Raw genomic sequence first — 229,438 nt, forward strand, 5'->3', positions numbered from 1 at the left:
CTGGAATCAAATCAACACGGACACCTGGACGTTCACCATCCCCTCGAACGCCGCCCCCGGCACCTACCTGGTGACGGCCAAGGGCCGCCGCGTGTACCTGGGGGAGGACCTGCCCGGCTCCACGACGATGGAAATCCAGGTGGGCACGAAGCAGCGCACCCAGGCCACCCTCCCCACCGGCCCGTGCAACACCTGCCACAGCCAGGGTGGCGAGCTGAGCCAGGTGCTGCACGCCAATGACAACCGCGCCGCCTGCTCCGGCTGCCACGCCCCCCTGGAGTTCGAGCTGGAGGGCCCCATCTTCGTGCGGACCCACTTCATCCACTCGCGCTCCAACCGCTTCGACGCCCCCCTGGAGAAGTGCTCCTCGTGCCACCTGACGAAGGCGAGCATCCAGCGCACCAGCAAGGCCGCCTGCCTGTCCTGCCACAAGTCCTACCCGGAAACCCACGTGGCGCAGTTCGGACCCATCGAGAGCATGTATGTAGGTGGCGGGCAGGAGTCGTTCCAGCAGTGCACCGGGGCCTGTCATACTCAGCACCCGGGCAGCGGCCTCTAGCCGCCACCCGTAACAACCCGGAGGTCCCCCATGGCTCAAGTCAAGATGCACACGGCCCGCACCACGTTGAAAGAGCCGGGTGCCGCCGCGGAGGACCTCCTCAGCCAGCTGGGGGGCACGCACCCCCGGCTGGTGACGATGTTCGCCTCGCGCGAGCGCGACCAGCAGGCCCTCAACCGCGCGGTGAGAGAGCGGCTGCCGAAGGGCACGCGCCTCGTCGGCGCCACCACCGCGGGCGAGCTGGACAACACCGGCATCCACGAGGGCAGCGTGGTGTTGTCCGCGCTGTCCGGTGACTTCGAGGTGGGCCTGGGCCTGGGCAGCGGCCTGTCCGTGGACGCCATCGGCGCGGGCGCGGCCGCCATCAAACGCGCCTGTGACGACCTGGGCGTGCGCCAGCAGGACCTGGACCCGCGCAGGTACGTCGGCCTCGTCATCGACGATGGCTTCCGCTACAAGAAGGAAGAGCTGCTGCTGGGCATCCTGGAGAAGAGCCAGACGCTGGTGCTCGTCGGCGGCGGCGCCAGCGACGACAACCGCGACCCGGCGAAGCAGTCCGCCCTCATCCACGTGGATGGCGAGGTGGCCGGCGACGCGGTGCTGGTGGCCCTCTTCAAGACGAATGCTCCCTGGGCCGCGCTGCGCTCGCACTGGTACGTGCCCACCGGCGAGAAGCTCACGATTACCAAGGTGGACGAGAGCCACACCCGCGCGCTCGAAATCGACGGCCAGCCGGCCGCGAAGCGCTACGCGGAGCTGCTCGGCGTGGAGGACATCCGCCAGCTCGAGTTCGGCACCCCGCAGGGCTTCGCGGTGCGCCCCACCGCCCTGCGCGTGGGCCGCGAGTACTTCATCCGCAGCGCCTGGAAGCCCCTGGACGACGGCTCCATCCTCTTCGCCAACCTCCTGGAGGAGGGCACCGAGCTGGAGCTGATGAAGATGGGCGACATGGCCGGCATGACGCGCGCCTTCTTCACCGAGGAGCTGCCCCGCCGGGTACAGAACCCCCAGGCCGCTCTCCTGTTCCACTGTGGTGGGCGCATGTGGTACGCGAGCGCCACCAACAGCGTGTCTCAGCTCGCCGAGACTCTCCGAGCCGCACCCACCGCCGCTGGGATGAACGTGCACTTCGAGATCTACTCGGGCTTCCACATCAACACCACGCTGACCACGCTGGTGTTTGGGGCGAACTAGAGCCATGCAGAACTCCGACACTTCGGACAACGCCTCCGTCCTGCTGGTGGCGAGCGAGCGCGAGTGCCAGCAGGTGGAGGCGGCGCTCGCCAGTGCGGGCGTGTCCGTGAAGACCGAGCGAGCGACCACCGCGGCCGGGGTGGAGGCTGCGCTGTCGAAGACCTGGTCGCTCGCCCTCTGTGGCTCCGAGCTGCCGGGCCTGGGCTTCGCCGAGGTGCAGGCGCTCTGGCGCAAGTACGGCAAGGAGCTGCCCTTCGTGGTGCTCTCGCGCGACTGGAGCGAGGACACGCTGGAGGCGAGCGTGCGCGCCGGCGCGCTCGACTACGTCACCGAGGACCGCTTCAGCCGGCTGGCCCCGGTGGTGCGCCGCGAGCTGCGGATGACGGCGGACCGCCTCCGTCACAGCAAGACGGCGGAGGACCTGCAGCGCACCAACTACCTGATGGAAAACATCATCGACTCGCTCCCCTTCGTCCTCTTCGTGAAGGACGCGGAGACGCGCCGGTTGGTGGTGGCCAATAAAACCTTCGCGGACATCTTCCGCGTCACCAAGCAGTGGCTGCTCGGGAAGCTGGACCACGACTACTTCCCGAAGGAGCAGGCGGACTCCTTCGTCGCCATCGACACCGAAATCCTCACCACCAAGCAGATGAAGTCCTTCGAGGAGGTGGCCCGGGCCGACGGCGTGGACCGCATCTTCGGCACGCGCAAGATTCCGCTGATGGACGAGCACGGCGAGGCCCGCTTCGTGCTCGGCGTCACCGAGGACATCTCCGAGCGCAAGCAGCGCGAGGAGATGCTGCGCGCGTCGCAGGCGGAGCTGCTGGCCGCCAACAAGCAGCTCGCCGCCAGCCTGGAGGAAATCAAGCGCACGCGCGCCGTGTCCGCGCGCTCGCTGGCGTCCTACCAGCAGCGCGCGCTGCAGATGGAAATCATCCGCCAGCAGAACGAGGACCTGGACCGGCTGGCCCAGGAGCTGGCCATCGCCAAGCGCAACGAGGAGGAGCGCGCCCGCGAGGCCGAGGCCGCCGCCCGCCTCAAGAGCGAGTTCCTGGCCAACTTCAGCCACGAAATCCGCACGCCCCTCAACGGCATCATCGGCTACTGCGACCTCCTGATGCGCGAGGAGGGCAGCCGCCTCACCGCCCACGGCCGCAGGGACCTCAACGTCGTCAAGACGAACGCCAAGACGCTGCTGGCGCTCATCAACGACATCCTGGACCTGTCCAAGATTGAAGCCGGCCGCGTGGAAGTCGTGACCGAGCAGGTGGACGTGCAGGAGCTGGCCGACGAGTGCATGGCCACGGTGAAGGAGTACCTCAAGGGCAAGGACGTCACCCTCTCCACGAACATCGACCCCGAGGCGCGCCTGCTCCGCTCGGACGCGCTGAAGCTGCGGCAGATCATGCTCAACCTCCTGAGCAACGCCGCCAAGTTCACCGACTCGGGTGAGGTGGCCCTCAACCTGGTGCCCGCCGGCGACGAGGTGGTGATGACGGTGGAGGACACCGGCGTCGGCATCCCCGCCGACCAGCTCCCCTTCATCTTCGAGAAGTTCCGCCAGGTGGACGGCTCCACCACGCGCAAGGTGGGCGGCACCGGCCTGGGCCTGGCGATTGTGCGGGAGCTGTCGCGCGTGCTGGGCGGCACCGTGTCCGTGACGTCCACCCTGGGCCGCGGCTCCACCTTCACCGTGCGCCTGCCCAACCAGTTGGAGGCGCCGGCCGGCATCGCCTCGGCGACCCACCCGTCCGAGCGCGCGGTGCCCGTGTACGAGGTGGCCCAGCACCTGGGCGCCATGGCCCAGCCGGGCAGCACCGTGCTGGTGGTGGACGACGACCCGCTGATGCAGCAACTGGTGGCGGGGCAGTTGGAGCCTGCGGGCTTCAAGGTGGTGGGCGCCGAGGACGGCATCGCCGCCCTCAAGCGTGCCCGCGAGCTCAAGCCGCAGGCCATCCTCCTGGACATCCACCTGCCCAAGCTGGACGGCTGGTCCGTGCTCAGCCAGCTCAAGGGCGAGCCCTCGCTGTCCGGCATCCCCGTCATCCTCATCTCCGTGGAGGAGCAGCGGGCGCGCGGCTTCTCGCTGGGCGCGTGCGAGTACCTCGTCAAGCCGGTGGAGCCCGAGCGGCTGGTGGAGGTGGTGCAGCGCAGCCTTGGCCAGACGGCGGGCTCCTCCGCCCACGCGGGCGAGGTGCTGGTGGTGGACGACGACTCCGCCACCCGCGAGCTGGTCAGCCGCAACCTGCGCCGCGCCGGCTTCTCCACCGCCGAGGCCCGCAGCGGCGAGGACGCCCTGCTCAAGGCGCGCGTCTCGCCGCCAGCCCTCGTCGTGCTCGACTTGATGATGCCCAACCTGGACGGCTTCGAGGTGCTGCGCCGGCTGCGCGCGGAGAAGCTCCAGGTGCCCGTCGTCGTCCTCACCGGCAAGACGCTGTCCTCCGAGGAGGAAGCGCTGCTGCGCGACGGCTTCGCCGGCTTCGTGAAGAAGGGCGGCCACGCGCTGGAGGACGTCATCGCCCAGGCCAAGGGCCTCCTGCTGTCCCAGCGCGCCGCCACCGCCGGCAAGCTGCCGCGCATCCTCTACGTGGAGGACAGCGCGCAGAACCGGGACATCGTCCGGCGCTACCTCGGCGGCTTGTTCGAGGTCATCGAGGCCGAGGACGGCGAGCACGGCCTGGAGCGGGCCACCCGCGACAGCCCGGACCTCATCCTGATGGACCTCTCCCTGCCGCGACTGGACGGCTGGGAAGTCACGCGCCGCCTGCGCGCGCTACCGTCCGCGGCCAACGTCCCCGTCATCGCCGTCACGGCGCACGCGGGACGCGAGTACCAGGACAAGGCACACGCGGCCGGCTGCACCGCGTACCTCACGAAACCCCTCGATCGTGACCAGTTGCTCGAGATGATTCGCAAGCATCTAGGGAGAAACAATGGCTGAAGAAAAAGCACGCGTCCTGGTGGTGGACGATGACCCGGACCTGCTCGACCTCGTACAGCGCTCGCTGAGCTCCTACGGGTTCGAGGTGCTGACGCACACCTCGGCGCTGGGCGTCTCCAACCTCGTGCGCTCCGTGGAGCCGGACTTCGTCCTCATCGACGTGAACTTCCCCGCGCTCAAGGGCGACAAGGTCGTCAACCTGGCCCGCCAGTACGCGTCCGCGAAGACGAAGTTCATCCTCTACTCGGCCTCGGACGAGTCCAAGCTCCGCTCGCTCGCGCTCGCCTCGGGTGCCGACGGCTACATCTCCAAGAGCGTCCAGGGCGAGGAGCTTGCCCAGCGCCTCCGCGCCTTCCGCCTCAAGCCCCGGCCCCCCACCCCCAACCCGGCCCCGGTCACCTGAGACTTCAGTTCAGCCGTAGACATTCCGAGTCCCCTACCGGCTCGGAGGTATAAGCAGCACCTTCCGAAGTCCCCCTCCGGAGGGCCCATGAACACGGCCTCTGATTACAGTCCTGCTGAAAAGTTGCGCCTTGAACTCTCGGAGCCTCTCTTCAACCCCCTGCTGAAGAAATGGGTGGGGCGGGGCGAGCTGGACTACGAGGTGTACCTCAAGACTCCGGTGTTGCTGTCCCTGCAGGCGGGGGAGGGAGAGCGCGTCACGCACGACGAGCTGCTGTTCCAGGTGGTGCACCAGGCACAGGAGCTGTGGCTGAAGCTGGCCTCGCGCGAGGCGGTGGAGGTGGTGGCGGAGCTGGACGCGGGGAAGCTGTGGGCGGCCTCGGCGCGGCTGGAGCGCATCCAGCGCGTGCTGCGCTCGATGGTTTCCGAGATGGCCGTGCTGGAGACGATGACGCCGGACACGTACCAGGTCATCCGGCGCAGCCTGGGCAACGGCAGCGGCCAGGAGTCTCCTGGCTACAACATGCTCCGGCATGCGGCGGGTGGGCTGGAGGCGGCGCTGGAGCGACTGCTGGCGCTGCGCGGGGTGGCGCTGAAGGCCGTCTACACGGCCGGTGGGCCGGACGACCTCAAGCGGCTGTGCGAACAGCTGATGGATGTGGACGAGGCGTTCCAGAACTGGCTGTACGCGCACTTCCAGCTGGTGCGCCGCACCATTGGCGTGGACCGCTCGGTGAAGGCGCTGGACGGGCTGCCCTCGCAGGTGCTCGCGGGGCGGATGACGCTGCCGCTGTTCCGCCAGCTGTGGGACGTGCGAGTGGAGCTGACGTCCTCGTGGAAGCGCGAGGGCGGCATCGCCCCGGGCGCGCTCCGCGACGGCTGCATGCACGCGGGGCCCGGGGCCTACGCGGCGGCGGCCCGTGCCGCGGGGTGCCCGGCGCACGCCGGGGCCTCGTTCCCTCCCGCGGAGCGGTGAAGACGCCGCGCATGCGGGAAGCGCCGTGCAGGAGGACGGCGCCTCGCATGAAAACCGCGCCGTGCATGCGAACGACACCTCGCATGTAAGCGGCGCCTCGCATGCGAACGGCACCTCGCATGCGAACGGCACCTCGCATGCGAACGGCATCTCGCATGCGAACGACATCTCGCATGTGAACGGCGCTTCGCATGTGAACGGCACCTCGCGTGATGGAGAAGCCATGACCGCGGACAGTCCGCCCCCGTCTCCCGCCCCGCCCTCCCCGCGCGCGCTGCTGCACCTGCTCTTCAACGGCGTGCGCGCCGTGGACGTGGTGGAGACCTCCCTCCAGCTCGGCCTGCTGGACGCGCTGGAGCCGGGCCCCGTCACCCTCGGCGAGCTGGCCTCCCGCCACCACCTCATCCCGGGGCGCCTCTACAAGCTGCTCGACTGCCTGGAGAGCCTCGGGCTCGTGAAGCGCGAGCAGCCCTCGGACGCGCTGGAGTCCGCCACGTACCGCGCGGTGCCGGGCCTGCGCGCGGCCGCGGACGCCGTGCTGGGCCCGCGCTCGCTGGAGAGAGACCGCGAGAAGTACGCCTGGAGCGAGCTGCGCGGGAAGCTCCCCCAGGTGCTGCGCGGCGAGCACGCCATGCCCGCCGCCGCCTTCGACTGGCCCCCGCGCACGCCCGAGCAGGTGGAGGGCTTCGAGGCCAGCATGGCCGCGGGCCTGCCCCCCATCCTCGAGACGTTCCGCACCCACGGCCCGCGCCTGTGGAAGCACGGCGCGCGCCTGCTCGACGTGGGCGGCGGCGACGGCACGCTGGCGGCGCACCTCGTCCGCGAGCACCCCGGCCTCGCCGTGGACGTCTACAACCTCCCCGCCACCGCCCCACTCGTGGCGCGCACGCGCGAGCACCACGGCCTGCCACCGGAGCGCCTGGGCTTCGTCGGCGGCGACTTCCTGAAGGAGCCGCTGCCCCGCGGCTACGACGCGCTGTCCTTCGTCCGCGTGCTGCACGACTGGCCCGCGGACACCGCCCGCGCGCTGCTGGAGGCCGCGTGGGAAGCGCTGCCCTCCGGAGGCCGCGTCCTCATCTGCGAGGAGTTCCGCACCCCGGAGCGGCTGGCCGCGCAGTTCTTCTGGTCCTACTTCCTCATCGGCGTGGACTCCTGCGTCAGCCGGCTGCGCGAGGTGGAGCACTACCTGCGCGTGCTGCGTGAGACGGGCTTCACCGGGGCCGAGGTGCTCCCCGGCCCCTTCGAGCTGGTCGTCGCCACGAAGCCCTGACGGCGGCATGTCAGGCCCGCGTCGTACGAAGGGGTGATTACCCGCTCCTGCAACGGAGCCCACGCTGGTCGGAAGACCGAGGTGCGGATGCTCTCCAAGAACCAGCTGGACCTGTTGCGTGAGCTCATCTTCCTGGACGCGGACGCGGCGGCCTCCCATGCCGCCGCCCTCCAGCGCGTCGAGCTGCCCTCGCTGCGCCCCCACCTGGAGGCCTTCCGCGACGAGCACCTCCAGCACCTCGCGGCCCTCAACGCCTTCCTCGTGCGCCAGGGCGAGCCGCCGCTGGTGCCGTCCCTGGAGGTACGCCACGGGCCGCTGGTGGGCCCTCCTTCCCCCGTAAAAACGAAAGCCCCCATCCGAATCGAGGCGGCCCTCACGGCCGTGACGGGCTGCGAGCATCTGGTGGACCACAGCTACGCACTCGTACTCCGGGAGGAGTGGCCCCCGGAAGTCGCCGCCCTGCTACGCTGTCACCATGAGGAGGAACGCCAGCACTCGCTCTGGCTTCACCGCACCCTGGGCAGACGCCCCTGGGAGCCGGCCCGCCTCGCCCTTCCCTGAGGCCGCCCGCCTGCCCTCCCGCCCCCCGACGGGATGGCACGGGCCCTGCAGTCCCACTCACTCGTGGAGTGGGCAACTTCGAGGCTGACGCAGTCCGACAAAAGGAAGGACTCCGCATGAAGAAGCAGGGTTCACGCAGGTCGGATGAGGGTGCTGGGAAGGCGGTTCGAGGACTCGTGACTTCGGTGGGGAGCCCGGGGACGTGGACGCCGCCCGCGAACAACGGCGAGGTACGGGTGCCGGTGGACGAGGGCGTGGAGCTGCGCGGCATCCTCCAGGTTCCGCCGGCCGCCTCGGGCGTCGTGGTGCTGGCGCGAGGCCATGGCAGCAGCCGGCGCGGCGCCCGTGACTTGACGGTGGCCCGCCTCCTCCAGGCGGAAGGGCTGGCCACGCTGGCGGTGGACCTGCTGACGGCGGCGGAGGAGGAGGCCTGGCGCGAGCGGGACCTACGCTTCAACGTGGGCCTCTTCGCCGGGCGCATCGCGAGCGTGGCGCGCTGGCTGCGGCGCGCGCCCCGCACCAGCGGCCTGCGGGTGGGCTACCTCGGCAGCTACACCGGCGCGGGCGCGGCGCTCGCCGCCGCGGCGCTGCGCCCCGAGTCCGTGGACGCCGTGGTGTGCCGCGGCGGGCGGCTGGCGATGTCCGGCACGGTGCTGTCGCGCGTGCGCGCGCCCACGCTGCTCATCGTCGGCGGGGACGACACGTCCGCGCTGGAGCCGCACCGCCGGGCCTTCGCCGCGCTGAAGTCGGAGAAGCGACTGGAAGTCATCCCCGGCGCCACGCACCGCTTCGAGGAGCCCGGCACCCAGACGCAGATGGTGGAGCTGGCCGGGCTGTGGTTCCTCCAGCACCTGGGCGCGCCCCGCTGGGAGACGCAGCCCGAGTCACGGGCCCTGGGCGTGTAGCGAAGGAACGCGGGACCGGGGCAGCCCATCGGGTCTGCCCCGGCCCACCTGGGGACATCCAACGAGCCCACGGTTCCCGCCGCCGGGGGGAGACTCACGGCGGGCTCCGAGGCTGGGTCCACGATGCGCTCCTCGCGAGCGCGCGGATACTGGCCCGGAGTCGAATGCCCTGGAGGACTCGTACGCCAGGGTGATGGGGCTCCCGCGACACCCGGCCCCGGAAGCGAGGCCTCCCGTCACGCGGTGGGCGCCGCTAGACGCTGGCCGGGCGCTGCACGCCGAGCTGACACGCGAGGACGGCCAGCTGCGTGCGGTTCTCCGGCCCCAGCTTCTTGTAGATGCTGGTGATGTGCGCCTTCACCGTGCGCTCGGTGATGCCCAGGCACGCGGCAATCTTCAGGTTGTCCGCGCCCGCGGCGATGTAGCCCAGCACCTCGCGCTCGCGCAGCGTCAGCTTGCCCAGCTCTCCTCCGGTGGACACCGGCTCCTGCTGCGGCTGGAAGCCCTGGAAGGGAGAGGTCCACGCGAGCCCCAGCGGCATCAGCCGTTCGCCGCGCGCCACCCGCTGGATGGCCTCCACCACCTCGCTGAGGCCCACGCCCTGCTTCCAGAGGTAGCCCGCCGCGCCCACGCTCAGGCACTGCTCCACCACCGCCGAGTCCCGGTCCCCCGACATCACCAGCGTCTTCACGCCGGGGTAGAAGTCGTGCAGGCACTGCAGCGCCGTCAGTCCGCCGGCCTTCTCGTCGCGCCCCGCGACGTCCAGCCGCAAGTCCAGCATCGCCACGTCGGGCACCGACTCCCGCACCCGCGCCAGGAAGGGGGCCGTCTGGGAGCAGCTCGCCACGACCTCCATGCCGACGCCTTCCAGCACCGCCCCCAGACACTCCCGGAAGACCTGCTGGTCATCCAGGATGGCCACCCGGATTCGCGCCCCATTCATGGATGTCATCCTCTAGGAATCCCCGCCCTCGACGTGCTCCGTGGCACCGCACGAGCACCCGAGATGTATCCCTCCAGGGTGAGGGCGCACGAGTCCCCCGCCCGGCGGGCCCGCGCCCGCTGTTCAGGAAAGGATGTTCAGGAGACGTCCAAGGTTGTCTGGACAGGACAGCGAGGCCCGGTTCCAACGCGCCACGTGTGCCGGGCAGCCGGGCGAGCCCCCGCACATGGGCGGGCCGAAGACTTCCTGGACGCTCATGTTTTGCGTGATTTATTCCCAGGGCGGTGTCTCCCGACCCGGGGCAGTCCCCGGGGGGTGGCGACAGGAGACCACGGGTGCGGGATACTTCGAGCACGCAGCCCATCCGCACGCTCAAGGGGGAGGAGCCATGCCGGAGACGAAGATTCGCGTCCTCATCGTAGACGACGACCAGGATCAGCTCGCGCTGGCCGAGCGCACGCTGTCCGCATACGGCTTCGAGGTCCGCACCCACCGCTCCTCGCTGGGCGTGTCCAACCTCGTGCGTACCTCGGCACCGGACCTGGTGCTGCTGGACGTGAACATCCCCGCGCTCACCGGTGACAAGGTGCTGGCGCTGGCGCGCTCCCAGGCTCCAGCGGGGACGAAGTTCATCCTCTACTCCGCCTCGGACGAGTCCAAGCTGCGCGCGCTGGCGCGCGAGTCCGGCGCGGACGGCTACATCACCAAGAGCGTGCAGGGCGAGGAGCTGGCCCAGCGGCTGTCGGCGCTCCACCAGAAGGCCCGCGCCGCCGCCGAGGCCACCCCGGCCGCGCGGTAGCGCGCGCCCGCTCGGGCCCTTCAGCCCAGCAGCGCCGCCACCTCCAGGAAGACGCCGCGGAAATCCCCCCGCGCGCCCAGCAGCCGCAGGTTCTGCACCAGTCCTCCGGTGGAGCGGAAGAACATCACCGCCTCCGCGGGCGGCTTGATTTTGAGGAAGCGCGGCGCATTGCGCGCGAAGTGGTTGCGCAAATCCCTGCTGATTTCACACGTCGCGTAGTCGTACGGCGTGGTGCGCATGGGGCGCCCGGCGATGTGGAGGATTTCCCGGATGAGCGCCTCGGCCTCCGCGTCCGGCAGCTCCGTGGTGAAGCCCACGTCGCGGGACAGGCCCAGCACGTCCATGGACTCCATCCGCGTGGCGTGACGGAACATGCGCTGGTTGGCGTCCACGAAGCGCGGGCTGAAGCGCTTGATGCTGCCGAAGTCGAGCAGGCCCAGCCGCCCGTCCGGCATCACCATGAAGTTGCCCGGGTGCGGGTCCGCGTGGATTTCGCCGGTGCCGAAGAAGGGGCCGTAGGTGGCGCGGATGAGCTGGCCCGACACGCGGAAGCGCTCCTCGTTGGACGGGCCGGTGGGCACCCAGTCCTTGAGGGTGAGCCCCTCCAGCAGCTCCAGCGTCAGCACGCGGCCGGCGCTGTGGCTGGAGAAGACCTCCGGCACATACACGTCCTTCAGCGGCGCCACGGCGCGCGCGAAGCCCTTCGCCAGCTCGGCCTCGCGGCGGTAGTCCAGCTCCAGCAGCAGCTCGTCGCGGAACTCCTGGAAGTAGGCGGAGCCGTCCATGAGCTTCGACGCCATGGACACCGTCTTCACCACCATGCCCACGTTCTGGAGGTCCTGCGCCATGGACTCGGCGATGCCGGGGTACTGCACCTTCACCGCCACGGGGCGGCCGTCGGGCAGCACGGCGCGGTGCACCTGGCCCAGCGACGCGGCGGCCAGCGGCTCGCGGCTGAAGTCGCGGAAGGCCTCTTCCGGCGGCGCGCCCAGCTCCTCGCGCACCACGCGGGCCACCTGCTCGTACGACATGGCGGGGGCCTGGTTCTGGAGGCGGGCGAGCACCTGGCGCACCTCGGGGGTGAGCAGGTCCGGGTCCATGGAGATGGCCTGGCCCAGCTTCATCGCCGCGCCCTTCAGCTCCCCCAGCGTGGACACCAGCTTCTCCGCGGCGCCCCTGCTCAGCAGCTCCGGCGTGCCTCCGGCCAGCCGCTTCGCACTGCTCTTGAGCACCTCCGAGCCCACCTGCATGGAGAGGCCCGCCAGCTTGCGCATTCGGGTGAACCGCCCCCGAGGGGGCAGCGTGTCGTCGGAGTCGGAGGGCATGGGGATGGCCGACGATTAACGCGGTGCCGCCGCCGGGACGCAAGGCACGACGTGTTTCGCCCGTGCCCGGCCGCCCTCCGTGGAGGCGGGCTCGGCGGCGCGTGCCTGCTACCGGGGAACCGGCGTGTTGCGCAGCCGCGCACGCAGCGAGCGCCAGCGCTTGAGCCCTTCCAGGTCGAGCGGGTCCAGGCGCACGGCGGACTCGTAGGCGGCGAACGCCTCCTGGAGCCGCCCCACGGACGCGAGCGCGTCGCCGGACAGCCGGTGCACGGCGGCGCGGCCGTCACGGCCGGGGTTGGACGTGAGGAAGCGGCGGCGGCAGCCCTCCAGCAGGGTGACGGTGAGGCCGGCGGCGAGGCAGCGCTCCACGCCCTCCACGTTGCCCAGCGCCGCGTCGTACTCCGCGCGCCGCTCCACGTGGCCCAGCACGTGGAAGGCCGCCTGCATGCGCTCCTCGGCCCGCTCCAGCTGGGCGCGCTGGGCCATGGAGAGGGTGCGCGTCTTCAGCGGCTCCAGCGCCGCGCGCGCCTTCTGGACGGAGGCGCGCACCGCCTCGGAGGAGGCGTCGCGCGGCAGCTCCAGCGCCGTGTAGTGGTCCCCGGACAGCCGCGAGCGGAAGCCCTGGAGGGCGCGCTCCGCCATCGCGTCCTCCTTCCCGGAGACGGGCACCGGCGTGGGCGGCTCCAGCCGCGCGCCGGACTTCATGCGCACCAGGGCCTCCTGGAACTCGGGGGACGTGTCACGCAACTGCACGCCGAAGCCGGGCACCATGCGCCAGGCGCGAGCCTGCTCCGCGGTGACGTGGCGCACCACCTGGCCTGTACAGGCCAGCTCCCCGCCGGGCAGCCGCAGGAGCAGCCCCACGTCGGACAGGAGCGGTGGAGGCGCGCCCTCCAGGTGGAGGAAGAGGCCCGCGCGGCCCATCCACTCGCAGCGCAGCTCCTGCGAGTGGGGCGCGCCGGCCAGCCGCACCCGGGCGCGGAAGGTGGCGGGCGCGGCGGACTCCGGCGCGGAGGTGAGCGACGCGACGAGGGCGGCGCGCAGCTCGGCGGCGTTGGCGTAGCGGTCCGCGGGGCGCTTGGCCAGCGCGCGCAGCAGCACGCGCGAAAGCGCCGGAGGCACCGCCGGGTTCACCTGGTGCGGCGGCACCGGCGTCTTCTGCAGGTGGCCGATGAGCACCTCCGCCGCCGTGCGGCCCGCGAAGGGCACCTGCCCGGTGACGAGGAAGTAGCCCAGCACGCCTGCCGCGTAGATGTCCGTGCGCGCGTCCACCGGCGCGTCGCCGCACTGCTCCGGCGCCATGAACTCCGGGGTGCCCAGCAACATGCCCGCTTCGGTGGTGAGCTGGCCCGCCGGCCGCGACAGCAGCTTGGCGATGCCGAAGTCCAGCAGCTTCACCCGCTGGCGGCCGTTGGGCAGCGGCACGAGGAAGACGTTGGCGGGCTTGAGGTCGCGATGGACGATGCCGTGCACGTGCGCGGCGCCCAGCGCGTCACACACCTGGGTGAGCAGCTCCACCGCGATGGCGGGGGCCAGCGCCCCCTTCGCGAAGGACGCGAGGCTCTGCCCCTCCAGGTACTCCATGACGAGGTAGGGGCGCCCGTCGCGCGTGTCCAAATCGTAGAGCGTGACGACATTCTCGTGCTGGACGAGCGTCAGCGTGCGCGCCTCGGACAGGAAGCGCGCGACGAGGTCCGGGTCCTGTGCGAGGTGCGCGTGGAGCACCTTGATGGCCACGCGCTTCTGGATGAGGGCGTGCTCCGCGAGCAGCACCGTGCCCATGCCGCCCCGGCCCAGCTCCTTCAGCAGCCGGAAGTGGCCGAGCTGCTTGCCCACGAGCTGGAAGGGCGCGGGCACCGGCGTGTGGGCCGCCACGACGCCGGCCGGCGTGCCCCCGGCGAACAGCATCGTCCCCCCGTCCACGGGCGTGTCTCGATGCGCGCGCACCCAGGTGGGGCACTCACTGAGGTCGGCGTGCGATGGCACGCAGGAGCAGTTGGCGATGGCGGATTGAGCGAACACAGGCGGGGGTGGAGACTGCCGGGTGGAGCGTGGCGGCGGGGACCAGTGCGAGACACGTGCCAGGGGTGATTCAAATCGCTCTGCGCGGAGGGTCCACAGCAAGGCGTTGATCTGGTTCGGATTTCGGACAGTGTCGCCAGCAACTCATCTCGCTGAGTCTCATGGGCCCCCGCTCCCGGGTTGCAGAAACTACAGCCACCCGGTTGAAAACATTACCGCCACCTTCGCCCTCGCGCGAAAACCATCCCACCCTCCCTAAACGCACCCGGCGCACATTGTTGTGCGGAACACGCCACCTCCCCGCATGGACGCGGGGCTTCCAAACCTTTCCGACCTCGTGGGGGATGGAGCGGTGGCGCGGTGGACGCGCGGGCGCCGTGTGCTGGCTGCGTCCGCGCGGGACGCGGCGCGGGGATTCCAGGGTCCGAGCCGAGGACACGGGCGGACTTCGCCCACGCGTCCTGCAAGGCTTCTGACGCGTCAGAAACGCGCCCGGGTGGGCGCCGGAAGGGCCGGCGTCCGGGGTCTACGCGCACGCGTCGTGAGTGGACGCGTGCGGTGGGGCCTCCCTGTTCAAGACGTAACAGGGAGGCTCCGGGCGATGCGTGGGACTCAGCCGATGATGGGCTCGCAGGAGCCCTCGGAGCCACACGTCAGCCCTTCGCAGCAGACCACGCCGCCGCCGCAGGCGGAGCCCACGGGCGCGCACTCGGGAGTGCCCGCGTCCGTCTCACCGCCGGTGCCCGCGTCCGTCTCACCACCGGTGCCCGCGTCCGTCTCACCACCGGTGCCCGCGTCCGTCCCACCGCCGGTGCCGCCGCAGGCCCCCAGCGTGTCGCCGTGTTTCGTGTGCGCCTTCAGCGCGGGCAGGCCCACGGTGATGGTGTGCGCGTTGGCCGGATTGCCAGGGGGGATGTGGCAGATGGTGATCTTCCCGGCGCTCGCCGGATTGCCCGGGGCGTCGGCGGCGTCACCCTGTCCGTCGGAAGAAGCAGGGTCCTCGGACGTCGGGGGCGCGCCCTCCAGCCCGCCGCTCTGGGGGTCGTCCGGGGTGGGCTCCCCGGTCTGCTGCGGCTGCCCACCGCACGCCAGCAGCGTGCACAGGGCCACCATCAGGGCAGACGAGGAAACGAGGTTGAGACGTCGCATTCGCGTTCTCCAGTGACAGGTGTTCGGGCGCTGCAACAGCGACGGGGACACCCCACCGTCAGGCGTTCCATCCGAGCGCGCACGTCCGGATGCCCCGAGGGGCAGCGGGTCGAGCGTCACGTCTGGAGCCGCCTGCGCGGTCCATCCAGGTGCCAGCCCCCCGCCGGTACAGCCACCACTGGCAAGAAAGACCCTCCGGCCCCGCCACCGGCCACGCGCGTCACCCTCCATGACGCGGACAGATGTGCTGGAAAAATGAACCCTTAGCTCACACTCTCGGCGCTGTAGCGGGCGATGAGGCCGGTGCGCACGGCGTAGCGGTGGACGCGTGAGAAGAAGGCGCTCGCGAGCACGATCTGCACGACGGCGAGCCCTCCGCCCCACACGAGCGCGGTGCCGGAGAAGGCGCCGCCGGAGACGAGCGTGCGCATGCCCTCGAACACGTACGAGGGCGGCAGGAACTTCGCCACGACCTGCATCCACGCGGGCAGCGTGGCCAGCGGGTAGAAGACGCCAGCGAACGGGGAGATGAGCGCGGGGATGGGCCAGACGAACCACTCCGAGGCCGGCCCCAGCCGCAGCACCACCGCGCAGCCGAAGATGCCGATGGCGATGCCGAACAGGAACAGCACGAGCAGGAACGGCACGAACATGACGCCGTACGCGGCGAAGGACAGGCCGAACACGGTGCTCGCGAGCAGGAGCATGACGGCGAGCCCCACCACGCTCGTGGCGATACTGGAGAGCACCAGCCCGCCGATGTACTCGGAGATGGAGAGCGGCGTGGCGAAGACGTTGAGGAAGTTGCGGGACCAGACGTCCTCGAAGAACACCATCGTCACGCCCTGCATGACGCGCGTGAAGAAGTCCCAGAGGAGCACGGCGCCCAGCAGCGTGTGGACGAAGTCGTGCCCGGGAGCGGCGGCGACGCTGTTGAGGTAGCGGCTCATGAAGCCCCACAGCACCATGTCGATGGCCACCCACGCGAAGAGCGGCAGGAAGCGGGCGACGCTGCCACGCAGCAGGTAGAAGTGGCGGAGCGCGATGGCGTAGGCGCGGGACGGGCGCATGGCTCAGGCCCTCCCCAGCGCGAGCGGCTCGCGCGCCACGGCGATGAAGAGCTCCTCGAGGGACGCCCTGCCGTGCTCGTGGGGCAGCGTCCTCGGGTCTCCTTCGAGGAGGACCCTGCCGCGCGACAGGAAGAGCACGCGGTGGCAGACCTCCTCTACCTCATACATGTTGTGGGACGTCCACAGCACGCCGCCGTGACCTTGCGTGGCGAAGTCGCGGATGCGGCCGCGGATGTCGCGTGCGGTGGACGGGTCCAGCGAGGCGGTGGGCTCGTCCAGCAACAGCAGGTGCGGGCGGTTGAGCATGGCCTTGGCCAGGGCCACGCGCGTCTGCTCGCCCGAGGAGAGCACGCCGCAGCGCGTGTCGCGGAAGCGCACCAGGTCGAACTGCTCCAGCAACTCGGAGATGCGCGCGGACAGGGACTTCACGCCGTAGATGAGGCCGAAGACGCGCAGGTTCTGGAACACGGTGAGGTTGCCCGGCAGCGGTGAGTACACGGCGGCGAAGTTGGTGCGCTCCAGGGCCTGGGAGCGCTGGCGCGCGAGGTCCACCTCCTCGATGCGGATGGAGCCGGAGGTGGGCTCCAGCACGCCGAGAAGCATGTTGATGGTGGTGGTCTTCCCCGCACCGTTGGGCCCGAGCAGCCCGACAATCTCGCCGTGGCCCACGTCGAAGGAGACGCCGTCCACGGCGACCGTGTCACCGTAGGACTTTCGCAGCGCGGAGACGGAGAGCACCTTCGACGCGGGAGGCACCCGCGAGGTGCCGGGTGTCGTCACTGGAGTTGTCATATGGGGGCGGCATTGTTCCCCAGCTCCGGTGTCCACGTTCCGTAAACCGGGGTCGCGGACCGAGTCCGGTGGCGGAACCGTGGAGTGGAGCACCCCTTGTGGACGCGGGTTGGGGGTTTCACGTCACTGCCGGTGGACCTGGAGTCAACGGTGGCGGGCCGGGGCGATGAGGTCCGGCCCCACGGCGGAGACCTCCGCCACTCCGGCGAGGGCGAGCGCATGGGCGGTGTCCACGCGCAACCCATCGAGCACGCCGCGCACGCCGTCCGCGCCACCAGTGGCGAGGCCCCACAACACGGGCCGGCCCACGAGCACCGCGCGGGCCCCCAGCGCGAGCGCGCGCAGCACGTCACGGCCGGTGCGCACGCCGCCGTCGACGAGGACGGGGACGCGGCCCCCGGCTGCCTCCACCACCTCGGGCAGGGCCTCCGCCGTGGACACCGCGCCGTCGAGCTGGCGCCCACCATGGTTGGAGACGATGAGGCCGGCGGCGCCGTGGTGCAGACACTCGCGCGCATCATCTGCGCGCAGCACGCCCTTCACGAGCACCGGCAGGCCGGACAGCTCGCGCAGCCAGTCGATGTCCGCGAAGGTGACATCGGGGGCCTGCTCGGCCAGGTCGCGACGGGTGAGCCCTTCCAGGTTGGCGAGGAAGTCCTCCTCGGGAAGGGCCAGGGCGGAGTCGCCCCTGTCGCGGCGCTTGCGGCCGACCACCGGCGTGTCACCCGTGAGCACCAGCGCGCGGGCGCCCGAGGCGACGGCACGCTGCACGAGTGCGCGGGTGAGGCCCCGGTCCTTGAAGACGTAGACCTGGAGCCACCACGGGCCGGCGAGGGCGGCCACGTCCTCCACGCGGCGCGAGGCGCGCGAGGAGAGCACCAGCAGCGAGCCGGCCTCACGGGTGCCCCGCGCGGTGGCCAGTTCTCCTTCCGGATGCGCGAGCGAGTGGAACGCGGTGGGCGCGACGAGCACGGGCGCGGCGAGCGGCGTGCCGAGCACCTCGGTGGCGGTGCGCACGGAGGACACGTCGCGCAGCACGCGCGGGCGAAGGCGCACGCGCGCCCAGGCGGCGGTGTTGTCCGCGAGCGTGGTCTCCTCGCCGGAGCCGCCGGCGTAGTAGTCGAACACCGCCTCGGGCAGCCGCGCGCGGGCCTCGGCCTCCAGCGCTTCGTACGGGAGCATGCGTGGCGGGCTACCACGGCACGGCGGGCGCTTGAAGCCACGGACGCGAGCGGGGGTGCGTTCGCACGAGGACCGGGCACGCGCGTCGGCGGTCCGGGAGCGTCCTGTTCGGAAATGTCGGGGGTTTTGCGCGGCGGTCTCAACCGGTGAACGCACCAGTCGGGATGCACGGCATAGCGGCGTGCATCCGGGGAGGTGTCCGGTGCAGAGGCGAGGCAAGCTCGGCAGGATGAGTGCAGAGGACTGGCTGGCGGTGCGGCGCTCGGTAGCGGCCGGGCAGACGCTGGAGGCGGCAGCGCGGGCGGCAGGGGTGAGTGAGCGCACGCTGCAGCGGCTGCGCCCTGGGGCGGGCAGCATGATGCAGAGGGCCCACGTGCGTTCCGCTTTGCGGCTGTCGGTGCAGGAGCGCGAGGAAATCTCGCGGGGCTGCGGGCGGGCGACTCGCTGCGTGCCATCGCGAGGCGCCTGGGCCGGGCGGCCTCCACGCTCAGCCGTGAAGTGGCCCGTACCGGTGGGCGCAAGCGCTACCGGGCGTGGCGCGGCGAGCGGGGCGCAACGCACCGGGCACGGCGTCCCAAGCACACGAAGCTGCAGGAGTACCCACGGCTGCGCCAGGAGGTGGAGCGGCGGCTGGAGGAGTGCTGGAGTCCTCAGCAGGTTGCCGCCAGTCTCAAGCGAGACTTCCCGCACTGCCCCGAGCTGCACGTGTCCCACGAAACCCTTTACCGCAGCCTCTACGTCCAGACGCGCGGCGCCCTGCGCAAGGAGCTCACCGCGTGTCTGCGCACGGGCCGCACCCAGCGCCGGCCCCAGGGGCGCACGGACCTACGCGGCCAGTTGCCGGACAAGCTGATGCTGAGCGCGCGTCCACCCGAAGTCGAAGACAGGGCCGTGCCGGGCCATTGGGAGGGTGACCTCATCCTCGGTAAGCAAGGCAAGTCCGCGGTGGGCACGCTGGTGGAGCGCCACAGCCGCTACGTCATGCTGCTGCACCTGCCCGAGGGCCGCACCGCGGGCCACGTGCGCCAGGCCCTCACCCACAAGATTGGCCAGCTGCCTGACGCCCTGCGCCGCAGCCTCACCTGGGACCAGGGCAAGGAGATGTCCGAGCACGTGCGCTTCACCCTCGACACCGCCGTGCAAGTCTACTTCTGCGACCCGCACAGCCCCTGGCAGCGCGGCAGCAACGAGAACACCAACGGCCTGCTGCGCCAGTACATGCCCAAGGGCATGGACTTGAGCCACCTCTGCGCGCAGCAACTCGATGCTATCGCCGCCCAACTCAACAGCCGCCCGCGCCAGACACTCGACTGGCACACCCCCGCCGAGGTATTCGCCCGAGCCGTTGCGATGACCGGTTGAGACCGCCCGCCGCGAAAAGTCCCGACATTTCCGAACAGGGAGCCTCATCACCATGCCCGGGAGCCTTCAGCGCCGAGCGGTGACGCTCCCCGATTGCGCATGCCGAAACCATGAGGGTTCCGTGACGATTGCCGCGCCCCCCTCCCGTACCGTCCCGGCGAACACTGACGAAGGGAGCACCCATGGCGGCATGGAGACTCAGCGTGGCACTGGTCGCGGTCCTGGCGGTGTTGCTTCCAGGAGCGGGGCATCCCTGTCCCATCATGCCCATGACAACCTGGGAGCTCACGCAACAGGCCGAGCACATCGTCCTGGGCCGGGTGGTACGAAGCTGGCGCGCGAAGCCCACCCCGTGGGACGTCGCTTCTCCCCTGGAGACGGAGGACGCCCGCATCTTGCGCGAGCGACTCCGGGACCTCGCGCCCCGGGACCGGGTGGAGCTCGAGGTGCGCGAAGCATGGAAGGGCGCCCCCGCCAGGACCTTCACCATCGTCTCGGATGAGAATTGGGATGACCTGCTCCACGCCCAGGAGCGTCATGGAAAGGACCACACGCTGCTCGTCTTCCTCAGCCCCGAGGATGATGGCTGGCACACGACGGGCTACGAGTCCGAGCGGGTGCTCGCGAACGAGGACGTGGCGGCCTGGAGGGAGCGGGTGAAGGAGGCGCTCGCGCTCCAGGCGCTCGCTTCCGTGCATGAGCAAGCTCTCGTGGACTGGAACGTGCTCGCGGTCTCGAACCTCGCCACCCGGCTGGATGGACTGACCTCCCTCTTTGACCAGTACCCCCTGTGGTACTCCGACCGCGACCATCCCCTGGAAATCCCGCACCCGCACCCGCTCCACTCCGCGGCGCAGCGACGCATCGCCGACAGCTTCATCGCGCACCCGGGCCCACCGTCGATGGTGTGGCTGATGCTCCTGGCGTTGGACGGGCAGGGGCATCCGGACGTGGACCGTGTCGCGGCCGGGCTCATCGACCAGCAGCTCGCGAATGGCGGCGACGATTTCCTCGAGCTCCAGGGGGCGCAAGACGCCATGGACCTGCTGAGCGCACGGCTCGGAGCGAGCAGCCCCGGGACGGACCGATGCAGGCATCACCAACTGGAGGCCATGCACCTGGCGACGCTCACGGCGTGTGTCCGGGCGCGCTGGGACCACCTCCGCGCGATGCTCCCGGAGCCGCGCCCCTGAGGCCCTCCTCCATGACACGACGCGGCTGACCACTTCCGAACGAGGGCCGGCCCTCGGGTGCCAGGGACGTGCGACTGCGGGACGCCCCATCCTCGCCAGTCCTCACCCACACCGCCGACGCGGGAGATTGCACATGTCGAAGGTCTATGAAGCTCCGGGGCAGCCGGGCAGCCTGGTGCGGTTCAAGAACCGGTATGGGAACTACATCGGCGGTGAGTTCGTCCCGCCCGTGCGAGGCCAGTACTTCGAGAACATCAGCCCCGTGAACGGCAAGCCGTTCTGCGAGGTGGCCCGCTCCACCCACGAGGACGTGGAGAAGGCACTGGACGCCGCGCACCGGGCGAAGGACGCGTGGGGTCGCACGTCCGTCGCCGAGCGTTCGGACATCCTCAACAAGCTCGCCGACCGCATCCAGCAGAACCTGGAGATGCTCGCGGTGGCCGAGTGCTGGGAGAACGGCAAGCCGGTGCGCGAGACGCTCGCCGCGGACCTGCCGCTGGCGGTGGACCACTACCGCTACTTCGCCGGAGCCATCCGCGCGCAGGAAGGCGCCCTCAGCCAGATTGACGACCACACCGTCGCGTACCACTTCCACGAGCCGCTCGGCGTGGTGGGGCAGATCATCCCGTGGAACTTCCCGCTGCTGATGGCGACGTGGAAGCTCGCCCCGGCGCTGGCCGCGGGCAACTGCGTGGTGCTCAAGCCGGCGGAACAGACGCCCTCCTCCATCCTGCTGCTGATGGAGTTGGTGGGCGACCTGCTGCCACCCGGTGTGGTGAACGTGGTGAACGGCTACGGCATCGAAGCGGGCAAGCCGCTCGCGAGCAGCAAGCGCGTGGCGAAGGTGGCCTTCACCGGCGAGACGACGACGGGCCGGCTCATCATGCAGTACGCGTCGGAGAACCTGATTCCAGTGACGCTCGAGCTGGGCGGCAAGTCGCCCAACATCTTCTTCGAGGACGTGCTCTCCAAGGACGACGACTTCGCGCGCAAGGCGGTGGAGGGCTTCACCATGTTCGCCCTCAACCAGGGCGAGGTGTGCACCTGCCCGTCGCGCGCGCTGGTGGCCGAGCGCATCTACGAGGAGTTCATGCACCACGCGCTGGAGCGCACGCGCAAGCTGGTGCAGGGCAACCCGCTGGACACGGCGACGCAGGTGGGCGCGCAGGCGTCCAACGACCAGTTGGAGAAGATTCTCTCGTACATCGACATCGGCAAGAAGGAGGGCGCGAAGGTGCTCACGGGCGGCGGCCGCAAGGCGCTGCCGGGCGCGCTGGCCGAGGGCTACTACGTGGAGCCCACGGTCTTCGAGGGCACCAACCGGATGCGCATCTTCCAGGAGGAAATCTTCGGCCCGGTGGTGTCGGTGACGAAGTTCCGGGACATGGAGGACGCGCTGGCGGTGGCGAACGACACGCTGTACGGGCTGGGCGCGGGCGTGTGGACGCGAGACCAGAACATGGCGTACCGCATGGGCCGGGCAGTGCAGGCGGGCCGCGTCTGGGTGAACTGCTACCACCTGTACCCGGCGCACGCGGCGTTCGGCGGGTACAAGCAGTCGGGCATCGGCCGTGAGAACCACAGCATGATGCTGTCGCACTACCAGCACACGAAGAACATGCTGGTGAGCTACGACCCGAAGCCCACCGGCCTCTTCTGATGCGCGTGGAACGAGTCACCGTGACACCGGCGGCCGAGGCCCTCCTGCGCAGGATGCAGGGGGTGCACGGGCCGCTGCTGTTCCACCAGTCCGGGGGCTGCTGTGACGGCAGCGCGCCCATGTGCTTCCCTCTCGGCGAGTTCCGCGTGGGGCAGCAGGACGTGTACCTGGGCACCGTGGTGGGCACGCCGTTCTACATCTCGGGGCCGCAGTTCGAGTACTGGCAGCACACGCACCTGACGGTGGACGTGGTGCCGGGACGCGGCAGCGGCTTCTCGGTGGAAGCACCCGAGGGCGTGCGGTTCCTCATCCGCTCGCGGGTGTTCGAGGACGCGGAGTACCACGCGTTGCAGGAGCAGGGGCCGCCACCACGAGGGCCCCAGCACGAGCAGCGCGGCTGACCAGGGGCTGCGTGGCCCGCACCGCGGACCCGCTTCGGGGGGCCCGGGAGCGGTGTCGGACCGCCCTGTTCGGAAATGTCGGGGGTTTTGCGTGGCGGCGAAATGTCCCGACATTTCCGAACAGGACGCCTCCAGCCTCAGCCTGGCCCGGCGTCCCGAGGCGCCGTCACTCGAGCTCCATGTCTTCGGTTCCGGGAAGCGGCCCGGCCCGGAGAGCGGCCCGGGAGGACTCGCGTTCCGCCTCCCTGGCAACCCGGGCCTGCTCGGCCCGAGCGAGGTCGGGGCCCCTGCGCGCCCGGATGACTTCCAGGTAGGGGGCCATCGACGTCCCGACGCGACAGATGCCCGCGAAGCGCAACAACTCCTCCTGTGAGCACCGGCCCGTCAGCAAGGCATCGCCCAGGGCGCGCACCGCAATCGGGTAGCCCAGCTTGCCGCGGTACTTGAAGAGGTCGGCCACCGTCTTGGCCACGCTGTAGACGGGCACCTGGACGCCGTGGATGGAGCGGTACTCGATGCCCTCGGACAGCGCGAGGCCGGAGAAGCGCACCACCTGGAGTGGCGGTTCCTCCCAGCGCGGCTTGCGTGCCTTCTCGTCGATGGCCATCCAGACCTTGTCGGGCTCCTCCCTCGAGAGTCCGTGAACCCAGAGCGCGGTCTTCAGGCACAGCACGCCTCGGGGAACACGCCTGGCGGCCACCGCCGCTGCCGGGAACTCGAACCGGTAGGGGCGCCAGAGGCCACGAGCCACCTTCGTCAGGGAGCCCATGCGCACCCGTAACTGGAGCTCCGAGCGGGGCATGCCGCGCGCTTCCAGGTCACGCCAGCGCAGCAGCCCCATTTCCTCGGCCAACGTCATCACCGCCGGCCGGTTCTTTCGTCCTGGCCGGAGTCTCGTTCTGCTCACCATCCCCCACCCCCAAAACCCCCGACATTTCCGAACAGCACGCCGCGAAACCTACCGGGGTGGGCTGACACGCCTACCTGACAGGCGAAGCTCGGGGTGCCCGTAGGAGTGCAGAGAACCGCCTCGCTGAGCAGTAAGGAGCCGCCCCGGCGATTACGCGCCGTGAGGGCCACCAGGGCGTCCGCGAGGAGGCGTGTCCCTCATCACCAGGTACGGCATGAGGTGCCTGCCTGCTTTCGTGGAACTTCCCGCGGGCCCACGGTGTCTGGGCCGGCCACCAGGAGGCAGATTTGGAACGCGTCAGTGGCCGGCGTGCGCCGGCGGGGTCGTGGTGCGCCGTCATGTTCGCGGTCGTTCTCGGCGCCGTCTCCGCGGAGGCAGCGGGAGGCGCTCCCTCCGCGACCCGCGCTCCCGCTGCCGACAGCAGGCCCGAGCCCGCGATGGAGAACGCCGCCGCCCTGGGCCGCGTCTGGGGCACGGTGAAGTACGCGCACCCCGCGCTCGCCTTCCGCGAGGTGGACTGGGATGCCGCCCTCATCGACGCGCTCCCCAGGGCCACCGCCGCGACGACGCCCGAGGCGCTCGCCGAGGCCGTCCAGTTCATGCTGCGCCGCCTCGACGACCCGCTCACCCGCGTGGAGCGCGACGCGCCGCCCGCTTCAGCCCAGGAGTCCACCAGGGCCCCGGGCCCCTTCTCCCGCGGGTCCGGTGACGTGCTCGTGGTGGACCTGGACCGCCGCTACTCCAACCTCAATGAACTCTTCCCCGCCATGGCGGCGCTCGCGCCCGAGCTGGCGAAGGCCCGCCGCGTCCTCGTCGACCTGCGCGCCAGCGGCCCCGACGAAGCCATCTGGATGGACATGGCGCTCGGCTTCCTGGAGCGCTCGCTTCCCTCGGAGAAGGTGACAGCGCCCGCCGAGCGCTTCCGCGTGTACTCCGGCTTCCCCGTGCAGCTCGGCCCCAGCTCGGGCGGCTACAGCGCCTCGGTGGAGACGCGGCTGGCCCGCACCTTCGCTCCCGCGCCCGGCACTCCGAAGCGCTCCGTCGCCTTCCTCGTCAACGGCCGCACGCCGCTGTCACCGCTGCTGCTGGCCCTGCGCGCCTCACCGCGCACCTTCCTCGTGTCCCAGGGCGCGCTCGACGAGTCCTCCGCCGTGCAGGTACGAAGGGTGCCGCTGCCGGGCGGCCACCACGCGGTGGTGCGCGCATCGGAGCTCGCCTTCCCTCCCGGCTCCCCCGGACTGCGCGCGGACGTCACCGTGCCCGCGGGTGCGGACGAGCAGGACTCCGGCCCCGCCTTCCAGGCCGCCCTGCGCCTGTTGCGCTCGGGCTCCGCTAAGCCTTCCACCCGTACCTCCACCCCGAGCACGACGCTGCCCACCGGCGGCCCGGACGACGCCTACGCGTCTTCCCCTCGCGCCTCCACCCCGAGCACGACGCTGCCCACCGGCGGCCCGGACGACGCCTACGAGGCCATGCCCTATCCGGCCGAGCCCTACCGCATGCTCGCCGTCATCCGCTTCTGGAACGTGATGCGCTTCTTCCATCCGGACCCGAAGGCGCTGCGCCACTGGGACCATGTGCTGCCCGCGTTCCTCGCCCGCGCCCGTGAGGCGGCCGACGCGCCCGCGTACACGCGCGTCCTCTACGCGCTGGCGGCTCGCGTGGATGACGGCCACATCTTCGTCGCGGAAGGCGGCGTGCCGCTGCGCTCGCTCGCGGAGGCCAGCGCGCCCCTCGGACTCCAGGCCGTGGAGGGCCGCTTCCTCGTCACGGAGCTGCCCGTGCCCGAAGCCGCCCGCGCCGCCGGCATCTCCATCGGCGACGAGGTGCTGTCCGTGGCCGGAGAGCCCGTGGCCACCCGCGCCGAGCGGCTCGGCGCGCTGCTCGGCGCGTCCCACGCCGCCGCCCGGCAGGCGCGCGTGGCGAGCCTCCTGCTCGCGGGCGCGGATGGCACTCCCGTGGTGATGATGCTCCAGGGCGCGGATGGCCGGATGAAGGAGTCGAAGCTGCTGCGCTCGCGAGACTTCCTCCCCTTCCTCCGCACGCCTCCGGAGAGCCCCACCCCGTGGAAGAAGCTGGAGGGCGGCGTGGGCTACGCGGACCTGCGGCTGCTGCGCGCGGAGGGCGTGGACGCCATGCTGGACGCGATGAAGGACACGCGCGGGCTCGTGCTGGACTTGCGTGGCTATCCACAGGGGAGTGCGTGGGCCCTGGCTCCGCGCCTCAACACGCGCGGCGCCACCACGTCCGCCCTCATCGCCCGGCCACTGCTGTCCGCGGGCGAGGTGCGCGAAGTGCGCCACCCGGAGGCCCTGCCCACCACCGACAAGCCGCTCTACCGGGGCCGCGTGGTGGTGCTCGCCGACGCGCGCACGCTGAGCCAGGGCGAATACACGGCGATGATGATTCAGGCCGCCTCGGGCGCGAAGCTGGTGGGCAGTCCCACCGCGGGCGCAGTGGGTGACACCACCAACGTGTGCCTGCCCGGCGCCGTCTGCGTCCTCTTCACCGGCCAGCGCTTCGAGACGCCCGACGGCCGCGCCGTGCAGGGCGTGGGCCTGCGCCCCGACGTGGAGGTGCAGCCCACCGTGAGCGGCCTGCGCGCCGGCCGCGACGAGGTGCTCGAGCGGGCGCTCACCCTGCTGCGCGAGGAGCTTCGCGCGGAGCGCTGAGCACGGGAGCGACCTGCCCCCGTGGGCCATACCTGCTGCGCGAGGAGCCTCGCGCGGTGCGCTGAGCACGAGAGCGACGTGCCCTCGTGGGCTCGACCTGGACCGGACCCGCGACACGACGCGCGGCCGCCGCTCACCGCCCCGCGTCGAGCCCGCGCGGCAGCCGCACCGTGAAGATGGAGCCCGAGCCCGGGCGACTCTCCACCTCGATGCGTCCGCCCATGGCGTCCACAATCTGCCGGCTGATGTAGAGCCCGAGCCCGAGCCCGCCATAGTGCCGCTCCGACACGGCGCGCTCGAAGCGCCCGAACACGCGCGCCAGGTCCTCCGCGGCGATGCCGATGCCCTCGTCACGCACCGACAGTCGTACTTCTCCGGCGCCCTCGGGAGCCGCCTCCACCACCACGGGCCGGCCCGCGCCGTACTTCGCCGCGTTGGTCAACAGATTCACCAGCACCTGGTCCAACCGCAGCGAGTCCCACCGTCCCGGCAGCGGGCCCGACACCTCCACGCGCACCGAGCACCCCGCCTGGGCGAACACCTCCTCCATCCGGTCCACCGCATCGCGCACCGCCTGGCCCAGGTCCACCTCCGCGGGCTCCAGCGCCAGCCGGCCCAGGGAGATGCGACTGACGTCCAGCAGGCTGTCCACCAGCGCGGTGAGCCGGTGCACCTGGCGCATTGCCGTGGACAGCCGCGGGCCCACCTTCTCGTGCGACTCGGCGCCCAGCGCGCGGCCGATGAGCCCGTGCTGCAGCTTGAGGCTGGTGAGCGGCGTCTTCAATTCGTGGCTGGCCACGGAGAGGAACTCGTCGCGCAGCCGCACCGCCGCCTGCGCGTCCCGGTACAGCGACGCGTTCTCCAGCGCCACCGCCACCCGCCGCGCCAGTTCCTCCGCCATGGTGACGTCCGAGGTGCCCAGCCGCCGCTGCGGGGGCGCGGTGCCCAGCGTAACCACGCCCAGCGTGCGCCCGCGCGTCCGCACCGGCGCCGAGAGCAGCGAGTGCGGGTCCAGCACCTCCAGCAGCGCCCGGTGCTCGGGCCCCTCGCACATGCGCTCGCGCAGGTCCTCGCCCACCTCCGGCAGGTAGCGCGTCTCCCCCACCCGGAAGCAGTCGCGCGCCAGGTGCAGCGTGCCGTCGCTCAGCGTGGGCGACAGCGTGGACAGCACGAAGGCGTCGCGCGTCGCGTCCCGGTGGGCGGCGGCCACGCACCGCAGGGCACCATCCGGCCCCGCCAGCTCCACCAGGCAGAAGGTGGCCACGCCTCGCGCCGCCGCGCGCGCCACGTGCTCCAGCGTCCACTCCACGTCGTCCAGGTGCTCCGCCAGCGCGCGGCTCGCGTCGAGCAGGAAGAACAGCCGCTCCTCGGCCTCCTTCCCCATCTCCAGCGCATGGTGCAGCCGCTCGCCGCGCTCGCGCAGTGTCTCGTACAGCGTCGCGCGCTCCAGCGCCTGCGCGCACTGGTACGCCAGCGCTTCGAGGAAGGCGCGCTCGGCGGGGACGAAGGCGCGCGGCGCATCCCAGGCCAGCACCAGGAAGCCGCGCGTGCCCCGCTCCACCAGCAGGGGCAGGAGGGCCCGCGCGCCCTCGCCCAGCGCCACCACGGTGTCCCTCGCGGGGTCCGACTCGGAGAACATCGGCTCCAGGTGGGTGAACCAGTGCGCCTCGCGCCGCTCCCGCGCCCGCCGCAGCAGGGTCTCCTCGGAGACCTTTCGCGACCGGAAGTATTCGATGAGCTCCGGCGTGTAGCCGAAGGAGCCCCGCACGGTGATGCCGTCGTCCTCCCGGACCTCGAGGACGGCGCCGCGCACCGCGCCGCTGGTGCCCAGCCCCTCGCGCATCACCACCTCGGCGACCTCTTCGCCGCTGACGGCGCGAGACAGGGCCGCGGTGACGGCCTGCAGTCGCTCGGTGCGCACCTGGGCCTCGCGCGCCTCGGCGTACAGCAGCGCGTTGTCCATCGACAGGCTGGCGCGGCGAGCCAGCTCCAGGGTCAGCTCCAGCTCCGCTTCCTGGAAGCTTCCGCCTTCGTCGCTGCGTATCAGCGCGACGGCGCCCAGCGTCCGGCCGCGCGCCCGCAGCGGGATGATGATGCCGGAGCGGATGCCCAACTGCTTCGCCACCTCGAGCTGCTCGGGGACGCGCATCATTCCCGGCAGCATCACGTCCGTCACCTCGGGCAGGAACACCGGCTCGCCCGTGCGCAGCACCTCGGAGACGGCGCCCGGGGTGGACAGGTCCGGGGGCCGCAGGCGCCACAGCTCATGCACCAGCGCCACCTGCTCCGGCTCCCGGTGCATCGCGGCCACGCGCTCCACCTGGCCGTCGTCGGTGAGGACGTCCACGACGCACCAGTCCGCCAGCACCGGCACCGCCAGCTCCGCCAGTCGCCGCAGCACCGTGCGCCACTCCAGCGACGAGGACAGCAGCTCCCCGGCGGTGGCGAGGAAGGCGATGCGCTCCTCCGCGTCGCCGCGTCCATCGAGGCGCACGGACGTCCCAGCGCCCTCGCGCGGGCGCACGGCCCCACCCCCGGTGGGAACGGAGGCTTCAGAGGTCTCGCGCGAGAGCACGCCTTCACCACCTCCGGAGACGAGCGCTTCGGAGCCCTCGCGCACGAGCACGTTTCCACTGCTGACGGGAACGGGCGCCCCGGAACCCTCGGGCGGAGGCACGCCTCCACCGTCGGCGGTGACGGGCGTGGGCGGCTCGGCCACGGACGCGGGCCGCGACGAGGACGGAGGGCGGCGCGACATGGCGGCCCCAGATAATGACGCACCCGCGAAGCGGCCACCGGCCCCCTCCCCGGAGTACGAGACGAGTGTCAGGTGGCGGACCCGCAAGCTCACGCTTCGCGCAGGCGGGCTCACCGCGAGTGCGGGACTCAGCCCACGCGACGAGCCCCGCCCGGCGGGTGACAGGCCCGGAAGGAACGTTCCTTCCACGGGTCCGCCATGAGGGCGCCTCGGCGGAGTGCCGCGTCCTCTGGTTGCTCGGCTCACCCCGCGCCGGGGGCCGCGGCGGGAGGGTCCCACCACACGGCGCCCTTGCCCTGGATGGCCTCGCGGGCGTGCTCGCGCACCCGCGCCAGCTCCTCGGTGGACAGGGGCTGGAAGGCGGCGGCCGCGCGCAGCGCCGCGTCCTGCTCGTTGGGGTGGCTCATGCCCATCAGCATGACGTCCGGATCCAACGTGAGCGTGTAGCGCACGCAGGCCTCCACCGTGAGGTGCGGCAGCAACGGTGCGTCCCGGTCCTCGCGCCCGCCGGAGCCCACCTTGCCGCGAGGCCGTGCCTCCAGCGGCCGGCCATAGCCCTCCGTGTCGCCCAGCAGCTTCCCCGCGCCGAACGTCTTGAAGGACACCACGCCCACGCCCAGCGAGCGCGCCAGCGGCAGCACGTCCTCCACGTAGCGCGCGTCCACGAAGGGCCCCAGGGGGAACATCACCACGTCGCACAGCCCCGAGCGCAGCGCCGCGCGCAACACGTCCGGGTGGTGACTGGAGATGCCACGGAAGCGCGCCTTGCCCTCGCGCACGCACCGGCCCAGTTGCTCCAGGCCACCACCGGGCGCGGCCAGCCGCTCCCACGCCGCGGGCTCCGACACCGCGTGGAAGACGAACAGGTCCACCGCGTCCAGGCCCAGCCGCCGCAGGCTGCCCTCCACCTGGGGCGCCACCGGCGCGTCCAGCACGTCCACCTTGTCGATGAGGAAGACGCCGTCGCGCCGCCCGCGCAGCGCCTCGCCCACGGTCTCCTCGCTCAAGCCCTCCTCGTAGTTGGGCGCGGTGTCGATGACGTTGAGCCCGGCGTCGAGCGCACGGCGCAGCGTGCGGACGAGCGCCTCGCGGGGCGTGGCGCGGTCGGCGATGTCACCGATGCCCACCGCCGTGGCAATGAAGCCGGTGCGCCCCAGGGCGCGGCGCGGCGTGAAGCGGGGAAGCGAAGAGGCGGCCATGAGCCACGAGTTGTCGCGGGAGCCCCCGCCACCGTCAAGCAGCTCCATGGCCCTCCGGGTGACACCGTGCGCCGCCGGCCACGGTGCCCCCTGCACAACGTCAGCGAGTCACCGGAAGCTTCGGCCCCGGCCTCACCGGAAGCTTCGGCCCCGGCCTCACCGGAAGCATCGACCCCGGCCTCACCGGAACGGGCCGCTCACCTCGAACGTCATGCCCCCATCGTCCATGCCGGTGACGCCCCGCTGCGAGCTGAAGTACAGCCGCCGCCCGTCCGGACTGAAGGCGGGGCCGGTGATTTCCGAGCTGTCGTGGCCCACCAGTCGGATGAAGGGCGCCACCACGCGATTGGGGCCCGGGGTGATGATGCAGATTTCCATGTTGCCGCCATCCTCCGCCACGTAGAGGTCGCCCGAGCGCGACACGGTGACGTTGTCCACGCCGGTGAGCGGCGAAGTAGAGGAGAGGTCGTCGTAGATGACCTCCAGCTTCCCGGTGGCCGGCGTGTGGGCCCACACGCGGTTGTCTCCCTTGGTGGTGAAGTACACGACGCCGCTGTCGTACCAGCAGCCCTCGCCGCCATCGAACACCGTCGTCTTCGACGCCACGGACGACTGCGAGGACGCCGGGCTGGCCGCGGAGCATTTCACCCAGCTCAGCGTGGCCGTGCCGGCGACCGGGTCTCCCGTCACCTTCGCCGCCTGCAACGTGCCCGCCGTCAGCGAGGGCCACGCGGACGGCGTGAAGCGGTAGAAGCGCCCGCTGCCGCTGTCCTCCGTGAGATACAGCCGCCGGCCCACCGGGTCCACCGCCACCGCCTCGTGCGGGAAGGTGCCCAGCGCCCCGCGCGCCACGCCCTGCGACGGCCGCGTCGGGTCGCACTCCCACACCTTGCCGTCGCTGTGCTCCTCGCACGACAGCCACGTGCCCCACGGCGTCGGGCCGCCCGCGCAGTTGACCTGCGTGTTGGCGAGGATTCGCCACGCGCCCACCACCGCGCCGCCGCCGTCGAAGCGCACCGCGCTCGCACCGCCCCCGTCGTACAGCTCGCTGTTGGACGCGTACACCCAGCCACCGGCGGGCAGCGGGAAGCACGCCCCGCCGTCCGGCGCGCCGTGCCACGTGTAGCCCGTGCCCGCCACCACCCGCCCCGAGCCGGCGATGAAGCGCGACGAGAAGCCCGCCGGCAGCCGAATGCCGTTGGCATCGGGCGAGCCGGACATGGCGCCATACGGGCTCGGCCCCGGCCGGGCCGGCGCGGCGTACGCCTCCTTCCAGAAGGCGGGTCCCAGGGCCAACGCTCCGCCACCCAGCGCGGAGAGACGAAGCAAGTCACGACGGTTCAGGCGCATCCATGCTCCTCCAGAAAGGTCTGAAGGATTAGTATTTCATGGATTCGCGGAACCAGGGTGACGTCGGTGCAATCCGTCGCTGACGGGCGCGTGTCGTGCCTACGCGCTGCTGCGCGCGGCGCGGTTCTTGTCCCAGATGGCGTAGAGGATGAGGAGGAAGGCGAAGAGGCGGACCACGTAGATGAAGTAGCGCCGCTCGTCGCCCACGTCGATGAGGGCGCCCGCCACCGCGTTGCCTCCGAGCAGCGCGAAGGCCAGCGCGAAGAAGCCGAAGAGCCTGTCGCGCGACTGCTTCCAGAAGCGCAGGAAGAACAGGGCGCACGCGAACCACGCCATCGCCGTCGCGCCGTTGAGCATGGGGTTGATCATGCGTCCACCTTCACGAGGCATCCCAGATGAGGCCGTAGAGCAGGATGGCCGCGCTGGCCATGCCGGTGACGAGCCGGGGCACGTACAGGTCCACCGACGTGGGCAGCAGCACCAGGTCCACGAAGAGCAGCATGTTGTTGACGACCAACCCGGCGAAGCACAGCCCGCTCCACAACAGCAGGCGCGACTGGGTGCGCTTGTAGGCGCGCAAGAGCAGCACCGCGCAGGCCACGCTGGTCAGTGCGCAGAGGATGTAGACGGCCTCAGCCATGGCCACCGTCCTTGTCCTTCTTCAACACGAAGGCCTCGGCGAAACCCCGGACCTTGTCCAGGGGCCGGGTGAAGATGAAGGTGATGACGCTCACCCGCTTCGCGCCATACACGGCCGCCAATTCCGTCACCGCCTGCACGTCCTCCGAGTCGGTGGGACTGAAGCGCCAGGCCGGCGGATTCGCCCCGTTGCCCACCAGCAACCCGCGCGCGGCCAGGTCCACCAGTCGCGCGGTCGCCGAGGATTCTGTGATTCGCAGCTCCAGGCTCACCTCTGACGCAGTCCACTCCCGGTCCGCTCGGGCACGAAGCAGGAGGAGCACCTCCAGCTTCTCGAGGGAGTCGATATGCGTCGTGATGAAGCGCTGGACCCGCGGTGGAAGTCCGGCATCGCTCACGCGCCCACCTTGCCCATGTTATTTTGTGCGTCAACCATTTCCCTCGCGAGGATGTTCAGCGCTGGGGGTACCGGGGTTGGACGCCTGGCCGGTGTCCACCGCTGGAGGGGAGCCGTCCGGTGGCGGCAGGTTGCGCAGGCCCTCGACGAGGCGGTCCGCATCGAGCGGGGCGTCGCGCGACAGCAGGGCCCGCCGCAGCTCGCGCTCGGTGGCGCGCAGCGCCGTCACGTCCAGCAGCGCCAGGAGCACCGTCTCCGGGCGGCCGTGCATCTGCGGCATCAGCGCGCTGAAGGCGAGCGCCGCGCCGTGCTGCCCGTTGAGCTCCCACTCCACCGTCACGCCCTGGAGGGCCTCGCCCCGGGCCGCGCGCATCAGCGGCATGGCCGCCTCCGGCAGCGGCTGCCCATCCGGGCCCCGGAAGATGGCGTCGGCGTAGAGGTCCTTCGCCTCGCGGTAGGCCAGACACCCGCCGGCCAGTCCCTGTGCCGCCCGGTTGGCCAGCAGCGTGCGGCCGCTGTCCGGCTCCACCAGCGCCAGCGGCGTGGGCAGCGCGGCCAGCACGGCCTCCAGCCAGCGGTACTGGCTGCGGCTCGTCTCCATCTCCCGCCGCAGCAACTCCTCGCGCACCCGGCCGCGCTCCACTTCCGCGCGCCGGTTCGCCTCCGCCAGCTCGCGCTCGTGCTCGTGCCGCTGGACTTCGCGCAGCGCCTCGGCCTGCCGCCGCACCAGCTCCGTCTTGCGGAACAGGTCCACGAAGACGCCCACCTTGGAGCGGAGGATTTCCGGCTCGTAGGGCTTGAGCAGGTAGTCCACCGCGCCCACCGCGTAGGCGCGCAGCTCCGGCAACTGTCCCTGCGACAGCGCGGTGAGGAAGAGGATGGGGGTGTCGCGGCTGCGCTCGCGCTCGCGGATGAGCTGCGCCGTCTCGAAGCCGTCCATCTCCGGCATGACGACGTCCAGGAGGATGACGGCGAAGTCGCGGGTGAGCAGGTGGCGCAGCGCCTCGCGGCCGCTGCGCGCGGTGACGAGCCGTTGCCCCAGCGGCGCCAGCGTCGCCTCCAGCGCCAGCAGCCCTTCCGCCTGGTCATCCACCAGGAGGACGGAAGCCGGCTCCAGCGTCACCGCTGGCAGGCGCTCTCGCGTGGGCGGGGTGCTCAAGACTGCACCTTGGCGCGCGGCACGTACGCCAGGCGCGCCAGCCAGGCGCCCACCGTGCCCAGCGACAGCCGCTCCAGCGGGCCGTCCTGTCCACCGCCGCCCTCCCCGTCCTCGCCCACCACGGCCACGCGGCCGCCGCGCGCCTGGAGCAGGGCCAGCCCCGCCGCGCCGTCCTCGTGCCCGGTGAAGAGCAGGCCGGCGGCCCGGGGGCCGTAGCTGTCCGCGGCGGACTCGAAGAGAGCGTCCAGACAGGGCCGCTGGCCGTGCTCGGGCGCCTCCACGGACAGGGCCACGCAGCCCCTGTCCACCAGCAGGTGGTAGCCCGCGGGCGCCAGGTACACGCGGCCGGGCGTCAAATCATCCTTGTCGTCCGGCTCCACCACCGGCAGCGCGCAGCGGCGCCCCAGCGGCGCGGCCAGCGCGTCATGGGGCCCCCGGTGCAGCGCCAGCACCACCGGCGCCGACAGCTCCCGGGGCAGCAGCGTCAGCAGCGTCTCCACGTCCGCCGCCGCGGCGCGCGGCGCTCCCACCACCAGCATGCCGATGGAGCTCATTCCACCCTCCGGAAGATGCGGCCCGAACCCTCCAGCTCCTCGTACGCCGCGGCATGCGGCGTGCGCGCCAGAGACTCCTTGCGACCCAGGCACAGGAAGCCGAAGCGGGCGAGGCTCTCGAAGAGGCGCCCATGCACGCGGTTGTGCAGCGTGCGGTTGAACGTGAGCAGCGTGTCCCGGCAGACGATGACGTGGAACTCGTTGAACGAGCCGTCCGTCGCCAGGTTGTGCTGGGTGAAGAAGATGCCGTCGCGCAGCTTCGGCTGGAGCAGCGCCCAGTTGCCGTCGCGCATGTAGTAGTCGGCGAGGGCGCCCTTGCCGCCGCCCTCCACGTACCGGCGCGCGTCGTCCTCGGTGGGCAGCGGCAGCACGCCGGTGCGCGCGTCCGCCAGCAGCCCCTCGCTGGAGTCGGACGCGTACAGCCGGCACTTCCCCCACAGCCCTTCTTCTTGAAGGAGGATGGCCAGGGCGTAGGTGTCCTCGCCCGTGCCGCAGCCCGCATGCCACACGCGCACCGACGGCCAGGTGCGCAGCACCGGCACCACGCGCGCGCGGAAGTCGCGGAAGAAGGCCGGGTCCGAGAACAGCGACGTCGGCGTGCAGGACAGCGTGCGCAACAGGCCGTCCATCGCCTCGCCGTCATGCAGCACGCGGGCCTGCAGCTCGGAGAAGGTGTCCAGCCGCTCCTCGCGCAGGTGCCGCCGCAGCCGCCGCAGGAGCAGCGGCCGGGCATGGCTGCGCAGGTCGAAGCCCCACTGCCGGGCCACGCCCTCGAGGAGCAGGTCCACCTCGATGGACTCCAGCTCCGCGCTGGGAGTGGCCGAGCTCAACTGGAGACCTCCGTGCGCGGGCCGCGAGGCTGCGCACCGCGCGGCGCGTGCAGCCAGACGCGCAGCAGGCTGAGCAGCTTCTCGATGTCCACCGGCTTGGTGATGTAGTCGGACGCGCCCGCCTCCAGGCACTTCTCGCGGTCTCCCTTCATCGCCTTGGCGGTGAGGGCGAGAATCGGCAGGTGGCTGAAGCGCTCCATGCGGCGGATGGCGCGCATGGCCTGATAGCCGTCCATCTCCGGCATCATCACGTCCATCAGCACCAGCTCGATGTCGGTGTCCTTGTCCAGCAGGCCGAGTCCCTCTCGCGCGCTCTCCGCGAAGGCCACGCGCATGCCGTAGCGCTCCAGCACCGTGTTGAGGGCGAAGATGTTGCGCACGTCGTCGTCCACCACCAGCACCTTGCGGCCGACGAGCAGCGGGTCCCTCTCGCGCGCCTTCTCCAGCATGCGGCGCTTGGGCTCGGTGAGCTGCGCGGGCGCGCGGTGGAGGAACAGGCTCGTCTCCTCCAGGAGCCGCTCGGGGCTCTGCGCGTCCTTGACGACAATCGCCTCCGCCACCCGCCGCAGCTCCGTCTCCTGGGAGCGCGTCAGCTCGCGGCCCGTGTACACGATGATGGGCGGCCCGCCGGCGCCGTGCAGCTCACGGATGCGGCGGATGAGCTCCGTGCCCGACATGTCCGGCAGGCCCAGGTCCAACACCATGCAGTCGAACCGGCGGTCGGCCAGGGAGGAGAGGGCGTCCGCCCCGGTGCCCACCGCCGTCGTGCGTACGTCCTCGCTGCCCAGCAATTCCAGCAGCGTCTGCCGGTGGACGTCGTCGTCCTCGACGATGAGCAGCGCGCGGCCCTTGCGCTCGACGAAGCTCTTCAGCGACGCCAGCGCCTGCGCGGCGATGTCCGGGTCAGCCGCCGCCCGGAGGTGGCCGATGGCGCCCAGGTTGAGCGCGCGCTCGCGGTGGTCGGCATCCGACACCGTGTACACCGGCAGGGCCCGCGTCGCGGCGTCGTGCTTCAGCCGGTCCAGCACCACCCAGCCCGCCATCTCCGGCAGGTCCAGGTCCACGGCCACCGCCACCGGCCGCGCGTTGCGCACGGCGTCCAGCGCTCCCTCCACCTCCGTGGAGACGAGCACCTTGAAGCCCGTGCCCTGCGCCGCGGCCCGCAGCCGCGCCGCGTGGTCCGCGGTGTGCGTCACCGCCAGCAGCACCCGGTCTCCCGGCTGGATGGAGCCGCGGTCGTCCTCGATGTCCAGCCGGACCACGGGGAAGGTGCCAGGAATGTCGAACGTCAGCGCGGGCTGCGCCGGGGCCGCATGGAGCGGCTCGCGGGCCCGGGTCTCCTGCGCGGGGCGCTGCTCCACCACGAAGTCCAGCGGCAGGTACAGGGTGAACATGCTGCCCTTGCCCACCTCGCTCTCCAGTCGGATTTCGCCGCCGAGCAGGCGCGCGATTTCGCGACTGATGGACAGGCCCAGGCCGGTGCCGCCGTACTTGCGCGCGGTGGAGCCGTCCGCCTGCTGGAACGCCTCGAAGATGATTTGATGCTTGTCCTTCGGGATGCCGATGCCCGTGTCCACCACGGAGAAGGACACCACCGACGGGGCCGTGGTCAGCACCGCGTGGTCCGTCGTCCAGCCGCTCTTCGCCATGCCGATGCGCAGCGCCACCGTGCCGGACTCGGTGAACTTGAAGGCGTTGGACAGCAGGTTCTTGAGCACCTGCTGCAGGCGCTTGGCGTCCGTCTCCAGCTCGCCGGGCAGCGCTTCCGCCAGCCCGATGGTGAACTCCAGCCCCTTCTTGTCCGCCACCTGCCGGAAGGTGCGGTCCACGAACTCGCGCAGGTCGCTGAAGCGCAGCGGCCCCACGTCCACGGCCATGGTGCCGGACTCAATCTTGGACAGGTCGAGGATGTCGTTGATGAGCTCCAGCAGGTCCGCGCCGGAGGCGTGAATCGTCTTCGCGAACTCCACCTGCCGCGTGCTGAGGTTGCCGTCGACGTTGTCGCTGAGCGTCTGGCTGAGGATGAGCAGCGAGTTGAGCGGCGTGCGCAGCTCGTGGCTCATGTTGGCGAGGAACTCGGACTTGTACTTGGAGGTGAGGCTGAGCTGCTCCGCCTTCTCTTCGAGGGCGCGCTTGGCCTGCTCCACCTCGCCATTCTTCCGCTCCACCTCCGTCTTCTGCTCGGAGAGCAGCTTCGCCTTCTCCTGCAGCTCCTCGTTGGTGCTGCGCAGCTCCTCCTGCTGCCGCTTGAGCAGCTCCTCGGACTGCTGGAGCGACGTGGCCTGCTGCTCCAGGCGCTTGTTCGTCTCCGTGAGCTCCTCCTGCTGCTTGCGGAGCTCGTCGGTGAGTGCCTGCGACTGCTTCAGCAGGGCCTCCGTGCGCATGTTGGCGGCAATCGTGTTGAGGACGATTCCGATGGACTCCGTGAGCTGCGCCAGGAAGCCCAGGTGCACCTCGCTGAAGCGATGGAAGGAGGCCAGCTCGATGACGGCCTTCACCTCACCCTCGAACAGCACCGGCAGCACGACGATGTTGCGCGGCACCTCCTCGCCCAGCCCGGAGGAGATGCGGATGTACGAGTCCGGCACGTCCGACAGGAGGATGGGCTCCTTCTCCAGCGCGCACTGCCCGACGAGCCCCTCGCCGTACTTGAAGGCGTTGGCCAGCCCCTTGCGCTCGCGGTACGCGTACGACGCCAGCAGCTTGAGGACATGCTCCCCGGCCTCGGCGCGCTCGGAGATGTAGAAGACGCCGTGCTGCGCGTCCACCAGCGGCGCCAGCTCCGACAGGATGACCTTGGACACCGTGAGGAGGTCGCGCTGCCCCTGGAGGACGCGGGTGAACTTGGCCAGGTTCGTCTTCAGCCAGTCCTGCTCCGTGTTCTTGCGCGTGGTGTCCTTCAGGTTGCGGATCATCTCGTTGATGTTGTCCTTGAGGGCGGCCACTTCGCCCTGCGCGGACACGGTGATGAACCGCGTGAGGTCACCCTTCGTCACGGCCGTTGCGACCTCGGCAATCGCGCGCACCTGTGTGGTGAGGTTGGCGGCGAGCTGATTCACGTTGTCCGTGAGGTCGCGCCAGATGCCGGCGGTGCCGGGCACGCGGGCCTGGCCACCCAGCTTTCCTTCGATACCCACCTCGCGGGCCACCGTGGTCACCTGGTCGGCGAACACCGCGAGCGTGTCAATCATGCCGTTGATGGTGTCCGCCAGCTCGGCGATTTCGCCCTTCGCGTCCACCACCAGCTTGCGCTTCAGGTCGCCGTTGGCCACCGCCGTCACCACCTTGGCGATGCCGCGCACCTGGGTGGTGAGGTTGGAGGCCATGCTGTTCACGTTGTCGGTGAGGTCCTTCCACGTACCGGCCACGCCCTTCACCTCGGCCTGACCGCCCAGCTTTCCTTCCGTGCCCACCTCGCGGGCGACGCGCGTCACCTCCGAGGCGAACGAGGAGAGCTGGTCCACCATCGTGTTGATGGTGTTCTTCAGCTCCAGGATTTCTCCCTGCACGTCGACGGTGATCTTCTTGGACAAATCACCGCGGGCCACGGCCGTCGTCACTTCCGCGATGTTGCGCACCTGCGACGTCAGGTTGGACGCCATGCTGTTCACGTTGTCGGTGAGGTCCTTCCACGTTCCGGCAACGCCCTTCACGACGGCCTGCCCGCCCAGCTTTCCTTCGGTGCCCACCTCACGGGCGACGCGAGTCACCTCCGAGGCGAACGAGTTGAGCTGGTCCACCATCGTGTTGATGGTGTTCTTCAGTTCGAGAATCTCTCCGCGCACGTCCACGGTGATCTTCTTGGAGAGGTCACCATTGGCGACGGCCGTCGTCACCTCCGCGATGTTGCGCACCTGCGCGGTGAGGTTGGACGCCATCGAGTTCACGTTGTCGGTGAGGTCCTTCCACGTTCCACCGACACCGCGCACGACGGCCTGTCCACCCAGCTTTCCTTCCGTGCCCACCTCGCGGGCCACGCGAGTCACCTCGGAAGCGAAGCTGTTCAGCTGGTCCACCATCGTGTTGATGGTGTTCTTCAGTTCGAGAATCTCTCCGCGCACGTCCACGGTGATCTTCTTCGACAGGTCGCCCCTCGCCACCGCCATCGTCACCTCGGCGATGTTGCGCACCTGCGACGTCAGGTTGGACGCCATGCTGTTCACGTTGTCGGTGAGGTCCTTCCACACGCCGGCAACACCCTTCACGTCGGCCTGACCACCGAGCTTCCCGTCGGTGCCCACTTCCTTGGCGACGCGCGTGACTTCGGAGGCGAAGGCGCGGAGCTGGTCCACCATCGTGTTGATGGTGTTCTTCAGCTCCAGCACCTCACCCTTCACGTCGACGGTGATCTTCTTCGACAGGTCACCGTTCGCGACGGCGGTCGTCACCTCGGCGATGTTGCGCACCTGCGACGTCAGGTTGGACGCCATGCTGTTCACGTTGTCGGTGAGGTCCTTCCACGTCCCACCGACACCGCGCACCACGGCCTGCCCACCCAGCTTTCCTTCCGTGCCCACCTCGCGGGCGACGCGAGTCACCTCGGAAGCGAACGAGTTGAGCTGGTCCACCATCGTGTTGATGGTGTTCTTCAGCTCGAGAATCTCACCGCGCACGTCCACGGTGATCTTCTTGGAGAGGTCACCGTTGGCGACGGCCGTCGTCACCTCGGCGATGTTGCGCACCTGCGACGTCAGGTTGGACGCCATGCTGTTCACGTTGTCGGTGAGGTCCTTCCACGTACCGGCAACGCCCTTCACCATGGCCTGACCGCCGAGCTTCCCCTCCGTGCCCACCTCGCGGGCCACGCGAGTCACCTCCGACGCGAAGCTGTTCAGCTGGTCCACCATCGTGTTGATGGTGTTCTTCAGCTCCAGCACCTCGCCCTTCGCATCCACCGTGATTTTCTTGGACAGGTCGCCGTTCGCGACGGCGGTCGTCACCTCGGCGATGTTGCGCACCTGCGCCGTGAGGTTGGAGGCCATGGAGTTCACGTTGTCCGTGAGGTCCTTCCACGTACCGCCCACGCCCTTCACGACGGCCTGGCCGCCCAGCTTGCCTTCCGTACCCACTTCACGCGCCACGCGCGTCACTTCCGAGGCGAACGAGGAGAGCTGATCCACCATCGTGTTGATGGTGTTCTTCAGCTCGAGAATCTCGCCGCGCACGTCGACCGTAATCTTCTTGGAGAGGTCGCCCCTGGCCACCGCCGTCGTCACCTCGGCGATGCTGCGCACCTGGGCGGTGAGGTTGGAGGCCATGGAGTTCACGTTGTCCGTGAGGTCCTTCCACGTGCCGGCCACGCCCTTCACCTTGGCCTGTCCACCGAGCTTTCCGTCGGTGCCCACCTCGCGGGCCACGCGCGTCACTTCCGAGGCGAACGCGCCGAGCTGCTCCACCATGCCGTTCACCAGCCGGGCGGTGCGGAGGAACTCGCCCTTCAGGGGCCGTCCGTCCACCTCCAGCGCCATCGTCTGGGACAGGTCGCCCTTGGCCACCGCGCCGATGACGCGGCCCATTTCCGTGGTGGGCTGCACCAGGTCCGCCACCAGCGTGTTGACGGACTCCACGCAGTCCGCCCAGGAACCCACCGCGCCCACCACGTTGCCACGGTGGGTGATGCGGCCCTCCTTGCCGACGACGGTGCCGATGCGCTCGAACTCGCGAGCCATGCGCTCGTTGAGCTCGATGATTTCATTCAGCGTGTCGGCCACCTTGCCGGCGCTGCCCACCTTGTCCATGGGCATGCGCTGCGAGAAGTCGCCCTTGCGGACGGCGGTGAGCACGCGCAGCAACTGGCGTGAGTCCAGGGAGTTGGCGTCGTCTTCCTCACGGGCCCGTGACGGCGGAGGAGGGGCCACCGCGGGGGGGCGGCGGGGAGAAACCTTCTTGGTGGTCATGTGAGCCCCTGGTCGGTCCGGGAACGGCGGAGCCTTCGACTGCCGTGGGACGGGAATCTCTTGGCGTGGCGGTGTTCTCCCGCACTGGCGCGGACTTGAGCCAGCCCCCCAGGCAGTGCTGCCTGGTCACCAGGCGACAGTGCAGGGTCCGTCTGTCCGGCAGCGGACAGCGATGCACTCCAGGGATGGGAGGGTCCTCAGGAACCCTTCGCGCGGAGTCGCTCGATGAGCGCGGGCAGCTCCTGGAGGAGCTCCGCGTCGGAGCGCTCCACGGTGGCCTTGATGTACGCGGGCGTGACGGGCTCGACGGCCGCCGCCATGGGGGGAGGCGTCCCCTTCAGCATCTGCCCCAGCATGCGCAGGCGCTGGCCGCGGTCCGCGAGCCGGCGCGTCAGCACCTCCAGGGCCTCCACCGCCTCCGCGTCGAGCTGCTGCGTGGCCAGCACCTCGCGCAGCAACTGGAGCTGGCGATTCAAGGCGCTGTCGTAGACCGACCGGGAAAGGGTCTCCATGTTGCCTCCAGGCGCCACCGGCCCCACGCGGCCCGCAAGCTAGGTCCTGCCTCATCGGGTTGGCTACCCGCCCCCCTCGCGTTATTCGTCCAACCGAGGACAGCGGCCCCGCCGGCTTGCATGACAGGGCAGCCCGGCTTCACAATGCCGCTGTCAGCGCATGTCATCGACCGAAGATTCACCGGGTGCCCGGCGCGACGAGTCCACGCCACCACCACTAGACGCTCCCACCGTGCACGCCACGCCACCACCGGCACGCACGCTGGGCGCGTACCTGCGTGGCTTCGGTCAGCTGTCGTCGCGCGAGGTGCTGGAGCTGGTCGAGCCGCTGAGCTGCTTCCTGGAGCAGGCGGGTGCGCCCTCGGGGAGCGCGCTGACGGCGGACCGGGTGGTGCTGGAGGACGGGCTGGCGCGGCTGTCCGCGTCGCTCGCGCCCGGTGTGGGGGCCGCGCCCGCGGAGCCCCGGGAGTGCGTCCGGCAGCTCGGGGCGCTCCTCTATGAAGCCGCGTCCGGCAGGCCGCCCGGCGCGCCGCTGCGGCCGCTGGAAGGCGAGGTGGCGTGCCTGAATGCGCCGCTCTTCCGCTGTCTGGACGCGGAGCCGGAGGCGCGGTTCGCGGACCTGGAGGAAGCGCGGCGGGCCCTTCGCGCCGCGCTGGACCTGGGCGGGCTGGAGGCGACGTGGTTCCGCACGCCTCCACCTCCGGCGACGCCTGTGCCCCCGCCGCCCACGGCCGGGACGAGCCCGGTGGCGAACCTCGGCGAGGTGCTCGGCACCTACCGGCTCGAGCGGATCATCGGCGAGGGGGCCATGGGCGTGGTGTTCGAGGCCCGGCACGTGCGGCTGGACAGGCCGGTGGCGGTGAAGATCCTGAAGCCCCAGCACGTGGTGGACCACTCGCTGGTGCAGCGCTTCTTCCAGGAAGCGCGGGCGGTCAACGCCATCAACCACGAGAACATCGTGGAGATTTTCGACTTCGTGGAGGAGCCCGCTCCCGCCCAGGCGCTTGCGCGCATCTACTGCGTGCTCGAGCTGCTCCAGGGCGCCAGCCTGCGGGAATTGCTCCAGCGCGAGACGCTCGCCGTGCGTCGGTCGGTGCGCATCGTCGAGCAGCTCTGCGCGGCGCTCGGAGCGGCGCACCGCACGGGCGTCGTCCACCGCGACATCAAGCCGGACAACGTCTTCGTGACGACGCGGGGCAGCGAGCCGGACTTCGTGAAGGTGCTCGACTTCGGCGTGGCGAAGCTCACTACGGGGCGGCTCGCGCAGAACCCGGACACCTTCGCGGGCGCGGTGATTGGCACCCCGGGCTACATGGCGCCGGAGCAGGCGTCGGGCCTGGAGGTGGATGGGCGCGCGGACCTCTACGCGGTGGGCACGGTGCTGTACGAATTGCTCGCCGGGCGGCGCCCCTTCGAGCCGACGAACCTGGGCACGTGGGCGGTGGACCTCATCGTCCGGCCCCCGCCGCCGCTGCCCGAGGTGACTCCGGCGGGTGAGCCGATTCCGCCCGGGCTCGCGGCCGTGGTGCTGCGCTGCCTGGCGAAGGCGCCGGAGGACCGCTTCGCTTCGATGGACGCGCTCGCGCAGGCGCTGCGGCTCTTCGCGCATGAGCCCATTCCGCTCGTGATTCCCGCCGTGCCGGTACCGGTGCGCGGAGAGCCCCCCGCCCCCATGCTGGTGCGGGTGACGGGGCCCGCGGCCCGCAAGCGCCAGCGCTGGCCCTGGGTTGCGGCGGCGGGCGTGGCGCTGCTCGCCATTCCGGGCGCTGTCGTGTGGTCGCGCGCGGAAGCACCGGGCGCCCCGATGCCGCCGGGCGTCTCCGTGCAGGGCACGGCGGTGGAGCCGGGAGCAGCGGCCCCGCGAGGCGCGGCGGGCCCCCAGGGTGCCCTCGCCGCGCAAGGCCCGGCGACCCCGGCCGTGCCTCCATCCGCCGTGGCTGAAGTCGTGCTCCAGGTCCGCACGACACCGGCCGGCGCGCGGGTGATTCAGGACGACACGGGCGAGACGCTCGGCGTCACCCCGCTCCAGCTCCCCGTGACGGAGCCGCGCACCCTGCGCTTCGAGCTTCGGGGTTATCAGCCGGCGCAGGCGGTGGCGAAACCCGAGGAAGGCGCCCACGTCGAGGTGACATTGGCTCCCAATAAAGCCGCGACGGGCGGCAAGGCACCGGCGGGGCCCAGGCGAGGCGCTAGACTCCAGTCCACCGATGGCCTCCTCAATCCGTTCCGCAAGTAGCTGGCTGCTGGTCGCCCTGCCCCTCTTCGTCGCCGCCGCGTCCGCCGCGCCGCCGAAGCCGGGGGCCGCCGGCAAGGAGGACCCCAAGGCCGCCGCCCGCGTCCTCTTCGACTACGCGCAGCGCGAGTACGACCTCGGGAATTTCAACGACGCGCTGAGCGGCTACTCGGAGGCCTACCGGCTGGTGCCGGAGCCCGCGCTCCTCTTCAACATCGGCCAGTGCCACCGGCAGCTCGGCCAGTACGAGCGTGCCGCGTTCTTCTACCGCCGCTACCTCGCGCTGGACCCGGAGTCGCCGGACGCGCCGCTCGTCAATGAGCTCATCCAGACGATGGAGGCGAAGCAGGCCGAGCTGGAGCAGCAGAAGTCCAGGCAGGGCCCGCCGCTCGCCGTGCCCCTGACACCCGAGGCGCAGCCCGCGGAGCGTCCTTCCTCCGTCCCCGCCTTCCTGCGCAGCAAGTGGTTCTGGGCGGGCGTGGGGGTCGTCGCCGTCGGGGCCACCACCACGGCGCTGCTCACGCGCTCGAATGAGCCGCGCGCCAACCTGGGCACGGTGACGGTTCCATGAGCCGCGCCTCCCGGGCACTCCTCGCGCTGCTGCTGACCGCCGCCGTGTCGTGCGGCGATGACAGCACGTCCCTCTTCCTGCGCGTCGAGGGCGCGGATGGGGCCACCCAACTGGAGCTGCGCGGCCTGCGCGACGGCGAGCCCTGGTTCGGCCCCGAGCGCCGTCCCGAGCAGGAGGGAGCGCCCTTCTCCGGAGAGCAGACGCTGCGACTGCGCTTCAACACGCCGCCCGGCGTTCCCTTCGAGCTCCAGGTGGACGCGCTCACCAATGGCGTGCCCTTCGCCCGCACGCGCGTGGAGGCCACGCCGCGCAAGGGCGAGGAGCTGGAGCTCCGGCTGACGCTGTCGCCCATTCCCGACGAGCCCGGTCCCCAGCCGGATGGAGGCACGCCGGACGGAGGCACGCCGGACGGAGGCACGCCGGACGCCGGAGAGCCCGACGGGGGAACCACGGACGGAGGCAACCCGGACGCCGGGGAGCCGGACGCCGGAACGCCGGACGCCGGAACGCCGGACGCGGGCCTGCCAGACGCGGGCGGCAGCGTCTGCACCACCTGCGTCCAGCCTGGCGGCGCGTGCGTGCCCACCACCTCGGCGAGGGCCTGCGGTGGCAGCGGCCTGGAGTGTGTCGACTGCGTCGCCGACGGACGCGCGAACCAGTGCACCGCGAGCGGGGCCTGCTCGTGCGGCACCCGGGGCACGCCCTGCGGCGAGGGCGAGCGCTGCGAGGGGGATACCTGCGTCTGCGACCCGGACACCTGCGCCGGCTGCTGCCAGGGCAATGTCTGCCGGAACGGCACCACGAACGACGCCTGCGGCCGCAACGGCGCCACCTGCGCTGCCTGCGGCATCCTCACGTGTCGCAACAGTCAGTGCTCGCTGTGAGCAGCGCCCGGTGACTCAGTGCCGGACGCGCGGGGCGGGGGCGCGCACGCGCACCTCCATCTGCGCTTCCCCCGCCACCACGGTGCTGAGCACCTCCTGCTGGGCGGGAGACAGCCGAGCCACGGCGCGCAGGGCGGCCACCAGCAGCACCGCCTCCGTCGGGTTGGGCACGCTGATGCCGTCCGGCCCCGTCTTCAGCGGCATGGGCAGGCGGGGCACGCGGCCCGCGGAGGAGAGCGCCTCCACCGCGTACGCGGGGGACGTGTCCAACGTGACGGCGATGGCGGGCAACTGCGTGGCCGCCTCACCCTGGCCGCGCGCCTGCATCTCCATCAGCATCTGCAGCGCACCGGGCTTGTAGTACAGCGCCAGCCCCGCGCGGCCGTCCCCGGTGTGGAACACGCAGCCCTCGAAGGTGTGCGTCAGCGGCCCGGAGACCGCCACCTCGAAGGGCTGGCTGTCGTCCCAGTGCGTCCACGGCTTCGCATCCCAGTACTCCGTGGACGCCTGCACGAAGAGGAGGGCCTTGTCCGAGCCGAGCCCGGACAACCCCCGCTGGCCCCACGCGAGGAAGGTGGCGATGGCCGCGCGCGACGAGAGCGCCGCCTGGGGCGGCTCCTCCACCTGCACGCCGAGCGTTGCCCCCGCCTCGGCCAGGTCCGGCTCGCAGCGCACGTCCGCGACGTCCACTCCGTCCAGCAGCGCCCGCATTCCCGCCTCGTCTTCCGCCTCGAAGACGGGAGCGGACGGCTCCCCCGTGTCGGAGATGCGCAGGTAGACCTGGGTGGTGCCCTGGCTGAGGGGCACGGGGCCAAGCTTGAGCAGGTAGAGCATGGGGCCTTTCAGAGCCGCCGCGAGTCCAGGGCCTTTCGGACCTGACGCATGAGCGCGGTGATGTCGAAGGGTTTCTGGAGGAAGGGCACGTCCGGGTACAGGCGGCGCAGGGACGACACGTCCACCGCGCTCATGCCCAGCAGCGCCACGCCCTGGAAGGCCGGCTCGGCGCGGATGCGCCCGATGAGGGCCGGGCCGTCCAGCACCGGCATCATCCAGTCGGTGAGGACGAGGTCGGGACGAAGCTCCGCCATCCGCTCCAGCGCTTCGCGGCCATGGGAGGCCGTCACGACGCGGTAGCCCTCCTCTCGGAGAAGGTCCGCCAGGGCCTCCAGGATGCCCTGCTCGTCATCCACCACCAGGACCGTCTCCATACGGGCGGCGCTACTCCTCGAGGTTTGTTCAGGAATGGCCACCACCCGGGTGCCGGGCAAGGCCCGTCAGCAGGGTGTCCACGGTGACGCTGAAGGGGGGCATCACTTCGATGCCCTGACGGGAGATGACGAACTCTCGAAGGGTCGGGTCGTAGTCGGTGTCTCGGAGCTTGAAGATGGACAGCAGCCTGCGCAGCCGGCCTTCGAGCTCGACGTGTCGCAGGAAGAAGAGGTTCTCCGCCACAGCAGAGGGCCCCGTCTCCAGCGGCACGTCCAGCACCGGACCGAAGAGCCGGGGCGTCTCCAGGCCGAAGAGGGTGGTGGTGCCCTCGCAGCGCAACTCCTGGGTGAGCGCGGCGAAGAACGACGCCATCCGCGACGACTCCGGCGTGGACTGGCTCATCGCGCTCAGCCCGTCCACGAAGACGCGCTTCACCTTGCGCTTGCGCACGTCCGACAGCAGTTGGTCCGCCAGCACGTCGAGGATGCACTCCGCGGGCGGCTGCCAGATGAGGTTCAGCCGCCCATCCTCCACCGCCCCCTTGAGGTCGATGCCCGCGGACGCCACCTTGGCGAGCAGGCGGTTGGGCGGCTCGTAGAAGCCCATGTAGAGACACGGCTCGCCCTGCCTCAGTCCCTCGGCGAGCAGGCTGCTGCCCATCATCGTCTTGCCGACCCCCGGGGGGCCGAGCACGAGCGTGGTGGAGCCCGCCGCCAGCCCCTCCGGGAAGAGCGCGTCCAGCGAGTGGATGCCGAAGTGCACGCGGTGCGCGCCCGGGTCCGGCGGCGGCGCGCGGCGCACGCGCGCCTCCAGGCGCGGGAAGACTTCCAGGCCCGCGCTGGTGACGCGGAAGTTGTGGACGCCGGACAGCGTGGCGCTGCCGCGGAACTTGCGCACCTGGAGCTCACGCCAGGAGCGCACCCCCGCGGTGCGCTCGCGCAGCTCCAGGATGCCGTCCACCATGGTGTACTCGGGGTGGAGGGTGGGGCCGTCGCTGGTGAGCATCAGCGAGGTGAAGCGCGCCAGGCTCGCGGCGACCTGCAGCTCGTGGATGAACTTCTTGAAGTCGCGGTTGCTGCCGGCCGCCTCCTGCGCCTGCACCAGCCCGTCCAGCACGAGGATGCTGGCGTTGTGGTTGCGCACCTCGCGCCGCAACAGCTCCAGGAGCCCCGGCAGCCCCTGCTCCTCCAGCGTGCGAAAGCCGCTGACGTAGTAGACGCCCTCGGGCAGCAGCGCGGGGTCGAAGAAGGCCATGTCGCGCATGTTCGCGAGCATGCGCGCGTGGGACTCGGCCAGCAGCGTGACGTAGAGGCAGCGGGCGCCCCCTCGCGCCTGGTGGTAGCAGAGCTGGTTGGCGAGGAGTGTCTTCCCCGCGCCGGGCTCGCCCACGACGATGTAGACGCCGGATGGAACCAGGCCGCCGCCCAGCACGGAGTCGAGCCCTGGCACACCCGTGGACACACGCGCATCCGCTCTCGCGGGCTGCTCGGAAGAGGACATGATGGCCGCTCATACCGTAAACGCCCACGACGCGCCCCTCTATTGAAACCGAAACGTCGCACACCGGTGGGCACGTGTTCGCCACGCGCCCCACTGGCCGCCTGGGGCCCGGGGCGGCGCCCGTGAAACGCGGCCATGCGGCGCCCCCCTCACCGACGGAATGTTGGTGCATGGAGGACGCGAGCCATGGCGGACATCCAGCCAGCCCCGGCGGGCCCCCCTGCGTCAGGTCCCCCGGACGGCCACGAGACGGCGCGGGAGCTGTCCCAGGTCTGGCGCGAGCACGAGGAGCTCATCGACAGCATCGACGGCATCGTCTGGGAGGCCGACCCGTCCTTCCGCTTCACGCTCGTGAGCAAGCAGGCGGAGCGGCTGCTCGGGTACCCGGTGCGGCGCTGGTACGAGGAGCCGGACTTCTGGGTGGAGCACCTGCACCCGGATGACCGCGAGTGGGCGGCGTCCTACTGCCGTGAAGCGGCGGAGCAGTGCCTGCCCCACGAGTTCGAGTACCGGATGCTGGCGGCCGACGGGCAGGTCGTCTGGCTTCGAGACCTCGTCACCGTGATGACCGACCCGGACGGGCGGCCCGCGCGGCTGCGCGGCATCATGGTGGACGTCACCGCGCAGCGCGGGACGCAGGAGCACCTGGAGCGCACGGTGGCGCTGCTGGAGGCCACGCTCGAGTCGACGGCGGACGGGCTGCTGGTGGTGGGGCTCGACGGCCGCATCCGGGCCTGCAACCGCCGCTTCCATCAAATCTGGGAGCTCGACATGACACAGGTGGGCACGCGGGACGCGCCGCTGCTCCGGGAGGTGAGAGGCAAGCTGAAGGACCCGGAGGGCTTCATGGCGCGCGTGCAGGCGCTCTATGACACCCCGTGGGAGGAGAGCTTCGACACCGTCGAGCTGCGCGACGGGCGGACCGTGGAGCGCTACTCGCTGCCCCAGCGGCAGCGCGGCGTCATCACCGGCCGCGTCTGGAGCTTCCGGGACGTCTCCGCGCGCGTGCAGGCGGAGCGCGAGCGCGAGCAACTCCTTCGCGACGCGAACGAGGCCATCCAGGTGCGCGACGACTTCCTCTCCATCGCCTCGCACGAGCTGAAGACGCCGCTGACGCCGCTGCGGCTGAACCTCCAGTTGCTGAAGCAGGCGCTGGAGTCGGACCAGCCCGTCACGCCCGGGCGCGTGGACAAGGCGCTGGGACAGGTGCGCCGGCTGTCGGCGCTGGTGAACGACCTGCTGGACGCGTCCTGCGTGGGCGAGGGGCGGATGGAGCTGCAGCGCATGCCCATGTCGCTGCCGGAGCTGGTGCGCGAGGTGTTCTCCGACTTCCGCGCGGTCAGCGACGCGCAGCACCCGCTCACGTACGAGGGCCCCGAGGAGGACGTGCTCATCCAGGGGGACCGTGGCCGGCTGTCGCAGGTGCTGACGAACCTGCTGGAGAACGCGCTGAAGTACAGCCCGCTGGGCGGGGCGGTGCGCGTGTCGCTCACGCACTCCGGAGGGGATGCCGTCGTGACGGTGGCGGACTCGGGCATCGGCATTCCGAAGGAGGAGCTGGCGCATCTCTTCGAGCGCTTCTTCCGTGCGCGCAACGCGCCGGTGTCGGGCTTCGGAGGGCTGGGGCTGGGGCTCTACATCTGCCGCGACATCATCGACCGGCACGGCGGGCACATCTGGGTGGAGAGCGAGCTGGGGCGCGGCTCCGCGTTCCACGTCTCCCTGCCGGTGCTGGCCACGCGCATGCAGCAGGAGGAACGCGTCTGAAGCAGGCCGCCCGGAGAGCGCCTGACGCGCCCGGGCCCTGTGTGCACGCGTGGAGACACGGGAGCGGGCCTGCGGGCGCCCGGTGTCCACGGGCGGGGAGACCGCGAGGTGGTGTCCGGCGACCGGCACATGCCTACCGTGAGGACAGGGCACACGGCATGGGAGGAAGACATGGTCCAAGCGGGTGGGCATCGGGTCCTCGCGGGACTGCTGGGCGCGGTCCTGCTGGGGCTGGGGGGCTGTAGCTCGGAGCGGGCCAGCACGAAGGTGGACGAGGCGTGGCTGGCACGCGTGCCTCCGGCGCAGATGGAGCCGGTACACAAGGCGCGAATCACCCAGAGCAAGGCGGTGGACGAGACGACGCGCGCCCGGGTGTCGCTGGAGGACGGGAAGCGCGAGCTGGAGGTGGCGAAGACCAACGAGAAGGCCGCGAAGGCGAGCCGGGAAGCGGAAGAAGGCGCGCTGAAGGCGGCGCGGGAAACGGGCCAGGCCAACGACAGCGCCCGGGCACAGCAGGGGCTGAAGGATGCGGACCTGGAGTTCCAGGCGGCCCAGGCCGAGGTCGAGTTCCGCGAGCAGGTGGTGGCGACGCGCGAGGCGATGGAGAAGATGCGGGCACGCGAGCTGGCGGTGGCGGACGCGGAGCTGGCGCAGACGGAGTACCAGGCGCTCCTCCACAGCGGCGACGTCCGGGCCCAGGAGCTCGACGGCAAGACCTTCGCGGACAACCTCGCGAAGGCGCGGAGCGAGGCGTGGGAGACGCAGCGCGAGGTGGATGCACTGCTCCAGACCCAGCGGCAGTCCCAGGCAAGGTGGCAGCAACTGGACTCGCAGGTGAAGGCCTACGGCGGTAGCGGGCGCTGAGCGGCGGGCGGACGCGGGCGCCTCACGCAGCGCCCGCCGAATCCCCACCCACGGTGAACGGCGCGGAGTGTAGAACTGCCCTCCCCTGCCTGGTCCCGGCCAGGCACCGCCAGGAGCGCCCGCCGCGTGGAGACCCTCGTCCGCATCGCAGAAGGACTCGGCCGCTTCTCCGCGCGCTTCGTGCCCAGCGCCTTCGCCATCGCCGTCCTGCTCAGCCTGCTCACCATGGGCCTCGCCATGGGCTGGGCGGGCGCGGCGCCCCCTGCGGTCCTCGACGCGTGGGGCGGCGGCTTCTGGGAGTTGCTCACCTTCTCCATGCAGATGGCGCTGGTGATGTTCACCGGCTACCTGCTGGCCCTCACCCGCCCGGTGCGCACGCTGCTGGAGCGCGTGGCGGGGCTCGCGCACACGCCCCGCGGCACGGTGGCGCTGATGGCCTTCGTCTCCATGGCGCTGGCGTACATCAACTGGGGCCTGTCCCTGGTGGCCAGCGCCATGCTGGTGCGCTTCATGGCGCGCCGCCGGCCGGACGTGGATTACCGCCTGCTCGTCGCGTGCGCCTACTTCGGCCTCGGCGCCACGTGGCATGCGGGCCTGTCCGCCTCCGCGCCGCTGCTCGTCGCCACGCCCGGCCACTTCCTGGAGAAGAGCATCGGCGTGCTGCCCATCGACAGGACGCTGTTCTCGCCGTTCAACGTGGGCCTCACCGTCGTCGTCGTGGCCGGGCTGACGCTCCTCGCATGGGCGCTCCATCCGAAGCCGGAGAACGTGGTGCGGGTGGACCCCGCGGTGCTGGAGAAGCTCGGAGACTTCGTCCCGCCCGAGCGTCCGAAAGAGACGAGCCCCGCCCTCTGGATGGACCACTCGCGGCTGCTCAACCTCATCTTCGGCGGCCTCGGCCTGTTGTGGCTGGGGCGCCACCTGTGGATGAACGGCGGCTGGCGCGCGCTCAACCTCAACGTGGTGAACTTCACCTTCCTCGTCCTGGCGGTGCTGCTGCACGGCACGCCCGCGCGGCTGTTGAAGGCCAGCGAGGAGGCCGCCGGCGTGCTGCACGGCATCGTCCTCCAGTTCCCGCTGTACGCCGGCATCTACGGCATCTTCAAGGCCACCGGCCTGACGGACCAGATTGGCGAGCTGTTCGTGTCGCTCTCCACCCGCGAGACGTTCCCCGCCATCGTCTACCTCTACAGCGGCGTGGTGAACTACTTCGTCCCGTCCGGCGGCTCCAAGTGGGCGATTGAAGCACCCTACCTCCTCGACGCGGCGAAGACGCTGGGCGTGGCGCCGGAGAAGGTGGTGCTGGCATACGCCTGGGGCGACATGGCCACCGACCTCATCCAGCCCTTCTGGGCGCTGCCGCTGCTGGGCGTGGCGCGGTTGGAGTTCAAGGACATCCTCGGCTTCCTCCTGGTGGCCTTCCTGGCCTACCTGCCGTTGGTGACGCTGGCCTTCTTCCTCTTCGGGTGAGGCACGGGCACACACGGGCTGTTCCGTGGTAGACAGCGGGCAGACAGGCAGGCCCGGGAGGCAGGCCCGTCACCAACACAAACGAGGGGACCCCGAGACATGAAGAAGATGCTGACCCGGAGCGTGGTGTGCGCGGTGCTGGGAATGTCGTCGCTGGCCATGGCGCAGGACGCCGCCGAGGCGCCCGCCAAGGAGCCCGCGAAGGTGCCGAGCGCGGACGCGATTCGCGACACCTGGAACTACTTCTACAAGGGCCAGAGCCAGGGGCCCGTGCTGGTGGAGGCCAAGCTCTGCACCGAGGTGGCCAAGGAAGGTGCCAACAAGTTCGAGTGCACCGCCGAGGTAGGCGCCGACGGCATCAAGGCCGGCACCAACGTCATGCTGTGGCAGGCCTACCTGGTGCCGCAGGGTGACTCCGTCGAAGACATCATGGTGCAGACGAAGCAGGGCAACGTCGTGCGCGAGACGAAGGACGTGAAGGTCAAGGGCGACGGCTGGCGCGCGCGTCAGTGGACCGGCGTGCGGCTGAACAAGCCGGGCAACTGGACGGTGGTGGTGATGCGCGGCGACCAGGTCCTCAAGGAAGTCCAGGTCAAGGTCAACTGAAGCACGCAGCACCCTGACGTCCACGACGCCCGCCCGCGAGCCCGAGAAGGCCCGGGCGGGCGTCGGTGTTTCAGCTCACTGGAACACGTCGAACGGCGCCACGCCGGACCAGCTGTTCTCCCGGACGTTGAAGCCGAGGAACAGCAGGAAGCCCGTGTCCCAATCGCCCAGCAGCACGACGAAGTGGGGCCGCTCCATGGCGTTGCCCGCCGCGCTCAGCGCGGTGTCGCTCCCGGGGGCCCGCAGGCCGTAGTAGCTCAGGGACGTCCCCGTGGTGACGGGCGCGGGGAAGACGACTCCATTCTCGGGCCCGGTGAGGTCGCCGTACTTCACGCCGGTGAACATGGGCGTGAAGGTGTTCCCCTTGTCCGTGCCGTTGGCGATGTCGAAGTAGCCGAAGTCCGCGCCCTGCGCCGGGGTGTTGGGGATGGCGTTGAGCAGCCGCAGCCGCGCATCCGTCGCGCCTTCGGCGAAGCGGTCCTGGACGACGAGGAGCCGGGATGCCAGCGCGCCCGTCTGGCCCGCGCGTCCCGTCACCACCGCGAGGTAGCGCCCGCCCGCCTGGAGGGGCCCTGTGTCCGCGCTCGCGAGCACGGTGGCGTCGACGTCGTCGTTCCGGGCAAACCGCAGCGTGTGGCCCGTCTGGGTGACGGGCAGGTCGCCAATGGCCGGCGAGTAGTTGAACTCCATGCCCACCGCCACCTTCGCCGTGCCCTGGAGCGCCTGGAGGACGAACGGGTCATTGTCGGGCGTCGTCGGCAGCAGCGCGTTGAAGAAGTAGACCAGCGGATCTCTCTTCAGGCGGAGCACCTGGGCCTGCCCGGCACGCACCAGCAGCATCGCGGGCTGGCCCTCGTCCGCGAGCGGGCGCCGGTCATCACCGGTGAGGATGGCGAACCACGCACTGCCATCCGCCAGGGTACTGGCCGGCACGGTGAAGAAGAGGCGCTTGCTGACGGACGGCGCGAAGCCCGTGTCACCCGAGGAGGAGATGACCAGCCGCTGGGTGGTGATGGGAATGGCGACGCCCCCGGCCGCGTCCGCCGCGTAGGGATTGACGGTGGAGACGGGCGAGGCCGCCGCGGTCTCCAGCCCCAGCCGGCGTGTGCGCCCCTGCTCCGGGATGAGCGTCACCCGGTCCGCCGCGACGAAGCGCACCCGGGCCCGCCCGGAAGCCGGAGCATCGAAGGCTTCCCTCAGCGCCAGCAGCCGGGCCCGCTCCACGCGGTCCGGCTCCACGCGGTCGGAGAAGCCCAGGGCCACCAGGGTGAGCCGCTCGCCCGTCTCGAGGGTGACGGAGCCCGAGGTGGCGAGCACCGCCGCCGACGCGCCGCCCCCGGCGTTGCGCAGGGTGAACTCGAGGGCCGTGCCGGCGGGCACCTCCTTGTACTCCGTCACCGCCGCGTCCCCCGGCTCCACCGCGTCGAACAGCTCCGTGCCGCCCTGGTGGACGTCCAGCGCGTACGGTCTCCACGGCGCGCTGTCGCTGTCGCTGGGGTTCTCCTTCAGCCCCAGGGACGCATTCACGAAGCGGACATAGGCCACGCTGCCCGCATCCGGGCCGGCGTCCGTCCCGGCGTCGGTGCCGGCATCCGTCCCCGCGTCGACTCCGGCATCCGTCCCCGCGTCGGTGCCCGCGTCGACTCCAGCATCCGTACCGGCATCCCGCCCGGCGTCGGTGCCCGCGTCCGTCCCGGCGTCGGCGACGACTCCCGCGTCCTCCTTCGGGTCGTCATCGCCGCAGCCGGTGCCGCCGACGGCGAGGCACAGCCCCAACGCCAACAGCAACCCTCTCAAGTCATGTCTCATCGCACGTACTCCCGCTCCAGGAAGAAAAGTGGGCGCTCCAGGCCTGGGGCTCACGGAGGAGTCACCGTGGCGGCCTGACGCTTGTGGCACTCACTGCGCAGCAGGGCCGGGGGCTTGCCCTGGGAGAGGTGGTCCTTCAGGTAGAAGTAGGCCATGACGCCCGCGTTGAACTCCGCGCGCCGCAGCCACGTCTCGTAGGCCGGCGAGGCGCCGCTGCGAACCGCGTCGGTGAGCGGGTTGTCGACGGTGCAGATGTCCTTCCACATGGTGGCGCCGCCGAGGGCGCGCGGGTTGCCGCTCTTGGGCTCGGAGGAGGTGCCGGTGCCGAACCGGCCCACGCGGACCAGGTCGCACGCGCCACGCGCCGCGCCGAGCATGTTGGCCCCCCACCGGGCCCAGTCGACGGCGTCGCCCGAGAAGTCGATGTCCACCTCGCCGTACTTCACCCAGGCCTGCATGAAGGCATCCCGGAACTCCACCTTCGTGCCGCCCGTGCCCATGAACACGAGGTACTTCGCGCCGCCGTGGGGGCCGAGCGCGTCCTCGAAGGGGCGCAGGTGGCTCTCACCGCCAGCGCCCCGGCCGGAGAAGCCGGCAACCAGGTTGGCCACGCGCGCGCCGCTGGTGGCCATCAGCGCCTTGGCCGCGCCGCTCTGGCCGTTGCCCGTCCGCCCGTGGCAGTTGGAGCAGATGCCCTGGAAGACCGTCGCGCCGGGCGTGGAGAAGTAGAGCTCCCCCCAGGGCTGCCGGGGATTGCCCAGGTCGTCCACCATCCACGGCTCCACCGGCGCTGGCGGCGGCGCGTCCTCGAAGACGCACTCGGGCCGGGCGACCCAGAAGCTGGTGGGGAAGAGCTTCGTGGCGAGCTGCACGTGGCGCTCGCTGATTGCGTAGTCCAGCAGGTGCCGGTGCGAGCCCTCCTGGATGGACAGCCGCCAGTCCAGGTTGCGTGGCTCATAGGGAACCCGGTCGGTGAAGTCCTCGGAAATCCACCGCACGTCCTTCGGGTCCTTGCAGGTCTCCCAGACGACGTCCTCGGCCAGCTTCACGCGGGCCTTCCGGGCCGCCTCGCGCTCCGCGGACGACAGCGCGGCGTCACCGGGACGCTCCAGCGAGCCGAGCCACTTCGCCACCAGCAACACCAGCCGGCAGTCCCGGCCCGGCACGTTGGCCGGCATGTGGAGGTAGACTTCGTGGGCCTCCTGGGTGACGCGCTGGTACAGCGTGCTGTTGGGCGAGCCGGCGCGCAAATCGCGCTCGAAGTCCACGCCGGCGCGCATGTCCGCGTAGTACTTCTGCTTGTTGCTCTCCATGCGGTTCGTGTCGAAACCGGGCAGCACGCCGCCGGCGGAGAAGTCCAGGTCCGCGATGGAGGGGTTGCTCTGCACCGCGAAGCCATTGGGGTTGTGGCACTGCGCGCAGTTGCCGACGAAGTAGCCCTGCAGCGCCAGCTCGTGCGCGTTGCGGTACTCCCTGCCCCTGGGCTTCAGGTCCTCCAGCTTCGGCAGCTCCGCCGCCGAGCGCAGGCCGGTGAGGACGCCGTAGCGGATGAGCCGGTCCACCTGGGACAGCTCGTCCTCCAGCACGTCCACGCTCGCATCCTGCCCGCCCTCGCCCTTCGCCCGGCGGTTGAGCTGGAGCGGGGTGAAGCCGAGGACGAAGTCCTGCCCCTCGGCGCCGGTGTGGCAGTTGACGCAGCGGTGACGGCCGGGGATGGCGTAGTTGCGCGTATCCTCCCGCCCCTCGTGCGAGGTGTAGACGAGGACGCGGTCGGAGAAGGGCGAACCGTCGCGGTAGCGCAGGTCATGCAGCTCGGCGGACGTCCCCGCGTCATTCCAGATGTATGTCCCGAAGAGGGCGTCCTGCCAGCGCTCCCGGGTGACGATGAGCCGCGTCTCGATGCGCCGGTACTCGACGCCGCCGTTGCGGTCCGTCACCGCCTTGAAGAACGTCTTGTAGAAGCGGGTGTTGGGGGGAATCTTGAAGCGCTTCGTCGCGGCGTCGTACGCGATGGACTTCCCCGCCGGCACGTGGACGAGCCGCAGCTTCTTCGCGTGGTCGGAGAAGAGGGGGTAGGTGGGCGCGAAGGCGAAGGTGCCGTGGCGGGCCAGCTTCAGCGCGTTGAAGGTGGTGATGTCGGTGTCCGTCTCGGACAGCGAGCGCGGCAGCTCGGTGAGCCCCGCGAAGTACGCGTCCTTCTCCGCATCGCCGCCCAGGCGCGCCATGTCGGGGATGCAGTGCCCCAGGTCGGTCATCCCCAGCGCCACCGGGAACGCAAGCCGGGCGCCGCCCGTGCTCCCCTCCTGCCCGCACTTCACCTCGAAGGGCTCCGTCTCCGGGCTGCCCTGCGCGGCCCAGGCCTCGAGCGCGCAGCCCAGGGCCGCGGCGTCTCGCGCCTGGTCCGCCGTGGCCAGCGGCGGCATGGCGCCTTGCGAGGCCAACGACGCCATGCGCGGGGCCGCCACCTTCAAGCCCTCGGAGTCTGAAACGTACTGGAAGCCGCCCCGCGTCTCCGGAGCCCGGTGGCAGGAGCCGCACTGCGCGTCCACGCGCGCCTTCAGGGTGCCGAAGACCTCCTTGGGCGCGGCGCTGGCCGGCGTGGTGATTCGCACCGGGAAGTGCTCGCTGGAGCGCGCGGGCGCGTCACAGAGCGCATCCGCATCCACCACCACCGGCACCTCCGGGCCCTTCCCTTCCCCGGACGAGCAACCCACGGCCACGGACAGCGCGAGCAGGCCCCCCCAGAGCGCCCGACAGCGGGCGTGCCAATTCCTCTCAAACAACATGAGCTGTCCCTCCTTGGGAATCCCGATGTCAGGCATTCCGCGAGCGCGGCGCTCTGTACCGCGTTTGCTTCTTGGAAGGCGAGGGCGCAGGCCCCTCGAAAAGGGGCCTGCTGTCTGTTTTCACCGAGCCGTGACAGCCAATTCCTGTCAGGACAGCGACGTGAAGCCAGACTGTGTCACGGTTTCATTGTCACGGTTTCACGGGACCGTGACGGCGCGGATGCGGCCCAGCTTGTTGCCGGCGCGCTCGGTGAACCACAGGTGCGCGTCCATGCAGAGGAAACCCGGCGGGGCGAAGACGATGCCCGCCGGCTGGCTGCCGGCCGTGGGGATGGCGTGCTCGGTGATGCCGCCGTTCAGGGCGATGCGGCCCACCTTGTTGCCGCGAAGCTCCACGAACCAGAGCGCGCCGTCCGGCCCGGGGATGATGTCCACCGGGGCGCTGCTGGCGTCCGGGAGGGCATACTCGGTGAGGGTGCCGTCCGCGGTGATGCGGCCAATCTTCCCCGCGAACTGCTCCGTGAACCACATGGCCCCGTCCCAACCGAGGGTGATGCCCGAAGGCCCCGCGTTGGCGGTGGGGAGCGGGTACTCGGTGAGGACACCGTCGGTGGTGATGGCTCCCACCTTGTTGCCGCGCAGCTCGGTGAACCACAGCTTGCCTCCGGCGCCGAGGGCAATCGCGGTGGGCTGGGCCTCCGAGGTGGGCAGGGCGAACTGGGTGACGACGCCGGCGGGGGTGATGCGGCCGATGCGGTTGCCGGCCACCTGGGTGAACCAGAGGTTGCCATCCAGGCCCGCGGCGATGCCGTACGGCGCGGAGCCCGGGTTGGGCAGGGGGAACTCCGTCACCACGCCCTGCGGGGTGATGCGGCCCACCTGGTCCACGCCGAGCTGGGTGAACCAGAGGTTGCCGTCGAAGCCGAGGGTGATTTTCTGCGGAATGGAAAACTCGGTGGGCAGAGGGAATTCCGTCACCGCGCCGTCACGGGTGACGCGGCCGATGGTGCCCGAGCCCGTCTGGGTGAACCAGAGGTTGAGGTCCGGACCGACGGTGATGCTCGTGGGGCCGGCCTCCTCGGTGGGCAGCGGGAACTCGGTGAAGGTGCCGGCGACGCCGGACGGACGGCGGCACACGAAGGGGTTGTTGAGGGTGGCGCCAACCTCCTGGGCGAGGACGGGCGTGCCCAGCAGCAGGGTGGAGGCGGCGAGCAGCGACTTCTTCAGGAAGGAACGGGCAAGGACAGACATGAGGTGTTTCTCCAAGGTGGACGGCGAACGACAATGACAACAAGGGACGAACACGCCGGAGACCTCCCGGCGTGTCCGTCCCGACTTCAGGATTCAGGGAATGGCGAACTTCAGTTCAGGCTCAGTTGCCCTTGCAGAGGCCCGCGCCGCGGCCGTCGTTGGCCGCGCCACCGCAGCGCAGCGCGCCGGTGGTGCTGCAGGCGATGAAGCCCTGACCCGTGAGGATGTTCTGGAAGGAGCTCTTGTTGCTGTAGACCCAGTCGTACAGCGTCTGCTCCTTGGGGTCCTTCGTGAAGTTGACGTTCTCGTTGAGGAAGAGCGGGCGGGACAGGGGGTAGGCGCTGGCCGGGTTGGTGAGGAGCAGGCGCACGTTGGCGGCGGTGGGCGCGATGCCGTCCACGCTGAGCTTGAGGTTCGCGACCGCGGTCGGAGTGGTGGCCGGCGGCACCACCAGGGAGCCCGAGAACGACGCGGGGTCACCGGAATAACCGATGGCGGTCGGGTAGGAGGCCGTCAGCTTGCCGATGCAGACGGTGGCGCTGTCGGAGGCGGTGCAGGGCAGCGGGTTGGTGGCGGCACCGTCGGTGATGACGATGACGTCGGAGCAGAAGGTGGCGCTGGAGCCGCCGCCGACCTTCTCCTTGAAGACCTCCGTGGTGCCGGACAGGTCGTCACGGCGGTACTTCACGATGGTGCCCGTGCGGGTGCTGCCCGGCACCTGGCTCCAGTCCGTCCAGCAGGCGCCGTTGTTGGAGAAGTAGATGTTCGCCAGGTTGGCCTTGGTGATGTTGGTGAGGCCGTTGTCGGACTTCACGTACGCATTCACCGAGTCCAGCCCGATGATGTTGCTCTTCTCACCGGGGCAGCAGGCCGCGTCGCGCCCCGTGCCGCCAGACGCGGTGCCGCCGGCACAGGCCGTGGCCGTCGACTTGAACTCGCGCGACATGGGGGCCAGCGTCTGCTGGCGGCCGCTGCAGAAGGTGCCGGAGCCGGTGCGCACACAGCCCTCGCCCACGCTCGAGCCCTTGCCCTCGATGGACAGGCCGGCGAGGGAAGACGCGTTGGCGCTGATCAACGCGCCCTTGAGCGTGTCGGAACCGAAGAACTTGTTGCCGTCGGTCAGCTCGGCCTGGATGGAAGCCGGGACGACCTCGTCGGCGGACTGGCCACCGCAACCCACAACCGAAACCGCCATCACCGCGGCGGACATCACCATCTTCATCATCTTCATGGACGACTCCTCTGGTGTTGCACTGGGTTGACACGCCACTCGCCGCCCGTGACGCATTGGCAGAACGGTGCCTCCCCGCGCTGCGGGACCGGACTGGAAGGAATTGCCTGGGGGAGGACCATCGGACCCGGCTCATCCCGGATTCGACGGGACGCAAGGTGCCTCAATGGCCAGACATGCGGTGACTCAGTTGCGTCAAATCTCTGCCAGCACCGGGTCACACCGCTCCGCGCGAATCTTCCCGCGCGCGACCGTCACGTTCCTGCAAGTCATTGCATGACGGCGACCGTGACAATCCATGCAAGGACTTGCACGGGCGTGACGTTTCACATCCGTGATTTCCGGCCGGGGGGGTGACGCCACTCCGCTCGCGGCGCGCTCCTGCCCGCCGTGACGGAAGGTGAGCCGGGTGCCCGCCCAGGCGCACCCACGCGCCTGGCCGCGAGGCCCGCCAGAGCCAGAACAACCCTGTAGCAATCGCAACGCGGCCACATCAGCCACCGCCGTCGCACACGGGAGGACCTCTGTGTCAGCGCCCGGACACGTGGGGCGTGGAGGCCACGCCCGCTCGGCGGCGCGCTCTCGCCTGCCCTGCTGGCGGAGGAGTCCGTCGCTTTTTCTCCGGCGTTCTCCGGAGGACAGGGAGTTTTTTCAGCACTCCGGACAGCTGTCTCGTCCCCGGGGGCCGGAAGCCCGGGCCGCGTCAGAGGGGAAGGCGCGCCGCGGCGCATCCTGGCAATGCCCTTGCACTAGAGCTTCCGCGGTTGAGGGGCAGGGGGCTGTCGGGCAGGGGTGGGGGAGAGGCCGGGGCGGTGATGGGGTGGCGGGGGTGGACATTCGCGGTGTGCGCAACAGGACTTCTCCTCGTGGGGTGCGGGGAGAAGGCACATGCGTCACCGCGTGCTCCGGGCTTGGAGGTGGCGGGGTCGGTTGGCGGTGAGGGCGAGGGGGCCATGGCGTGGTCGCGGTCGCTGGTGCTCGGGGACAGCGAGGCGCCGCACACCGTGGTGGCCCCCGACGGGGACGTCCTCGTCGCGGCGACGTACCGGGAGCCTCTGGATGTCGGGGGAGGCCCCCTGCCCTTCAACCATGTTTCAAAGACGCCTCACCTGCTGGTGGCGCGCTTCTCTCCGGACGGGGCCCTGCGCTGGGCGCATGGCTGGGTGCCCCGGGAGGGAGCGGCGCGCGCGCGGGTGGGCGGGCTCGCGGTGGACCGTGACGGCAACGCGTGGCTGGGAGGCACCTCGGCGGGCTTCGAGCTGGGCTCGGAGCGGCTGCCGGAGGGCCCCTTCGTCGCGCGGCTGTCACCTCGAGGCGCCGTGGAGCGGATGCGAGGCTTTGCCGGAGACGGCGCGCTCAGCGTGCAGGCCGTGGCGGCGGACGGCGCTGGCGGCGTGGTGCTGGTGGGGGACTTCACCGGGCGCCGGGACTTCGGAGATGCAACGCGCGAGGCGGGCCCGGGCGGCCGCGCCGCCTTCGCCGTGCGCCTGGACGCAGACGGCGTCACGCGCTGGAGCCGGGGCTGGGCCGCGGGGCCGCAAGGGCTGGTGACGGCGCGCGCGGTGGCGGTGGACCTCTTCGGCGGCATCCACGTCGCGGGCGGCTACGCGGGCGCCGTGAGCTTCGGCGGCTCCACCTTCGTCACCGTGCGCCAGCGCACGCCCTTCGTCCTCAAGCTGTCGCCCGAAGGTGCCCACGCATGGAGCCGCGACTTGCGCGGCGCGGAGGGCATGGCGAACGCCGTGGCCGTGGGGCCGGACCGCGTCTTCGTGGGCGGCAACTTCTCCGGGCGCTTCTACTTCCATGGGCAGGCCCACGCCGCGGGCGGCTACCAGGGCTTCCTGGCCGCCTTCAGCGCCGGGGGCCAGCAGCGCTGGGCCCGCTCCTTCGCCGCCACCGCCAGCGCGCTGGCCACGGACGAGTCCGGCCAGCTCACCCTGGCCGGCACCCATGACGGCGGCCTGGAGTTGGGTTCCGGCCGGGGCCGCACGCCCGCCGGTCTCTACGTCGCCCGGCTGCTCCCCGAGGACGGGGCTTCACTCTGGGTCCGCGGCTTCACCCACCCCGGCGCCGCCCTGGCGCGGGCGGTATCCGTGGACCCGGGCGGCCACACGCTGGTGGCCGGCGCCCTGACGCGCGCCCTCCCCGAGGAAACCCCGTACCCGCGCCCGCAGGACGGCTTCCTCTTCCGGCTGAGACCCTGAGTCCGGCCCGGAGCCGACTTCAGGGGTGGATACAAACCCGTATTCCCTGAGAAGTCGGGCGTAGTAGGAGCGCCAACACCCCTGGAAATTCGACTTTACAGTCGCGTCCATGCTATTCGCGGGCCCGCCTTCAGGGCGTGCGACTCTGCGCCGTGAAGGGCGAGGCTGAGCTGAAGCGCAGGCGCGCGGTGTCCCCGTTCGCAGGCGGCCAACCCCTCGACACCACTCCCTGTTTCCCATGGCACGCGGAGCACCCAATCCGCGCGCCTGGACTTGAGTCTCTGTGAGGAGTTGCACCCCCATGACATCCACCGTTTCACCGATGGACGCTCTCCGGAAGAGCGTCACCGGCGCGGCCGCTCGAGCCCTGGGGCTCCTGACGGTCCTCGCCGCCAGCGCCGCCCACGCCAGCGAGGCGGACCTCGTCCTCCCCAACTTCGCCGAAGTCACCTTCTTCGGTGGCCTCAACGGCTATCAGCTGCTGCTGTCCGGCATCGCCGTGTGCGTCATCGGCCTGGTGTTCGGCTTCCTCCAGTACGCCAGCCTGCAGAAGATGCCCGTCCACAAGGCGATGCTCGACATCTCCGAGCTCATCTACGAGACGTGCAAGACGTACCTCGCCACGCAGATGAAGTTCATCGGCATCCTGTGGGCCCTCATCGCGGTGGTGATGGTGGGCTACTTCGGGTTCCTGCGGCACATGGATGTGGGCCGGGTGGCCATCATCCTGGTCGCCAGCCTCGTCGGCATCGCCGGCTCGTGCGGCGTCGCCTGGTTCGGAATCCGCGTCAACACGTTCGCCAACAGCCGCACCGCCTTCGCGTCGCTGCGCGGCAAGCCCTACCCCACCTACGCCATTCCGCTCCAGGCCGGTATGTCCATCGGCATGGTGCTCATCAGCACCGAGCTCCTGCTGATGCTGGCCATCCTCCTCTTCATCCCGGCGGACTTCGCGGGCCCCTGCTTCATCGGCTTCGCCATCGGTGAGTCGCTCGGCGCGTCCGCGCTGCGCATCGCCGGCGGCATCTTCACCAAGATTGCCGACATCGGCTCCGACCTGATGAAGATCGTCTTCAAGATCAAGGAAGACGACGCGCGCAACCCGGGCGTCATCGCCGACTGCACCGGCGACAACGCGGGCGACAGCGTCGGTCCCTCCGCGGACGGCTTCGAGACCTACGGCGTGACGGGCGTGGCGCTCATCACCTTCATCCTGCTGGCCGTCGAGGTGCCCTACCGCATCGAGCTGCTGGTCTGGATCTTCATGATGCGCATCGTGATGGTGCTCGCGTCCCTGGCGGCCTACGGCCTGAACAACGTGTACCAGGGTGGCAAGTACAAGAACGCGGACCACATGAACTTCGAGCACCCGCTCACCGCGCTGGTGTGGGTGACGTCCATCATCTCCGTGGCCCTGACGTTCCTGGTCAGCTACCTGCTCATCCCGAACCTGGGCGGCGACAACACCCTGTGGTGGAAGCTGTCGGCCATCATCACCTGCGGCACCCTGGCCGGCGCCATCATCCCGGAGGCCATCAAGGCCTTCACCTCCACCGAGAGCCGCCACGTGCGCGAGGTCGTCACGGCCAGCCGCGAGGGTGGTGCGTCGCTCAACGTCATCTCCGGCCTGGTGGCGGGTAACTTCTCCGCTTACTGGATGGGCCTCATCATCGCCGCCCTGATGGGCCTGGCGTTCTGGTTCAGCGGCGCGGGCGTCGAGGGCCAGGGCGTGGGCCAGCTGATGCTCGCCGCGCCGGTGTTCGCCTTCGGCCTCGTGGCCTTCGGCTTCCTCGGCATGGGCCCTGTCACCATCGCCGTCGACTCCTACGGCCCGGTGACGGACAACGCGCAGAGCGTGTACGAGCTGTCCCTCATCGAGAACGTCCCCAACGTGAAGGAAGAGGTGAAGCGCGACTTCGGCTTCGACCTGGACTTCGAGAAGGGCAAGCAGTTCCTCGAGGAGAACGACGGCGCGGGCAACACCTTCAAGGCCACTGCCAAGCCGGTGCTCATCGGCACCGCCGTGGTGGGCGCCACGACGATGATCTTCTCCATCATCGTGCTGCTGGTGGGCATCACCACCAACGCCGCGGGCGAGCAGATGCTCAACGCGGACAAGGCGCAGTTCCTGTCCCTGCTCCACGCCCCGTTCCTCCTGGGCCTCATCACCGGCGGCGCCATCATCTACTGGTTCTCCGGCGCGTCCATGCAGGCCGTGTCCACCGGCGCCTACCGCGCGGTGGAGTTCATCAAGGCCAACATCAAGCTGGAGGGCGTGGAGAAGGCCAGCGTGACGGACTCCAAGAAGGTCGTGGAGATCTGCACCCAGTACGCGCAGAAGGGCATGATCAACATCTTCCTCGCGGTGTTCTTCAGCACCCTCGCCTTCGCCTGCCTCGAGCCGTACTTCTTCGTCGGCTACCTCATCTCCATCGCCATCTTCGGCCTGTACCAGGCCGTGTTCATGGCGAACGCGGGCGGCGCCTGGGACAACGCGAAGAAGCTGGTGGAGACGGAGCTGAAGGCCAAGGGCACGGAGCTGCACGCGGCCTGCGTCGTCGGCGACACCGTCGGCGACCCGTTCAAGGACACGTCCTCCGTGGCGCTCAACCCGGTCATCAAGTTCACCACCCTCTTCGGCCTGCTGGCCGTGGAGCTGGCGGTGGAGCTGAACACCACGGCCTCGGGCAAGCAGCTCACCACCATCCTCGCGGCGGTGTTCTTCGTGGCCTCGACGGTGTTCGTGTACCGCAGCTTCTACGGCATGCGCATCCAGAGCCCGGGCGGCACCTCGGACGTGAAGTCCGACGCCGCGGTGAAGACGGCCTGAGCGCCGCCCTTCACGCCTCGCTGAAGTGACATGAGCGGCAGGGTGCCCCCGGGTGCCCTGCCGCTTTGCTTTTCAGGTCAGCCGGTGACGCGGAAGGCGGGCGGGTCGATGCGCGTCGAGCGGCACTGGGGGCAGGCCCCCGGCCGGGTGAAGCGCTTGCGGTCCTTGAAGGCGAAGCCGCACTGGATGCAGCTGGCGGGCACCACCTCCAGCCGCAGCCCCTGCGCCTTGAGGGACTTCTCCAGATGGACCAGGTGGTCGGCGACGTCCTTCTCGGAGATGCCGACCAGGCTGGAGAGGTCCTTCGCGGTGAGGCCGTGCTCGGGCGCCGAGGACAGCGCCGCCTCCAGCGCGCTGCGCACCGTGCTGCCGCGCGCGGGAGGGACGGGGGCGCTCACGCGCCAATCCCCTCCGGGTCCGTCATCAACTCGCCACCCAGGTGCATGCCCGTCTGGCACCGGTAGTCCGTCACCAGCGAGGCCAGAATCGTGGACAGGCCCACGATGACGTGGAGGGCCGCGGCCACGGGGCTGCGCCGCGCGTAGCCCAGCACGAAGGGCGCGAGGATGGCGGCCGCGCCGTAGGCGTAGTCCGCGATTTCGTGCGCTTCGATGGGGATGAGTTTGGTGAGACTCATGCGGTAGTCGGTGAGCAGCGACACGCCGATGACGGAGGAGCCCAGCGCCAGCCCCGCCGCCTTCGCCACCGGGTCATCCGACAGCAGGCCCGCGAGCGCCATGGCGGTGCCGCCCTTGTAGTCCATGAGCGAGTGCACGTCCTGCGGTATCCACCGGCGCAGGGGCAGCCGGTCGAACAGCGGGCGCGAGAGGATTCCCGCCGCGGCGCTCTTGTCCAACGCGCGGTGCACCACGCGGCGCAGGCCGGTGTCCGGCCCCAGGGCCGGCGGGGTGAGGGAGGTGGGGAGGTGGGGAATCTGTGGCTCGGCCATGGCGGCGCTCCTTCCGGACATCCGTTCGTGAAGCTGCCGCCAAGGTAGGCACGCGGCCCCCGACGCAGGGCGCCAGAACCCTCGCCTGCCCGGACTCCGGGGGCGGGAAACCCTCCACCCCCAGCCTTCCCGCCCGGTCAGCGAGCAGGGGGGCTTCCACTCGGCCGCCCGCCCCGGGCAGACTAGGGGCCGCAGTAGGGGCCTTCGGTTTCTCAGAGGGCGAAACGCCGCGGCGCGAGCCGCCTGAAACGAGAGAACGCGATTCATGGCAACTGGTACCGTCAAGTGGTTCAACGATGCGAAGGGCTTTGGTTTCATCGTGCAGGACGGCGGCGGTGAGGACGTGTTCGTCCACCACTCCGCCATCAACATGGACGGCTTCCGCACCCTGGCCGAAGGCCAGAAGGTGGAGTTCGAGGTCGGCCGCGGCCCCAAGGGCCTGCAGGCGCAGAACGTTCGCGCCGCCTGAGCTGAGCCGTCTGTAGACGTCACGGAAGCCCGGTCTCGTCGCACGCGAGGTCGGGCTTTCTCTTTGCGGGCGACGGGTGCCTCTTGAGAGGCTTACGGCCCATGCGCCTGCCCCGCCTTCCCCGAGTCATCGGCTTCGACGATGGGCCCTTCTCGCGCCGCCCCGGCGTCGCCGTGCCGCTGGCAGGCGTGGTGTGCGGCGGCACGCGCTTCGAGGGGCTCGTCTGGGGGCGCGTGCGGCGCGACGGCTGGAATGCCACGCGCGAGGTGTGCCGGCTGCTGGAGGGCGGCAAGTTCCTGCCCCAGCTCCACCTGGTGCTGCTGGACGGCATCGCCTTCGGCGGCTTCAACGTGGTGGACCTGCCGGAATTGGCGGCGCGGCTGAAGAAGCCCTGCGTGGCGGTGATGCGGCGGCCGCCGGACCTGGACGCGGTGGAGCGCGCGCTGCGGCGCCTGCCCCGCGCGGACGAGCGCTGGGCGAAGCTGAAGCGCGCGGGCCCCATCCACCAATTGGGAGGCTTCACCTTCCAGGTCCAGGGCGCACAACCCGCCGAGGTGGCCGAGGCCCTCACCCGCGTGACGGACCGGGGCCGCGTGCCCGAGGCGCTGCGGCTGGCGCACCTCATCGGCTCGGCTGTCGTGACGGGTGAGAGCGGGCAGCGGGCGTAGGAGCCGGGCCTACCCCCCGCATCGGGTGCCACGCGAGGATTGCACCCGCGCGGGACGCGACTGCGCAATCCATTCCCACAATTCCAGCCGGGCCAGAGCGTCCGGGGGTGGCGTGCGTTTCAATGTCTATCTTTGTTAATCTTTGCCCTCGTGGGGAGGGCGCACGCATGTTCGAAGTCACCAATGACGCGAATCGCCGTACCGTCACCGTCCGCTTGAGCGGGTTCGTCCGGCCGAACGAGATGAAGGACTTCGCCGCGGCCTACAAGACCGCGACGGACACCTACGGAGGAGGCAGGCACCTGGTGCTGGCGGACATGCGCGGACTGCGAACGCTGGAGCCGGAGTCGGCGGCCCTCTTCGGCGAGGTGGTGGCGTATGGCCGGCAGAAGGGCTGCCTGATGTGCGCGCACGTGTCGGACTCCACCATCTCCCGTCTGCAGACGGCCCGGGTGGCGTCCGAGGCCGCGCCCGGCGACGACATCACCATCGACTGCGTGTCGCTGGACGAGGCGCACACGCAACTGGCGAAGGCGCGCGCGAAGCACTTCCTCGGCGCGGAGCCGGTGCCGATGGCGCGGGCGGCCGGACGCTGAGGGCGGCCGGGCCCCAAGGGCCCACTCCCGCCGGACCTGAGGCACGGCGCCAGCAGTGCGGGCGCCGCGCGTGGTGCTTCAGCCCCGGCGGCGCTTCGCGTCTTCCAGGTAGGCGCGCACGAGCGCCGAGAGGTTCAACCGCAGGGCCGTGTCCAGGTCGATGAACGCGGCCCACGTCACCTCGCGGCGGTCGATGGTGACTGTCGGCTCTGCGTCCACGTCCACCTCGACGAAGGTGACGTGGTCGTCCTTGTTCTCCTCCGAGCCCACCGTCTCGAAGACGGTGCGCAGGACGGAGGGCGCCATGGCCACGCCCACCTCCTCGCGCAACTCACGCGCGCCGCACTCGGGGGCGGACTCGCCCGGGTGGTAGCCGCCGCCCGGCATGCTGAGGCGGTGCTTGTAGGAGTTCTGCAGCAGCAGCACGCGCCCCGCGTGCCACACGCCCACGAAGACGCCGCGCGTCCGGGGGCGGCGCACGAACCAGTACACACACGCCAGCGCATACGCGCCCCGGTACGCCGTGCGGGCGAGCGGGTCCACCCACCGGTTCAGCCCCTCGCCACGGGGCACGTCGGTCTCATGCACGGGGCGCTGCTCGGGCGACTGGGCCATGTCTCGCATCATGGAGGACAGCCGGCCCCGTGTCCCGCGAGGTACGGGCACGGCGTGGGCAGGTGTTCGCTTCAGCCCGGCGCCTCAGGACCCACGCCAGTTGAGCCGGTAGGTGACGTGGTCGTCGTTGAAGTCGCGCACCCGCACCTCCGGCTGCCGGGCGCCCACCGCGCGCAGGCCGGCCAGCAGCGCGCCCCGGGTGAAGTAGCGGATGGTCCCCGCCTCGTTCATCCAGAGGTCCACCTCCGTGGGGGACACGTCCTCCAGCCGCACCTCGGTGTAGTTGTTCCCCGAGCGGAACATCTGCCGTGCCCGGCTCACGCCACGCCGAGGCCCCAGCAACTGGATGACGCCAAAGGCCGCGCGCCCCAGCACCGTCTCGCGGTAGCCGTCCACCATCCGCTCGCCGAGCAGGCCGTAGCCCACGTCGTCCGGCACGTCCGGGTGCAGCTCACGCGCGGCCACCCGCACCGCGGAGCACCAGGTGTCGAAGCCGTAGGCGGGCTGGAGCTTTCGCTCCAGGTCCACGCCCACCTCCTTCAAGCGCTCCCGGAGGGTGGGGGTGACGCGCCCCACCAGACCTCTCACGAAGAGGCCCTCCAAGGTGTGCTCGAAGACCAGCTTCTCCGGCATGCTCCAAGTCTACCCCGGTCCAGTTAGGATTGTGTGGGGAGGGGGAACGAATCCCATGGGACTGCAAAGACAACTGGCCATCATGGCCATGAACGCCACGCCGCTGCCGGGGAAGACGAACTTCCTGGAGGAGGTGGGCCTCGGCACGCCGGTGCCAGCCATTCCGGGCTCGATTGGCGCGGTGGCGCACGAGCCCTTCCTGGCGTTCGACACGAAGCGGCTGATGGATGTGCTGGTGGCCTTCACCATCGGCGACTTCCCGTCGGGCGTGGGGTGCTCGGAGTACTTCAACCCGAACAGCCCCTGGTACAACGTCTTCTACGGCGCCTACGGCGTGCGCTCGTACAAGCGCAACGGGAGCCCGTGGGGCTTCAAGCGCGACGGCCGCCCGGACGTGGACGAGATGCTGGAGGTGCCGCAGCTCGACTACAACTTCCTCACGGCGGGGGAACTGGGGTGTCCCGCCTCGAGGATGTGCTTCGAGGTGCTGGAGGTGGCGCCGGGCCGCGAGGGCCCGTGGCACACGGCGGACGTGGCCTGCCTCATCCCCAGCGGACTGCACCGGGTGGAGGACGCCGAGGCGCCGGACCTGACGTACTACGCAGTGTTCGGCGTGCCGGAGGAGGACTACCTCGCCGGAGGGCGCGAGAGCTACGAGCCGGTGCGCATGCGCGGGCGCATGTACTGGCGCCCCGTGGCCGAGCGCCTCACGCTCGTCTGGGGAGGGCTGTGCCCGGACACGCCCGACGGCCAGCGCCTCATGCACACCATCATCGACGCGATGACGCCGCTGTACGCGGTGAAGTGAGGCGCCTCCCATCGTGGGATTGGAGATGTCCATGAAGCATGTGGTTCCGCTCCTGCTTCTCACCGGAGGGTGTGCGGCCCTGCCTCCGCCCAACACCACTGCGCAGGACGCAACCATTACAAAGGGGCCATGGTCAGAGGTTCCCGCTGTCGAAATGACCGTGGGAGACAGCTCCATTCCCATCGCGCTGCTGCGTGACGTGGCGGACGCGCTTCTCAAGCGCCCTGGCGCCAGGGTGTGTGACCCACTGACGCAGCGGCCCATCGCAGGGCTTTCCACGGAGTATTGCTCGACTGTCTACGTCGCGGGAGACCACGGCTCACTGTCCTGGCGGGTGAGCGAACCCGTCAGCAGCGACCACAGTTCATGCACCCCGTTCTTCGAGGTGAAGGATGAGGACCATCCCACTTCGAAGGTATGGGTGGTGGGGTACGTCCACAACCATCCGTGTGGCGCGCCACCGTCATCGAACGACCTCGCGGCCTGGCCGACGGACGTTTTCAAACCCTATGTCGCCATGGCCTCGGTTCGACTGATACCTGGCAACCCGGCGCCAGCCCTTTACGGCAACACGGCCATTGAAATGGCCTCGGCCATCGTCGCGGAGCGGCAGGACGGCACCCGCCTCTTCCTGCGCTACTTTCCAACGGGCGAGGTGCAACAGTGGAGCAATGCCAGGGACAGGTGGGTCACTCTCGGGACCTGCGCCCCTCGCAGTAACAGCCGGAGTCGAACGCCGCGCTGCAGTACCGAACCTCTACCGTTGTTGAGGGAGTAGGCAACTGACATGCGGCGACAGAAAGCGCTGGCGCTCCTCATCACCGGAACGCTCACGGGATGCCACCTGCACTCCTCGAGCCGAAGGCAGATTGAGTGGCCCGACGAGACTTCGACGCAGCTCGTTGCCCCATCCATGGAGGCGGGGGCCGCGCTCGCGGCAGCAGCCGCCATCCGCGAGCTACTCAAGACCAACAAAGACCCACGCCTCTTCAGGGGCTGTTCCAGTCCCGAGCAGGGCTTGAATGCCGTCGTCTTCAAGCACCCGGCATCAGGCCTGTACTTCGTCGTCCTCGAGCAACGCTTCGACCGATGCGGCGGCTCGAGCGGACGGGTACTCGACTGGTGGTACGAGTACGCGGTCACGCCTCAAGGTGAAGTGGTCGCGGAGGCGCCAGCGGGAGAAGGAGAGGCTCCAGCGCCATCAAGCCCTCCGAGCCCAACACCTCCCGAGCAGGCACCATCTCAGCCCCCGGGAACCGAAAGCGAGACGCCGGCACCCGCACAGGAACCAGCGCCTCTTCCCGCCCCTGCGCCTCAGCCCCAGAGCTCCGAACCAGCCCCCTGAGCGGACCGTCACGCGGAGCACCGGGCCCGTGGCGGACGCCACGGGCCCGAGGCTTCGTCAGGCCGCCCTGCCCGGGCCCTGCTCCACCGCGGGCACGGAGGGCACGGCCGGCGTCTGCGTGACACGGCGGCGGAACCCAATCCGCTCCATGCCCGCGAACACCACCGGCACCACCAGCAGCGTCAGGAACGTGGACGTAATCACGCCGCCAATCACGGCAATCGCCATGGGCGCGCGGAACTCCGAGCCCACGCCCTTGCCCACCGCCGTGGGCACCATGCCAATCGCCATGGCCGCGCTCGTCATCAGGATGGGCCGCAGCCGGCGCGGGCCCGCCTTCAACAGCGCCTGGTCCACCGTGTCGCCCTCGCGCAGGTGCTGCAGCGCACCGTCGATGAGGAGGATGGCGTTCTTCGTCACCAGGCCCATCAACAGGATGATGCCAATCATCGCGCCCATCGACAGGTTGTAGCCCGTCACCACCAGCGCCAGCAGCGCACCCACCAGCGCCAGCGGCAGCGACACCATGATGGTGAACGGGTGCTTGAAGGACTCGAACTGGCTGGCCAGCACCATGTAGATGAAGACGAAGGCCAGGCCGAACGCCAGGCCGAACGCGTCGTTCTGCTCGTCCAGGTTCTTCATCTGCCCGTCGTAGCGGATGGCGTACCCCGGCGGCAGCGGCTGCGCCGCCACGCGCGCCTTCAGCGCCTTCGCGATGTCACCCAGCACCGCGCCCTTGCCCAGCTGCGCGTAGACGGCAATCTGCCGCTCGCGGTTGTCGTGCTCGATGACGCTCGGCCCGTCCCGCAGCGCCACGTCCGCCAGGTCCGACACCGGCCGCAGGCCCTGCGGCGTGTACACCTCCAGCTCGCGCACGCGCTCGGGCGTGGCGCGGTCCTTCTCCGCCAGGCGCACGCGGATGTCCGTCTCTGTCGTGCCCTCGCGCAGCTTCGCCACCACGTCACCGCTGATGGCCAGCCGCAGCTGCGTGGCCAGCCCCGCCGCATTCACGTCCGCGTCGCTCGCCCGCGCGCGGTCGATGCGCACCTGCATCTCCGGCTTCGGCGGGTTGGCCTCCACCCGCACGTCCGCCGTGCCGGGCAGCTCGCGGAGGATGCCGGCGATGCGCTCGGCCTCCTGGGTGACGCGCGGAATGTCCGGGCCCGTAATGCGCACCATGATGGGGTAGTAGTCGCCCAGGCCCTCCAGCATCGGCGGGTCGCTCAGGTTGACCCGCGTGGCCACCAGCGCCGGGGCCAGCCGCGCGCGGGCCTCCTCCTTGAGCGTCTGGATGCCCCGCTCACGCGCGTCCTTGCCCACCGTGAGCACCCGCAGGCGCGACTTGTTCACGTCGCCGTTGATGCCGACGATGGCGTAGATGTCCACCACCTCGGGGATGCCCTTGAGCAGCGCCTCCGCCTCCGCGGTGCGCGCCTGCGTCTCCATCAGGTTGGCCGAGTCCGACAGCGTCAGGTCCACGATGAACTGCGAGCGGTCCTCCGGGGACATGAATTCCGCGCCCAGCCGGCTCGCCGCGCCAAACGACAGCACCAGCGCCAGCAGCGTGAGCCCCGCCGTGGACCACTTGTGCGCGAGCACCCAGCGCAGGATGCCCTCGTAGACGCGCTCGGTGCCCTCCAGGAAGCGGCGCAGCGCCGCGGCCACCGCGTTGTCGCGGTGCACCTCGCCCGGCACGCGCGCCTTGGCCAGCCGCGCGGACAGCATCGGGTCCAGCGTGAAGGAGATGAACAGCGAGACGAGCACCGCCACGGAAATGGTGATTCCGAACTGCTTGAAGAACTGGCCGACGATGCCGGGCATGAAGGCCACCGGGACGAACACCGCCACCAGCGACATGGTGGTGGCGAGCACCGCCAGGCCCACGTCCCGCGTGCCCTTGGACGCGGCGCTCACCGGGTCCTCGCCCTGCTCCAGCCGGTGCGTAATCGCCTCGCGCACCACCACCGCGTCGTCGATGAGCAGACCGATGGCCAGCGACAGCGCCAGCAGCGTCATCTGGTTGAGCGTGTAGTTCAGCGCGTACATCACGAAGAACGTGCCGATGACGGAGGTGGGCAGCGCCAGCGAGGAGATGAAGGTGCCGCGCGCGTCCAGCAGGAACATCAGGATGATGAGCACCGCCATGGCGCCGCCGAAGACGAGGGCAATCCACACCTCGTGGGCGTTGGCGTTGATGAGCACCGACTGGTCGATGAGCAGCGTGGCCGCGAAGCCGTTGCCCACCGCCGGCGCCATGCCCGCCATCACCTTCTTCACCGCGGCGCTGACCGCCAGGGTGTTGGAGCCCGGCTGCTTCACGATTTCGAGGATGACCGCGTCCTGGCCATTGAGGCGCGCCAGCGTGCGCCGCTCCGCCACGCCGTCCGTCACGGTGGCGATTTCCTCCAGGCGCACCTGCGCGCCCGTCTTGCTGCGCGCCACCGGCAGCGCGCGAATCTCCTCCACGTCCTTGAACTGCCCCAGCGAGCGCACCGTCAGCTCATTGGCGCCAAGCTGGAGCCGGCCCGCCGGCAGGTCCAGGTTCTCCGCGCCCACGCGCTGGGCAATGGCCAGCGGGGACACGCCCGCCGCGCGCGCCTTGTCCAGGTCGATGTCGATTTGAATCTCGCGCGTGTCGCCGCCGGTGACGCGCACCTCCGCGGCGCCCTCCAACTGCGCGAGCGCGGGGGTGATGCGGTCGTCGATGAGCCGGCGCAACTCCTGCGAGGGCAGGTTGGCGGACACCGCGTAGGTGAGGATGGGCGTGGCGGACAGGTCCACGCGGCCGATGACGGGCGCGTCCGCGTCCTGGGGCAGCTTGTTGGCGATGCCCGCCACCTTGTCGCGCACGTCCTGCACCGCCCGGTCCAACGGCGCGGTCAGCTTGAACTGGACCACCACCGTGCCCAGGTTCTCCCGGCTGAAGGAGTGGATCTTGTCCACGCCGCTGATGCCGGCGACGGCATCTTCAATCGGCTTGATGACCTGCGTTTCGAGCTCACCCGGGCCCGCGCCCTTGTAGACGGTGTTGATGATGACCACCGGGAAGGACACGTCCGGGTACAGGTCCGTGCCCACGCGCCCCAGGCCCATCAGGCCCAGGACGATGAGACAGAGCGACAGCATGGCCGTGAAGACGGGCCGGCGGATGGAGACGTCGCTGAGAAGCATGGGGAGGCTCCAGGTGGGCCTTGCGAAAAGGGGCGGCTACTTCACGGAGACGCGGGTGCCCTGCGAGAGGCCCGGCGTCGGGTAGTCGATGACGGACTCCAGCGGCGACGAGGCCAGCACCACCACCTCGCGCTCACGCCGCTCCAGCACCTGCACGTCCACCCGGCGCACCTCGCCGCCCGTCACCACCCAGACGTGGTCGCCGTTGCTGGAGGACAGCGCGGTGCCCGGCACCACCTGGGCCGCCTGCGACTCGCCCATGGGCAGCACGGCGCGCGCCAGCGTGTGCGCCACGAAGCGGCCGTCCGCGTTGGGGACGGCCAGGTCCACCGGCACGCGGCGGGTGGCGCCGTCCGCGGACGGGAGGATGGTGCGCACCACGGCCTCTTCCGTGGACGCGCGCGCGCCGATGGACTCCACGCGCACCTTCACGCCGGGCTTGAGCCGCGAGCGCATGGACTCGGCCACCGTCGTCTTCAGCAGGAGCGTGTCCAGGTGCTCCAGCGTGAAGAGCGGCGTGCCCGGGGCCACCGTGGCGCCCGTCTGCTCCGGCGCGTCGATGATGGTGCCGGCGAAGGGCGCGCGCAGCTCGTGCCGGCGCCGCGCGGCGCGGGCCTGGGCGAGCTGCGCCTTGGCGGCCAGCACCTGCGCCTGGGCCTGGGCGGCGGTGGCGGTGGAGGAGCGGTTCTGCAAGTCACTCACCCCGCCCTCCTGCTGGAGCTTCACGTTGCGCGCGGCCACGTCCGCGGCCATGCCGGCGGCGGCCTCGGCGGCGGCCACCGCGGCCTCGGCGCCGGCCACCTGCGCGTCGGAGATTTCCGAGTCCAGCTGCGCGAGCACGTCGCCCTTCTTCACCACCTGGCCCTTCGTCACCTTCACGGCGGCGAGCCGGCCCCCCACTTCGAAGCCCACCTGCAGGCCCTGCGCGGGGAAGAGCGTGCCCGTCACCTGCTCGCTGGGCGCCGCCTGGACGGTGCGCGCGGCGACGACCTTCACGGCGGTCGTGGCCTCGGGCGTGGCGACGGGCACCGTCGGCGCCGACGAGGCATCCGCCTTCTGGCAGGCGGACAGCGACAGCGCGGCGACGGCGAGGCCGCAGGCGGCGAGCGCGCGGACAGCGGACGGCTTCCGGGTGGAGTTCACTTGGGTTTCCTCGGGGTGCGGCGGGTCTTCGCGCGGGCGCGGGGCCGGCGCGTGGAAGGGGATGAGAGATGGGGGGCGCGGGCGGACAGGGCCCGCACCGGCGCGGGCGTCTCCTGGCGGGGCATGGTGCCCTCCTGGAACAGCTTCTGCAGCGTGCGCGCCCAGGCCCTCAAGTCGGGCTTGTGCTGCATGCGCGCCATCTGCTTCGACAGCAGCAGGTACGCGCCGACGATGACGGAGCCGAACAGCTGCGGGTCCATCTCCCGGTCCACCGCGCCGGCCCTCTGCAGGCGCTCGACGTTCCGGGCGATGCGCTCCACCTGCGCGTCCGTCACACGCCACAGGAGCGACTCGAACTCCGTGCCCTGGCTGCCGCTGAGCAGCACCAGCGAGACGTCACGGTGGGCCCATACCCACTCCATGGCCTCGAGGTCGCTCGCGGACTCCAGGTCGATGAGCTGGCGGAAGCGCTCGCTGTGCTCCTGTCTGTCTTTCGGGCCGGGCACGCCGTGCTCCTGGAAGAAGCACTCCACGGCCTCCATGCGCCGCGCGTTCAGCGCGTCCAGCCCGGCCTGGAAGGCGCCCACCACCTCACCGAAGAGGGCCTCCTTCGACGGGAAGTGCAGGTAGAAGGCGCCCTTGGACAGCCCACACGCGGCGGTGATGTCCTCAATCCGCGCGCCCCGCAGTCCCTTGCGGGCGAACTCCGCCCGGGCGGCGGCCACCAGGGCGCTGCGAGCATGAGGGTCCGCGGGACGGGGCATGACGGGCGGTTACTAACCCGCCGGTCAGAAACAACGCAAATGTCGCTGACCACCGGGTCACAAACCCACACGGCGCGGCTTATCTGCCTGTGAAGTCGCAGGGGGTGGACTGGCGCGCACGGGCATGTGCGCTCCCGGGAGTCCTGGACCCACAGGCCCAGGGGCGCCCGGGCACCGCCCCCGCGCTCACGCCCCGTCGGGGCGGGTCTTCACGGGCGCGACGAGGGCGGTGCAGAGGGGACAGGCGCTGGGGCCGTGGGGGACGTCGCGGCGGTGGAGGTCCAGCACGGCGCGGGAGATTTCGGCCAGCTCGCGGCGCACCTCGCGGCGGGCGCCCTTCACCCGGGCGATGCGCATGTCGTCGTAGGTGGTCGTCTGGTGGCGCATCCAGGCGATGACGGCGGCCTCGGCGCGCCGTTCAATGGGAATCCGCTCGGTGCGGGCCACGGTGCCGCTACCCACGGGGGTGGCATGGGCGGCCACGAGGACGGCCAGCCGCTTCGCGTGGGGGAGCCAGGCCGGGGAGAACGCGAGGAAGCGCAGCACGGAGTTGGCGAAGTCCACCTCGTACTGCTCCTGCTCGCGGGCGCGGCGCTCGCGGCCGGCGGCCAGCTTCTTCTCGTAGGCGGGGGTGGCGCGCTCTGCGTCGAGCACGGCGCGGGCCCGGACGATGTGGGCCTCCGGCGCCCACACGCCGCGCGAGAAGAGCTTGCGGCCCACCTTCTCCACCACCGTCCAGGTGGGGCCGGCGGCCTTCACGCGGCGGGTGAGTCCGGCATCTCCGGGAGGGAGCAGGGCCCAGCCGTCGGGCACGGTGAGGACGCGGCCGTCCTGGGTGCGCACGCGGCGGGGGTCTGCGGTGGGGCCTACAGTCAGGGAGTCAGACATGCGAGTGTCGGGGGGGCGGCCTCATAACACGCGGGCGCCCAACCCTGGTAAATGGCCGCCTCGCGCCCGCGGCCCTGGCGCACGGAGGTCCTCTCACGCGTGGGAAGCGCCGGCATGTCCCTCCTCAGGCTCACCTTCCTCGGCACCTCCGCCGCGCAGCCCACCCTGCACCGCAACCTGTCCGGGCTCGCGGTGAAGGCGGACGCGGACCTGCTCCTCTTCGACTGCGGCGAGGGCAGCCAGCGGCAGATGGTGCGCTTCGGCACCGGCTTCACCGTGGACGCGGTGTTCTTCACGCACTTCCACGCGGACCACTACCTGGGAATCATCGGCTTCCTGCGCACGCTGGGGATGATGGGGCGCGCCGAGCCCATGCGCCTGTACGGGCCGCCCCCGGCGAAGCGGCTGCTCCACCAGGCCGTGCACCTGGGGCTGGAGTCGCTGGCCTTCCCCATCGAAATCCACGAGGTGAAGGACGGGGACGTCGTGCAGCGCGGCGGCTACGCCATCCACGCGGTGGGCGTGGACCACCGCATCAACGCGCTGGCGTACGCGCTGGTGGAGGATGACCGGCCGGGGCGCTTCAACGTGGAGAAGGCGCGCGCGCTGGGCGTGCCGGAGGGGCCCAGCTTCGGGAAGCTGCAGAAGGGCGAGCCGGTGACGCTGCCGGACGGGCGCGAGGTGAAGCCGGAGGACGTGCTGGGCGCGGCGCGCTCCGGGCGCCGGCTGGTCATCTCCGGGGACACGCGCCCCTGCGCCTCGGTGGTGAAGGCGGCGAAGGACGCGGACCTGCTCATCCACGAGTCCACCTTCTCCGACGACGAGCAGGAGCGGGCGCTGGAGACGCGCCACTCCACGGCGCGCGAGGCGGCGCGCGTGGCGAAGGAGGCAGGGGTGCGGCGGCTGGTGCTCACCCACCTGTCCAGCCGCCACGACACCGACCCCGGCAAGCTCCTCGCGCAGGCACGCGAGGAGTACAAGGGGCCGGTGGAGGTGGCCTTCGACGGGCTCACCGTCGAGCTGCCGCTGCGCGACTGAAGGCTACTGAATCTTCTCCGCCTGGGCCTTCAGCGAGGTGGCGGACTCGACGTCCGCGCGCTGGATGAGCTCCCACTCCAGCTCCTCGTCGCGGTTGAAGTTGCCGGTGTCCGTGCGCGGGGCCGCCTCGTTGACCTCGTTCTGGCGGCCGGTGGTGTTGTCGGCGCCGCGCGACTCGGTGGAGATGCGCTTCCAGTACTCCAGCGAGCACTGGCCGGGCCCCTTCTGGACGCCGCGCACGAGGTAGGCCACGTAGGTGGTGCCCAGCGAGGACGGGGCGCCTTCCATCTTGAACTCGGTCTGCGCCTCGAAGCCCTCCTTGCCGGCGCGGAAGGAGAAGCCCTTCTCCTTCAGCAGGGCGACGGCCTGGGGCCACACCTCGCCAATGGGCTTGCGGTAGACGTGCTCACGGGACTTCTCGTGGAGGAAGGCCTCCTTGCGGTGGCCGGCGCAGCCAGCGGTGGTGAGGGAGACGGCGGCCAGCAGGAGCAGCGCCGTGGCGCCGCGACGGGTCAACGACAGGTTCATTCTCAAGACTCCGCGGGAGTGTGAGGTGGGCAACCATCCCTCACCCTCCGCCCGGCGCCAAGTGCCCGGACAGACAGTTGCCCAGGGCAACTATCCATCTCCCACGCGCAGTGTGTGGCCCCGGCCTCGGGCCGGGTGCTCCCCCGGCAGGACGCGCGGGGCGGCGGGTGGCGCCATGCGTCGTGCCCCGGGTGGCCACACAACCTCCGCCATTCCCGTGCCACCCGTGGGAAGCCGTGCTCAAGATGGGGGCCAGCGATGATTCCCATCAGCGACGACAACCCGACCCTGCGCACCCCCGTGGTGACGTACCTGCTGCTCGGCGCCATCTTCTTCACCTGGGTGGTCATCCAAGGTGCGGGGCTGGACTTCATCAAGCTGGCGGACAGCGTGTGCACCCTGGGCATGGTGCCCGCGAAGCTGACGGGGATGCTGTCCTCCTCCGGCCCCATCCTGAAGCTGGGCGACGGCCTGTCGTGCGGCGCCAACAGCCCGACGCTGGACAGGCTCACCCCGCTCACCTCCATGTTCCTGCATGGCGGGTGGCTGCACCTCATCGGCAACTGCCTCTTCTTCTGGGTCTTCGGCAACAACGTCGAGGACAGCATGGGGCGCCTGCGCTTCCTCGCCTTCTACCTGCTGTGCGGGTTGGCAGCCGCGGCGACGCACGTGCTGGTGGACCCGTCCTCGACGACGCCGACGGTGGGGGCCTCCGGCGCCATCTCCGGCATCATGGGCGCATACCTCGTGCTCTACCCGCGCGTGCGGGTGAACATGCTCTTCGTCATCCTCATCTTCATCCAGATCATCCCGGTGCCCGCCTGGGCGGTGCTGCTGTGGTGGTTCGTGGTGCAGGTCATCAGCGGCCTGCCGCAGTTGATGACCATGGAAGAGATGGTGTCCGGCGGCGTGGCCTTCTGGGCGCACGTGGGCGGCTTCGTGGCCGGCGTGGTGCTCATCAAGCTGTTCCAGAACCCGCGCTACACCACGCAGCGGACCTCGTGGCGGCACCGGCTGCACCCGGACCACCCGTGAAGCCCTGAGGTAAAGACAGACGCACCGCGCAATGCCTTGCATGCCAGGGCACGCCGCGCGGCAAGTCGCTGGCCCGCCAACTCCGACTGCGCCAGAGTGCTCCCCGCCGCCCGCCCCAGCCACGGGGCGGGCCTCCTACAGCGGGTGCGAGACACGATGCTGCGACGAATCGGCGGACTCTTCGGTGCGGTGCTCCTTCTGACGGGCGTGGCCGGCTGCGCGCGGCGCGGCCCCGACGCGGGGAAGGACGCCTCCCAGGCTTCGGGCACCACGGTGTACGTGGCGGCCCGCGTGCGGACGCTGGACGCGGACCGGCCGGTGGTGACGGCGCTCGCGGTGCGCGAGGGCAAGGTGCTGGCCACGGGCACGAAGGACGAGGTGCTGGCCGCCGCGGGTGAGGGCGCGCGCGTGGTGGACCTGGGCGACGCCACGGTGGTGCCGGGCCTCACCGACTCGCACGGCCACCTGGCGGGGCTGGGCGGCGGGCTGGTGACGGTGGACCTGGAGGGCACGGCCACGAAGCCGGAGGCGCTGGCGCGCGTCACCGGAGCGCCCCAGACGGCGTACCAGGGCGAGTGGCTCATCGGCAACGGGTGGGACCAGAACGACTGGCCGGAGAAGGCCTTCCCCTCGCGCCAGGATTTGGACGCGAAGTACCCGACGACGCCCGTGGCGCTGAGCCGCGTGGACGGGCACGCGCTGTGGGTCAACAGCGAGGCCCTGCGGCGCGCGAAGATTGGCCGCGACACGAAGGACCCCTCCGGCGGCCGCATCATGCGGGGCCCGGACGGCGAGCCCACCGGCGTCCTCGTGGACAACGCCATGGACCTGGTGTTCGCGGTGCTGCCGCCGCCCTCGGAGGCGCAGCACGAGGCGCGGCTGCGGGCGGCGCTGGAGCGCTGCGCCCGGGCGGGCCTCACCGGCGTGCACGACGCGGGCATGGACCTGCGCACCTTCCGCCTCCTCCAGCGGTGGGACGCGGAAGGAAAGCTGCCCCTGCGCGTCTACGCCATGGCGGACGGACAGACGGCGGAGCGCGAGACGTACCTGAAGGACGGCCCCTACCAGGGGAAGATGCTCACCCTGCGCGCGGTGAAGCTCATGCTGGACGGCGCGCTGGGCAGCCGGGGCGCGGCGCTGCACCAGGACTACAGCGACGAGCCCGGCCACAAGGGCCTGCTGGTGCTGGCCCCGGAGGAGTACGAGCGGCGCGCGGCGGCCTTCATGGGCCGGGGCTTCCAGGTGTGCACGCACGCCATTGGAGACCGGGCCAACACGCTCGTCCTGGACGCACTCACCCGCGCGGCCGCGGCCACCGGCACGAAGGACGGCCGTCACCGCGTGGAGCACGCGCAGGTGATGCGCCTGGAGGACATCGACCGGCTGGGGAAGAACGGCTTCATCGCCAGCGTGCAGCCCACCCACGCCACCAGCGACATGCCGTGGGCGGAGGCGCGCGTGGGCCCGGAGCGCATCCGCGGCGCGTACGCGTGGCAGCGGCTGAAGGCGTCCGGCGCGGTGCTGGCGCTGGGCAGTGACTTCCCGGTGGAGCACCCGGACGTGCTCGCCGGGCTGTACGCGGCGCGCACCCGGCAGGACGTGCGGGGCCAGCCCGCGGCCGGGTGGTACGCCGACCAGCGGCTGAGCGGCCAGGAGGCGCTGGAGGGCTTCACCGTGGGCGCCGCCTACGCGTCCTTCGCGGAAGGCCAGCGCGGCCGCCTGAAGCCGGGCATGGACGCGGACTTCGTCGCGCTGTCCGTGGACCCGGTGGACGCTCCCCCCGCCGACCTGCCGGGCGCACGGGTGCGCCTCACGGTGGTGGCCGGCGCGGAGGTCTTCCGCGCCCCCGGCACCTGAACCACCCCTCAAGTCCGAGCCCGAGACGGGGAAGGATGTTTCACTCCCAGTCCTTTACCTGACATCCGACAGGGCTTTCATCAGCCCTGTCCATGTCTGTCTTTCCGGGAATACATCTCTAGAATTCCCAAACAGTCAGCAAAAAGGCAGCGACACTGTAGTGTTGCAGCCCGGTGGCCATGAACCCCGGAATACTCCGAGAGCAATGCGTGCCCTCGGAGTCTCTCCCAGAGAGCGGGCGCTGGATTGCGACGCGCTCGAGGGGTTCACGGCCAGCTATTTTCGCTGGCTTGCAGGGTGCTCTAGCATACAGATTCACCGCCTACTCCGGTCGGGCTACATCAGCCCCACCGGCTGGCGCGGGGGGCAGCGAGCCGTGACATCTTCACTGTCTGGGGTGCATTACAAAGGCTTCACCGTCCAGAACCTGCTCGCCTATGTGCATGAGCGGTTTGGGGAAGAGACGGCGCGCCAGGCCGTGGAGTCGCTGGCGCCGGAGCTGAGGAAGCACACCGACCCGCGCACGACGCTCGCGGTGGGCTGGGTGCCGGTGGAGACGTACTTCGGCATCGTCCAGCACGTGGTGGACCATCACTTCGAGGGCAAGGCCGCGGGCGCGCAGACGATTGGCTACGAAGTCACCCTTCGCGACATCCACTCCATCTTCAAGATGGTGCTGCGCTTCACGACGCCCAGCATGGTGCTCGGCATGGCGCGGCGCATGTGGCGCTCGTACTGCGACCAGGGCGAGCTGCTGCACTCGGATGAGAACGGCATGGGCGTGCTGACGCTGCGCCAGTTCTCGTACCAGACGCCGGTGTCCATCAACGAGCTGGCGGGGGGCTTCAAGGCGTACCTCGAGTGCTCGAGCGCGAAGAATCCCCGCGTGGAGGTCATCGCCCCCGGGGCCGACGGCGCCCTGCGCTGGCGCATCTCCTCCGGGTGACCCGGGGCCTTCCCGCGAAGGCGCTGTAGGCGCCGCCCGCACCCGGCGGAAGGTGACAGTCGGGTGGCAGACGCTTCACCTCCGCGCCAGGGGTGTGACGGCGGTGCCAACAGTGGTGGTTACCCGGCAGATGAAGCGTTGTGCCTTGAATGGGGGGCGCGGGGTGTGGCACACGCCGGCCACCCTTCCGGACCGACCGTCGTTCCGAGACCCACACCCCAGGAAGTGCGCAATGCTTCGCAAGCGGTTGCAGTCGTGGCTGGTGCTCCCCGCGCTGATGCTGTGGGGCTGTGGGCCCGCGCAGGAGTCGGAAGACGGCGCCCCCTACGGCGAGAGCGCGCAGCCCATGCTGTACGCACCGCCCGCGACGGCGAGCGGCAACGTCCTGGACAGTACGGCGTACATGGGCCGCGTGGAGCTGGGCGGCGCGGCGCAGACGCGCTTCACGGCGAACCCGCAGTACCTGTCCTTCGGCTTCAGCGTGCGCCCGGGCGCGCAGGTGAAGCTGGAGGTGACGCACCTGGGCAGCAGCATGTACCTGGACACGGGCCTGTTCGTGTACGGCCCGCGCCGGGCGGACGGCAGCTACGGCGGCGCGGCGCTCGCGCAGGACGACGACTCCGGCTACGGGCAGCTCAGCCGGGTGGACGCGCTCACGCTGGCGCAGGGCGGTGACTACCTCGTGGTAGTGAGCACCGGCACCGGCGCGGGCAAGCAGTTCCGCCTGCAACTGGACTGCGCCAACGGCGCGTGCGCGCCCGTGGTGGACCCGGCGCTGTACCGCCGGTGTGATTGGGAAGTGGCGCTGCCCATCAAGGAGTGCGTCGAGAGCACGGTGGACGAGTACGGCGTGTCCCTGGCGGAGGCGTACGACAGCTGCACCGGCCCGGACGACGCGCACGCCTTCTACCGGGAGGCGTGCCAGGCGGGCGGCACCGCCCCGGACTGGTGCCAGGGCGGCGAGGCACAGTTCACCTTGCGGATGTGGCCGGTGTGCCAGGACCACTTCCAGACCGATTACGGCCTCTGAAAAGGCCCCCTCACCCGCCGGCCCACGTGACGCCACGTGGGCCGCCGGGCCTTCCGGCTACAGCTCCGCCTGGTAGCTGATGGACTGGACGCGGCGGTTGAGCTCCTCCTGAGCCGCCTGCCGCTCCTTCATCAGCCGCTCCAGCTCGCGGCCGATGGCCTCCAGCCGGTCCTCCTGCTCGTTGAGCTTCCCCACGAAGCGCTCCGCCAGCTCGCGCTGGGACGCGCCGCTCTTGAGTGACTCGATGTTGGAGCGGATGCGCTCCTGGTCCTTGAAGAGCTGCTCGCGCTCGGCCGTCAGGCGCTGCTCGTCCCGCGCCAGCGCGGCCACCCTGTCGCGCAGGGCCACCACCTCGCGCAGCGCGTCCGCCACCTGCCGGTCGATGTAGTGCGCCGACACGAAGTACGTCACCTCGTCCAGGCCCACGTTGGAGATGAGGTACTGGCGCTGGCCGCGCGTGCGCTCGGCGACCACCAGCTCGTCGTGCGCGCTCGGGGCCAGCTCGCGCTTGAAGCGCCAGAAGCCGTCCGTCGTCTCCGCGGGCTCCGGCATGTCCTTCATCAGCTCCCAGCCGGTGCGCGGGTGCTCCACGAAGAGCACCTGCGGCCGGGGCGCCTTGTTGCGCACCAGGTACTTCGTCTGCCGCACGTGGAAGTACTCCACCACCAGCGTGCCCCGGTTCACCACCGCGCGGAACACCGGCCCGTCCTCCATCTTGTCTTCCACCGACACCACGCACCCCAGCTCCACCGCGTACGGCACGAAGCGCCTGTCGTTGGGCTTCATCGTGTCCAGCATCGCCTCGCCCACGTAGCGCTCGTCCTCGGACACCGTCACCGGGCCGCCCTCCAGCGTCAGCCCCGTGGTGTTCTTCAGCTCGATGCAGGCCATGGGGTTCTTCTCGCGCGTGGCCCGGTTGTAGAGGAGCACCCGCCGCCCCTCGAAGGGCTTGTGCAGAATCGGCACCAGCGCGCTCTGGTTGCGGTGCACCGTCACCGGCCGGTCCACGCCGTACTCGAAGAGGTCGCCCACCTCCTTCGTCAGAGTCGTCACCGCCGCGGCCTGCTGCTCCAGGACGTCGCGAATCCGTGGCCCGCCTCCGCCCGGCCCTCCGACGAGCGCCTTCTCCGCCCGGGCCCTCCGGGGTGCGCCCGGTGCGGCCATGGCCGGCGCGGGAGACGGCGGCCCCGCCACGGCCACGGCGCCCCCGCCCACCATCATGTCCATGCCGCCGAAGCTCTCCTCCGGAATCACTGGCGCGGCGGCCGCCTCCGTCCTCACCTCCACCACCGGCCGCTTCATGTAGCGGGGGTTGTAGAGGTCGTGCACGAAGGACACAGGCAGCCCGGCGATGAGCGACAGCTGGACGTCCACCCAGTCCTCGTCACCGGTGTTGTCCACCAGCGCCCAGCCCTGAAGCAGCGGTGCCTCGCCCTCGTCCAGGAGGATGCGGTAGCTCGTCTTCCACACCGGAGCCTCCACCACGTAGCTGACGAACAGCTCGCGCTCGCCCTGGCCCGCGGTGAGGATGGCCATCCGCTTGCTGTCCTTCTTGTACGAGGACAGCACCGTGGCCAGGTAGAACTCCAAATCCTTGCGCACCGCTTCGTCGAGGAACTCCAGCTCGGAGATTTCCAGCACGTCGAACGTCCGCAGCGAGCCACCCACCAGCAGCGACAGGAAGGGGCGCGCCACGCTCGTCTCCCCCGCCGCCACCTCCAGCGAGTCCAGGCCGATGATGGAGCCCTCCACCTGGCCGCCGCCCACGCGCGCCCGCACGCGCGCGCCCTTTATCTGGCCCAGCAACGCCACGAGGCTGCCGTCCGCGGGAATGCGGATGGTGGCCTCCGCCAGCAACTGCTCCAGCGGCTTGGTGGAGTCGTAGCTCACCGCCGACACCGAGCCGCCCGACAAGTCGAGCACCGTGAGGGACTTCAGCACGTCGTTCATGTCACGCGCCTTGAAGTCCAGGTTCAGCGTGTCGCTGCCGCTCACCTTTCCCCGGCGCTCGAAGTAGCCAACTCCATGCTTGTAGAGGACGACGCGGCGGATGGGCAGGTTCGTGGGCATGAGGCGCGCAACTCCAGAATTGTTGGGGACGTCCTGTCCCCCCGGTGTATCAAGCCCCGCCCGGGGTCGCGCAATGCCGGCCCGGATACGAGGTCTCCCGTATGAGAAAGAGTCCCGCCCCCTTCTTGTCGCGCTCCGTCCTGCTGTGCGCGGCGCTGGCCCTCGGCCCCGGCTGCAAGAGCATGGAACCGAAGCCCACCCCACCCTCCGACGGCACGCCCTCCCCGGGCCAGGACACCGGGGCGGTGTCCACGCCGGAGGCCGTCACACCGGAAACGCCCACGCCCGCGCAGGGCACGTCGCCCTGGCAGCGCGCCCGCGTGGGGGACCGCGTGACGTACGCCTTCTCCGCCAACCGCAGCCGGCCCGGCGCGCGCGGTGGAATGAACGTTCCTTCCGCGGCGGTGGCCGGCGTGGTGACGGTGGAGGTGGTGGCGGTGAAGGCGCCCTGGGTGTGGCTGGGTGTCTCCTTCACAGGCGACGGCGGGGCGCCGCTGCCGCAGCCGCGCCTGGCGCGCTCGCTGGTGTTGCCCATGCGCTCGGACGAGACGCGGAAGCTGGAGCCCGTCCGCAAGGGCGTGCAGAGCACCGAGCAGCTCACCGCCGTCGGCCGCACCTGGGACGCGAAGCGCTACCTCCATGACCAGCGCATGGTGGACGGCCCCCAGGAGAGCCGCCTCTATGCCATCGACCCCGGGCCGCTGTACCTCACCAACGGCCTGCTGGACGCGAGCACCACCCTGTCCGGCTTCGGCGTGGCCGGCGGCTCGCAGCTCACCCTGACGGAGGTGCGCCAGGGCAGCGCGGACGCCTCCGCCCCGCTGCCCACGCTGGCGCTGCCCATGGGCCCGGGCACCTGGTTCGACCTGCACATGGACTCGGGCGGCACGCCGTCCGTGATGCGCACCTGCATGGGCGCGGAGCGCGGCTTCGTGTTGCGTCAACAGTCCACCGAGCCCGCGAGCGGCGCGGAGGCGTGCCCGGACTTCTCGCAGGCGGAGCCGGTGCCGCTGGAGGAGGCCGTGCTCGCGCTCGCGTGGGAGGCGCTGGACCTCCAGCAGTGGCCGCCGCAGCCGGTGGGGACTGCTCCGGCGGTGCGCGGAACGCTGGAGCTGCAGGGGCACAAGGTGCCGGTGCTCCAGTTCGAGAAGCCCGAGGACGTGGGCGGCACACGGGGGGCTCGCGTCGTGACGTACGCCGCGGACCCGTGGGACGGCTCGCTGTCCGGGCTGGCGCTCGAGGCCCGCCTCCAGGCGCTGAGCGACACCCTCTTCCGCGCCCCCCAGCGTGGCAAGCGCGAGCCGGTGGACGGCACGCGGCTGGTGGACTGGGGCACCTGGGTGCCGGGGACGAAGCCATGACGCTCGCGCTCTACGTCGTCGTCATCGACGTGGACCCCGCCTCCGAGGAGGCGTGGAACCGGTGGCACGAGGACATCCACGTCCCCGAGGTGCTGCGCGAGCCGGGCTTCCGCTCCTGCCGCAAGTGGCGCGACACCGAGCCTGCCCCGGACGGCTGGGCACGCTACGTGTGCCATTACGAACTGACGGAGCTGGACGCGATGCGCCGCTACGCGAGCAGCGAGGCAGCGAAGCGCCTGAGGGAAGAGTCCCTGACTCGCTTCGGCACTGTCACGCGCTACTCACGCCAGGTACTCACCGAGGTGAAACGTTTCTGATTCTCGGGAAATGGGTTTCCCATGAAGCCACCGTGAATCGCCGCGGCCCGCTCAGGCGGAGAGGGCCGCGGACGGCGTGCGGGAGGCCGACCGGGCGCTGCCGGCCATGAGGAAGTGGCCCTTCGAGTCGGTGGGCAAATCCAATCGCAGACAGAGGTGACCTGGGGGCGGCCCGTCCACGGGCGAGCAGGAGGACTCGCGCGCGCGGAAGCCCATGGACTCCAGCACGCGGCGCGCGGTGTCGTTGCCGGTGCGGACGAAGGCTTCCACATGGCGCAGGCCGTCCAGTCGGACACCGCGGCGGATGGTCTCCGTCGCGGCCCAGTGGCCCGCGCCCGCGAGCCGATACGGCGCCGCCACCATGCAGCTCAGCCGTGCGTAGCGCGCTTCGCTGTCGATGTGGGAGAGCGCGGCGAGGCCGATGATGCCGCAGCCCTTCTCCGCCACCGCGAACAGCCGCGTGCCGCGCATGGGGCCGGCGAGCGGCGTGTCCGTCTCGGGCCGCAGCCACCAGAACACCTCGCCGATGTCCGGGTCCTCCAGCAGCAGGTCCACCGCGCCGGAGACGGCGCTGCCCGCGACTTCGATGGGAATCAGCTGGCGCTCACGCATGGGTTCGTCCCCCTACACACTGTCGACTTCAAGGGACGTGCCATTATTCAAAAAAACTGAAACATGACGGCATCTTGCACGTGAGTGCGGCACCGGTGTGCGAGCACGGCACACGGGCCCGGGATTTCAGTCCGGGCCCGTGCCAACTGCGTTACTCCGCGACAGCGAGCTTCACGTCGATGTTGCCGCGCGTGGCCTTGGAGTACGGGCACACCTCGTGGGCCGCGTGCATGAGCTTCTCGGCCTCGTCGCGGGGCATGCCGGGGAGGATGCCCGTCAGCACCACCGCGAGGCCGAAGCCGCCGTCCGGCGTCTTGCCGATGGTGACGGCGGCGGTGATGCCCACGCCCTCGCCCAGCGTCTTGCCCTGCATGCGCCCCACGAGGCGCAGCGCGCCCTCGAAGCAGGCGGAGTAGCCCGCGGCGAAGAGCGTCTCCGGGTTGGCCTTCGCGCCGCCCGGGCCACCCATCTCCTTGGGCAGGGCGAGCTGCAGGTCGATGACGCCGTCGGCGGACTTCACGTGGCCGCTGCGGCCGCCGTGGGTGGTGGCGGTGGTGGTGTACAGGGGGCTGACGGTAACGGGGGCCATGGAATGCTCCTATGGGATTACTTCGAGGGTTCAGACTGGGACTTCGACAGCGCTTCGAACAGCCGCTGGACGTCGCGGCGCATGCGTGAAAGCTCTTCGAGCGACAGGCCCATCTTGCAGACCATCGCCTCGGGAATGGACACGGCCCTGCGCTTCAGCGCGCGTCCTTGAGTCGTGAGGTGGACGTGCACCGAGCGCGCGTCCTCGGTGGACCGCTCCCGCTTCACCAGCCCCTGGGCCTCCAGCCGCTTCAACAGCGGCGTGAGTGTCCCCGAGTCCAGGAACAGCCGCTCCCCCATCCCCTTCACCGTCACCCCATCCGTCTCCCACAGGACCAACATCACCAGGTACTGCGGGTACGTCAGCCCCAGCTTCGACAGGAGCGGCGCGTAGGCCTGCGTGACAGCCCTGGCCGCCGCGTAGAGCGGGAAGCAGAGCTGCGCGTCCAGGCTGAGCGGGTCATCCACCGACATGGCCAATGAATAGGGCGCAATTAAATTGCGCGCAACCAATTCGAACACGAGGCCGGGGTACCCCGGGATGCCGCGACGGGCCATGGCGTGTTACAGGGCGGCGCGCGGCCGGCGTCAGGGCCGGGCGAGGACGGGAGCAAGGGATGTTGAGGACTGTCACAGCCACGCGCTACGTGACGCCCCTGCGGGAAGGCGGCTCGCTGCCCGCCATCATCGAGGCGGACGACGCGGGGCTGTATGTCGTGAAGTTCCGGGGCGCGGGCCAGGGCGCCAAGGCGCTCATCGCGGAGCTCATCTCCGGCGAACTGGCGCGCGCGGTGGGCCTTCGCGTCCCGGAGGTGGTGCTGGTGGACCTGGACCCGGCGCTGGGCCGCAACGAGCCGGACTCTGAAATCCGCGAGCTGCTCAAGGCGAGCGCGGGGCTCAACCTGGGGCTGGACTACCTGCCCGGCTCGGTGACGTTCGACCCGCTGGCCGGTCCCTTTCCGGAGGCCTCGGTGGCGTCGGCCATCGTCGGCTTCGACGCGTACGTCACCAACGTGGACCGCACGCCCAAGAATCCCAACATGCTGAGCTGGCACCGGGACTTGTGGCTCATCGACCACGGGGCGTCGCTCTACTTCCACCACTCGTGGGAGGACTGGGAGGAGCGCAGCCAGAGCCGCTTCGGCCCCATCAAGGACCACGTGCTGCTGCCGTGGGCCAGCGCGCTGCCCGCCGTGGAGGCCACGCTGCGCGCGGCCCTCACGCGCGAGGTGGTGGAGCGCACCATCGCCGCCATTCCCGAGGCGTGGCTGACGGGCACCGAGTCCCCCTTCCCCACCGCCGACGCGCACCGCGCGGCGTACGTCACCTGGCTGCTCAAGCGCGTGGACGCGATGCCGGCGTTCCTCGAGGAGGCGGCCCGTGCCCGCGCCCAGCTCGTTTGACTACGCCATCATCCGCGTCGTCCCCCGCGTGGAGCGCGAGGAGTTCATCAACGCGGGCGTCGTCCTCTTCTGCACCACCCAGCGCTACCTCGGCGCGCGCGTGGAGCTGGACGAGGCGCGGCTGAAGGCGCTCGCGCCGGACGTGGACCTGGACAGCGTCCGCAGTCACCTGGAGAGCTTCCGCCGCGTCTGCGAGGGCGGGAAGGACGCGGGCCCCATCGGCCGGCTGCCGCAGAAGGACCGGTGGCACTGGCTGGTGGCTCCGCGCAGCACCATCATCCAGACGGGCCCGGTGCACTCGGGCCTGTGCAAGGGTCCGAATCCGGAGCCCGGGCTGGCGCTGGAGCACCTGCTGGACACCGTGGTGCGCGTGAAGCGCTCCGCGTAGCGGGGGCTCCTCGCTCCCGGCCAGTGTCGTTGCCGGGCTTGCCGGGCTTGCCGGGCGGACAGGCGGGCATCCGCTCCCGGACTCGGGAGCGTGGGGTGTCGGGCGGAGCGCGTCCGGACGCGGAAGCGAGCAGGCAGGCAGATGTCCCGAAAGTGCACAAGCGGGCTCGGGGCCAGGGCCGCGCGGCTTCGCGGTTGGTAGTTTCACCGTACGGCCCGGGACGGGCCCCCACTCGCGTATGAACGACTCCGCATTGCGAATCGCCACGTACAACGTCCGCTACTTCGGCCACATGCTGCGCGGCCTGGCGAGCACGGTGGGCCCCAAGCGCCGGGTCGCCGCCGCACTGTCCTCGCTGGACCCGCTGCCGGACGTCGTCTGCCTGCAGGAGGTGGAGACCTCCTCGCTGCGCAGCACCATCGCCCACCGACCCAAGCAGCCAGGGGAGACGCAGCTGGCGGCCTTCATGGACCGCATGGTGGAGACGTTCGGCGCCCAGGCGCGGGACATGCCCTACGAGGCGTTCTACTTCCGCGCCCACAACTACAAGCTGGGCGAGGTGTCGCTCTACACCACGGGGCTCGCGATGCTCGTGAATACGCGCACCCTCCAGGTGGACACGCACAACGTGGCCGCGCCCCAGCACATCACCCACCACCACGTGCAGCGACTGAAGGACCGCAAGCAGAGCCGCATCTGCGCGCACATGCGCCTGGTGCGGCGCTCGGACGGGCGCGGCTTCCACATCTTCAACACCCACCTGAGCCTGCCCACGCCATTCGCCAAGGAGTTCTGGGCGACGAAGGACAAGATGGGCGGCGGCCCCAACCAACTGCACGAGGCGCGCAAGCTGGCGGAGTTCATGCGCGTGCACTCGGGCAACGAGCCGTACATCGTCTGCGGGGACTTCAACTCGCCGCCGGCGTCACCGGTGTTCCGCTACCTCACGGGCGAGGCGTGCCTCACCTGCGCCCAGGCCGCCGTGGGACAGATTGACCCGAACACGTCGCGCGGCTTCCCCACCGCGGGCTTCATGCACATGCGCATGCACCTGGACCACATGTTCTCCGGGGGCGGCGTGCGATGGCTGGACACGCAGGAGACCTGCCCGTTCGGAGACGCGCAGAGCCGCTTCCACGGACTGTCCGACCACATGCCCATCATCGCCCGCTTCGAGCTGGACGCCGCGCCCGGCGCGGCCGTGTCGTCCGCGGGCTGAGGGGCGCTCCGCTCACTGGAGCGTGGAGCCCTCGCCTTCCTTCCTCATCAGGAAGGTCACCTTCCCGTCCGGCTCGAGGTACGCCAGCCGGACCTCGCGAAGGGACTCGGTGCCGTGCTCGCGCAGGCGGCTGAGCAGCTCGTCGTGGGACATCAGGCTCCTACGCAGGTTGGCCTCGTTGACGCGGCCCTCACGCACCAGCTCCACCGGCTTGCCCGTCAGCACCTTCGCCGCCTTCTCGCTGCGCATCGAGAGCCACGAGAAGAAGCGGTCCCAGGCGCCCAGCGTGCCGAAGGCCACGAAGGCCGAGGTCAGGCTGTCGTCCTCGGCCACGATGCTCCTGCGCAGGCACACCGAGATGATGAGCAGCAGGACGATGTCGAAGGTGGAGGAGCGACCCAGTTCCTTGCGTCCCGCCAGCCGGAGCACGAGCTGCGCGAAGAGGTAGACGGCGGAGGCGCGGAAGACCACCTCGAAGGTGTTGAGGTCGGGCGTCCACATGCCCTGCCAGTCGAAGGGCGCCATGCCCTGAAGATGCGCACCGCGTGGTGGGCCCTGGCGCGCATGCCCGTGTGGCAGGCAGGGGTGCTCAGCTCCCGCCTTCGCCCTCGTCCGAGCCCCTGCCCGAGAGGGCGCGCTCCACCGTGTCCCACGCGTCCAGGATTTCGCGGGTGCGGCGCTCGGCCAGCTCGTGGAACTCGGGCGCGAGGTGGGAGACCTTGTCCGGGTGGTACTGCGTGATGAGCGCGCGGAAGGCCTTGCGCGCGTCGTCCAGCGAAGTGTCCCGGGGGATGCCCAACACCGTCCAGGCGTCCTTCACCGCGGCGGGCGGTCGCGGTGGAGGCACCCGTGTGCCTCGGGGCGGCGTGGCTTCGTCGTCCCAGGCCCGTGCGCCCGTGTCTCGTGTGCCGGTACTCCGCGTGCCGGTGCTCCGCGCGTCGGCGTCACGTGCGTCCGTGTCTCTTGCACCGGGGCTCCGCGCGCCGGGACGTCTTGCATCACCGTCCCAGGCGAACTCCTCCTCGCGCGCGCCCGAGCTCGCGGGACGCCGGGGCGAGCGGGGTGGAGGCTCCGGCCTCTTGTGGCCGGGGCGCTTCTCCGGGTCCGGCGCGGGCACGCGCGGGGTGAGGCGGCTGAGTGCTTCCTGGAGGAACCAGAGGTCCTCGACCGGCGTGCCGTGCTTGCGCACCACCGCGCGCGGGCGGCCGTCCTCCAGGAGGAGGTAGCCCGTGGATGCGGCGTAGGCGTCATCACGGCTGGCCGGGTAGAGCCGGTCGCCCAGGTCGCCCAGCGGGTCCCTCCACATGCCCTCCGTGGTGCCCTCGTCGGCCACGAGCACCTGGGAGAGCACGTCACCGTGGAGGCGCTCCAGCGTGGCGAAGGGCTCGCGCGCCTCCGGGGTCCGCATGGCCGGCCCGTGCCGCACCCCCGTCACGAGCAGCAGCCCGCGCGTCCCGTCCACGCGGGCGAAGAGCGCCTCACGCACCTGCCTGTCGGAGAAGAAGAGGACGGACTGCACGATGACGGGAGCCTACCCGTCTCAGCGCTGCATGGCGCGCAGGAGCTTCTCCGCGTCCTCCACGCTCACCTTCCCCTCGCTCACCAACTGCAACACCCGGCGCAGCTCCTCGTCGGGGATGCCCGCCGTCGTCGGACGGGGCTCCGGAGGACGGCCGTGCGCGGCCCATGATGGCGGGCCGCCCCAGCCCGGCGGACGGGGCTCCGGAGGACGGCCGTGCCCGTCCCAGCTCCGCGCCCAGCGCTCGGCGTGACGCTCCGCGCGACGCTGCCACCGCTCCGTCTGCCGCTGCCAGCGCCGGGCATCGTGCTCCCAGTCGTGCCGGTCCTCGCCGTCCGCCTCGCGCCCCGCCTTGTGGGACTCGCGCACGCGCACCGAGCCCAGGTCCGTCTCCAGCCGCAGCAGCGTGGGCGCGCCCGGACGCGACGGGTAGCCGTTGCGCACCGAGCCCAGCGACGTGCGCGCTTCAATCGACACGTCCAGCCCCGGCACCAGCCGCACGTCCACCGCGCCCATCTGCGACACGATGCGGTGCTCGCCCGGCGTGAGCGCGTCCACCTCCAGTTTCACCGAGCCGGCCGCCGCCTGGACGTCGAACGTGCCGCCCACCCGCTGGCCGAAGATGCTGCCGGCGCTGGTGCGCAGCGTCAGCTTGCCGTGCACGTCGCGCACGTCCGCCGTGCCCGCATCCGTCGTCACGTCCAGCTCGCAGTCCTTCAGCCCCGCCACGCGCACCATGCCCGCATCCAGCTTCAGCCGGGCCTTCGCGTTGGCGGGGAGGAACAGCTCCACCTGCGGCATGCTCCGCCACAGGAAGGCCCAGAAGCCGCCCTCGCGGATGTTCAGCTCCACCCGCGTGATGCTGCCGCGCTCGCGCACCTGGACGTCCACCGCCCCGTGCGCCACGAGGTAGGGCTTCTCGCCTTCGGGAAGGGGCGTCAGCGTGAGGGCCGCCGCGCTCGCGTGCAGCTCGAGCTCGGCCCGCTGGCCCCACGGAATCAGATGACGCTCCCCCGGACGCGGCGAGGCACCGGGCGGTGTATCCGACGTGGCTTCGGAGGACTGCGGGGAGGGCTCCGACTCGAACATGGCCTTCACTCCTGGGCCTTCTTCAGGCGCCGTGCGGCCTCGTCTGCATCGATGAGCCCGGCCGCGAGGTCATCGAGAATCTGGGCGCGGCGCTGACCGCCGCGCGGTGGATGCGAAGGGGGTGGGGGCGCGGCGGGCGGGACGTCCTCGCCCAGCGCGGCGACCACGGCGTCCAGCCGCGACACCACGGTGGGATAGGAGAGCCCCAGCACCTGCTCCACGTCCTTGATCTTCCCGCGGCAGCTCAGGAACACGCGCACGAAGGCGAGCTGCTCGGGCGACAGCGCCTGCACCCAGCCCGTGGTGAACCGCCCCTCCACCGCCGTGTCACACGCCCCACAGCGCACACGCTCCACATGCGTGCCCTCGCCACAGACGGGACACCGGGTGGGAAGGGGATGAATCGAGGTCCGAGGCGCCATAATAACCGTAAAATCAATATCGACCTTGAGAATATTGAGTTCCCAGGGTGTTTGCAAGCAATCCGGGCCGGACGGGGTGGAGCCGGGCCGGCGGGCTCCCGGAGGCCGCGGACGTTCCCTGGTCGACTTCGTTGATAGCCGACGCTGGGGTGCCCTTTGGTGCGCTCCCGCTCGACGGTGGAGCAGGCATGCGGAAGAGTCGTCAACGCTTATGCGCTGCTGCCACCGTCATGCGTCCGAGTCCGCCTCCAGCGACCTCCACCCGTTCTCCCTTCCTGGCGCCACCGAGCACTACGCCGCCGAGCGGCCCGTCCGCGCCGAGCATGTGCGCATCGAACTGGACCTCGACTTCGAGCAGCAGCGCCTCTCCGGCGTCTGCACCACGCGCGTCTCCGCGCTGCGCCCCGTGTCCACCGTCACCTTCGACGCGGCGGACTTCGACGTGGCGAAGGTGCTCGCGGACGGGCGCCCCGCACGCTTCTCCAACTCCGGCGCGCATGTCCGCGTCGAATTGCCCTCGCAACTGGACCCCGGCCACGCGTGCGAGGTGGCCATCCACTACACCTGCCGCCCGCGCCGCGGCCTCTACTTCTGGGGCCCCGACGCCGGCTACCCCGACCGTCCCCGCCAGGCGTGGACGCAGGGCCAGGACATCGACGCGCGCGCGTGGTTCCCCTGCCTCGACACGCCCGCGCAGAAGGCCACGTCCGAGGTCCTCGCCACCTTCCCCTCGGAGATGACGGCCCTGTCCAACGGCACGCTGGTGGGTGACAGCACCCACGGCGCGCGCCGCACGCAGCACTACCGGATGGAGCAGCCCGTCTCGCCCTACCTCGTCACGCTCGCGGTGGGCGAGTTCGAGGAGGCCACCGACACCGTGGGCACCGTGCCGCTGCGCTACCTCTTCCCGAAGGGCCGCCGCGAGGATGCGCTGCGCTGCGTGCGCCGTACGCCGGAGATGGTCCGCGTCTTCCAGGAGGCCACCGGCGAGCCCTTCCCGTGGAGCGGCTACGCGCAGGTCTTCCTCACCGAGTTCATCCTCGGCGGTATGGAGAACACCACCGCCACCAGCCTCACCGACGGCGTCCTCCACGACGCGCGCGCCCAGCCGGACTACAACGCCGAGCCGCTCGTCTCGCACGAGCTGGCGCACCAGTGGTTCGGTGACCTGCTCACCTGCCGCGACTGGCCGCATGGCTGGCTCAATGAGGGCTTCGCCACCTGGTGCGAGGTGCTCTGGAAGGAGCGCGCCGACGGGCAGGACGAGGCGGACCAGCACCGGAGCGCGCAGCTCGACGGCTACCTGGGCGAGGTGCGCGAGCGCTATGCCCGCCCCATCGTCGCGCGCCGCTTCCACGCGCCCATGGACGTGTTCGACCGGCATCTCTACGAGAAGGGCGGCCTCGTCCTCCACGAGTTGCGCCGCCGCCTGGGTGACGCGCTCTTCTTCCGCGCCCTGCGCCATTACGTCGCCCGCCACCGCCATGGCGCCGTGGAGACGGTGGACCTGTCCCGCGCCTTCGAGGAGTCCACCGGCCACAACCTGGACGGCTTCTTCGACCAGTACGTCTTCGCGCCCGGCCACCCGGAGCTGAAGGTGGAGGTCCGCTACGAGGCCGAGAACGCGCGCCTGCGCATCAAGGTCCGCCAGACGCAGCGCACCGACTCGGGCACGCCCGTGTTCCGCCTGCCGCTCGACGTGGTGATGACTTCCGACGGGCGCGACACGCTGCACCGGCTGGAGGTGACGGACGCGGAGCACTCCTTCCTGCTGCCCTGCCCCACCGCGCCCACGCAGGTGCGCGTGGACCCGCGGCGTGAGGTGCTCGGCACGGTGGACGTGGACAAGGGCGCGGGCCTCTGGCTGGAGGAATTGCGCGCCGCGCCGGAGATGCGCGCCCGCACCGAGGCCGCAGTCGCCTTGGGCAGGCACGGCGGGTTCCGCGCCGTGGAGGCGCTGGGTGAGGTGCTCGGGGACGCTCGCGTCTTCTGGGGCACTCGCGCCGCGTGCGCGAAGTCGCTGGGACGGCTGCGCACGCCCGAGTCCCGCGCCAGGCTGCTGGCCGCGCTGTCCACCGAGCATCCCCGCGTGCGCCGTGCCGTCGTCGCCGCGCTGGGTGAGTTCCGCCGCGACACGGAGGTGGCCGCCCGCCTGCGCGCACTGGTGGAGGGCGGGGACGCGAGCTACTTCGTGGAGGGCGAGGCCGCGCGCAGCTATGGCCGGGTGCGCGCGCCGGACGCGGTGGGTGTGCTGGAGGCCGTCTCCACCCGGCCCTCGTTCCAGGACGTCATCGCCGTGGGCGCGGTGGACGGGCTCGCCGAGTCGCAGGACCCGGCGGCGTTCCCCATCGTCGCGGCGCGCACGGCGTATGGGCAGCCTCGCGTCCTCCGCCGCGCGGCCACGCAGGCCGTGGCGAAGCTGGCGGAGGTCGCCGGCCGCAAGCGCGAGGCCGTGGACCTGCTGGCGGAGTTGCTGAGGGACCCGCTGTTCCGCGTGCAGATGGGCGTGTTCGAGGCGGGGCGCACGCTCGGCGACCGGCGGCTCATTCCCGCGCTGGAGGGCACGCCGCTCGAGGACCCGCGGGCGCGCCGTGCCGCTCGCGAGACGGTGCGCGCGCTGCGGGAGGGCGAGCCCCAGGCGCGCGAGGTGGCGTCGCTGCGCGAGGAACTGGACCGGCTGAAGGAGGAGACGCGCTCGATGCGCGAGCGGCTGGAGGCACTGGCGCTGAAGGGAGCGGAGGAGCCGGGCCCTCGCGGTGGCGGGGGTGGTGCGAAGGCCACCAGGCTGGACGGCGCGGGCCGCTCGCGCACCACGGCACGGAGCGCGGAGGCCACGAGCGGAGGTCGCGACGCGAAGTCCCCTCGCGGCCACGCGAGCGCGAAGCCCGCGGCGAGGAAGACGAAGCGAAGGTAGCGACGCGAACCGCAGCACCAGGGTGGCGCCCGCTCCGCCGCCTGCCTCACGAACGGACCCCGGTGGGGGGGCTTGATGTACGCCGGGAGGCGCGGGCCACGCCGCCGATGGCTACCTGTATGCAAAGGGGACGCGCCCCCCGCGTATCGCGATGCGGGCGCCAGGGCCCCCATGTCCCGGCTCGCCAGCCATTCATGGGCCGGGAGGGCCCAGGGGAGCAGATGGCCGGAGCCAACGATGAGCTCAGCGCCTGGCTGGACGCCGCCGTGGACCCGTTCGTGGCCTGCGACGCTGGCGAGCACGTGTGCTTCCTCAACAGCGCCGCCGAGCGACTGCTCGGCTGGAAGCGCGAGGAGCTCCAGGGCCAGCCCACCTCGCGCCTCTTCCCCCAGCGCCTGCACCAGTATGGTGGCAAGAGCCTGCTGCGCTACCTGCTGTCCCGCCGCAACGCGCTCGGCGGCCGTGCCATCCGCGTGCTCGCCCGCCGCAAGGACGGCGTGGAAGTCCTCGTGGAGCTGACCGTGGGCTCCAGCGGCCGGGGCGCCGCCGAGCGCATCGTCATCAACTTCCGCCGCCTGCACGAGGTCATCGACACCGTCAGCGAGCCCATGGAGCAGACCCTCCAGACGGACGCGGGCCCCCTCCCCGAGGGAGGCAACGGCGATGCCCTCTACCGCGTCGTGGTGGAGAACGCCCCGCTGGGCATCTTCCACTTCGACAAGACCCCGGTCATCACCGCCTGCAACGAGCGCTTCGTGCGCATCATCGGCTCACCCAAGCGCATCCTCGTGGGCCTCAACCTGCTCTCCATCCGCGACGAGCACATCATGCACTGCGTGCGCAAGACGCTCTCCGGACACGGCTCCGACTACGAAGGTATCTACCGCTCCGTCACCGCCAACAAGTCGACGCCCGTCCACATCCGCTTCGCCCCCTGCTTCGACGAGACGGGCCACGTCGAGGGCGGCGTGGGCATCGTCGAGGACATCAGCGAGCGGCGCCGCACCGAGAACGAGCGCGACGAGAGTCTCGCCCAGCTCGGAACCCTCTTCCGCACCGCGCCCATCGGCCTGGGCTTCCTGGACCTGGAACTGCGCTACGTGCGCGTCAACGACGTGCTCGCCGCCATCAACGGCGTCCCGCCCGAGGCCCACACGGGCCGCCGCCCCCGCGAGGTGCTCGGCCCCATCGGCCTCGAGGTGGAGAAGATGATGCGGAACGTGCTGGAGACGGGCGAGCCCATGGAGAAGCGGGAGACCACCACCATGGACCTCGGGGTGCCGGGCGAGGCCCGCTACCTGGAGGGGAGCTTCTACCCGGTGCGCGCCACGGACGGCCGCGTGCTGGGGCTGGGCATCATGATTGAGGACATCACCGACCGCAGGCTCGCCGACGAGGAGCGCGGCCGCCTGTACCGCGAGGCGCAGGAGGCCATCCGCGTGCGCGATGACTTCCTCTCCATCGCCTCGCACGAGCTGAAGACGCCCCTCACCCCGCTCAGCCTCCGGCTGGCCACGCTCGAGCGGAAGATGGAGCGCGGCGAGCATGTGGACCCGTCCACCCTGCGCCACGCCCGCCAGCACCTGTTGCGCATCACCGGCCTCATCAACGACCTGCTGGACGCGTCGCGAATCGAGGCGGGCCGGCTCGCGCTGCACCCGGAGGCCACGCGGCTGGATGCCCTGGTGGAGCACGTCCTCCAGGCCATGGAGGTCCACCGCGGCAGCCACTCCGTCCACTTCGAGCGGCCACCCGAGCCCGTGCTCGTGCGGGCGGACCCGTACCGGCTGGAGCAGGTCATCTCCAACCTGGTGGAGAACGCCTTCAAGTACAGCCCCGACGGCGGGGCCATCCGTGTGGACCTGCACACGCGCGGCGAACTGGCACTGCTGTCGGTAAAGGACCCGGGCATCGGCATTCCTCCGGACCAGCAGAAGCTGCTCTTCGACCGCTACTTCCGCGCGCGCAACGTCTCGTCCCGCTCGTACGGTGGGCTGGGGCTCGGGCTCTACATCAGCCGTGACATCGTCGAGCGCCACGGCGGCCGCATCTGGGTGGAGAGCGAGGTGGGCCAGGGCTCCACCTTCCACGTCGCCCTGCCCCGCCTGACGGGCACCAGCGCGCAGCCGCCCGTGGAGCAACCGGAGCGGCACGTCCACTGAAGCTCCGTCACCCCGGGGTTCGCAAAACTTACAGTCGGGGCTGTCTTCCATCGGCCAACAGGGCAGGGGAAGCGCCTGGATTCGCACGCTTCCGGCCCTGGCATGGCGGCTGCTCTACCCGGGGGCGGAGGATGCAACCAAGGATGGAGACCATGACGACGGACACGCCCGCACTGACCCGAGACAATGAAGGTTGGATCGTCCGCGTGAGGATGGGCGGTCGCATCCAGGAGGTCCGCTGCACCACCGAGAGTCAGGCACGCTACTTCGCGGCGGTGCTGGCGATGAACCCGCCCAAGCCGTCGAAGCTGCGCAACTAGATTGGAGGCATGGAACAGCCCCAGCTCCTCGGCCGCCTGCTGCTGAAGTTCGACCACGGTGACGCCGCGGTACCCGAAGACCTGTCCGCCGCCGCGCGCGCCCCGGATGGCAGCGTCTGGGTGGCGTCCGACGAGCACGGGGTGCTGCACCGGCTCAGCCCCGAGGAGCCTCGCGTCTTCTCCCACCAGCAACGCCATGACGTGGCGGGCCAGCTGGGCGTGAAGGGCAGCGAGGAGATGGACATCGAAGCGCTCGACCTGCAGGACGGCCACCTGTGGCTCGTCGGCTCGCACAGCTCGGTGCGCAAGAAGCCCAAGGGCAAGGGCGTGGCGAAGGACCTGGCCCGGCTGGCCACCGTGGAGCACCAGCCCGCGCGCTTCATGCTGGCGCGCCTGCCCCTGCCCACGAAGGGCAGGGGGAAGGCCCCCTCGAAGAGCGGGCGCGCGAAGAAGCAGGACGCGGTGGCGCTCGAGCCGTCCGAGGGCAGCCGGCTGGTGGAGCTGCTGCGGGAGGACGAGCACCTGGGGCCCTTCCTCGTTCCAGCGGGCGCGGGCGCGCCTCCCGGTGCGCTGGCCATTCCCAGCAAGGACAACGGCCTGGACATCGAGGGGCTCGCGGTACACGGCGACCGCGTCTTCCTCGGGCTGCGCGGCCCGGTGCTGCGCGGCTGGGCGGTGCTGCTGGAAATGGCGGTGGAGGCCACCGGCCACGGCGTCCTCGAGCCCCACCACAAGAAGAAGGGCGGCTGGTACCGCAAGCACTTCCTCGACCTGGACGGCCTGGGCATCCGCGAGCTGAGCCGGCACGGGAATGATTTGCTCATCCTCGCCGGGCCCACGCTGCCGCTGGACGGCACCATCCGCCTCTACCGGCTGCGCAACGGCCTGACTCTCACCCGGGACTCCATCCACCCGCAGGAGCCGGGTGGACTGGAGCCGCTCTTCGACGTGCCCCGCTCGGAGAAGACGGACCACGCCGAGGGCGTGGCCCTGTTCTCCTACTTCGAGCCGGATGACTCGGTGCTCATCGTCTACGACTCGCCCGCCAGGCAGCGCCGCTACGGACCGTGCGGCGTGCTGGCGGACGTGTTCCGGTTGTTCTGAAGATGTGAGGCGCCTACTGCATGAACTCGTGCACCTTGTAGGCGTTGGTCCACGCCACCTTCCACGCGTTGTCGTGGATGCCGGGCTGCGGGAGGATGGGGCCGCCCACCTGGCCGCTCATGCCCCACGAGAACTCGCTGTCGGTGCCGGTGTCCTGCTCCAGGTTTTCGATGTCCGTGATGAGCTTGCTGAGCAGCAGGCGCAGCTCGCGCGCGTTCTGCCCGGACACGTAGAACACCTGGCGGTAGCCCCTCACGTCGAAGCCGATGGCCAGCCAGCTTCCCGACGGGTTGGCCGGGTCCGTGAAGATGACGGTGTGCGCGCTGCGCAGGCCCGTGCCCGTCGGGTACAGCGCCGTCGTGGTGTAGGAGGTGATGGGCGTGGGAATGGAGGGCAGCGTGCCCGGCGGGACGATGATGGCGCTCGGGCAGTAGTTGGGAATGGTCGGCGGCGGCGTCGGCGGGCCGGAGATGATGATCATCTCCTGCGACTGGGAGTCGAGTGCGCCCGACTCCGCCTCGGCGAAGTCAGGGTCGACGTTGCAGGCGGCGGCGGACAGGGCGAAGGCGGCGAGCAGCGAGAAGCGGATGGTCTTCATGGTGTGGACCTCGGTGTGAAGTGACACGTACGGCGTTGCCGGCGCTGGGGCACCGGGGTGGACGAGGGAGACTGGACTGTGAGGGGAGGGGAACTACGGTCGGGCTACTCGAAGACGACCACTGTCTTCACCCAGCTGTCGGGGCGCGCGCCCAGGGCACGCATGCGCTCGTCCCGGAGTGCGCTGGCGGCGGGTGCGCCAGCGCGGATGCGCTCCATGACCCGCTCGAAGAAGGGCCCGGCCTCTGCGTCCGGGATGTCGATGGGCGAGGCGAGGACGGCGCGTGCGCCCGCCTCGGCGAAGGCGACGGGGAGGCTCCACGGCGCGTGGAGGTATGGCGCCGTCCGCGCGGCCTGGCAGGCGCCGAGCACCACCACCGGCGCGCCCTTCAGCTTCTGCCTGCGCACCTCACCGGCGGTGAGCGCGTAGCGGCCGTCCGCCTCCGGCGCCATCACCAGCAGCGACGCGTCCGACACGCCGAGGTTCACCAGGCCATGGGCGTGGATTTCCACCTCGGTGGCGTCCGCCAGCTCCGCCAGCAGCCGCGACGGCGTGGCCGCGGAGCCCGTCAATTCCACCCGGCGGGGTGAGGCCGTGCCCGACAGCTCCCAGCTGCGCAGCCGGGGAAGGTTCAGCGAGGCCGGCGCATCCACGTCGTGCACCACCAGGGGCCGCGCGGCCGTCACCGCCGGCGCCGTCCGCTTCGCGCCCGTGTGGTAGCTCCACGCCAGCTCCGGCGGCAGCAGGCCGGCCTGCCCGTGGACGGCGTAGCGGGCGAAGACGCGCACGTGCTCGCAGGGCTTCAGCGCCGCCACCACCGACTGCGGCACCAGCTTCGTCACGTCGAAGTCCGGCGAGCGGCGGCTCGAGTCGAAGTGGCCCAAGAGCTCCCCGCCCGGCCCCTTCGCCGCCACCAGGGTGCGCTCGTCGTGCACCTCCACGCCCAGCTCGCAGCGCTCCGGAGCACCGGCACCGGACTCCTCCGCGAAGAGGGCCAACGCCCCGGCCCAGTCCTGCGCCTTGCCCGCGTCCAGGATGAGCGACGAGTAGCTGTACGCCCGCGCCTTCCAGGCCACCGGGTCCTCGGAGCCCAGCCGGTTGCCCTCGGCAATGGCCTTGCGCAGCAGCGCGCGGCCCTCCTCGGGATTCTTCTCGATGACGGCGCGGCCCTCGACGTGGGTGGCCAGCGCGCGCTCACCGGGGCGCAGCAGGCCGGAGGACTCCAGCTTGCGCAGGCCGTCGCGCAGCGCCTCCACGTCGCCCGGGCGAGGGTCCAACCGGGAAAGGTCCGCCTGCACGAAGGCGCCGTTGATGAAGAAGGGCACGTCACACGCGGGGGCGTGCTCCAGCTCCTCGCGCGCCTGCTTCGGGTGCAGGGCGAAGACCTGCATCGCCGCCAGCCCCTCCTGCACCTGGCGCCGGGCGGCGCACCGGCCGTCGCGCGCGGCCTGCTCGCCCAGGTACGCCCGGGCCAGCGCGAAGGCGTTGCGGTAGCGCGCCACGTTGCCCAGCACCATCAGCAGGTCCGACTGCTGCGTCCACTCCTGCGCCTGCCGCGCCAGCTGGAGGCCCGCCACCGCATGCTCGCGCGCCTCCACCAGCCGGTGCTCCTCCGTGTAGATGTGGCCGAGCACGTACTCCATCTGCCCACAACGGTAGTCCGCCTTCGCCGCGCGGCACGCCGGCAGCGCGCGCAACAGCCGCGCCTCGGCGCCGGCCAGGTCGCCCCGCGCGAACTCCGCCCGGGCCGCCTCGCGCTCCACGTTGAGCGTGAACCACGGGTCCCCCAGCGCCTTCGCGGCCTTCTCGTACTCGGGCAACCGCGCCGGGAGCTGGCCCGTCAGCGGGAGCACGGCCAGCAGGAAGTCGGAGTTGCCGGAGGCCTCCAGCTCGCGCACGTACGCGTCCAGCCCCGAGGCGTCGAAGGTCCCCAGCACCACCTGACGGTAGCGCTCCGCCAGCGGGCCCCGGCGCTTGAAGTCCAGGCCGGCCACGTGGGAGACGCGGCGCTCCAGCGTGTCCCCGCCGTAGTGCGCGTCCAGCACGCGCGCCAGCGGCAGCAGCGCCTTCACGGCGTCCGCGGACGGCGCCGCCCACAGGGCCGAGTAGAGCGAATTGCGCGCCGAGCCCGGCACCGCGCGGGCCAGGCCCTCCGGGAAGGGCGTGCCGTCGGTGGCCAACGCCTTGCCGGCCTTCTGCGCCTCGTCCCACGTGCCGCGCTGGACCTCCAGTCGGCGGCGCAGCGCCGCCGCGCGCTCCTTCGCCTCCTCCGCCCAGCCCGGCTCGCGCAGGCCCGCCACCGCGTCGAACGCGTCGGCCGCCAGCGCGTCCAGGCCCAGCTCGCGCAGCACGAGCGCCCGGTTCCACAGCGCCTCCGGGTGCTGGGGGTGCTTCTCCAGCACGCCGTCCAGCAGGATGAGGGCCTCCTCCAGCTCCCCCTTCGTCAGCGCCACCACGGCCCTGTCGCTGTCCACGTCCGGCGAGGCCGGCGCGCGCTGGAGGTACTCCGCGGCCTGGTCCCGCTCACCGCGCAAGAGGTGCCCTGTCGCCAGCCCGTGGAGGTCCCCCGCCTCCTCGAGCTTCGCCAGTTGCTGCAGCGGCACCAGCTCCCTCGGGCGCTCGTCGCCGGAGCGCAGCACGCCGTAGGGCCGGTGCGCGCTGGCGCCGGACCAGCTCAGCCGCGCCTCCATGGAGCGCGTGGGCGCCAGCGCCATCACGTCGTGCCCTTCCTGGGGCACCCCGTCCGGCGAGCGCAGCACCACCACCGCGAGCACCGCGGCCAGCGAGCCCGCCAGGGCCAGCGCCGCCACCCGGTTGCCCCGGCGGCTCCACGCGGGACGGAAGGCCCGCGAGGGCGCGGCGTCCTGGTGCGGGTGCGTCAGCCGCACCGGCTGCGCTTCCATTTCGCCCAGCCGCCCCCCGAGGGCCTGGAGCTGGAGGATGTCGTTCAGGTCCTCCTGGCACTGCGCGCAGGTGCCCAGGTGGGCGCGGAACACGTCCGCCTCCTCCGGGGACAGCTCGCCGTCCGCGAAGGCGTGGACCTGGTCGTGGATGTCCATGGGCTCCGGCGCGCTCATGTGCCCTCCCCTCCACCCTCGGGCGTGGGCATCAACAGCTCCTTCAGCTTGCGGCGCGCGCGGATGAGGCGGGTGCCCACGGTGGCCTTCGGAATCCCGAGGCGCTCGGCGATTTCGATGTACGAGCGGTTCTCCAGCGCATGCATCCGGTACACCGTGCGGAACTCCTCCGGAATCTTCTCCAGCGCGTCGCGCAGTTGCTCCGGGCTGATGGCGGCCCAGGCGGGGGCGGCCTCCACCTCCGGCGCGGCGATGCGCTCCTCCACGTCCTCGGCGGACACGTCCGCGCGGCGCTCACGCGTGCGGGAGCGGCAACGGTCGATGAACAGGTGGTGGAGGATGGTGAGCAGCCACGCGCGCCCGTCGGTGCCGACCTTGTACCGGGCCAGGTTGCGCAGACCGCGTTCGAAGGTGTCCTGGACGAGGTCCCTGGCGTCGGTGGCGTTGCCACACAGGCGCAGGGCGGTGGCATGCAGCGCCGCCTCATGCTCCCGGGCGAATGCCGCGAACCACCGGCTGTCCAGGGTCGGCGATGAAGGAGGCCTGCTTTCCACTCGGGGTGCAGGCTGACCCGTCCGCTCCTGCCCCGTCAAGCTCGGCTTGAGCAGCAGGCGGGAGAACAACGAGGATGGTTGCAGGGCGAAAGCATCCATGGCGGTCGCTCTCTCAACGGCCCCCACCTCCCATCTTCCCGAAGCAGAATTTCGCCGGGAATTTTCCAGCCTCCTCCACAAGCCCCCGGACGGGCGGTTTCCCGCCTCCTTGCCGGTACTTACGGGCCCGCTGTCTCCTTGGGGGCCTACGCGTTGCGACGGACGATTTCGGCGTTCAGCACGTTGGCGAAGCCCACCCAGGCCAGGTAGGGCGCCACCATCCAGGCAGCCGGGCGGTCCACGTTGCGCGTGGTGGCCACATAGGCGCCGATGCTCCCCAGCAAGGCCAGGTTGTCCGCCAGCGCGCGGCGCGGCTGGTGCCTGCCGAAGAAGAGCCAGGACCAGGCGGCGTTGAGGCCCAACTGCACGCCCCACAGGGCCAGCGCCCTGGAGCGTCGAGCCCCCGCGGGCGCCGTCCACACGCGCCACCCGGAGAGGGCGATGAGGCCGTACAGCACCGTCCACACCGGGGCGAATACTTTTGGCGACGGCTGGAAGGCGGGCTTGCGCAGGCGCTTGTACCAGAGCGAATCCGCGGAGCTCTGCCGTCCGCCCAGCACCGCCGCGCCCACGGTGAGCGCGCCGAAGGTGCCCAGCGCCACCACCGACTCCGTGCGCAGCGTGGGGTTGAGGGCCGTGCGCTTCACCGGACCCGGCACCGTCCGCGTCGTCGGCTCCTGCGTCGTCGTCTCCATCCGAATCCTCCCGTGGCCGTGGCCCGTCAGGCCCCGCGACTGTCCGCTGGAAGGTGGTGCCGCCCCGTCCCCGCCGCCAGCCCGGGTGTTGGCGGTGTACAAAGAAGTGCCCTCACGGCCCATCCCAGAGGAGTGACATGGCGAGCGCGGAGGAAGTCCTCGGCTTCTGGTTCGGTCAACCACCGGACCCCATCCTCAACCCCGCCAGCGCCCGCCCCCGGGAGCGCTGGTTCTCAGGCGACGCGGCCTTCGACGAGGAGTGCCGCCGCCGCTTCCTGGCCGCCCACGAGGCCGCCGCCTCCGGAGCCCTGAGCGCCTGGTGCGATGAGCCGCGAGGCTGCCTCGCGCTGGTGCTGCTGCTGGACCAGTTCCCCCGCAACCTCTTCCGGGGCACACCCCGGGCCTTCGCCACGGACGCGCTCGCGCGCGAGGTGTCACGGCAGGCCCTGGCGCGCGGGCTGGACCTGGCGCTGCCGCCGGTGTGGCGGTGGTTCCTCTACCTTCCCTTCGAGCACAGCGAGGAGGGCCATGACCAGCGGCTGGCCGTGGCCCTCTTCGAGATGCTCGCCCTGTACCACCGGGACAGCCGCGAGCCGCTCGACTACGCCCGGCGACACCGGGAGGTCATCGAGCGCTTCGGCCGCTTCCCCCACCGCAACGTGGCGCTGGGGCGCCCGTCCACCCCGGAGGAAGAGCGCTTCCTCCAGGAGCCGGGCTCGTCCTTCTGAAGCACGTCTCCATCATCTGCGGGAGGAAGTGGCCCTGGGCGGTCGAGACGCCAGGGGCACGCCTGCCCGTCAGGTGGGTGGAGGAAGAGCGGCTTTTGAGGGTCTGGAGGGAGGAGTGCCGTACCGGGTGGGGACTGGGCTAGTGTGAGCTCCAGCACGCTTCGCAAGAGGGGGGCCGTGGCAGGCGAGCGCTGGAAGATTCTCCGGTTGCGGTGGCGCAACCACTGGAAGCGGATGGTGGGCGTGGCGGCGCTGGCCACCGCGCTGGCGGCCGCATGCGAGCTGCTGGGTGGCTCGCTGGGCGGCTGGCTGGAGGAGGCCGAGCGCGGCGCCTACGACAAGACGGTCACCACCTTCACCAGAATGCAGGGGAAGTCGCCCCACGTGGTGGTGCTGGCCATCGACCAGCCCAGCCTGGACGGCATCCGCGCCAACCCGCAGTACGCGCGCAACTACGGTAACTGGCCCTACAGCCGCAACCTGTGGGCAAGAATCGTGGAGCAACTGGAAGCCGAGGGCGCGCGCGCCATCGTCTTCGACGCGGTGATGGACGAGCGCTCCACGGACCCGGGCATGGACCTGGCCTTCGCGCAGGTGCTGCGCGACACGCGGGTGCCCTTCTTCCTTGGCGTGTCCACCAACGCGGAGGCGAAGCCCCTGCCCCGCGCGAGCTTCGACACCCCGCCCCCGGCCGCGCCCTCCGCCGCGCCGGTGGCCTCGGCCCTGGACGCGCTGCCTTCGGAGGCCCTGCCGTCGGCTCCGGACGACGCTCAGGCGCCGGCCGGGGAGGCCTTTCCCGACGAGGAGGCCTTTCAGGACGTGGAGGAGGAGCAGGCGCTCCCGCCCGTCACGCCCGAGGCCATGGCCCGCGCGCTGGCCTTCCCCATGCGCACGGAGCGCCACCCGCTGACGCCGCTGGTCCGCGTGTCCGCCGACGGCGAGCAGGTGCCGTACTACCCGGTGCAGCCCATTCCCGCGCTGGTGGGAGCGATGGATGGCTTCGGGCTGGTGGACCAGGAGACGGACCCGGACGGCTTCATGCGGCGCACGCGCTTCGCGTACACGGATGGCGCCAACGCGTACCCGACGCTGCCGGTACGGGTGGCGGCGGGCCTGCTGGGCGCGAGCGCGGTGGAGCTGTCAGGGCGCACGCTGCGGTTGGGCTCGCGCACGTACGCGGTGGATGCGGAGGGCGGCACGGGCATCGACTTCGGCGGCGAGCTCCACGAGCGCTTCGAGGTGCGGTCGCTCCTTCAAGTCCTGGACGCATGGGTGCTGCGCAGCCAGGGCCGACCCACGGGGCTTGCGCCGGACACCTTCCGGGGCAAGGTGGTGGTCATCGGCGGCAACGCGGTGGGGCTGAACGACGTGAAGGCCACGCCCTTCTCGCCCGCGGCACCCGGCGTGGTGAAACAGGCGGCGGTGCTGAACACCCTGCTGGGCGACGGCCGCTTCTTCACCGAGGCGCCGCTGTGGATGAGCCTGGTGCTCGTCTTCGTGGTGGCCTTCACGTCCGTGGTGCTGCTGATGACGACGCGGTGGACGCCGCTGGAAATCGCGTGGCCGATGGCGCTCTACCTGGGCATGCACTGCGTGACGGGCCCCATCCTCGCGAAGACAGGGACGTACCTGCTCACCGCCCTGCCCTCGCTGGCGGGCATGCTGGCCAGCGTGGCCGCGGTGGCCTTCAACCACCTGGTGGCCAACAAGGAGACGGAGTTCATCCGCCAGGCCTTCAGCCGCTTCATGGAGCCCAAGCTCGTGGAGCAGATGATTTACGAGAACGAGCTGCCCCGGCTGGACGGGGAGAATGTCGAAATCACCGCCTTCTTCAGCGACATCCGCGGCTTCTCCACCTTCAGCGAGCGCTTCAAGGAGAACCCGCGCGAGCTGGTCCGCATCCTCAACACGTACCTCACCCGGGTGAGCGGCGCGCTGCTGAAGGAGGGCGGGTGCCTGGACAAGTACATCGGCGACGCGGTGGTGTGCCTCTTCGGCGCGCCCATGCGCCAGCCGGACCACGCGGTGCGTGCCTGCCGGGGGGCGCTGGCGGCGAAGGCGGAGGTGGATCGGCTGCGCGAGGAGTTCCGCGCGAAGGGCCTGCCGGACATGTACACGCGCATCGGTCTCAACAGCGCGGTGAACTTCGTGGGCAACTTCGGCAGCGAGCAGCTCTTCAGCTACACGGCCATCGGCGACGGGATGAACCTGGCCGCGCGGCTGGAGGGCGCGAACAAGGCCTATGGCTCGGTCATCATGATTGGCCCGCGCACCTACGAACTGGCGAAGGAGCACATCGAGGTGCGCGAGCTGGACCGGGTGCGCGTGGCGGGCAAGACGGAGGCCGTCACGGTGTACGAGCTGCTGGCGCTCAAGGGCGGCCTGGACGTGCGCAAGCGGGTGACGGTGGAGCGCTACCACGCGGCGCTGGCGCTCTACCGCGAGAAGCGCTTCGCCGAGGCCGCAGCGGTGCTGGAGGCACGACGGTTGGAGGACCCGGAGGACGGGCCCACGCAGGCGCTGCTGGAGCGCTGCCACAAGTACGCCAAGGCGCCCCCGCCGGAGTTCGACGGGGTGGCGAGCCTGGACAAGTGAGTTGAAAGGAGTGCGGAACCCATGAGGACGAGGACGAGAGCGGCCGTCACCGCCGCCGTGCTGGCGCTGGGCCTTCCGGGCGTGGCGGCGGCCGTGAAGGTGAACGAGCAGCTGTACGTGAAGGCGAAGAACACGCGGGTGCAGCAGGGCCCGTCCTCCACCGTGGACACGGTGGTCATCCTTCAGCCGGGAGAGAAGGTGACCTGGAAGGGCGCGGACCCGAAGAACAAGCAGTGGCATCAGGTGGAGGTGGACGGGAAGAAGGGCTTCGTGTTCCAGACCAACCTGTCCACCACCCGGCCCAACATGGAGCTGGTGACGGACAAGGACGGCACGCAGCAGCTCGACCCGAAGAAGTTCGTCGCCAGCGGCGCCGCGGTGAAGGCGCTCAGCCCCGGAGCCGAGGCCTACGGCAAGGGAAAGAAGGGCGACTACGAGAAGGCCGTCGCGGACATCAAGGCGCTGGAGAAGCGGAACGAGCAGCTGACGCCCGAGCGAATCGCGGCGCACGCAGCCGAGGCCGGGCTCTTCCCGGTGGTGGGGCCCAGCGACAAGGTCGCGTCGAAGAAGAGCTCCGGGAAGAAGGGAGGCAACTGATGGGCTGGCGACTGAAAGTGCTCGCGGTGCTGGGCGTGGGCACCCTGGCGGTGTCCTGCCGCGGCGTCGACCTCAACACCTTCGTCAAGGGCGCAAACGTGGCCTCCCACGTGGGGACTGGCGCGGTGGAGGCGGCGGAGTGCAAGAAGCTGGATGTCGAACCCAGCGTGGCGGAGGAGTATGCCCTCGGTGGCGCGCTGACCGTCCATTTCGTACAGCGCGGCGGCGGGCTGATGTTCTCCACGGCGGAAGAGAAGAAGCTGCACGACTACGTCAACATCGTGGGCAAGAACCTGGCAGCCCAGTCGCTTCGGCCCACGCTGGACTGGACGTTCGGCGTGCTGAACGACACGGAGCAGTTCAACGCGCTGTCCGCGCCCGGCGGCTACGTCCTCGTCACGCGGCGCTTGCTGATGGAGGTGGACAACGAGGGCCAGCTCGCCGGCGCGCTGGCGCATGAAATCGCCCACGGCGTGCTCAAGCACGCCATCCGTCAGTACAACGAACAGAAGGTCGAGGCGTGCAAGACGGCCCGGTGGGCCGAGGCGGGCGGCAAGGTCCTCTTGTCCGTGGCGAACGCGAACACCCTGCTCGCCGCCCTGGAGACGGGTGGAACGCTGGACCTGGACAACGAGCCCGGACTGCTCGCCTACCTCACGGAGAAGACGCTGGCCGCCTTCGACGATGGCAACAAGCCGGAACTGGAGTTCGAGGCGGACCGGATGGCGGTCCAGCTCATGCTCTCCGCGGGGTACGACCCGGCGGCCTACCTCGGACTCATCTCCAAGATGACCGACGTCAAGAACCAGAAGAACCACCCGAAGAAGCAGGAGCGACAAAGCAAGCTCGTCGCCTACCTCGACACGCTGAAGGGCAAGGCGGGCGAGTTCCCGGAAGTTGCCAGCGAGGGACTGCGCTCGCCGAAGATGAAGCAGCCGGACTACGCCGTCATCCGCCCCGCCAGCGGCACCGGCGTGGCGAAAGACAGCGTGAAGTAACGAGACGGCCGGGGCGCGCGGCTACTTCGAGTCGCCGCCCCCGCCGGACCACTTCACCTTGAGCACCGGGTCCAGCTTGTAGGCGCACGTGGCGCCGTCGAGCTTCGTCGAGTCCTTTATCTTCAGATTCACCAGCGCGCGGTACCTGCCGCCGGCCTCGATCCGCATCGCCGGGAGGAGGCCGGAGAGCTTCAGGCCCGGCTCGATGACGCTCGCCGGCACGCTCAAGTCGCACGCCGTGCCGTCCTGCTCCAGCACGGCGCCGGGAAGGCTCGCGCGCTCGACGGCCGGCGCCACATAGGCCTTCAGCTTGAGGCGGACCTGCGTCAGCCTGCCCGTGGGCAACGGGAAGTCCCCGAGCTGCCACGCGGCGCCGCCGCGTACCGTCATCAAGTCGAAGGAGTGGTCCTCGGCTGTCAGCAGGTGCCAGCCGTCCGCGCTGGCCTCCACGTCCTCGGCCACCACCACGTCGGGGATGTCGTCACCCGAGACGTGGACCCAGACCTCGTCCACGGTGATGTTCAGCGCCCTCACGGTGGTGAGGTCCGCCGGCGCGGAGAGGGAGCGGGAGTTGTCTCCCAGGTCGTCGCTGGTGAGGGAGAGGCTGAGCTCTCCACCGCCACAGGCAGCGAGCAGCAGTGGAGCGACGAGGAGCGGGCGCTTCATGGGGGACCCCCGGTGCATCGCGTTGCGGCGACACCAGAGGAGACCCCGCGCCCGACATGCCGGCCACCCGCACCGGATGGCGCGGCGGCAGCGAGAGCAGACAGGCAGCTTCTTGAGGTGACTCGTGAAGCCGGGACGCCCGCACCGGGCAGCGCCGCTTCAGCGGGAAGCAGACGGCTCCGCGAGGTGACTCGCGAAGCCGGGGCGACGGTCAGCGCAGGGTGGCCTGGCTGAGCGCGCGGTGCACGGACTCGAGCGCCTTGCGGGCCTCCAGCAATTCGGCGCGCTCGGCGGTGAGCGAGGCCACCTGCTGGGCCAGCACGTCACGCTCGCCCTGGAGCGCTTCCACGGTGCGCCGCAGAGAGATGGACTCGTCCTTGGCGGACTCCAGCTCACCGGCGAGCCGCTCCTCCTCCGCGAGGCTGTCCACGAGCGACTGCTTGCCGCGGGCCACCTCGTCCTCCAGCTCCTGACGCTCCCGGGCCGCGGCCTGCAGCGCCTGCCGCGTCTCCTGGAGGGACAACAGCGCCTCGTCGCGCTCGCCCTCCAGTGCGGACAGCTCGCGCTCCAGGTCGGCCAGCAGCTTCACGCGGCCTTCCATCTCCGCGGACAGCCGGCGCGCCTCGTCCATGCGCAGCCGGGCCTCCTCGGTGGCCTTCTCCGCCTGGCGGCGCGACACCTCGAGGTCCTGCGTGAGGGAGAGGTTGAGCGCCTTCACCTTCACCAATTCGGCCTGGAGGTGGGTGATGCGCTCCACCGCGCGCTGGCCCGCCTCGGCCACGGTGGCCGGCAGCGGCTCCGGGCGCGGATTCTCACGCACGGCCTTGAGCCGCGCCTTCAGCCGCTCGCGCCGCCCGGCGGAGTCCTGCGTGTCGTCATGGGGCGGAGCGGGCGTCTGCACCTCGACTTCCGTGGGCGGCGCCTCCACGCGGGCCATCGGCTCGGCGACGGTAGCGGTGACGTGGGGCAGCGAGGCGTGGGCCGAGGCCTGCGTCATGGGGTGCGCCTCCGGCGGGTGTCCGGCCGCGAGGCCGTCCAGGTGCAGCGCCGTGGGCGGCGCGGCGAAGGTGACGGGCACGGCGGCAGGCGCTGAATCAACCAGGGCCTCCGGCGACGGAGCCGGCGACGCGTAGGTGACGGGCGCCGCGTACGGGGCCCCGGTCTCCGGCGCGCGCAGGGCGGCGTCCATCGCCTCGGCGGCGGTGGGGCGCGGGGCGCGGGCGCGCTCGATGCGGGCGCGGACCTCGGCGGACAAATCCGGGGCCTCGGCGGTGGGGGCCGGGGGGGCCTCGGCGGAGACGTCCGACTCCTCGGGGGCGGGCTCGGCCGCCGGGTCGATGAGGCCGGTCAGCGCACCCAGGCGGAGGCGGGGCTTGGCGCGGGACACGTTCTGTTCGAAGGCTTTCTTCATGGCGGTTCTCAGCCGGCCTGCTGGGTGCCCTTGTTCGGGGCGGCGGCTGCCGCGGCGACCAGACGCGGCAGGATGTTGTCAATCATGGCCTGGATGTCGGAGGCCCCCTTGGACGTGGGGTCCGCGACGAACACCGGGCGGCCCTCGCTGGAGGCCTGCGCGAACTTGGTGCACTGCCGGATGATGGTGGGCAGCAGGAACTCCGGGTAGTGCGTCTGCAGGGCCTCCAGCGCTTCCTTCGCCAGCTTGAAGGTGGCGTTGAAGGAGTTGACCACGATGAAGACGTGGTCGAGCACGTGGTTCAGGTCCTCCTCCAGGCTCTGCACCGTTTCGAACAGCAGCTTGAGGCCGTGGAAGGACAGGAAGTCCGCGAGCACGGGGACGAACAAGTCGTTCGCCGCCATCAGCGCGTTGAGGTTGAGCAGACCGAAGGACGGAGGCGCGTCGAAGACGATGACGTCGTACTGCGCCTCCACGTCCTTGAGGGCGTTGCGCAGCTTGAACTCGCGGCCGGACATGGGCATCAGCGCCAGGTCCATGGTGGACATGGTGAGGTTGGACGGGACGAAGTCCAGGTTGGGCAGGGTGGACTTCTGGATGACCTTGGCCAGCGGCGTCTTGCGGACGAGCACGTCCAGGAGCGTCTTCTCGAAGTCCTCACCTTCGTAGCCGAGGCACTTGGTCGCGTGGCCCTGACTGTCGAGGTCGATGAGGAGCACCGCGTAGCCCAGCTCCGCGAGGCGCCAGGCGTAGGAGGTGGACAGGGACGTCTTGCCGGTGCCGCCCTTGAAGTTGAGGAAGAGCTGGCGGCGGTGGCCCAGGCGCGCGGGGAAGGCGTTCAGCGTGGTGCGCAGCTCCCAGATGTCATCCGGGGTGTAGATGTCCTTCCGCGACTCCGGCGGAATCTGCTTCGCGGACACGCCGAGCATCTCGGCCACCTGCTTGGAGCTGTACGTCGGCGCTTCCATGGACGACCCTTCGCAAGACGTGCGGAACGGCTACCTTGCCTCAAGCGGCGAAGTATTTGTGCCCCCTTCGAACCACCGCTCCCCGTGCGGACAGGAGGGTGAGCGCCTCCTGGGCGAGCTCCGAGGGCGCCGACAGGCTGAGCGCCAGCTCGACGAGCGAGCGGCCACGCACCGCCGCGCGGACCTCCGCCAGCATCTTCGAGCAGAGCGCCTCGACGGGGGAGGCTGTGGGACGGCCCGGCGCGGCAGGAGGCTCCGCGGGGGCGCGCGACGCGGCGGCGGCCTGCCCGGGCACGGCGCCCATGGCGACGAGGGCTGCCTGCACGGGCGAGAGGCGTGAGGCCGGAGCCTGCGGGGCCGGCGGGTTGGCACGAGCCGGGGGCGGCGGAGAGCCGGGACGGGGATTCTGCACGGGCGCCACCGCGCCGACCTGCGGGGGCGGCGGCGGAGAACCGGGACGGGGATTCTGCACGGGCGCCACCGCGCCAACCTGCGCGTGCCCCACGGTGGCGACGGCGTAGACGGGCTGTCCGACGGCGCCCTGCCCGTTCATCGCCTGCACCGGCGCACCATTCGACGCGGCGGCCATGACCTGCACCGGCGCGCCGACGGCGGCGACCAGCGCCTGCGCCACGGCCAGCACCGGAGCCACCGTCACCGCCCGGGGCTGCTCCAGCCGCGCCCGCACGGGCTTGATGGGCAGCGTCGCCAGCCGGCGAATCTCCCGGCGCCGGTGCGTGTCGTCCAACGCCACCACCGCGGACACGTCGTGCCCGAGGATGCGCGACAGGCTCTGCGCGGCGGCCTTGCGCACGCGCGGCTCGCGGTCCGCCAGCGCCCCGAGCAGCAGCGTGCGCGCGTTCTCGCCACTCCCCGCCCCGAGCGCCAGCGCGGCCAGCGCGCGCGCCTCCGGGTCCTCGTCGTGGATGGCCTCTTCGCCCAGCCGGCGCGCCGTCTCGCCCTCCAGCCCCAGCGCCAGCAGCGACGCGCGCCGGCGCACCGAGCGGTCCGGGTCCTTCATCGCCTGTGCGAGGTGCGGTGCCGCGTCCATCGGCGCCAGCGTCAGGAGCGCCTTCAGCGCGGCGATGCGCACCTCCGGCACCGGCGAGGACAAGAGCGGCGACACCACGGACGCGCCCTGCTCACGGCACAGCGAGGCGAAGGCCTGCAGCAGCGCCACCTGCGCGGAGGAATCCGTCTCCGCGTGCAGCGCGGCGGCGAGCGCGGGCGCGGCGGCGGGCTGGGCCAGGGCCTTCAGCCGCTCGGCGGCGCGCACGCGTGCGGCGGCATCCTGCGCGGACAGCTCGCGCACGGAGAAGCCGAAGAGCGTCTCGTCGGTGGTGCTACCGAAGCCCGCGTGCGCGGACAGCTCCGCGTGCTGCGCCGCGCTCACGCCCAGCCGGCCCGCCTGGAAGAAGCGCTGCGCCTCGCGCGCCACCGGCGACAGTCCCTCGCGCCCCTTCTCCGACTCGCGCTCCGTGGCCGCGACGGGCGGCTCGCTGTCGGAGCCCGTCGGGGCGTGCGCGCGCAGCGGCACGGCCGGCCCGCGCACGGCAGGCACCACCACGCCGTGGGCCACCGGCCCCGCCTCGCCGCGCAGCAGCACCTCGCTGCGAAGCTGGGAGATGAACGAGGCCAGATCCAACCCGAGGTCGTCGTCCTCCTCGGCGCGCTCCTGCGCGGACGAGCGGATGCGGCTGGCGTCCAGCAGCTTGTCCATGAGCTGGTGCCGCTCACCGCGCAGCGCCTGGTTGAGCCGGGTGAGCTCCTCGCGCTCGGCCTGCATGCGGCTGATGCGGACCTCCAGCTCCGCCACCTCGCGCCGCAGCTCCAGCTCGCGCTGGCCCGTCTCCGCCAGCTCACGCCTCAGGTGCGCCATCTCCTCGCGCGTCGAGTCCAGCTCGCCATGGAGCTGCTCCGCACGAGCCTCGAAGTACACAATCTTTTCGAGTGCGCTCTTGAGCAGCGCGTCCGGACGCTCGTCGCTCACGACCTCAACATCCCTCCCCGCGAGGCGCGTTGCACCCCCGGCTCCGTGTCACCGGAGGCATGCACCGGTCTCCCAGTACCCACCGGGGCGCCCAACCTATGTCAGACCTCCCGCCTTCGTAAACCCCGGAAACACCAGGGCTTTTCCAGCCCGCACCTCGCGCATCATTGACAACGCCGCCCAGGCCGATTTTTCGGCCTCCGCCTCCATTCCCGACTCGCGCTCCGCGTGTCCTCACCGGGCGGAAAACGCTCCCGATTCCGGACGCTTCCACACGCCTTCCCGGATGCACCGGAATGTCAGACCCGACTCGTAGTCTGTGTTCCACGAGACAGCCAACAGCAGCTCCTTCTCCCCGGTGTCTCTCCGCTCGAAAGCGGGGGGTGAAGCCCTCTTTTCGACAGGTTTCCGCACGCCATGGAACAACGACTGGCAACCATCATTGGAAACGCGGTTCGCGCGGCGCGGCAGCGGCTGGAGCTGACCCAGGCCGACGTGGCCGAGCGCGTCGGCATCGCCACCGAAGTGTACGGCCGCCTCGAGCGCGGCCACATGCTCCCCAGCGTCCGCACGCTGAGGAAGCTGTGCCTGGTTCTCAACTGCTCGTCGGACGTGCTGCTCGGCATGGCCGGCGTCGAGGGCGCACCCGCGCTGGCGGAAGATCCGCCGGAGTATCGCGAGCGCCCCGAGGTGCGCCGCCTCCTGCGCACCGTGCGCAAGCTGGATGCGCCGCGCCTGCGACTGCTCGGGCAGGTGGCGCACGCGCTGGAGAACTGACGTCCCAGCTCTGGGACGCCGGACGTGCCCTCTCTTCCAACACACGCGGAAGAGAGGGAACCAGATTGGACTTCAGCCCGGGGCGGGGGGAACCCGGGTGAGTCATCCGAGGGGGGATGCGACAAGGCGGATTTCGCTTTGATGCAAGCGCTTGGCGCGTGGAGTGAAGCGGCGCGGCGCGGGCAGGCGTACTGAGAGTGTTCATGACTCGCGCCCCCCGCCCGCCGCCCCCCACCTTCGACTTGCCGCAGCTCGCGGTACACGCGCTGTGGTGGGTCTGGTTCCCGTCCTTCATCCTGAGCTGGGACGCGCTGGGCCTGGCGGGGCGGCTGGGGATGTGCGCGCTGGGCTGGGTGGTGCTGTTCTGGAACTACGCCGTCCTGCACAACCACATGCACCTGTCCACGGCCCGCCCGAAGCTGGCGAACTGGGTGGTGTCACGGACGCTGGGCATGGCGTGCGGCTTCCCCTACCGCGGCTACTACATCCACCACTTCAACCACCACAAGTACAACGACGGCCCGGGGGACTGGGGCCGGCGGCGCCCGGGCGAGGGGGCCCTGCGCTACTGCGTGCGCTCGGCGCTGACGCCCTGGTTCTGGCCCTTCGAGACGGTGGGCGAGGTGTGGCGCTGGGCGAAGAAGCGCAACCAGCGCCTGGAGCTGGTGCTGGACTTCATCGCCGTGGACGGCACCCTGCTGGCACTCGTCCTCTGGCGGCCGGCGCTGGGGCTGGCGTGGTGGGGCGTGCTGCTGGTGGGACAGGTGTGCATCCTCTGGCTGAACCTGGCGGCCCACTTCGAGACGGACGCCAGCCACCGTGACGCACTGGGCAATACTTCGACGTCGCGCCTGTACAACCTCTTCTTCTTCAACGCGGGCTACCACCAGGCCCACCACCTGAAGCCCCAGGCCCCCTGGTACGAGCTGCCGGAGACCACCCGGGAGCTTGCCGCCTCGGCCCTGGTCCGTCCGGCTCTCATCACCCCGCTTTCGCCCATTAATCCGTTCTGGGTGGCCCGAATCATTCGGCGCTATTCTTCCAGGCCGTGCGATCCGCAGACGGACTCGACGATTACCTCCGGGACCCCCTCGGCCGTTACGTAGTCGGGGAGGGCTTCCTGCACTGGTACGCCACGGCGGACCTGTGCGGCTTCATTCTCTGGGGGCGTCCGGGAGAGTCGCAGGTGCGGCGGCTCGTCCAGGTTCTGGACGTGGAATTGGCGCCCGCCAAGCCCCATGCCTCGCTGGTGGACGCGCGCCGGCTGGAGGCCGCGGACCCGTCCGCCTTCGCGGTGCTGGTGAAGTACATGCAGCCGCGGGAGAAGGCCTTCAGCACGTCCGTGCTGAAGCAGGCCCTGGTGCGTCCGGAGGGCGTCGTCGGCGCGGTGGTGGGCGGCTTCTACACGCTCCTGTCCGGGGCGTACCCCAGCCGCGCCTTCAGCGACCCGGCCCAGGCGCTGGAGTGGCTGGGCCACCCGGAGGCGCTCGCCGCGCCGCTGCTGGCGAAGCTGAACGACCTGGTGGCCGAGGCCACCGGCCAGTCGCCGCTGTTGCGCGAGTTGCACCAGGTGATGAGGGGCAAGCTCCCGGACGTGAACCTGGCGGACGTGGCCCGGGAGATGGGCATGTCCGAGCGGACGATGCAGCGGCGGCTGAAGGAGGCGGGCACGTCCTTCCAGGCGGAGCTCAACGCCGTGCAGGTGCGCATGGCGCAGTCGCTGCTGCTGGAGTCGGACATGAAGCTCACCGCGGTGGCGGTGGAGGTGGGCTGCGCCTCGCTCCAGCACTTCAGCAGCCTGTTCCGCAAGGTGGTGGGCGCGTCCCCCAGCTCGTGGCGGGACATGAAGCTGGGGAAGACGCCCGCGCTCGAGACGGCGGGGACTGTCCGGGCCGAGGAGGACGAGGCCCCGGAGCCTCCGTAGCCTGTCGTGTCAGCCCGGGCGGCGGCCCACGGCGCCGGGCAGGTTCAGGGTGAAGCGGGCACCGCCTTCCGGGCGGTTCTCCACCGCCAGCGTGCCTCCGGAGCGCGCCACGTACTCGCGGCACAGCGCCAGTCCCAGGCCGGTGCCCTTGCCCGGGGGCTTGGTGGTGAAGAAGGGCTCGAAGAGGCGTGGCAGCACGGACTCGGGAATGCCCGGGCCGTTGTCCTCCACCTCCAGTCTCACGCCGGCTTCCGCGGCCGAGGCGCTCACGACGACGCGCGCCGGGCGCCGGGGCGTTGCCGTGTCCATCGCGTCCGCGGCGTTGAGCAGCAGATTCACGAGCACCTGCACCAGGTGGCGCTGGCTGATGCGCACGAGGGGCAGGTCCGGGGCCACGTCCACCATCACCTCGCCCAGGCTGCGCAGCCGCACCGACGCCAGCCGCTGGGCCTCGTCCACCGCGTCGCCCACCGCGCAGCGCTCGTCGGTCTCCGCCGTGTCGCGCGAGAAGCGGCGCAGGTCCGCGACAATCTGCTGGATGCGCATCACCCCCTGCCGCGTCTCCTCCAGCACGCGCCGCAACTCCTCCACGTCCGGCGCGGGCTCGCCCAGCTCCTCCTCCAGGAAGCCCAGGTTGGACTTCACGAAGGCCAGCGGGTTGTTCACCTCGTGCGCCACGCCCGCGGCCAGCTTGCCCACCACCGCCAGCCGCTCCATCTCCGCGCGGTTGCGCTCGGACTGGGAGCGCAGCCGCTCGCTCTCCGACAGCCGCTGCAGCGCCTCCACGCGCTCCCGGTCCGCCTCGCGCTCCGCGTCGCGCAGGCGGCGGAACGTCCTCCCGCCGTACGCGGACACCCACGCGACGAAGGCGAAGGAGAAGACCTGCGCCAGCGTCTCCTGGGGCGTCGCGCCGGACCACCAGCACGTCACCAGCAGGGACACCAGCGTCAGCACGCACGCCACCAGCGTGGGCTGCCGGCGCCCCGGCGTGAAGACGGCGATGATGAGCGGCACCGCGTACAGGCCGGGGAAGAAGGGACTGGCGAGCCCCCCGGTGAAGCGGATGTCGAGCATCAGCGCGGCGAGGCTGACCAGCGCGGCGAGCGCGCCCGTCATCCGGGACGGCACCCACCCGGCGCCCACCGCCAGGCCCAGCACGACGAAGATGGCGCTCCACGCCGCGTGGACGACGAGGACCTCCGGAATCATCCGGCCGAGCGTCAACTGGTGCGAGGCGCCGGACAGCAGGAGCCCCCCGGCGCACAGCAGCAGGTTGCGGCGCCGCAGCCGCAGATAGGCGTCCGACTCGTAAGACGGCTTGGAAGGGGCGTCCTTGCGCAAGGAAGGGTTCCGGAGGACGGAAGGCGGCCGGGGCGCGGCCCTACTTCATCGCGCGCTGTGCGGCCGGACGGGCCATGTGCCGCTGCACGTAGGCCTGGAGGCCGGGGAAGTCCGCCAGCAGCCCGGAGCCCCGGGCCCAGCCGAGGATGGAGGCCAGCAGCACGTCCGCGGCGGTGAAGCCGTCACCCACGAGGAACTCCCGCCCGCGCAGCTTCTCCTCCAGCATGCGGGCCAGCTCCGCGAAGCGCTTGCGGCCCCGCTCCGCCTCCGACGGCACACGCTCGGCCTCCGGCAGGAAGTGCGTGTGCGAGGCCACCGTGGCGAGCGCCGGCTCCAGCGTGGCCATGCAGAACATCATCCACGCGTAGTACTCGCCGCGCGCTGGCGTGCCCACGGCCGGGGCCAGCCCCTTCTCCGGGAAGCGGTCCGCGAGGTGCTCGAGGATGGCGGCGGACTCGAAGACGGCCTGCCCGTCGTCCTCCAGCGCGGGCACGGAGCCCATGGGGTGGACGCGCAGATAGTCGGGACGCTTGTGCTCCCCCTTCGACAGGTCGACGGTGACGAGCTCGTAGGGAATGCCCAGCTCCTCCAGCATCCAGCGAGGGCGGGTGGAGCGCGTCTTCGGGGCGAAATAGAGCTTCATCATCAGCGGGTCTCCGAGGTGTGGCGCCTCAAGCGTCGCGCCTTGCCCAGCCGAGCGGCGCCCCGCTTTTGCTCCAACCTCCCGCCAGCCGGCAAGATTGGGTCAGGGCAGACCGCGCGCAGTCGACACGTGCGGCACTCGGCGCCGCTCCACACCGCCTCGTAGAGCGCCGTCACCCGGTCGATGACGTCGAAGTCCTCGGTGACGAAGCCCAATTCGAAATTGCGCACCGTGTCGCTCTTGGCCCCCAGCCCCGCGCCGGTGAGGTTGGCGCTGCCCAGGTACGCCCACGCCCCGTCCACCACCACCGCCTTGAAGTGCACCCGCGGGCACACCTTGAGCCCCAGGCCCCCCTCGACGAGCCGCGCCTTCTTGTCGAAGGCCGCGCGGAAGGGGCGACTCGGCAGCTCCGCGTGCAGGAGCCGCAGCGCCACGCCCCGCGCGGCGAGCTTGTCCAGCACCTCCACCAGCGGCACGAAGCGGCCCCCGTGCTCCACGAACATCGCCTTCACGTTGGCCGTGGCCATCCACACCGACTCGCGCGCGTGGAGCAGCTTCTCCAGCACCACCTCGCGGTACAGCGCGCTGCCGGCCAGGAGCTCCGCTTCAATCGGACGCATGGGACACAGCTTCGCACCTGCACCCACATCCAGCCAGTCAACGGCCGTTTCCGTCGGGCGCCAACAGATGACCGCGAGTCACTTGACGACTGACCAGGGGTCATCTGAAAATGACTCATGGTCAGCAACACGGCGGCGAAGGGGAAGCGGGCCGTGCCCCTGCGGGCGCGGAAGGACGAGGACAAGGAGGCGCGGCGGCGGCTCATCCTCGATGAGGCGCTGGCGCTGTACCAGTCCACGTCCTACGCGGACGTGAAGATGGCGGACGTGGCGGCGCGGGCGAAGCTCGCGAAGGGGACGGTGTTCCTCTACTTCCCCACGAAGGAGGCGCTGTTCCTGGCGCTGCTGGAAGATTTGCTCTTCTCGTGGTTCGCCCGGCTGGACGGGCTCCTGGAGCACGGCGAGGGCCGGTGGACGGGGACGCGGCTGGCGCGCACGGTGGCCGAGTCGCTGGAGGGCGAGGAGTCGCTGACGCGGCTGTTGGCGATGCTCCAGACGGTGCTGGAGCAGAACGTGACGGCGGAGCAGGTACTGCCGTTCAAGGAGCGGCTCCTGGGTGCGCTCCTGAGCACCGGAGCCCGGGTGGAGCAGCGGCTCTCCTTCCTGAAGGAGGGAGACGGTCCGCGCTTCCTCATCCACCTGCACGCGCTGGTGACGGGCCTGCGGCAGATGGCGGACGTGGCACCGGTGGCGCGCGAGCTGCTCGCGCAGCCGCACCTGGCCCCGCTGCGCGTGGACTTCACCGGCGAGCTGACCGCCGCCCTCACCACCCTGCTGCGCGGGCTGGAGTCCCGCTGAGCCCCTTTCCTCGTTTCCACACCCCTGAATCCGAACCGGAGCGCGCCCATGCTTGAAGCCGTCCCCTCCCCCATCGACATGAAGCCTTCAGCCGAGCTCAAGCGCCTGCGCTCGGTCTTCGAGGACCAGCGCGCGCACCGGTGGAACATGTCGCGCACCACCGCCGCCGAGCGCATCGCCCGCCTGAAGCGCCTGCGCGAGGCGATTGTCGCCCGGCGCGTGGAGCTGGCGGACGCCATCCACCGCGACTTCCGCAAGCCCGCCATGGAGGTGGAGCTGACGGAGGTGCACCCCACGCTGGAGGAGCTGAACCACACGGTGAAGCACCTCAAGTCGTGGATGAAGCCCACGCGCGTGGGCACGCCGCTGCTCCTGGCGGGCTCGTCCAGTCACGTGCGCTACGAAGCGCGCGGCGTGGTGCTCGTGTTGTCGCCGTGGAACTACCCCTTCCAGCTCCTGATGGCGCCACTGATTGCCGCCATCGCCGCGGGCAACACCGTCATCTGCAAGCCCAGCGAGAAGACGCCGCACACCTCGCGCTTCATGGCGCGGCTGGTGAAGGACGTCTTCCCGGAGAACGAGGTGGCCCTCTTCGAGGGTGGCGCGGACCTGGCGGAGGCGCTGCTGGAGCTGCCCTTCGACCACATCTTCTTCACCGGCAACCCGCGCATCGGGCGGAAGGTGATGGAGGCGGCGGCGAAGCACCTGGCCAGCGTGACGCTGGAGCTGGGCGGCAAGTCGCCCGTCATCATCGACGAGACGGCGGACCTCACCGCCGCGGCGGAGCGCATCTGTTGGGGCAAGTTCCTCAACGGCGGCCAGACGTGCGTGGCGCCGGACTACGCCTTCGTCCACGCCTCGCGCGAGCGCGCGTTCCTGGACGCGCTGAAGGCCGTCATCACCCGCTTCTACGGCGACACGGAGACGGAGCGGCAGGCGAGCCCGGACTTCGCGCGCATCATCGAACCCATGGCGTGGCGGCGGGTGAAGGACATGGTCGACCGCTCGGTGGCCGTGGGAGCGAAGGTGGAGGTCGGAGGCCTGGCGGACGGGCCCTCGCGCTACGTGGCCCCCACCGTGCTGTCGGGCGTGAAGGCGGACATGGCCATCATGGAGGGCGAAATCTTCGGCCCCGTGCTGCCGGTGATGACCTACGAGAAGCGTGAAGAGGTCTACGCCCACGTGCAGGCGGGCGGGAAGCCGCTGGCGCTCTACGTGTTCAGCCAGGACAAGCGGGCGATTGAAGACGTCTTCCGGAACACCACGTCCGGGGGCGCGGTGGTGAACAACGTCCTCATCCACGTGGCCAACCCCAACCTGCCGTTTGGCGGGGTGGGAATGAGCGGCCTGGGGCACTACCACGGCATCTACGGCTTCAAGACGTTCAGCCACGAGCGGGCCGTGACGGTGCAGTGGATGAAGTCGCTCGCTTCGGTGTTCTTCCCGCCGTATCGCGGAAAGGCGCAGGAAATGGCCTCCCGCGCCACCCGGCTGATGGAGTAGGCAAGATGGCCGGTTCGGGCGGTGTTCTCGAAAGGGACACCGCCGGAAGGAGAGCCGGTCCATGCACGTGGTGAAGCTGGCGGAAGAGCGGATGCCGGAGGGTGTGCGGGAGGCGTTCGACCGCCTCCAGGCGCGCCGCTGGGACGTGGCGAGGCGGGGGGCGAAGGAGCGGCTGGCCCGGCTGGACACGCTCAAGGCGCTCATCATCGCGCGGCGGGAGGCGCTGGCGGACGCCATCCACGCGGACTTCCGCAAGCCCCGCGCCGAGGTGGAGGCCACGGAGGTCATGCCCGTGCTCCAGGAACTGGCGCACGTGCAGAAGCACCTCAAGGGGTGGATGAAGCCGCGGAAGGTGACGACGCCGCTCCTGCTCACCGGCACCTCCAGCCACGTGCAATACGAGGCGCGGGGCGTGGTGCTCGTCATGGCCCCGTGGAACTACCCCTTCAACCTGCTGGTGGCTCCGCTGGTGGCGGCGGTGGCCGCGGGCAACACCGTGCTGTGCAAGCCGAGCGAGAAGACGCCGCACACCGCGCGCTTCATCTCGGAGCTGCTGCGCGACGCCTTCCCCCAGGACGAGGTGGCGGTGGTGGAGGGCGGCCCGGAGGTGGGCGACGCGCTGCTGCGGCTGCCGTTCGACCACTTCTTCTTCACCGGCGGGCCGCGCGTGGGCCGGCGGGTGATGGAGGCGGCGGCGAAGCACCTGGCGGGGGTGACGCTGGAGCTGGGTGGCAAGTCGCCGGTGGTGGTGGACGCGACGGCGGACGTGGAGACGACGGCCGAGCGCGTGGTGTGGGGGAAGTTCCTCAACGCGGGGCAGACGTGCATCGCCCCGGACCACGTGTGGGTGCACGCCTCGAAGGAGGAGGCGCTGCTGACGGCGATGAAGGCGGCGCTGGAGCGCTTCTACGGCAAGTCGGAAGAAGCGCGGCGCGCGTGCCAGGACTTCTGCCGGCTGGTGGATGACGGAGCCTTCAAGCGGGTGCGCGGGCTGATGGACCGCACGGTGCAGGCGGGGGCGCGGGTGGTGACGGGCGGCGGGGTGGACGCGGAGACGCGCTACATCGCGCCCACGGTGCTGGCGGACGTGACGCCGGACGCGCCCATCATGGAGGAGGAGATTTTCGGGCCAGTGCTGCCGGTGCTCCGGTACGAGTCCCTGGACGACGTCGTCGCGCAGGTGCGCGCGGGTGGCAAGCCACTGGCGCTCTATGTGTTCAGCCAGGACGAGGCGACGGTGGAGCGGCTCTTGCGCGAGACGAGCGCGGGCGGCACCTGCATCAACACGGTGGTGCTGCACAACGCGAACCCCAACCTGCCCTTCGGCGGAGTCGGGCAGAGCGGCCTGGGCGCGTACCACGGCGAGACGGGCTTCCGGACGTTCAGCCACGAGCGCGCGGTGCTGCGCCAGGGGCGCACGTCGCTGGCACACCTGTTCTTCCCGCCGTACTCGGGCAAGGCGCAGAAGCTGGCACGGCTGGCGAGCCGGCTGTTCGAATAGGGCCCGCCCGCTTTTGAAGCGGCCCGGCGTCGCTTAGACACCTTGCAATGAAGTCCCCCCAGGGCCGTAGTGTCTGGGCGGACCCCTTCGCGGGAGTTCTTCGGGTGGGCCGCACATGACCGATTCACATTCGTCCTCGCCGCCCTCGGAGTCGGCCTCCGCGGAGGTGGCGCTGCTGTCGCGGCTTCCCGCCGTGCTGCGCCCGCACCAGAACCTGCTCACGTACTACGTGCTCACCTCGTTCCTGGCGGGGCCGGGCTTTCCCATCCTCCTGCTGCTGCACTACTTCCGCTTCCAGACGCTGCGGTACGACTTGGACTCGGAGGGCATCACCGTCCGCTGGGGCATCCTCTTCCGGCGCGAGGTCTCCCTCACCTACGCCCGCATCCAGGACATCCACCTGTCCAGCAACCTCGTGGAGCGGTGGCTGGGGCTGGCGAAAATCCAGGTGCAGACGGCGAGCGGCAACGCCAAGGCGGAAATCACCATCGAGGGCCTCCAGGCCTTCGAGGCGATGCGGGACTTCCTCTACTCGAAGATGCAGGGTGCCAGAGACCGCACATTGCCCACGGCTCGCGACGCGGCGCAGGCGCTCCCGTCCAGCGCGGAGGACGCCCTCGCCGCCACGCTGCGCGAGGTCGCCGCCGAGGTGCGCGCGCTCCGGCAGGACCTGGGCACTCCGTCAGCGCCTCCGGAGAAGACGGATGGCTGAGCTTCCCCACGCATGGCTCCTGCGGCTGTTGAAGGTTCCTCCCGCGCCCGTGATTCCGTCGGGCGACGTGCGCGTCTTCCGCTCCGCTCCGGCCTATCGCAGCTACCGGGTGTTCCTCTGGGCGGTGCGGCAGGTGGGCCTGGTCGCGGGCCTCACGGTCGGCGCGATGTTCCTCAGCGCCGTCGTCCCGCACATCAACTTTCCCCTGTCGGAGAAGATTGCCTGGGGCCTGGAGGCGCTGGCCTGGCTGGGCTTCATCGTCCAGCTCCCGTTCGGCTTCCTCGTCGCGCGCATCGACTACGCGTTCCGCTGGTACGTCCTCTCCGACCGGAGCCTGCGGCTTCACGAGGGCATCGTCTCCTTCCAGGAGAAGACGATGACCTTCGCGAACATCCAGCAGGTCTCCATCCAGCAGAACCCGATTCAGCGCCTGCTCGGCATCTCCGACGTGAAGGTGGAGACGGCCGGCGGCGGTGGCTCCTCGGGCTCGAAGGACGGCGGCTCCGGCCACGGTGAGCACCTGCACGAGGCGCACTTCCGCGGCGTGAGCAACCCCGGGGAGATTCGCGACGTCATCCTCGCTCGCGTGCGCATGCACCGCGACGCGGGCCTGGGGGAGCACTCCATGCCGGAGCGGAATGAGCCCGCCAGCGCCTCCGCCGCCTCGCTCGAGGCCGCGAGGGAATTGCTCACGGAGATGCGGGCGCTCCGGCAGGCACTGCCCTCCCGCAGGCCGTAGTCGCCTGCGGGTACCGCACTCCAGCTAGCTCCGAAGGCCGGGAGCCTCGTGGCCGGTGCGCGCCACGTACTCGGTGTAGCCGCCGCCGTACTGGTGGATGCCCTCGGGCGTCAACTCCAGCACGCGGTTGGACAGCGCGGCCAGGAAGTGCCGGTCGTGCGAGACGAACAGCATGGTGCCCTCGTACCGCGACAGCGCGGTGATGAGCATCTCCTTCGTCGCCATGTCCAGGTGGTTGGTGGGCTCGTCGAGCACGAGGAAGTTCGGCGGGTCGAAGAGCATCTTCGCCATCACCAGTCGCGCCTTCTCACCGCCGGACAGCACGCGGCACTTCTTCTCCACCTCGTCCCCGGAGAAGCCGAAGCAGCCGGCCAGCGCCCGCAGCGAGCCCTGCCCCGCGCGGGGGAACGCGTCCTCCAGCGACTGGAACACCGTGCGCTCGCCGTCCAGCAGGTCCATGGCGTGCTGCGCGAAGTAGCCCATCTTCACGCTGCCACCCAGGGCCACCGTCCCGTCGTCCGGCTGCGTGGAGCCCGTCACCAGCTTCAGCAGCGTGGACTTGCCCGCGCCGTTGACGCCCATGACACACCAGCGCTCCGTGCGCCGCACGAGGAAGTCCAGCCCCTCGTAGATGCTCCGGTTGCCGTAGCCCTTGTGGACGTTCTTCAGGCTCACCACGTCCTCACCGGAGCGCGGCGCCGGCAGGAACTCGAACAGCACCGTGGTGCGGCGCTTGGGCGGCTCCACGCGCTCAATCTTCTCCAGCTTCTTCACGCGGCTCTGCACCTGCGCGGCGTGCGAGGCGCGTGCCTTGAAGCGCTCGATGAACTTGATTTCCTTCGCGAGCATCGCCTGCTGGCGATCGAACTGCGCCTGCTGCTGCTTCTCGTTCTGCGCCCGCTGCTGCTCGTAGAACTCGTAGTTGCCCGTGTACGTCGTCAGCGAGCCACCGTCGATTTCGATGACCTTGTTGACGATGCGGTTCATGAACTCGCGGTCGTGCGAGGTCATGAGGAGCGCGCCCTCGTAGCCCTTGAGGAACTCCTCCAGCCAGATGAGGCTCTCCAGGTCCAGGTGGTTGCTGGGCTCGTCGAGGAGCATGGCGTCCGGACGCATCAGGAGGATGCGGGCCAGGGCCACGCGCATCTTCCAACCGCCCGACAGCGCGCCCACGTCGCCGTCCATCATCTCCTGGGTGAAGCCCAGGCCCGCGAGGATTTCCCGCGCCCGGCCCTCCAGGGCGTAGCCGCCCAGCTCCTCGAAGCGCCCCTGCACCACGCCGTAGCGCTCGACGAGCTTCTCCATGTTGTCCGCCTGGTCCGGGTCACCCATGGCGGCCTCGAGCTGCTTGAGCTCGGCGGCCACGGTGCTCACCGGGCCCGCGCCGTCCATGACCTCGGAGGCGGCGCTGCGGCCCTGCATCTCACCCACGTCCTGGCTGAAGTAGCCGATGGAGACGCCCCGGTCGACGGCCACCTGGCCCTCGTCCGGGTGCTCCTGGTCCGTAATCATCCGGAACAGCGTCGTCTTGCCGGCGCCGTTGGGGCCGACGAGGCCCACCTTCTCGCCCTTGTGGAGGGCCGCGGAGGCCTCGATGAAGAGGATCTGCTGGCCATTCTGCTTGCCGATGTTGTCGAGACGGATCATGTGCGTGCGCGGGGGGCCCGGAAAGCGGGTGCGGCGCCCTTATCACGGAGGGCGCGCCGGGGAGAGTGTTCCGAACCCCGGGGATGTGGGTTCTCATTCCGGGGGCGGGCGGGCGGACGGGCTCCCACCCGGGCGCCAGGGGCACGACCTACATCCGGCTCACCGCGCGGTAGTAGGTCACCAGCTTGTCCTCGCAGCCGGCGGGCGCGTCCTTCAGCGCCTTGCACTGCCCCTGGGCGAGCTTCTTCAGCGTCGCATTCGTCTCCGCCAGCTTCTTCTCGAAGGCCTTCAACTCCTTCGGCTCCAGGCCGACGAGCGGGTTCTCGGCGTCGTCATCGGCGCCACCGGCCTTCGCCGCCGCGAGCATCTTCGCCGTCCCGGTGGCGCTCTCCTGCCCCTGCTCCCGCAGGGCGTCCACCACGGTCCAGAAGGGCTTGAGGTCTCCAGCCGCCAGCAGCTTCGCGAACCAGGCGCGGTGCGCCCCGACCTCTTCCGCGCACGACAGCTCCCCGAAGCCCGCCATGCTGCCAGCGTTCCCCGAGGCGCGCTCGTACAGCTCACAGACCGCTCGATTCCAGCGGTTGAAGTCCGCCTGGAGCGACATCCAGGTCTTGAAGGCCGCGCGGTCCTTCTCCTTCAGCGGCACCAGGAAGGCATCCAGCTCCCGGTCCATCACCTTCTTCAAGCAGTCGACCTGCGCGCCCGCGGCGTTGCGCATCCCCGCCGTCGTGGGCGTGCCGTCGTCCGTCGTCTCCGGCTCCTGCGCGGGACAGGTCTCCGAGACGTAGGCTTGGACCGGGGCGTCGGGCCTGGGGGCTCCGTGAAGGGTCAGCGACAGGGCGAGGAAGACAAGACTCATGGAATGTCATCTCCAGGTGAGAGGCGCCTTCTACTAGTCGACATGGCGGCCACCGTCATCCGCCGTGCGCGGCGACGGACGCTTCACCCGCGGTGACAGGGCGCGCCCCGGGCACCCCACGTGGCATAGAGTCCCCCGCCGTGCTGACCATCGACCCGCATCCGTCCCTGGACACGCTGGCCTTCACCACCACGTTCCCCGCGGCCCTGGGCTCGCTGCCCTCGCCGGAGTGGCTGGTGGCCCTGCTCAAGCCCGGCGCCTCCGCGCCCCTCTCCAGCGACGACACCGTGCGAGGCACCGTGCGCGACATGCTCCGCCACGGCGGCTACAAGCCCACCGGGCGCGGCAAGCCCGCCTCCGAGTACCTCGTACGGGCCTCCGGCGACGGCTCGCTCGGCTCCATCAACACCGCCGTGGACGCGTGCAACGCGGTGTCCCTGCACAGCGGCCTGCCCATCAGCGTCGTGGACCTGGACCGCGCCCGGGCGCCGTTCCGCATCGGCATTGCCCCCGCCGGCTCCCAGTACGTGTTCAATGCGTCCGGGCAGAGCATCGACCTGGAGGGGCTCTTGTGCCTCTTCGACGCGGAGGGGCCCTGCGCCAACGCGGTGAAGGACGCGCAGCGCACCAAGACGAACGCGGAGACGCGCCGCACCCTCACCGTGCTGTGGGGGTCGAAGGAACTGGGGGACCGCACGGCCCGGGCCTTCGCCTGGTACCGCGAATTGCTGGAGCGCGCGGGTGCCAACGTGGAGCGGCTCCCCTGAGCGCCCCGGACCTGGAACTGCTCCTCGCGGACGGTGCGCGTGCGCTCTCCGCCGCGTGGGGACGGCCCGTGCTGCTGTCCGGGCCCCAGGTCCTTCGCACCGAGTCCCGCTGCGACGTCGTGCGCGCCTCCGTGCGCGGTGGGGACATGGCCACCGTCGTCCTCAAGCACTTCCGCGACGACCCGGTGCTGGGCCTGGACGAGTGGACGGGGCTGGAATTGCTCGGCCGCCTCAACCTCACCACCGCGCCGGGCCTCATCGCCGGGGACGTGGCCACGCGGCTGTTCGTCCTGGAGGATCTGGGCTCCGGCCCCAGCCTGGAGGACCTGCTCAACGGCAATGACCCGCGCGCCGCCACCAGCGGGCTGCTCGCGGTGGCGCGCCTCACCGGGCAGATGCACGCGCGCACCCTGGGTGTGCAGGCGGACTTCGACCTCATCCGCCACACGCTGAGCCCCCGGCCCTCGCGGGCGCGCATCGACAACGCGCGCTACCTGCTGGACCACGAGGACCGGCTGCACCGCTGGGTGACGGCCACCAGCGCAGTGGAGGCGCCCGGCACCCATGAGGATTTGGAGGTGCTCGCGCGCGAGCTGGCCGACCCGGGCCCCTTCCTCGCGCTGACCCATGGGGACATGGCGCCGGGCAACACCATCTTCACGCCGAATGGCGCGCGCCTGCTCGACTTCGAGTACTGCGGCATGCGCCATGCGCTCTACGACTGCCTGATGTGGCTGCTCGTGGTGCCGCTGCCCGAGGAGCTCATCACCCGCGCGGAGTTGAGCTACCGCATCGCCTGCTCGCAGGCCTGCGACGCGGCGCAGGTGGACGCCTCGTGGATGCGGGCGCGCGCCGTCATCACCGCGGCGCGCACGGTGAACCTGTTCCAGTGGATTCCACCGAAGGCCCTGGAGAGAGACCGCGAGTGGGCCCCGGGCTTCTCCGAGCGCGCGGCGCTGCTGCGGCACCTCGCGCGCTGCCGGGCCGTGCTGGAGCCGCAGAATCCCGTGCCCGCGCTGGCTCGCACGCTGGCGTCGCTGGAGTCTCGGCTCAGGGAGCGGTGGTCGGAGACGCCCGCGTTCGTCTGGCCCGCGTTCCAGTAGCGCCCTGCTCCCGACGACAGCGGTCCGGTTGATTCCATGCCGGGCGGGAGACCGGGGGTCCGGCTGCCTCCCCGTGGAAGGAACGTTCATTCCACGGCCCGCCCATGCACGGGGGCCGCGGGGGCTTTATCGCCAGGGGCACCCACTTCCTGACGCAGCCCACGCATGCCGCTCCTCTTCCTCCTGCTGACGCTGGCCACGATGCTCGGGCTGGGCACCGCCGCACTCGCCGGCCGTCCCCAGACCGCGCTGAGCGAGCCCACTCCGGCCGAGGCGCCACTCGCCCCGGCCGCCCTGCGCACACCCATCCGCTACGCCGCGCTGGGCGCTTCCGACACCCTCGGCGTCGGAAGTGGCTCGCCCACGAGCGAGAACTGGACCGCGCGCCTCCGCGCCGCGCTGCCCGAGGGCACGGTGTATGACCGCTTCGCGCGCAGTGGCATCACGCTCGCGGAGGCGGAGGACGCAGAAGTGCCCCGCGCCATCGCCTTCCACCCGACGCTCGTGACGATGTGGCTGTCGGTGAACGACGCCCTCCGCCCCGTGCCGCTGGCCACCTACCAGAAGACCCTCCAGGCCACGCTCGAGCGGCTGATGCGCGAGACGGATGCCCGGGTGGTGCTGCTCAACGTCCCGGACCTCGCGGCGCTCGCCGGCTCGCATGCCACGTCCGAGATGCGCGCAAAGCTTCGCGAGCAGGTCAGCGCATGGAACGCGGCCATCAACGACACGGCCCGCACCTTCGGCCCGCGCGTCCTCGTCGTGGACCTGCTGCCCGCCTCGCGCGAATTGGCCGAGCACTACGAGTGGCTCTCCTCTGACGCCTTCCACCCGAGCCCCGCCGGCTACCAGAAGCTGGCCGACATCACGCTCCAGGCCATGCAGCGCGCCGGTTGGCTGCAGCACTGACCTCCCCGCGCCTCACCGCATCCAGCGCGCGCGAATCCGGCCGTTGACGACCTCGATGGACATCCAGTCGTCCGCGAAGGCGGCGGAGCAGTCACAGCGCACCACCGACAGGGACTCGCGTACCAGCTGGAGCTTGTAGCCACGGGGCGTCTTCAGGATGGCCACCATGCTGTCCTTCGACTGCCCGAGCCGCTGCTTCACGTCGAGCACCTTCCCCGTCGCCGTGTCGATAAGAACCACGCCCACAGAGTCGTAGCCGGGGCGGCCATCCTGCGTGAAGAACACCAGGGCTCGATGCTCATCCACCGCGAAGGCGGAGACCGCACTGTCGGGCCCCCGGGCTCCGGTGAGATGGCAGATGGACTCCCCATCCGCGAGGTTCGAGATGGAGCGGTACCAGGCCTTCTCCAGTGGAAGCTCGACCTTTCCTCCCGAGGTCTCCACGAAGGCCCGCATGTCGTCCTCGACGCACTCGCCCGACTCGGAGTCGAAGCCCACCGAGAACGCGTGGGCCCCGAGCTGGCACTCCAACTTGAAGTCACAGTTGTCAGCCGGAGCGGGAGCCGCGGGCTCGGAGGCGTGCGCCGTGAAGGCGCCAGCGGCCAGGGCTCCACTCCACAGCATCGCCACCACCCGCCAGCCGCGCGTCATCGGGGCCTCCACGCAGAGGCCCCGTGTGGGCCCCTCAGTGGCCAGCGTCGTAGACCGCGTCGCGGAGGGCAACGGGGAAGGCGCCCCACATGCCCTCGAACGTGGTGTTGGTGAGGGCAATCACCGTCAGGCCCTGCTTCGGGTCCACGAACCAGCTGTGGCCATACGCGCCCATCCAGTTGAACGTCCCCACCGACTGCGGGCTCTTCGCCTTCACCGGGTCCACGAGCACGCCCACGCCCAGGCCGAAGCCCCAGCCCGGCCCGTTGCTCGCCGCCTGCGGGCCCACCTGGTCCGTGGTCAGCCGCTCCACGGTGGCGGACTTCAGCACCGGTGCCCCGCCCGTCCGAACCGCCTCCAGGAACTTCAGATAGTCCGCCGCCGTGCCCACCATGCCCGCCCCTCCGGAGGCGAAGGAGCGCGAGTCGAAGACACGGCCCGGCACGAAGGTGACGCCACTGGCCCCGTTGGGCACGAAGAGCGACTCGCCGATGCGCACCGGCTCCGGCTTCCCATCCGCGTACGGCGTCGCCAGCCGCGCCACGTCCTTCACGCTGAAGGCCGTGTCCGCCATGCCGAGCGGGCGCGTGACGAACCGCTCCACCACCGCGGGCAGCGGCGCACCACCGGCACGCGCAATGACTTCCCCCAGCACATCGGTGGCCATCGAATACCCCCACCGCGTCCCCGGCGCATACGTCAGCGGCGCCGAGGCGAGGCGACGCAGGTTCTCCTTCATGGACAGGCCCGGCTGGTCGAGCCCGTTGGACACGCGGGCCTGGTGGTACGGCCCGTCCGGCGGCTCCATGAAGTCGTACGTCAGGCCCGCGGTGTGCGTCAGGAGGTGGCGCACGGTGATGACGGGCTCGGTGCCGTCCGCCAGCTTCGGCCGGAAGGTGGGAATCCACTTCGTCACCGGGTCTTCCAGCCCGAGCTTCCCCTGCTCGACGAGCTTCAGCGCGGCGACGGACACCATCGCCTTGGTCAGTGAGGCCAGGCGGAACAGGGCGTCCTCGCGCATGGGCTTCTTCGCCTCGCGGTCGGCGAAGCCGGCGGCGCGCTGGTAGACGACCTGGCCGTCCTTCGCGACGACGACGACGGTGCCAACGATGCGCTTCTCCGTGAGGGCGCGGTCGATGACGGAGTCCAACCGCGCCTGGAGGGCGGCGTCTTCAGGAGGTGCGGCGGGGGCAAGTGCGAGGCTGGCGGCCACCACGAGGGCGGCGAATGCGGAAGTCATGGGGTACTCCTGTGAGCGGTGACGACGACGCTCACGATGTACGTGGCGCCTCCGAGCCCGGCAGCCCATGATTCCGAAGGGTGCCTATACGAATCCGTATAGGGCGACAGGGAGCACCGTGGACTGGGACGATTTGAGAATCGCGCTCGCCGTGGCGAGACACGGCTCGCTGAGCGCCGCCGCTCGGGCCCTGGGGACGACGCAGCCCACGGTCAGCCGCCGGCTGGACGCCTTCGAGCGCCGCACCGGCGCGAAGCTGTTCGAGCGCGGAAAGCACGGGCTCTCGCCCACTCCGCTGTGCGCGGCCCTCATCGAGGGAATGGACCGCATGGAGGAAGGTGCGCTCACGGTGGAGCGCAGGCTCGCGGCGCGCGACACGGGACTCCAGGGCAGCATCACCGTGACGAGCCTGGACTGGCTCGGGGACCACGTGATTGCGCCCATCATGGCCCGGTTCGGCGGACGTCATCCCCGGGTGAGCCTGGCCCTCATCAACGACGGGCGACGCTTCAACCTGTCCCGCAGCGAGGCCGACATCGCCTTCCGCCCCGGGCTGTTCGACCAGGAGGACGTTGTCGAGCGCAAGGTCGCCGACGTCGCGTATGGCCTCTATGCCTCGCCCGCGTACCTGGAGCAGCACGGGCCTCCGGACTTCGCCTCGGGCTGCGCGGGTCAGTCCATCGTCACGCTGCACGAGACGCCGCCCCGGGCTCCCATGACGGAATGGATGCGGAACGTCGCGCCCCATGCGCGCGCCATCCTGCGCACCAACAGCATCTGGTCCCAGCTCGCGGCCGCCGAGGCAGGCGAGGCGCTCGCCGCCCTGCCCCGGGTGCTCGTGGACCGGAGGCTGACGCTCCGGCGCATCGAGACGCCGCGCCCGGGTCCGGTGCTCGCCGTCCGCATGGGCGTGCACTCGGACATGCGGAAGACGCCGCGCGTGCGGGCCTTCATGGACTTCGCCGTGCGCGAACTGGAGAAGCGCGCCGCCGAGCTGAACCCGCGCTGATTCAGGGCGCGGCTGGGGCCTGCAAGGAAGGCGTGGGCGTTTCCCACGTATGCCGGGGCGGGCACTGCACGAGGAAGCATGGGCAGCGATGGAGGAGACGTTCCGCTCGACGGAAGACCGGCGCCTGGCCGAGCGCTGCCAGGCGGTACTCACTGGCCGGATGAGCGGTCCGGACACTCCAAGCACCGTCCTGTTCGGAAATGTCGGGACATTTCACGCCGCTATGCCGTGCATCCCGACTGGTGCGTTCACCGGTTGAGACCGCCCGCCAAAACCCCCGACATTTCCGAACAGTACGCCCCACCCCCTGCCCGAGAGCCCCACCGCGGGGTTTGGGAAGGGGCTCCGCTCATGCAACTCGAAGCCGCGTCCTGATTGAGTACCCCGGCGCGGTACATTGCGCGCATGTTCGACCCCGCGCCCCTGCTGGCCCGGCTTCCTGATGTGCCCGACCGGGTCTGGGCGCGCGGCGCGCTGCTGGACGCGGGCGCCAGCGCCATCGAGTGGAGCGACGGCCGCTCCGCGCTGCTCAACGATGACGGTGAGGCCTGCATCGTGGGCCGGCCGCCCAGGCCCCAGCTCCTCGCGTTCCTGGAGCGACTGGCTCCCGGGACGGAGGTGGTGCTGTCACTGGAGGATGCGCGGGCGCTCGGGCCGGTGCCGGGCTGGGGCGAGGAGGTGGCGGTGGTCCACGTCCAGCACGACCCACCACCGACGCCGCCCGTCATCCGGGGCACGGCGCGAGTGCTCGAAGCGGACGAGCCGCTGAACCTGGGCCACCTACCGGATGACCTCGCCCGGGAGCTCACGCACGCGCGCGCTTCCTCGCCGCTCGGGGTCGCCTTCACGGAGGAGGGCCTGTCCGTCGCATTCAGCTACGCCGGCAGCACGACGGAGACGTGGTGGGACGTGTCCATCGACACGGTGGAGGCGTGGCGACGGCAGGGGTACGCGTCGGCGGCGGCGCACGTGCTCATCGAGTCCATGCGCGCCCGAGGCAAGCGCGCGGTGTGGGCCGCCTTCGAGTCCAACACCGCGTCGCTCCAGCTCGCCGCCCGGCTCGGGTTCACCCCCGTGGCCCGGGTGGTCTCCCTCTTCCGCGAGGGCAGCGAGCGATAGCCGCCGCTCACCCGATGAACGCGGTGAGCGCCTTCAGCCAGACGACCACCGCCGCCGCGCCGGCATCGGGCACGCCGAGCGCACGGTCGCCCAGGTAGCTCGCGCGCCCCAGGCGCGGCTGCATGCGCGTCGTCGCTTCCGCGCCCTGCTCGGCCTCGCGGACACAGACGGCCCAGGCGTCGGCGGCTGAGCGACCCGCCTTCACCTCCCGGGCAAACGCATCCGCCGCCGGCCTCAGCGCATCCAGCATGGTGCGGTCTCCGGGTCGAGCGCCGCCCAACTCCGACACCGCATCCACCGCGACACCGAACGCTTCAGCCCACGCGGTGGCGTCCGGCGTCCGGTCCACCAGGTGACGCGCGGCGCGCAGCAGCGCGGTGGCATAGAACGGCCCCGAACTGCCACCGATGCTGCGGCGCAACGCATGCCAATCGCATTCAGTGCCCGAGTGGGACTCGTCCACGCCGACTCCGGCAGCTCGCGAATCGCCGCCGCGCCGCGCGCGAGACTGAGCCCCAAATCTCCATCCCCCGCCGCGCTGTCCAGCGCCGTCAGCCGAGCCTCCGCCGCGTCGAACGCGTCCGCCACCGCCAGTGCCGCCTGCTGGAAGCGGTCCATCCCCGGCTGCCGCTCCCCGGCCTCCACCGGCGGCTCCCGCTCGGGTGACACGTGCCGGGGCTCACGCACCGGCGCCACGCTCCCCGCCCCCGGCCAGGCCGGCGCCGTCGTCGCACTGTCCAGCCACGCCAGCCGCGCGTCGTCCACCTTCAACAGCGACAGCGAGCACCCCGGCATCTCCAGCGCGGAGAGGAACGTCCCGCTCCACGCCCGCTCCACGCGCACGCCCGCCTGGCGCAGCACCGCCAGCGCCCGCCTCGCGACGATGGCCAACTCCATGGGCGGTGTGCCCCCCAGGCCATTCACCAGCAGCGCCACCCTGTCGCCCGAGGAGATGCGCCGGTCCTCCAGAATCGTGGTCAGCAGCGTGTCCACCAGCGCATCCGCCGACTGCATCGGCACGCGCCGCACGCCCTGCTCGCCGTGGATGCCCAGGCCCAATTCCAGCTCGTCCTCGCCCAGCGTGAAGCCGGGCCGCCCCGCAGCCGGCACCGTGCACGGCCCCAGCGCCACCCCCATGGTGCCCAGTTCCGCCGCCGCGGCCACGGCCTCTCGCGCCACCTCCGCCAGCGACGCGCCTGACGCCGCGGCCGCCCCCGCCACCTTGTGCACCAGCACCGTCCCCGCGATGCCCCGGCGCCGCGCGGGCTCCACCGTGTCGTGCAGGGCCACGTCGTCGGCCACCACCACCGTCTCCACGGGAATCCCCTCCGCGCGCGCCAACTCCGCGGCGAGCCCGAAGTTCAGCCGGTCTCCCGTGTAGTTCTTCACCACCAGGAGCGCGCCCGCCGGGCCGGACACCGCGCGGATGGCGGCCAGCACCGCGTCCGTGCTCGGCGAGGTGAACACGTCCCCCGCCACCGCCGCGTCCAGCATGCCCGCCCCCACGTAGCCCGCGTGCGCCGGCTCGTGCCCGCTACCGCCTCCGGAGATGACAGCCACCTTCCGCTGGTGCACGTCCGGCGGCGTGTCCGCGCGCACCACCACCGTCTCCCCCTCCAGCAGGGCCTGTCCCGGAGCGAGCGCGACCAGTCCTTCGAGCATCTCCCGCACCACGGCGCGGGGCGCGTTGACGAGCTTCTTCACGGCGGTGTTCTCCTCGGTGAAGGGGGACGCCCAAGGTGGACGCGCCGCGTGGGCCCGTCAAGCACGACGCGTACGGCCGGTCTCCAACACGGGCCCGAGCGTCACAATCCCATCCGCGAGTCCCGGTGATAGGGTCCGCGGCATGGCCAAGTCCCCGTGCCCCGTGACCCTGTCGCAGTTCCTCGAGAAGGCCGAGCCGTTGAAGGTCGTCATCAACGGCCAGGAGATGCTCGCCGAGGTGAAGTCGTTCTCCACCGGCTCGTTCGGCTGGTACATCAACGGCAAGACGCTCGTCACCGTCGATGGCAAGCCCGTCTCGGTCCAGATTGGAATGAACCTCACCGTCGTCGGCTCCAAGGAGGCCGACCGGGGGACGCCGAGCACCCCTCCATCCGCGACGTAACACCCGGAGTGCGCGGAGGAGCCCCACGCTCCCCGCGCACCACGCGGCGCTTGTAGGATGGCGCCGCCTCTTCTTCCTGGAAGTCATCGTCATGTCCCTGCTGGAGCGTCTCCGGTCCCTGTTCTCCGACTCCGCCGCCCCCGCGTCGTCCACCGACGCCGGGGCCGCGCCCGCGCAGTCCGGCATCCCGGGCGCGGCGGAGCCCCCGACGCCCGTGGTCACCCGCTTCCTCCAGAAGGGCGAGGTGGTGGTGAAGGAGGGCGACTCCGGGACGTCCATGTTCGTCGTCCTGGAGGGCCGCGTCGCCGTGGCCCGCGAGGCGGAAGGCCAGGAGCCCCGCGTCGTCGAGCAGCTCGGCGCCGGCGAGTTCTTCGGCGAGCTGGCGCTGCTCACCGGCACCCCGCGCACCGCGAGCGTGGTGGCCCTGGAGGATGCCGTCGTCCTCGAGCTGGCCCAGACGGGCGACCGCGCGGCCTGGGCGGACTATGGCGTGGAGGGCGACAAGGTGGAGCAGACCGCCCGCGAGCGCTTCATGGCGGAAGCCATCCGCGTCAACCCGCTGCTCGCCACACTGTCACCCGAGTTGCAGAAACAACTGGGCCACGCCTTCGTCCCCGTCACCGTACCAGCGGGCGAAACTTTGCTCACCAGAGGTAAACCTGGTGATGCGTTGTACCTGTTACTGCGTGGCCAGTGTGAAGTGTTCCACACCCACGACGACGGCACCCAGACGGCCTATCCCCGCCTGGAGGAGGGCGCCCTCTTCGGGGAGATTTCCCTGCTGCGCAGCCGCCTGGCCACCGCCACCGTGCGCACGCTCATCCCCTGCACGCTGCTGAAGCTGGAGCGCGAAGTCTTCGAGAAGACCATCATGACCCAGCCCAACCTGCGCGGCGCCCTGGTGCGGCTGGGGCTGCAGCGGCTGAAGCAGACGGTGCAGGTGATGGCCGAGCCGTCCCGTGCACCCGAAGACATGGAGCCCTGAGACGCCCGGTGGTTGGCAACCCGTTTGCTATAGCCCCCGCCGGGCAGCACGGGTTGGCGAGGTGGGCGATGGCGGCGCAGTCCGAAGTTCGCAGTGCGTTGGTGGCGAAGGCAGTGACTCTGTTCCCGAATGACACGGTGGTGCGGGCGCTCGCGGTGATGAAGCGCTACGGGCTGGAGCGGATTTCCGTCGTGGACGAGACGCGCGGGGAGCTGCTCGGCAATGTGACGACCGAGGACCTCCGGCAGGTGTGGGAGCACTCGCCGCTGGCCTGTATGTCGGAAATTCTTTCCCTGAAATCCTTGCAGGAGGGTGAGGACGGCTCCTCCTGGCGCCCACGGGTGACGCTCATCTCCCCCCTGGTGGACGTGTATCAGACCAGCAAGCGCTGGAAGCAGTAACGCCCGCTTCACCGGAGCTGCTTCAGCCTCGCGCCGACCTCGACGATGGCGCGGATGGCCGGGAGCAGCTCCGCGCCCAGCTCCGTCAGCGAGTACTCCACCGACGGCGGAGAGGTGGGCAGGGCCCGGCGGCGCACGACGCCTCGCTGCTCCAGCGTCTTCAGGCGGGCGCTGAGGACCTTGGCGGAGATGCGGGGCATGTCCGCCCGCAGCTCGCTGAAGCGTCGCGGACCGGCGCTCAGGTGCCAGAGGACGTTGGGCGTCCACGCCCCGCCGATGAGGGACATGCACTCCGTCAGCGCGCAGGGGGGCGGCGGAGCGGGAGCCCTGCTCTTTCGCCTGGGCAACGACATGGGCGTCCTCCAGTAACCGTCCGGTTACCACGAAGTGAAGTAACCCCTGCTTACGAGTGGCGCGCGCAAAAACCAGCGGCGCTTATCCTTGCCCCATGAGCGAGACATGGAGCGGCAAGGCAGGCAGCCAGACGGAGGCCGTGCGCCGGCTGGGCGTGAAGTACCCCATCGTCCAGGGACCGTTCGGCGGTGGACTGTCCACCACGCGACTCGCGGCGACGGTGTCCAACCTGGGAGGGCTCGGCTCCTTCGGCGCGTACGCCCTGCCGCCGGACGAGCTGGGCCGGCTGACGAAGGAGCTTCGGTCGCTGACGTCCCAGCCCTTCGCCGTGAATCTCTGGGTGTCGGACCATGATCCAGGCGGGCTGAGCCTGAGCCCGGAGGCGTTCGACCGCGCCTACGCGCTCTTCGAGCCCTTCTACCGGGAGCTGGGCGTGGACAAGCCCGAGCGGCCCGAGCGCTTCAGCCAGCGCTTCGAGGACCAGGTGGACGCGCTGCTGGAGGCCCGGCCGCCGGTGTTCAGCTTCGTGTTCGGCGTGCCCTCGGCCACCATCCTCGCGGAGTGCCGCAGGCGCGGCATCGTCACCGTCGGCGCGGCGACGTCGATTGCGGAGGCGCAGGCGCTCGACGGCGCGGGCGTGGACCTCATCGTGGCCACGGGCTTCGAGGCGGGCGGACACCGGCCGTCGTTCCTCGCGCGGGCGGAGGACTCGCTCATGGGGACGCTCGCCCTCACCCCGCTCGTCGCGGACCGGGTGAAGGCGCCCGTCATCGCCGCTGGTGGAATCAGTGACGCGCGCGGCCTGCGCGCGGTGATGGCGCTGGGCGCGCAGGCCGGACAGCTCGGCACCGTGTTCCTCGCGTGCGAGGAGTCCGGCGCCACGCCCGAGCACCGCGCCGCGCTGTTCAGCGACAAGTCCCAGGCCACGGTGCTGACGCGGGCCTTCTCCGGGCGGCTGGCGCGCGGCCTGCGCAACCGCTGGAGCGACGAGATGAACGCCCGCGCCGCGGAATTGCTCCCCTTCCCCGTCCAGGGCTGGTTCCTGTCGAAGCTGAGGCCCGCCGTCGTCAAGGCGGGGCGCACGGACCTCATCTCCCTCTGGAGCGGACAGGGCGCCCCCAACCTGAAGCACCACACCGCGCCGGAGCTGATGGAGTCACTGGTGCGCGGCCTGACGCAACCAGGCCCGTGACACCAGGGCGCTCCGGGTTTCAGTCCTCCCGGAGATGCCCTCCATCTGTCAACAATCCCACCACTGAGTTGCAATAGCCACGGCCCGACGGCGTTCCCCCTCTACCCGGAATCTCCCGGGGATTGCGGACAGGGACTCTCGAAGCCATGCAGAAGCTCATCCGACGTCCATTCATCGCACTGGGCTGCGCACTCGCGCTGGGACTTCAAGCCTGTGGAGGCGCCGCCGCCTTCCCCGAGGGAGAGGCTCCTCCCCCGGAAGCCGCGGCCGTCGCGCCCGTCGAGGCCCGTGCGGCACTCGACGGCGAGACGGACATCCTCGTCGCGCTCCGGTCCATCCCCGGCCTCACGGTGGTGAGCGAGGGCACCACGCCGCAGCCCGGCTGGCGCTTCTTCATCCTCTCCTATGACCAGCCGGTGGACCACCGGCACCCCGAGGGCGCGCGCTTCCAGCAGCGCCTGACGCTGCTGCACCGCTCGACGCAGAGGCCCATGGTGCTGGCCAGCACGGGCTACGGCATCAGCACGTTTCCGGGCCGGACGGAGCCCACCTGGCTGCTCGACGCGAACCAGCTCCTCGTCGAGCACCGCTTCTTCGGCCCCTCCACGCCGGTGCCCGCCACGTGGGAGCACCTCACGCTGGGTCAGGCCGCGGCGGACCACCACCGCATCGTCACCGCCTTCAAGACACTCTACACCGGCAAGTGGGTGGGCACCGGCGCCAGCAAGGGCGGCATGACGTCCATCTACCACCGCGCCCTCTACCCGAATGACGTGGACGCCACCGTCGCCTACGTGGCGCCCAACAGCTTCGGCCCGCAGGACCCGCGCTACATCCAATTCCTCAGCCGCGTGGGCGACGCGGCCTGCCGCGAGCGCATCCGCGACTTCCAGCGCGACGCGCTCACCCGGCGCGCCGAATTGGTGCCGCACATGGTGCTGGCCGCCGCCGCGCAGGGGCTGAGCTACGACTTCCTCGGCGCGGACAAGACGTTCGAGTTCTCCATCCTCGAGCTGCCCTTCGTCTTCTGGCAGTACAGCACCGCCGCGGAGTGCTCCCTCATCCCCACGCCCGGCGCACCGGCGGACGAGGTGATTGCGGCGCTGGACTCCTTCCTCGGCCTCTATTCCTTCAGCGACGGCAGCATCGACTACTACGCGCCCTACTACTTCCAGGCGGGCACGCAGCTCGGCAGCTACCGCTCCGACGAGCGGCACCTGCACGGGCTCCTGCACTACCCTCGGCAGTACGCGCCGGCCAGCCTCGTGCCCTTCTCGCTGGAGCCCTACCCGTTCGACCACCTGGCCATGCCGCTCATCGCCGCGTGGGTGAAGACGCGGGGCGAGCGCATCCTGCTCGTCTACGGAGAGAACGACCCGTGGTCCACGAATGCCTTCGACGTGCGCGAGCGCAATGACTCGTTCCGGTTCTTCATGCCCGGCGGCAACCACGGCTCCTTCATCTCCGGCCTCCCCGAGGCCGACTACGCCCTGGCATTGGAACGGCTCACCACGTGGGCCGGCGTCTCGGCTCCGGGCCTCGCCTCCCATGGGGCTCCCGCCCCGCTCTCCGCCGAGGAGCGCGCCGAGCTGCTCCGCGAGCGCCGCCGCGGGCCGCCCCGGGAGTAGGCCCAGGGCCGTGACGGGCGGGCGAGGTGGGTCCGCCCGTCATGGGACTTCCGGTAGCCGTGTTTCTTTTGCACTTCACATTGAATTTCGGACGCACTCCGCCGTCCGTCCCCTCCCTCGCACTGCCGGGCCGGCGGTATTTCGCGAGGTGAAGAGATGCACTACCGAAGTGTGAGAAGCAGATGTGTCACGGGGCTCGTGGCGTGGATGACGCTTGCCGCATGTGGTGAAGCGCCCCAGGCGTCGCAGGCTCCCGAGGCGGAGTCTCCAGAAGTCGCGGCGCAGGCCCTGGCCACCGGGCCGGACTTCGTCGTGACGTCGGTGACGGGGCCCACGAGCGTGTCGCCCTATCAGCCGCTGTCCCTCTCGGTGCGGGCCTGCAACCAGGGCACGCTGCCGGGCAGCGCCGTCGTGGAGCTGTACCTGTCGAGCGACAACGTCATCACCCCCAACACGCCGACCACTCCCTCCCCTGACTTCATGGCGGGGTACGTCTTCATGAACCTCGGCGTCGGCGAGTGCCGGACGGAGCAGGTGCGGGCCTCCTCCCCGATGGGCGCCGATGCGACGTACTACCTGGGCGCCGCCGCGGACCCGATGAACGCGCTGCCCGAGACCAAAGAAAACAACAACCTCCGGCTGGGGAGCCGCATCGGCGTGGGCTACCTGCCGGACCTGGTGGTGTCCTCCGTCACGGGCCCCACCAGCCTCCAGCCGTATCAGACGCTCTCCGCCTCCGTGGTGGTGTGCAACCAGGGCACCCTGCCCGGCCAAGGCGTGCTGGAGCTCTACCTGTCCCAGGACGCGGTCATCACCCCGCCCGTCCCGCCGAACCCGACCACCGACGTGCCCGTGGGGAGCGTGTACCTGCAGATGCTGCAACCGGGCCAGTGCCGGACGGAGCAGGTGGCGGGCTGGACCTCCGTACCCGCCGAGGCCGTCTGGTACCTGGGCGCCGCGGTGGACCCGGGCAACTCCACCGTCGAGTTCATCGAGGACAACAACACCCGCGCGGGCAACCGCATCGGCGTGGGCTACCGGCCGGACCTGGTCGTCACGGCCCTCACCGGGCCCACGAGCGCGCTGCCGGGCGAACTCGTCAGCCTCACCGCGACGGTGTGCAACCAGGGCACGCAGTCGGGCAGCGCGCCGGTGGAGTGGTACCTGTCCCAGGACACCGTCATCACCCCCAACGGCTCCACGGACTATTACATGGGAAGCTCCTCCTTCCTCTTCCCGCTCAACCCGGGACAGTGCGAGACGCGGACGTTCGCGACGACCGTGCCCTCCAACTTCCAGGGCACGTACTACGTGGGCGCCGTGGTGGACCCGGCCAACGGCCTCCAGGAGTTCTTCGAGGACAACAACACCCGCGTGAGCAGCCGCATCGGGTTCGGCAATGCGCCTGACTTCGTGGTGTCGTCCGTCTCGGGCACCACCACCGTGCAGCCCGGCGGTGGCATCAGCGCGACGGTCCGCGTGTGCAACCAGGGGACGGCGTGGGACTCCGCCGACGTGGAGCTGTACCTGTCGCAGGACTCCGTCATCACCCCGACGACGACGCCGGGCCCGGGCTCGGACCAGCCGGTGGGCGTGGGCCACGTCGACCTCGCGGCCGGAGCGTGCGGCACGGTGACGGTGACAGGGGGCGCGAACACGGAGGGCACCTTCTACCTGGGCGCCGTCGTGGACCCGCGCGGATGGAGGACCGAGCTCTTCGAGGACAACAACACCCGCGCGGGCAACCGCATCGGCGTGGGCTACCGGCCGGACTTCGTGGTGACGTCCGTCACCGGGCCCGCGAGCGCGGCGCCGGGCCAGTCCTTCAACGTCACGGCGACGGTGTGCAACCAGGGCACCGTGCCTGGGTACACCACCGTGGAAATCTACCTGTCGCAGGACTCGGTCATCACGCCGCACAACGGCCCCGGCTCGACCACCGACTACCACATCGGCCAGATATACACGGGCATGCTCGAACCGGGCGTGTGCCAGACGATGACCCTCCCCGCCTCCGGCGGGGGACCGATGGATGGCACGTACTACCTGGGCGCAGCCGCGGACCCGGGCGGCGTGGACACCGAGCTGTTCGAGGACAACAACACCCGCACGGGCAGCCGCATGGGGTTGGGCTACCGGCCGGACTTCGTGGTGACGTCCTTCACGGCGCCCGCGAGCTCGAGGCTCTCCCAGCCGTTCAACGTCACGGCGACGGTGTGCAACCAGGGCACTCAGGCGGAGTCCGCCGGGGAGGTGGAAATCTACCTGTCCAAGGACTCGGTCATCACCCCGAGCCAGTATGGCCCCGGGCCGGACTTCAACGTGGGCTACGCCCCCATCGACATGCTCGCCCCGGGCCAGTGCCAGACGGTGACGATCTCCACGTCCCAGAACGTCGAGGAAGGCGTCTGGTACCTGGGCGCCGTGGTGGACCCGCGAAACATGAGGATGGAGTTCCTGGAGGACAACAACACCCGCACGGGCGGCCGTATCGGCATCGGTGACCGGCCGGACTTCGTGGTGACGTCCGTCACCGGGCCCGCGAGCACGCAGCGGGGCCAGTACTTCACCGCCTCGGCGCGCGTGTGCAACCAGGGCACCCGGGACGGAAGCACCGACCTGGAGCTGTACCTGTCCGAGGACACCGTCATCACCCCGTACGGGCCGTCCACGCCCACGTCCGACCTCTCCGTGGGCCTCGTGTTCATCGGCAGTCTCGCGCCAGGCCAGTGCCAGACGGTGTCGGTCAATGCCTACGCGGGCTACAGCCTGTATGGCTCGCTCTACCTGGCCGCCCTCGTGGACTCGCACGGCCCCAGCGGCAACGAGCTGATTGAAGACAACAACACCCGCGTGGGTGGCCGCGTCAACGTCCTGCCCTGAGTCGCGCACGGTGGCTCGTGGAAGGAACGTTCCTTCCACGATGCCTCGGGCCGCTGGGCGGGTTGATGCGCGCGGTGGAAGGCCCTCCTCTCGCGGTGCGGGAGGGGAGGGCCGGGCGTCAGAGCCCCAGTCCCTCGCGGAGGTGCTGCACCACCACGTCGGGCGGCGGCGACACGTCCACCTCCAGCGCGTCCGCGGGTATCTCCAGCGTGGCCAGCTGCGAGTCCAGGAGCGACGGCGGCATGAAGTGGCCGTGGCGCTGGGCCAGCCGGCGCGCCAGCACCTCCCGCGGCGCATTCAGGTACACCCACCGCATCCGCGAGGGGTCCACCTCCAGCACCGTCCGGTAGGAGCGCTTGAGCGCCGAGCACGCCATCACCAGGTCCTCGCCGCGCGCCAGCGCATCCTCCATCACCCCGCGCAGCACCTGGAGCCACGGCCACCGGTCCTCGTCCGTCAGCGGCACGCCCGCCGCCATCTTCGCGATGCTGGCCTTCGGGTGCAGGTCGTCCGCGTCCACGAAGCGCCAGCCCAGCGCGGCCGCCAGCGCCCGGCCCACCGTGGTCTTCCCCGCGCCCGAAACCCCCATGACGATGACGACCATCTCGTGCGGCCTCCGGAGGCGGTGAAAAGCCCCGCCATCATTCGGCCATGGGCCCTCGCGCGCCACCCCATTTGACGCCGAATGCCCACCCCATCACGTCCTGGGAATGTCAGACCCCCCAGGTACTCTTCCTTTCGTCGCCGCGAGAGACGCGGCACGGAGGGGGAAGTCATGGCGGACATCGCGGACGGCGCGAAGCTCGAGCTCCAGGGTTCAGGTTCCAAGCCCTACATCCTCAAGAACACCGGCGGCGTGTACTCGTGCAGCTGCCCCGCGTGGCGCAACCAGTCGATTGCGATTGAGCGGCGCACCTGCAAGCACCTGCGCAAGGTGCGCGGGGACGCCGCCGAGGACGCGCGCACCGGCGCCGCCGCGTCCGGCACCGGCGCTGCTCCCGCCGCGAAGAGCGCGGGCAAGGCGAAGAAGGCCGGCGCATCTCCGGACGCCGCGGAGGCCAAGGAGGCCAAGGAGGCCAAGGACAAGGCCCCGCCGCTGCTGCTGGCGCACTCGTGGGAGACCGACGTCGACCTCACCGACTGGTGGATGAGCGAGAAGCTCGACGGCGTGCGCGCGTACTGGGACGGCCAGCGCTTCTGGTCCCGCCTGGGCAACGAGTTCTTCGCGCCCGCGTGGTTCACCGCCGGGCTACCGGACTTCCCGCTCGACGGCGAGCTGTTCGGCGGCCGCAAGCGCTTCCAGCGCACGGTGAGCATCGTCCGCCGGCAGGACCGCAGCGACGACTGGAAGGAATTGTTCTTCGTCGCCTTCGACGCGCCGTCCGTGGACGCGCCCTTCGAGAAGCGGCTGGAGCACTGCCGCAAGTGGATGGAGGACGCGAAGCCCGCGTACGCGAAGTGGCACACGCACGAGCGCTGCAAGGGCACGCCGCACCTGCGCGAGGAACTGGAGCGCGTGGAGGGGCTGGGCGGTGAGGGGCTCATGCTGCGCAAGCCGGGCTCGCGCTACGAGGCGGGCCGCTCGCACACGCTGCTCAAGGTGAAGAGCTTCAAGGATGACGAGGCGCGCGTCGTGGGCCACGTCGCGGGCGCGGGCCGGCACAAGGGCCGCCTGGGCGCGCTGGAGGTGGAGCTGCGCAATGGCAAGCGCTTCAGCGTGGGCACCGGCCTGTCCGACGCCGAGCGCGAGGCCCCGCCGGCCATCGGCACCGTCATCACCTTCCGCTACCAGGAGCTGTCCGACGACGGCGTGCCCCGCTTCCCCTCGTACGTGGGCGTGCGCATCGACGCGGCCCCGTTCGCCGCGGCGCCCAAGGCGAAGTCGAAGGCCCGCGCGTAGCGGCGCGACGCCTCCCGCGCCCCCGGGTACAGTCCCCGGTCCGGTGGTCGACGGTGCGGCCTCACAGTGCCCGCTGGCGAAAGGCAGGCGGGTTCAGCGAGCGGATGCGCGCACGAATGCGCTGGACGAAACGCGCGCGCGCCGTCTTCTTGGAATCCGGCACATACAGCAGACGACCTCCGGACGGGTGTGCGCTAGCGGTCATCGCAACAGCGCGAACCGGCGTCTCGTACCGGAGGCCATCGTCCCGGGACGGCGTGCGCGGTCTACAGACCAACGGTGCACATCCCCCGCGCGGACACGGGAGCCCGCATCCTGGTGTCTGCTTGAGCCGACCATGCACTGCGAGCTCTGTCTGTCTGACCATCCCGAGGACGTGCTGTGCGAGAACGTGCACTGGACGCAGGGGGCCCGAGCCACCCACGAGGTGGAGCCACCGTCCGTGGACCTCACCGGCCAGACGCTGGGCCACTACCGGCTGATGCGCCGGCTGGGCGCCGGCGGCATGGGCACGGTGTACCTGGCCGAGCAGACCCGCATCTGCGCGCGGGTGGCGGTGAAGGTGCTGCATCCGCACCTGGCCCATGACGAGAGCCTGCGCGCGCGCTTCTACGCGGAGGCCCGCACCGTCAACGTCGTGGGCCACCCGCACATCGTCCACATCTTCGACATCAACGAGGCGCCGGGCGGCATCCACTACTTCGTCATGGAGTACCTGGAGGGCGTGCCGCTGTCACACCTGCCCCGGCCGCTGGACGCGGGGCAGCTCGTGCTGCTGCTGGCCCAGGCGTGTGACGCGCTGGACGCCGCACACCGCTGCGGCGTGGTGCACCGCGACTTGAAGCCCGACAACCTCTTCGTGGTGCGGCACGCGACGGAGCCGCCGTCGCTGCGGGTGCTGGACTTCGGCGTGGCCAAGGCGCACCGCCCGGACAACGAAGACGTGACGGCGGCGGGCATCGTCCTCGGCACGCCCGCGTACATGGCGCCGGAGCAGTGGGCGGGGCAGCCGGTGGACGGGCGCGCGGACATCTACGCGCTGGCGGTGACGGCCTATTACATGGCCACCGGGCAGCTCCCCTTCGAGCGGGGACAGATGGCGGAGCTGGCGCTGTCCCTGGGGCCGGTGGGCCCGCTGCCGCCACACGTGCTGGTGCCCTCGGTGCCTCCGGCGCTGTCGGAGGTGCTGCTGCGCGCGCTGGAGCGCCGGTGCGATGACCGCTACGCCACCGCGCTGGAGTTCAAGGAGGCGCTGCTCGCCGCGGCCGCGCCCCCGCCGGCCCGGCAGCATGTGGACGTGCCTCCCATTGGAGACACGCCGGTGCCCGCGCCCGCGTTGGCGGTGCTGGACGCGGACGCTCCGGCGCGGGAGCCGAGCGACGTCACCCCTCCGCTCACCTGGCTGGCGCGGGTGCGCCGTCGCTCGGGGACGGACGTCGTGGAGGTGCGCTGCACGGAGCTGAGCAAGGGCGGCCTCTTCCTGTGCTGCGCGGAGCCCTTCCCGCGCCTGTTCCACCGGCTGGAGTTCACCCTGCTGCTGGCCGGCGAGGAGGTGGAATGCACGGGTGAGGTGGTGCGGCACGTGGACTCCGCCCAGGCGCGCGCGTGGAGCATGTCTCCCGGCGTGGGCGTGCAGTTCATCAACCCCTCCGCGCGGCTGCGCGAGCTCATCCACCGCGTGCAGCCCCACCGCCCGGGCACGCCCGCCCCGCCGGCTCCGCCCCCGGAAGCCCACCTCTAGGCCACAAGCAGGACGCGCGAGGGCCGCCCCCCGGTGAAGAGGGGCGGCCCCGGTGCGCGTCCGGTGCGCCCTACTGCTTCGGCTTGTCCATGTCCTTGTCCGTCTCCGGGTACTGGGGCTCGCCGGAGCCGCCGACGCCGGAGGCCGGCTGGTCACCCCAGCCCGCCTCGAAGAAGCCCTTCCACTTCCACGCGTCGCCCTCCTTCACCAGGAGCCCGGCGTTGCGGCCGGTGCGCTTCACCCCGCCCACCGTCATGGTGAACTCGTCGGTGAAGGTGGCGAGCGAGTCGGACAGCACGGTGATGGTGCGCTTGTGCTTCACGTCCTTGACCTCGGGCCCCTGCTCCATGGGGCCCTTCATCATCTCCGTGTACTTCTGCTGGTCGTACTCCTCGGCCTTCGGGACGCCCTTGCTGTCGTCGGTGGCCATGAAGATGGGGAACGAGCTCCGGGTGATGGTCGCCTGGAAGTCGCGCCGCTTCATGATGGCGTCCTCTTCATTGAGGAACGTCTCCACTTCCTTCTTCGTCTTGGACTCACTGGTCGGCTTGCGGGTCCACGGCCCCGACTTCGACAGGTCCATGGGCGCGCCCGAGCCGCCGGTGGCCGGGGGCGCTTCCTGCTCCTGGGCCCAGACGGGCGAGGTCAGCACGAGCGAGACGAGACACACTGCGATTCGACGCATCATGTGATTTCCTCCTCGCCCGAAGGTGGTGGCGGCCTGCGTCCCGGCAAGCCGGCCCACGACGGCCGCCCCGGACTGGAGGGCCTCCCGGGTGCGAGCTACCGCACGGAGAAGGCGCGCGACGCCCCCGAGTAGGGGCGCACGCGCCCATCCCACCCGGACTTCCAGTTCCCCTCGTGGACGAGCCGGTACGTGCCCGGCGCGGCGTCCGCGGGGACGTCCCACTCCACGGTGACGTAGGAGCAGGCCAGCGTGGGCACGCAGTTCTCCCGCCGCCACCGGTAGCGCGTCTCCCATGCGCTGTCGTCCGCCACGTCCCGCCAGGCGCCGTCCGGCTCCCGCCGCTGCACGCGCAGGTAGGTGCCCTCCAGGCGCAAGTCGTTCTTCGGGTGGCCGCCCCAGAAGGTGACGCTCACCGTGTCGCCCCGCGCGTAGGTGGCGCGTGCGTCGGTGACGATGTCACCGAAGTCCACCCACAAGAGCTTGTCGTCGAACACCACGCCCGGCTGGAGGCTCGTCTGCACGGAGCGTAGGTCCCGGGGCGTGGGGCCCGGCGGCACGGGCTGCCCGTCCCGCAGCGCCGCGGCGAGCCCGTCGAAGCCCTGCTGGAGCGCGGCCAGCGTCCACGGGCCGAAGTGCGTGGAGGCGCCCTCGTAGGCCTGGCGCGAGTACTCCTCGCGGGTGGCGACGTAGCCCGCGTAGTCGTTGGCGAGCCCGGCAATGACGACCTCCGTCACGCCCATGGGGGCCAGCCGTTCCTGCACGGTGCGCCGCAGGCGGCGCCCGGCCATGGTCGTCAGCTCGAAGGGCACCGCCACCAGCGCCAGGTTGCCCACGGTGACGAGCTGCAGGGGCAGCACCTCGGGCGTCCACGGGTAGGGGCGCAGGCTGCCCGTCTCCAGCACAATCGGCTTCTCCCCCTGACAGGGCGTGGTGGTGACGGCGCAGGTGAACTGGCTCCAGAGGTCATGGATGGCGGCGCACGAGGCGCCCTCCGCGCCGAAGCCCGGCCCGTCCTCCGCGCCCGCGAGCATGGACAGGCCAATGGCGGCGGTGCAGGTGCGGCGCGGCATGCCGTCCGTCCACCAGGGCGCAACGTCCACCGCGTCCAGCTTCACGTACGTGTGGCGGTACTCCACGCCACCGGTGACGCGGGCGTTGGCGGTGGCCCACAGCCGCGCGGCGAAGTCGTACTGCCGGCGGGCGGAAATCTCCGTGTCCTCGAAGTCATCCGCGCCGCCGCCATTCGTACCGCCGAGGACGTTGGGCGTGACGTCGCCCTCGTTGGAGTTGGCGAAGGCGGCGACGAAGGTGGAGCCGCCGCCGGTGGGGCGCTCGCCGCGCGCGCCCTCGAAGAGGTACGCGGCCAGGCCCTTGTTGTCGCCGCTGATGAGCGTGTTGTCGTTGCCCATGGACGTGGCGTGCACGGCGAACCAGTTGATGAGGCCCACCTCGGTGCCGTCCGCGCGGGTGAGGCGCAGCAGCGTCATGCGCGTGTCCACGTCGGAGGCGTAGCGGGCGCGCTCCGAGGGCGGGTTGAGGCGGTAGGCCTCCGGCGAGCGGTTGCGGCTGGCGCCGAGCAACTCACCGGAGGACAGCCGCAGGGTGCCCTCGGCGAGGCGGCCGTCGGCGCGGACGATGGAGGAGACGATGCCGGAGACGATGGCGTCGAAGTTCTGCGGCACGAAGCCGAACGACGTCAGGTTGTAGAAGGTGTAGTGCGAGAAGCCACCGGGCCCCGAGTGCGTGTGCGTGGCGCTCAAGAGGACGTTGTCGTCCGTGTAGCGGTCGCCGAAGCGCGCGCGCAGCTTCTCCAGCACCTGCTGCTTCACGCCCTGGAACACCATGCCCAGGTCGGCGATGACGAAGGCCACCCGCCGGCCGTTGCACGGCGAGGCGATGACGAAGGCGCGCGAGCGCAGCCGCTGATGGATGCCGGACGTCTGCTGTCCCACCTGGCCGTAGCCCATCATCCCCACCTCGGCGGCGGGGCCGGTGATGTCGCCGGTGCCGGCGCCGATGAGGAAGCGCTGCTGGCCCGCGCACGCGCCCGCCAGCCCGGCCCCCGCCCCCTCCTGAGGAGGCGGGGAGGCGGGGCTCGCGGCCCCGGACGCCGTGGCGAGGACGAAGGCGAGCGCCAACGAGAGCCGGACGTGTGGGGTGCGCATACGAGCCTCCGGGGCGCCTGGGGAGGACGCCACCACGGGACAAGGTGGTGACGGCTCCGGCGCGCGTGCAGGGCCCGCGAGGGCGCGCCGTCAGGCGGCCTACAGTGTCCGGACTTCCCAGCCCCGGCAAGGACTCCGGGCGTCCGCGCCTCTCGCAAGGGCGCGGGGCTTCAGCGCGCCGACAAGGGCGTCAGACTTCCGGGCCCTGCCGAGGGCCTCCGACTTCCGCGCTCTGCCGAGGGCTTCAGACTTCCGCGCTCTGCCGAGCGCTGGAGGGAGGCGCCGCTCACACGCCCGGCCGGCTCGCCGTTTCCTTCGGCGGGGCGACACTCAGGGCCACGCGGAAGGTGGTGCCCGCTCCCACGGACGACTCCACGGAGATGTGACCGCCCATCCCGTTGACGATGGTGTCGCAGATGGACAGCCCCAGGCCCGTGCCCACACCCGCGGCCTTGGTGGTGAAGAAGGGGTCGAAGATGCGGCGCAGGTGCTCGGGGGGAATGCCGTGGCCGGTGTCCCGCACCACCACCATGACGTGGCCCCCCTCGTCCAGGTACGTGGTGAGACGGATTTCATTCGTCTCGGACTGGCCCTCGTCGATGGCGTGCGCGGCGTTGATGACGAGGTTGAGGAACACCTGGAACAGCTTGCCCTCGTTGCCCTTCACCGTGGGCACCTCGCCGTATTCCTTTATCAACCGCGCGCGGGCGCGCACCGTGCTGGCCGCCATCTGCGTCACCGAGTCCAGCACCCGGTGCACGTCCACCGCCTCCTCCTTGCCGTCCTCCACGCGGGAGAAGACGCGCAGCTGGCGGACAATCTGCCGCATGCGCTCGGCGCCCTCGCGGGCGTCTTCCAGCACCTGGCGGCACTCCACCAGCTCGTCGTGCGTGAGCGGCCGTGAGCGGGGCCCCACCGTGCCGTGGAGGTAGTCCAGGTTGGACAGCACGTAGGCCAGCGGGTTGTTCAGCTCGTGGGCAATGCCCGCGGCCAGCAGGCCCATAGAGGCCATGCGGTCGGTGAGCATGAGCTGCGCCTGGGTGCGCTTGCGCTCGGTGAAGTCGCGCGCCACCGTCACCCGCGCGGGCGCCCCGTCGACGACGACGGCCAGCGTCACCAGGTCCGCCACCACGACCTCGCCGTCCTTGCGCATCAGCGGCATCTCCACCGCGCGCGCCGAGCGCTGGCCTTCCATCGCCTGCCCCAGGTGGAGCTGCGCCGCGCTCCGGTCCTCCGGCCGCACCAGCTCCAGCACGTGGCGACCCACCAGCTCCGAGGGCTCGCGGTAGCCCAGGTACTGCACCAGGGCCGGATTCACGGACAGCAGCACGCCGTCCCCCACGTGCACCATGACGGGGTCCGGAAAGGCTTCGATGAGCAGGTGGACGCCGGCCTCGGTGCGCCGCAGCGTCGTCTCCGTGCGCACGCGCAGCGCGTTGTCCGTGCGCTGCTCCAGCGCCAGCGACAGGGCGCCGGCCGCGCCGGACAGGAGGTTGACTTCAATGGGGCCCCACGGCCGCGCCTCGCGGCAGTTGTCGAAGCCGATGACGCCGAAGAGTTGCCCGTGCACGCGCAGCGGGATGAGCAGCACGGAGCGCACGCCCTGCGCCTCCACCACCGCGGCCAACATGGCGGGGAAGTCCCGGGGCATGCCCTGCACGGGGTCCCCGCGCAACAGCCGCGCCGCCTGGTGGGGGTGCAGCGCCTCCATCAGCGGGAGGCCGTGCATCTCCGGGTCCTCCAGGTTGGGGGTGATGCCGGGCGCGCACCACTCCGCGCGCTGCGAGCCCAGCAGCGTGCCGTCCGGGGCGCGGTGCATCTCGAAGACGTAGACGCGGCTGGCGGCGGACACGTGGCCCAGCGGCTCCACGACGGCGCCGTACAGGTCGAGTGGGAGCTGGTGCGGCATCATCCGCCGCTGCACGTCCACCATGGTCTCCAGGTAGCGCTCGCGCGTGGTGATGGCCTGCTCGGCCTGCCGGCGCGAGGTGACGTCCGCCAGCGTGCCCACCACCTCACCGGGCGAGTCCGGCAGGGCCCGGGCGGACAGCACCACCCAGCGGGTGCCCCGTCCCTCGGCCGCCTCCATGCGCAGCTCCTCGCGCGGCGCCAGGCTGCGCTGGGCGGCCGCGGACTCCAGCAGTGCGCGGGCGCGCTCCCGGTCCTCCGGGTGGAAGGCGTCCCACAGCGGGCGGCCCAGCCACCGGGACACCAGCATGCCCGTCAGGCGCTCCCAGGGCTTGGAGAGCCAGATGACGCAGCCCTGGGCATCGAGCTGGAAGGGCACCTCGCGCATCAGGTCGTCGAGCACGCGGATGTGCCGCTCGTCGAACGGAGCGCCGGACATGGTAGCGGGCCTCAGCGGCGCACGCGCTCCGCTCCCTCCGGGATGCGGCTCGGGAACCGGCCCTGCGGGGGCCTCATCAGGCCCCGTTTCCCGCTGCTCGTCCGCCAAATCCGGCCTCCTGCGCCCTCGGAGAGGGGCCGGCGTCCTGACAGCGCACACGGCTGCCGGGAGCGATACCAGACCCTGTCCCCTCCCGGTGGCGACCTCACCCCGAAGCATACGGCGACCGAATGTCTGGAAGTCAATGAAGGCGCAAGCAGTTCACGCTCCGTCGTCGGGCTCCCACCCACCGGGAGCACCCGAGCGAGGGCGCAGTCGGCGGTCTCCCATGACTCGGGCGGGCACGCCACCGACGATGGACCAGGGGGGCACGTCCCGGGTGACGACGGCCCCCATGGCCACCACGGCGTGGTCTCCCACGGTGACGCCGTCGGTGATTCCGGCGTTGGCGCCCACCCAGACATCCGCGCCGATGACGACGCCACGCGACGTCACGGGTTGCCCACGCACGGGCCGGTCCGGGGCGAGCCCGTGGTCGAAGGCGTACACGGTGACGCCGGTGGCGATGCGCGTGCCCTCACCGATGCGGATGCCGGCGGAGCCGCCGTCCAGGCTGGCCCGGGCGTTGATGCTGACATTGGGGCCCAGCACCACGGGCCCGTGGAGGAAGACCTCCGCGGCGATGCTGCAACCGGGGCCGATGGACACGGTGCGCCCGGGCTCGGCGAAGATGCGCGCCTCCGGGGCGATGAAGCACCCCTCCGCGATTTCGACGGTCTCCAGTTCGCGCAGCCATTGCTGCACCTCGCGCTGCCAGGCCTCCGCCCAGCCGCGGTGGCGGGGCTTGAGGACGAAGTAGAGCCAAGGCATCCAGGAGAGCCGGAGCTTGTGCTGCTCGCGGCGGCGCGCGTTCAGGTCCACGGCGCCTGACTACCACGCCCGTGGGGCTCGCGGGCCATGCCCGCTCGCCCGCTCCTGCTGCCGCCCGGGCCCCGGGCCTGCATGGCCACGCGGCCATCCCCATCCTTCCGTCCAGGAGGTCCAGGGACATGGCACCCGCACTGCCGAAACGAGCCTGGGGATGGGGGAAGGCCCACGTCTTCGCGGTGGGCCATTCCACGCGCACGGCGGATGAAATGGTGGCGCTGCTGGAGGCGCACGGCGTCCGGACGCTGGCGGACATCCGCACGGTGCCGCGCTCACGCACGAATCCGCAGTTCAACGTGGACACCTTCGCGCGGACGCTGGCGCGGGTGGACATCCACCACCAGCACCTGCCCCGACTGGGCGGGCTGCGGAGGCCCCGGCCGGACTCGCCCAACACGGCGTGGCGCAACCGCAGCTTCCAGGGGTACGCGGACTACATGCAGACGGAGGAGTTCGCGCGAGGGCTGGAGGAATTGCGCGTGCTGTCTCGCGAGGGGCCGGTGGCCATCATGTGCGCGGAGGCGCTGCGCTGGCGCTGCCACCGCTCGCTGGTCGCCGACGCGCTGTGGGCCCGTGGCGTGGAGGTGCGGCACCTCTCGAGCGCCACCCGCTCCGAGCCGCACCGGCTCACCGCCTTCGCCCGGGTGCATGGCACGCAGGTGCTGTACCCGGGCTCACCGGACGAGGCGCGACTGGTGCCGGAGCACGGCGCGCATGCCTAGCTCGCGCCATCCACCGTGAAGCGGCAGCGCTCGCGCTCGGCGGCGATGACCTCCACGTCCGCCGCCGCGGGCTCCAGGCGCGACACCATGTCGTCCGGCTCCCAGGAGTACGGCTGGCCGTTGAGGAGCACCCGGCCGTCCACCACCGCGCGCGTCATCTCCAGCATCGGGTGGCTCGACAAGTCCCGCACCATCGCCTCGAAGCGACCCTGCCGCAGCGGGTCCGCGAAGCGGAAGCGGAAGCGCGCCAGCGCGGCCAGGTGGAACCACATGGGACGGAAGGCCACGCCCGCCAGGCCAATCCGCTTCGCCATCAAGAGCAGCATCTCCGTGGCCTCGCGGGACAGCCCGAGCCCCGGCACGTCCTGCCCCGGCAGCTGCGGCCGCCGCTCGCTGAAGCGCGCGCGCGGGTGGCGCAGGCTCAGCCAGTTGACGAAGAGGAAGGGCTCGCCCGCCACCGGGCGCCGCTCCACCACGCAGTCCACCAGCAGGTGCTCCTGCCCGCCCGTGCGGCCCAGCACCTTGATGCGGTCCCCCGCTCCCGTGGAGCCCACCTCCACGCGCAGCCGGCTGTAGCCCAGCCGCTCCACGTGTGACAGCAGCCCGTAACGGAACAGCGTGTATTCCAGCGCCTGCGCCGTGTAGTAGCCGAGCACCCGCGGTTGCAGCGCACCGCCCAGCCCCAGCGAGCCCTCCAGGTCCTCCAGCGTCAGCGACTCCTCCAGCGGTGTCCCCTCCTGCGTCAGCAGCCGGGAGATGCGTTGGTAGCGCGCGCTCAGCGGGTCATACCGCGCGGTGATGCGCCGAGAGCCCTTCCCCGCCAGCACCAGCACCGAGCCCGCGAACACCTTCCACGACTCGGCGTGGTAGCCGCCGCCCGGCAGCCACACGCTCGGCACCCCGCGCAGCGCGTGCGCCAGGGCCATGTCGCGCCGCCGGGCCCCGTCCAGCGTCAGCCCCACGCGGCCGAAGCGGTCTCCCGCCAGCACATCCCCACCGGCAATCACGAAGGCCACGTCCGGCCGGGGCATGCGCGCCAGCAGTCCCTCCAGCAGCGCGAGGTAGTCGCTGTCACCGGTGCCCTCCGGCACGCGCGTCTCGTCCACCTCCAGCGGGAGCGCGCCCCAGTCGCTGCCGGACAGCGAGCCAATCCACGCGCGCTCCTGCCCCGCCAGACACTCCGCCGTGCCGTCCGGCGGGTGCGCGTCCAAATCCAGCACCACCGCCTGCCCGTCGAAGCCGTCCGCGTGGAGCGCCGCCAGCGCCACCGCGATGTCGTTGACGGCGCAGAAGCCGCCGCCCCGTCCCGGCGCCGCGTGGTGGAAGCCGCCCGCCATGTTCACCACCGGGCCCCGGCGCGCCAGCGCCAGCCGCGCCGCCCCGAGCGTCCCGCCGCACACCAGCCGCACGTTGGACAGCAGCGTGTCCACCGGTACCTCGGACGGGTCCGCGGCGAAGATGCGCGCCAGCGTCTCCGGGCGGCCAAGCGACTCCAGGTACTCGGCGTCATGCACCCGCGCCAATTCCGCGTAGCTCACCGGCAGCGGGCGGTGCACGTCCTGCGCGCGCACCACGCCCTTCTCCAGGAGGTACCAGGTGGTGAAGTCCACCCCGCGCGGTTCGATTCCCACCGTGGACTCGATGCCGCTGAGCGGCAGGCGGTAGCTCTCGTCGTAGAAGATGGGCACCGTCGGCTTGCTTCCCGGCACCCAGCGCCCGAGCCAATCCCAGACGCTCATGCGAGGCACCTCACGCGGAACCGGACGAAGGGCGACGGGGACGGTGGCGAGCGGAGGACGTGCACGGAGGCGGCAAGCTTCGCGCAGTGAACGGCGCCCCGGGGCGTTTTTCACACTCGCCCGGAGGTTGGCTTGCGTTTCACTTGAGGTGAAAGGTAGGCACGCGCCCCGGCGGGACCGCCCTGCTGGCGGCCTGCACACCCGGGGGTATTCCATGCAGCCGTTGCGTTCGCTGTGTCTGGCCGTCGTGGCGTTGTGTCTGGTCGCCCTGCCCGCTCGAGCCGCGGATACGTACACGAAGACGCGCTATCCCCTGGTGCTCGCGCACGGCATGGCGGGCTTCGACACGCTGTTCGGCGTGCTGGACTACTTCCACGGCATCCCGTCCACGCTCACCGCGGGCGGGGCGCGCGTGTACGTGACGCAGGTGCCCTCCTTCCAGTCCACGGAGGCGCGCGGCGAGGCACTGCTCGCACAGGTGGAGGACATCGTCGCGCGCACGGGCTGCGGCAAGGTGAACCTCATCGGCCACAGCCACGGCGGCCTCGACGTGCGCTACGTGGCGGCGGTGCGGCCGGACCTGGTGGCGTCGGTGACGACGGTGGGCTCGCCGCACAAGGGCGCGGACCTGGCGGACTACCTGCGCCGGAACCTGGCCCCGGGCGGCTTCACCGAGGGCGTGGTGTCGTACTTCGCCAACAGCCTGGGCACGGTGCTGGGGCTGCTCTCCGGCTACAGCCAGCCGCAGAACGCGGTGAAGGGCCTGGAGGCGCTCACCCGCACGGGGCTGACGCGCTACAACACCACGTTCCCCGCGGGCGTCCCCGCCACCTCGTGCGGCCAGGGCGCGGCCACGGGGCTGAACGGGCAGCGGTACTACTCGTGGTCGGGTACCGGCGTGCTCACGAACATCCTGGACGTGGGTGACGGCTCGCTCGGGCTGTCCTCCTTCTTCTACAGCGAGTCCAACGATGGCCTCGTGGGTCGGTGCAGCTCGCACTTCGGCACCGTGCTGCGTGACAACTACGGGATGAACCACCTGGACGAGGTGAACCAGGTGCTCGGCCTCACCAACCTGTTCGAGAGCGACCCGAAGTCCGTGTTCCGCACGCACGCCAACCGGCTGAAGAACGCGGGGCTGTGAGGCGCGGGGCTGTACGGCCGGGACCTGGGGGCACGCCGGCGCGTGCCGAGCACGGCCGGGGTCGAGCACACAAGCTCACGGGCCTGAACGTCAGGTGTGCAGGAGGGTCCGGACGCGTTCCGGGGGCGTGCTGTTCGGAAATGTCGGGACTTTTCGCGGCGGGCGGTCTCAACCGGTGAACGCACCAGTCGGGATGCACGGCATAGCGGCGTGCATCCGGGGAGGTGTCCGGTGCAGAGGCGAGGCAAGCTCGGCAGGATGAGTGCAGAGGACTGGCTGGCGGTGCGGCGCTCGGTAGCGGCCGGGCAGACGCTGGAGGCGGCAGCGCGGGCGGCAGGGGTGAGTGAGCGCACGCTGCAGCGGCTGCGCCCTGGGGCGGGCAGCATGATGCAGAGGGCCCACGTGCGTTCCGCTTTGCGGCTGTCGGTGCAGGAGCGCGAGGAAATCTCGCGGGGGCTGCGGGCGGGCGACTCGCTGCGTGCCATCGCGAGGCGCCTGGGCCGGGCGGCCTCCACGCTCAGCCGTGAAGTGGCCCGTACCGGTGGGCGCAAGCGCTACCGGGCGTGGCGCGGCGAGCGGGGCGCAACGCACCGGGCACGGCGTCCCAAGCACACGAAGCTGCAGGAGTACCCACGGCTGCGCCAGGAGGTGGAGCGGCGGCTGGAGGAGTGCTGGAGTCCTCAGCAGGTTGCCGCCAGTCTCAAGCGAGACTTCCCGCACTGCCCCGAGCTGCACGTGTCCCACGAAACCCTTTACCGCAGCCTCTACGTCCAGACGCGCGGCGCCCTGCGCAAGGAGCTCACCGCGTGTCTGCGCACGGGCCGCACCCAGCGCCGGCCCCAGGGGCGCACGGACCTACGCGGCCAGTTGCCGGACAAGCTGATGCTGAGCGCGCGTCCACCCGAAGTCGAAGACAGGGCCGTGCCAGGCCATTGGGAGGGTGACCTCATCCTCGGTAAGCAAGGCAAGTCCGCGGTGGGCACGCTGGTGGAGCGCCACAGCCGCTACGTCATGCTGCTGCACCTGCCCGAGGGCCGCACCGCGGGCCACGTGCGCCAGGCCCTCACCCACAAGATTGGCCAGCTGCCTGACGCCCTGCGCCGCAGCCTCACCTGGGACCAGGGCAAGGAGATGTCCGAGCACGTGCGCTTCACCCTCGACACCGCCGTGCAAGTCTACTTCTGCGACCCGCACAGCCCCTGGCAGCGCGGCAGCAACGAGAACACCAACGGCCTGCTGCGCCAGTACATGCCCAAGGGCATGGACTTGAGCCACCTCTGCGCGCAGCAACTCGATGCTATCGCCGCCCAACTCAACAGCCGCCCGCGCCAGACACTCGACTGGCACACCCCCGCCGAGGTATTCGCCCGAGCCGTTGCGATGACCGGTTGAGACCGCCCGCCAAAACCCCCGACATTTCCGAACAGGGACCCTCCCCCCCGCGCCCGGACCCCTGTCGAGAAGAGGGACATCGCCGTGAAGATTCGTCCTGTCGCTGTCGTGCTCGCGCTGGGTGCCGCCATCGGAGCCGGTGTGCTCGGGTGGCTCGCCTTACAAGGCGAGGTGCGCGACGAGATGCGAGCCGCCTCCAACGCCACGAGCCCCGTGCGGGATGCTGCGCGCCTGGCGTCTGGCGCGGCGGTGGCCCGGTCCGCGGCGGGCCTGCAGGGCGACGCGCGCCGGGGCGACGCAGCACTCCCGCCGACGCCCACGTCGCTTCAAGACACGCAGGAAGACGGTGCGCTGCGGGTGGATGCCGAAGGGCATCTCGTGCTGTCGGCCGACGTGCGCCTCCTCTTCGACTACTACCTCTCCGCGACGGGAGAAGAGCCGCCCGAGGTCATCCGCGCGCGCATCCTCGCGGCCCTCCGGGAGAAGCTGCCACCGCGGGCCGCGGAGGAAGCGGTGCGGCTCCTCGATGACTACCGCGCCTATCGCGAGGCGACGCGCGCGCTGCGGGTGCCTCCCGGCAGTGCACAGGACGACCTGGGCAGCCGGCTGGAGGCCCTGCGCCAACTGCGTCGTGAGCATCTGGGCGATGCCGCTGCGGATGCCTTCTTCAGCGCGGAGGAACAGGTGGACTCGGTATCGCTCGAGCGCATGAAGCTGGAGCGGGACACCTCACTGACACGGGAAGAGCGCGAGCGTCGCATCGCCGCACTGGAGGAGCAGCTCCCGCCCGCAATGAGGGCCCAGCGAGAAGAAGCCCTGCGCCCGCTGCGACAGCAGGCCGAGGAGCGCGAGTTGCTCGCCACCGGCGCCACGGCCGAGGACCTGCACCAGTACCGCCAGGCCACCGTGGGCACGGAGGCCACCGAGCAGCTGGAAGCGCTGGACCGCCAGCGGGCAGAGTGGAAACAGCGGCTGGAGGCGTTCCGCGCGAAGCGGGAGGCCCTGCGCCTCTCCGAGCCGGATGCGGCCGTCCGAGAGGCCGCGGTGCAGCGGCTGCTCGTCGATTCCTTCACGCCCGAGGAGCGCCCCCGCGTGCAGGCCGCGGATGCGCTCGACGCGGAGCGCGCGAGGCAGCAGGGCGGCACGAGCCCATAGTCGAAGCGCATGGAGGCGGCGGATGCGCTCGACGTTGCGCGGACGAGGCAGCAGGGCACCGTCGGTCGAGCCCGGCTCCGCCGCGTGGAGGCTTCGTCCGCTGGGAGGCTTCACTCCACCGGCTTGCGCGCCTCCGCGCGAAGGGCCGGGCTCCGCCGCCGCAGGGCGCGGGCCAGCACCACGGTGAGCAGCGCCCACGCGAGCCCCGCCACCCAGCCGCCGAGCACGTCCGTGGGGTAGTGCACGCCCAGATACACCCGCGTCAGCCCCACCAGGAACGGCAGCAGCAGCGACAGGCCCAGGATGTACGCCTTGAGCCGCCGCCGCTCCGCGAGCTGCGCCAGAATCCCTCCGAGCGTGAGGTACACGGTGGCCGACAGCATGGCGTGCCCGCTCGGGAAGCTCTGGGTCATCACCTCCGTCAGGTGCGGCACCACCGAGGGACGGGGCCGTGCGAAGAGCTGCTTGAGCAGCATGTTCAGCCCCGCCCCGCCCACCGTCGCCACCAGCACCAGCACCAGCGTCCGGTAGCGCCGCGCCAGCAGCAGGAAGCCGCACACCATCAGCGTGACGAGGGACAGCACCGTCACCCCGCCGAGCGACGTCACCTCCTCCGCCGCCACCGCCAGCCACCACGGCCCGCGAGGCACCGCCGGGTCCTCCGGGCTGCGCAGCGCGCGCAGCACCCGCTCGTCGATGTCCTGCGTCTCGCCCTCGGACACCTCGTCCGACAGCGCGATGAACCCCAGCAGGCACGCGGCCAGGAGCAGCAGCATCCCGAGCAGCCGCGTCACCGCCACGTCCAGCCCCGACATCCACTTCCACCATCTTCGCCACATGTCCGCGACACTATGCACCCGGGGCCCATGAGCGACTCCGGAGTGTTTGGACTGTCGGCTGCTGCCCACGGCCGCTACTCGGTGAGGACGCCCAGTTCCTCCGCGCCCGCGGCCTTCGCCCCGTCCAGGGCCGCCACCAGCCGGCCGTAGCCCGCGCGGTCCGCCATCTTGAAGAACACGTGCCGCTGGCCCCGGGGCCGCGCCTCCAGGATGCCCTTCAGGCGCGGCACATAGTCCGCGTCGTCCACGGGCTCGTCGTTCAGCGTGAGCTTGCCCTCGGGCGTGAGGCCCACCACCCAGAGCTTCTCGTCGGGCCGGGACGGTGGCGCAGGCGCCTCGGTCTGCTCCGGGAGCTGCACGGCCAGGTCCTTGTTCATCAGCGGCGTGAGGACCATGAAGATGATGAGCAGCACCAGCACCACGTCCACCAGCGGAGTGACGTTGATGTCCGAATTCACGTCGGCCTGGGGCCGCACGAAGCTTCGCTTCTGAGCACGCATGGGGTGACTCCTCACTTTGCCTCGAGCGATTCCACGCCGAACGACACCCGCTCCACTCCGGCGGCCCGCGCCAGGTGGATGACCTTGCGCACGTCCCCGCACGACAGGGACTGGTCGGCCTTGAGCAGGAAGCGGCGCTCGGGCTTGCGGAGCAGCTCCTCCCGGAGCCTCGCCTGGAAGGCGGCGTCATCCGGGTAGGCGTCCGCGTCGACGAACACCTTGCGGTCCGGCGTCATGGAGAGGACGAGCGCGTCCTTGCCGGCCTCGTGTTCCACCTGGGCCGCCTTCGGCAGGGCCACGGCCTTCCCCGACTGCATCATCGGGGTGACGACCATGAAGATGATGAGGAGGACCAGCACCACGTCGACGAGCGGGGTGACGTTGATGTCACTGCGGATGCCACCCTTGCGACCACCACCGGACATTCCCATGCGCGGCTGCTCCTTGCTGGAAGGGACAGCCTCATGGGAGCACGGACGCGGCGGCGCGATGGCGGGCGCCCGGCCAGCGTTCCGTCACGATTGCGTCATGGCGCCGGAGCCGGCGCCGGAGCGCTACCGGATGAGCCGGACGCGGTCCGACCCCGCGTCGCCGAACGCCGCGCCCGCCACGCAGAGGACGTGGAGGATGATGCCCGGCACGACGAGGAGGAAGTAGCCGATGCCCACGACGCAGAACCACACCAGCGCGCGGATGAGCTGCCCCTTGTAGAGCTGGCCCAGGCCCGGAATCAGCACGGACAGCACCCCTGCGACGAGGGGGTTGAAGCGGCGCTCACGGATGGCTTCGATGTTCATGGCGGTCTCCAGTCCTTGCCCCGCTGCTTATAAGGGAGGTGACAGCCGGGCGAAAATGAAGTGCGCGGCTGGACGCTCGGCCGACGAGCGGCGTTGTCTCCCCGCGCCCGGCTGCTATCACACGGCTCCAGGAGGGAAACCATGGCCATCGCCACCATCGACCCGACGACGGGCAAGACGCTGCGCACGTTCGCCTCGCACACCGCCGAGGAGCTGGAGGCGAAGCTCCAGCTCGCGGAGGACACGTTCCGCACCTACCGCCACACCTCGTTCACCGAGCGCGCCACGTGGATGCGCCGCGCCGCGGAGTTGCTGGAGGCGGAGGCCCCCCGCTACGGCCGCATCATGACGGAGGAGATGGGCAAGCCGCTGGAGGCGGCGAAGGCGGAGGCCCGCAAGTGCGCGAGCGCGTGCCGCTACTACGTCTCCAAGGCGGAGGGGCTGCTGAGGGACCAGCCGATTGAAGTGGGCGGGGACAGGGCCTTCGTGCGCTACCAGCCGCTGGGGCCGGTGCTGGCCATCATGCCGTGGAACTTCCCCTTCTGGCAGGTGGTGCGCTTCGCCGCCCCGGCGCTGATGGCGGGCAACGTGGGGCTGCTCAAGCACGCGCACAACGTGCCGCAGTGCGCGCTGGCGCTGGAGGAGCTGTTCGTCCAGGCGGGCTTCCCGCGCGGCGCGTTCCAGGCGCTGATGATTGAGACGTCGGACGTGAATCGCGTCATCGAGGACCCGCGGGTGAGGGCGGTGACGCTGACCGGCAGCGAGGGCGCGGGCCGGGCGGTGGGCGCGGCGGCGGGCAGGGCCATCAAGAAGGTGGTGCTGGAGCTGGGCGGAAGCGACCCGTTCATCGTCATGTCCAGCGCGGACCTGGACAAGGCGGTGGAGACGGCGGTGACGGCACGGCTCATCAACAACGGCCAGTCCTGCATCGCGGCCAAGCGCTTCATCGTCGCGGAACCCATCGCCGCGGACTTCGAGCGCCGCTTCGTGGAGCGCATGAAGCGCGTCACCGTGGGAGACCCCATGGACCCGAAGACGGACCTGGGGCCGCTGGCCACCGAGGGCATCCTCAAGGGGCTGCACGCGCAGGTGGAGGAGAGCGTGAAGGCCGGCACGCGGCTGCTGCTGGGAGGCACGCCGCTGGAGCGTCCGGGGAACTTCTACCCGGCCACCGTGCTGGCGGACCCGCCCCCGAAGGCCCCCGCCTTCCATGACGAGCTGTTCGGTCCGGTGGCCACGCTGCTGCGGGCACGGGACGTGGACCATGCCATCGAGCTCGCCAACGCGACGCCGTTCGGCCTGGGCGCCAGCGTGTGGACGCGCGACGAGGCGGAGCAGCGGCGGTTCATCGACGGCGTCGAGTCCGGCATGGTCTTCGTCAACGAGATGGTGGCGTCGGACCCGCGGCTGCCGTTCGGCGGCGTGAAGCACTCGGGCCACGGGCGCGAGCTGGCGGACGTGGGCATCCGCGAGTTCGTCAATGCGAAGACGGTGCGCATCGCGGTCAGCACGGGCGCGCAGCAGCCGCCCGCGCCTCGCCACTCGGTCAGCGAGTAGCGCCGCCTACCGCGTTCGCACCCGGCCGTCGGGCGGGCGGTGGACCTCTTCCAGCGCCTGCGTCACCGCGTCCACCTCCGAGCCGAGCTTCTCCACGCTCTGCCTCAAGCCCGCGCCGGCGAGGTCCTCGCCGGCCGTGTCCGCCGAGCGCACCCGCAGCACCTGCGCGTACAGCCCCTCCAGGTTGTAGTAGAGGCGCGTGTGCTCGGCCTCCAGCCGGTTGGCCGCGGTGACCAGCTCGGCGCGCTGGCGACGCTGCTCGTCCAGCGCGGTCAGCGCCCCGGCCAGCCGCTCGCGCACCACCGTGTCCTCCTCGGTGGACACGCGCGTGGCCAGCGCCTCGCGCTCGGACTCGAGCCGCCGGGACTCCTCGGGCGTCGACAGCGCCCGCAGCTCACGCTCGCGGCGCACCAGCTCGTGACACCCCTTGCGCAGCGCCTCCACCGTGCGCTCCGGCGCGTGCACCACCTCGCGCAGCACGGCGGGTCCCGCGCGCAGCTCCTCCATCAGCTTGCCGCACAGGGCATCCACCTTCGCCACGCGCGGGTCCACCGACGCATCCGCGCCGCGCCTGGCGTCCGCCTCTCGCGTGGAGGTCCGCTCACCGCTTCTCCCGGAGTCCCTCCGGACGGACTCCGCCTCGCGCGCGGACAGCTCCGCGCCCTCCCCTCGCCGAAGCTCCAGCTCCCGCGTGGAGCGCTCCGCACCCTCGCCCAGCCTTCGCGCCTGCGCCTCGGGCCCTTCCACCGCGTCCCGCAGCGCATCCCTCCGGGGCCGCCCCAGGTGCCTCGCGGCCGACATGAAGAACGACAGCGCCACGAAGACGAGCCACCACAGCCGCGCGGGCTGCGCCATCGCTATCAGCACGCACGCCACGGCCACCGCCGCGAAGATGCCCCCGCGCACCGGGTCGCGGGTGCGCTCCAGCCGCGCCTCCCGCTCGGCCCGCTGCGCCTCGCGCCGCGCGTCCCGCCGCCACTTCTTCTCCCACTTGCGGCGCACCTTCCGGGACGGCAGCTCGCCGGTGCGCCGCACCCACTCCTCCACCCAGGCCTCTTCCCTCGCGCGCCCCTCGGCGAGCGCCGCCTCCAGGCGGCGCAGGCGCTCATCCTGGATGCGCTGAGACGTAGGGAGAGGTGGCTGATCGGGTCCGCTGGGCACGAAGTGACGATAACGACTTCTCCGGTGTTGAGGGAGGCGAAGCGCTCCCCCCACCGCCCGCTCCACGGCCGGGCCCTTCCAGCAAGAGGCCGAGACTTAAGAATCGGAAATGCTCAATCGTTTGCTTTCGCCCTCGAAAAGCATGAAAGAGAAGGCGGCGGGCCGGGGGGATTAAAAGGGGATTAGTGTGGTGAGCTTGGAGGAGAAGGAGGAGCCCCGCGGTCTGGGCCCCGATGTCATCCGCGCGCTGCGCGGAGAGCAGAGCCGGGCCGCGTTCGCCCGCCTGCTGGGCGTCACTCCCCTCACCGTCTACCGCTGGGAGCTGCCGGACGAGGCCGCGCAGGCGCGCCGCCCGCGCGGCCGGGTGGCCCAGGCGCTCCGAAACCTTCTCGAAGGGGGCACCTCTCCCGCCGCCTCCACCTCCCAGCGCCAGGAGCTGCGGCCCGAGGAGTCCGCACGGCTGGCCCCCTGCCTCGCGCACTTGAAGCGGGCGGAGTGGCGCGCGGCGGAGGAGGGATTGCTCGCGCTGCTGGCCTCGGGCGTGCTGCGGACACCGGGCGCCCGGGCGATGGCGGCGGTGGGCCTCTCCTACCTCCAGCGCTGGGGACGCGGAGACCCGCGGAGCGCCTTCGCAACCCTGTTGCCCCATCTGGACGAGGCCTCCTCGGGCCTGCTGCCGGAGGACGTGGAGCTCCAGGTCCACGCCCTGGCGGCCCACCTCTACGCCTCACCGGACGGCAAGCTGCTCGACGTGGCCCGGTCCGCCGCGCACGTGGCGCGCGCCGAGGCGCTGCTGGCCGTGCGCGACGACCCGGAGGTGCGCTGCCACCTGCGCATCGCCGAGCTGGCCAGCGCCTTCTACCTGGGTGAGGCGGAGCGGGTGGCGCGCCACACCGGGCGGCTCGCGGCGCTGCTGCCCTCCGTGACGGACCCGGTGCTGCGCCTGCTGGCGGAGGACGCATGCGCGCACGAGGCCACCATGCGCGGCGAGTCCGCCCAGGCCACGCGCCGCTTCCGCGAGGTGGCCGAGGGCGCCGCGCGGCTGGGCTACCCCTACCTCGAGGCGCGCAACCTGGCCTTCCTGGCGCAGCGCCGCCTGGAGGAAGCGTGCGAGCCGGCGGAGGCGCTCCAGTTGGTGCGCCGCGCGCGCGACGCCGCGTATGGCGGGCGCATGGTGCGCGGCTTCTCCTTCATCTTCGCCGCGCGCGCGGAGGCCGAGGCCCTGCTGCGCCTGACGCGCTACGCGGAAGCCGAGGCCGTGCTGGACGAGGCGGACGCGGTGGTGGAGGAGCTGAGCTGGACGCCCATGCACCTCGTGGTGCCGCGGGTGATGGTGTGGCTCATCAGCGGCCGCCACGCGGAGCTGCGCCGGTACGCCGAGCGGCTGGCCGCCTATGACGGCCCCATCCAGCGCAACCTCACCGGCGCCTACGCCCTCTTCGCGGAGGCCATGGCGGACCTCGCGGACGGACAGCCCCGGCGCGCCGCGGACCGCCTGGCCGAGACGGGTGCGCGCGTGACGGAGCTGGGCGGCTGGCCCTTCCTGCGCCGCGAGTGCCTCGTCTACGAGACGGGCGCGCGCGCCTTCGCGGGCCAGCTCGCCGAGGGGCGCGTCATGCTGCGCCGCGCGCGCGTCTTCCTGGAGCGGATGCCGTCCGCCGGCCACTCGGCGATTCTCAACCGCTTCGAGGGCATGCTGCTGGCGCTGGAGGGCCGCCCGCGCGAGGCCCGCGAGCAGATGGAGGCGTCGCTGGGCACCTTCCGCCTCGCGGGCGACCTGTCCATGGCCCTCTTCACCCGCCACCTCCTGGCGCTGGTGGCGAAGCTGGAGGGAGACCCCGCCGCCGAGGAGATGCTCGCGGCCAGCGAGGCGGAGTTGCGCCGCGCGGGCATGGCGCCCCCCCAGGACTTCACCCGCGCCATGCCGCGCCCGCTGCACCCCGTCACCGCCGCGCCCGCGGGCCCGGCGCGGCTGGGCGCGGAGGCGCTGGTGGTGCCCTTCGAGCGGCTGTCCGTGCGCGGCATGGGCGCGTCGCTCCTGCAGCGCGAGCTGCTCGGCGTGGTGGAGGGACTCTTCCCCGGCTCGTCGCCCCGCCTGGAGGAGCTGGACTCGCAGGGCCGGGCCACACTGCTCGCCGGCCTCGCGGGAGTCCCGGCCACGGACGAGGTGGAGTTCGGAGACGGGTGCGGCCGGCGGCTGCGCCTGGGCGTGGTGGGCCCGCTGCCAGCGGACGGCCGCGCGCTGCTCACCGCGCTGTCCCGCCTGGGTGGCTTCGCGCTGGAGGTCGCGGCGCTGCGCGGCTTCGCGGAGGTGGACGGCCCCGTCGCCAACGTGGGTGACGTGGAGTCGGTGCGCGACTCGGAGCTGCCGGGCTTCATCGCCGCGTCACCTTCCATGAAGCGGCTGCGCACGGAGCTGGCGCGCCTGTCCTCCAGCCGCGCCACCGTCATCGTCACCGGCGAGTCCGGCTCCGGAAAGGAGCTGGTGGCCCGCGCGCTCCACACCCTGTCCACGCGCTCGCAGCGGCCATACGTGGCCTTCAACTGCGCCGCCGTGCCGAGGGACCTCTTCGAGGGCCAGCTCTTCGGCTACCGGCGCGGCGCCTACACCGGCGCGACGACGGACCACCCCGGCGTCATCCGCGCCGCGCACGGCGGCACCCTCTTCCTCGACGAGATTGGCGAGCTGCCCCTGGAAGTACAGCCCAAGTTGCTTCGCTTCCTGGAGAATGGGGAGGTCTTCCCCCTGGGGGAGATGCGGCCGGTGGAGGTGGACGTGCGGGTGGTGGCGGCCACGCACCGGGATTTGGGCCAATTGGTGCGCGAGGGCCGCTTCCGAGAGGACCTCTACTACCGGCTGCAGGTGGTGCCGGTGCGGGTGCCCCCGCTGCGCGAGCGGCGCGAGGACGTGGTGGCGCTGGCCCGGCACTTCGTCCGGATGCTCACGCCCGAGGGAGAGGAATCGCCGCAGCTGGGGCCGGACGCGCTGGCGGCGCTGGTGGCCCACCCGTGGCCCGGCAACGTGCGCGAGCTGCGCAACGTGATTGAGCGCTCCATGGCGTACGGACCGCTGCCCGCCGTGCTGGGAGCCGAGCAGATGCGCATCGCGGGCTGAGTACAGAGGAGAAGACCCCAACCCGCGATGCGCTCCGCCCTGTTTCCCCACACCCCTGTGGGAATCGGGTCAGAGGTCGCACTCCGGGCCGAGGAGGGGGGAAACCCCGACCCGGAGCGCCTTGCTGCCAGTGCCTCTGAAAGAACACACCCGCGGGACGAAGAGGGGGGAACTCCGGCCCGGGGTGCCGGGGCCACCGAAGCGGCCACCAACGAAAGCTTTGTTGCTGTTGGGTAAAGCACCTCGCGTGCCAGCGCGCGGAGGCCCTCGGGCCCAAACGGAAATCATCCTTCGAGGTAGGTGCAGGGAGCAGACATATCCAACCGGCCGGGTGGGATATCCGACCGACTCTTTCCGGATATGTCGGACGGTGGAGAAAGGGCGGGAAGCGAGCAACCGCGCTGATGGCCGGGGTGAGACTGGATGAGGGGGGCCGGGCAGCACCCGGGGGCGAAGTGGGTTAAGGGGAGCGCGATGACTCACGCTGCCTCGTCCCGCCGGTTCCAGGTCTTCAGCCTGGGGGTGCTCGCCTACACGCTGGGCGTGATTCTGTGGGGTGCCTTCGTCCGGGCCACCGGCTCGGGCGCGGGCTGTGGAGCGCACTGGCCGGTGTGCAACGGGGAGGTCGTCCCGCGCGCGCCGACGGTGGCCACCCTCATCGAGTACACGCACCGGCTGACGAGCGGCCTGGCCATGGTGCTCGCGGTGGCGATGTGCGTGTGGGGCGTACGGGCCCACATGAAGGGGCACCCGGCGCGGCGCGCGGCGGTGTGGGCGCTCGTGTTCATGGTGACCGAGGCGCTGGTGGGCGCGGGCATCGTCCTCCTCAAGTACGTGGCGGACGACGCGTCGGTGGGCCGCGCGCTGTGGATGGGCGTGCACCTGGTGAACACGTTCCTCCTGGTGGGCGCGCAGACTCTGGTGGTGTGGTTCTCGCGCGGGCGCGCGCCGCTGGCACTGCGCGGCCAGGGGCTGGTGGGGCTGCTGCTGGGCACGAGCGTGGCGGGGTTGCTGCTGCTGGGCGTGAGTGGCGCGGTGGCGGCGCTCGGCGACACGCTGTTCCCCGCGGAGAGCCTGGCGCACGGGCTGAGCCAGGACGTTTCCGAGACAGCGCACGGGCTCGTCCGGCTGCGCGTGCTGCACCCGGTGCTGGCGGTGGGCCTGGGCGCGCTGGTGATGCTGCTGTCGCGGTGGGTGGCGAGGCTGCGGCCCTCGGCGGAGGTGCGGCGGGCGTCCACGGCCATCGTCATCGTGTACGCGGCGCAGTTGTGCGCGGGCGTCGTCAACCTGGTGCTGCTGGCGCCGGTGTGGATGCAGTTGGTGCACCTGCTGCTCGCGGACCTGGTGTGGATGGCGCTGGTGCGGCTGTGCGCGGCGGGGCTGGCCTCGGATGCGCCAAGGGCCGTGCCCGTACCCCGGTCCGCTTCCCGCGCCGAGCCGGTGTAGGGCTCAGCGAGTCTCCGACTCCGCTCGCAGGCGCAGTCCCTCCGGCACCACCGCGCGCTCGATGATTTCGAACAGGCCGCTGGCGAGCAGCGCCAGCGCGGCGGCGGGCACGGCGCCTTCGAGGATGAGCCCCACGTCGTCGAGCCGGATACCGGTGAGGATGGGCTGGCCGTAGCCGCCCGCGCCAACGAGCGCGCCCAGCGTGGCGGTGCCCACGTTGATGACGGCGGCCGTCTGGATGCCGGCGAGGATGGACGGCGCGGCCATGGGCAGCTCGATTCGCCACAGCCTCGCGAGCGAAGGCAGGCCGAGCGCCTCCGCGGACTCGCGAACTTCGAGCGGAATGCCCGCGAGCCCGGCCGCCGTGTTCCGGACGATGGGCAGCAGGCTGTAGAGGAACAGCGCGGCGATGGCCGGCCGCGAGCCGATGCCCAGCAGCGGAATCATCACCACCAGCAGCGCCAGCGAGGGCACCGTCTGGATGATGCCGGCCAGTCCCAGCACGCCCTGCCCCAGCCGGGGCCTGCGAGCGGCCAGCACCCCCAGCGGCACCGCGAGCGCGATGGCCGCGAGCAGCGACACGCCCACGAGGAACAGGTGCTCGCGGGTGCGGCGCCAGACGCGCGTGGAGAGGCCCTCGCCGTGGACCTCGGAGCTGATGCCGAGCGCGCTCGCGAGGAAGTCGGAGGCCACCTGGGCCTCGGGCACGCGCTCCAGGCGGGCGCGGGCATTGAGCTTCACCATCTCCGACTCGGACAGGCGCCCCGACAGGCGGAGCATCGCGGCGAGCGCCTCCGGGGCGCGGGACTCCACGTCGGCGCGGTAGAGCAGCACGGCGTCGTACGCGGGGAAGTGGTGCAGGTCGTCCTCCAGCACGCGCAGCCCATACGCCGCGATTTCGGCGTCGGTGGAGTAGAGGTCGGTGACTTGAATGGCCCCGCTCTCCAGCCCGCGATACGCGAGGTCGTGGTCCAGCCCCCGCACGTCCTTCTGCGGAAGCTGATACCGGTCCCTCAGGGCGGGCCAACCGTCGGCGCGGTCCATGAACTCGTTGCTGAAGCCGAAGCGCAGCTCGGGGTGCGCGCGCAGGTCGGAGATGCGGCGAAGGCCCAGGCGCTCGGCCTCGGCCTCCTTCATGCCGAGGGCGTAGGTGTTGTTGAAGCCCAGGGGCGCGCTCAGGCGCAGGCCCTCCGCGTTGAGGGCCGTTCGCAGGGCGCCGTCGTCCTGCAGGTTGCGGTCGGACAGCAACTCCTGACGGAGCGTGCCGGTGTACTCGGGGTAGATGTCCAGCTCGCCCCGGCGCAGGGCCTCCCAGAGCACGGTGGTGCCGCCCAGCTCGCGCCGGTGCTCCGCTCGCGTGCCCGTGCTCCTCGCGAGCTGCGTCACCATCTCCCCGAGGATGACGGACTCGGTGAACTTCTTGGAGCCCACGCGCACGCGGGGCTCGTCGTCAGCGGAAGGCGATGGGGCCGCGCCGCATGCGGAGAGCAACAGCATCAGCACTGCAACAAAAGAAATCCTCACGCCGCCGCCCCTCCGCCAGGCAGGGGCCGCTGCGCCTGGATGAAGCGGGTGACGAACGGGTCCGCCGGCCGCGCCTCCAGGTCCGCGAGTCCGCCCTGCTGCACCACGCGTCCGTCGCGCATGAGGAGGATGTCGTCTCCGAGGAAGCCCGCCTCCGCCAGGTCATGCGTCACCAGCACCACCGTCTTGCGCAGGCGCGCGAAGATGGCGCGCAAATCGCCTTGCAGCTCGTGACGCACCAACGGGTCCAACGCGCCCAGCGGTTCATCCAGCAGCAACACATCCGGGTCCAGCATGAGCGCGCGCATCAGTGCCACGCGCTGCCGCTGTCCCCCGGAAAGCTGCGCGGGATACCGGGCCAGCGCATCCGCCGGGAAGCGCGTCAACTCCACCAGCGCCTCCAGTCGCTCGCGGGTGCGTGCCCCGGCCCAGCGCAGGTGCCGCGCCATGAGGGTGACGTTCTCCTCGCCCGTCAGGTGCGGGAAGAGCCCGCCGCCCTGGAGCGCGTACCCGACGCGGTGACGCACGGCCAGCAGAGCATCTCCCTCCAAGGGCAGCGGCTTCCCGTCGAACAGCACGCGGCCCGTGTCCGGATGCAGCAGGCCATTGAGCAGCCGCACCAGCGTGGACTTGCCGCAGCCGCTCGGGCCGAGCAGCACCGTGGTGCGTCCGGTGGGCAGGCGCAGGCTCAGTGGGTGCAGCGCCAGGGTGGAACCGAAGCGCTTGGAGACGTCCTGCAGTTCGTACACGAAGGACCCGGAGTCAGGGCAGCGAGAAGGCGCCGTTGCAGGCGGCGGGGAACGGGGCTTCGGAAGACGGGAAGATGCACGAGGCGAAGAGGGCGCGGTCCTCCCACTCCACCGCGGCGGCCCACACCACCAGCAGGCCGTGCTCGGTGGGGGCGGTGAAGCGCGCGCAGCGCGTGGGCTGGTTCTCCAGACGGCACGGCACCTCCTCCACGGGCCCGGCGCCCGGCAGCGCCTCCGCCAGCTCCGCCACGCCCTGGCTCCTCCAGCGCGCCGTCACATTCTTCCGCGCGGGCCGGTAGACGTTCCAGTCGAAGGACGCATCCCCGCAGCGGATGCGCCCCGCGCGGGTGGTGGACATGGTGAGCTGACAGCCCCGCGGCGTGGCCAGCGTGCGCCACGGCAGGCGCGGCGGGAGCACCAGCGCGTCCGGGTCCAGCACGTCGCCCTCGGGATTGCCATGGGACGCGACGGACTCGAGCAACTCCAGGCAGCGCGCCAGCAGGGGCCGCGCATTGCCCCGCGCGACGCACCCGAGCCCGCGCAGTCGCCCGCCCGTCGCGGTGACGGCCGTGGCGTAGCCCCCGGCGCGGCAGTCCCCCTCGACGTCGGTGCCTCCGTCCGCACGCGAGCACGCGGCGAAGCGACTGGAGGGCCATGAGCTTCCCGCGAGCGGCAACTCCCCCTTCACCTCCACCACGTCCTTCCCATAGCGCCCCGTGACGCGCTTCCGGGTCCGGGTGAACATATCGGCGAGGCTCCCGCTCTTCGCCTCGGCCATCCACACCGCCACGTCGCCACAGAGGTACGTGCGCGAGTCGGCGCTCTCGGGCATGGACGTGCAGCCCTCGAAGAGGGCCCGGGCCTCGGGAACGAAGGGGCCCACGGAGGTGGCGCCCTCGGAGGGAGTCACGGGAGGCACCTTCGGCGTGGGCGCCGTGCACGCGCACAGCACCCCCAACAGGTACGCCGGCAGCAGCCACGCAGCGGTCCGCATGCCCACGGGATTAGGCGCCACCGAGAGCCACGTCAACCCGCCCGGAAGCACGGCGACCAGCGCCGTACACACTCAGGCCGCCACGGCCTCGGTGATGCTGAGCGCGGCTGGCGTGTGGATGACGCGAGACAGCCGCAGCCCCGCCTGGGCGAACAGCTTCCCGAACTCCTCCTCCGTGCGCTCACGCCCCGGCAGCGACGCCATCATCATCACGTCCAGCACCTTGCCTCCGTGCGGCCCGTTGCCACGCGGAATCACGGTGTCCACCACCAGCACACGCCCGTTCGGAGCCATGGCCGCGCGGCAGTTGCGGAGGATGCGGACGCAGACCTCGTCGCTCCAGTCGTGGAGGATGCGCTTGAGCACGTACGCATCCGCGCCCGAGGGCACCGACTCGAAGAAGTCCCCTTCCGCCAGTTCGCACCGCTCCCCGAAGCCGGCCTGCGCGATGCGCGCCTCGGCGAGGACATGGCGGTGGTCGAACAGCACGCCGCGAACCCCGGGTGCGGCCTTGAGCACCTCGATGAGGAAGCCGCCGTGTCCACCGCCCACGTCCACCACACGCTGGAGCGGCGTGAAGTCGTAGGCCCCGGCGATGGCGCCGTTCTCCAGGTCGGAGAGACTGGACATGCCCCGGTGGAAGACGGCCCCCTGCGTGGCGTCGCTCGCGAGGTAGTCGAAGAAGGGCTTGCCGAAGATGCGGTCGAACGGGTTCTTCCCCGTGCGCACCGTCTCGGTGAGCTCGCCGGTGGGCGCCCAGAAGATGCGCTGGGTCAGCATCAGGACCGCGCTGCGCAGCGAGCCCGGCACATCCGAGCGCAGATACTCCGCGGCGGGCGTCAGCGCGAAGCGGCCGGTCTCATCCTCGGTGAACACGCCCGCGCTCGCGAGCAGGCGGAGCACGCGGTACAGCGACTGCGCATCCGCGCCCAATTCCTCCGCGAGCGAGGCGGCACTCCGAGGGCCCTGCACGAGGCGGTCGGCCACCCCCAGCTCCGTCGCGGCTGACAGCGCTCCAGAGAGGATGAAGCCAAAGCCGATATCGACAATCTGCTGCGCGGGATGGACGGTGGGTGAAGTCATGCCTCGCATTCTGGGCCAGGGCCCGAGTGCAAGGTCAATGTGAGCGCACACCCACCGTGAATCGCTCTCGCCCCGCGCCGCACCGGAAAGCCAGGCGGGGCGCGGCGGCGGACGACGCCTACTTCACCAGGTCAGACGCCGTGGCGTTGGAGAAGATGTCCTGGGCAATCTTCTCGTACATGGTCTCCACGGCGCTCTCGGCGATGAGCGTGGTCTCCTTCGGCCGCGAGGTGGAGCGCTTGGAGGACACCGTCCCCGTGGAGCGCCGGACCACATTGCCCTGCGCGTCCACCAGCCGGGCCTTGTAGCGGACCTGCGCCTCGGTGGAGACCACGCCACCGTTGTCCTGCACCTCCGCGGGGACCAGTTCCAGCTCCGCCTCGACAATGTGCAGCACGAGGTCCTTCCCACCGTCGGTCTTGAACGCCGAGCGGAAGCCGTTCTTGAAGCCACGCTCCAGGGTGGTCCGCCACGCCTCCACGTTGGTGGGAGCGACGCCACTGCGGCTGGGGACGTGGAACACGTCGCGGACGCTCGGGTCCATCTCCAGCGCCAGCGAGGCCTGGCTCTCGGGCAGGTCGATGTTCGGCCGGGGGTCACCCGCGGCGACGGAGAAGGTACAGCCGGTGGCGAGCAGCACCGTGGTGAGCGACAGGGCGGCAAGGGACCACGACGAGCGGCGCATGACGGTCTCCACGTGAGAGGGCTGGGGAGCCGCCGTCGTAACAGTCCGCTCAATCGAGTTGCAAGAACCCCTCCCCGTGGGCCGTCCACCCGCACCGCCCAAGACGGTGCGGAACGGTCCGCGCCATGTCAGTCGACGACCTTCTCGACCTGCTTCCCACGCTCCAGCGTCTGATCGATCTGGTTGTACGTGTGGTTGAGCAGGAGGCCGAAGGAGGCATCGGCGCGGTAGGTGTCCAGCCCGTCGCCCACCAGGTCCTTTCCGTCCTTCTGGTCATCGACGACGCGCGAGAGGAAGGCCTTGTCGAAGTCCCCGCTCTCCTTCTCCCGGAGCTCCTTCAGGTCCTCCTTCGCGTCGACAATGGCCTCGTCGAGCCGCTTGTCCACGCCGACCATGCGCTCCTCGTAGCCCTCCTGGACGCCCGCGCTCCCGGAGCCGCCCGTGCCCTGCTCGGACTGGGTGGACAGGTCCACCGCGGCCACCTCGATGCGCTTCTGCTCCGCCCAGGCCTCCAGGTCCTTCAGGTGCTTGCGATGGTCCGCCACCAGCTTCTTCGCGAACTCGCGGACCTGCGGATCCTTCGACTGCTCGAGCGCCAACTCGCCGAGGGCAATCTGCTTCGCGTCGAAGACGACGAGCTCGCCCACGTACTCCTCGCGGTCCGCCGCGGCCTCGCCGATGCGGCGCTCATGCTTCTCCGAGTCCTCCGCGTGGGCCGAACACCCGACCAGCAGACCGACCACCAGTGCGGCCGTGAGACCCGCCGCGCCAACGCCGCTACGCACTCCAGCCATGTCTACCTCCAGACGAAGCCATGCCCGAAGGTGGCCCCCCATGTGGAGGAACCGCAAAAGCACGCAGCCTGTCCGGGCCTCCCCACGGGACACGCGGACCGGGAGTCCGTCCGCCCGCCCTCCTGCTCGGAAGGAAGCAGCCGCCTCCGTCCCGTGTCCCCACAAGGACCCACCAGGACCACGTTCTCCTTGACCGGACACGGGCCCTGAATGAATACTCCATCCGGATGAACGGATTGAGTCTCCACCGCCCATGAGCGCCGCCGCCCCCGCCATATTGGGCTGGATGACGTCACTGGCCGACCCCACCCGCGTGCGCCTGCTGCGCCTGGTGGAGCGGCACGAGCTGACGGTGGTGGAGCTGTGCGCGGTGCTCCAGCTCCCCCAGTCCACGGTGAGCCGGCACCTCAAGGTGCTCGCGGATGACGGCTGGGTGGAATGGCGCCCGGAGGGCACCAGCCGGCTGTACCACGTGGCGGACGGACTGCCTCCCGCGGCGAAGCGGCTGTGGACGCTGACGCGCGAGCAGATGTCCCAGGCGCTCGCCGCCGAGCAGGACGACCAGCGACTCGCCCCCGTGCTCGCCGAGCGGCAGAGCCGCAGCCAGGCCTTCTTCTCCAGCGCCGCGGGCCGCTGGGACAAGCTGCGCCGCGAGCTGTTCGGAGAGCGCTTCGACGTGCTCGGCCTCCTCGCGCTCCTCGACCCGACGTGGCGCGTGGGCGACCTGGGCTGCGGCACCGGCCAGACGTCGGAGATGCTGTCGCCGTACGTGCGCAGAATCGTCGCCGTCGAGTCCTCCGCCGCCATGTTCAAGGCGGCGAAGACGCGGCTGGGCGGCGTGGCCAACGTGGAATTGCACCGGGGGGACTTGCACGCGCTCCCCGTGGATGACGGCACGCTGGACGTGGCGATGCTGCACCTGGTGCTGCACCACGTGGCGGAGCCGCCGGCCGTGCTGGCGGAGGCCGCGCGCGCGCTGGTGCCGGGCGGCCGCATCCTGCTCATCGACATGCAGCGGCACGAGCGCCGCGAGTATCAGCAACAGATGGGACACGTCTGGCTGGGCTTCGAGCCGGAGCAGCTCACCGGCTGGCTCACGGACGCGGGCTTCACCGACGTCCGCATCCACCCCCTCCCCGCGGACCCCGCTGCAAAAGGGCCCGCGCTGCTGTCCGCCGTGGCGGTCCGCAGGAAGTGAAGCAGCACCCTTTGAACCCGTAGCCCTCTCATGGAGTCGACGATGAGCACTGCGCTGAAGACGAAGACGGACACGGCCCGCCCGGCCTTCAAGGTTGCGGACCTGAGCCTGGCCGAGTGGGGCCGCAAGGAAATCATGCTGGCCGAGGACGAGATGCCCGGCCTCATGGCGCTGCGCGCCCGCTACGGCCAGACGAAGCCCCTCAAGGGCCTCAAGGTCATGGGCTCGCTGCACATGACGGTGCAGACGGCGGTCCTCATCGAGACGCTGTCCATCATGGGCGCCGACGTGCGCTGGTGCTCGTGCAACATCTTCTCCACCCAGGACCACGCGGCCGCCGCCGTGGTGGTGGGCCGTCCCGAGACGGGCGGCACCGTGGAGAACCCCAAGGGCACGCCCGTGTTCGCCTGGAAGGGGGAGAATCTGGAGGAGTACTGGTGGTGCACGGAGCAGGCGCTCATCTGGCCCGACGGCTCCGGCCCGGACCAGATTGTCGACGACGGCGGTGACGCCACGCTGCTCTTGCACAAGGGCCTGGAGTTCGAGAAGGCCGGCAAGGTTCCCGACTTCAACGCCGCCACCGAGCCCGAGGAGTGGGGCTTCATCATCGCGCTGCTCAAGGACCTGCAGAAGCGCGACGCGAAGCTGTGGCAGCGCGTGGCCCCCGCGGTGCGTGGCGTGAGCGAGGAGACCACCACCGGCGTGCACCGCCTGTACGAGATGCAGAAGGCCGGCACGCTGCTGTTCCCCGCCATCAACGTCAACGACAGCGTCACCAAGAGCAAGTTCGACAACCTCTACGGCTGCCGTCACTCGCTGGTGGACGGCCTCAACCGCGCCACGGACGTGATGCTGTCCGGCAAGGTGGCCTTCGTCTTCGGCTACGGCGACGTGGGCAAGGGCTGTGCCCAGGCGTTCAAGGGCCAGGGCTGCCGCGTCATCGTCGCGGAAATCGACCCCATCTGCGCCCTGCAGGCCGCGATGGAGGGCTACCAGGTCGACACGATTGAGAACTGGGTCGGCAAGGCGGACATCTTCATCACCGCGACGGGCAACCGCGACATCGTCACCGCGGAGCACATGTCGAAGATGAAGGACAAGGCCATCGTCGCGAACATCGGCCACTTCGATAACGAAATCGACATGGCCGGCCTGAAGAAGGTGGCGGGCATCAAGCACACCAACATCAAGGCGCAGTACGACATGTGGACCTTCCCCAAGGGCAACAGCGTCCTCATCCTCGCCGAGGGCCGCCTGTTCAACCTGGGCTGCGCCACCGGCCACCCCAGCTTCGTGATGTCCACCAGCTTCACCAACCAGTGCCTCGCGCAGCTGGAGCTGGCGACGAATCTCAAGACCTACGAGAAGAAGGTCTACACGCTGCCCAAGAAGCTCGACGAGGAGGTGGCGCGGCTGCACCTCGAGAAGCTCGGCGTGAAGCTGACCAAGCTCTCCCCGGAGCAGGCCTCGTACATCGGCGTGCCCGTCGAGGGCCCGTTCAAGCCGGACCACTACCGCTACTAAACCCGTAGCGCGCAGTCCCCGTCATGACCGCAGGCCCGGGATGCCGAAGAGGCGCCCGGGCCTGTTGTGTTTCCGGCGCCCTGGCAGGGCTCGTGCAATGTGAAGAGTGATTCACTCTGCGTGTGCCTGGAATTGTGGCGCGGAGGGTTACGAATGGCGTGAAGCTGTGACAGGCCGCGCTACTCGGCATGGGGTTCTCACGGGGACTCCAGAGGGAGCGACGCATCGCGGCGGACATGGCTCGGAGGGTGCATTCGCGCGCGGCGGGTCTTCAGCAGACCCGGCATGCAGTCGTCCCCCCAACGAGAGAGGTTCATCCATGACCAGCAAGATGACGGGCCGCATCCTGGCAGCAGCGTTCTTCAGCCTGACCGCAGCGGGTTGCCAGGGCGAGGAGCAGATGCCCGCCGATGATTCGCTTGCGACGCAGGAAGCGAAGGCCGAGCAGCAGTGCATCGAAGGCTTCGGGGGCATCAAGAACTGCGCGACGGGTGGCGCGTCACTGAAGCGCGACTCGAAGGGCATCGCGGTCTCCGGGCTGGCGGACGTGAAGTCGGACGGCTTCTCCAGCGAGTTCTCGAAGGCGACGAGCTGGAACCTGACGGCCGACCTCGGCGGCGTCGGCGCGAAGGGGCAGGGCCTGACGCTGGCGGCGCGGGATGGCGCCCAGGTGGTCAGCTCGATTCGCGTCGGGATTGGCGCTACGCAGGACCAGGTCTTCTTCGCGCCCTCGTTCACGGGCTCGCCGGGCGGCTCGGCGTACCGGATGAACGTGTACCAGAACGGCCGGCTCGTGCTGGGGCAGCACTACCAGATCGACTACTCGGTCGGCGGCTGGTGGTACAACCTCCACATCGGCCTCACGCGCATCGACATCGGCTTCAAGAACCACAACGCCATCAGCGCGCTGGACCCCATCACCACGGGCGCCTGCATGTGGACCTTCCGCGGCGCGCCGGGAGCGTTCTCCATCGACGCGAACGGCAAGAAGATCAGCGGCGACTACATCGAGTTCATCGAGGAGATCGCTGACGGCGCCTACCCGTACACCAGCTTCTCGGGCATCGACGTGAAGGCCGCCGCGAGCGGCTTCAACATCGTCGGTGAGTCCATCGTCCAGGAGAAGTAGTCGGCTCTCGGCGCCGGGCGGGAATGTGTCCCCGTCCGGCGCTCAGCTCCCGCTGTCGTCCTTCGGCACCGGGCGCTCGCGGCCGTAGGCCTCCTGGAGAATCGCGTCGCTGCCGAGCCTGCTCTCCTTCGCGGCCTCCACATCCAGCCCCTCTCCGTGGCCCCGCCCGCGTCCCTCGAAGATGATGCCCGCACCGTCGAACGAGGCGGTGCGTGGGCACGACGGGAGCTTCAGCCCGGAACGCAACAAGTCACAGGGCAGAGAGCCCGCGGACTCGAACGTCGAGTCGCCCTCCGTCTTCGTGAGGATGAACAGCGCGCGCCCCTTCTCGAAGCGCAGCGACACCAGCGAGCGGCCCACCAGCCCCTCCACGTCCGCGCGCGGACGCACTTCCTTCCACGGCTCCTGCCCGCCCTGCGAGAAGAGCAGCCACTCGTCCCACTTCAGCGGCGACAGCCCCAGCGCCTTTGCTTCGTCGCGCTGCACGCGCACGGTGCCTCGGAAGGCCTGACAGTGCGTGGTATCGCAGACGGGGCGTCCAGCGTGACGGCTGTGCCGCTCGTTGTGCGCAATCACCCGCGCCAGCGCCACGCGCGCCTCTCCCTTGAGCGTCACGTCCTCCGCCGCCACCACGCCCGCCGTGTACTGCAGGCGCGTGGTGCGGAAGACGAAGTCGGAGCCACGCCGTGCCTTCAGCGCGCTCGGTGACGTGGGCACGCCCGGAGGCGGCCGGTATGGCGGCGGCGTCGACCAGGTGAAGACTCCGGCGTAGTCCCGCCCCTGCGTGGGCCCGTTGGGGAAGCGTACGCGCCAGGGCATTCCCAGACACACCGCCGCTCCGCGCGTAGTGAGCCCCTCCAGCCGCGTCCACTCCGCCGACGCGGCGCGGGGTGTGCCGCCGTCCAGAGCGAAGCCCGCACCGGGGCACTGCGCCTCCACGTCCCTCGCGGGCACCAGTCCCAGCACCTGCACGCGCGCGGCCTCCAGCCCCGCCTGCCGGCGCGCACGGAAGAGGACTTCGGGAATCTCCTGCGCGAAGTGGCGCGGCATCTTCCCCGGCCGCACCGCCACCACCACCAGGTCCGCGTCCACGGCGGCAATCCAGCCGAACTGCGGCCGGCTCGCGGCGTCGCGCACGGTCCCCGTCTTCGTGGCCACACCGGTCAGCGCCTTCGACGCGGGCAACTCCGACAGCGTGCCGCGCGCGGCGTTGTCCGTCAGCAGCGCCAGCACGTCCGGCCGCGCCTCCGCCAGCAACCGGTACGCCTGCGCCATGCCCCACGGCGACAGCGCCAGCGTGGAGCGCAACCCAATCGCATCCGCCATGTCCGCCGGCGTCCCCGTCAGCCCCACAGCGCCCAGCACCGGGCCCCACGCACCGAAGGCTTTGGGCGCCGTGCCCTTCGCCTCCCAGTCCATGAAGTACCCATTGCACGAGCGAAGCAGCGCGGTGCCCCCATCCACCTTCGCGGGCAGGTTCGGCCCGCACGCCCACTCCTGCACGCCCGCGCGCGGCGCCAGCACCGGGTGCTCCGCGCCCGCCGCGTAGAGGAAGGGCTTCAGCGTGGAGCCATATGGCAGCGCACGCCGCACGTCGCCCTCCGACAACAACACCTCACCCGAGTGGCGGCTCAGCACCACCGTGGCGGGCCCGGCCGCGCGCACCTCCACCTCCGCCAGTTCGTCGATGGACAGCGGCACCACCCAACGCGCCCCGTCCTGGCACTTCCGCAGCCGCCGGGACAGCGCACCGGGAAAGCCCACCGTCTCACTCAAGAGCCGCGCCAGTGCCCGCCGCGCGCGCGGCGTGTCCACCGCCGGAGCCGAGGCCACCTCCGACGCCGCGCGCGACAGCGACTGGTAGGGCGCATCCCTCCACGCGGCCAGCTCGCCGCTCACCGCGACGGCGAAGGCCTCGTGGAACAACCGGTCCTCGCTGGACTGGGGACAGGCCCACCAGAGGAACTGGTGCGCCAGTTCATGCCGCAGCGCCACGCGCAGCCGCTCGTCGAGGATGCCCGGCATGTTCTGCCGCAACTCCACGCGGCCCGGCCGGCCCTGCGCGTTGCGCTCGGGGGCCAGGGCCGCGCCACGCTCCAGGAGGACGGTGCCCGGCGCCTTCGCCGGAGCCCCGCCCACCTCCGCCACGTAGCGGGCCTCCAGCGCCTTCCAGGAGGACTCCGCCTCGCGGCGCAGCTCCGCCTCGGGCGTCACGTCACCGCGGGTGACGAAGGTGGGGGTGGCCGCCAGCAGCGCGGCCACCGTGGCGACCCACACCATGGGCTACAGGTCGCCCGTGCCCTTCTTCGAGGGCACCACCTTCAGCGAGTCCGCGGCCGTCCGCCCGTGGATGCTGGCGGCGTACATGTCCTCGATGCTCGCGGGCGGCGCGGAGAACGTGCCAGGGAACTGCGCACGCATCACGTAGCCTACCGTGCGCGGGCTGTTGCTCCACCACGCCGGCTCCTCGAAGAAGAAGGTGGCGCGCTCCGGGTTCAGCACGCGGCGGCGGAGCGCCTCGGGCACCAGGGGCAGCGAGTGCGGCGGACCACGGAAGGCCTTGTCCTCCTGCAAGGGGACGAAGCCCGCCGGCACCGCGTCCTCCACCACGTAGTACGCAGAGCGCACGCGGTTCTCCCCGCGCGCGTCCATCGTCAGCTCCACGTAGACCTCTTCACCCTGGGACACGGTGTCACCGGGGGCGAGCTTCACCTTCCCGCCCTCGCGCAGCACGTAGTAGCCGCGCTGGATGGACATGCCCTCCGCCTTCGGCTGCACCGCCGCCAGCGGGGTGAGCGCGGTGGCCTGCAGGGTGGCCACACCGTCGAAGCCGCCCACGTCCACCGAGCGCGTGCCCGGCGCCAGCACCGCCACCAGGCCCATGCCGCGCGGTGAGAACTTCACGTCCTTCGCGCCCTTCACCTCTGGCGGCTGCATGCCACGGAAGGCCTTCGCGTCACGCTCCAGCAGCCACAACGAGTGCAGCAGCGCGGTGCTCCGGTCGAAGGTGGACAGGTCCGGCTCGGACAGCATCTCGAGGATGCGGCGGCGGGTACGGGTGATGTCCAGCGTGCCGAACGACGCGGCGTGCGCGGCGATGGCCGTCATGCCCACGCGCCGCAGCGGGAAGCGGAAGAACGCCTCGTTCATCTCCATCTCCTGGCCCGGCTTGTACGCGGCCAGCGTGGCGAAGCCCTGCGCGCTCTTCGACACCAGCGAGTTGATGCGCGCCTGGAGCGCGGGCTCCTTCATGATGCCCGCCTTCTCCGCGGCCAGCACCGCCAGCGCCAGCGGGTACAGGTCTCCACCCTCCGAGCCCTCCACCAGCGCACGCACGCGAGCGGCCTGCTTCGGGCCCTCCAGCCGCGCCAGCACGTAGGCACGGGTGGCCTCGTACTCGGGCGGCAGCCCCTCCTGCGCCTCCAGCCAGCGCGAGCTGTCGATGATGCGCGGGTCATTGCGGTCCACCAGACCGGCTTCCGCCGCGTAGGCCAGGCCGTCCAGGGCAATGAGCGTCAGCGGCAGGCTCGGCGTGTCGTAGCCGCCGAACCAGGTGAAGCCGCCGCCCTTCACGGAGAGGTTGAGGATGCGCGCGGTGCCCTGCACCGAGCGGCTGCGCGCCTCGGCCAGCAGCGCCTGCGTGTCCGTGTCCAGCTTCGCCAGCGCGCCCGCCTGCTGGAGCACCTGGTACACCGCCACGTTCGGCACGGTGGTGGACACGAGCTGCTCCAGGCAGCCGTACGGGTACGTCAACAGCTCGCGCACGTTCGAGAGCGCCGCGTCGACGATGGACGGCTGGAGCACCAACTCCACGCTCGCCAGCGTCGCCTCCTTCGCCGCGGGCACCTCCAGCGCGCCGCCGCCCCAGGCGCTCACCTTCACGGTGTCCTCGACGGCAGCTGGCTCCACCTGGAAGAGCTTGCGGTCCTTGAGCGGGTCCTTGCCGCCCGTCACGTCCACCGCGAGCTGCGCGGAGCCCGTGCTGGTGGCCTTCAGCGTCACCGGAACCACCTGCTCGCCGCCCTTGGCCAGCTCCACCTTGTGCTGCGACTGGTCCGCCTTCAGCGAGCCCAGCGACGCCAGCTTCACGTCCAGCAACTGGCTGCCCTGCGACTTCTCGCCCGCGGACAGGCGCACCGAGGCGAGCGCCTCGTCGCCCTCACGCAGGAACTGCGGCAGCGCGGCGTAGAGGTTGAGGCCGCCACGCGTGGCGAACTCGGAGGTGCTCTCGCCGAAGCGGCCGGACGTGTCCGCCGCCACCGCCGTCACCACCCACAGCGTCTGGTTGGAGGGCAGCGTGAAGCGCACCGTCGCGCGGCCGTCGCGGTCCGTCACCACACCCGGGTCCCAGTGCGCGGTGTCCTTCTCCAGGTCCTTCGCGTTGCGGGTGGGGGGCTTGATGGACGCGAAGGCATGGTCGGGCAGGCCCGCCATCTTCCGCGCCAGCTCCTCGCCGTAGCCGTAGCCCTGGAACTCCGACGAGAAGAAGTTGGACACGTTGTTGCGCGCGGGCGGGTAGAAGAAGTCGAGCACCTTGGGGCGGAACTCGCTCTGGATGGCGTAGACGGCCTTGTCCACCACGCCCACGGACACCTGCGCCACCACGCCGTGGCCCTCGTGGTCCACCACGCGCACGTCCAGCGTCTGCTCCGTCAGCGGCGCGGCCTCCGCGCGGCGGGGCTGCACCTCCACCGTGAGGGTGCGCTCGCGCGGGACGATGCGGAACGCCACCGTGCGCTCCTCCCAGCGGCCCGTCGCAGTGGGGTACGCGACGGACGCGTACACCGCGCTGCCGAAGCGCTTCTCCACGTTGAAGCTGTGCACCAGCGTGCGGCCGGTCAGCTCCACCACCTGCGTGGCATAGAGGCTGGCGCCCGTCAGCGTCACCCACACCGGGCCCGCGTCACGGCCGCCGGGGCCCCAGCCGTCCGGCATCAGCGCCACCAGCCGCGCGGTGTCGCCCGGCTCCAGCGAGCCGGACAGCGACGCCAGCGTGAGGTTGGGCACCTGCGCCACCGGCTCGTCCGCCGCGCCGATGACGAGCAGCGACTCCTCGCCCTCCCACGTCTCGCCCTTCTTGTCCTTCACCACCACGCGCGCCACCACCGCGCCCACGTCCGAGGTGGGCACCTTCTCGCGATGCGTGCCGTCCGCCGCCGTGGTGAACGAGCGCTTGCCCAGGCTCTTCTCCTCGCCGTCCGCCTTGCGTGAGACGAACTCCACCTCGCCCTGCGTGACGCCGTAGGGCTTGCCGGACAGCGTGGTGGCGCGCACCGACAGCGTCGCCTCGCCGCCCTTGGCCACCACCGGGTCCGAGTACCGCGCCACACCCATCACCTCCACCTTCGACAGGAAGAAGGCGGTGGTGGAGTTGGCGAAGGTCTCCTGGTCGTCGCGCGCGCGGATGGTCAGCGAGTACCGGTACGGAATCCGCTCCTCGCCCGCCGCCAGCGCCGGCACGGCCACTTCGATTTCCGCCTCGCCGTTCGCGTCGAACGCGCTCGCGCTGGACCACGGGTCTTCGGTGGCGTCGCGCGCGGCCACGGAGGAGTAGAGCCGCTCGGGGACGCTCAGCTTGCCTTCCGTGCTGGAGGACGAGCCGTACGTCACCGCGCTGCCCCCACCGCCCTTGCCGGCGTCATCCACCCACGCGGGTGCGTCCAGCAGGCTTCGGTAGAGGAACACCTCGTACTTCGCACCGTCGGGCGTGCCACCCGCGTAGCGGCGCGCGCGCACCTTCACGCGCAGCGTCTGCCCGGGCACCACCGTCTCCGACTCCGGGTCCACCTCCAGGTAGAACGTGGGCTTCACGTAGTCCTGCACGCGCGCCTCGCCCTGGTGCGGCTGGCCGTCGACCTCCGCCTCCACGCGCAGCACGCCGGTGCCCAGGTCCTCCGGAACCTTGAGCGTGCCGCTGAAGGCGCCGAACTCGTCCACCGGGGCGCGCGTGGTGATGGCGCGGCCTTCCTGGGAGACGAGCTTCACCGACACCTCGCGCTTCTTCGGGGTGAAGAGGCGCGCGAGGAACGTGTCCGGCTGGCGCACGAGGCCGCGGTACTTCACCTCGTTGCCCGGCTTGTAGATGGGCCGGTCGCTGTAGATGAACACGTCCGGCGCCACCGCCAGCGCGGAGTAGAAGTCCGTGTCGACAATCGCCGTGTCGCCCTCCACGGAGGCCGTGGCGATGATGCGCGGCTCGGCCACCTCGAGCGTCACTTCGCCCTTGGCGTCCGTCGTCCCCGCCGGGCCCTTGCCCTTGGGCAGGTACACCTGTACCTGCGCGCCCGAGCGCGGCTTCTGGTCCCTGCCGGCAACGCGCACCAGCACCTGGCCATCCGTCTGCTTGAGCTGCACCGTCAAGTCACTGACGACGAGCACCACCTGCCCCTCCACCTTGCCCTGCACGAGCTGGAGGACGTAGGTGCCGGCCGGCAGCGGCGCGAGCACCACGCGGCGCTCCTGGAAGCCGCTGCTCTCGTCCGACGTGTTGAAGCCGGGGACGTTGAAGTCGCGGTCGGCGCCGCCCAGGTCCAGGTTCAGCCACTGGCTGCGCGCCACCGTGAAGCCCGGGGGCACACCGACGAGCTTCTTCGGCCCCTCCGCCACCTTGGCCAGCGGCTCGCCCGAGCCCGGCACGTCCGACGGCTTGGGCAGCACGTCACCGACTTCCGCGCGGAAGGACGGGTTGAGCGTGTCGAGCAGCCACATGCCCGGCGCATTGAGGGCGTTGAGGCCGCGGCTGAGCGCACGGCCCGGGTTGTTCAGCGTGGGCGGCGTCTGGTACGCGCGCCGCAGGTCTCCCTGCGCGCGGATGAAGGCGTCCACGTTGTCCGGCTTGAGGACCCGCAGCTCCACGGGGCCCTTGTCCTCGAAGGCCACGTCCACGGCGACGGGCTCCTGGCTGCCATAGGAGCGCGGGACGGTGATGTAGAGCGGCTTGGCCACGGCCACGCCGGACAGCACCAGCGCGGTCAGCGCCACGAAACGAGCAAAGGTCTTCATGACCCGAAACCTCCAGGAACCAGCGAATCACCCTGCACGGTGCCGCGCAGGCCCAGGAACGGCAGCGACTCCAGGTCGCGCCGCGCCGCTTCGATTTCAGGGGGCGCCGCGCTCGGAATCGGCGCGTTGCGCCCCACGCGGGACTCGGACAGGAAGCCGTCCATGGTGAGGCCGCTGAGCAGCCGTCCCGTATTCACCCCGAAGGCCAGCGACGTCGGCGCGCGCAGGCCCGCCACCACCGGACCCGCCGCGTTGAGCAGGTTGGGCGTCTTGCCCTCGCACGCCTTCTTCAGCCGCTCCAGCTCCGCGTCGTTGGACGCGAGCACCACGTGGTTGCAGGCCGTGCCGGAGACGAGCTTGTTGTAGCCGCCGGAGAACAGCCCCTCCAACGCGGCCTTGTCCTCGGGACGGCCCCAGAGCAGGGCCATCTCCAGGGGCAGTGACGTGTCGCCGCGCGGCGTCCACACCAGCGCCACCTGGCGCGTGCGCGTGGCGCCCTTTCCGCCACCCTCCTGCCAGAACTCCTTCAGCGTCTCGGGCTCCAGCGACTCCGGCAGCTTGAGGTGGAGCGCGAGCAGCACCGGCGTCTCCTCGGGCACGAGCTTGAGCAGGTCATCGGACAGGGGCGCCGCGTCCAGGCGCGCGGGGCCGTCCATGAGCTGGCCGGCGATGCCTCGGCCCACCAGCTTGTTGCCCTCCACGCCGAACTGGAGCCGCGCGCCCGGGGCGATGCCCACCACGCTCGTGAGCAGCTGCACCTCGCGGCCGTACGCGTCCGGGTCGAAGCCCAGCTCCACGTCGACGTTGTCCGCGGCCTCCAGCTTCGGCAGCTCCGTGCACAGGCCCTGGAGCACCGCCACCGGGTGACGGGCCAGCACCATGCGGTCCGCCGAGCGCGCCGCCCACAGCGTCTGCTCCGCCACCAGCCAGCGCTTCATCTCGTACGTGCCAGCGGTGCCACCCGGGCAGCTCGCGGCATTCATGCCGCCGCGGTTGGCCACCTGGTCCAGCGCGTCGAACGCGGAGGTGGTGGCGCCGCCCGGGCTGGGAAGGACGAAGGCCGGCGTGCTCGCCCGCGCGTCACCGGCGAACCACACCACGCGGAACGGCGCGTCCAGGAGCTGGTTGGCGACGAGGTCCAGCACCGCGCCCTTGAACTCGCCCTTCAGGTCCTCGCCGGTGGAGCCGAAGAACGCGGCCCACCCGCCCACGAAGCCCTGGCCCAGCGGCTTGCCGAGCTGCTCCTTCAGCCACGCGTTGCCCGCCATGGCCTCGCGCACCTTGCCGGGGTGGTGCACGTCCACCCAGACGGCGGCGGGCGCGGCGGTGCCCGGCACCTCCATGGTGGCGACCTCGGCGTCGGGCATGCCCTCCACCTCGGCGCCCGCGCTGGGAGGCCCCTGGCGCTCACCGGTGACGAGCGGCGCGCTGCTCCCCGAGACACCGCCTGACTTTCCACGGCGGCCCAGCAGGAAGCCCCCCGCGACGGCGGCGCCGATGAGGGCGGTGAGCAGACCAATCAACATGGCCTTGGGCGGGCCCTGCCGGGGAGGCGGAGCCGCCGGAGGAGGCGTGCCCGGAGGCGGGCTCGACGGAGACGTCATGGCATCCACTCCTTGAAGCGGAAGAAGCCGAGGAAGCCGGCGTTGTTCGGCACCGGGCGCCACTCCAGCGGCGCCTCGGTGGCCAGGTTCTGGAGGAGGCCGGTGCGCACCGCGGCGCCCTTCTCCCCCGGGTGGTAGACGACGCGAGCGGGCGCGTGGGCCCGGTCCTCCGGGCGCACCACCAGCATCAGGTGGAAGACGGTGCCGGAGTCGTGCTCCTGGCGGAAGGCGAGCACGTCGCCGGTGCGCACCGCGTCTCGCGCGGCGTCGTCGCGGCCCAGCGGCGTGAAGCTCTGTTGCAACAGGGTTTCCGCATCCGCGAAGTCGGCGGGCTGGCCGCGCTCATTGCGCCACAGCGGCGTTGCGAGCCGCTCCGGGACGACGTTCTTGTACGCGATGCGGAAGGCGAAGCGGATGAGGCCCGCGCAGTCGCGCTGGCCCGGATGCCACGCACTGTCCTGCTTGTGTACCTGCGCGAGCGCCACGCGCGCCACCTGCCGCCGCAGCAGCACGTCGCGCGTCTCGGGCGCGGGCGCCGCGAGCACGGCCGCTCGAGGCGGCACGTCGCGCGTCTCGGGCGCGGCCGCCTGGAGCAGCAGGAGCAGGGACAGGGCGAGCATGGGGGTCTGGGCTCGGGGACTTCAGCCGCCTTCGCCCTCGCCGCTGTCGCCGCTGGCCTGGAGCTCCTTGAGGGCCTCGGCGAGGTTGGTGGGCCAGGCCGCGTGCTTGGGCTTGGGGTCCTGCGCGGGCACGTACACCTCGGCCTGCCCGTCGCCGAGCACGTTCACCCAGGCCAGCACGCGAGTGGTGCCGGGCGTGGCGAGGGGGATGCGCACCATGCGGCGGATTTCGTTGGGCGTGCCCTCGAAGAGCGCCAGGTTGAGGGTGGCCACGGTGTGGGCCTTGTCACCGCTGGGCCAGTAGTTGGTGGCCACGAGGTACACGCCCTGGGGCGGCGCGCGGTGGATGTAGAGGTACGGGCCGTAGGCGGGCTGGTCGAAGTCGCCGCCCTGCTCGTTGAGGAAGAAGGTGCCGCCGGAGGGGCTGGCGGTGTCGGCCCAGTACACGTGGGCCATCTCCGTCACCTTGAGCTGGTCGCCGGCCTCGCTGGAGTCGGTGGGCTCGTAGATGTGCAGGTCGGTGTAGACGCCGTCGGTGTCGCTGGTGAGGACGACCTTGAAGGGGACGGGCGGAATCTGCGCGTAGCTGGTGGCCTGCGTGCGCGCGGTGCCGGCCTGGTTGGTGGCCATCACCGTGACGATGTTCTTCCCGCTGGCGGCGGGGAACTTGCGGCTGAAGCGACCGCCGTAGGTGCGCATGAGGTAGCGGTCGCCGTTGATGGAGACCACCACGGGGTCGATGGTGGTGTCGCTGATGGTGCCCTCGACGAGCATCATCCGGTCCACCGTCCACCCGCCCGAAGGCGCGGTGAGGCGGACGGTGGGCAGCGTCTTGCCCTTGCCAATGGGCACGCCCTGCTGGCGCGGGTTGGGGGCGGCGGCGGGCGCTGCCTGCGACAGGAGCACGGCCAGGATGACGGGAAGCATCGCGCGTCCTTGTAGGGAGGAACTCCGCCGGAGCGTGTAGGCGGGCGGACAGACTGCGGCAGCACGGGCCTCCATTTCAAGTCGCCTGCCAGCCCTCCCCGGGACTCCCTGAGAGGGAGGCCGTGGTTGGACCCCCTATCAGGCGCGGGTGGGGGGACACATGAGGGGCGCCAGCCCGTGGCCCTTCAGCCGCGCCGGGAGCCGGGGGGGTCATGGGACAGCCTCCCCACGGCCCTCTCGGACGCTGACAGGGGGGCCTCCGGGCGGCGCGTGGCCATCCCCGGCTATGGTTCACGGGCTGCTGCTGAAGCGCTCCCCTGAAGAGGTCCATCCCATGAGTTCCCCCGACGGTTCTTCGAAGAAAGAGGGCGGGCAGGCCACGTCCGTTACCGAGCGAGTCTGGGAAAGTCAGACGGGGTGGATTGTTCGGGCACGCGAGCAGGGACAGCTCATCATCGACTTCGAGGGCAATACGGCAGGTCCCCTCGAAGCCCGCACCACCGTGGAGCTGTCGCCCGAGGAATTGAGGACCGCCATCGCGGGCCGCCGGCCCGTGGAGCTGAGGTTCGAGAATGGCGACCCCCGGCTCCCCGTGGTGGTCGGCATCGCTCCAGTCATCTCACTGAACGACCTGCTCCAGGGCCTCACGCGCTCCCATGAGGATGAGGAGGAAGCTTCCGGGGAACCCGCTTCCGAGGAGGAGGGGGTACGGATCATCCAGGCACGTGACGAGCTCGTCATCCAGTGTGGCAAGGCCAGCATCACCCTGCGGCGCAACGGCAAGGTCATCATCAAGGGCACCTATGTGGAAACCCATGCCGAGGGCGTCAACCGCATCAAGGGTGGCTCGGTCCAGGTCAACTGACGATGCCGGTCATCGAGGAAATCCTCGAGGAGCACCTGGACGAAGCCAGCTTCCACTGGCTGCGCTGGGAGAAGGCGCTGCTCTCCGCCGAGCATGACCTGCCGGACGCGGCCGCCCAGGAAGAGCGGCTGATGGCGCACCTGGACGGGCTCGTCGTCGCCGGACTGGAGGCTGAGCCGCTGCTGGTTCCGGCATTCGAATCGGAAGAGCCGGGGCGCATCGCCTCCGCGGCCTTCGCCTTGATGAAGGGACACCCACGGGGCTTGGAGGAGGTCCTCGCGCGCCTGAAAGACGGTCCCCCGGAGCTGCGCGCCGCCCTCGAACGCGCCCTGGAGCTGGGCACCTCGCCAGGACTCGACTCCCGACTGATTCCCCTGCTGGACTCGGACGACGCCGGGCTGGCCGCCTCCGCGCTGCGAGTGCTCACCTCGCGAAGCGCCGTGCCCGTGGAGCCGCTCGAACGGCTGCTCCGCCATGAGGTGGCGGAGGTGAGGATGGCCGCGCTCGCCGCTGCCGCGGCCCCCGCGCTGCCCATTCTTCCAGAGTGGCTGCTGCCGGCCCTCGCCTCCACGCACCCGGGGATTCGCGCCGCGGCGGTCGAGGCGGGAATGACGCGTCACCTGCGGCCCGCGCTGGCCACCTGCCGCGAGCTTGTCGGGACGGAAGCAGACGCAGCCCGCGAGGCGATGCTGCTGCTGGCGCTGGGTGGGGCGGAAGCGGATGCCGCCCGCCTGGTGGAGAAGGCCGAAGACGCCGGGACGCGCGCGAGTGCCCTGTGGGCCCTGGGCTTCACCGGGCAGCCGTGCGCGGCCGAGGCCGCACTTCGGTGGATGGAGGACCCGGCCGTCGCGCCCCTGGCGGCCGAGGCCTTCTCCGCCATCACGGGACTCGTGGTGAGCGGCCCCCACGCCCTGCCGCCGCGGGAGGACGCCCTTCACGACGAGGAGGAAGACCTCGACGCCGACCTGGTCCCTGGCCCCGAGGCCGCGCTGCCACGGCCCGACGCGCAAGCCATCCGGGAATGGTGGACGCAGCACGCCTCCCGCTTCCAGCGGGGGACCCGCTACCTGGAGGGGCGTCCTCTCGATGCGGCGGCACTGCTGGCAGCGCTGGAGGGCAGCACCATGCGGCGGCGGCACGCACTGGCCCGGGAGCTCGCCATCCGAAGCCGGGGGGCCCACCGGGTGCCCACCCGAGGCCCCACCTGGCGCCAGGACGCGGAGCTCGCGCGGGCCCGCGCCGCTGGCGCCAGACTCGACATGCGGCCGTGGAACCGGCTGATGGGATAGCGCCGCCATGCTCCAGGTCCTCAGAGACATGCCCTTTGTCCCAGGCCTCTTCCTTTTTCCCGACGAGAAGGGCGTGGAGACGTTGTACGCGGTGGTGAAGGCCACCTTCTCGCTGCAAGGGGACACGGTGCGCGTCGCGGAGGAGCAGAGCCCCATCCTGGCCGCCGACGAACACTGGGGCGCGCCGGAGACCTCCAGCCTCAAGTACGCCAGCGAGGCGCATCTGCTGAAGCCCGGCACCGACGTGGTGCTGGTGGGGGAGGCCCATGCGCCCGGGGGCAAGCCCGTGTCATCGTGCGGGGTGTCCGTCTCGGTGGGGCCACTGAAGAAGGTCCTCCAGGTCTTCGGTGAGCGGGTCTGGACGGGAGGGCTGCTGTCTCCCAACCCCTCCAGGCCCGAACCCTTCGTGAAGATGCCGCTCGTCTATGAGCGGGCCTTCGGTGGCCTCCACGTGGTGGACGCCGAGCAGGGGCGTGTCCTGGGTGAGCCCCGCAATCCGGTGGGCCGGGGCTTCCGTGGGAAGCGTACCGCCTCGGAGATGGTGGGCCAGCCACTGCCGAACGTGGAGGACCCGGGGGCACTCATCGGAAGCATCTCGGATACGCCTGTGCCCATGGGGACGGGCTTCGTCGCGCCCGGCTGGGAGCCCCGGCGGTCCTTCGCCGGCACGTACGATGAAGCGTGGCAGCGGCGGCGCGCGCCCTTCTTCCCCGTGGACTTCAAGCCGGAGTTCTTCCGGGCCGCCTCGGCGGGACTGGGGACGCCGTCCTTCCTGCGGGGTGGCGAGCCGGTGAACCTGGTGAATGTCTCACCTCGAGGTGTCCACCGCTTCGCCCTGCCTCGCTGCGGGCTGGACGTGCGGCTCACCGTCGCCGGGAAGAGCTCCCCTCTGGAGATGCGGCTGGAGACCGTGCTGCTGGAGCCCTCGGAGTCCCGCTTCTGCATGCTTTGGCGGGGGGCGCTGGCGTGTGACAAGAAGGTGCTTCAGGTGGAGGAGGCCGTCTTCCGGCTGGACTCCCTGGAAGGCGTCGCGGACTGATGACGACACAGCGAGTGGATATCCTGGCGGTGGGCATGACGACGCCGGTCGGGCTGAGCGCGCTGGCCACCGCTGCGGCCGTCCGTGCGGGCATCACCCGCACCCGGGAGTCCACCGTCCACCTCAGCGCCTGGGACGGGCAGCGCCTGGGGATGGTGGATGAGCGGCACCTGCATCCGCTCGCGCCCGCGCTCGAATCCGCGGTGGGACTCTCCGACCGCCACCGCCGGATGCTGCGGCTGTCCACGCTGGCCTTCCGGGAGCTGCTGGCGACCTGGAAGCCCTCCACCCCACCGCCGCTGATGCTGGCGCTGCCCGAGCCCCCGCCCCAGGGGATGATGGACCCGGTCGGCCCGGGCTTCCTCTCCCACCTCTCACAGCAGACCGGCGTCGGCTTCGACGCGAAGAGCAGCCGCGTCTTCCGCCAGGGGCGGGCGGGAGGGCTCCTGGCGCTGGAGGCCGCGCTCGCGCTGCTCGCCTCGCGGCAGGTCGACTGTGTCTATGTGGGAGGCGTGGACTCCTACCTGGACCTGGGCCTGCTCGGCCGGCTGGACGCGGAGGAGCGCCTGCTGTCGGAGGGGCGCGCGGAGGGCTTCATCCCCGGCGAGGGCGCCGCGTTCCTGCTCCTCACCACGCCGAAGCGCACCCAGTCCTTGGGGCTTGAGCCGCTGGCCCACCTGCTGGGAACGGGGACTGGGAAGGAAAAGGGCCACCTGTACAGCGGCTCGCCACACCTGGGCGAGGGGCTGACCGACAGCATCCACACCCTCTTCGCGGCGGTGCCCCGGGAGCTTCCAAAGGTGGAGACGGTCTACGCCGGCATGACGGGTGAGCGCATCTGGGGCAGGGAGTGGGGCATTGCCTACCTGCGCAACCGCGACCGGCTCCAGGAGAAGTACCGCATCGAGCATCCGGCGGAGTACCTCGGAGACCCGGGGGCGGCGCTCGGGACGCTGATGGTGGGGCTGGCGTCGCTGGCGCTCCACAAGGACTACCGCAAGGGCCCCTGTCTGGTGTGGTGCGGCTCGGACCGGGAGGAGCGGGGGGCCGCTCTGTTACACTTCGCCTGAGCACGAGGAGCCGACATGCCAGTCTTCGCCAATGGCCGTGGTATCGCCCATGCCGGAACGTCCGGAATGAGCACCGTCCTGCCGGACGTCTGCAAGACGCCGTCACCGGCGGGGCCGGTTCCCATTCCCTATCCCAACATCGCGAAGTCCTCGGACACCTCCAAGGGGCCCAAGTCCGTCACCATCGAGGGGAACATGCCCGCGGTGAAGGGGGCGCAATACCAGACATCGACGGGTGACGAGGCCGGCACGGCCGGCGGCGGCGTCATGAGCAGCTCCACCAAGGGCCCGGCCGAGTTCATGATGTATTCGTTCGACGTGAAGTTCGAGGGGAAGAACGTGTGCCGGCTGGGGGACCCGCTCTTCCACAACAAGAAGAACACGATGGGCTAGCCGCCCTGGCGCCACGGCGTTCCACCACGAGGTCGATAGATGACACACTTGATGGAGCCCGCGCTCGTCAAGATGCCCGGCGCCAGCAAGGACGTGCACGACAAGAACTGCGTCTTCTGCAAGGACGCGAAGGCCAAGGGCCCGAAGTCCTTCATCGGCGACGACAACAACCCGGACACGCTGGAAACGCGGTTGACCGCGCAGCGCGTGCCCCGCCGTACGTTCAAGCACCGCAAGCACGGCGCCTTCTCCTCCGAGCCCCACCACCTGATGCCCGGCAAGGAGGCGCTCAAGGGGCATGACGTCGAGAAGTGGCTGGCCACACGGGCCTCGGGCTCACAGGTGGAGGCGGACACCGGTTTCGACATCAACTCACACTTCAACGGCGTGTGGCTGCCCTCCGTTCCCGTGAGCTACGTCGGGGTATCGGGCTGGAGCTGGCGGGACCCGGACTGCCAGAGCATGGCCATCGACCTGATGATGACGACCTGTCTCCAGTTCCACAAAGGCAACCACACAAACAAGGGCGGCCTCGACAGGGCCAGTTCCGAGCCCGACCGGTGCTACATCACGATGGTGGAGAGACGGCTCGATGATGTCGTCGAGCATGTAGAGGCATGGGTGGACAAGTTCTGCCCCATCGCGAAGAAGGCCAAGAAGGGCAAGCGTCCCCCTCCCTTCTTCCTCAATGACCTCCTCTACCGGTACGTCTCCGCCCACATGATGAAGGAAGTCTCCGGCGCTCCGAAGAAGTGGACTGTCTTCATCTCACGTGTCGCGTTCGCGGCGAGCGAGGAGGCCAAGACGAAACCCAAGAAGCGACCGAAGCCGGCAAGCTCGTCGGCGAGCAAGCGTCGGAGAAGATGAGCGTGGGCGGGGCCTGCAGCCCACGCCCCGAAGCATGCTCCATGCAAGCCATGTACTACAGACTGTGTCCCACTCCGGTGCTCGAAGGCGTCTACGACGTCCGGAAGCCCGACCTCGAGGTGCGCTGGCTCTCGGGTCAGTCCATTTCCACCCCTCTGCCCAATCCCATCGAACTCGAGTTGGACGACCGGTTCGGCACGCGCATGGCGGACATCTTCGAGCGCGGCATCCTGGTCATGAGTGACCGGCTCGTCGCCGCCATCCAGCGCGCGGGAGTCACCAACCTGCAGACCTTCCCGGCCGTCCTCAACGACGCCCGGCGTGGGTTGCGACTGCCCGGCTTTCAGGTAGTGCAGATTCTTGGACGCATCAAGGCGGCGGACCCGAACGAATCCACTGTCTATGATCCGGATGGCATCGGCCGGGACGTCATCGGCTTCGAAAAGCTGGTCATCGACGACGAGGCTGCCCACGGGCTCCTGTTGTTCCGCATGCTGGAGTCCGCCTCCACCATCATCGTCCATGAGAAGGTGAAGCAGGAGCTGGACAAGGAGCAGTGGCAGTTCGTCTCCGTGCACCCCACCGACGAGAATCCGGACCCGCTCGACCTGAATGGTTATGCGGGTACCCAGCGAACCACTCCGAGGGACGAAGAGGACGAAGAGGACGAAGAGGACGAAGAGGACGAAGAGGACAACACTGACGATGACGCAGAAGACGACAACGTGTCGTAAAGCGAAGACGAACCGTAATGGCTCCCAAGAAACCCCTGACCTCCTCTCCCGTGTACTACCAACTGCAGCCCACTCCGGTGCTCGAAGGCGTCTATGACGTCCGGAAGCCCGACCTCGAGGTGCGCTGGCTCTCGGGTCAGTCCATTTCCACCCCTCTGCCCAATCCCATCGAGATAGAGCTGGATGACCGGTTCGGCACCCGGATGGCCGACATCTTCATCCGCGGCATCCTGGTCATGAGCGACCGGCTCGTCGCCGCCATCCAGCGCGCGGGAGTCACCAACCTGCAGACCTTCCCGGCTGTCCTCAACGACGCCCAGCGCGGGTTGAGGCTGCCTGGTTTTCAGGCCGTGCAGATTGTCGGCACCATCAAGGCGGCGGACATGAAGAAGTCCATCGCCCATGACCCGGACAACATCGGTCGCGACATCGTCGGCTTCCAAAAGCTGGTCATCGACCCGAAGGCGGCCCGCGGCGCGCTGATGTTCCGCATGCTGGAGTCCGCCTCCACCATCATCGTCCATGAGAAGGTGAAGCAGGAGCTGGACAAGGAGCAGTGGCAGTTCGTCTCCGTGCACCCCACCGACGAGAAGCCCTTTCCACTCGACCTGGAGAATTGGGCCGCCGACTTCCAGGAAGTGCTCCAGGCAGGGAGAGCGGCTCGTTCGAAGAAGAAGCCCGTGAAGAAGAAGGGCGCTGCCAGGAAGAGCAAAGCCACTTCGAAATCGAAGCGAGCTGCCTCCAAGCCCAAAGCCCCATCCCGGCCAAAGGGGCGCTCCCGGAAGCAGGCCTCACCCGCGACGCGGCGTCCGCGCGGCAAGCGCTGAGCCGCGAGGGCGCAGGCATGTCCACGCAGTCACGCTGGGAGCGCCGACCCATGGCCCTTCAACCACGCCGGGAGCCGGTACAGACTCCCCGACAGCGCTCACACGGAGGGACGGACGGCCATGATTCAGGGATTGGATCACGTTCAGCTCGCCATGCCCCGGGGGCAGGAGCCCCAGGGGCGGGCCTTCTACGGGGGACTGCTCGGGCTGGGTGAAGTGCCCAAGCCACCCGAACTGGCGAAACGCGGGGGCCTCTGGTTCGAGCTCGCGGACGGGCGCGGGCTGCACCTGGGCGTCGAGGACCCCTTCCTGCCCGCGAAGAAGGCCCACCCGGCCTTCCGCGTGTCGACGCTGGATGCGCTCGCGGAAGCGCTGCGCGCGTCGGGGCACCCGGTGTCATGGGACGACTCGGTGCCGGAGGTGCGGCGGTTCCACAGCGCGGACCCGTTCGGCAACCGGCTGGAGTTCCAGGCCGTGGGGCCTCACGGAAGCTGAACCTTCCCGTCACACGGGTGCGGTCAGCCGTTCTCCTCCGCGCCCCCTGCCTCCCGGGACGGCCGGTACGGTGCTGCTCCGGCCCGCTGCCTGCGCTTCGCCTGCCCGGCCCGAATCTTCACGGTGACAGGAGCCCAGCCATGCCCACCACCTACTGCCTCACCCGCTCCGAATTCGTGACGGTCCGAGAGCACTCCCCCGACGCGCTCGTGGTGGAGGTCGAATACAGCCCGCAGGGCCCGCCGCCGCCGCCCCACTTCCACCCGTCGCAGTACGAGCGGTTCGAGGTCATCGTCGGCGCCCTGCGTGCCGTGGTGGATGGGAAGGAGCACACGCTGCACGCCGGGGACGTGCTCGACGTTCCCCAGGGCGCGGTGCACCAGTTGTGGAATCCCGGCGACACGCCCACGCACGCCACCTGGAGCACGCGGCCCGCCGGGCGCACCCGCGAGTGGTTCGCCGCGTTGGACTCCCTCCAGCGCCAGGGCCGCACGGGAAGCAAGGGCACTCCCGGTCCGCTCGCCCTCGCCGTGCTGCTCACGGCCTACCGCGACACCCTCCGGCTCGCACTGCGGCCCCGGTTCCTGGTGAGCGCGGCGCTCGGGGTGCTCGCGGCGGTGGGGCGCCTGCGAGGTCACCGCCTTCCCACTCCGCCACGCCCGACGCCCGTTCGGGCGGTCTGAAGAGCGCGGCGGCCCATTGCGCGAATTCGCCACACGCGGTGGACCGCTCCACCGCGTGCCAGCGACTGTCCGTTACGGAGTGGCGGGCTGCGTGTCCGCGGGCTTCGCTTCCTGCGGCTGCTCGCCCTGCGTCTCACCGGCGGGAGCCGCCGCGACGGCCGGCTTGCCAGCGGGCTTCTCACCAGCGGGCTTCTCGCCAGCGGCCTTCTCACCAGCGGGCTTCTCGCGCTTCGCGGCCACGGCGGCCTGGCGGACCAGCTCGCGGGCCTTCTGGGCGACCTTCGGCGTGGGGGCCAGAATCATGAACATCAGACGCCCTTCCATCCGGGGCGGCTGCTCCACGATGGCCACTTCCTTCAGGTCCTTCGCCACGTCGTCGAGGATGGCGGTGCCCTGCTCCTTGTGCGTGATTTCACGCCCGCGGAACTGGATGACGACCTTCGCCTTGTTCCCGTCCTCGATGAACCGCCGCATGTTGCGGACCTTGAACTCGTAGTCGTGTTCCTCCGTCTTCGGGCGGAGCTTCACTTCCTTGAGCAGGACCGTCACCTGGGCGCGCTTCGCCTCGGCGGCCTTCTTCTTCTCCTCGTACTTGAACTTGCCGTAGTCCATGATCTTGCAGACCGGTGGACTTGCCATGGGGCTGATTTCGACGAGGTCGAGCCCCTCGGTACGAGCAAGGTCGAGAGCCGCTTCGAGCGGCATGACCCCGAGCTGCCCGCCGTCGGACCCCACGACGCGGACCTCGCGAGCGCGGATACGGCGGTTGGTTCTCTGATCGCGGCTCCCGCCGCGGCTGCTTCTCTGTTCGCGAATGATGTGAAGCTCCTTTGAAATTCGGTTTCAGCCCTGTCGCCTCTAAAGGTGTGACAGGTCACTCCGGTACAACAAGCTGCCGGACAGGGATGTGAGGCAGCCCACCCTTCCCGCGTCCAGCGCCCGGCAGGTCGCTCTCCTAATACAAGAGCGCCTCCAGGTGCCCGCTCGCCCGGAAGGAGGGGGTCGCCGCGCCGGACTCTCCCCGACCCGGGACGGTAACGCCAGAGATAACGCAGCACCCGCCCCCCTGCCGTGGAACCCCACGACGGGTGACAGCGCCGGAGCGGCGACGGACGGCACGGTGCTGGAGTGGACAGGGCCCATTTCGAGGCCCGCCATCATGGGCCCCTGAAGCGCGCTGTTCCAGGACCCCCCAGGAAATCCCGCGCGGTTTGTCGCGGGTCCAGCGTTCCCTCATACCCAAGGTCATGGTTCAGGACATGCGGCCTGTAGCCCAGGCACCTACCCGTCCCAAATTTTCCTGAATTCCTGGAAGTTGAGCTTTCGGGTCGGAGGCCCTTGCAGGCGCAATGGCCTGCCGGGAAGCAGAGGGCCCGCCCACCCGCCGTGGGACGGGCGGGGAGGCGGGCCGGCTCACGTCGGGCGCGAGCGCTTGGGGACTTCGACGCGGTCGAGGTCCCTCGCGGCGACCACGTCCGCCACCAGGGGCTTCGCCTCGTCGACGAAGGGCGCGGTGTCTTCGTAGCGCTGCGAGAAGTGCGTGAGGACGAGGCGGCGGGCTCGGGCCTCCCGGGCCAGCTCCGCGGCCTGGAGCGCCGTCATGTGGAAGTGGTCGTGCGCCTCCTTCCGCTCGGTGTCCAGGTAGGTCGACTCGCAGACCAGCAGGTCCACGCCCCGGGCCAGGCGCGTGGCGCCGGCGCAGGGACGGGTGTCCATGACGAAGGCGAAGGCCTGGCCCGCGCGCGACTCGCCGACCTCCTCCACGCGCACCGTGCGACCGCCCACCTCCACCGAGCCGCGCCGGAGCAATTCGCCCGTCAGCGGGCCGGAGACGCCGGCCTCCGCGAGCCGTCCCGGGTGGAGCTGCACGCGCGCGTGCTCCTCGAGCCGGAAGCCATAGGTGTCCACGGCATGCTCCAGCTTCGCGGCGGACAGCTTGAAGCCCTTGGTCTCCGCGAGGACGCCGTCCTCGGAAATGGGGCGGGGGATGATGGTCGCCGCGTCCATGAAGATGGTGGCGTGGCGGAGCCGCTCGAAGAAGGCCTGGCCCGACGCCGGGTAGTAGACCTCCACGGGGTGCTTCGCGCGGTCCAGCGACAGGCGCTGGATGATGCCGGGCAGCCCGAGCGCATGGTCCCCGTGGAAGTGGGTGACGCAGATGCGGGTGACCTGGGTGGCGGACAGGCCCGCGAGCGTCATCTGCCGCTGGGTGCCCTCTCCGGGGTCGAACAGGATTCCCTCCTCGTCCCAGCGGAGGAAGTACGCGTTGTGGTTCCGGTGGCGCGTGGGCACCTGGCTGGCGGAACCGAGGACGATGAGCTCGCGGCTGGACATGACAGGTGCTCCCCCGTGCGAAGAATGGCACCCCGACGGGGCCTCGCGCACGGGCCTGACAGCGGGAGGGGACGCTCAGGAGAAGCCGCGCGGAGGCATCGCCGGCGAGCGGTGCAGCCAGTTGTCCTCGGGATACGTGGCGGTGCCGTCGACGAGGTGCAGCGAGTAGGCGTGGCGGCTCTTGGGCGACGTGTTGGGGCCACTGCGGTGGGGCAGCAGTCCGTGGAGCACCACGAGCGTGCCCTTCTCCACCTCCAGCGGCACCATGCCCTCCTCGGGCACGGGTGTGGGGTCGAGCACGCGGAAGGCGGTGCCTCCGCCCTCGGCGCGGACGAAGCGCTTCTTCAGGCCCAGGCGGTGGCCTCCGGGCAGCGCCCACAGGCAGCCGTTCTCCAGCGTCGCGTCCTCCAGGGCGAACCAGAAGCCCAGGCAGGTGAGCGGCTCCGTGTAGAGGAACGTGGAGTCCTGGTGGGAGCCCACCTCGCCGCCGATATGGGGCTGCTTGAAGATGTACATGGATTGCAGGAGCAATGGCTTCCACAGTCCCAGCTCCGAGGTCAGTGACGCCAGCGCGGGCGTGCGGGAGAACCGGTCGAAGCGCGGGTCCAGGTCGTGGAGCGCGTGGCCTATCTTGTTGATGGACAGGGCCTTGTCCTGTCGCAGCGAGCCGTCCGGACGGAAGGCGCCTTCCTCGAAGAAGAAGCGGATGTGGTCTCCCGAGGAGAGGAAGTACTCGTCGGACGTCCGGGTCTGCTCGCGGGTGGTGAAGACGGAGACGGTCTCCGGCTGGAAGCCGGCGACGAGCTCCTCCGCGCGGGCCTTCAGCGCGTCACAGTCCGCCGCGGGGACGAACCCCGGGAGCACGAGGTAGCCCTGCTGCTCGAACTGTCCGGCCCGGTCCGTCATCACAGCCTCCCGAGCGCCGGGAGGGGCTCCTCCGGCGCGCTCGGGACTATCTCACGGGAGGCAGGGGCACGGCCCTGTGGGCGAGAACAGGGCACACGGATGGGGACAGGGTCGAATGCCCCGGTCCGAGCTGAAATCTTACTCCATGGAGAGGTTATCAAACAGTTTACCCATGAGGTAGTGTCCCTACCCGGGCGGAGCGGACCGCCCCATTCCGGCAGGGACTCTCATGGCGACACGACGGGCAATGCAGGACCTGGCGCCAGCCTCCCTCCCACCGGGTACGGAGGTCGGTTCCTGGCGCGTGCTGGAGCGACGGGGCCGGGGCAACTACGGCACCGTCTACCGCGTCGAGTCCGCGGACGGCTCCGGGCCCTTCGCCCTCAAGCTGGCCACGCACCCGATGGACCCGCGCTTCGACCGCGAGGCGGAATTGCTCTCGCGCATCCACCACTCCGGCGTGCCCCGTCTTCATGCACACGGCCTGTGGCCCCACCCCGCGGGCCCGTTCCCCTTCCTCGTCATGGAGTGGGTGGAGGGCCAGCCCCTCTATGACTGGGGTGAGGAGCAACACCCCACGTCGCGGCAGGTGCTGCGGCTGCTCGCGCAGGTGGCCCGCGCCCTGGACGCCACGCACTCGGTGGAAGCCGTCCATCGAGACGTGAAGGGCGACAACGTGCTGGTGCGCGTGAGCGACGGGCAGGCCATCCTCACCGACTTCGGCGCGGGACACTTCCGCGGAGCACCCACGCTGACGGCCCCCCCACTGCCGCCCGGAACGCCGCCGTACCGAAGCCCGGAGGCCGTGCGCTTCCAGTGGGGCTACCGCAGCCACCCCACCGCCCACTACGCCGCCCAACCCGCGGATGACGTGTTCGCCCTCGGCGTCACCGCGTACCGGCTCGTCACTGGAACCTATCCGCCACCGCCGCGAGGCACCGACACACATGAAGGCGATGTGGAGCCACTGACTCCTCCGCGCCTGCGCAACCCCGCCGTGTGCGAGGAATTGGACGCGCTCATCCTTCACATGCTCGCGGACCCTCCGGAGGAGCGCCTCGGAGGTGGCAGCGCGGCCGCGGTCGCCCGTTCACTGGAAGAGGCGATGCGCACGGCAGGCTCCCAGGCGGACCTGCCGCTCTCGGTGCCAGTCGCGCGGCCTGACGTGAAGCGTGCCGGGCACGAGCCCGCATGGGTTCGCACCGGGGAAGGCGCCGCTCACGCACAGGACGCCGGGCACGTGCCGTCTCGAAGCGACACGCCGGTCATCGAGCTCGCCCCCGCGCCTTCACCACACGACGAGGGCCGGTGGCCCGGGCTCGCGGTCGCCACGGTCGTCGTGTCCCTGCTGTCCGCGGCGACCGGCTGGTTCCTGCGCCCCACCCATGAGGCTTCCCCCATGGCCCAGGCTTCTTCGCCCCAGGAGGCCCGCGACGGCGGCACGGTGGCCGTGGGCGACGCCGCCGTGACCTCACCGGTGAGCATCCTCGCGCCGGTGCCTTCCTTCAGCCTGCCACCCGGCCTGAGCCTCCCCATGCCGGACCGCCCCTTTCCCGGCCAGCGCAAGCCCCCCTGCAACCGCAAGGGCGAGGTCGAGCTGCGCGGCGGCTGCTGGTACGAGCTGGCTCGCGTGAAGTCTCCCTGCGACGAAGACGCCTACGACTACAAAGGGGCCTGCTACCTGCCCTCCTTCCCCGTCCAGCGACCACACACCTCCGCCCCCGCCACACAGCCGAACCCCTGAGCCGAGCGGGCGTCCTCCTTCCCACGGAGCCACACCTCCGCCCTCGCGCGAGCCAGGGAGACTGTGAGAGACCCACGGGCATGAAGCGTCATGCCCAGGCCACGGAACGCAACCGGGAGCCCCTGCTCGCCGTCCTTCGCGAGGTGATGCCCGCCTCCGGCACGGTGCTGGAAATCGCCAGCGGTACCGGCCAGCACGCCGTCTTCTTCGCCCGTGCCTTCCCCGGCCTCCGCTGGCAGCCCACCGACATGGAGCCCGAGTCACTGGAGAGCATCGCCGCGTGGCGCGCCGAGGAGCCCCTGCCCAATCTGGCGCCGCCGCTCGTGCTCGACGCGAGCAGCGATACGTGGCCGGTGACCTCGGCGGACGTCATCCTGAATGTGAACATGATTCACATCTCTCCCTGGGCCTCGTGCCAGGGGTTGATGCGCGGCGCGGGCCGGGTGCTCACTCCGGGCGGGTGCCTCGTCATGTACGGCCCCTACTTCGTCGAGGGCCGCGAGACGGCGCCTGGCAACCTCGCCTTCGACGCCTCCCTGCGCGAGAGGAACGCGGCGTGGGGCGTGCGCCAGCTCGGCGCCGTCACCGCCGAGGCCGCTCGCCACGGCCTGGAGCGCGAGCGCGTGGTGGACATGCCCAGCAACAACCTCACGCTCGTCTTCCGCAAGCGCCCGAGCCCCTGAACGGCCCTCCAGGGTACACCGGCCCCGGCAATGAAGCCCCGCTGACATCCGCCGGGAAAGAATGCGGACCGGCGCACATGGACTGAGGTCTCCCCCCCTTTACGGGGCCACCTGCCGCCACTAACACCAGGAGGTGGCGGCCGGGCCGTCATGGCAACGAGGTGGAGAGGGGGAGGCATCCGATGCCGGATTCAGGCGCGAAGGCCGGCGGCCACGAGGGCGCCCTGTTCGCCTCCGTCGTCCACTCCCGCGCGCGTCAGGCCCGGGACCGCCAGCGCGCTCTCTGGCTCCTGCCGCTCGCCCTCGGCTTCCACGCCCTGGTCCTCGTGGGCCTCACCACCGCCTGGCATGGAGACCCCGGGGCCAGGGCACACGCCACGGTCGACTCCGGGGACCTGGTGCTCCGGCTCGTCCCGGCGCCGCCTCCACCGCCCGCATCCACGGCGACCTCCGCCCCGTCCAACGTCGCCCGGAAGACGGTGGCGCGCCGGCCCCGCCCCTTCCCGAAGCCCACCCTCCCGACGCCCGGGCCCGCGCCTGTCGCGTCACCGACGCCTCCCGCCGAGGAAGCACCGCCGCCCACTCCGGACACCGCCGACAAAGGCGGCACCGACGTCGCGGCAGCGGCCCCCGCGGGCATGCCCGGCGGAATCGCGGGGGGCGTGGTGGGCGGCCTCGTGCGCGGCGTGCTGGGCGCCAGCAACCCGGGACTCGTCCTGTCACCGCCGCCGCGCCCCACCGAGCAGCAGCTCGCCACGTGGCGCGAGCAGTACTTCGAGACGATGTTTCGAGACCGCTTCGAGAACGTGCGCTACCCGCACCAGGCCGCCATGGCCGGCATCCAGGGCCGGCTCGTGGTGCGCATCTCCGTGGGTGCGCGGGGCCAGATTCTCGACCTGGGCGTGCTCGGCTACTGCCCGCACTACGTCCTCTGCGACGCCGCGATGAAGGCCGTGCGCGACGCCGCGCCCTTCCCGCCGCCACCGCCGGAGCTCGGCGGGCGCGTCACCGTGGAGCTGCCCTTCAACTACCACCTGCGCTGAAGGGGCTGGCCGCGCTGGAGCTCCACGGGGAAGTCCCATGTCACTGCTGGTGCCCGAGCGCCCCCGCGCCCTGGAGTGCGTGCCGTGCCCGCGCGTGCGCGAGGTTCCACTCGGGCCACGAGCCCTCGGCGGGCAGTCGCTCCTTGTACTGGAGCAGCAGCCCGGTCCGCCACCCCTGCGCCGGGGCCGTGTCACGCACCAATTCGGGCACCGCGTCCGAGGAGAGGCCGGAGAGGTAGCTCACGTCGGGGCCGCTCGAGTCGGTGGCGCGGGCGATGTTGAGGCGGACGATGAGCGCATCCGGGTTGACGGCATTCACCGCCACCACCGCGCCCAGCGCCGTGACGAAGGCGCCGATGGCGAAGCGCTCGGGCCGCCACCACAGCGTCACCGCGCGCCACGTCAGCACCGCGCCCAGCGCGAACATGAACACGTGCGTGAAGAGGCGCAGGCGCGTGTAGCCGAAGGCGTCCTCGTAGAGCGTCATGCGCTTCACCGCCGAGGCGACGATGACCACCGTGAGCGCCACCATCAGCGTGGCCCCCACGCGGAAGGCCCCCTGCGCCAGCGGAGACTCGCGGCGCGTCCACCGCGCCAGCGCCATGACGAGCCCCAGCGTCATCATCGACACGAGCAGCAGCTCGAAGAAGCCGCGGCGCGCGTACTCCGCATAGGTGTAGCCCTCGGCCGGCGACGAGGCGCCGCCGATGAACAGGTACGCCACCTGGAAGCCCGCGAAGACGAGGAAGAGCGCGTCCACGCCGAGGATGAGCGTGAGCGCCTCGGTGAGCCCCAGCCTCGGCACGGCCGGAGCAGCCTCCGCCTCGCCCCGCTCCTGGCCCCTGCGACGGCGCAGCGCGTGGCCCAGCGCCGCCGCCGCCACGCACGCGGAGAACCCCACCCCGAGCGCCCGGCCGATGGCGCTGCCGAACAGCGTCCACACGTCGACGTCGAAGAGCCGGTTCATGGCCCCGGCGAAGGCCGCGTCGGCGGACTGCAGGAGGACGCAGAAGACGAGCAGCACCGGCAGGGCGATGAGCACCCCGCGCGCGAAGGGCAGCAGGCGCGGCGCATGCTCGCGCGCGGCCCGCAGGTCCACCGAGTCCCGGACGAGCGCGGGCGGGTACAGCAGGCCGCGGAAGGTGGCGGACAGCGCCACCAGCGGGTAGCCCAGCAGTCCCAGCCGCTGCACCCGGCCCGCCGCCCAGAAGTGCGTGAGCAGGAGCAGCAGCGCGGCCGAGGTCAGTAGATTTAGCGCCAGCAACCACGAACTGGCGCGCACCGCGACGAAGCCGGAGATGACGAGCAGCGGTGCCGCGAGCCACGCGTTGGGCCGCGCCCGCTGCCAGCTCTCGCGCCCGCCGAGCAGCACGAGCGTCCCCAGCAGGGCCGTCACCACCAGCGGGAAGGACACGCCCCACAGGGGCCGGTCCAGCAGCACCTCCGCGAGGACACCCAGGCCCAGGGCCGCCGCCAGCGTGGCGCGCGGCGCACGGACGTTCGGCAGCAGCGGCGTGGAGGGAGCCGCCTGTCGGTACGACGCAATGGCCTCGCTGTCGTCGGGCGGGGCGCTCCTGGGGGGCATGGGCCGGAACGACGGCGCTCTCGACGGAGCGGAAGGGGGTGCCCCGAGGGGCGTGGAATCAGGCGGAACGAACGTGCTCATTGACGGCGCACCTCGGACTGGAGACGACTCCAGGATGCGCATGTCCCCGGCGCGAAGGGACGCGCCCGGGGTGAGCGGTCGCGCCCGGACGCCGGGCGGTCCGTCTCCTCCCGTGGCCGGCGCGCCCGCCACGCCGGTACGGCGGCGCGCGCTAGCCGGCGCGCATCCAGCCTTCGCGCTCCAGGAGGTCCGCCACGCGCGCGGCCACCTCGTCGCGGATGCGCTCCACCTGCTGCACCGAGCGGCCCTTCGGGTCCTCCAAGGGCCAGTCCTCGCGCTTCAGCCCCGGCACGTTGGGGCAGGCCTCACCGCAGCCCAGGGTGATGAGCCAGTGCGCGTCCTGCGCCAGCGCATCCGTCAGCAAGCGGGGTTTCGCATCTGCCAGGTCGATGCCGATCTCACGCATCGTCTCCAGCACCGCCGGGTGCAGATGCTCCGCGGGCTGCGTTCCCGCGGACACGGCCCGCGCCTTGTCCGGGTCCGCCATCACATTGAAGAACGCCGCCGCCATCTGCGAGCGACCGGCGTTGTGCACACAGGCGAAGATGACCTTGTTCATCTCACTACCCCCTCCACTTCCTGCACATCTGCGCGCCCCTCCCCGCACGCAATGTCTGGTTGATGCCGCCCCCCACGGGCGGCGTGCCGCGTGAGGCTGTCACATCTGGCGGTCGGATGCTCGCGAAGAGAGCCGGCGAGCCCCTGCCTGCCCGCCCGTGTCTGCCTTTACGCAGTCCGTCATGGATGCCCGCCGACGCCCGCCTGCCCCGGGGGCGGGGTGACGATGCCCCTACCGTTCCCCACCTGCGAGTCGGAGCGCCGGAGGCTGGCCGCCCGGGGAGATGCATAGGTTGGACGGAGCCATGCACCACATTCCCACATGGATATGGGCGGTCTTCTGGGCGGTGGTGCTCGTGCTCATCGTCGTGGACCTGATTGCCCACCGCGGGCGCCATGGCGAGTCCCACCGGGCCGCCATCATCTGGAGCGGCGTGTGGATTTCCGCGGGGCTGCTCTTCAACGTGCTCGTCTGGCGCGTCTTCGGCGCGCGCGCGGCGCAGGAGTACCTGGCGGCGTACTTCATCGAGAAGAGCCTCAGCCTCGACAACGTCTTCGTCTTCCTCGTCATCTTCCGCAGCCTGGGCATCCCCCCGCGGGCCCAGCACAACGTGCTCTTCCTGGGCATCTTCGGCGCACTCGTCTTCCGCGCCCTCTTCATCTTCCTGGGCGCGGCGGCGCTGGAGCGCTGGAGCTGGGTGGCCTACGTCTTCGGCGGCATCCTCCTCGTCACCGCCTGGCGCGTGTTCCGCGAGGACCCGGCCCAGCAGCAGGAGAACAAGGCGGTGAGCTGGCTCGCGCACCGGCTGCCGGTGACGCAGGAGGTGCATGAGAAGAAGTTCTTCGTCCGGCTCGCGGACGGCCGGCGCGTGGCCACGCCGCTGCTGCTGGCGCTGATGGGCCTGGAGCTGACGGACATCCTCTTCGCCGTGGACTCGGTGCCCGCCGCCTTCGCGGTGACGCAGGACACCTTCATCCTCTACAGCTCCAACGCCTTCGCCATCCTCGGCCTGCGGGCGCTGTACCTGCTGCTGTCCGGCGCCGTGGGGCAGCTGCGCTACCTCCACTACGGGCTGGCCGGCGTGCTGGCCTTCGCGGGACTGAAGATGGTGCTGGAGCCGTGGCTCCACGTCTCGCCACTGGTGTCCGTGGGCATCATCGTCGTGCTCATCGGCGCGGCGGTGTGGGCCAGCCTGCGCGCCCGGCGACGGGAGGCGCCAGGCCCGAAGCAGGAGCGGGAGCATCGCGAGCCCAGGCACCCCACCGAGGCGGAGGCCTGAGCCCGGCGCGCCCGTGACGACTGTCAGTCCTCGTCCTGCGCGCTCGCGCCCGGCTGCGCGTCCGTGCCGGAGCCGCCCAGCAGGAAGGTGTCGAAGGCGGAGCTGGCCATCGCCTGCACCTGCTGGTCGTACGTCTTCAGCAGTGCCACGTTGGCGGCCGCCACCTTCCGGCCCTCGGCGGACAGGTTGCCCAGGCCCGGGTTCGCCTCACCCTTCTCCATGGCCTCGATGGCGGCGCGCAGGTGCGTCTGCGCCTCCTCCGTCTGGGTGCGCTCCTCCTCGGAGAGCGAGTCGCCCTCCAGCTTCTCGTCCAGCGCGGCCAGCTGCTTCTCCATCGCCTCGCGGCTCTGCTTCAGCGCCCCCTGGGCCTGCTCCATGCCGTCCGCCATCAGCGAGGTGTAGACGGTGGAGGTGATGGTCTGGAACTCGGCGGGCGACATGTTGTGCTTCTTCAGGCCCTCGAGGTACGCGGCGCGCACGTCCACCGTCATGGCCATCATGATGTTGGCGGCATCCATGGCGGCGCCGAAGTTGGGGTTCTTCTTGTTGTCCGCCCCGCCGTGCTCCTTCTCGAAGGCGTCGGCCTTCTGCTCCATCGCCTTGAACGCCGGCAGCGCCCCCTCGCGCACGGCGAAGTAGGTCTCCAGCCGCTTCGCGTCCAGCGCGAGCACCTCACCCTCCGCGGGCGCCTGGAAGCCGAAGCTCTGGTTGAGCTTCGCCAGCTCCTCTTCCTGGGCGGCAATCTTCTGTCCGGCCTCGAAGGTGCCGCCGAACGTGTTCTTCGCCCACAGGCCACCAGCCACCAGCAGGCCCACGCCCACCAGGATGATGAGACCGCACCCAACGCCCACGCCGATGAGGACCTTCTTCATGAACCCCTCCACGAGAAATGCACCGTGTCGCCCCCGTGCTAGCCGGGCAGGCCCTCGGGGTGCAAGGGCCCTCCGCTCCCCGGAGCGCGCCAGCTAGGCGCTCGCGTGGGGAACGTCCGGCGCCGCGACTTCCCGCCCGAGCAGGCGAGGCAGGCGCACCAGGAAGGTGGTGCCCTCGTGCGGGTTGGAGCGGACGCGGAGTCCCCCGCCGTGCGCGTCCACGATGTGCTTCACGATGAACAGGCCCAGCCCCAGGCCCCGGCTGTCGCGCGCTTCCTTGCGCTCGGCGCGCTTCATCGGTTCGAACAGGCGCGTGCGCAGCTCGGAGGGAATGGGCGGCCCCAGGTTGTGGACCGCCAGCGCCACCGCCCTGTGCGTGCCGTGCGTGCGCACCCGCACGGGCCCCTGCTCCATGCTGTGGTGGATGGCGTTGTTCACCAGGTTGGTGATGACCTGCGCCAGCCGGTCCGGGTCCCACAGGCCGCGACCGTCGCCGCTGCACTCGATGACCAGCCGTCGCTCCGGGTTGGCGAGCTGCACCTCGTCCACCACCTGCCGGGTCAGCTCGTGCAAATCGAGCGAGCGGGGCTGCATGGGGATGCCGCCGCCCAGGCGCGCCTGGGTGAAGTCCAGCACGTCGCGCAGCATGCGCGTGGCGCGCTCGGCGCTGGAGAGGATGCGGCCGATGACCTTGCGCTGCCACTCGTCCAGGTTCTCCTTCCGCAGCAGCGTGGTGGTGGCCATGGTGATGGCGGAGATGGGGTTGCGCAAATCGTGGCTGACGATGCCGATGAGCAACTGCTCGAACTCCGCCCGGCGCTTCGCCTCCAGCTCCGCGGCACGCCGCTCGGTGATGTCCTGCATGGCGCCCACCATGCGCACCGCGCGGCCCGCGACGTCGCGAATCACCTGGCCCCGGTCCGAGATGACGGCCCACGTCCCGTCCCCGCGCAGGAAGCGATACTCGTCGGCCCAGTGGCTGTCGCCATCGTCGATGACGGCCTGCATTTCCCGGCTCACCCGCTCGCGGTCCTCGGGGTGGATGCGCCGCGTCCATGCGTCGATGTCCAACGACTGGTGGGGCTGCAGGCGGAACTGCCTGGCGGCCAGCTCGCTCCACTCGATGTGGCCGGTGCCGAGCTCCCAGTCGTAGATGACGTCGCTGGTGGCCTGGGTGGCCAGGCGGTAGCGCATCTCCGACTGGCGGAGCACCTCCTGCGCGCGGTGCCGCTCGGTGATGTCGAGCGACACGCCCGCCACGCTCGCCACCCCGCCGTCGGGCCCCAGCACGGGGGAGACGCGCGTCAGGAACCAGGAGCCGCCCATCTCCAGCTCCAGGGCGAAGCACTCTCCGGCCTGCGCGCGACGGGTGGCCTCGATGAGGTCCGGCCGGTCCGCGTACACCTCGAAGATGTTGCGGCCCACGAGCTGGCTGCCATCCACCCCGACGACCCGCAGCCCCTCGCCCTCGCAGAGGGTGATGATGCCCTTCGCATCCGAGGCCCAGATGATGATGGGCAGCTGGGTGATGATGCGACTCAGGTGCTCGCGGGCCTCATCGCGCTCGCGCCCGGCGCGCCGCACCTCGGTGACGTCCGTGGAGATGCCGCAGATGGCCGCCACGCCGCCCGCTGCGTCCGGCAGCGGGAACTTGACCGACTGGAAGATGTGCGGCCCGTCCGGCTGGAGCTGGTGCTCGTCGGTGACGAGCGTCTGCCCGGTGGCGAGCACCTGCCGGTCGCTGAGCTCGCAGACCTCCGCCAGGTCGGGCGGCAACATCTCCTGGTCCGTGTGGCCCACCACGTCGCCTCGGGACTTCCCGAGGTTCTGCGCGAAGGTGTGGTTGATGAAGAGATAGCGGCCCCGCGTGTCCTTGGCGTAGATGGCGGCCGGCGCGTGGTCGAGGATGCCGAGCAGCGTCGACTCGGTGGCCCGCAGTCCCCGCTCCTGCTCGCGGCCATACTGCGCCACCGCGTCCGCCAGCCCCACGTCGAGTGCCTGGTTGAGCATGCGCAGCCCGGACAGCTCCGGCAGCCAGCCCGCCTCCTCCAGCACCTCGAGGATGGCGTCGCGCAAGAGGCCGAACTCCCGCACCAGCGTGCCGGCGTCCACGCCCGCCTGGTAGCGCTCGCGGCCGAGCCGGCCACCAAAGGCCCGGGCCCTCTCCAGGTCCAACGCCACGTGCGCCCCGCGCAGCAGGTCCACCAGCGAATCCACCAGGCCGGGCGGTCCGCGCACCCAGGCCACCCGTGGCGGCGACCCCTCCCCGAGCACCTCGCCCACTCGCAGTTCCCAGCGCCGGAGGATGTCCTGCCTCCGCGCCTCCAGCAGGTCCGGGAGTCGGCACGACGGTGTGGCGCAGGGGGTCATGCAAGCGCCTCCCCTTCGGGAACCCCGAGTGGGGACACGCCCACATTCCCTCGCGAGGAGGTGGGCTTCCTGAATGGATGAGCGGGGGACATGGGGCTCCCCCATTGGATACGTCCGCCAGTGCATGGGGGCTGCCCACCCGCACATCGGGCCCGAGTGATGCCCCGCCCGGGAGGCGGCCACGGGTGCGCCCCCCGTGCCGGGCAGACGCTCACCGCTGACAGGGGACCGGCGAGCAGGCGCCCCATACGCCCCGCCTCGCGCGCCGGGCCTCTGCCTCCAGCGACTCGAACTCCGCGCGCCGCGCGCTCCCCGCGGGTGGCACGTGCAGCACACAGGCATGGCCCCGCTCCACCAGGAGCGTGTTCACCTCGCGCCCTTCCACGGACACGTACGCGAGGAGCCGGCCGAAGCGGTCCGTGCACGCCTCACCGTAGGCCAGCGTCACCCGCCGTCCCTCGACGAGGCCGCGGTTGAAGGCGTGGGCCTCCGGGCCGAAGCAGTCCCTCGCGCCCCCGGTGCTCTCGGGAGTGTCGACGAGCAGGTAGCGGACGCGCTCGCCACCTTCCAGGAGGAGCGTGTCCCCGTCGATGGCCTCCGTGACTCGCGCCGTGACGGGGCCGCAGGGAGAGGCCGGCTCCCCTCCACAGGACAGGAGCACGGCGGCGAGCACCGCGGGCATCCACCTCCTCATGGCACGCATGGACGGTTCTCCACGCCCGGAGTCCCCCGGTCTCCGAGGCCATAGCGCGCCCCGGTAGGCGCGGGACAGAAGCTCCCCGCCAGGTCGTTCCGGGTGGAGTCACTCCGCGACGGGTCCACCTGCGAGGACACGCCCGGCACCGCCGCCGTCGTCCACGTCACCGCGTCCAGGAGCCGCCCGTCCACGGAGAGCCGGAGCATGCGATTGCCCGCGCTGTTCGCGAGGTTGAAGGAGAACGTGCCGAGCACCGCGGGCAGTCCGCCGTTGACGGACACGTCCTCGCTGCGCGCCAGGATGGCGCGGCCGCCCGCCTTGAGGGACAGGCACAGCGTCGCGGTGAGCACCGTGCTGCTCCCGCCCTCGTTGGAAAGGGTGACGCCGTTGAGGTCCACGTCCCGCAGGGCGAGGACTTCGACCCACTCGCCCGTCGCGTCCGCCACCGCGCTCGGGTCGGCCATGAGCTCGGTGAGGACCAGCGAACCGCCGTCTGGAGCCCTCGGTGCGCGCGTCTTCCCCGTCGACCGGTCGATGCACCCATTCGCGGGAGTCCCCGCGTCGACGGAGCCCGCATCGGGAGCCCCCGCGTCGGGTCTGCCTCCGTCCGGTACGCCCGCGTCCGGGACACCTCCATCCGCGCCGCCGCTGCACACCCGGTTCGCACGGCCGGGCGTACCCAGGTTGCCACGTGTCCCGTAGACCTCCGTGGCCCGGCACCACGCCTCCTGTGAGTCATTGCGCTTCGCGTCCGCCAGCGGCGCGGACACCTGCGTGGCCACTCCCTCCTCGGCGAGCCCATACACAGCTGCATCCACGAGCACGTCCCCCGCCCGCACCATCACCACACCGCCCGAGTTGCGCAGGTCCACGCCGAACGTGGCCACGGGCGGGGGCAACCCACCGTTGAGCACCGCGTCCTCTCGGCGTGCCAGCACCGCATGCGCGCCCGCCGCGAGCGACCTGCACACCCGTCCCTCCACCTTCGTCCCCGCCGAGTCCGAGCCCACCGTCAGTCCATTCAGGTCCACGGGCGCGGAGGCCAGCACCTCCACCCACTCGCCCAGCGTGTCGTCGCCTCGGGGATTGGCCATCAACTCCGTGATGACCAGGTCTCCCGGACGTGGCCACACCACGGGCCGCGCGGTGGTGGCTCCCACCGGGACACAGGACTCCACGACGCCCGCGTCCTCCGTTGCGGGGCTCGACGGCTCGGCCGAGTCACACGGGGCATTCGCCACTCCCGGGCTTCCACGCCCCGGCGCGGCGTCCTCCGCTCCGCTCCCGTCACACCACCGCTCCGGGTCATCATTGCCAGCCGAGTCGGGCACGAGCTGGCCGTCGTAGACGCGGGCCACGCCGCTCTTCGCGGGCGCGGTGAGCTGCACCTCATCGACCACCCGCTCCCCACACCGCACACCCAGCTTTCCGCCCGTGTTGCCCAGCGCTCCGAGCGCCTCGCCATACGCGTGGTCCACGTGCGCGGGCAGCGGCCCCTCACGCACGTCTCCCAGCACGAGGTAGCTCCCCGCGGCCAGCGGCACGGGGCCGGTGAAGAGATAGGCCCGTTCCTGCGAGCCATCCACGCGGGCCGCGTAGAGCGTCAGCCCATGCAGGTCCACGGCGGCGCGCGTGGGGTTGTGCAGCTCGACGTACTCCTGGCCGGTGTCCGTCCCCACGGGGTCATTGAGGTACTCGGTGAAGACGAGGTCCCCGGGCAACAGCACGGCGCACGCGGCGTCCACGCCCTCGTCCGGTGGTGTCCCTCCACAGGCGCATGCGCCGAGCAGCACCACCCCTCCGAGACTCCTTCCCCATCCCCTCATGTCGGCAACCCTCACGTTCGACGTCCTCCGTTTCACGGCACATCCGCGACGCGTCAGAACCGCGTCTCCAGCTCCAGGTGGAAGAGGTGGCGCGGCTGGTCCGGCGGCACGCGGGCCACGCTCGCGTCCTTCAGGTCGAGCACCCACGCGTACCGGGCCCGGGCCGTCACCGCGCTGAAGGCGACCCAGCTCGCGTCCACGGCGGCGCGCAGCTCCTGACGGAGCCGGCTGCGCTCGGAGAGGTCCTCGTCCTTCCACACCACGCGCCCGCCCAGCTTCAGGGACTCCGAGGGCGCGAGTCGCACGTCGAGGACGGCCTGTCCGTCATACCGGGGGCCCCCGGCCTCGGGCTCCTCCACGCGCGCGTGGCCATACTGCACCGCCACCGTCACGCCCTCCGCGAGCTCGGACCGCACCCGCGCCGTGACGCCGTACCGGCCCCGCGAGCAGGAACCCGCCCCGTCCTGCTCGGAGTCCGTCCCCGAGTCCCCTGAGCAGGCACCCATCTCCGAATCGCGCAGCTCCCCCTGGAGCGATGGCTGGAACCGCGACCACGCGAGCCAGTCCGCCCGGGCAGAGGCACGCAGGTGCATCGTGCCCGCCGTTCCCGGCGTCGCGCCGTCGGCTGGCAGCGTCCAGGCATCCACCTGCCCTCGCACGCGCCACGCGCCTTCCTCTCGCTGGAGGTAGCGCATGCGAGCACCCACTTCGTTGCGAACGCGCAGGCCCTCCAGTGAATCCGGACCGGACGGCGCGCCACTGTAGGGATTGGCGAAGTCGCGTCCGTAGTAGCGCAAAGCCACCTCCAGCTCGCGCCGCGCGCTGGAGAGCACGGTGCGCTGGAGTGCGGCGAAGCCACCACCTCCCTCGGGAGCGGCATCGAAGCTGCGCGCCCCCTCGAAGAAGAGGTCCACCGCGCCACGGCCCCACGCCGCATCCAGCCCCACCGCACCGAAGCCACCACCCGCCGGGTAGCGGGCTCCCGGCTGGAAGTCGAGCCGGCCTCCCTCCAGCGACCACACCGGTCGGGCAGCCCAGCCCGTCACCCCGACGTGGGCACGCGGGGACAGGGACAGCGTCACGTTGCCTCCGCCCGCCCACTCGTGGAAGACACCCGGCAGGGTGCGCGCGGTGAGCTTCTCCACGTGGGAGCCCGACAGCGGCACCAGCACGTCCGGAGCCCTACAGGTGCTTCGCGGGTCCACGCACACCGAGCGGTCCAGCACCGCGCTCCGCTGGAGTGAGCGAAGCTGGTACGAGCCGAAGCCCGTGAGCGCCAGCTCCGCGCCCGTCCCCACCGGGCCGCGCACGGTGCCCGCGAGCCCCCGGAAGCCTTCATCCCAGGCGAAGTCGGGCGTGACGTCGGACAGGCGCTCCTCGGGCTCACACCCGGTGCCGCCCACGAGGCACTCCCGCTCCAGCGCGCCGGGTGGACGCACGCCATCGTCGGGGAGGAAACCCTCCGGAGAGGGCAGCGACGTCGTGTCCAGCGTGAGGCGCTGGCCGAAGCCGAGCCGGTACGTGCCCGCGAGCACGGAGGCACGCTCCCCCGTCCACTGCGCGTAGAGCTTCGGCAGCAGCACCGCCGCGCCAGGCGCTTCCACGATGAGGGCACGTCGGCCCTCATCCCTCCGGAGTGTGCCCAGACGTCGGCGTGCGAGGGAGAGCAGCACGCCCGCTCGCAGTCCCGCGAGTCCTCCCGCGCGAACCTGCAACGCGGCGGGCGGCGGCAAGGAATCAGACGTGGCGAAGGCCATCAGCAGCCGCGCATCACCGACAAGGTGTCCGGGCTCACGCCGCACGAGGAATGACGCGAGCCGCCGCTCCTCCTCCTCAGTGAGCCCCCCGGTGGACACTTCACGCGAGCCATCACCCGAGACGGGCTGCCGGGGCGCACCGGCCCGCAGCATCCGAGCCCGCAGCAGCGCATCCACCTCCGCGTACGTCAGTCCGGGCAGTCCATAGAGCGTGGCCCGCGTCGCGAGCCTCGGGTCCACTCCGGCCCGCCGCAGCGCCAGCAGCGCCGCGAGCGTCTCTCCGGAGATGGCCCCCTCTTCCGCCAGCGTGAGCAGGTCCAACTCCCCCACCGCCTCCGGCTCCACCTCATACGGCGCCGCCTGCACCGGAAGGCACAGCCAGCACCCCAGCAACCCCAGTGAGAGCACGCGACGCACGCCGCGCACCCTCTGCACATCCAGGACCACCGTTCCCTACAGGAGCCTCAATCCCTCACACCGTCCGCGCCACGGACGCGGCGTCCACGGGAGAGACACGCCTCACGCCCGCGCGGCCCGGGGGTCCACCCGCAGGAAATCCTCGGCGACGGACTCCGCCGCCACCGCGCGGGCCTGGGCGGCGGCATGGCGGAGCCGTGCTTCCTCCGAGCCGTCCAGCGCGGCCAGGGCCTGGCGCAGGTCGGAGTCGGTGGTCAGCAGCAGTGCCGCGAGGTGCATCCGGTCCAGTTCCATCAGCGACCCATCCAATAACAACCACCCTGACATGCGGGCCCGACGCCCGTTCAACCCTGCCCTGTGCAGACCCGGGGCCAGCCTGCCAGGCCACCAGCCAGACACCCGTAATCCCCTCACAACCCGTGCACCGGGAAGCGGCCGGAGCGGCCAGGGGAAGGTGTCGCCCCATCCATGTATGCTGTCGCTCCGCACCAATGGGATACGTCCACATCGTCCGAGACTTCCCCTCCCCCCAGGAGGGCTTCGCCCGCACCGTGCGCGTCTACACACCCGACGCCTACGACGCGCTGCCGAACCACCGCTTCCCCGTGCTCTACATGCACGACGGGCAGAACGTCTTCGCCCACCCGGAGTCGGCCCGCTTCGAGACGTGGTGCGCCAACCTCGCGCTGGAGCAGGGCGTGGGCGAGGGCCGCCTGGAGCCGTGGATCATCGTCGCGGTGGACTCGGGCGTGGGGCGGCTCCAGGAATACTCCCCCTGGGATGAGCCGCGCGGCCAGGTGAAGGCCCGCGGCGAGGCCTACGGCCGCTTCCTGGTGGAGCACCTCAAGCCGCTGGTGGACCGCACCTACCGCACGCGCCCCGAGCCCGAGTGGACGGGCGCCATGGGCTCGTCGCTGGGCGGGCTCATCTCGCTGTACCTCGGCTGCCGCTACCCGGACGTCTTCGGCCGCATCGGCGCGCTGTCGCCCACCGTCATGTGGAGCGAGGGCCGCCTGTTCCAGGAGTGGTCCGCCCACCGCCGAAGCTGGACGCGCATCTACCTGGACGCCGGCGAGCAGGAGTTCATCCACACCGACGGCGTGCCCCTCAACTACGGCGAGGCCACGCGCGCCTTCTACGAGCACCTCCAGCGCGCGGGCTACGCGTCCCACGAGCTGTCCCTGGTACTCGAGCCCGGCGGCGAGCACCACGAGCGCGACTGGCAGCGCCGCCTGCCCCAGGCCATGCAGTGGCTGCTGGGCTGAGGCGCCTGACTTGAGGCTCCGCAAGCCTGTCCCGCTGGAGCAGCGGCTCGTCTATGTGCAGGTGGTGGAGGGGCTGCTCCAGCACGGGCTCTACGGCAAGGTGTCACCCCGGCTGAAGCAGCGGCTGCGACAGGTGGGCGTGGACCTGGACCGACCCCTGCTGCCCGCCTACCCCGTGCCGCTGTGGACGCACTGCCTCTCCGTCATCGTCGAGGAGACGTACCCGGGCGTCCCCCGCGAGGAGGCCTTCCGGAAGCTGGCCGAGGCGCACGTGCAGGGCTACGGGCGCACCGTCATCGGCCGCGCGGTGTATGGCGTCATGCGGCTGCTCGGCCCGCGCAGGCTGGTGCAGCGGCTGCCGCAGACGCTGCACGCCACGGACAACTACACGGAGGCGGAGCTCGTCGAGCGCGGCCCCACCACCTACGAGATGAAGATGAACTCCCTGCTGGACCAGCCCGGCTACGTCGAGTCCCTCTTCGAGTCCATGCTCCGCGTGGGCGGCGCCGAATCACCGAAGGTGACGCGCATTCACGTGGACCCGGCGGAGCCGAGCAGCACGTACCAGCTCACCTGGACGGAGCGCTGAAGCCCTACTCGGTGGCCTGGATGAAGCGCACCGCGTCGTGCATGGCGTCCAGGTCCGCGTGCCGGGTGAGGTACATCTCCTCGCCCATGAGGCTGTGGTAGACGGGCGGCAGGTGCTCCTGGTGCTGGAGCAGTGATTTGCCCAGCTTCTCCACAATCTGTTTGTGATTGTGCTTGTAGCGGCGGCTCTTGCGGCGCGCGCTGTGACAGACGTTGTAGCGCGGCGTGTAGCGAAAGTCCGCCACCGGGTCCCCCGTCACCACGCGCGCCCAGAGCCGGTACACGTCGATGTCGCACGTGTAGTTCATCATGTCGGTGATGAAGCCGCCGGGCGGGCGCAGGTTCACCTCCAGCACGATGAACTTCCCATCCGGCAGCTTGAAGAACTCCAGGTGGAACCAGCGCTCGCGCAGGCCGCACGCGGCCACCACCTCGCGGCCCAGCACGTCCAGGCCGGGGGGAATCTCCTGGAGGCTCCAGAAGGAGATGTCGCGCTTCTCCAGCACCGTCTCCATGCCACCATCGCTGTACTGGTGGCTGAGGCTGAAGACGATGGCGCCGTGCCGGTCGACGAGGCCGTCGTACGTGACGATGGTGCCGCGCACGAAGGGCTGGGCCACGTAGGACGTGGGCAGCGGGTGCGACAGGGCGGCGTCCACCTCCTTGTCGCTGGCGACCTTGAACGTGTGCGCCGCGCCCACGCCCACGTCGGGCTTGAGGACGAGCGGGTAGCCCACCTTCTCCGCGAAGGCCTTCACCTGGCCGGCGTCGCGCACGCGGATGAGCTCCGGGTGGGGCACGCCGGCGGCGTGGAAGACCTCGGCCATGCCGGACTTGGAGCGCAGCCGGTGGATGTCCGCGGGCTGCAGGCCGGGGACGTGGAAATCCTCGCGCAGGCGGGCCTCCACCTCCAGCCAGGACTCGTTGAGCGAGTCGATGCGGTGGATGCGCCCGTGCTTCCAGGTGAGGTAGCCGGCCGCGCGGACGAGGGCGTCCTCGTCATGGAGGTTGGGGACGAGGAAGTACTCGCGCAAGGACTCGCGCAGCTCGGAGCGCAGCGAGTCGAAGGGCGCATCGCCGATTCCCAGCACCGTGACACCGCGCTCGCGCAGGGCGGTGACGAAGTGGAAGTACTGGGGCGGGAATTGGGGGGAGATGAAGACGAAGTTCATGGCTCCTCGGGGCGGGTCCCGACGAGGGTGACCATAGCGGCGCCCCGGGTCGAGTCCTACTTCCTTGCCACCCCTCCAGGAGGGTGTACGACACTTCACTCCCGGCATGGAGTGCCTGGGAATGGCTCCCAGGGGAGCAGGCGAGCCCGCGAGAAGGGGGATGGCTCCCACGAAGCGCGGGCGCCTACGCTCGGGTGCACACCCCCGCAGCGAGGTCCGTCACGAACCGCTTCACAGGAGCCGCGACTCCACTCACGACCCAGGGAATCGACGCCTGCGCCAGCCGGCTGTCCGTCCATCCCGCGGAGCTGTGGACGGTGCTCCAGGTGGAGACGCGCGGCTGCGGCTACTTCGCCGACCGCCGGCCCGTCATCCTCTTCGAGCGCCACATCTTCAGCCGCCGGACGAAGGGCCGCTTCGACGCGCAGGCGCCGGACCTCAGCAACCCGAAGGCCGGGGGCTACGCGGGCGGCGTGGCGGAGTACGAGCGGCTCGAGCGGGCGCTCGCGCTGGACGCGTCCGCCGCGCTGATGAGCGCGTCCTGGGGCCTGGGCCAGGTGATGGGCTTCCACGCCACGGACCTGGGCTACGGCTCCGTCGAGCAGTTCGTCGACCGGATGATGGCGTCCGAGGACGAGCAGCTCGGCGCGCTCGCCGCGTTCATCGAGAAGAACGGGCTGGCGAAGGCGCTGCAGAGCCACGACTGGGCCACCTTCGCGAAGGGCTACAACGGCCCGGCCTACGAGAAGAACCAGTACGACAAGAAGCTGGCGTCGGCGTACCTGCGCCTGTCCACCCAGGCCTCACCGGACGTGGGCGTGCGGGAGGGACAGCTGCGGCTCATGTTCCTCGGCTTCGAGCCCGGTACGCCCGACGGAGCGCCAGGCTCGCACACGAAGGCGGCCCTCAAGAAGTTCCAGGCACAGCAGCAGCTCCCCATCACCGCCGTGTTCGACGCGGCCACGCTGGACGCGCTGCGGAAGCAGCAGGCCCTCCTCCCGCGGAGCGATACGGGCACCGACGCTGCGGCGAAGCAGGCGAGCGCGCCCGTCGCCGTGAGCCAGCCCGCTCCGGTGCCGGTGCCCACGGCGGCGCCCGCCACCAGCGCTCCCGCCGTCGCCGTCAGCGCGCCCGTCCCCGCCCCCGCGCTCCTGGCTACGCCCGTCGCATCCTCGCCCGCCGTCACCGTCAGCGCGCCCGTCCCCGCCCCCGCGCTCACGGCCCCACCCGCCGCGTCCTCGCAGGCCCTCGCCGTCAGCCCGCCCGCGACAGAGTCCGCGCTCGCCGCCACTCCCGCCGGCACGGAGCTCCAGCCCGCGCGAAACACCGTCGTCACCGCGCCCGCCTGGACGCTCGCGCCACGCAGCAGCCCCGGCACCGCGGCCACGCTCGAACCCCTCACCGTCATCCCCTCGGATGCACCGGCGATGCGGGAAGCCCCACCGCTCCAGGAGCCTCTGGCCACGCAGCTCCGCGAGCGTCTCTCGCAGCCGATGGAGCCGGACCTCCAGGCCGAGCTCTCACGCGTCCTCGTACTGCGTGGCAAGGCCGCTCCGGAGCTGGGCGCGCCCGCCGTGGAGACGCTGGACCTGTGCCTCACGGCCCTGCTGGGAGACAAACCCAACCTCTCCTTCGCGAAGAGCACGCGCCTGCGCATCGCCTCCGCGCTCGCGGACCGCCTCTACCCGCTGCGCCCGCTGCCCATCCTCCGCTCCAGCTCGCCCTCCATGCAGGTGGTGCTCGGACTGGGGCTGTTGCTCCTGTGCAGCCACGGCCTCGCCACGCTCGTGCACCAGTTCCTCACCACCGAGGCCACGACGTTCCTCGGCGTCCCCGCCCGCACGCTGCTGTTGGTCGGGCTGTGCGGCGCCGTCGGTGGCGTGGTGAGCATCCTCATGCGGCTGGGGGACTTCGAGAAGATGCGGGGCGCGAGCCGTGTCTCCATGCTGATGCAGGGCTTCTTCAAGCCGCTGGTCGGCATGTACTCCGCCATCTTCGGCTTCGCGCTGATGAAGTCCGGGGTGCTGCCCCTCCAGCCGGCGACGCCGGAGTCGGCCCTCTACCTCCACATGTCCGTGTGCTTCCTGCTCGGCTTCAGCGAGCGGCTCGCGCAGGACCTGTTCATCCGCGCGGGCGAGGGCCTCGTCACCGTCGGCGCGGACCGTTCCTCGACTCCCTGAGCCCAAGGGGCGGGCCCCTCCCATGCAGCGGAGGGGCCCGGGGACTCACGGAGGAGCGTGGACGGCACTTGCGGTGGGGCAGGCGCGGCGTGCTATCTCGCCCGGGCATCCCGAGGGCTCCCGGTGGCCGCGCACCGTGCATGGGATGCCCTGGAGTCGTGAGCGTTGGAATCCCCTGCCGTCATCGAGAACGTCTCCCCGGCCTCCTGGGCGCGCTGGGGGCCGTGGCTCGGCGCGGTGCTCGGCATCCTCTGGTATCTGCTGCTGGGCGGAGGGGGGACACTCGACCCGACGAACCTGGACTGGGTGGGTGGAGGCGACCACGAGCAGCACGTCCTCGGCTGGCTCCACTTCCGCAACGGCCCCTGGCGCTTCCCGCTGGGGAGCACGGACTCCCTCGTGTACCCGCTGTCCACGTCGGTGGGCTTCACCGACTCGAACCCGTGGGTGTCGCTCGCGCTGAAGCCCTTCTCACGCTGGCTGCCCCGGGACTTCCAATTCATCGGCCCCTGGTTCGCGCTGTGCTTCGCACTCCAGGGGTGGATGGGTGTGAAGCTGATGCAGTGCCTCACGCCCGGTCCGGGGAAGCAGTTGCTGGGGGCATCGCTGTTCATCATGTCGCCCGTGCTGCTCGCCCGGAGCGGCCACGACACGCTCTGCGCGCACTGGCTGCTCCTGGGCCTGCTGTGGCTCCACCTGCGCCCGCGCGCGGACAGCCGGGCGGCATGGAGGGACGTGGGCGGCGCGCTCGTGCTCAACGTGCTCGCGGCGGGCATCCACCCGTACCTGGTGGTGATGGTCTTCGCCCTCACGGTGGCGCTGCTCTACACGCTGGTGACGCGGGAGCGGCTCCTCTCCTGGCGCGCCGGTGGCCTGGCGCTCGCGGGCGTGCTCGGTGCGGTGGGCCTCCTCTTCGTCCTCTTCGGCTACGTGGGCCAGGGTGTGGGACTGGCGCCGGAACTGAGCTTCGGTGACTTCAGCGCGGACGTGCTCACGCTCTTCAACCCCCAGGGCATGTCGAAGCTGCTGCCGGACCTGCCCATGAGGCCCGGGCAGTACGAGGGCTTCGGCTACCTCGGCACGGGAGGGCTCGCGCTCGCCCTCGTGCTGCTCTTGCAGCCCTCGCGCTGGTGGCCGCACGCGAAGGAAGGGCTGCGGGCCCGGCGACCGCTGGTGCTCGTGGTGCTCGCCTTGACGCTTCTGGCCCTCTCCACGCTGGTGACGGTGGCGGGCCACAAGGTGCTCTCGCTGCGGGGCGTGACGCAGGCGCTGCTGCCGGTGCTGGCGCCCTTCCGTGCATCGGGGCGGTTCATCTGGGTGCTCGACTACGCGCTGCTGACGGGCCTCCTCGCGCTCGTCACGTGGCGCTGGAGGCAGCGCCCCCGGGTCCTCACGGGCCTGCTGCTGGGCGCCGTGCTCCTCCAGCTCCTGGACACGACTGACGTGTGGTGGCGGGGCCGCTTCGATGGCGCGCCCTGGCCGAGGCTGACGGCACCGGAGTGGGAGCAGGTGGACCCGACCTACCGGCACGTCGTCCTGTTCCCTCCGGCCATCCCCTTCAGGGGCGAGCCGTGCGTTGCACAGTCGTTCCCGTTGAACGCCTACGTGCGCTTCGGGGACCTCGCGTATCGCAAGGGGATGACGACGAACAGCGCCTATCTGGCGCGCTTCGACGCGGCGAAGGTGCGGGCTGCCTGCGAGGCCCTGCGCGACGACGTCCGCGACGGCCGCTTCGCCACGGACACGCTCTACGTGGTGGACGCGAAGGAGGTGTCCGCGTTCCAGCGCCCGGAGGCGGGGCTCACGTGCGGAGTGCTGGACGGGTACACCGTCTGCGTGGCGGCGAAGGAGGGCCGCTTCCGCGAGGCCCTCATGCACGGGGAGCGACCATGAGCCGGGGCACCGCGCGCCGCGTGTGTGCCCTCTTCACGGCCGCGCTCCTGACGGGGTGCGCGAGCACCACCACCATCCGCAGCACCCCGCCGGGCGCCACCGTCTACGTCGACAACGAGCGCGTGGGCACCACGCCCTGCAAGTACTCCGACCGGCGCACCTCGTTCTCGAAGGTGACGGTCCGCCTGGAGAAGGAGGGCTACCAGCCCCTCACCGCGGTGATGCGTCGCGACGGGAGCGTCGAAATCCCCGCCCTCCTCTTCGGCGGCCTCCTCTTCCCGCTCATCTGGGTGGCGGGCTATCCCGGGCAGCACAGCTACGTGCTCCAGCCCGTGACGGACCTGGAGGACGTGGACTGGGACAGGCCGCCCGGGCCCGACACGGACGACCTCTACTGACTAGAAGAGCCAGCCCGCGCCGATGATGGGCAGCAGCTGCAGGTGGGGGCTTCCGTCCTTCGGGTAGATGGCGAGCCCCAGCCCCGCGTCGATGAAGAAGCCGCCCTGGGCCACGTACTGGAGGCCGGCGTCGAGGTGCAGGTTGAGGTTGAAGACCTCCTCGGCGGGGATGTCGCCGGGCCGCTTCGGGTCGGTGGTGATGGTGTTGCCGCCCACGCCGATGCTCGCGTTGTCGCTCTCGAGCCCGGGCACGCCCACGTGCACGCCCGCGCCCAGGAAGGGGCTGAAGCGCGAGTTCACCAGCGACCACCGCGTGCCCGCGTCGATGCCGCCGAAGCCGATGTCCAGCGCGACGTAGGGGAACAAGTCCTTCCGCGCCACGTAGGTGGCCGCGATGACCATCACCCCGCGCGAGCTGAAGAGGTCCAGCCCCACGCCCCAGATGCGGCCCAGCCGGGGGTTGCGCTGGAACTCCAGCAGGGCCTCGGCCCGCTGTGCCTCCTCGCGCGCCTGGGTGGCCTCCTCTTCCTGGAGCTGTTGATACCGGCGCAGGAAGTCCGGGTCCTCCGGCAGCGTGGGGTCCGCGGCGATGGCCGCGCGCAGGGCCCGGTGCTCGCGGGCCTTGTCCCCCGTGCGCTCATACGCCTCGGCCAGACGCACCAGCCCGCGCGCCCGCCCACGCAGCGAGGCCGCGTCGTCTGGCACCTCCTTCAGCACCTGGTCGAAGAGGCGCAGCGCCGCGCGCGCCTCGCCGGCCGCCAGCAGCCGCAGTGCCTCGTCGCGGCGCCAGTCGCGCAATTCCGCGGGGTCGCTCGTGTCCTCCGGACGGCCCTTGAGCAGGCCCGAGGACAGCGGCCGTGGCTCGAAGGCCAGTCCACTCACCGCCACGCGTGCGCCCGCCTCCAGCTTCACGGCGGCCGACTCCACCGACTCCGCGCCCACGCGCTTGACGTGGTAGTCGCCCGGCGCGAGCGCCAGCGGCAGCTCCCGTTCCGGCCGGGTGCGGCCCTCGGCGGCCAGGCGCCGCTCGGCGCGGTCCACCACCACGTAGCGCTCGCCCTCCACGCGCGGCAGCACCAGCGTGGCCGAGGCGCGCTCCAGCCACGTCAGCACCACCTCGCCCTGCCCCTTCAGCTCATAGCGGAAGGCGGGCCGCTGCGGCACCGGCGTGGCCGCGGTGTCCGCCTCCGTGCGCTGGAAGGCGTGCTGGTACGCCTCGGAGAGCGTCACCCGGCCGTCCTCGTTGGCATCCGCCGCGCCGCGCAGGCCGGAGACGAGGTGGTGCGTGAAGACGGAGCCCGCCAGGGCGCGCCGCTCCTGTGACAGCTCATCCGCGCCGCTGGAGGTGAGCAGCGCGAGCCCGTTCACCTCCAATTCGTCCACCACCTGGGACTCGAAGGTGGCCACGGGCCGGCCGCCCTTGGTGTCGACGATGGAGCCGCTGCGGCACGCATCCACCACGCCCAGGCGCACGCGGCCCGGCGAGTCGCGCAGCATCGCGTACAGCTCCTCATGGGACATGGGCTCGCCGCGAAGGTGCAGATGCCGCGCGTCCGCGTGGCCCGAGTAGTAGACGAAGAGCAGCGTGTCCCCGCGCCCGGCACGCAGCCAGCCGCTCACCTTGCGCAGCAGCGCGCGCACCTCGGTGGTATCCGGGTCTCTCAGCAGGTGGACGCGGTCGGCCGAGAAGCCGCCCAACTCCACCAGCACGTCGCGCACATGCTCCGCGTCGGACTCCGCGTGGCGCAGTGGCTTGTCGTTGGCCCAGCCCACGTTGGCGCCGATGACGACGGCGTAGCGCTCCTCCGCGAGCGCCGCCGAAGGGGCAGCCAGCAGCGCGGCGGCGAGCAAGGCCCAGGTGATGCGAGACATCCGTGTGACCCCTGCCATGCGTTTCCAATACCACGCCGGGCTCACGGGCCGCTCACACGGTAGAGTCCGCGCATGGGCCCTCCTCCCGTCTCCACTGTCACCGGCATCGGTCCCCGCGACGCCGTGCTCCAGACCGCGTTCTGCGACTACGTGCCCCAGGTGTTCCGCCGCGCGGACTTCCGCCACTGGCGCGAGTGGGGTGAGTGGGACGACGACTACCGCGCGTTCGCCCTCTTCGAGGACGGCCACGTGGTGGCCAACGCCTCGGTGATGCGGATGCGGCTGCGCATGGACGGGCGGGAAGTCCCCGCCTTCCAACTCGGCGCGGTGGGCTGCATCCCCTCGCACCGGGAAAGGGGCCTGTCGCGCGTGGTGATGGACGCGGCGCTGGAGGCCTGCGGCGACGCGCCGGTGCTGCTGTTCGCCAACCCCCGGGTGCGCGAGTTCTACCCGCGCTTCGGCTTCCAGCCATGGAAGCAGACACTCTTCGCCGCCGAGCACGAAGCCGTGCCGGAAGGCCCGCCCGCCCCCACACTCGATTTGGAGGACGCGAAGGTGCGGGCCCGATTCGCCGCGATCTCCCGCGAGGGACTTCCCTCCACGGAGCGCTTCGGCGCGCGAGGCTACGCGACGGTGGCGAGCTGGCACGTGGCGAACGGCTTCGCGCGGCCCCTGCGCCAGCTCGGCCCCGACACGTGGGTGTCCGCGAGCGTCGACGGCGACACGCTGCACCTGGACGATGTCTTCACCCGCGAGCCCTTCGACCTGCGCGCCAGCCTCCCACGCCTGATTGACCGCCCCATCCGGAGCATCCGGTTCGGCTTCACACCCGAGCGCTGGTGGCCGGGCGCGGTGGAGGCCGGCGAGGACACCGAGGCCGACCTGTTCGTGCGGAAGCTGACCCCGTCACCCGACGCGCACCGCTTCCCCGTGCTGGCGCACACCTGACCTCCGGACTACTGACAGCCGACGGGCTCGTTGCAGGAGTAGGTCGCGCTGATGGTGAACCGGAAGCCGTCCAGCCGGCTGGGGCCGAGCGGCTCGCACTCGCCCAGGCTCTGGCTGACGTTGCACGAGCCGGACGGGCACTTCGCCGCCATGGAGGCCTGGAGCAGGCTGCGGGCCTGGGTCGCCGCGCTGCCACAGCCGGCGCCCTCGCCGTACCGCGTGCTGGTGTAGCGCGTCGTGCCGCACGTACACAGTGAGGCCTCGGACGCGCCGAGCGACTCCTGCTCGCCCGGCTCGAGGTCCCCCGCGTTGCAGCCGCCCAGTCCCAGGGCGGCCACCACCACGGCACAGCGCCACAGCCAGCTCGCTCGTCGGCTCATCCCGACAGCTTAGCAACAGGTGCAATCCAGTATCAAACCACCCCATCCGTGGCGAGGCGTGCGCCGCCGCGCCAGCTCCCGTCCACGAGCCGCTGGATGCGCTGCTCGAGCGGCGGGTGGGTGGAGAACAGGGCCAGCATGCCGCCCCCTCGGATGCCGAAGGCGCGCATGTTGGACGGCAGCAGGGCGGACTCGTCCTGCAGCTGGCGCAGCCGGTTGAGGGCGCGCGCCATGGAGCCCGCGTCCACCAGCGTGGCGCCGCCGTCGTCCGCGCGGAACTCCCGCCTCCGGCTGAACCAGGCGACGATGAGGCTGGCGCCGATGCCGAGCAGCAGCTGCATCACCAGGCTGGTGATGAAGTAGGCGGGCCCGGTGCCGCCGCGCTCCTCGCCGTCGTCGGAGCGGTTGAGGAACCGGTCCACGACGAAGCCCACCACGCGGCTCACGAAGATGACGAAGGTGTTGAGCACACCCTGCAACAGGGTGAGCGTCACCATGTCGCCATTGGCGACGTGGGCCACCTCGTGGCCGAGCACCGCCTCCACCTCGTCGCGCCGCATGCCGTGGAGCAGACCGGTGGACACGGCGACGAGCGCATTGTCCCGCCGCGCGCCCGTGGCGAAGGCGTTCATGTCCGGGCTGTCGTAGACGGCCACCTCGGGCGTACCGATGCCGGCATCACGCGCCAGGCGGTGGACGGTATGCACCAGCCACTGCTCGGCCTCGGTGCGAGGCGAGTCGATGACGCGTGCGCCGGTGCTCCACTTCGCCATCGTCTTGGAGAGCAGCAGCGAGATGATGGAGCCACCGAAGCCCATCACGGCCGACATGATGAGCAGCGCGGTCAGGTTGAGCCCCGTGCCCTGACGGGCCAGGAAGCTGTCCACGCCGAGCAGCCGACCGACGATGGCCAGCATCGCCACCACCGCGAGGTTGGTCAGGATGAACAGCGCAATGCGACCGACGAAGCTTCTCTTCATGGCCCTCTCTCCGAAAGAACTCGTTGACCCCAACATTCAGCGGCGCGGAGCAGATGCAAGTCGCCGCGGACGGGAAGTGTCGGGGCACACCAGGAACAGCGCTGGGGTGGGGGCCTTCCAGAGATTGTTCCTTCGTCGAAGTGAGGTTTTCTCTATGGCTGTAGGGGTTGCGCGGCGTTATCCACCTTCCGTGCGCGTGATGTACGGCAGCTCCAGGCCGTGCGCGCGAAGCGTCTCCTCGTAGACAGACAGATACCCGGCGAGCTTCTCCTCAAGCTCCGCGATGACGTCAGCCAACCCCTCCCGCGAGTCCGCCGCCGCGCCCGCCAGCTCGCGCGCCGTGCGCACGTCATCGAGGAGGAGCTTGAGCGAGTCCCCCTGGATGACCACACCCGGAAACCGCCTGCCGGGCACTCGCACCACGGCGGTGTTCGACGCCGTGGAGAACACCTCCACTTCCTTGCGCTCCATCTCCCCTCCCTTCGCCTCCATCCTCGCGGAGGGGACGGCTCCCTTGAAGGGGGATTGACGCGACCTATGTGGGCGTCGCGGTGAGTCGCTCACCGAGCAGCTGAACGTACCGGGCCCGGCTGATGTTGCGGCCGGTGATGACCACGGCGATGTGGCGGAAGCCCTCGGGCGGGTGGCGCAACAGCGCGGCCACGGTGGCGGCGCCGGAGGGCTCGACGACGAGCTGGTGTTCCTCCAGCAACCACGCCATCGCGTCCCGGAGGTCCTCCTCCGACACGAGCAGCACCCGGTCCACGTACTCGCAGGCGAGGGGCAGCGTGAGGGTGTCGGGCTCGGGCTGCGCGCCCAGGCCGTCGGCGATGCTCTGACGGGACTCCACGGGAACGGGCCGGCCGTGGCGCATCCACCCGGCGAGCACCGGGCTCACCTCGGGCTGCACGCCCCACAGTTGCATGCGCGGGTTGCGTGCCTTCATCGCCACGCCCATGCCGCTGATGAGGCCACCACCGCCAATGCCCACCACGGCAAGGTCCACCTCGGGCAGGTCG

Annotated in this window: 195 protein-coding genes and 2 pseudogenes (2 of these 197 running past the window's edge); 97 read left to right on the forward strand and 100 right to left on the reverse strand. The window is 70.9% G+C overall.

What is annotated here, in order from left to right:
* The 8 genes from OV427_RS15870 to OV427_RS15905 form a co-directional block, all read left to right on the forward strand.
* Positions 1–559: the 3' end of a cytochrome C gene (locus OV427_RS15870; RefSeq protein WP_267856956.1), read on the forward strand. The gene continues 1,277 nt to the left of window position 1, outside the view; 559 of the gene's 1,836 nt are visible here — the last part of the coding sequence; its start codon lies off the left edge, out of view; the stop codon is at positions 557–559.
* 30 nt (positions 560–589) lie between these two features.
* The gene (locus OV427_RS15875; protein ID WP_267856957.1) at positions 590–1,753 is read left to right on the forward strand and encodes an FIST signal transduction protein; all 1,164 of its coding nucleotides are present in this window, start codon (positions 590–592) and stop codon (positions 1,751–1,753) included.
* A 4-nt stretch (positions 1,754–1,757) separates the two neighbouring features.
* Positions 1,758–4,694 (forward strand): response regulator, encoded by a 2,937-nt coding sequence (locus tag OV427_RS15880; protein WP_267856958.1) that lies wholly within the window; start codon positions 1,758–1,760, stop codon positions 4,692–4,694.
* Positions 4,687–5,097, forward strand: a complete 411-nt coding sequence (locus tag OV427_RS15885; protein WP_267856959.1) for a response regulator — start codon at positions 4,687–4,689, stop codon at positions 5,095–5,097. Before OV427_RS15880 ends, OV427_RS15885 begins: the two co-directional genes overlap by 8 nt.
* Before the next feature lie 123 nt (positions 5,098–5,220).
* On the forward strand, positions 5,221–6,072 hold the full coding sequence (locus OV427_RS15890) for a tryptophan 2,3-dioxygenase family protein (protein ID WP_267856960.1): 852 nt from the start codon (positions 5,221–5,223) through the stop codon (positions 6,070–6,072).
* A gap of 223 nt (positions 6,073–6,295) precedes the next feature.
* Positions 6,296–7,342, forward strand: coding sequence for a methyltransferase (locus OV427_RS15895; protein WP_267856961.1), 1,047 nt, complete (start codon positions 6,296–6,298; stop codon positions 7,340–7,342).
* A gap of 87 nt (positions 7,343–7,429) precedes the next feature.
* Positions 7,430–7,903, forward strand: coding sequence for a hypothetical protein (locus tag OV427_RS15900; protein WP_267856962.1), 474 nt, complete (start codon positions 7,430–7,432; stop codon positions 7,901–7,903).
* A gap of 176 nt (positions 7,904–8,079) precedes the next feature.
* Entirely contained in the window at positions 8,080–8,808 is a 729-nt protein-coding gene (locus OV427_RS15905; RefSeq protein WP_324289961.1) for a dienelactone hydrolase family protein, read from the forward strand.
* A 253-nt stretch (positions 8,809–9,061) separates the two neighbouring features.
* On the opposite strand, the gene OV427_RS15910 is transcribed toward OV427_RS15905, so the two are convergent.
* Positions 9,062–9,751, reverse strand: coding sequence for a response regulator transcription factor (locus OV427_RS15910; protein ID WP_267856964.1), 690 nt, complete (start codon positions 9,749–9,751; stop codon positions 9,062–9,064).
* 388 nt (positions 9,752–10,139) lie between these two features.
* Between OV427_RS15910 and OV427_RS15915 the strand changes: the two genes are divergently transcribed.
* Positions 10,140–10,550, forward strand: a complete 411-nt coding sequence (locus OV427_RS15915; protein WP_267856965.1) for a response regulator — start codon at positions 10,140–10,142, stop codon at positions 10,548–10,550.
* A gap of 20 nt (positions 10,551–10,570) precedes the next feature.
* Here OV427_RS15915 and OV427_RS15920 read toward each other — a convergent pair whose 3' ends face one another.
* From OV427_RS15920 to OV427_RS15945, 6 genes are all read right to left on the reverse strand, one after another.
* Positions 10,571–11,875 carry an ABC1 kinase family protein gene (locus OV427_RS15920; RefSeq protein ID WP_267856966.1) on the reverse strand — a complete coding sequence of 435 codons (1,305 nt, stop codon included), beginning with the start codon at positions 11,873–11,875 and terminating at the stop codon, positions 10,571–10,573.
* A gap of 108 nt (positions 11,876–11,983) precedes the next feature.
* Entirely contained in the window at positions 11,984–13,822 is a 1,839-nt protein-coding gene (locus OV427_RS15925; RefSeq protein WP_267856967.1) for a serine/threonine-protein kinase, read from the reverse strand.
* Between the two features lie 687 nt (positions 13,823–14,509).
* Positions 14,510–15,046, reverse strand: a complete 537-nt coding sequence (locus OV427_RS15930) for a hypothetical protein (RefSeq protein ID WP_267856968.1) — start codon at positions 15,044–15,046, stop codon at positions 14,510–14,512.
* Positions 15,047–15,309: 263 nt separating this feature from the next.
* Positions 15,310–16,116: an ABC transporter permease gene (locus OV427_RS15935; protein WP_267856969.1), complete on the reverse strand. Its 807-nt coding sequence runs from the start codon at positions 16,114–16,116 to the stop codon at positions 15,310–15,312.
* Between the two features lie 3 nt (positions 16,117–16,119).
* Positions 16,120–16,908: an ABC transporter ATP-binding protein gene (locus OV427_RS15940; RefSeq protein ID WP_267856970.1), complete on the reverse strand. Its 789-nt coding sequence runs from the start codon at positions 16,906–16,908 to the stop codon at positions 16,120–16,122.
* Between the two features lie 144 nt (positions 16,909–17,052).
* Positions 17,053–18,090, reverse strand: coding sequence for an alpha-hydroxy acid oxidase (locus OV427_RS15945; protein WP_267856971.1), 1,038 nt, complete (start codon positions 18,088–18,090; stop codon positions 17,053–17,055).
* Positions 18,091–18,319: 229 nt separating this feature from the next.
* Between OV427_RS15945 and OV427_RS15950 the strand changes: the two are divergent.
* The 4 genes and pseudogenes from OV427_RS15950 to OV427_RS15965 all read left to right on the forward strand — a co-directional run bounded on the left by OV427_RS15950 (position 18,320) and on the right by OV427_RS15965 (position 22,706).
* Positions 18,320–19,452: pseudogene (locus tag OV427_RS15950) on the forward strand (IS30 family transposase).
* A gap of 203 nt (positions 19,453–19,655) precedes the next feature.
* On the forward strand, positions 19,656–20,645 hold the full coding sequence (locus OV427_RS15955) for a hypothetical protein (RefSeq protein WP_267856972.1): 990 nt from the start codon (positions 19,656–19,658) through the stop codon (positions 20,643–20,645).
* Between the two features lie 133 nt (positions 20,646–20,778).
* On the forward strand, positions 20,779–22,305 hold the full coding sequence (locus tag OV427_RS15960; protein ID WP_267856973.1) for an aldehyde dehydrogenase family protein: 1,527 nt from the start codon (positions 20,779–20,781) through the stop codon (positions 22,303–22,305).
* Positions 22,305–22,706, forward strand: a complete 402-nt coding sequence (locus tag OV427_RS15965) for a DUF779 domain-containing protein (RefSeq protein WP_267856974.1) — start codon at positions 22,305–22,307, stop codon at positions 22,704–22,706. The genes OV427_RS15960 and OV427_RS15965 overlap by 1 nt, the downstream gene beginning before the upstream one ends.
* A 166-nt stretch (positions 22,707–22,872) precedes the next feature.
* Here OV427_RS15965 and OV427_RS15970 read toward each other — a convergent pair whose 3' ends face one another.
* Positions 22,873–23,565: a type IV toxin-antitoxin system AbiEi family antitoxin domain-containing protein gene (locus OV427_RS15970; RefSeq protein ID WP_267856975.1), complete on the reverse strand. Its 693-nt coding sequence runs from the start codon at positions 23,563–23,565 to the stop codon at positions 22,873–22,875.
* Between the two features lie 389 nt (positions 23,566–23,954).
* On the opposite strand from OV427_RS15970, the gene OV427_RS15975 reads away from it, so the two are divergent.
* Entirely contained in the window at positions 23,955–26,288 is a 2,334-nt protein-coding gene (locus tag OV427_RS15975; RefSeq protein WP_267856976.1) for a S41 family peptidase, read from the forward strand.
* A gap of 133 nt (positions 26,289–26,421) precedes the next feature.
* Here OV427_RS15975 and OV427_RS15980 read toward each other — a convergent pair whose 3' ends face one another.
* The 11 genes from OV427_RS15980 to OV427_RS16030 all read right to left on the reverse strand — a co-directional run bounded on the left by OV427_RS15980 (position 26,422) and on the right by OV427_RS16030 (position 41,583).
* A complete protein-coding gene (locus tag OV427_RS15980) occupies positions 26,422–29,046 on the reverse strand; it encodes a GAF domain-containing protein (protein WP_267856977.1) in 2,625 nt (874 codons plus the stop codon).
* 242 nt (positions 29,047–29,288) lie between these two features.
* Complete coding sequence (locus OV427_RS15985; protein WP_267856978.1) at positions 29,289–30,293, reverse strand: aldo/keto reductase; 1,005 nt, start codon at positions 30,291–30,293, stop codon at positions 29,289–29,291.
* A gap of 132 nt (positions 30,294–30,425) precedes the next feature.
* A complete protein-coding gene (locus tag OV427_RS15990; protein WP_267856979.1) occupies positions 30,426–31,595 on the reverse strand; it encodes an alkaline phosphatase PhoX in 1,170 nt (389 codons plus the stop codon).
* A gap of 99 nt (positions 31,596–31,694) precedes the next feature.
* Positions 31,695–31,964 (reverse strand): DUF5985 family protein, encoded by a 270-nt coding sequence (locus OV427_RS15995; protein WP_267856980.1) that lies wholly within the window; start codon positions 31,962–31,964, stop codon positions 31,695–31,697.
* Between the two features lie 10 nt (positions 31,965–31,974).
* Entirely contained in the window at positions 31,975–32,235 is a 261-nt protein-coding gene (locus tag OV427_RS16000; RefSeq protein WP_267856981.1) for a DUF5985 family protein, read from the reverse strand.
* Positions 32,228–32,632, reverse strand: a complete 405-nt coding sequence (locus OV427_RS16005) for a hypothetical protein (protein ID WP_267856982.1) — start codon at positions 32,630–32,632, stop codon at positions 32,228–32,230. The genes OV427_RS16000 and OV427_RS16005 overlap by 8 nt, the downstream gene beginning before the upstream one ends.
* A 30-nt stretch (positions 32,633–32,662) precedes the next feature.
* Complete coding sequence (locus OV427_RS16010) at positions 32,663–33,790, reverse strand: response regulator (protein WP_267856983.1); 1,128 nt, start codon at positions 33,788–33,790, stop codon at positions 32,663–32,665.
* Complete coding sequence (locus OV427_RS16015; RefSeq protein ID WP_267856984.1) at positions 33,787–34,344, reverse strand: chemotaxis protein CheB; 558 nt, start codon at positions 34,342–34,344, stop codon at positions 33,787–33,789. The genes OV427_RS16010 and OV427_RS16015 overlap by 4 nt, the downstream gene beginning before the upstream one ends.
* Positions 34,341–35,174: a CheR family methyltransferase gene (locus OV427_RS16020; RefSeq protein WP_267856985.1), complete on the reverse strand. Its 834-nt coding sequence runs from the start codon at positions 35,172–35,174 to the stop codon at positions 34,341–34,343. The genes OV427_RS16015 and OV427_RS16020 overlap by 4 nt, the downstream gene beginning before the upstream one ends.
* On the reverse strand, positions 35,171–41,071 hold the full coding sequence (locus tag OV427_RS16025; RefSeq protein ID WP_267856986.1) for a HAMP domain-containing protein: 5,901 nt from the start codon (positions 41,069–41,071) through the stop codon (positions 35,171–35,173). The genes OV427_RS16020 and OV427_RS16025 overlap by 4 nt, the downstream gene beginning before the upstream one ends.
* A gap of 197 nt (positions 41,072–41,268) precedes the next feature.
* Complete coding sequence (locus OV427_RS16030) at positions 41,269–41,583, reverse strand: hypothetical protein (protein WP_267856987.1); 315 nt, start codon at positions 41,581–41,583, stop codon at positions 41,269–41,271.
* A gap of 160 nt (positions 41,584–41,743) precedes the next feature.
* On the opposite strand from OV427_RS16030, the gene OV427_RS16035 reads away from it, so the two are divergent.
* The 3 genes from OV427_RS16035 to OV427_RS16045 are packed head-to-tail and all read left to right on the forward strand — an operon-like array spanning position 41,744 to position 45,271.
* Positions 41,744–43,819 (forward strand): protein kinase domain-containing protein, encoded by a 2,076-nt coding sequence (locus tag OV427_RS16035; protein ID WP_267856988.1) that lies wholly within the window; start codon positions 41,744–41,746, stop codon positions 43,817–43,819.
* A complete protein-coding gene (locus tag OV427_RS16040) occupies positions 43,791–44,387 on the forward strand; it encodes a tetratricopeptide repeat protein (protein WP_267856989.1) in 597 nt (198 codons plus the stop codon). Before OV427_RS16035 ends, OV427_RS16040 begins: the two co-directional genes overlap by 29 nt.
* The gene (locus tag OV427_RS16045; protein WP_267863599.1) at positions 44,384–45,271 is read left to right on the forward strand and encodes a hypothetical protein; all 888 of its coding nucleotides are present in this window, start codon (positions 44,384–44,386) and stop codon (positions 45,269–45,271) included. Before OV427_RS16040 ends, OV427_RS16045 begins: the two co-directional genes overlap by 4 nt.
* 15 nt (positions 45,272–45,286) lie before the next feature.
* Here the strand turns inward: OV427_RS16045 and OV427_RS16050 are convergent, their stop codons facing one another.
* From OV427_RS16050 to OV427_RS16060, 3 genes are read right to left on the reverse strand one after another with little or no spacing between them, the layout of a single operon-like run.
* The gene (locus tag OV427_RS16050) at positions 45,287–46,105 is read right to left on the reverse strand and encodes a hypothetical protein (protein ID WP_267856990.1); all 819 of its coding nucleotides are present in this window, start codon (positions 46,103–46,105) and stop codon (positions 45,287–45,289) included.
* An 8-nt stretch (positions 46,106–46,113) separates the two neighbouring features.
* Positions 46,114–46,479: a response regulator gene (locus tag OV427_RS16055; RefSeq protein ID WP_267856991.1), complete on the reverse strand. Its 366-nt coding sequence runs from the start codon at positions 46,477–46,479 to the stop codon at positions 46,114–46,116.
* A gap of 28 nt (positions 46,480–46,507) precedes the next feature.
* Positions 46,508–47,980: an ATPase domain-containing protein gene (locus OV427_RS16060; RefSeq protein WP_267856992.1), complete on the reverse strand. Its 1,473-nt coding sequence runs from the start codon at positions 47,978–47,980 to the stop codon at positions 46,508–46,510.
* 186 nt (positions 47,981–48,166) lie between these two features.
* On the opposite strand from OV427_RS16060, the gene OV427_RS16065 reads away from it, so the two are divergent.
* From OV427_RS16065 to OV427_RS16080, 4 genes are all read left to right on the forward strand, one after another.
* Positions 48,167–49,747 (forward strand): PAS domain-containing sensor histidine kinase, encoded by a 1,581-nt coding sequence (locus OV427_RS16065; RefSeq protein WP_267856993.1) that lies wholly within the window; start codon positions 48,167–48,169, stop codon positions 49,745–49,747.
* A gap of 171 nt (positions 49,748–49,918) precedes the next feature.
* Positions 49,919–50,611: a hypothetical protein gene (locus OV427_RS16070; protein ID WP_267856994.1), complete on the forward strand. Its 693-nt coding sequence runs from the start codon at positions 49,919–49,921 to the stop codon at positions 50,609–50,611.
* Between the two features lie 126 nt (positions 50,612–50,737).
* Positions 50,738–52,081, forward strand: coding sequence for a short-chain fatty acid transporter (locus OV427_RS16075; RefSeq protein WP_267856995.1), 1,344 nt, complete (start codon positions 50,738–50,740; stop codon positions 52,079–52,081).
* Between the two features lie 99 nt (positions 52,082–52,180).
* Positions 52,181–52,687, forward strand: a complete 507-nt coding sequence (locus OV427_RS16080) for a hypothetical protein (RefSeq protein WP_267856996.1) — start codon at positions 52,181–52,183, stop codon at positions 52,685–52,687.
* A 75-nt stretch (positions 52,688–52,762) separates the two neighbouring features.
* On the opposite strand, the gene OV427_RS16085 is transcribed toward OV427_RS16080, so the two are convergent.
* The 4 genes from OV427_RS16085 to OV427_RS16100 all read right to left on the reverse strand — a co-directional run bounded on the left by OV427_RS16085 (position 52,763) and on the right by OV427_RS16100 (position 59,764).
* Positions 52,763–54,496, reverse strand: coding sequence for a DUF4397 domain-containing protein (locus OV427_RS16085; RefSeq protein ID WP_267856997.1), 1,734 nt, complete (start codon positions 54,494–54,496; stop codon positions 52,763–52,765).
* 50 nt (positions 54,497–54,546) lie between these two features.
* A complete protein-coding gene (locus tag OV427_RS16090; RefSeq protein ID WP_267856998.1) occupies positions 54,547–57,282 on the reverse strand; it encodes a hypothetical protein in 2,736 nt (911 codons plus the stop codon).
* Positions 57,283–57,480: 198 nt separating this feature from the next.
* Positions 57,481–58,533, reverse strand: coding sequence for a Virginiamycin B lyase (locus OV427_RS16095; RefSeq protein WP_267856999.1), 1,053 nt, complete (start codon positions 58,531–58,533; stop codon positions 57,481–57,483).
* Between the two features lie 121 nt (positions 58,534–58,654).
* Complete coding sequence (locus OV427_RS16100; protein WP_267857000.1) at positions 58,655–59,764, reverse strand: substrate-binding domain-containing protein; 1,110 nt, start codon at positions 59,762–59,764, stop codon at positions 58,655–58,657.
* Between the two features lie 953 nt (positions 59,765–60,717).
* Here OV427_RS16100 and OV427_RS16105 point away from each other — a divergent pair.
* Positions 60,718–61,968, forward strand: coding sequence for a hypothetical protein (locus tag OV427_RS16105; protein WP_267857001.1), 1,251 nt, complete (start codon positions 60,718–60,720; stop codon positions 61,966–61,968).
* A 301-nt stretch (positions 61,969–62,269) separates the two neighbouring features.
* Positions 62,270–64,798, forward strand: a complete 2,529-nt coding sequence (locus OV427_RS16110) for a sodium-translocating pyrophosphatase (RefSeq protein ID WP_267857002.1) — start codon at positions 62,270–62,272, stop codon at positions 64,796–64,798.
* A 77-nt stretch (positions 64,799–64,875) separates the two neighbouring features.
* On the opposite strand, the gene OV427_RS16115 is transcribed toward OV427_RS16110, so the two are convergent.
* Both OV427_RS16115 and OV427_RS16120 read right to left on the reverse strand, forming a co-directional pair.
* On the reverse strand, positions 64,876–65,196 hold the full coding sequence (locus OV427_RS16115) for a transcriptional regulator (RefSeq protein WP_267857003.1): 321 nt from the start codon (positions 65,194–65,196) through the stop codon (positions 64,876–64,878).
* Entirely contained in the window at positions 65,193–65,747 is a 555-nt protein-coding gene (locus OV427_RS16120; RefSeq protein WP_324289962.1) for an SPW repeat domain-containing protein, read from the reverse strand. Before OV427_RS16120 ends, OV427_RS16115 begins: the two co-directional genes overlap by 4 nt.
* A 265-nt stretch (positions 65,748–66,012) precedes the next feature.
* Here OV427_RS16120 and OV427_RS16125 point away from each other — a divergent pair, with 265 nt between their 5' ends.
* From OV427_RS16125 to OV427_RS16135, 3 genes are all read left to right on the forward strand, one after another.
* Complete coding sequence (locus OV427_RS16125; protein ID WP_267857004.1) at positions 66,013–66,216, forward strand: cold-shock protein; 204 nt, start codon at positions 66,013–66,015, stop codon at positions 66,214–66,216.
* A gap of 101 nt (positions 66,217–66,317) precedes the next feature.
* Positions 66,318–66,884, forward strand: coding sequence for a DUF99 family protein (locus OV427_RS16130; protein WP_267857005.1), 567 nt, complete (start codon positions 66,318–66,320; stop codon positions 66,882–66,884).
* 167 nt (positions 66,885–67,051) lie between these two features.
* Positions 67,052–67,480, forward strand: coding sequence for a hypothetical protein (locus tag OV427_RS16135; RefSeq protein ID WP_267857006.1), 429 nt, complete (start codon positions 67,052–67,054; stop codon positions 67,478–67,480).
* A 78-nt stretch (positions 67,481–67,558) separates the two neighbouring features.
* Here OV427_RS16135 and OV427_RS16140 read toward each other — a convergent pair whose 3' ends face one another.
* Both OV427_RS16140 and OV427_RS16145 read right to left on the reverse strand, forming a co-directional pair.
* On the reverse strand, positions 67,559–68,095 hold the full coding sequence (locus OV427_RS16140; protein WP_267857007.1) for an NUDIX hydrolase: 537 nt from the start codon (positions 68,093–68,095) through the stop codon (positions 67,559–67,561).
* Positions 68,096–68,179: 84 nt separating this feature from the next.
* A complete protein-coding gene (locus OV427_RS16145; protein WP_267857008.1) occupies positions 68,180–68,728 on the reverse strand; it encodes a DUF2378 family protein in 549 nt (182 codons plus the stop codon).
* A gap of 55 nt (positions 68,729–68,783) precedes the next feature.
* Between OV427_RS16145 and OV427_RS16150 the strand changes: the two genes are divergently transcribed.
* Both OV427_RS16150 and OV427_RS16155 read left to right on the forward strand, forming a co-directional pair.
* On the forward strand, positions 68,784–69,536 hold the full coding sequence (locus tag OV427_RS16150) for a hypothetical protein (protein ID WP_267857009.1): 753 nt from the start codon (positions 68,784–68,786) through the stop codon (positions 69,534–69,536).
* 31 nt (positions 69,537–69,567) lie between these two features.
* On the forward strand, positions 69,568–70,314 hold the full coding sequence (locus OV427_RS16155; protein WP_267857010.1) for a hypothetical protein: 747 nt from the start codon (positions 69,568–69,570) through the stop codon (positions 70,312–70,314).
* 624 nt (positions 70,315–70,938) lie between these two features.
* Here the strand turns inward: OV427_RS16155 and OV427_RS16160 are convergent.
* From OV427_RS16160 to OV427_RS16175, 4 genes are all read right to left on the reverse strand, one after another.
* Positions 70,939–74,055 carry an efflux RND transporter permease subunit gene (locus tag OV427_RS16160; protein ID WP_267857011.1) on the reverse strand — a complete coding sequence of 1,039 codons (3,117 nt, stop codon included), beginning with the start codon at positions 74,053–74,055 and terminating at the stop codon, positions 70,939–70,941.
* Between the two features lie 36 nt (positions 74,056–74,091).
* Positions 74,092–75,198: an efflux RND transporter periplasmic adaptor subunit gene (locus OV427_RS16165; RefSeq protein ID WP_267857012.1), complete on the reverse strand. Its 1,107-nt coding sequence runs from the start codon at positions 75,196–75,198 to the stop codon at positions 74,092–74,094.
* Positions 75,195–75,962, reverse strand: a complete 768-nt coding sequence (locus OV427_RS16170; RefSeq protein WP_267857013.1) for a TetR/AcrR family transcriptional regulator — start codon at positions 75,960–75,962, stop codon at positions 75,195–75,197. The genes OV427_RS16165 and OV427_RS16170 overlap by 4 nt, the downstream gene beginning before the upstream one ends.
* A 186-nt stretch (positions 75,963–76,148) precedes the next feature.
* Positions 76,149–76,850, reverse strand: coding sequence for a DUF2293 domain-containing protein (locus tag OV427_RS16175; protein WP_267857014.1), 702 nt, complete (start codon positions 76,848–76,850; stop codon positions 76,149–76,151).
* Positions 76,851–76,964: 114 nt separating this feature from the next.
* Here OV427_RS16175 and rnz point away from each other — a divergent pair, with 114 nt between their 5' ends.
* The gene (rnz, locus tag OV427_RS16180; protein ID WP_267857015.1) at positions 76,965–77,888 is read left to right on the forward strand and encodes a ribonuclease Z; all 924 of its coding nucleotides are present in this window, start codon (positions 76,965–76,967) and stop codon (positions 77,886–77,888) included.
* A 3-nt stretch (positions 77,889–77,891) separates the two neighbouring features.
* Here rnz and OV427_RS16185 read toward each other — a convergent pair whose 3' ends face one another.
* Positions 77,892–78,416, reverse strand: a complete 525-nt coding sequence (locus OV427_RS16185; protein WP_267857016.1) for a hypothetical protein — start codon at positions 78,414–78,416, stop codon at positions 77,892–77,894.
* A 258-nt stretch (positions 78,417–78,674) separates the two neighbouring features.
* Between OV427_RS16185 and OV427_RS16190 the strand changes: the two genes are divergently transcribed.
* The 4 genes from OV427_RS16190 to OV427_RS16205 all read left to right on the forward strand — a co-directional run bounded on the left by OV427_RS16190 (position 78,675) and on the right by OV427_RS16205 (position 83,284).
* Entirely contained in the window at positions 78,675–79,451 is a 777-nt protein-coding gene (locus OV427_RS16190; RefSeq protein ID WP_267857017.1) for a rhomboid family intramembrane serine protease, read from the forward strand.
* Between the two features lie 156 nt (positions 79,452–79,607).
* Positions 79,608–81,308, forward strand: a complete 1,701-nt coding sequence (locus OV427_RS16195; protein ID WP_267857018.1) for an amidohydrolase — start codon at positions 79,608–79,610, stop codon at positions 81,306–81,308.
* A 376-nt stretch (positions 81,309–81,684) separates the two neighbouring features.
* Positions 81,685–82,254, forward strand: a complete 570-nt coding sequence (locus OV427_RS16200) for a hypothetical protein (RefSeq protein ID WP_267857019.1) — start codon at positions 81,685–81,687, stop codon at positions 82,252–82,254.
* Between the two features lie 232 nt (positions 82,255–82,486).
* Complete coding sequence (locus OV427_RS16205) at positions 82,487–83,284, forward strand: hypothetical protein (protein ID WP_267857020.1); 798 nt, start codon at positions 82,487–82,489, stop codon at positions 83,282–83,284.
* A gap of 57 nt (positions 83,285–83,341) precedes the next feature.
* Here the strand turns inward: OV427_RS16205 and OV427_RS16210 are convergent, their stop codons facing one another.
* The gene (locus tag OV427_RS16210; protein ID WP_267857021.1) at positions 83,342–85,354 is read right to left on the reverse strand and encodes a hypothetical protein; all 2,013 of its coding nucleotides are present in this window, start codon (positions 85,352–85,354) and stop codon (positions 83,342–83,344) included.
* A gap of 101 nt (positions 85,355–85,455) precedes the next feature.
* Between OV427_RS16210 and OV427_RS16215 the strand changes: the two genes are divergently transcribed.
* Both OV427_RS16215 and OV427_RS16220 read left to right on the forward strand, forming a co-directional pair.
* Entirely contained in the window at positions 85,456–86,715 is a 1,260-nt protein-coding gene (locus tag OV427_RS16215) for a DUF6068 family protein (RefSeq protein ID WP_267857022.1), read from the forward strand.
* Positions 86,712–87,032, forward strand: a complete 321-nt coding sequence (locus OV427_RS16220; protein ID WP_267857023.1) for a DUF4286 family protein — start codon at positions 86,712–86,714, stop codon at positions 87,030–87,032. Before OV427_RS16215 ends, OV427_RS16220 begins: the two co-directional genes overlap by 4 nt.
* Before the next feature lie 51 nt (positions 87,033–87,083).
* On the opposite strand, the gene OV427_RS16225 is transcribed toward OV427_RS16220, so the two are convergent.
* The 3 genes from OV427_RS16225 to OV427_RS16235 form a co-directional block, all read right to left on the reverse strand.
* Positions 87,084–87,644: a GNAT family N-acetyltransferase gene (locus OV427_RS16225; RefSeq protein WP_267857024.1), complete on the reverse strand. Its 561-nt coding sequence runs from the start codon at positions 87,642–87,644 to the stop codon at positions 87,084–87,086.
* A gap of 151 nt (positions 87,645–87,795) precedes the next feature.
* Positions 87,796–88,233, reverse strand: coding sequence for an organic hydroperoxide resistance protein (locus OV427_RS16230; protein ID WP_267857025.1), 438 nt, complete (start codon positions 88,231–88,233; stop codon positions 87,796–87,798).
* 17 nt (positions 88,234–88,250) lie between these two features.
* Positions 88,251–88,790, reverse strand: coding sequence for a MarR family transcriptional regulator (locus OV427_RS16235; RefSeq protein ID WP_324289963.1), 540 nt, complete (start codon positions 88,788–88,790; stop codon positions 88,251–88,253).
* 59 nt (positions 88,791–88,849) lie between these two features.
* Between OV427_RS16235 and OV427_RS16240 the strand changes: the two genes are divergently transcribed.
* From OV427_RS16240 to OV427_RS16250, 3 genes are all read left to right on the forward strand, one after another.
* The gene (locus tag OV427_RS16240) at positions 88,850–89,635 is read left to right on the forward strand and encodes a HipA family kinase (protein WP_267857026.1); all 786 of its coding nucleotides are present in this window, start codon (positions 88,850–88,852) and stop codon (positions 89,633–89,635) included.
* Entirely contained in the window at positions 89,613–90,023 is a 411-nt protein-coding gene (locus tag OV427_RS16245) for a DUF3037 domain-containing protein (protein ID WP_267857027.1), read from the forward strand. Before OV427_RS16240 ends, OV427_RS16245 begins: the two co-directional genes overlap by 23 nt.
* Positions 90,024–90,261: 238 nt before the next feature.
* Complete coding sequence (locus OV427_RS16250) at positions 90,262–91,242, forward strand: endonuclease/exonuclease/phosphatase family protein (RefSeq protein WP_267857028.1); 981 nt, start codon at positions 90,262–90,264, stop codon at positions 91,240–91,242.
* Positions 91,243–91,254: 12 nt separating this feature from the next.
* Here the strand turns inward: OV427_RS16250 and OV427_RS16255 are convergent, their stop codons facing one another.
* From OV427_RS16255 to OV427_RS16270, 4 genes are all read right to left on the reverse strand, one after another.
* Positions 91,255–91,767 (reverse strand): DUF421 domain-containing protein, encoded by a 513-nt coding sequence (locus OV427_RS16255; protein ID WP_267857029.1) that lies wholly within the window; start codon positions 91,765–91,767, stop codon positions 91,255–91,257.
* A gap of 64 nt (positions 91,768–91,831) precedes the next feature.
* Positions 91,832–92,761, reverse strand: coding sequence for a J domain-containing protein (locus OV427_RS16260; RefSeq protein WP_267857030.1), 930 nt, complete (start codon positions 92,759–92,761; stop codon positions 91,832–91,834).
* A gap of 21 nt (positions 92,762–92,782) precedes the next feature.
* Complete coding sequence (locus OV427_RS16265) at positions 92,783–93,850, reverse strand: SHOCT-like domain-containing protein (protein WP_267857031.1); 1,068 nt, start codon at positions 93,848–93,850, stop codon at positions 92,783–92,785.
* Between the two features lie 5 nt (positions 93,851–93,855).
* On the reverse strand, positions 93,856–94,272 hold the full coding sequence (locus OV427_RS16270; protein WP_267857032.1) for a DUF2089 domain-containing protein: 417 nt from the start codon (positions 94,270–94,272) through the stop codon (positions 93,856–93,858).
* 211 nt (positions 94,273–94,483) lie between these two features.
* Here OV427_RS16270 and OV427_RS16275 point away from each other — a divergent pair, with 211 nt between their 5' ends.
* The 4 genes from OV427_RS16275 to OV427_RS16290 all read left to right on the forward strand — a co-directional run bounded on the left by OV427_RS16275 (position 94,484) and on the right by OV427_RS16290 (position 100,772).
* On the forward strand, positions 94,484–97,186 hold the full coding sequence (locus OV427_RS16275; RefSeq protein ID WP_267857033.1) for a M1 family aminopeptidase: 2,703 nt from the start codon (positions 94,484–94,486) through the stop codon (positions 97,184–97,186).
* A 221-nt stretch (positions 97,187–97,407) separates the two neighbouring features.
* Entirely contained in the window at positions 97,408–99,348 is a 1,941-nt protein-coding gene (locus OV427_RS16280; RefSeq protein WP_267857034.1) for a PAS domain-containing sensor histidine kinase, read from the forward strand.
* A 152-nt stretch (positions 99,349–99,500) separates the two neighbouring features.
* The gene (locus tag OV427_RS16285; RefSeq protein WP_267857035.1) at positions 99,501–99,668 is read left to right on the forward strand and encodes a hypothetical protein; all 168 of its coding nucleotides are present in this window, start codon (positions 99,501–99,503) and stop codon (positions 99,666–99,668) included.
* 9 nt (positions 99,669–99,677) lie between these two features.
* Entirely contained in the window at positions 99,678–100,772 is a 1,095-nt protein-coding gene (locus tag OV427_RS16290; protein ID WP_267857036.1) for a DUF3616 domain-containing protein, read from the forward strand.
* Between the two features lie 13 nt (positions 100,773–100,785).
* Here the strand turns inward: OV427_RS16290 and OV427_RS16295 are convergent, their stop codons facing one another.
* The 4 genes from OV427_RS16295 to OV427_RS16310 all read right to left on the reverse strand — a co-directional run bounded on the left by OV427_RS16295 (position 100,786) and on the right by OV427_RS16310 (position 105,795).
* Positions 100,786–101,370 carry a hypothetical protein gene (locus OV427_RS16295; RefSeq protein ID WP_267857037.1) on the reverse strand — a complete coding sequence of 195 codons (585 nt, stop codon included), beginning with the start codon at positions 101,368–101,370 and terminating at the stop codon, positions 100,786–100,788.
* Between the two features lie 104 nt (positions 101,371–101,474).
* The gene (locus OV427_RS16300; protein ID WP_267857038.1) at positions 101,475–104,447 is read right to left on the reverse strand and encodes a CHAT domain-containing protein; all 2,973 of its coding nucleotides are present in this window, start codon (positions 104,445–104,447) and stop codon (positions 101,475–101,477) included.
* Positions 104,444–105,100, reverse strand: coding sequence for an RNA polymerase sigma factor (locus OV427_RS16305; protein ID WP_267857039.1), 657 nt, complete (start codon positions 105,098–105,100; stop codon positions 104,444–104,446). Before OV427_RS16305 ends, OV427_RS16300 begins: the two co-directional genes overlap by 4 nt.
* A 146-nt stretch (positions 105,101–105,246) precedes the next feature.
* Positions 105,247–105,795, reverse strand: coding sequence for a TspO/MBR family protein (locus tag OV427_RS16310; protein ID WP_267857040.1), 549 nt, complete (start codon positions 105,793–105,795; stop codon positions 105,247–105,249).
* Positions 105,796–105,932: 137 nt separating this feature from the next.
* Between OV427_RS16310 and OV427_RS16315 the strand changes: the two genes are divergently transcribed.
* The 4 genes from OV427_RS16315 (at position 105,933) to OV427_RS16330 (ending at position 110,713) form a co-directional block, all read left to right on the forward strand.
* Entirely contained in the window at positions 105,933–106,523 is a 591-nt protein-coding gene (locus tag OV427_RS16315) for a DUF924 family protein (protein WP_267857041.1), read from the forward strand.
* A gap of 177 nt (positions 106,524–106,700) precedes the next feature.
* On the forward strand, positions 106,701–109,118 hold the full coding sequence (locus tag OV427_RS16320; RefSeq protein ID WP_267857042.1) for an adenylate/guanylate cyclase domain-containing protein: 2,418 nt from the start codon (positions 106,701–106,703) through the stop codon (positions 109,116–109,118).
* Positions 109,119–109,139: 21 nt separating this feature from the next.
* A complete protein-coding gene (locus OV427_RS16325) occupies positions 109,140–109,715 on the forward strand; it encodes an SH3 domain-containing protein (protein WP_267857043.1) in 576 nt (191 codons plus the stop codon).
* Entirely contained in the window at positions 109,715–110,713 is a 999-nt protein-coding gene (locus OV427_RS16330) for a M48 family metallopeptidase (RefSeq protein ID WP_267857044.1), read from the forward strand. Before OV427_RS16325 ends, OV427_RS16330 begins: the two co-directional genes overlap by 1 nt.
* 21 nt (positions 110,714–110,734) lie before the next feature.
* On the opposite strand, the gene OV427_RS16335 is transcribed toward OV427_RS16330, so the two are convergent.
* The 4 genes from OV427_RS16335 to OV427_RS16350 form a co-directional block, all read right to left on the reverse strand.
* Positions 110,735–111,379 carry a DUF4382 domain-containing protein gene (locus tag OV427_RS16335; RefSeq protein WP_267857045.1) on the reverse strand — a complete coding sequence of 215 codons (645 nt, stop codon included), beginning with the start codon at positions 111,377–111,379 and terminating at the stop codon, positions 110,735–110,737.
* A gap of 211 nt (positions 111,380–111,590) precedes the next feature.
* Entirely contained in the window at positions 111,591–112,790 is a 1,200-nt protein-coding gene (locus OV427_RS16340; RefSeq protein WP_267857046.1) for an extensin-like protein, read from the reverse strand.
* Positions 112,791–112,798: 8 nt separating this feature from the next.
* Positions 112,799–113,758: a ParA family protein gene (locus tag OV427_RS16345; protein WP_267857047.1), complete on the reverse strand. Its 960-nt coding sequence runs from the start codon at positions 113,756–113,758 to the stop codon at positions 112,799–112,801.
* A gap of 40 nt (positions 113,759–113,798) precedes the next feature.
* The gene (locus OV427_RS16350; protein WP_267857048.1) at positions 113,799–115,748 is read right to left on the reverse strand and encodes a HEAT repeat domain-containing protein; all 1,950 of its coding nucleotides are present in this window, start codon (positions 115,746–115,748) and stop codon (positions 113,799–113,801) included.
* A 417-nt stretch (positions 115,749–116,165) separates the two neighbouring features.
* On the opposite strand from OV427_RS16350, the gene OV427_RS16355 reads away from it, so the two are divergent.
* The 3 genes from OV427_RS16355 (at position 116,166) to OV427_RS16365 (ending at position 118,449) form a co-directional block, all read left to right on the forward strand.
* Positions 116,166–116,525, forward strand: coding sequence for a helix-turn-helix transcriptional regulator (locus OV427_RS16355; RefSeq protein ID WP_163997800.1), 360 nt, complete (start codon positions 116,166–116,168; stop codon positions 116,523–116,525).
* A 203-nt stretch (positions 116,526–116,728) separates the two neighbouring features.
* Positions 116,729–117,631: a fatty acid desaturase family protein gene (locus OV427_RS16360; protein WP_267857049.1), complete on the forward strand. Its 903-nt coding sequence runs from the start codon at positions 116,729–116,731 to the stop codon at positions 117,629–117,631.
* A gap of 80 nt (positions 117,632–117,711) precedes the next feature.
* Positions 117,712–118,449 carry a helix-turn-helix transcriptional regulator gene (locus OV427_RS16365; protein WP_267857050.1) on the forward strand — a complete coding sequence of 246 codons (738 nt, stop codon included), beginning with the start codon at positions 117,712–117,714 and terminating at the stop codon, positions 118,447–118,449.
* 9 nt (positions 118,450–118,458) lie between these two features.
* Here OV427_RS16365 and OV427_RS16370 read toward each other — a convergent pair whose 3' ends face one another.
* Genes OV427_RS16370 through OV427_RS16380 form a run of 3 tightly spaced genes read right to left on the reverse strand, consistent with a single transcriptional unit; the run spans position 118,459 to position 121,053 of the window.
* Entirely contained in the window at positions 118,459–119,790 is a 1,332-nt protein-coding gene (locus OV427_RS16370) for a sensor histidine kinase (RefSeq protein ID WP_267857051.1), read from the reverse strand.
* A gap of 40 nt (positions 119,791–119,830) precedes the next feature.
* Positions 119,831–120,436: a glutathione S-transferase family protein gene (locus OV427_RS16375; RefSeq protein WP_267857052.1), complete on the reverse strand. Its 606-nt coding sequence runs from the start codon at positions 120,434–120,436 to the stop codon at positions 119,831–119,833.
* Positions 120,436–121,053, reverse strand: a complete 618-nt coding sequence (locus OV427_RS16380; RefSeq protein WP_267857053.1) for a phospholipase D family protein — start codon at positions 121,051–121,053, stop codon at positions 120,436–120,438. Before OV427_RS16380 ends, OV427_RS16375 begins: the two co-directional genes overlap by 1 nt.
* A gap of 117 nt (positions 121,054–121,170) precedes the next feature.
* Between OV427_RS16380 and OV427_RS16385 the strand changes: the two genes are divergently transcribed.
* From OV427_RS16385 to OV427_RS16405, 5 genes are all read left to right on the forward strand, one after another.
* Positions 121,171–121,851 (forward strand): TetR/AcrR family transcriptional regulator, encoded by a 681-nt coding sequence (locus tag OV427_RS16385; protein ID WP_267857054.1) that lies wholly within the window; start codon positions 121,171–121,173, stop codon positions 121,849–121,851.
* 48 nt (positions 121,852–121,899) lie between these two features.
* Positions 121,900–123,354 carry an aldehyde dehydrogenase family protein gene (locus OV427_RS16390; protein ID WP_267857055.1) on the forward strand — a complete coding sequence of 485 codons (1,455 nt, stop codon included), beginning with the start codon at positions 121,900–121,902 and terminating at the stop codon, positions 123,352–123,354.
* A gap of 61 nt (positions 123,355–123,415) precedes the next feature.
* Complete coding sequence (locus OV427_RS16395) at positions 123,416–124,855, forward strand: aldehyde dehydrogenase family protein (protein ID WP_267857056.1); 1,440 nt, start codon at positions 123,416–123,418, stop codon at positions 124,853–124,855.
* Positions 124,856–124,970: 115 nt separating this feature from the next.
* Positions 124,971–125,567: a PH domain-containing protein gene (locus OV427_RS16400; RefSeq protein ID WP_267857057.1), complete on the forward strand. Its 597-nt coding sequence runs from the start codon at positions 124,971–124,973 to the stop codon at positions 125,565–125,567.
* Positions 125,560–126,306 carry a PH domain-containing protein gene (locus OV427_RS16405; protein ID WP_267857058.1) on the forward strand — a complete coding sequence of 249 codons (747 nt, stop codon included), beginning with the start codon at positions 125,560–125,562 and terminating at the stop codon, positions 126,304–126,306. The genes OV427_RS16400 and OV427_RS16405 overlap by 8 nt, the downstream gene beginning before the upstream one ends.
* Before the next feature lie 24 nt (positions 126,307–126,330).
* On the opposite strand, the gene OV427_RS16410 is transcribed toward OV427_RS16405, so the two are convergent.
* The gene (locus OV427_RS16410) at positions 126,331–127,953 is read right to left on the reverse strand and encodes an ABC-F family ATP-binding cassette domain-containing protein (protein ID WP_267857059.1); all 1,623 of its coding nucleotides are present in this window, start codon (positions 127,951–127,953) and stop codon (positions 126,331–126,333) included.
* A gap of 148 nt (positions 127,954–128,101) precedes the next feature.
* A complete protein-coding gene (locus OV427_RS16415; protein ID WP_267857060.1) occupies positions 128,102–128,812 on the reverse strand; it encodes a lysozyme inhibitor LprI family protein in 711 nt (236 codons plus the stop codon).
* Positions 128,813–128,952: 140 nt separating this feature from the next.
* On the opposite strand from OV427_RS16415, the gene OV427_RS16420 reads away from it, so the two are divergent.
* From OV427_RS16420 to OV427_RS16430, 3 genes are all read left to right on the forward strand, one after another.
* Positions 128,953–129,579, forward strand: a complete 627-nt coding sequence (locus tag OV427_RS16420; RefSeq protein WP_267857061.1) for a phenylalanine--tRNA ligase beta subunit-related protein — start codon at positions 128,953–128,955, stop codon at positions 129,577–129,579.
* Between the two features lie 68 nt (positions 129,580–129,647).
* Positions 129,648–130,682: a phosphotransferase gene (locus tag OV427_RS16425; protein WP_267857062.1), complete on the forward strand. Its 1,035-nt coding sequence runs from the start codon at positions 129,648–129,650 to the stop codon at positions 130,680–130,682.
* Between the two features lie 165 nt (positions 130,683–130,847).
* Positions 130,848–131,591 carry a GDSL-type esterase/lipase family protein gene (locus tag OV427_RS16430; protein WP_267857063.1) on the forward strand — a complete coding sequence of 248 codons (744 nt, stop codon included), beginning with the start codon at positions 130,848–130,850 and terminating at the stop codon, positions 131,589–131,591.
* A 12-nt stretch (positions 131,592–131,603) separates the two neighbouring features.
* Here the strand turns inward: OV427_RS16430 and OV427_RS16435 are convergent, their stop codons facing one another.
* Positions 131,604–132,242, reverse strand: a complete 639-nt coding sequence (locus OV427_RS16435) for a hypothetical protein (protein WP_267857064.1) — start codon at positions 132,240–132,242, stop codon at positions 131,604–131,606.
* A gap of 34 nt (positions 132,243–132,276) precedes the next feature.
* The gene (locus OV427_RS16440) at positions 132,277–133,482 is read right to left on the reverse strand and encodes a serine hydrolase domain-containing protein (RefSeq protein ID WP_267857065.1); all 1,206 of its coding nucleotides are present in this window, start codon (positions 133,480–133,482) and stop codon (positions 132,277–132,279) included.
* Positions 133,483–133,549: 67 nt separating this feature from the next.
* Here OV427_RS16440 and OV427_RS16445 point away from each other — a divergent pair, with 67 nt between their 5' ends.
* On the forward strand, positions 133,550–134,491 hold the full coding sequence (locus tag OV427_RS16445) for a LysR family transcriptional regulator (RefSeq protein ID WP_267857066.1): 942 nt from the start codon (positions 133,550–133,552) through the stop codon (positions 134,489–134,491).
* 405 nt (positions 134,492–134,896) lie between these two features.
* A complete protein-coding gene (locus tag OV427_RS16450; protein WP_267857067.1) occupies positions 134,897–135,610 on the forward strand; it encodes a GNAT family N-acetyltransferase in 714 nt (237 codons plus the stop codon).
* A gap of 7 nt (positions 135,611–135,617) precedes the next feature.
* On the opposite strand, the gene OV427_RS16455 is transcribed toward OV427_RS16450, so the two are convergent.
* Together OV427_RS16455 and OV427_RS16460 are read right to left on the reverse strand one after the other, a co-directional pair.
* On the reverse strand, positions 135,618–136,073 hold the full coding sequence (locus OV427_RS16455; protein ID WP_267857068.1) for a DAK2 domain-containing protein: 456 nt from the start codon (positions 136,071–136,073) through the stop codon (positions 135,618–135,620).
* A gap of 5 nt (positions 136,074–136,078) precedes the next feature.
* A pseudogene (locus OV427_RS16460) lies at positions 136,079–137,272 on the reverse strand (dihydroxyacetone kinase family protein); the annotation flags it as partial.
* A 184-nt stretch (positions 137,273–137,456) separates the two neighbouring features.
* On the opposite strand from OV427_RS16460, the gene OV427_RS16465 reads away from it, so the two are divergent.
* From OV427_RS16465 to OV427_RS16475, 3 genes are all read left to right on the forward strand, one after another.
* Positions 137,457–137,717 carry a hypothetical protein gene (locus OV427_RS16465; RefSeq protein WP_267857069.1) on the forward strand — a complete coding sequence of 87 codons (261 nt, stop codon included), beginning with the start codon at positions 137,457–137,459 and terminating at the stop codon, positions 137,715–137,717.
* Positions 137,718–137,808: 91 nt separating this feature from the next.
* Entirely contained in the window at positions 137,809–138,702 is an 894-nt protein-coding gene (locus tag OV427_RS16470; RefSeq protein WP_267857070.1) for a cyclic nucleotide-binding domain-containing protein, read from the forward strand.
* Positions 138,703–138,815: 113 nt separating this feature from the next.
* Positions 138,816–139,103 carry a CBS domain-containing protein gene (locus tag OV427_RS16475; RefSeq protein ID WP_267857071.1) on the forward strand — a complete coding sequence of 96 codons (288 nt, stop codon included), beginning with the start codon at positions 138,816–138,818 and terminating at the stop codon, positions 139,101–139,103.
* 8 nt (positions 139,104–139,111) lie between these two features.
* Here the strand turns inward: OV427_RS16475 and OV427_RS16480 are convergent, their stop codons facing one another.
* Complete coding sequence (locus OV427_RS16480; RefSeq protein ID WP_267857072.1) at positions 139,112–139,456, reverse strand: winged helix-turn-helix transcriptional regulator; 345 nt, start codon at positions 139,454–139,456, stop codon at positions 139,112–139,114.
* A 95-nt stretch (positions 139,457–139,551) separates the two neighbouring features.
* Between OV427_RS16480 and OV427_RS16485 the strand changes: the two genes are divergently transcribed.
* The 3 genes from OV427_RS16485 to OV427_RS16495 all read left to right on the forward strand — a co-directional run bounded on the left by OV427_RS16485 (position 139,552) and on the right by OV427_RS16495 (position 145,160).
* Positions 139,552–140,649, forward strand: a complete 1,098-nt coding sequence (locus tag OV427_RS16485) for an NAD(P)H-dependent flavin oxidoreductase (RefSeq protein ID WP_267857073.1) — start codon at positions 139,552–139,554, stop codon at positions 140,647–140,649.
* Between the two features lie 146 nt (positions 140,650–140,795).
* Positions 140,796–142,277, forward strand: a complete 1,482-nt coding sequence (locus OV427_RS16490) for a S28 family serine protease (protein ID WP_267857074.1) — start codon at positions 140,796–140,798, stop codon at positions 142,275–142,277.
* A gap of 171 nt (positions 142,278–142,448) precedes the next feature.
* Positions 142,449–145,160: a CARDB domain-containing protein gene (locus tag OV427_RS16495; RefSeq protein ID WP_267857075.1), complete on the forward strand. Its 2,712-nt coding sequence runs from the start codon at positions 142,449–142,451 to the stop codon at positions 145,158–145,160.
* Positions 145,161–145,278: 118 nt separating this feature from the next.
* Here OV427_RS16495 and OV427_RS16500 read toward each other — a convergent pair whose 3' ends face one another.
* Positions 145,279–145,764: a gluconokinase gene (locus tag OV427_RS16500; RefSeq protein WP_267857076.1), complete on the reverse strand. Its 486-nt coding sequence runs from the start codon at positions 145,762–145,764 to the stop codon at positions 145,279–145,281.
* Between the two features lie 171 nt (positions 145,765–145,935).
* On the opposite strand from OV427_RS16500, the gene OV427_RS16505 reads away from it, so the two are divergent.
* Together OV427_RS16505 and OV427_RS16510 are read left to right on the forward strand one after the other, a co-directional pair.
* A complete protein-coding gene (locus tag OV427_RS16505) occupies positions 145,936–147,060 on the forward strand; it encodes a DNA ligase (RefSeq protein WP_267857077.1) in 1,125 nt (374 codons plus the stop codon).
* Positions 147,061–147,397: 337 nt separating this feature from the next.
* Positions 147,398–148,801, forward strand: a complete 1,404-nt coding sequence (locus tag OV427_RS16510) for a protein kinase domain-containing protein (RefSeq protein WP_267857078.1) — start codon at positions 147,398–147,400, stop codon at positions 148,799–148,801.
* A 70-nt stretch (positions 148,802–148,871) separates the two neighbouring features.
* Here OV427_RS16510 and OV427_RS16515 read toward each other — a convergent pair whose 3' ends face one another.
* The 4 genes from OV427_RS16515 to OV427_RS16530 form a co-directional block, all read right to left on the reverse strand.
* The gene (locus OV427_RS16515) at positions 148,872–149,489 is read right to left on the reverse strand and encodes a hypothetical protein (RefSeq protein ID WP_267857079.1); all 618 of its coding nucleotides are present in this window, start codon (positions 149,487–149,489) and stop codon (positions 148,872–148,874) included.
* A gap of 95 nt (positions 149,490–149,584) precedes the next feature.
* The gene (locus tag OV427_RS16520; protein ID WP_267857080.1) at positions 149,585–151,654 is read right to left on the reverse strand and encodes a neutral/alkaline ceramidase; all 2,070 of its coding nucleotides are present in this window, start codon (positions 151,652–151,654) and stop codon (positions 149,585–149,587) included.
* A gap of 286 nt (positions 151,655–151,940) precedes the next feature.
* Complete coding sequence (locus OV427_RS16525; RefSeq protein ID WP_267857081.1) at positions 151,941–154,001, reverse strand: PAS domain S-box protein; 2,061 nt, start codon at positions 153,999–154,001, stop codon at positions 151,941–151,943.
* A 261-nt stretch (positions 154,002–154,262) separates the two neighbouring features.
* Entirely contained in the window at positions 154,263–154,922 is a 660-nt protein-coding gene (locus tag OV427_RS16530) for an acyltransferase (protein ID WP_267857082.1), read from the reverse strand.
* Positions 154,923–155,050: 128 nt separating this feature from the next.
* Here OV427_RS16530 and OV427_RS16535 point away from each other — a divergent pair, with 128 nt between their 5' ends.
* Positions 155,051–155,650 (forward strand): DUF488 family protein, encoded by a 600-nt coding sequence (locus OV427_RS16535; RefSeq protein WP_267857083.1) that lies wholly within the window; start codon positions 155,051–155,053, stop codon positions 155,648–155,650.
* On the opposite strand, the gene OV427_RS16540 is transcribed toward OV427_RS16535, so the two are convergent.
* Positions 155,647–157,389 carry a histone deacetylase gene (locus OV427_RS16540; protein WP_267857084.1) on the reverse strand — a complete coding sequence of 581 codons (1,743 nt, stop codon included), beginning with the start codon at positions 157,387–157,389 and terminating at the stop codon, positions 155,647–155,649. The two genes, OV427_RS16535 and OV427_RS16540, sit on opposite strands and share 4 nt — an antisense overlap.
* A 214-nt stretch (positions 157,390–157,603) precedes the next feature.
* On the opposite strand from OV427_RS16540, the gene OV427_RS16545 reads away from it, so the two are divergent.
* The 3 genes from OV427_RS16545 to OV427_RS16555 all read left to right on the forward strand — a co-directional run bounded on the left by OV427_RS16545 (position 157,604) and on the right by OV427_RS16555 (position 161,080).
* A complete protein-coding gene (locus tag OV427_RS16545) occupies positions 157,604–158,533 on the forward strand; it encodes an esterase/lipase family protein (RefSeq protein ID WP_267857085.1) in 930 nt (309 codons plus the stop codon).
* Positions 158,534–158,791: 258 nt separating this feature from the next.
* Entirely contained in the window at positions 158,792–159,925 is a 1,134-nt protein-coding gene (locus OV427_RS16550) for an IS30 family transposase (RefSeq protein WP_267857086.1), read from the forward strand.
* Between the two features lie 84 nt (positions 159,926–160,009).
* On the forward strand, positions 160,010–161,080 hold the full coding sequence (locus OV427_RS16555; RefSeq protein ID WP_267857087.1) for a lipase secretion chaperone: 1,071 nt from the start codon (positions 160,010–160,012) through the stop codon (positions 161,078–161,080).
* Between the two features lie 110 nt (positions 161,081–161,190).
* On the opposite strand, the gene OV427_RS16560 is transcribed toward OV427_RS16555, so the two are convergent.
* The 4 genes from OV427_RS16560 to OV427_RS16575 form a co-directional block, all read right to left on the reverse strand.
* On the reverse strand, positions 161,191–161,919 hold the full coding sequence (locus OV427_RS16560; RefSeq protein WP_267857088.1) for a phosphatase PAP2 family protein: 729 nt from the start codon (positions 161,917–161,919) through the stop codon (positions 161,191–161,193).
* Between the two features lie 74 nt (positions 161,920–161,993).
* Entirely contained in the window at positions 161,994–162,419 is a 426-nt protein-coding gene (locus OV427_RS16565; protein WP_267857089.1) for an ExbD/TolR family protein, read from the reverse strand.
* An 11-nt stretch (positions 162,420–162,430) separates the two neighbouring features.
* The gene (locus tag OV427_RS16570) at positions 162,431–162,850 is read right to left on the reverse strand and encodes an ExbD/TolR family protein (RefSeq protein ID WP_267857090.1); all 420 of its coding nucleotides are present in this window, start codon (positions 162,848–162,850) and stop codon (positions 162,431–162,433) included.
* A gap of 123 nt (positions 162,851–162,973) precedes the next feature.
* The gene (locus OV427_RS16575; RefSeq protein ID WP_267857091.1) at positions 162,974–163,216 is read right to left on the reverse strand and encodes a hypothetical protein; all 243 of its coding nucleotides are present in this window, start codon (positions 163,214–163,216) and stop codon (positions 162,974–162,976) included.
* Between the two features lie 141 nt (positions 163,217–163,357).
* Here OV427_RS16575 and OV427_RS16580 point away from each other — a divergent pair, with 141 nt between their 5' ends.
* Positions 163,358–164,773 carry an NAD-dependent succinate-semialdehyde dehydrogenase gene (locus OV427_RS16580; RefSeq protein WP_267857092.1) on the forward strand — a complete coding sequence of 472 codons (1,416 nt, stop codon included), beginning with the start codon at positions 163,358–163,360 and terminating at the stop codon, positions 164,771–164,773.
* Between the two features lie 6 nt (positions 164,774–164,779).
* Here OV427_RS16580 and OV427_RS16585 read toward each other — a convergent pair whose 3' ends face one another.
* Entirely contained in the window at positions 164,780–165,934 is a 1,155-nt protein-coding gene (locus OV427_RS16585) for a hypothetical protein (protein WP_267857093.1), read from the reverse strand.
* 190 nt (positions 165,935–166,124) lie between these two features.
* Here OV427_RS16585 and OV427_RS16590 point away from each other — a divergent pair, with 190 nt between their 5' ends.
* Both OV427_RS16590 and OV427_RS16595 read left to right on the forward strand, forming a co-directional pair.
* Positions 166,125–169,049 (forward strand): sigma-54-dependent transcriptional regulator, encoded by a 2,925-nt coding sequence (locus OV427_RS16590; RefSeq protein WP_267857094.1) that lies wholly within the window; start codon positions 166,125–166,127, stop codon positions 169,047–169,049.
* Between the two features lie 474 nt (positions 169,050–169,523).
* Positions 169,524–170,495, forward strand: coding sequence for a COX15/CtaA family protein (locus OV427_RS16595; RefSeq protein WP_267857095.1), 972 nt, complete (start codon positions 169,524–169,526; stop codon positions 170,493–170,495).
* A 3-nt stretch (positions 170,496–170,498) separates the two neighbouring features.
* On the opposite strand, the gene OV427_RS16600 is transcribed toward OV427_RS16595, so the two are convergent.
* The 6 genes from OV427_RS16600 to OV427_RS16625 form a co-directional block, all read right to left on the reverse strand.
* Entirely contained in the window at positions 170,499–171,992 is a 1,494-nt protein-coding gene (locus tag OV427_RS16600) for a glycine betaine ABC transporter substrate-binding protein (protein ID WP_267863432.1), read from the reverse strand.
* Positions 171,993–172,015: 23 nt separating this feature from the next.
* Positions 172,016–172,768 carry an ATP-binding cassette domain-containing protein gene (locus OV427_RS16605; RefSeq protein ID WP_267857096.1) on the reverse strand — a complete coding sequence of 251 codons (753 nt, stop codon included), beginning with the start codon at positions 172,766–172,768 and terminating at the stop codon, positions 172,016–172,018.
* 13 nt (positions 172,769–172,781) lie between these two features.
* Positions 172,782–173,762 (reverse strand): hypothetical protein, encoded by a 981-nt coding sequence (locus OV427_RS16610; RefSeq protein WP_267857097.1) that lies wholly within the window; start codon positions 173,760–173,762, stop codon positions 172,782–172,784.
* A gap of 72 nt (positions 173,763–173,834) precedes the next feature.
* Positions 173,835–174,845: a methyltransferase gene (locus tag OV427_RS16615; protein WP_267857098.1), complete on the reverse strand. Its 1,011-nt coding sequence runs from the start codon at positions 174,843–174,845 to the stop codon at positions 173,835–173,837.
* A gap of 118 nt (positions 174,846–174,963) precedes the next feature.
* Positions 174,964–175,530: a hypothetical protein gene (locus OV427_RS16620; protein WP_267857099.1), complete on the reverse strand. Its 567-nt coding sequence runs from the start codon at positions 175,528–175,530 to the stop codon at positions 174,964–174,966.
* 128 nt (positions 175,531–175,658) lie between these two features.
* Positions 175,659–176,324, reverse strand: coding sequence for a DUF4142 domain-containing protein (locus OV427_RS16625; protein ID WP_267857100.1), 666 nt, complete (start codon positions 176,322–176,324; stop codon positions 175,659–175,661).
* A gap of 253 nt (positions 176,325–176,577) precedes the next feature.
* Here OV427_RS16625 and OV427_RS16630 point away from each other — a divergent pair, with 253 nt between their 5' ends.
* The 3 genes from OV427_RS16630 to OV427_RS16640 all read left to right on the forward strand — a co-directional run bounded on the left by OV427_RS16630 (position 176,578) and on the right by OV427_RS16640 (position 180,175).
* The gene (locus OV427_RS16630) at positions 176,578–177,522 is read left to right on the forward strand and encodes an ArsR/SmtB family transcription factor (protein ID WP_267857101.1); all 945 of its coding nucleotides are present in this window, start codon (positions 176,578–176,580) and stop codon (positions 177,520–177,522) included.
* A 54-nt stretch (positions 177,523–177,576) separates the two neighbouring features.
* Complete coding sequence (gene ahcY / locus OV427_RS16635) at positions 177,577–179,046, forward strand: adenosylhomocysteinase (RefSeq protein WP_420718359.1); 1,470 nt, start codon at positions 177,577–177,579, stop codon at positions 179,044–179,046.
* 319 nt (positions 179,047–179,365) lie between these two features.
* Positions 179,366–180,175: a hypothetical protein gene (locus OV427_RS16640; protein WP_267857103.1), complete on the forward strand. Its 810-nt coding sequence runs from the start codon at positions 179,366–179,368 to the stop codon at positions 180,173–180,175.
* Between the two features lie 42 nt (positions 180,176–180,217).
* Here the strand turns inward: OV427_RS16640 and OV427_RS16645 are convergent, their stop codons facing one another.
* From OV427_RS16645 to OV427_RS16665, 5 genes are read right to left on the reverse strand one after another with little or no spacing between them, the layout of a single operon-like run.
* Entirely contained in the window at positions 180,218–182,455 is a 2,238-nt protein-coding gene (locus OV427_RS16645; protein WP_267857104.1) for a SpoIID/LytB domain-containing protein, read from the reverse strand.
* 3 nt (positions 182,456–182,458) lie between these two features.
* Positions 182,459–187,177: an MG2 domain-containing protein gene (locus OV427_RS16650; protein WP_267857105.1), complete on the reverse strand. Its 4,719-nt coding sequence runs from the start codon at positions 187,175–187,177 to the stop codon at positions 182,459–182,461.
* Complete coding sequence (locus tag OV427_RS16655) at positions 187,174–188,781, reverse strand: hypothetical protein (protein ID WP_267857106.1); 1,608 nt, start codon at positions 188,779–188,781, stop codon at positions 187,174–187,176. Before OV427_RS16655 ends, OV427_RS16650 begins: the two co-directional genes overlap by 4 nt.
* On the reverse strand, positions 188,778–189,401 hold the full coding sequence (locus OV427_RS16660) for a DUF1175 family protein (protein ID WP_267857107.1): 624 nt from the start codon (positions 189,399–189,401) through the stop codon (positions 188,778–188,780). The genes OV427_RS16655 and OV427_RS16660 overlap by 4 nt, the downstream gene beginning before the upstream one ends.
* Positions 189,402–189,422: 21 nt before the next feature.
* Positions 189,423–190,328, reverse strand: coding sequence for a DUF2135 domain-containing protein (locus OV427_RS16665; RefSeq protein WP_267857108.1), 906 nt, complete (start codon positions 190,326–190,328; stop codon positions 189,423–189,425).
* Between the two features lie 334 nt (positions 190,329–190,662).
* On the opposite strand from OV427_RS16665, the gene OV427_RS16670 reads away from it, so the two are divergent.
* The 10 genes from OV427_RS16670 (at position 190,663) to OV427_RS16715 (ending at position 198,590) form a co-directional block, all read left to right on the forward strand.
* Complete coding sequence (locus OV427_RS16670; RefSeq protein WP_267857109.1) at positions 190,663–191,193, forward strand: DUF6484 domain-containing protein; 531 nt, start codon at positions 190,663–190,665, stop codon at positions 191,191–191,193.
* Between the two features lie 2 nt (positions 191,194–191,195).
* Positions 191,196–192,482: a TIGR02270 family protein gene (locus OV427_RS16675; RefSeq protein ID WP_267857110.1), complete on the forward strand. Its 1,287-nt coding sequence runs from the start codon at positions 191,196–191,198 to the stop codon at positions 192,480–192,482.
* Between the two features lie 7 nt (positions 192,483–192,489).
* Positions 192,490–193,521, forward strand: coding sequence for a DUF2169 family type VI secretion system accessory protein (locus OV427_RS16680; protein ID WP_267857111.1), 1,032 nt, complete (start codon positions 192,490–192,492; stop codon positions 193,519–193,521).
* On the forward strand, positions 193,521–194,591 hold the full coding sequence (locus OV427_RS16685; protein ID WP_267857112.1) for a beta-ketoacyl synthase N-terminal-like domain-containing protein: 1,071 nt from the start codon (positions 193,521–193,523) through the stop codon (positions 194,589–194,591). The genes OV427_RS16680 and OV427_RS16685 overlap by 1 nt, the downstream gene beginning before the upstream one ends.
* A 66-nt stretch (positions 194,592–194,657) precedes the next feature.
* Complete coding sequence (locus OV427_RS16690; RefSeq protein WP_267857113.1) at positions 194,658–194,984, forward strand: DUF4150 domain-containing protein; 327 nt, start codon at positions 194,658–194,660, stop codon at positions 194,982–194,984.
* Positions 194,985–195,023: 39 nt separating this feature from the next.
* The gene (locus OV427_RS16695) at positions 195,024–195,851 is read left to right on the forward strand and encodes an AHH domain-containing protein (protein ID WP_267857114.1); all 828 of its coding nucleotides are present in this window, start codon (positions 195,024–195,026) and stop codon (positions 195,849–195,851) included.
* Between the two features lie 50 nt (positions 195,852–195,901).
* Positions 195,902–196,585 (forward strand): imm11 family protein, encoded by a 684-nt coding sequence (locus OV427_RS16700; RefSeq protein ID WP_267857115.1) that lies wholly within the window; start codon positions 195,902–195,904, stop codon positions 196,583–196,585.
* A 17-nt stretch (positions 196,586–196,602) separates the two neighbouring features.
* On the forward strand, positions 196,603–197,412 hold the full coding sequence (locus OV427_RS16705; protein ID WP_267857116.1) for an imm11 family protein: 810 nt from the start codon (positions 196,603–196,605) through the stop codon (positions 197,410–197,412).
* Positions 197,413–197,532: 120 nt separating this feature from the next.
* A complete protein-coding gene (locus tag OV427_RS16710; RefSeq protein WP_267857117.1) occupies positions 197,533–197,907 on the forward strand; it encodes a glyoxalase in 375 nt (124 codons plus the stop codon).
* 140 nt (positions 197,908–198,047) lie between these two features.
* On the forward strand, positions 198,048–198,590 hold the full coding sequence (locus OV427_RS16715) for a cupin domain-containing protein (protein WP_267857118.1): 543 nt from the start codon (positions 198,048–198,050) through the stop codon (positions 198,588–198,590).
* A gap of 72 nt (positions 198,591–198,662) precedes the next feature.
* Here OV427_RS16715 and infC read toward each other — a convergent pair whose 3' ends face one another.
* The 3 genes from infC to OV427_RS16730 all read right to left on the reverse strand — a co-directional run bounded on the left by infC (position 198,663) and on the right by OV427_RS16730 (position 201,830).
* Positions 198,663–199,427: a translation initiation factor IF-3 gene (infC, locus tag OV427_RS16720; protein WP_324290061.1), complete on the reverse strand. Its 765-nt coding sequence runs from the start codon at positions 199,425–199,427 to the stop codon at positions 198,663–198,665.
* A gap of 576 nt (positions 199,428–200,003) precedes the next feature.
* A complete protein-coding gene (locus OV427_RS16725) occupies positions 200,004–200,924 on the reverse strand; it encodes a ribonuclease Z (RefSeq protein ID WP_267857119.1) in 921 nt (306 codons plus the stop codon).
* Between the two features lie 75 nt (positions 200,925–200,999).
* Entirely contained in the window at positions 201,000–201,830 is an 831-nt protein-coding gene (locus OV427_RS16730) for a phytanoyl-CoA dioxygenase family protein (RefSeq protein WP_267857120.1), read from the reverse strand.
* A 304-nt stretch (positions 201,831–202,134) separates the two neighbouring features.
* Here OV427_RS16730 and OV427_RS16735 point away from each other — a divergent pair, with 304 nt between their 5' ends.
* The 3 genes from OV427_RS16735 (at position 202,135) to OV427_RS16745 (ending at position 205,300) form a co-directional block, all read left to right on the forward strand.
* The gene (locus OV427_RS16735; protein WP_324289964.1) at positions 202,135–203,574 is read left to right on the forward strand and encodes a serine/threonine-protein kinase; all 1,440 of its coding nucleotides are present in this window, start codon (positions 202,135–202,137) and stop codon (positions 203,572–203,574) included.
* A gap of 80 nt (positions 203,575–203,654) precedes the next feature.
* Complete coding sequence (locus OV427_RS16740; RefSeq protein WP_267857122.1) at positions 203,655–204,257, forward strand: DUF938 domain-containing protein; 603 nt, start codon at positions 203,655–203,657, stop codon at positions 204,255–204,257.
* Positions 204,258–204,439: 182 nt separating this feature from the next.
* The gene (locus tag OV427_RS16745) at positions 204,440–205,300 is read left to right on the forward strand and encodes a TonB family protein (RefSeq protein WP_267857123.1); all 861 of its coding nucleotides are present in this window, start codon (positions 204,440–204,442) and stop codon (positions 205,298–205,300) included.
* A gap of 40 nt (positions 205,301–205,340) precedes the next feature.
* Here OV427_RS16745 and OV427_RS16750 read toward each other — a convergent pair whose 3' ends face one another.
* Positions 205,341–206,885, reverse strand: coding sequence for a DUF4153 domain-containing protein (locus OV427_RS16750; RefSeq protein ID WP_267857124.1), 1,545 nt, complete (start codon positions 206,883–206,885; stop codon positions 205,341–205,343).
* Between the two features lie 232 nt (positions 206,886–207,117).
* Positions 207,118–207,525, reverse strand: a complete 408-nt coding sequence (locus OV427_RS16755) for an arsenate reductase ArsC (RefSeq protein ID WP_267857125.1) — start codon at positions 207,523–207,525, stop codon at positions 207,118–207,120.
* A gap of 304 nt (positions 207,526–207,829) precedes the next feature.
* Between OV427_RS16755 and OV427_RS16760 the strand changes: the two genes are divergently transcribed.
* Positions 207,830–208,804 carry a TerC/Alx family metal homeostasis membrane protein gene (locus OV427_RS16760; protein ID WP_267857126.1) on the forward strand — a complete coding sequence of 325 codons (975 nt, stop codon included), beginning with the start codon at positions 207,830–207,832 and terminating at the stop codon, positions 208,802–208,804.
* 23 nt (positions 208,805–208,827) lie between these two features.
* Here the strand turns inward: OV427_RS16760 and OV427_RS16765 are convergent, their stop codons facing one another.
* From OV427_RS16765 to OV427_RS16790, 6 genes are all read right to left on the reverse strand, one after another.
* Positions 208,828–209,676, reverse strand: a complete 849-nt coding sequence (locus OV427_RS16765; protein WP_267857127.1) for a hypothetical protein — start codon at positions 209,674–209,676, stop codon at positions 208,828–208,830.
* 93 nt (positions 209,677–209,769) lie between these two features.
* Positions 209,770–212,046: a PAS domain-containing protein gene (locus tag OV427_RS16770; RefSeq protein ID WP_267857128.1), complete on the reverse strand. Its 2,277-nt coding sequence runs from the start codon at positions 212,044–212,046 to the stop codon at positions 209,770–209,772.
* A 211-nt stretch (positions 212,047–212,257) separates the two neighbouring features.
* The gene (locus tag OV427_RS16775) at positions 212,258–212,728 is read right to left on the reverse strand and encodes a thermonuclease family protein (RefSeq protein ID WP_420718360.1); all 471 of its coding nucleotides are present in this window, start codon (positions 212,726–212,728) and stop codon (positions 212,258–212,260) included.
* Between the two features lie 8 nt (positions 212,729–212,736).
* Positions 212,737–214,569: a hypothetical protein gene (locus OV427_RS16780; RefSeq protein WP_267857130.1), complete on the reverse strand. Its 1,833-nt coding sequence runs from the start codon at positions 214,567–214,569 to the stop codon at positions 212,737–212,739.
* 53 nt (positions 214,570–214,622) lie between these two features.
* On the reverse strand, positions 214,623–216,743 hold the full coding sequence (locus tag OV427_RS16785) for a hypothetical protein (protein WP_267857131.1): 2,121 nt from the start codon (positions 216,741–216,743) through the stop codon (positions 214,623–214,625).
* Positions 216,744–216,845: 102 nt separating this feature from the next.
* The gene (locus OV427_RS16790; RefSeq protein ID WP_267857132.1) at positions 216,846–217,037 is read right to left on the reverse strand and encodes a hypothetical protein; all 192 of its coding nucleotides are present in this window, start codon (positions 217,035–217,037) and stop codon (positions 216,846–216,848) included.
* Positions 217,038–217,234: 197 nt separating this feature from the next.
* On the opposite strand from OV427_RS16790, the gene OV427_RS16795 reads away from it, so the two are divergent.
* Both OV427_RS16795 and OV427_RS16800 read left to right on the forward strand, forming a co-directional pair.
* On the forward strand, positions 217,235–218,008 hold the full coding sequence (locus tag OV427_RS16795; RefSeq protein ID WP_267857133.1) for an alpha/beta hydrolase: 774 nt from the start codon (positions 217,235–217,237) through the stop codon (positions 218,006–218,008).
* A gap of 10 nt (positions 218,009–218,018) precedes the next feature.
* Complete coding sequence (locus OV427_RS16800; RefSeq protein WP_267857134.1) at positions 218,019–218,597, forward strand: DUF2378 family protein; 579 nt, start codon at positions 218,019–218,021, stop codon at positions 218,595–218,597.
* A gap of 4 nt (positions 218,598–218,601) precedes the next feature.
* On the opposite strand, the gene OV427_RS16805 is transcribed toward OV427_RS16800, so the two are convergent.
* Positions 218,602–219,768: an ATP-grasp domain-containing protein gene (locus OV427_RS16805; RefSeq protein WP_267857135.1), complete on the reverse strand. Its 1,167-nt coding sequence runs from the start codon at positions 219,766–219,768 to the stop codon at positions 218,602–218,604.
* 194 nt (positions 219,769–219,962) lie between these two features.
* Here OV427_RS16805 and OV427_RS16810 point away from each other — a divergent pair, with 194 nt between their 5' ends.
* The 3 genes from OV427_RS16810 (at position 219,963) to OV427_RS16820 (ending at position 224,239) form a co-directional block, all read left to right on the forward strand.
* On the forward strand, positions 219,963–221,948 hold the full coding sequence (locus OV427_RS16810; RefSeq protein ID WP_267857136.1) for an N-acetylmuramidase domain-containing protein: 1,986 nt from the start codon (positions 219,963–219,965) through the stop codon (positions 221,946–221,948).
* 165 nt (positions 221,949–222,113) lie between these two features.
* Positions 222,114–223,841: a DUF6311 domain-containing protein gene (locus OV427_RS16815; protein WP_267857137.1), complete on the forward strand. Its 1,728-nt coding sequence runs from the start codon at positions 222,114–222,116 to the stop codon at positions 223,839–223,841.
* Positions 223,838–224,239: a PEGA domain-containing protein gene (locus tag OV427_RS16820; RefSeq protein ID WP_267857138.1), complete on the forward strand. Its 402-nt coding sequence runs from the start codon at positions 223,838–223,840 to the stop codon at positions 224,237–224,239. The genes OV427_RS16815 and OV427_RS16820 overlap by 4 nt, the downstream gene beginning before the upstream one ends.
* Here OV427_RS16820 and OV427_RS16825 read toward each other — a convergent pair whose 3' ends face one another.
* On the reverse strand, positions 224,240–226,111 hold the full coding sequence (locus OV427_RS16825) for a caspase family protein (RefSeq protein WP_267857139.1): 1,872 nt from the start codon (positions 226,109–226,111) through the stop codon (positions 224,240–224,242). It abuts the gene before it with no gap.
* 72 nt (positions 226,112–226,183) lie between these two features.
* Here OV427_RS16825 and OV427_RS16830 point away from each other — a divergent pair, with 72 nt between their 5' ends.
* Positions 226,184–227,059 carry a GNAT family N-acetyltransferase gene (locus OV427_RS16830; RefSeq protein WP_267857140.1) on the forward strand — a complete coding sequence of 292 codons (876 nt, stop codon included), beginning with the start codon at positions 226,184–226,186 and terminating at the stop codon, positions 227,057–227,059.
* Between the two features lie 8 nt (positions 227,060–227,067).
* Here OV427_RS16830 and OV427_RS16835 read toward each other — a convergent pair whose 3' ends face one another.
* The 4 genes from OV427_RS16835 to OV427_RS16850 form a co-directional block, all read right to left on the reverse strand.
* Positions 227,068–227,439, reverse strand: a complete 372-nt coding sequence (locus OV427_RS16835; protein ID WP_267857141.1) for a hypothetical protein — start codon at positions 227,437–227,439, stop codon at positions 227,068–227,070.
* A gap of 32 nt (positions 227,440–227,471) precedes the next feature.
* Complete coding sequence (gene htpX / locus OV427_RS16840) at positions 227,472–228,419, reverse strand: protease HtpX (RefSeq protein WP_267857142.1); 948 nt, start codon at positions 228,417–228,419, stop codon at positions 227,472–227,474.
* Positions 228,420–228,596: 177 nt separating this feature from the next.
* A complete protein-coding gene (locus OV427_RS16845; protein ID WP_267857143.1) occupies positions 228,597–228,890 on the reverse strand; it encodes a DUF6959 family protein in 294 nt (97 codons plus the stop codon).
* Positions 228,891–228,954: 64 nt separating this feature from the next.
* Positions 228,955–229,438: the 3' portion of a threonine ammonia-lyase gene (locus OV427_RS16850; protein WP_267857144.1), read on the reverse strand. Its footprint extends 506 nt past the window's final position; only the last 484 of its 990 coding nucleotides appear in the window; its start codon lies off the right edge, out of view; the stop codon is at positions 228,955–228,957.

It is taken from the genome of Pyxidicoccus sp. MSG2 (assembly GCF_026626705.1).
Taxonomy (GTDB): Bacteria; Myxococcota; Myxococcia; order Myxococcales; family Myxococcaceae; genus Myxococcus.

Bases quoted from the DNA above. Each gene is read 5' to 3' on its own strand.
- OV427_RS16360 (WP_267857049.1), top strand. From the start codon at position 116,729: ATGACTCGCGCCCCCCGCCCGCCGCCCCCCACCTTCGACTTGCCGCAG.
- OV427_RS16765 (WP_267857127.1), bottom strand. From the start codon at position 209,676: ATGAAGAAGGTCCTCATCGGCGTGGGCGTTGGGTGCGGTCTCATCATC.
- OV427_RS15875 (WP_267856957.1), top strand. From the start codon at position 590: ATGGCTCAAGTCAAGATGCACACGGCCCGCACCACGTTGAAAGAGCCG.
- OV427_RS16825 (WP_267857139.1), bottom strand. From the start codon at position 226,111: ATGTCTCGCATCACCTGGGCCTTGCTCGCCGCCGCGCTGCTGGCTGCC.
- OV427_RS16745 (WP_267857123.1), top strand. From the start codon at position 204,440: ATGCCGGATTCAGGCGCGAAGGCCGGCGGCCACGAGGGCGCCCTGTTC.
- OV427_RS16640 (WP_267857103.1), top strand. From the start codon at position 179,366: ATGACCAGCAAGATGACGGGCCGCATCCTGGCAGCAGCGTTCTTCAGC.
- OV427_RS16190 (WP_267857017.1), top strand. From the start codon at position 78,675: ATGATTCCCATCAGCGACGACAACCCGACCCTGCGCACCCCCGTGGTG.
- OV427_RS16385 (WP_267857054.1), top strand. From the start codon at position 121,171: ATGGTCAGCAACACGGCGGCGAAGGGGAAGCGGGCCGTGCCCCTGCGG.
- OV427_RS15915 (WP_267856965.1), top strand. From the start codon at position 10,140: ATGCCGGAGACGAAGATTCGCGTCCTCATCGTAGACGACGACCAGGAT.
- OV427_RS16650 (WP_267857105.1), bottom strand. From the start codon at position 187,177: ATGAAGACCTTTGCTCGTTTCGTGGCGCTGACCGCGCTGGTGCTGTCC.
- OV427_RS16545 (WP_267857085.1), top strand. From the start codon at position 157,604: ATGCAGCCGTTGCGTTCGCTGTGTCTGGCCGTCGTGGCGTTGTGTCTG.
- OV427_RS16230 (WP_267857025.1), bottom strand. From the start codon at position 88,233: ATGGCCCCCGTTACCGTCAGCCCCCTGTACACCACCACCGCCACCACC.
- OV427_RS16525 (WP_267857081.1), bottom strand. From the start codon at position 154,001: ATGTCCGGCGCTCCGTTCGACGAGCGGCACATCCGCGTGCTCGACGAC.
- OV427_RS16695 (WP_267857114.1), top strand. From the start codon at position 195,024: ATGACACACTTGATGGAGCCCGCGCTCGTCAAGATGCCCGGCGCCAGC.
- OV427_RS16690 (WP_267857113.1), top strand. From the start codon at position 194,658: ATGAGCACCGTCCTGCCGGACGTCTGCAAGACGCCGTCACCGGCGGGG.
- OV427_RS16655 (WP_267857106.1), bottom strand. From the start codon at position 188,781: ATGACGTCTCCGTCGAGCCCGCCTCCGGGCACGCCTCCTCCGGCGGCT.
- OV427_RS16730 (WP_267857120.1), bottom strand. From the start codon at position 201,830: ATGACGGACCGGGCCGGACAGTTCGAGCAGCAGGGCTACCTCGTGCTC.
- OV427_RS16790 (WP_267857132.1), bottom strand. From the start codon at position 217,037: ATGGAACTGGACCGGATGCACCTCGCGGCACTGCTGCTGACCACCGAC.
- OV427_RS16415 (WP_267857060.1), bottom strand. From the start codon at position 128,812: ATGAGTCTTGTCTTCCTCGCCCTGTCGCTGACCCTTCACGGAGCCCCC.
- OV427_RS16465 (WP_267857069.1), top strand. From the start codon at position 137,457: ATGGCCAAGTCCCCGTGCCCCGTGACCCTGTCGCAGTTCCTCGAGAAG.
- OV427_RS16160 (WP_267857011.1), bottom strand. From the start codon at position 74,055: ATGCTTCTCAGCGACGTCTCCATCCGCCGGCCCGTCTTCACGGCCATG.
- OV427_RS16485 (WP_267857073.1), top strand. From the start codon at position 139,552: ATGAGCGAGACATGGAGCGGCAAGGCAGGCAGCCAGACGGAGGCCGTG.
- OV427_RS16150 (WP_267857009.1), top strand. From the start codon at position 68,784: ATGGGACTGCAAAGACAACTGGCCATCATGGCCATGAACGCCACGCCG.
- OV427_RS16805 (WP_267857135.1), bottom strand. From the start codon at position 219,768: ATGAACTTCGTCTTCATCTCCCCCCAATTCCCGCCCCAGTACTTCCAC.
- OV427_RS16410 (WP_267857059.1), bottom strand. From the start codon at position 127,953: ATGATCCGTCTCGACAACATCGGCAAGCAGAATGGCCAGCAGATCCTC.
- OV427_RS16700 (WP_267857115.1), top strand. From the start codon at position 195,902: ATGTACTACAGACTGTGTCCCACTCCGGTGCTCGAAGGCGTCTACGAC.
- OV427_RS16255 (WP_267857029.1), bottom strand. From the start codon at position 91,767: ATGGCGCCCTTCGACTGGCAGGGCATGTGGACGCCCGACCTCAACACC.
- OV427_RS15885 (WP_267856959.1), top strand. From the start codon at position 4,687: ATGGCTGAAGAAAAAGCACGCGTCCTGGTGGTGGACGATGACCCGGAC.
- OV427_RS16445 (WP_267857066.1), top strand. From the start codon at position 133,550: ATGATTCCGAAGGGTGCCTATACGAATCCGTATAGGGCGACAGGGAGC.
- OV427_RS15910 (WP_267856964.1), bottom strand. From the start codon at position 9,751: ATGAATGGGGCGCGAATCCGGGTGGCCATCCTGGATGACCAGCAGGTC.
- OV427_RS16670 (WP_267857109.1), top strand. From the start codon at position 190,663: ATGAGTTCCCCCGACGGTTCTTCGAAGAAAGAGGGCGGGCAGGCCACG.
- OV427_RS16015 (WP_267856984.1), bottom strand. From the start codon at position 34,344: ATGAGCTCCATCGGCATGCTGGTGGTGGGAGCGCCGCGCGCCGCGGCG.
- OV427_RS15940 (WP_267856970.1), bottom strand. From the start codon at position 16,908: ATGACAACTCCAGTGACGACACCCGGCACCTCGCGGGTGCCTCCCGCG.
- OV427_RS16775 (WP_420718360.1), bottom strand. From the start codon at position 212,728: ATGCCCGCGGTGCTCGCCGCCGTGCTCCTGTCCTGTGGAGGGGAGCCG.
- OV427_RS16600 (WP_267863432.1), bottom strand. From the start codon at position 171,992: ATGCTGTTGCTCTCCGCATGCGGCGCGGCCCCATCGCCTTCCGCTGAC.
- OV427_RS15920 (WP_267856966.1), bottom strand. From the start codon at position 11,875: ATGCCCTCCGACTCCGACGACACGCTGCCCCCTCGGGGGCGGTTCACC.
- OV427_RS16685 (WP_267857112.1), top strand. From the start codon at position 193,521: ATGACGACACAGCGAGTGGATATCCTGGCGGTGGGCATGACGACGCCG.
- OV427_RS16040 (WP_267856989.1), top strand. From the start codon at position 43,791: ATGGCCTCCTCAATCCGTTCCGCAAGTAGCTGGCTGCTGGTCGCCCTG.
- OV427_RS15895 (WP_267856961.1), top strand. From the start codon at position 6,296: ATGACCGCGGACAGTCCGCCCCCGTCTCCCGCCCCGCCCTCCCCGCGC.
- OV427_RS16235 (WP_324289963.1), bottom strand. From the start codon at position 88,790: ATGGCCCGTCGCGGCATCCCGGGGTACCCCGGCCTCGTGTTCGAATTG.
- OV427_RS16335 (WP_267857045.1), bottom strand. From the start codon at position 111,379: ATGAAGCGCCCGCTCCTCGTCGCTCCACTGCTGCTCGCTGCCTGTGGC.
- OV427_RS16295 (WP_267857037.1), bottom strand. From the start codon at position 101,370: ATGAAGACCATCCGCTTCTCGCTGCTCGCCGCCTTCGCCCTGTCCGCC.
- OV427_RS16315 (WP_267857041.1), top strand. From the start codon at position 105,933: ATGGCGAGCGCGGAGGAAGTCCTCGGCTTCTGGTTCGGTCAACCACCG.
- OV427_RS16045 (WP_267863599.1), top strand. From the start codon at position 44,384: ATGAGCCGCGCCTCCCGGGCACTCCTCGCGCTGCTGCTGACCGCCGCC.
- OV427_RS16845 (WP_267857143.1), bottom strand. From the start codon at position 228,890: ATGGAGCGCAAGGAAGTGGAGGTGTTCTCCACGGCGTCGAACACCGCC.
- OV427_RS16355 (WP_163997800.1), top strand. From the start codon at position 116,166: ATGGAACAACGACTGGCAACCATCATTGGAAACGCGGTTCGCGCGGCG.
- OV427_RS15945 (WP_267856971.1), bottom strand. From the start codon at position 18,090: ATGCTCCCGTACGAAGCGCTGGAGGCCGAGGCCCGCGCGCGGCTGCCC.
- OV427_RS16135 (WP_267857006.1), top strand. From the start codon at position 67,052: ATGTTCGAAGTCACCAATGACGCGAATCGCCGTACCGTCACCGTCCGC.
- OV427_RS15965 (WP_267856974.1), top strand. From the start codon at position 22,305: ATGCGCGTGGAACGAGTCACCGTGACACCGGCGGCCGAGGCCCTCCTG.
- OV427_RS16620 (WP_267857099.1), bottom strand. From the start codon at position 175,530: ATGCGCCGCTCGTCGTGGTCCCTTGCCGCCCTGTCGCTCACCACGGTG.
- OV427_RS16535 (WP_267857083.1), top strand. From the start codon at position 155,051: ATGGCACCCGCACTGCCGAAACGAGCCTGGGGATGGGGGAAGGCCCAC.
- OV427_RS15975 (WP_267856976.1), top strand. From the start codon at position 23,955: ATGTTCGCGGTCGTTCTCGGCGCCGTCTCCGCGGAGGCAGCGGGAGGC.
- OV427_RS16215 (WP_267857022.1), top strand. From the start codon at position 85,456: ATGAGAAAGAGTCCCGCCCCCTTCTTGTCGCGCTCCGTCCTGCTGTGC.
- OV427_RS16595 (WP_267857095.1), top strand. From the start codon at position 169,524: ATGACTCACGCTGCCTCGTCCCGCCGGTTCCAGGTCTTCAGCCTGGGG.
- OV427_RS16275 (WP_267857033.1), top strand. From the start codon at position 94,484: ATGCGCTGCTGCCACCGTCATGCGTCCGAGTCCGCCTCCAGCGACCTC.
- OV427_RS16060 (WP_267856992.1), bottom strand. From the start codon at position 47,980: ATGTCCTCTTCCGAGCAGCCCGCGAGAGCGGATGCGCGTGTGTCCACG.
- OV427_RS16130 (WP_267857005.1), top strand. From the start codon at position 66,318: ATGCGCCTGCCCCGCCTTCCCCGAGTCATCGGCTTCGACGATGGGCCC.
- OV427_RS15970 (WP_267856975.1), bottom strand. From the start codon at position 23,565: ATGACGTTGGCCGAGGAAATGGGGCTGCTGCGCTGGCGTGACCTGGAA.
- OV427_RS16450 (WP_267857067.1), top strand. From the start codon at position 134,897: ATGTTCGACCCCGCGCCCCTGCTGGCCCGGCTTCCTGATGTGCCCGAC.
- OV427_RS16240 (WP_267857026.1), top strand. From the start codon at position 88,850: ATGTTGAGGACTGTCACAGCCACGCGCTACGTGACGCCCCTGCGGGAA.
- OV427_RS16035 (WP_267856988.1), top strand. From the start codon at position 41,744: ATGTCATCGACCGAAGATTCACCGGGTGCCCGGCGCGACGAGTCCACG.
- OV427_RS15995 (WP_267856980.1), bottom strand. From the start codon at position 31,964: ATGATCAACCCCATGCTCAACGGCGCGACGGCGATGGCGTGGTTCGCG.
- OV427_RS16740 (WP_267857122.1), top strand. From the start codon at position 203,655: ATGAAGCGTCATGCCCAGGCCACGGAACGCAACCGGGAGCCCCTGCTC.
- OV427_RS16615 (WP_267857098.1), bottom strand. From the start codon at position 174,845: ATGACTTCACCCACCGTCCATCCCGCGCAGCAGATTGTCGATATCGGC.
- OV427_RS16270 (WP_267857032.1), bottom strand. From the start codon at position 94,272: ATGGCGCCTCGGACCTCGATTCATCCCCTTCCCACCCGGTGTCCCGTC.
- OV427_RS16395 (WP_267857056.1), top strand. From the start codon at position 123,416: ATGCACGTGGTGAAGCTGGCGGAAGAGCGGATGCCGGAGGGTGTGCGG.
- OV427_RS15935 (WP_267856969.1), bottom strand. From the start codon at position 16,116: ATGCGCCCGTCCCGCGCCTACGCCATCGCGCTCCGCCACTTCTACCTG.
- OV427_RS16050 (WP_267856990.1), bottom strand. From the start codon at position 46,105: ATGCTCTACCTGCTCAAGCTTGGCCCCGTGCCCCTCAGCCAGGGCACC.
- OV427_RS16725 (WP_267857119.1), bottom strand. From the start codon at position 200,924: ATGTCCAGCCGCGAGCTCATCGTCCTCGGTTCCGCCAGCCAGGTGCCC.
- OV427_RS16225 (WP_267857024.1), bottom strand. From the start codon at position 87,644: ATGCGTGAGCGCCAGCTGATTCCCATCGAAGTCGCGGGCAGCGCCGTC.
- OV427_RS16380 (WP_267857053.1), bottom strand. From the start codon at position 121,053: ATGCGTCCGATTGAAGCGGAGCTCCTGGCCGGCAGCGCGCTGTACCGC.
- OV427_RS15900 (WP_267856962.1), top strand. From the start codon at position 7,430: ATGCTCTCCAAGAACCAGCTGGACCTGTTGCGTGAGCTCATCTTCCTG.
- OV427_RS16540 (WP_267857084.1), bottom strand. From the start codon at position 157,389: ATGAGCGTCTGGGATTGGCTCGGGCGCTGGGTGCCGGGAAGCAAGCCG.
- OV427_RS16760 (WP_267857126.1), top strand. From the start codon at position 207,830: ATGCACCACATTCCCACATGGATATGGGCGGTCTTCTGGGCGGTGGTG.
- OV427_RS16070 (WP_267856994.1), top strand. From the start codon at position 49,919: ATGGTCCAAGCGGGTGGGCATCGGGTCCTCGCGGGACTGCTGGGCGCG.
- OV427_RS16025 (WP_267856986.1), bottom strand. From the start codon at position 41,071: ATGACCACCAAGAAGGTTTCTCCCCGCCGCCCCCCCGCGGTGGCCCCT.
- OV427_RS16055 (WP_267856991.1), bottom strand. From the start codon at position 46,479: ATGGAGACGGTCCTGGTGGTGGATGACGAGCAGGGCATCCTGGAGGCC.
- OV427_RS16710 (WP_267857117.1), top strand. From the start codon at position 197,533: ATGATTCAGGGATTGGATCACGTTCAGCTCGCCATGCCCCGGGGGCAG.
- OV427_RS16155 (WP_267857010.1), top strand. From the start codon at position 69,568: ATGAAGCATGTGGTTCCGCTCCTGCTTCTCACCGGAGGGTGTGCGGCC.
- OV427_RS16750 (WP_267857124.1), bottom strand. From the start codon at position 206,885: ATGCCCCCCAGGAGCGCCCCGCCCGACGACAGCGAGGCCATTGCGTCG.
- OV427_RS16220 (WP_267857023.1), top strand. From the start codon at position 86,712: ATGACGCTCGCGCTCTACGTCGTCGTCATCGACGTGGACCCCGCCTCC.
- OV427_RS16390 (WP_267857055.1), top strand. From the start codon at position 121,900: ATGCTTGAAGCCGTCCCCTCCCCCATCGACATGAAGCCTTCAGCCGAG.
- OV427_RS16570 (WP_267857090.1), bottom strand. From the start codon at position 162,850: ATGGGAATGTCCGGTGGTGGTCGCAAGGGTGGCATCCGCAGTGACATC.
- OV427_RS16080 (WP_267856996.1), top strand. From the start codon at position 52,181: ATGAAGAAGATGCTGACCCGGAGCGTGGTGTGCGCGGTGCTGGGAATG.
- OV427_RS16375 (WP_267857052.1), bottom strand. From the start codon at position 120,436: ATGATGAAGCTCTATTTCGCCCCGAAGACGCGCTCCACCCGCCCTCGC.
- OV427_RS16505 (WP_267857077.1), top strand. From the start codon at position 145,936: ATGGCGGACATCGCGGACGGCGCGAAGCTCGAGCTCCAGGGTTCAGGT.
- OV427_RS15985 (WP_267856978.1), bottom strand. From the start codon at position 30,293: ATGGAGCTGCTTGACGGTGGCGGGGGCTCCCGCGACAACTCGTGGCTC.
- OV427_RS16625 (WP_267857100.1), bottom strand. From the start codon at position 176,324: ATGGCTGGAGTGCGTAGCGGCGTTGGCGCGGCGGGTCTCACGGCCGCA.
- OV427_RS16500 (WP_267857076.1), bottom strand. From the start codon at position 145,764: ATGGTCGTCATCGTCATGGGGGTTTCGGGCGCGGGGAAGACCACGGTG.
- OV427_RS16140 (WP_267857007.1), bottom strand. From the start codon at position 68,095: ATGGCCCAGTCGCCCGAGCAGCGCCCCGTGCATGAGACCGACGTGCCC.
- OV427_RS16675 (WP_267857110.1), top strand. From the start codon at position 191,196: ATGCCGGTCATCGAGGAAATCCTCGAGGAGCACCTGGACGAAGCCAGC.
- OV427_RS16520 (WP_267857080.1), bottom strand. From the start codon at position 151,654: ATGCGCACCCCACACGTCCGGCTCTCGTTGGCGCTCGCCTTCGTCCTC.
- OV427_RS16310 (WP_267857040.1), bottom strand. From the start codon at position 105,795: ATGGAGACGACGACGCAGGAGCCGACGACGCGGACGGTGCCGGGTCCG.
- OV427_RS16715 (WP_267857118.1), top strand. From the start codon at position 198,048: ATGCCCACCACCTACTGCCTCACCCGCTCCGAATTCGTGACGGTCCGA.
- OV427_RS16095 (WP_267856999.1), bottom strand. From the start codon at position 58,533: ATGTCTGTCCTTGCCCGTTCCTTCCTGAAGAAGTCGCTGCTCGCCGCC.
- OV427_RS16250 (WP_267857028.1), top strand. From the start codon at position 90,262: ATGAACGACTCCGCATTGCGAATCGCCACGTACAACGTCCGCTACTTC.
- OV427_RS16400 (WP_267857057.1), top strand. From the start codon at position 124,971: ATGACCGATTCACATTCGTCCTCGCCGCCCTCGGAGTCGGCCTCCGCG.
- OV427_RS16205 (WP_267857020.1), top strand. From the start codon at position 82,487: ATGCTTCGCAAGCGGTTGCAGTCGTGGCTGGTGCTCCCCGCGCTGATG.
- OV427_RS16610 (WP_267857097.1), bottom strand. From the start codon at position 173,762: ATGCGGACCGCTGCGTGGCTGCTGCCGGCGTACCTGTTGGGGGTGCTG.
- OV427_RS16065 (WP_267856993.1), top strand. From the start codon at position 48,167: ATGGCGGACATCCAGCCAGCCCCGGCGGGCCCCCCTGCGTCAGGTCCC.
- OV427_RS16085 (WP_267856997.1), bottom strand. From the start codon at position 54,496: ATGAGACATGACTTGAGAGGGTTGCTGTTGGCGTTGGGGCTGTGCCTC.
- OV427_RS16305 (WP_267857039.1), bottom strand. From the start codon at position 105,100: ATGGATGCTTTCGCCCTGCAACCATCCTCGTTGTTCTCCCGCCTGCTG.
- OV427_RS16835 (WP_267857141.1), bottom strand. From the start codon at position 227,439: ATGAGCCGACGAGCGAGCTGGCTGTGGCGCTGTGCCGTGGTGGTGGCC.
- OV427_RS16330 (WP_267857044.1), top strand. From the start codon at position 109,715: ATGGGCTGGCGACTGAAAGTGCTCGCGGTGCTGGGCGTGGGCACCCTG.
- OV427_RS15880 (WP_267856958.1), top strand. From the start codon at position 1,758: ATGCAGAACTCCGACACTTCGGACAACGCCTCCGTCCTGCTGGTGGCG.
- OV427_RS16550 (WP_267857086.1), top strand. From the start codon at position 158,792: ATGAGTGCAGAGGACTGGCTGGCGGTGCGGCGCTCGGTAGCGGCCGGG.
- OV427_RS15960 (WP_267856973.1), top strand. From the start codon at position 20,779: ATGTCGAAGGTCTATGAAGCTCCGGGGCAGCCGGGCAGCCTGGTGCGG.
- OV427_RS16120 (WP_324289962.1), bottom strand. From the start codon at position 65,747: ATGGCCGAGCCACAGATTCCCCACCTCCCCACCTCCCTCACCCCGCCG.
- OV427_RS16665 (WP_267857108.1), bottom strand. From the start codon at position 190,328: ATGCTTCCCGTCATCCTGGCCGTGCTCCTGTCGCAGGCAGCGCCCGCC.
- OV427_RS16565 (WP_267857089.1), bottom strand. From the start codon at position 162,419: ATGCGTGCTCAGAAGCGAAGCTTCGTGCGGCCCCAGGCCGACGTGAAT.
- OV427_RS15930 (WP_267856968.1), bottom strand. From the start codon at position 15,046: ATGCGACGTCTCAACCTCGTTTCCTCGTCTGCCCTGATGGTGGCCCTG.
- OV427_RS16325 (WP_267857043.1), top strand. From the start codon at position 109,140: ATGAGGACGAGGACGAGAGCGGCCGTCACCGCCGCCGTGCTGGCGCTG.
- OV427_RS16300 (WP_267857038.1), bottom strand. From the start codon at position 104,447: ATGAGCGCGCCGGAGCCCATGGACATCCACGACCAGGTCCACGCCTTC.
- OV427_RS16630 (WP_267857101.1), top strand. From the start codon at position 176,578: ATGAGCGCCGCCGCCCCCGCCATATTGGGCTGGATGACGTCACTGGCC.
- OV427_RS16660 (WP_267857107.1), bottom strand. From the start codon at position 189,401: ATGCTCGCCCTGTCCCTGCTCCTGCTGCTCCAGGCGGCCGCGCCCGAG.
- OV427_RS16480 (WP_267857072.1), bottom strand. From the start codon at position 139,456: ATGTCGTTGCCCAGGCGAAAGAGCAGGGCTCCCGCTCCGCCGCCCCCC.
- OV427_RS16770 (WP_267857128.1), bottom strand. From the start codon at position 212,046: ATGACCCCCTGCGCCACACCGTCGTGCCGACTCCCGGACCTGCTGGAG.
- OV427_RS16340 (WP_267857046.1), bottom strand. From the start codon at position 112,790: ATGAAGAAAGCCTTCGAACAGAACGTGTCCCGCGCCAAGCCCCGCCTC.
- OV427_RS16030 (WP_267856987.1), bottom strand. From the start codon at position 41,583: ATGGAGACCCTTTCCCGGTCGGTCTACGACAGCGCCTTGAATCGCCAG.
- OV427_RS16470 (WP_267857070.1), top strand. From the start codon at position 137,809: ATGTCCCTGCTGGAGCGTCTCCGGTCCCTGTTCTCCGACTCCGCCGCC.
- OV427_RS16145 (WP_267857008.1), bottom strand. From the start codon at position 68,728: ATGCCGGAGAAGCTGGTCTTCGAGCACACCTTGGAGGGCCTCTTCGTG.
- OV427_RS16110 (WP_267857002.1), top strand. From the start codon at position 62,270: ATGACATCCACCGTTTCACCGATGGACGCTCTCCGGAAGAGCGTCACC.
- OV427_RS16290 (WP_267857036.1), top strand. From the start codon at position 99,678: ATGGAACAGCCCCAGCTCCTCGGCCGCCTGCTGCTGAAGTTCGACCAC.
- OV427_RS16000 (WP_267856981.1), bottom strand. From the start codon at position 32,235: ATGGCTGAGGCCGTCTACATCCTCTGCGCACTGACCAGCGTGGCCTGC.
- OV427_RS16645 (WP_267857104.1), bottom strand. From the start codon at position 182,455: ATGGTGTGGGTCGCCACGGTGGCCGCGCTGCTGGCGGCCACCCCCACC.
- OV427_RS16510 (WP_267857078.1), top strand. From the start codon at position 147,398: ATGCACTGCGAGCTCTGTCTGTCTGACCATCCCGAGGACGTGCTGTGC.
- htpX (WP_267857142.1), bottom strand. From the start codon at position 228,419: ATGAAGAGAAGCTTCGTCGGTCGCATTGCGCTGTTCATCCTGACCAAC.
- OV427_RS16285 (WP_267857035.1), top strand. From the start codon at position 99,501: ATGACGACGGACACGCCCGCACTGACCCGAGACAATGAAGGTTGGATC.
- OV427_RS16440 (WP_267857065.1), bottom strand. From the start codon at position 133,482: ATGACTTCCGCATTCGCCGCCCTCGTGGTGGCCGCCAGCCTCGCACTT.
- OV427_RS16705 (WP_267857116.1), top strand. From the start codon at position 196,603: ATGGCTCCCAAGAAACCCCTGACCTCCTCTCCCGTGTACTACCAACTG.
- OV427_RS15980 (WP_267856977.1), bottom strand. From the start codon at position 29,046: ATGTCGCGCCGCCCTCCGTCCTCGTCGCGGCCCGCGTCCGTGGCCGAG.
- OV427_RS16280 (WP_267857034.1), top strand. From the start codon at position 97,408: ATGGCCGGAGCCAACGATGAGCTCAGCGCCTGGCTGGACGCCGCCGTG.
- OV427_RS16345 (WP_267857047.1), bottom strand. From the start codon at position 113,758: ATGGAAGCGCCGACGTACAGCTCCAAGCAGGTGGCCGAGATGCTCGGC.
- OV427_RS16680 (WP_267857111.1), top strand. From the start codon at position 192,490: ATGCTCCAGGTCCTCAGAGACATGCCCTTTGTCCCAGGCCTCTTCCTT.
- OV427_RS16100 (WP_267857000.1), bottom strand. From the start codon at position 59,764: ATGAAGATGATGAAGATGGTGATGTCCGCCGCGGTGATGGCGGTTTCG.
- OV427_RS16430 (WP_267857063.1), top strand. From the start codon at position 130,848: ATGCCGCTCCTCTTCCTCCTGCTGACGCTGGCCACGATGCTCGGGCTG.
- OV427_RS16175 (WP_267857014.1), bottom strand. From the start codon at position 76,850: ATGTCTGACTCCCTGACTGTAGGCCCCACCGCAGACCCCCGCCGCGTG.
- OV427_RS16780 (WP_267857130.1), bottom strand. From the start codon at position 214,569: ATGAGGGGATGGGGAAGGAGTCTCGGAGGGGTGGTGCTGCTCGGCGCA.
- OV427_RS16580 (WP_267857092.1), top strand. From the start codon at position 163,358: ATGGCCATCGCCACCATCGACCCGACGACGGGCAAGACGCTGCGCACG.
- OV427_RS16830 (WP_267857140.1), top strand. From the start codon at position 226,184: ATGGGCCCTCCTCCCGTCTCCACTGTCACCGGCATCGGTCCCCGCGAC.
- OV427_RS16560 (WP_267857088.1), bottom strand. From the start codon at position 161,919: ATGTGGCGAAGATGGTGGAAGTGGATGTCGGGGCTGGACGTGGCGGTG.
- OV427_RS16755 (WP_267857125.1), bottom strand. From the start codon at position 207,525: ATGAACAAGGTCATCTTCGCCTGTGTGCACAACGCCGGTCGCTCGCAG.
- OV427_RS16435 (WP_267857064.1), bottom strand. From the start codon at position 132,242: ATGACGCGCGGCTGGCGGGTGGTGGCGATGCTGTGGAGTGGAGCCCTG.
- OV427_RS16210 (WP_267857021.1), bottom strand. From the start codon at position 85,354: ATGCCCACGAACCTGCCCATCCGCCGCGTCGTCCTCTACAAGCATGGA.
- OV427_RS16405 (WP_267857058.1), top strand. From the start codon at position 125,560: ATGGCTGAGCTTCCCCACGCATGGCTCCTGCGGCTGTTGAAGGTTCCT.
- OV427_RS16195 (WP_267857018.1), top strand. From the start codon at position 79,608: ATGCTGCGACGAATCGGCGGACTCTTCGGTGCGGTGCTCCTTCTGACG.
- OV427_RS16820 (WP_267857138.1), top strand. From the start codon at position 223,838: ATGAGCCGGGGCACCGCGCGCCGCGTGTGTGCCCTCTTCACGGCCGCG.
- OV427_RS15990 (WP_267856979.1), bottom strand. From the start codon at position 31,595: ATGCGCCTGAACCGTCGTGACTTGCTTCGTCTCTCCGCGCTGGGTGGC.
- OV427_RS16090 (WP_267856998.1), bottom strand. From the start codon at position 57,282: ATGTTGTTTGAGAGGAATTGGCACGCCCGCTGTCGGGCGCTCTGGGGG.
- rnz (WP_267857015.1), top strand. From the start codon at position 76,965: ATGTCCCTCCTCAGGCTCACCTTCCTCGGCACCTCCGCCGCGCAGCCC.
- OV427_RS16795 (WP_267857133.1), top strand. From the start codon at position 217,235: ATGGGATACGTCCACATCGTCCGAGACTTCCCCTCCCCCCAGGAGGGC.
- OV427_RS16575 (WP_267857091.1), bottom strand. From the start codon at position 163,216: ATGAACATCGAAGCCATCCGTGAGCGCCGCTTCAACCCCCTCGTCGCA.
- OV427_RS16125 (WP_267857004.1), top strand. From the start codon at position 66,013: ATGGCAACTGGTACCGTCAAGTGGTTCAACGATGCGAAGGGCTTTGGT.
- OV427_RS16490 (WP_267857074.1), top strand. From the start codon at position 140,796: ATGCAGAAGCTCATCCGACGTCCATTCATCGCACTGGGCTGCGCACTC.
- OV427_RS16185 (WP_267857016.1), bottom strand. From the start codon at position 78,416: ATGAACCTGTCGTTGACCCGTCGCGGCGCCACGGCGCTGCTCCTGCTG.
- OV427_RS16265 (WP_267857031.1), bottom strand. From the start codon at position 93,850: ATGTTCGAGTCGGAGCCCTCCCCGCAGTCCTCCGAAGCCACGTCGGAT.
- OV427_RS16515 (WP_267857079.1), bottom strand. From the start codon at position 149,489: ATGATGCGTCGAATCGCAGTGTGTCTCGTCTCGCTCGTGCTGACCTCG.
- OV427_RS16170 (WP_267857013.1), bottom strand. From the start codon at position 75,962: ATGCCCCGTCCCGCGGACCCTCATGCTCGCAGCGCCCTGGTGGCCGCC.
- OV427_RS16105 (WP_267857001.1), top strand. From the start codon at position 60,718: ATGGCGTGGTCGCGGTCGCTGGTGCTCGGGGACAGCGAGGCGCCGCAC.